The following is a 230686-nucleotide window of genomic DNA, read 5'->3' as shown; positions in this document are numbered from 1 at the left end:
GGCCTCGCCGATGAACTTGATGTCCTCGCCGCCCGACTCCTTCTTCATCTCCGCGAAGGTGGAGTCGAGCGCGGCCTGCGGGTCCTTCACCTTGCCGTACACACCGAAGAACGTGATGTTCTCGGCGTCGCCCATCTGGCTGGGGTCCTCGATGGTGGTCAGGTCCACGGTCGAGTAGGCGGCGCTGACCGAGGTCGGGTCGGTGATGCCGGACTTCGCCAGGTCCTTGGCGTCGCTGGTGCTGGCCTCCTCCTCGGCGGACTCGCCGAAGCGGTCGTACTTCGACAGCACCTTCGCCGGGGCGCTCAGCTTGTGCGGGCCGTCGTCCTCCACGGCGCCCGCGCCCGAGCCGCCGCCGATCAGGAAGTACGCGCCGACACCGATCGCGGCGACCACCGCGACCGCGCCGATGATCAGGCCCGTCTTCTTCTTGCCGCCGCCCCCGGCCGGGGGCTGGGGAGCGCCGTACGGGGGCTGGCCGTAGGGCGGCTGCTGGCCGTACGGGTTCGGCTGCTGGGGAGCGCCGGGCTGCTGCGGGTAGCCGTAGCCCTGCTGGGGCGGCTGGGGCGGCTGGCCCTGGGGCTGCTGGGGGTAGCCGTAGCCGGGCTGGGGTGCCTGCGGCTGCTGGCCGTAGGGGCCCGGCTGGCCGTACGGACCGGGCTGGCCCGGTGTGCCGGGCTGCTGCGGCTGGCCGCCGTAGGGGCCCGGCTGCTGGGGCTGTCCGCCGTACGGGCCCGGCTGGTTGTAGCTCATGACGCGATCCCCCTGTGGATGCTTATGTGTTCCTGACATCCTGGACCAGGGCCCGGAGCGGCAGACCATCGGGGTGCCCACCGTTACAAAGGAATCGTGTTTCGGGACCCGCCCGTGACACCCCTAAACTGGGCGCGTGACCGAGAACTCTCAGCAGCAGCCCACAGCGCCCCACATCGAACTGCCGACCCAGTACGCGCCGGCCGACGTAGAGGGCCCGCTGTACGAGCGCTGGGTAGAACGCGGTTACTTCGAGGCCGACGAGAAGAGCGACAAGCCGCCGTACACCGTCGTCATCCCGCCGCCGAACGTCACCGGGTCGCTGCACCTGGGCCATGCCTTCGAGCACACGCTCATCGACGCCCTCACCCGCCGCAAGCGGATGCAGGGCTTCGAGACGCTGTGGCAGCCCGGCATGGACCACGCCGGTATCGCCACGCAGAACGTCGTCGAGCGTGAGCTGGGCAAGGAGGGCAAGTCCCGGCACGACCTGGGCCGGGAGGCGTTCGTCGAGCGCGTCTGGCAGTGGAAGGGCGAGTCCGGCGGGCAGATCTCCGGCCAGATGCGCCGCCTCGGCGACGGCGTCGCCTGGAACCGCGAGCGGTTCACCATGGACGAGGGCCTCTCCCAGGCCGTCCAGACCATCTTCAAGCGGCTCTACGACGACGAGCTGATCTACCGCGCCGAGCGCATCATCAACTGGTGTCCGCGCTGTCTCACCGCGATCTCCGACATCGAGGTCGAGTACCAGGACGACGACGGCGAACTGGTCTCCATGAAGTACGGCGAGGGGGACGACACCATCGTCGTCGCCACCACCCGCGCCGAGACGATGCTCGGTGACACGGCCGTCGCCGTGCACCCCTCCGACGAGCGCTACCGGCACCTCATCGGCACGCTGATCCGGCTGCCGCTCACCAACCGCTCGATCCCGGTCGTCGCCGACGAGCATGTCGACCCCGAGTTCGGCACGGGCGCGGTCAAGGTGACCCCGGCCCACGACCCCAACGACTTCGAGATCGGCCAGCGGCACGACCTGCCCGCCATCACCGTGATGGACGAGCACGCGGTCATCACCGTCCCCGGTCCCTTCCAGGGCCTGGACCGGCTGGAGGCGCGCTCCGCGATCGTCGCCGCGCTGCGCGCCGAGGGCCGGATCGTCGCCGAGAAGCGCCCGTACGTCCACTCGGTGGGCCACTGCTCGCGCTGCAAGACCACCATCGAGCCCCGGCTGTCCCTCCAGTGGTGGGTCAAGGTCGGCCCGCTCGCCAAGGCCGCCGGTGACGCGGTCCGCGACGGGCGGGTCACGATCCATCCGCAGGAGATGGAGAAGCGCTACTTCGACTGGGTCGACAACCTCCACGACTGGTGCATCTCCCGCCAGCTGTGGTGGGGCCACCGCATCCCGGTCTGGTACGGCCCGGACGGCGAGGTCGTCTGTGTCGGCCCCGACGACGAGCCGCCCACCGGCGAGGGCTGGCACCAGGACACCGACGTCCTGGACACCTGGTTCTCGTCCGGCCTGTGGCCGTTCTCCACGCTGGGCTGGCCCGAGCGGACCGAGTCGCTCGCGACGTTCTATCCGAACTCCGTCCTGGTCACCGGCTACGACATCCTCTTCTTCTGGGTCGCCCGGATGATGATGTTCGGCCTGTATGCGATGGACGGCACGCCCCCCTTCCACACCATCGCGCTGCACGGCATGGTCCGTGACCAGTTCGGCAAGAAGATGTCGAAGTCCTTCGGCAACGCGGTCAACCCGCTGGACTGGATGGACAAGTACGGCTCCGACGCCCTGCGCTTCACCCTCGCGCGCGGCGCCAACCCGGGCGTCGACGTCCCGATCGGCGAGGACTGGGTCCAGGGGTCCCGGAACTTCGCCAACAAGATCTGGAACGCGACCCGCTTCGCGCTGATGAACGGCGCCACGGTGGACGGGCCGCTGCCGGAGGCGTCCCGCATGTCCGCGACCGACCGCTGGATCCTGTCCCGGCTGAACTCGGTCGTCGCGGAGGTCGACGCGCTCTACGACGACTACCAGTTCGCCAAGCTCGCGGACACGCTGTTCCACTTCGCGTGGGACGAGGTCTTCGACTGGTACGTCGAGCTGTCCAAGACCACGTTCCAGGCGGGCGGTGAGCCGGCCGAGGTCTCCCAGCGGGTCCTCGGCGAGGTCCTCGACGTCACGCTGCGGCTGCTGCACCCGGTCGTCCCGTTCGTCACCGAGACGCTGTGGACGACGCTCACGGGCGGTGAGTCGGTGGTGATCGCGGACTGGCCGAAGGACAGCGGGTTCCGCGACGCGGGCGCCGAGCGGGAGATCGAGTCGCTCCAGTCCGTCATCACCGAGGTGCGGCGCTTCCGGGCCGACCAGGGCCTCCAGCCGGGGCAGCGGGTGCCGGCCCGGCTGACGCTGGACGGTACGGCGCTGGTGCCGCACGAGGCCGCGATCCGTCAGCTGCTGCGGCTCCAGCCGGAGGGGGCGGAGTTCTCGGCGACGGCGACCCTGCCGGTCGCGGGGGCGTCGGTGGCGCTCGATCTGTCCGGCACGATCGATGTGGCGGCGGAGCGGAAGCGGCTGGCCAAGGACCTCGCCGCCGCGGAGAAGGAGAAGGCGCAGGCGGAGGCGAAGCTGGGCAACGAGGCGTTTCTGGCGAAGGCGCCGGATCAGGTGGTGGAGAAGATCCGGGCCCGCCTCACGAAGGCGGAAGCGGACATCGCCCGCATCGGCGCCCAGCTGGACCGCCTGCCACAGGTGTGACCCGGCTGCTGTGACGGACGCCCGGAGCTGCCATGGCTCCGGGCGTCCGCGCTGCCGCACCGGGGTGACACTCCCCGCGCTGACGGGTGCCGCCGCGCCCACCCTCCCCCATCGCCCCAGCGGCACGACTGCCCGCAGTCAGGGGCAGCGCCCTGCTTTTGGGGGCGCGGGGGGCTGCGCGATTGTGCGGGCCCGCGGCGGCGCCCTGCTTTTAGGGGCGCGGGGAACTGCGCGATCGCCCCCACCGGACCCGCACTCGCTGTCGTCCAGTGCAATCGGCGGTGGCTAGGCGTGCCAGGGGCGGCGGCGCCCTGCCTTTTGGGGCGCGGGGAACTGCGCGATCAGCCCCCACCGGACCCGCACCCGCCGCCGTTCGGAGCAAGGAACCGCGGCTTTCCGTGCCGGGGCCTACTAGGGGCGCGGGGAACTGCGCGAATGCCCCCCACCGGACCCGCACCCGACCGCACCCGACCGCACCCCCCGGCGTACCCGCCCCCGACCCCGCGCTCACCCCGCCGTCTTAGACTGGCCCCGTGAGTGAAAGCGACAGCGACCCGTTCGACGACATCGTCGGCGCCGAGACCGACCGCGACCCCGACCTCGCCGTCATCGAGGCCGGCAGCCGCACCCTGCGGACCCAGGGCGCACAGCCCGCCACGGACGTGCCCACACGCCCCGAGGACCCCGCCGTCGACGCGGCGCTGCGCGAGGTGGAGGCCGAGCTTGCCACCCGCTGGGGCGAGACCAAGCTGGAGCCCTCGGTCACCAGGATCGCCGCGCTGATGGACGTCCTGGGCGAGCCCCAGCGCTCGTACCCGTCCATCCACATCACCGGGACCAACGGCAAGACCTCCACCGCCCGCATGATCGAGGCCCTGCTCGGCGCCTTCGAGCTGCGCACGGGCCGGTACACGTCCCCGCATGTGCAGTCGATCACCGAGCGGATCAGCCTCGACGGCGCCCCGATCACGGCGGAGCGGTTCATCGAGACGTACCAGGACATCAAGCCGTACGTCGAGATGGTCGACGCCGCCCAGGAGTACCGGCTGTCGTTCTTCGAGGTGCTCACCGGCATGGCGTACGCCGCGTTCGCCGACGCCCCCGTCGATGTGGCGGTGGTCGAGGTCGGGATGGGCGGCACCTGGGACGCCACCAATGTGATCGACGGCGATGTCGCCGTGGTGACGCCGATCGATCTGGACCACACCGACCGGCTCGGCTCCACCCCCGGCGAGATCGCCACGGAGAAGTCCGGGATCATCAAGCCGGACGCCACCGTGATCATGGCCCAGCAGCCGGTGGACGCGGCGCAGGTGCTGCTGAAGAAGGCCGTCGAGGTGGACGCCACGGTGGCCCGCGAGGGCCTGGAGTTCGGGGTCGTGGCCCGGCAGGTCGCCGTCGGCGGACAGCTCGTCACCCTGCGCGGCCTCGGCGGCGAGTACCCCGAGATGTACCTCCCGCTGCACGGCGCGCACCAGGCGCACAACGCGGCCGTGGCGCTCGCCGCGGTGGAGGCGTTCTTCGGCGTCGGCGCCCAGCACAGCCAGCCCCTGGCCCTGGACACCGTGCGCACGGCGTTCGCGTCGGTCGCGTCGCCGGGCCGCCTGGAGGTCGTACGGCGCTCCCCGACCGTCGTACTGGACGCGGCGCACAACCCGGCGGGCGCGCGGGCGGTCGCCGAGACGGTGGGGGAGGCGTTCCAGTTCACCCGGCTGATCGGGGTGGTCGGCACGAGCGCCGACAAGAATGTGCGGGGGCTGCTGGAGGCGCTGGAACCGGTCTTCGCGGAGATCGTCGTCACCCAGAACTCCAGCCATCGCGCGATGGACGCCGACGAGCTGGCGGCCGTCGCGGTGGAGGTGTTCGGCGAGGAGCGGGTGCAGGTCGAGCCGCGGCTGCCGGACGCGTTGGAGGCCGCGATCACGCTGGCCGAGGAGGAAGGTGAGTTCTCGGGCGGCGGTGTGCTGGTCACCGGGTCCGTCATCACCGTGGGAGAGGCCCGGCTGCTGCTGGGGAAGGGCTGAGGCCGTAAGAGATGCGTACGCTCTGTTCGTCGACCCTGATCGGCGAGATCTTCATCATCGGCTTCGCCGGGCTGGTCGCCATGAAGGACCCCGACCTGTCCACCCAGACGGTGTGGACGGTGTGCGGGATCGCCATGTTCGTGTCGCTGATGCTGTGCGGGGTCGTCACCCGGCCCGGCGGGATCGCGCTCGGCTGGGCGCTCCAGGTGGGGCTGATCCTCGCCGGGTTCGTCGTCCCGCTGATGTTCTTCCTCGGGGCGATGTTCGCCGGACTGTGGTGGGCGTCGGTGCACTACGGGCGGAAGATCGACGAGGCGAAGGCGAGATTCGCGGCGCAGGGCGGTCCTGACGCCGGAGCCGGGGCCTCCCCTTCGCCTGACGCTGCGTGAGGACGGGCCGGGGACGCCCTGTAGCCTCGTCCCACCGCACGCACACCGTCAGGTAGTAAGAAGGAGTCCCCCGTGACCCAGCGCACCCTCGTCCTGCTCAAGCCCGACGCCGTGCGGCGCGGACTGACCGGCGAGATCATCAGCCGTATCGAGCGCAAGGCCGGCTGGCGGATCACCGCGCTGGAGCTGCGCACGCTGGACCAGGAGACGCTGGAGCAGCACTACGGGGAGCACCAGGGCAAGCCGTTCTACGAGCCGCTGATGGAGTTCATGGCGTCCGGTCCGGTCGTGGCGCTGATCGTGGAGGGCGACCGGGTGGTGGAGGGGGTGCGCGCGCTGGCCGGGCCGACCGACCCGATCGCCGCGGCGCCCGGCTCCATCCGGGGTGACTTCGGGGTGATCGTGCGGGAGAACCTGATCCACGCGTCCGACTCGGAGGAGTCCGCGGAGCGCGAGGTGAAGATCTTCTTCCCGGGGCGCGGCTGAACTCCGAGTCTTGAGCCCGCGGCTGATCCGCCTCAGTCCTGAGCCCCGGGCTGATCCGCTTCAGCCTTGAGCCTGCGGCTGATCCGCCTCAGTGTTGAGCCCGGGGCTGATCCGCCTCAGTGTTGAGCCCGCGGCTGATCCCCGCGCCCCCGTTCATGACCCGTTCGGCCCAGGAACGCCCGCGGGCCACTCGGGGGAGTTTTGGTGGACGTTCCTGACGGGATGTCAATCGGATCACGACGAGTGACCGATGAGGACTGCCGAGTACGGTGGGGCGGCCGGGCGTTTTCGGCCGCCCTTTGGCATATGCGTGGCGATCGGGGGAACGGATGCCCCCGATGGACCGTCTCCACAAGCGAGGCGGTTCGCCATCTGCTGACAATGGCGAAGACCCTCGCGCGGTGTTCGTGCAGGCGCGTCTACGATGGAAGCGTTCACGTCACCGCACCCACCTCGCCTACCTGAAAAGCCCTCAAAAGCTCCGTGGGAAGGCCAGACGAATCCTGATGGGGAACTCAATGTCGTTCATCGGCCGTGACATGGCTGTCGACCTCGGGACCGCCAACACGCTGGTGTACGTCAGGGGTCGCGGGATCGTACTCAACGAGCCGTCCGTCGTCGCGATCAACACCAACACCGGTGGAATTCTCGCGGTCGGCGCCGAAGCGAAGAAGATGATCGGGCGCACCCCGGGCAACATCGTGGCGGTGCGCCCGCTGAAGGACGGCGTCATCGCCGACTTCGAGATCACCGAGCGGATGCTCCGCTACTTCATCCTGAAGATTCACAAGCGGCGGTATCTCGCCCGGCCGCGAGTCGTCGTCTGTGTGCCGTCCGGCATCACGGGCGTCGAGCGCCGTGCCGTCATCGAGGCGTCGTCCCAGGCCGGCGCCCGCCAGGTGCACATCATCGAGGAGCCCATGGCCGCCGCCATCGGCTCCGGCCTGCCGGTCCACGAGGCCACGGGCAACATGGTGGTGGACATCGGCGGCGGCACGACGGAGGTCGCGGTCATCTCGCTCGGCGGTATCGTCACCGCGCAGTCCATCCGCGTCGCGGGCGACGAGCTGGACAACGCGATCATCCAGCACATCAAGAAGGAGTACTCCCTTCTGCTGGGTGAGCGCACAGCCGAACAGATCAAGATCACGATCGGTTCGGCGTACGACCTCGACGCCGACGAGCACACCGAGATCCGCGGCCGGGACCTGGTGTCCGGGCTGCCCAAGACGGTCGTCATCTCCGCCGCCGAAGTGCGCAAGGCGATCGAGGAACCGGTCAACGCGATCGTGGACGCGGTGAAGACCACGCTCGACAAATGCCCGCCCGAGCTGTCCGGCGACATCATGGACCGCGGAATCGTTCTCACCGGCGGCGGAGCCCTGCTGCGCGGACTCGACGAACGGCTGCGCCGGGAGACCGGAATGCCGATCCACATCGCCGAGGACCCGCTCGACAGCGTGGCGCTCGGCTCCGGAAAGTGCGTCGAGGAGTTCGAGGCGCTCCAGCAGGTGCTGGACGCCCAGCCGCGCAGATGACATAACTCTTCGATTCCGCCGTACGAGACGATCCCCTCTCGTGCGGCGGATCGTTGATTAAGAGGCATAAGCTCCCTACACCTATCCGTTTCGTATCGGCATCGCTTCCGCATCGCCCCCGCTTCGCTTCCGCATCGCACCCTGTTTCGCCCCCGTTTCGCCTCGCGCGTATCCCGTTCGCGTCCGCCGCACCTCCGTCACGTATCCGCTTCCTATCCGGTCGGCGAGTCACCATCGCCGTATCGGTGAATCGGCCGGACGGCGGTATCCGGTATCCGGTGTACGGGGATACCGCACCACCCACCCGAGAATTCCTATGAGGAAGGGCACGGCCGCCGCACGTGAGGGACACACGAGAGAGCCGGCTGCTCCTGGTACTGCTGGTCGCCATCGCGTTCGCACTGATCACGGTGGACATCCGCGGCGGTGAGGACTCACCCGTCGACGGAGCCCGGCAGGCCGCGGCGACGGTCTTCGGCCCGATCGAGAACGGGGTGGCCTCCGCGGTCGACCCGGTGGGCAACGCGATCGCCGCGATCCGCGACTCCGGTGAGCGCCACGACCGGCTCTCCGAGCTGGAGCGGGAGAACGCCGCCCTCAAGGCGCAGATCGGCAGCGAGGACCGCGGCCGGAGCCGGCTCGCCCAGCTCGACTCGATGCTGAAACTCGCGGGCGCGGGCCAGTACGGCATCAAGGGCGCCGAAGTCATCGCCATAGGAGCGGCCCAGGGCTTCTCCTGGACCATCACCATCGACATCGGCGCCGACGACGGCATCAAGCGGGACATGACGGTCCTCAACGGCGACGGACTGGTCGGCCGGGTCACCACCGTCGGCCCGCACACCTCGACCGTGCTGCTCGCCAACGACCCCGACTTCACCGTCGGCACCCGGATGGAGGGCAACGACGAACTGGGCTTCGCCTCCGGCCAGGGCGACCGCCCGCTGCGGGTCGAGCTGCTCAACGGCAAGGCCGAGATCAAGAAGGGCGACCGGCTGGTGACCTTCGGCTCCGAGGCCGACAAGCCGTTCGTGCCGGGTGTGCCGGTCGGTGTGGTCTCGCGTGTCGACCCGTCGGGCGGCGATCTGACCCGCACGCTGTATGTGACGCCGTACGTCGGCTTCAGCAAGCTCGACATCGTCGGCGTGGTCGTCGAGGCGCCGAAGAAGGACCCGCGCGACGCCGTGCTGCCGGCCCGGCCCAAGGCCAAGCCCACCCCGACCGTCACGGTGACCGTGACGCCGGGCGCGGACGGCGAGCTGCTGGAGGAGCAGGTCGGCGGCGAGCGGTTGCAGGGCGGCCGGGAGCAGCGACCCGGCGCCCAGGAGACGCCCGCCGCCAGGGAGACGCCCGGCGCCCAGGACGGACAGGACGGACAGGCCGGGCAGGACGGGCAGGACGGCCTGGAGGAGCAGGGCGGCCGGGAACTGCCGAACGCCCTGGACCTGCCAGGGGCCATGAACCAGCGAGACCCGCAAGGGCAGTAGGGGAGCCGAACTCATGCGCTTCAACAGGATCTTGCTCTCCACCACCCTGGTCGTCGTCGCCCTGGTCATCCAGGTCAGCGTCCTGGCCCGGCTGCATCTGCCGGGCGCGGTGCCCGATCTGCTGCTGCTGACCGTCCTCGGCCTCGCCCTGGTCTACGGCCATGTCGGCGGCGCCCTGGTCGGCTTCGGCGCCGGGCTCCTCGCCGATCTCGCCCCGCCCGCCGATCACGCGGCCGGGCGCTACGCGCTGGTGCTCTGCGTGATCGGCTATCTGGCCGGACTGGTCAAGCCGGAGAACGGACGGCTGAAGTCGGCCACCGCCCCGATGGTGGTGGTCGTGGCCGCCGCGGTCGGGACGACCCTGCTGTACGCGGGCGTGGGCGCCCTGGTCGGCGACACCGCCGCCCGCCATGTCGGGCTGCCCAGCCTGCTGTTCACCGCCGCCCTGTACGACCTGCTGCTCGCCCCGTTCGTGGTCCCCGCGGTCATGGCGCTGGCCCGGCGCGCGGAGAACGACCCACTGGCCGAGTCCTCCGCCGCCGCGAAGAGCGCTGACATCTCCTCCGGCTGGCTCTCCTCCGGCACGGGGCTGCGGATCGGCAACCAGCGGGGCGGCATCGGCGGTCTGAAGGTGAAGGCGGCGCGCGCCCGGGTGGCCCGTGCCGGTCGGATCAAGGGGGTCAAGCGGCTGTGACCGCAGGGCAGTTCACCCGAACGGGGGAGCCGGGGCGGAACCCGGGCCCGTCGGCCGCTCGTTCCTCACTCGTACACACACACGCACGGGCGCACGCATCGGCCGTACGGCCGTACGCGCAGGTGACCCCGTACCCGTCCGCGCGTCCGCGTACCCGCCGCACGCTCACGCTCACGCTCACGCATCCGCACACGTCCTGAGAGGGGGAGGCAGCCGCAGTGACCAACATCCCCGAGACCGGCCGGACCCCACGGGTCCAGATCCGGCTCGTCGTCATCCAGATCCTCGTCCTCTCCCTGCTCGGCACGCTCGGCGGCCGGCTCTGGTACCTCCAGATCCGCGAAGGCGCGGAGTACGCCAAGGAAGCCTCCGGCAACCATGTGCAGCAGGTAGTCGACCCCGCCGTCCGCGGCTCGATCCTGGACGCGCGCGGAGTCCCCCTCGCGGACAACGAGACCCGGCTGGTGGTCTCCGCCTCCCGCACCGAGCTGCTGAAGATGCCCGACGACGGCGACTCGGTGCTCGCCAAGCTGGCCGGTGTCCTCGGGTTGCCGCCCAAGGAGGTCAAGGAGAAGGTCCGGCTGTGCGACGCCGAGACCCCCCAGCCCTGCTGGAACGGCTCGCCGTACCAGCCGATCCCGATCACCGACGAGGCCACCCCGCGCCAGGCCCTCCAGATCCGGGAGCGTGCCGAGGACTTCCCCGGCATCACCGCCGAACCCCAGGCCGTCCGGCGTTACGCGGCCCCGGGCCAGGCCAACACCGCCCAGGTCCTCGGCTACCTCTCCCCGGTCACCGACGACGAGTTGCAGAAGGCGAAGGACACCGACTCCCCGTATCTCCGCTCCGACCAGGTCGGCCGCTCCGGCCTGGAGCGGGAGTACGACGCGGAGCTGCGCGGCAAGGCGGGCGTCACCCGCTACGAGGTGGACAACCTGGGCCGGGTCATCGGCGAGGCCGACGCAGACCCGGCCCAGCCCGGCGCCAACCTGGTCACCAGCATCGACGCCCGGGTCCAGCGGGTCGCGGAGTTCGAGCTGAACGAGGCGATGAAGAAGGCCCGCAAGGACTGGGACCGCAACACCCAGCGCACCTACGAGGCCGACGCGGGCGCGGTCGTGGTGATGGAGGCCAAGACCGGCCGGGTCGTCGCCATGGCGTCCAACCCGACCTACGACCCCAACGCCTGGGTGGGCGGCATCTCCGCCAAGGACTACGGGGCGCTCACCGGCAAGTCCTCCAACTACCCGCTGCTCAACCGGGCCATACAGGGTCAGGCGGCCCCCGGCTCCATCTTCAAGGTGGTCTCCACGGCCGCCGCGGTCCAGGCGGGCTACGACTTCGACGGCCGGTACAACTGCTCCAGCTCGTACTCGGTCGGCGGCCAGGTCTTCAAGAACTTCGAGTCGCAGAACCACGGCCCGATCGACCTCGGCCGCGCCCTGGAGGTCTCCTGCGACACCGTCTACTACTCCCTGGCGCACAGCGAGTGGCAGAAGGACGGCGGCATCGACCCCAAGGGCAAGCCGAACGACTACTTCTACAAGGCGGCCCATCAGTTCGGCCTCGGCAAGGAGACCGGCATCGACCTGCCCAACGAGGTCACCGGCCGGGTCCCGGACCGCCAGTGGAAGCAGGACTACTGGAAGGCCAACAAGGACGCCTGGTGCAAGACCGGCAAGAAGGACGGCTCGTACGTCGAGATGATCGCCTACGAGAACTGCCTCGAAGGCAACAAGATGCGCGCCGGTGACGAGATCAACTACTCCATCGGCCAGGGCGACACGCTGGTGACCCCGATCCAGATGGCCACCATCTACGCCGCCATCTCCAACGGCGGCACGCTCTACAACCCGACCGTCGGCAAGGCCGTGATCAGCGCCGACGGCAAGCAGGTCACCGAGATCAAGCCCGAGTCGCACGGCAAGCTGCCGGTCACCAAGAACACCCTGGACCAGATGGACGAGGCCCTGGAGGGCGTGGCCACGCGCGGCACGGCGGCCTGGCGGTTCGGCGGCTGGCCGCAGGACGAGATCCCGATGCACGCCAAGACGGGCACGGCGGAGGTCTACGGCAAGCAGACCACCTCGTGGTTCGCCACCTACACCGACGACTACGCGATCGTGATGACGATCTCCCAGGGTGGTACGGGCTCCGGAGCCTCCGGCCCGGCCGTGCGCAACATATACGACGCCCTGTACGGCGTCTCCGACGACGGCGTGATCACCAAGAAGAACGCGCTGCTGCCGACGCCCCAGGTGTCCCTGCCCAAGGTGCGTACGGACGGCACGATCACCTCGCCGAAGATCGCCAAGGACCCGGCGAAGGAGCAGCAGGCGTTCCAGACGGCCCAGGAGGAGCCGGTCGAGGGCGGTCAGATCCCGGCGGGCACCACGCAGTCGCCGGAGGCGGACAACCGGCGGACCCGCCGGCGCCGGGGCGGGGGTCCCTGGGGCGGCGGACCGCGCTGCGGCGACCCGAGGGGCGGACCCGGCCCGGCGCCGGGACCTGGAGCTGCACTCGGATCTGGACCAGGAGCTGGACCCGGAGCCGGACCCGGGCGGGAGACGTCCGGCGGTGGGCGCAGGCGGCTCGGAAGGGCCGCCGGGGTGCGGCGCGCGCTGGTGGCCGCGGTGCAGGACGGCCGGAAGGCGGCGGACGCATGACCGGGGCGAACAGCTTCCAGGTGTCCGGGTACGGGCCGGAGCGGGCCGGATGGACCCGGCTGCTGGCCCGGGACTCGCTGGCCCGGCGGCTCGACTGGCCGATACTGCTGTCGGCGCTCGCGCTGTCCCTGATCGGCTCCCTGCTGGTCTACTCCGCGACCCGCAACCGCACCGAGCTGAACCAGGGCGACCCGTACTACTTCCTGTTCCGGCATCTGCTGAACACCGGCATCGGCCTGGCCCTGATGATCGGCACGGTCTGGCTCGGCCACCGCACCCTGCGCACGGCGGTGCCGATCCTCTACGGGGCGTCGGTCCTGCTGATCCTGCTGGTGCTCACCCCGCTCGGCTCGACGGTCAACGGGGCGCACTCCTGGATCCAGGTCGGCGGCGGCTTCTCGCTCCAGCCCTCGGAGTTCGTGAAGGTCACGATCATCCTGGGCATGGCGATGCTGCTCGCGGCCAGGGTGGACGCGGGCGACAAGCCCTACCCCGACCACCGCACCGTGCTCCAGGCGCTGGGCCTGGCGACGGTGCCGATGCTGATCGTGATGCTGATGCCGGACCTCGGTTCGGTGATGGTCATGGTCATCATCGTGCTGGGAGTGCTGCTGGCGTCCGGAGCCTCCAACCGCTGGATCTTCGGCCTGCTGGGCGCGGGCACCACGGGCGCGCTGGCCATCTGGCAGCTGGGGATTCTCGACGAGTACCAGATCAACCGCTTCGCAGCGTTCGCCAACCCCGATCTGGACCCGGCGGGCGTCGGCTACAACACCAATCAGGCGCGGATCGCGATCGGTTCGGGCGGGCTGACCGGGTCGGGCCTGTTCGAGGGCTCGCAGACCACCGGGCAGTTCGTGCCCGAGCAGCAGACCGACTTCGTGTTCACGGTGGCGGGGGAGGAGCTGGGCTTCCTCGGCGCCGGACTGATCATCGTGCTGATCGGCGTGCTGCTCTGGCGGGCCTGCCGGATCGCCCGCGAGACGACGGAGCTGTACGGGACGATCGTCGCGGCCGGGATCGTGGCGTGGTTCGCGTTCCAGGCGTTCGAGAACATCGGGATGACCCTCGGCATCATGCCGGTGACGGGTCTGCCACTGCCGTTCGTGTCCTACGGAGGGTCGTCGATGTTCGCCGTGTGGGTGGCGGTGGGGCTGTTGCAGTCGATCAGAGTGCAGCGTCCGATGTCGGCGTGAAACCGGCGTCGGACGCGCCGCGGGACGTCGGTGGCGGGGGTGGAGTGACGGAGGTGACCGGGGTGACGGGACGCCGGTGGCCAGGAGTGACTTGACTGTGCCCTTGCGTGACGTTTCCCTCTGGTTCACCGGGCGTGCACTCTGCCATCGCGGCGCGCCTGCCATTAGGGTCGGTTCATGGCGGAGACGAAGCGTGAAATCGAGCGCAAATACGAATCCGACGAGAGTGGCCTGCCGGATCTGACCGGCGTGGCCGGGGTGGCGGCGGTCGTCGACAAGGGCGTCGCCCAGCTGGACGCCACCTACTACGACACCGCCGACGAACGCCTCGCGGGGGCCGCCATCACCCTGCGCCGCCGTACGGGCGGCTCGGACGCGGGCTGGCATCTGAAGTTCCCGGTCGCCCCCGGCGTGCGGGACGAGATCCAGGCGCCCCTGTCCGACACCCTGCCCCGGGAGATCGCGGCCCTGGTGCGGTCCCGGGTCCGGGACACCGACCTGCTCCCGGTGGTGCGGCTGCGGTCGGCGCGGGACGTGCGGGAGCTGACGGACGGCAAGGGGCGGCTGCTCGCGGAGGTCAGCGTGGACGCCGTGACGGCGGAGCGGCTGACCGGGGACGGCGGCCGGGCGCAGTGGACCGAGATCGAGGTGGAGCTGGCCGACGGGGCGGACCCCGCCGTGCTGGACAAGGTGGACAAGCGGCTGCGCAAGGCGGGCGTGCGGCCGTCGAAGTCGCCGTCCAAGCTGGCGCGGGCGCTCACCGAGACCGCGCCGAAGAAGGCCCGCAAGCACCGGCGGGCGGCCACCCGGCCCGCGCCGCCGGTCACCGCCGGGGACCATGTGCTGGCCTATCTGCGCGAGCAGCGGGACACGATCGTCGCGCTGGACCCGGCCGTACGCCGGGACGTGTACGACTCGGTGCACCGGATGCGGGTGGCGACCCGCCGGACACGCAGCGCCTTCAAGTCGTACGGGAAGCTGCTGGACCGGGCGGTGACCGACCCGATCGGCGAGGAGCTGAAGTGGCTCGCCGGGGAGCTGGGCGTGGACCGTGACCAGGAGGTGCTGACCGAGCGGCTCACCGACGCCCTCGGGGCGCTGCCGCGCACCCTGACCGCGGGCCCGGTCCGCACCCGGCTGCGCACCTGGTCGCACGCCCGGCGCGGCGGCTCCCGGCGCCGGCTGATCGCCGTCCTGGACGGGCGGCGGTATCTGGCCCTTCTCGGCGCGCTGGACGCGCTGCTGGCCGAGCCGCCGCTGCTGAAGCCCGCCGCGGGGGACCCGGCGAAGGTGATCTCCCGGGCCGTGCGCAAGGACTTCGACAAGCTGGCCGTGCTGGTGGAACAGGCGCTGGAGCTGCCGCCCGGCCACGACCGGGACTTCGCGCTGCACGAGGCCCGCAAGAAGGCCAAGCGGGCGCGGTACGCGGCGGAGGCGGCGGTCCCGGCGCTCGGCGACCCGGCGGGCGGGCTGGTGAAGTCGATGAAGTCCGTGCAGAGCCTGCTGGGCGACCACCAGGACAGTGTGATGACCCGCGAGGCCCTGCGGGACCTGGCCCAGCAGGCGCACTCCGCCGGGGAGAGCGCCTTCACCTACGGCCTGCTGTACGGCCGCGAGGAGCGGCGGGCGGCGGACGTGGAACGGGAGCTGCCGGGGGTGTGGGCACCGATCCGCGCGGAGGTTCCGGTCTGAGGGGACGGGGGTTGAGGGGACGGGGTCTGAAGCGACGGGGGCTGAAGGGACGGGGTCTGAGGGGACCGGGGCTGAGGGGATGGGAGCGGGCGGCGCTACGGGCGGGCGCTTCCGGTCCGCTCCGACCGCCGTCTCCGTACCGCCCCTGGATCGTCCGCGGTCGGCCCCGCCCCGTCCCCGTACCGCTCCTGCTTCGTCCGCAGTCCGCCCCGCCCCGTCCCGTCCCCGTACCGCTCCCGCTTCGTCCGGGGTCCGCCCCGCCCCCGTCTCCGTACCGCCGGCATCGCCCCCAATCCCCTCCCGCCCCCAATCCCCTCCCGTCCCCGGTCCCCGGACCGTCCCCGGGGACCCCTCGCCCCCGGGGACCCCTCGCCCCTCCCCACGGCGTGCGGAGCGCGGCTCAGCCCGCGCTAGGCTGGATGGTCACTCTTCCCCCAGCCTCCGGCCGGGGTGCCCCCCGTCAGCTCACGAAAGTCCCGCGATGTCTGCCGAGTCGGTTTTCCCGCAGCTCGAAGCCCTGCTCCCGCATGTGCAGAAGCCGATCCAGTACGTCGGTGGAGAGCTGAACTCCACCGTGAAGGACTGGGACTCCTGCGATGTGCGCTGGTCGCTCATGTACCCGGACGCCTACGAGGTGGGGCTGCCCAACCAGGGCGTCATGATCCTCTACGAGGTGCTGAACGAGCAGGAGGGCGTCCTCGCCGAGCGCACGTACAGCGTGTGGCCGGACCTGGAGGCGCTGATGCGGGAGCACGGGGTACCGCAGTTCACGGTGGACGGGCACCGCCCGGTGAAGGCGTTCGACGTGCTCGGTGTGTCCTTCTCCACCGAGCTGGGCTACACCAATCTGCTGACCGCGCTGGACCTGGCGGACATCCCGCTGGCGGCGGCGGACCGCACGGTCGACGACCCGATCGTGCTGGCGGGCGGTCATGCCGCGTTCAACCCGGAGCCGATCGCCGAGTTCATCGACGCGGCCGTCATCGGCGACGGCGAGCAGGCCGTCCTCGACATGACGAGGATCATCCGCGCCTGGAAGGCGGAGGGCCGCCCCGGTGGCCGGGACGAGGTGCTGCTGCGCCTGGCGAAGACCGGCGGCGTCTACATCCCGCGCTTCTACGACGTGGAGTATCTGCCGGACGGACGGATCGGCCGGGTCGTGCCGAATCGTTCCGGTGTGCCGTGGCGGATCTCCAAGCACACGGTGATGGACCTGGACGAGTGGCCCTACCCCAAGCAGCCCCTCGTACCGCTCGCGGAGACCGTCCATGAGCGGATGTCGGTGGAGATCTTCCGTGGCTGTACGCGCGGCTGCCGGTTCTGCCAGGCGGGCATGATCACCCGCCCGGTGCGGGAGCGGTCGATCACCGGGATCGGCGAGATGGTCGACAAGGGCCTGAAGGCGACCGGCTTCGAGGAGGTCGGCCTGCTGTCCCTGTCCTCCGCCGACCACAGCGAGATCGGCGAGGTCGCCAAGGGCCTCGCGGACCGCTACGAGAAGGACAAGATCGGTCTGTCCCTGCCGTCGACCCGGGTGGACGCCTTCAACGTCGACCTGGCCAACGAGCTGACCCGCAACGGCCGCCGCTCCGGACTCACCTTCGCCCCCGAGGGCGGCTCCGAGCGGATGCGCAAGGTCATCAACAAGATGGTCTCCGAGGAGGACCTGATCCGCACGGTCGCCACCGCCTACGGCAACGGCTGGCGCCAGGTGAAGCTGTACTTCATGTGCGGCCTGCCCACCGAGACCGACGACGACGTCCTCCAGATCGCCGACATGGCCATGAACGTGATCGCCAAGGGCCGTGAGGTCTCCGGCTCCGGCGACATCCGCTGCACGGTCTCGATCGGCGGTTTCGTCCCCAAGCCGCACACCCCGTTCCAGTGGGCGCCCCAGCTCTCCGCCGAGGAGACCGACGCCCGGCTGGAGAAGCTCCGCGACAAGATCCGCGGCGACAAGAAGTACGGCCGGGCCATCGGCTTCCGCTACCACGACGGCAAGCCCGGCATCGTCGAGGGCCTGCTGTCCCGTGGCGACCGCCGCCTCGGCGCGGCGATCCGCGCGGTGTACGAGGACGGCGGACGCTTCGACGGCTGGCGCGAGCACTTCTCCTACGACCGCTGGATGCACTGCGCGGACAAGGCGCTGGCCCCCTTCGGCGTGGACGTCGACTGGTACACCACCCGCGAGCGCTCCTACGAGGAGGTCCTCCCCTGGGACCACCTGGACTCCGGCCTCGACAAGGACTGGCTCTGGGAGGACTGGCAGGACGCCCTCGACGAGACGGAGGTCGAGGACTGCCGCTGGACGCCGTGCTTCGACTGTGGGGTGTGCCCCGCCCTGGACACCTCCATCCAGGTCGGCCCCACCGGCAAGAAGCTGTTGCCGCTGAGCGTGGTCAACGGCGGGGGCTGACCGGCCGCGTCTCGGCGCGGCGGGGCCCGGCGTACTCAGCCGCACCAGCGCACGGCGGGCTCAGCGCACCAGCGCCGGGCGTTTCGGGTCGAAACGCCAGTCGGGGATGAGTCGGCGCATGGCCGCCGTGTCGTCCCGGTCGGACCGGTCGAGGGACCGGTGGCGGTCATGGGCCGCCGCCACCCGCTCCCAGTCCAGCTCCACGCCCAGACCCGGGCGTTCGGGCAGGGTGAGCCGGCCGTCCCGGATGGTGAGCGGATCGCGGCTCAGCCGCTGGCCGTCCTGCCAGATCCAGTGGGTGTCGATGGCCGTGATCTCCCCGGGTGCCGCCGCCGCGACCTGGGTGAACATCGCCAGCGACACATCGAAGTGGTTGTTGGAGTGCGACCCCCAGGTCAGCCCCCAGTCGGCACAGAGCTGCGCGACCCGCACCGAGCCGTGCATCGTCCAGAAGTGCGGGTCGGCCAGCGGGATGTCCACCGCGTCCGCCTTCACGGCGTGCGCCAGCTCCCGCCAGTCCGTGGCGATCATGTTGGTGGCCGTCCGCAGCCCGGTCGCCCGGCGGAACTCCGCCATCGTCTCCCGCCCCGAGAAGCCGCCCTCGGCCCCGCACGGGTCCTCCGCGTACGCCAGCACGTCCCGCAGCGACCGCCCGATCGCGACCGCCTCCGCCAGCGGCCAGCCGCCGTTGGGGTCGAGGGTGATCCGCGCGCCCGGGAACCGCTCGGCGAGCGCCGTCACCGTCTCCGCCTCCGCCCGGCCGTCCAGCACCCCGCCCTTCAGCTTGAAGTCCTGGAACCCGTACCGCTCCTGGGCCGCCTCCGCCAGCGCCACCACCGCGTCCGCCGTCAGCGCCTCCTCGTTGCGCAGCCGCGACCACCGGTCGGCGGCGTCCGGCTCGTCCCGGTAGGGGAGGTCCGTACGGCGGCGGTCGCCGACGTAGAAGAGGTAGCCGAGGACCGGGACCGACGTCCGGCGCACGCCCTCGCCCAGCAGCGCGGCCACCGGTACGCCGAGGTACTGGCCCAGCAGATCCAGCAGCGCCGACTCCACCGCCGTCACCGCGTGCACGGTCACCCGCAGATCGAAGGTCTGCGCCCCGCGCCCGCCCGCGTCCCGCTCCCCGAACCGGTCGCGCAGGGCGCGCAGCACGGCGTGCGGATCACCGACGGACGCGCCCACGACCAGTTCGCGGGACTCCTCCAGCGTCGTCCGGATGCGCTCCCCGCCGGGCACCTCGCCGACACCGGTCCGGCCGTCCGAGTCGGTCAGCACCACCAGGTTCCGGGTGAAGTACGGGGCGTGCGCGCCGCTGAGATTGAGCAACATGCTGTCCTCGCCCGCCACCGGGATCACCCGCAGCGCGGTGACGACGGGGGTGGCGGGATGAGGGCTGCCGGTCGCTCTGCTCGTCGTCGTCCTCGGCATCGTCTCCGCGCCTCCCGGGCCGTCGTCCGCGTCTGGCGGTGACGCTAGGAGGCTCGGGTCATGCGCGTCCAATATCGGTTCGGCATGGTGTGATGCGTCACGCGCATCGGCACCGGAGGGACGGGAAAGAGGGGCACATGTACTCGCTGGAGCAGCTCGCCGGGTTCGTCGCCGTCGCCGAGGAGGGGCACTTCGGACGGGCCGCGACCCGGCTCAACATGACCCAGCCGCCGCTCAGCCGCCGTATCCAGGCGCTGGAGCAGCACATCGGCGTGGATCTGCTGGACCGCTCGGGCCGCGGGGTGCGGCTCACCGCCGCCGGACAGAGTCTGCTCACCGACGCCCGCCGCATCCTCGGGCTCGCGGAACGCTCGGTGCACAGCGCGCGCCGCGCGATGGCCGGGCAGACCGGCACCCTCACCCTCGGCTTCACCGCCAGCTCCGGATACGTCCATCTGGAGACCGTCCTCGGGACCGCCCGGACCCGGCTGCCCGGCGTGGACCTGGTGCTGCGCGAGATGGTCACCGCCGCCCAGCGCGCCGCCCTGCTCGCGGGCGACCTCGATGTGGGCCTGGTCCGCCCGCCGGTCGCCGCCCCCGAACTGACCCGCCGCCCCTTCGCCCGCGAACCCCTGCTCGCCGCGCTGCCCGCCGCCCACGCCCTGGCGACCCGGCCCACACCCCCGGACGTCCGGGACCTCGACGGCGAACCGTTCCTGATGTACGACCCCGACGAGGCGCGCTACTTCCATGAACTGCTCGGCCGGCTCTTCCACCGGACCGGTACCGCGCCCGTGCACGTCCAGCACGCCAGCCAGGTGCACACCCTGCTGGCCCTGGTCGGCGCGGGCCTCGGCGTCTGCCTGGTCCCCGAGGCGGCCCGGCGGCTGGGCCCGGCCGGGGTGGTGTTCCGCCCGCTGACCGGCACGGGCGGTGTGCGCGCGGAACTCCAGCTGGCCTGGCGCACCGACCACCCGTCCCCGGCGCTGCGGGCGCTCCTGGTGGCCCTGGCCGACCCAGCCGACCCGGCGTGACCCCCTGTGACCTGCTGTGACCGGGTCGGGACGGCTCACGGGAACCTTCCGGCCGCCGGACACGTACTCTTGATAGCAGTACGACCGCACTCACGAGGGACTGAACGACACTGGGGAAGCGACAGCCCGAAGGCCCACCGCCCGTACCGGCGGTGCAGCGCATCCGACTGCGCTACACCAAGCGTGGCCGCCTGAGGTTCACCAGCCACCGCGACTTCCAGCGGGCATTCGAGCGGGCACTGCGCCGCGCCGAGGTGCCGATGGCCTACTCGGCGGGTTTCACCCCGCATCCCAAGGTGTCGTACGCCAATGCCGCACCCACCGGCACGGGCAGTGAGGCGGAGTATCTGGAGATCGCGCTCACCGCGCCGCGTGACCCGCAGCGCCTGCGCGCTCTTCTCGACGAGTCGCTGCCCGCCGGGCTCGACATCGTCGACGCCGTCGAGGCCCGTACGTCCGGGCTCGCCGACCGGCTCACCGCCTCCGTGTGGGAGCTGCGGCTCGACGGTGTGACCCCCGAGGACGCCGCCCGCGCGGTCGCCGCCTTCACCGCGGCCGGGACCGTCGAGGTGCAGCGCCTGACCAAGAACGGTATGCGCACGTTCGACGCCCGCCAGGCCGTGGCAAGCCTGACGAGCGAGCAGGACGGCGACGGCGTGGCAACACCGGGTTCGCCGGCTGATAGGCCGACCGACCGGCCCTGTGCGATACTGCGGCTGGTTGTTCGGCACGTGACGCCTGCCGTTCGACCCGACGACGTCCTGTCCGGTCTCCGCGCCGTGGCCGACCTGGCGCCGCCGGTCCCCGCAGCGGTGACCAGGCTGGCGCAGGGGCTGTTCGATGAAGAGACCGGTACGGTGACCGACCCGCTCGCGCCCGACCGCGAGGCGGACGCGGCCCTTGTTACGGCCGCCCCGACCGCCGCCGCGAAGGCACCGGCTTAGGGAAGGTCCCGCCTGGGACGACCGTCGAAAAGCGCCGCCCTCGTACTCGGGAGCCACCTGGGTCGGGCAGCGCACCGACCAGAAGACTTTCGCCAGGCCGTACGCGACAAGGCATACGGAACCGACGAGACAAGACACAGAGAGCTTCCGTGCGGCGCCCGCGCCCCGGACGGCGGCCCACGCGCATCGCGCGAGCCGCGGACGTCACCGGCCTTCCCGCCGGACCATGCGCGGCGCCCGGAAGCCTGACGGGAGAACCGCCCGCATGCTCGAACCGACCGAAGCTGCGGAGTCCGGGGACAACACCACCGACTCCGCCCAGAACACCCCCAGCGACACCCTGCCGCCGCGCCGTCGGCGCAGGGCGGCGTCCCGCCCGGCCGGACCGCCCGCCGGTACCGCCGAGGCACCGGCCGAGGTCGTCGCACCGGCCGTAGCGGCACAGGCCGCCGACCATGCCGACGATGCCGACGACGCCGACGATGTCGAGGACATCGCAGCCGTCGAGGACACCACGGAGACGGTCGCGGAGGTCGCGGATGTCACCGTGGGCGCCGATGAGGCCGCCGCGCCCGTGGTCGAAGAGACCGCGCCCCCCGCCCGGACCCGCCGCCGTGCCGTCCGTCGGGCCTCCGCGCCCGCCGGGGCGCCCGCCGCCGAGGCCGCCGAGACCGTGGTCCCGGCCAGCCCGGCGCCCGTCGCCGAGACCCCCGAAGCCCCCGAGGCCGCCGCCGTGAGCGCCGCCGCCGAGGAGCCCGCGCCGCCGCGCGCCCGCCGTCGCGCCACCCGCAAGGTCACCGCGCCCGCCGGGACGCCGGAGCCGTCGGCCGCCGCCCCGGCCGTGGCCGAGACCCCGGTGCCGGAAACCCCCGCCGCCCCGGCCGCCGACGCCGACACCGCGCCGCGCCGTACGCGCCGCCGGGCCACCCGCAAGGTGACGACCCCGGCCGCGGAGGCGGCGGAGCAGGCCGCGCAGACCGAAGCCGCCGAGCAGGCCGAGCCCGCCGAGAAGGCAGAGCAGGCTGAGCAGCCCGAGGCGCCCAAGGCGAAGACCTCCCGCGCGACCCGGACCTCCCGGACGTCCCGGGCCGCCAAGGCGGCAGCCGAGACGCCCGACGCGCCCGAGACGGCCGACAGCGGCCAGACCGCCGCCACCGCCGTGGCCGAGCAGCCCTCCGTCCCCGAGCAGGCCGCCGCCGAGGCGCCCGCCGCCGACGCCCAGACCGCCGACGCCGCCGACGAGGACTCCGCGCCCCGGCGCCGCCGCCGCGTCGTCCGCAAGCCCGCCGCCGGGTTCGCCGCGCCCCCCGAGGCCGCCGCGAAGACCCCGGCGCGCGCCGGGGCCGCCCAGGCGGGCGCGTCCGACGACCAGGACGACGCCCCGCGCCGCCCGGCGCGTCCCTCCGTCGCCGTCTTCCAGGCGCCGGTCTTCACCGAGCCGCGCTTCCAGACGCCCGAGCGGGCCGCCGCCGAAGCCGCCGCGGAGGCGGCCGAGGAGCCCACCGGGGCGTCCGGCGAGTCCGGTGCGTCCGGCGCCTCCGAGGCCGACGAGCCCGGTCGGCCGTCCGCGCGGGCCGACCGGTCCGCCGCGCCCGCCGAGTCCGCCGAGGACGCCTCCGGGCCCCGCGGCCGTCGCCGTCGCCGCCGGGGCGCCGCCGCCGAGGAGGCCGAGGCCCGCGCCGAGGTCCGCGCCGAGGCTCCGGTCGAGGACGAGGAGCCCCTCGACGACACCGACGAGGGCGCCGACCAGACCGACGACTCCTACGACGCCGAGGACGGCGGCGAGGAGACCGGCTCGCGCCGCCGCCGCCGTCGCGGTGGCCGTCGCCGTCGCCGTGGCGAGGCCGCCGACGGCGAGGGCGACGACAGCGCCGCCGAGCAGGCCGCGCAGGACGCCGAGGACACCGCCGAGCAGCTCGACGAGGACGCCGAGGACGACGACTCCGACCGCGCCGAGGACTTCGGTGGCTCGACCGCCGGGAGCCGTCGCCGTCGTCGCCGTCGCCGCCGGGCCGGGGACTCCTCCGGTGACGGCGAGCCGTCCGCCACCGACGACCCGGAGCGCACGGTCGTCAAGGTCCGCGAACCGCGCAAGCAGTCCGAGCGCGAGCCGTCCGACGAGGTGCAGTCCATCAAGGGCTCCACGCGTCTGGAGGCCAAGAAGCAGCGCCGCCGCGAGGGCCGTGAGCAGGGCCGCCGCCGGGTGCCGATCATCACCGAGGCCGAGTTCCTCGCCCGCCGCGAGGCCGTGGAGCGCGTGATGGTGGTCCGCCAGCACGGCGACCGCACCCAGATCGGCGTCCTTGAGGACAATGTGCTGGTCGAGCACTACGTCAACAAGGAGCAGTCGACGTCGTACGTCGGCAATGTGTATCTCGGCAAGGTGCAGAACGTGCTGCCGTCGATGGAGGCCGCCTTCATCGACATCGGCAAGGGCCGCAACGCGGTGCTGTACGCCGGTGAGGTCAACTTCGAGGCGCTGGGCATGTCCGGTGGGCCGCGGCGCATCGAGTCCGCGCTGAAGTCCGGGCAGTCCGTGCTCGTCCAGGTCACCAAGGACCCGATCGGCCACAAGGGCGCCCGGCTCACCAGCCAGGTCTCCCTGCCCGGCCGCTATCTGGTCTATGTGCCCGAGGGCTCGATGACCGGCATCAGCCGCAAGCTGCCCGACACCGAGCGGGCCCGGCTGAAGACCATCCTGAAGAAGATCGTCCCCGAGGACGCCGGTGTCATCGTGCGCACCGCCGCCGAGGGCGCCAGCGAGGACGAGCTGCGCCGCGATGTCGAGCGGCTCCAGGCGCAGTGGGCCGACATCCAGAAGAAGGCCAGGAGCGGCAACGCCCCGACGCTGCTGTACGGCGAGCCGGACATGACCGTCCGGGTCGTGCGGGACATCTTCAACGAGGACTTCTCCAAGGTCATCGTCAGCGGTGACGAGGCGTGGCAGACCGTCCACGGCTATGTGGCGCATGTGGCGCCGGACCTCGCCGACCGGCTCCAGAAGTGGACCAGCGAGGTCGACGTCTTCGCCACGTACCGGATCGACGAGCAGCTCGCCAAGGCGCTGGACCGCAAGGTGTGGCTGCCGAGCGGTGGCTCGCTGGTGATCGACAAGACCGAGGCCATGGTCGTGATCGATGTCAACACCGGCAAGTTCACCGGCCAGGGCGGCAACCTCGAAGAGACCGTGACCAGGAACAACCTGGAGGCGGCCGAGGAGATCGTGCGCCAGCTGAGGCTGCGCGACCTGGGCGGCATCGTCGTCATCGACTTCATCGACATGGTGCTGGAGTCCAACCGGGACCTGGTGCTGCGCCGTCTGCTGGAGTGCCTGGGCCGCGACCGTACGAAGCACCAGGTCGCCGAGGTGACCTCGCTGGGGCTGGTCCAGATGACCCGTAAGCGGGTCGGCCAGGGCCTGCTGGAGTCCTTCTCGGAGACCTGCGTCCACTGCAACGGGCGCGGTGTCATCGTGCACATGGAGCAGGCGACCGCCGCCGGTGGCGGTGGGGGCGGCAAGCGCAAGAAGCGCGGACGGGGCGGGGCCGAGACCCCGGACCACATCCACGAGACCGAGCCGGTCACCCCGGCGGCGGCCGAGACCGAGGCGGAGGTGGCCGCCGAGGCCGCCGTGCCGGTCTCGCTGGCCTCCCCGGCCTTCGAGCCGGACGAGGAGCTGTTCAGCAGCGTCGCCGAGGCGGAGGCCGCGGCCTCCCGGGGCGGCCGTTCCCGGCGCCGGGCCAGCCGCAGGGCGTCGGCCCCGGCGGGCGCGCCCCGTAGCGAGCCGGTCTCCCGGGCCGCCGCCCCGGCGGTCGCGCCGGAGCCGGTCGCCGACCCGGTGACCGTGGCGGACCCGGTGGTCGAGGCGGCGCCCGCCCCAGAGGCCGCCGTCGTCGCCGGTACCGAGGCGCCCGCGCCGGTCGACGAGGCCGCGCCCCAGGGCCGTACGCGTCGCCGGGCCACCCGCCGGGTGTCCGCGCCCGCCGGGGCACCCGAGGGCGCCGAGGCCACGGTCGTCACGGTGACCGAGCCGGCCCCGCAGCCGCTCCCGGAAACCGCCGCGCCCGCCGCGCCCACTGCGCCCGCCGAGGAGCCGGAGGCAGCCGCCCCCGCCCGTCCCCGGCGCCGCGCCGTGCGCAAGGCCACCGCGCCGACCGCGTCCGAGGACACGGCCGTCGTGGTCGTCCCGTCGGGCACGGCAGCGGAAGCCGAGGCGGAGCCGGTGACGGGGACGGACGAGGTGTCCGAGGACACCGAGGCCGCCACTCCCGCCAAGAAGGCGGCGGCCCGTAAGACGGCGAAGAAGGCCACGGCGAAGAAGGCGGCGACGAAGAAGACGGCCGCCAAGAAGACCACGGCCAAGAAGACCGTCGCGAAGAAGGTCACGGCGAAGAAGGCCGCGACCAAGAAGACGGCGGCGAAGAAGACCGCCGCGGCGGAACAGACGCTGTCGTCCGTGACGTCGGTGTCCGCGTCCACCGAGGACTGAGAAAAAAGGGGGGGCAGCCCGACCGGTCGCCCCGCAGTACACGGCAGTTGACGGCCCGTCCGGTACCCACCGGGCGGGCCGTCGCCATACCCGCGCTCGCCATGAACACGACTCCGTACGGGCTTCAGCGACCCCCTTCGCGCACTCCTCGGCGCACACCTCAGCAACAAGCCTGCCGTACCTGTCTGTGAATGACGGGTGAATCTGTGAAGGAGTGACACGGTTATGATGTGGGCACAGACAGATGGTTAATTCAGGGGAAACGCGGACTTTAGTACAGTGCTTAGTACTGTCCTTAGTACCGTGATTTTCCGGCGATCAATGGGGTTTCTCGTGGTGATAGCAGGGGTGCGTTCGTGAAGGCTCTCGTCCTGTCCGGGGGCGCGGGCACCCGGCTCCGCCCCATCACCCACACCTCGGCCAAGCAGTTGGTCCCGGTCGCCAACAAGCCCGTGCTGTTCTACGGGCTCGAAGCCATCGCGGACGCCGGGATCACCGAGGTCGGCATCGTCGTCGGCGACACCGCGGACGAGATCCGCGAGGCGGTCGGCGACGGCTCCCGGTTCGGTGTCGAGGTCACCTACATCCCGCAGGACGCCCCGCTGGGCCTCGCCCACGCCGTGCTGATCGCCCAGGACTTCCTCGGCGACGACGACTTCGTGATGTACCTCGGCGACAACTTCATCGTCGGCGGCATCACCGACCTGGTCGACGCGTTCCGCGAGGACCGCCCCGACGCGCAGATCCTGCTGACCAAGGTTCCCGACCCCACCTCCTTCGGGGTCGCCGAACTCGACACCGAGGGCCATGTGGTGGGCCTGGAGGAGAAGCCGAAGCAGCCCAAGAGCGATCTCGCGCTCGTCGGTGTCTATCTCTTCACCCCGGCCATCCACGAGGCCGTGCGGTCCATCACACCGTCCTGGCGCGGCGAACTGGAGATCACCCACGCCATCCAGTGGCTGATCGACGCCGAACGCCGGGTCCGCTCCACCACCATCTCCGGGTACTGGAAGGACACCGGCAATGTCACCGACATGCTGGAGGTCAACCGCTCGGTCCTGGAGAGCGTGCAGCCGCTGAACGAGGGCACGGTCGACGAGGCCAGCGAACTCATCGGCCGGGTCCGCATCGAGGCCGGTGCCACGGTCACCGGCAGCCGGATCGTCGGCCCGGCGATCGTCGGCGCCGGTTCGGTGGTCCGCGAGGCGTACATAGGCCCGTTCACCTCGGTGTCCGAGGACTGCCGGATCGAGGACAGCGAGATCGAGTACTCGATCGTGCTGCGCGGCTCGTCCGTGACCGGGGTGCGCCGGGTGGAGGCCAGCCTCATCGGGCGCGATGTCGAGGTCACGCCCGCTCCCCGTCACCCTTCGGCCCACCGGCTCGTGCTCGGTGATCACAGCAAGGTGCAGATCTCGTCATGACGTCCCCCACCCGGATACTGGTCACCGGCGGCGCCGGTTTCATCGGTTCCCACTACGTCCGTACCGTCCTCGGTCCCGACGGCCCCGGTGATGTCTCCGTCACCGTCCTGGACAAGCTGACCTACGCGGGCAACCCGGCCAACCTGGACGAGGTCCGCGACCACCCCGGTTTCGCCTTCGTGACGGGCGACATCTGCGACCCCGAACTGGTCGGCGAGCTGATGGCCGAGCACGACCAGGTGGTGCACTTCGCCGCCGAGTCCCATGTGGACCGTTCGATCGACGGCGGCGCCGAGTTCGTCCGCACCAACGTGGTCGGCACCCACACCCTGATCGACGCCGCCCACCGGGCCGGGATCGAGGTGTTCGTGCACATCTCCACCGACGAGGTGTACGGCTCCATCGACGACGGCTCCTGGCCCGAGACCCACCCGCTGGAGCCCAACTCGCCGTACTCCTCGGCGAAGGCGTCCAGCGACCTGATCGCGCTGTCCTACCACCGCACCCACGGCCTGGACGTCCGCGTCACCCGCTGCTCCAACAACTACGGCCACCACCACTTCCCGGAGAAGGTCATCCCGCTGTTCGTGACCAACCTCCTCGACGGGAAGAAGGTCCCCCTGTACGGCGACGGCGGCAACGTCCGCGACTGGCTGCACATCGACGACCACGTCCAGGGCATCGAACTGGTCCGCACCAAGGGCCGCGCGGGCGAGGTCTACAACATCGGCGGCGGCACCGAACTCTCCAACAAGGAGCTGACCGCCCTGCTGCTGACGGCCTGCGGCGCCGACTGGGACACCAGCGTCGAGTACGTCGAGGACCGCAAGGGCCACGACCGCCGCTACTCCGTGGACTGCGCCAAGATCCGCGAGGAGCTGGGCTACGCCCCGCGCAAGTCCTTCGAGCAGGGCCTCGCGGAAACCGTGCGCTGGTACCGCGAGAACCGCTCCTGGTGGGAGCCGCTGAAGGAGCGGGCCGCCCTGTGAGCGTCGACCGCCCCTGGCTGATCACCGGCGCGGGCGGGATGCTCGCCCACGACCTGCTGCCCGCCCTCGCCGCCGCGGACATACCCGCCGTCGCCCTGGACCGCGCCGCCCTGGACCTCACCGACGACAACGCCGTGCGCCGGGCCGTCGCCGAGCACCGCCCGACGGTGGTGGTCAACTGCGCCGCCTGGACCGCCGTCGACGACGCCGAGACCCGGGAGGCCGAGGCGCTCGCCGTCAACGGCGACGGGCCCGCCCGGCTGGCCGCCGCCTGCGCCGCCACCGGCACGGTCCTGCTCCAGGTCTCCACCGACTACGTCTTCGCGGGCGACGCCACCGCCCCGTACCCCGAGGACGCCCCCACCGCCCCCCGCAGCGCCTACGGCCGCACCAAACTCGCCGGTGAGCGGGCCGTCCTGACCGCCCTGCCCGACATCGGCTACGTCGTCCGCACGGCCTGGCTGTACGGCGCGGGCGGCCCCAACTTCGTCCGCACGATGATGCGCCTCGCGGACCAGCGGGACACCGTCGACGTCGTGGACGACCAGCGCGGCCAGCCCACCTGGACCGCCGATCTGGCCGCGCTGCTGCTCGCGCTGGGCCGCGGCGCCCTGGACGGCACCGCCCCGGCCGGGATCTACCACGGCACCAGCGCCGGGGAGACCACCTGGCACGGCTTCACCCAGGAGATCTTCCGGCTGCTGGGCACCGACCCCGCCCGGGTGCGTCCCACCACCAGCGAGGCGTTCGTCCGCCCGGCGCCCCGCCCCGCGTACAGCGTGCTCGGCCACGACCGGCTCCGGGCGGCCGGTCTCACCCCGCCGCGCGACTGGCGTACGGCGCTGGCCGAGGCGTTCCCCGAGATCCACGCGGTCCACCGGGCCCAGACGAAGGAGACTCCGGCGTGACGGAGAAGGACATCAAGGGGAGCAGCGCGGCACCGCTCAAGGTCAGTGTCGTCATCGCGGTCTACAACCCCGGCAAGTACTTCGAGGACTGTGTCGGCGGACTGCTCCGGCAGAGCCTCGCCCCCGACGAGTTCGAGGTCTGGTTCGTCGACGACGGCTCCACCGACGAGACCCCGGCCCGCCTCGACCAACTGGCCGCCGAGCACCCGCACTTCCATGTCGTCCACCAGGAGTCCTCCGGCTGGTCCGGCCGCCCCCGCAACACCGGCATCGACGCGGCCCGCGGCGAGTACGTGATGTTCGCCGACCACGACGACTGGCTCGGCGACGAGGCCCTGGAGCGGATGTACGACTACGGCCGGGCCCACGACGCCGATGTCGTCGTCGGCAAGATGGCCGGCATCGGCCGCCCGGTCCCGCAGGAGCTGTTCCGGGTCAACCGGCCCCGGGCCACCGTGGAGACCGCCCCGCTGATCGACAGCCTCACCCCGCACAAGATGTTCCGCCGGGCGTTCCTGGCCGAGCACGGGATGCGGTTCAAGGAGGGCAGGCGGCGGCTCGAGGACCATGTCTTCGTTGCCGAGGCGTATCTGCGGGCCAAGAGCGTGGCCGTGCTCAGCGACTACCTCTGCTACTACCACATCACCCGCGACGACGGCTCCAACGCCGGCTTCCAGCGCTTCGACCCGGTCGGCTACTTCACCAACCTGCGTGAGGCGCTCGACGTCGTCGAGAACCTCACTGAGCCCGGCCCGCTGCGCGACCAGCTCTTCTCCCGCTGGCTGCGCAACGAGATGGTCGAGCGGCTGCGCGGCCAGCGGCTGCTGAAGCTCCCCGAGGACTACGCCGAGGAGCTGTACCGCGAGATCCACTCCGTGGTCACCGAGCGCTTCGGCCCCGGCGTGTTCGCCCGGGTCGCCCCCACCCAGCGGGTCGTCGCGGGCCTGATCGCCGCCGACCGGTACGCCGATGTCCGCGCCCTCGCCGCATGGGAGGCCGGTATCCGCCCCACCGGCCGCCTCACCTCCCTGGACTGGGAGAACGGCTCCCTGGCCATCGGCTTCAGCGCCGAGTACCAGGTCGCCGGGGAACCGATGAGGTACGGCCGGGACGGCGAGCGCGATCTGCTCGGGCTGCCGCTGTCCGAGGAGGCCCGCGCGGCGCTGGCCGCCCAGGGCATCTCCCTGGCCGCCCCGGTGGACCGCAGCGGGGTCGACCTGGTGGTCCGCCACCGCGAGCGGGCCACCCAGTACTACCTGCCGCTGACCAGCGAACGGCACCGCATCGAGACCGGGACCGAGACCGGTGAGGGCGGCGGCTTCCGGCAGGAGATCACCGCGCGGGCCGTGCTCGACCCCGAGACCGCCGCCGCGGGCGCCCCGCTCGCCCCCGGCATCTGGGACCTCCATCTGCGGATCAAGTCCTGCGGCTGGAGCAAGGAGACCCGTCTCGGCGCCGTCCGCACCGACGGCACGGAGGCCACCCGGCGCCCCGCCCTCACCGGCGACCCGCGCCGCCTGGTCCTGCCGTACTGGACCGACGGCCCCGGCAACCTCTCCCTCGACATCGACCAGCGCACCGGCAAGCTGGAGCGCGAGGCCGTGGCCGCCATGGACCCGGCGGCGGCCGAGGTCGACGGCGGCACGGTCCGCCTGCCGCTGCCGCTGCACCCGGCCTCCACCGCCGGGGAGGCGGTCCAGCTCCGCTTCGAGCGCAAGAACGTCGGCAAGTACCCGGCCGAGGCCACCCTCGACGGCCGTACGGTCACCGCCGCGCTGCCCCTGGAACGGCTCACCGGCAAGCGCTGGGCGGTCCGGCTCGGCGTCCCGTCCCCGGCGCGGGGCGAGCTCCGCTGGACCAGGCTCCCGGTCGACGTGGTGGTGGACGGCGCGGGCCGCGCCCGGGTGATCGACCGCCATACGGCGTCCGCCGGAGCCGGCGGCAGGACCGCGGGGCCCGGCAGGCGCCCGCTGTGGCGCCGGGCGGCGGGCCGTCTGAAGCGGGCGCTGGCGGGCGGCCGGGGATAGCCCCGGCGGACCGCTGGTGCCGACCCCGGCACAGCTCTCCCACCCGTACCGGCCTCTCCCGATCACCCGTCTCTCCCGATCACCCGTCTCTCCCGACACCCGTCTCTCCCGATCCGAGGACCCCGCGATGCGACCCCTCTCCCTCTCCGGCTCCTGGGTGCACGAGCCCAAGGTGTTCCCCGACGGCCGGGGCAGCTTCCACGAGTGGTTCAAGGCGCCGCTCTTCACCGAGGCCGCCGGACACCCGCTCGGCCTCGCCCAGGCCAACATGTCCGTCTCCAGCCGGGGCACCCTGCGCGGCATCCACTTCGCGGACGTGCCGCCCGGCCAGGCCAAGTACGTCAAGTGCGTCCGTGGCGCGGTGCTCGATGTGATCGTGGACATCCGGACCGGCTCGCCCACCTTCGGCCAGTGGGAGGCGGTACGGCTGGACGACCGGGACCATCACGCCGTCTACCTCTCCGAGGGCCTCGGCCATGGCTTCATGGCGCTCAGCGACGACGCCACCGTCGTGTACCTGTGCTCCGAGGGCTACGCGCCCGAGCGGGAGCACGGCATCCACCCGCTGGACCCGGCCCTCGGCATCGAGTGGCCCACGGACCTGGCGCCCCTGCTGTCCGCCAAGGACGAGCAGGCGCCGACCCTGGCCCAGGCCCGTGAGCAGGGGCTGCTGCCGTCCTACGAGGAGTGCGTGGCGTACCGCGCGAGCCTGGGCTCCTGACCCGGCCCGGCCCCGGCTCGGCCCCGGCTCGGTGTGACCCCGGTTCGGTTTGACCCCTTCGGGGCAGGCCCCGTAACCTTGACCGTCGGTGTGTCCCTGGATATGGACGCGCCACATCCCCGTAAACCTCTTCCTCCGGGAGCCGGTGTTGTCCGGTGCGCTGGAGAGGCCGCCCGTGTTCCGGGTGGCTGGACTGCGGGGGTGCCGTTCCTGAGCGAGAGAGTGAGATCCGCGTGTACGCCATCGTGCGCAGCGGTGGCCGCCAGCACAAGGTTGCTGTCGGTGACATCGTCGAGGTTGACAAGATTTCCACCGCCCAGGTGGGCGACACGGTAGAGCTCTCCACTCTGCTCGTCGTCGACGGCGACGCCGTGACCAGCGACCCGTGGGTGCTGGCGGGCATCAAGGTCCAGGCCGAGGTCGTGGACCACCACAAGGGCCAGAAGATCGACATTCTGCGCTACAAGAACAAGACCGGCTACCGCCGTCGCCAGGGCCACCGCCAGCAGTACACGGCGATCAAGGTCACCGCGATCCCCGCGGCTGCGAAGTAAGGGACTGAGGAGACATGGCACACAAGAAGGGCGCATCGTCCACCCGGAACGGTCGCGACTCCAATGCCCAGCGGCTCGGCGTGAAGCGCTTCGGCGGTCAGGTCGTCAACGCGGGTGAGATCCTGGTCCGCCAGCGCGGCACGCACTTCCACCCCGGCTCCGGCGTCGGCCGCGGCGGCGACGACACGCTGTTCGCCCTCCAGGCCGGTGCCGTCGAGTTCGGCACCCACCGTGGCCGCAAGGTCGTGAACATCGTTCCGGTCGGCTGACCGGAAGCTCTGCGCGAGGCGGACCTCACTTCCCGGTCGGGAAGGCGGGTCCGCCTTTCGTGTGTTGACCTGTAGACGTCTGTGGATACTCCGTATCCACGAGGCATCCACAGATATCTAGATATCCCGTACGTTTCTGGAGGCACCCACCATGACCACCTTCGTGGACCGCGTCGAACTGCATGTCGCCGCGGGTAACGGAGGCCACGGCTGTGCCTCCGTGCACCGGGAGAAGTTCAAGCCGCTCGGCGGCCCGGACGGCGGCAACGGCGGCCGTGGCGGCGATGTGATCCTCACCGTCGACCAGTCCGTCACCACGCTGCTCGACTACCACCACTCCCCGCACCGCAAGGCCACCAACGGCAAGCCCGGCGAGGGCGGCAACCGCTCCGGCAAGGACGGCCAGGACCTGGTGCTGCCGGTCCCGGACGGCACGGTCGTGCTCGACAAGGCCGGCAATGTCCTCGCCGACCTGGTCGGCCACGGCACGTCGTACGTGGCCGCGCAGGGCGGCCGGGGCGGGCTCGGCAACGCGGCGCTGGCCTCGGCCCGCCGCAAGGCGCCCGGTTTCGCGCTGCTCGGGGTGCCCGGTGATCTCCAGGACGTGGTGCTGGAGCTGAAGACCGTCGCCGATGTGGCGCTGGTCGGCTACCCGAGCGCCGGGAAGTCCTCGCTGATCTCGGTGCTGAGCGCGGCCAAGCCGAAGATCGCCGACTACCCCTTCACCACGCTGGTGCCGAATCTGGGCGTGGTGACCGCCGGGTCCACCGTCTACACCATCGCCGACGTCCCCGGGCTGATCCCGGGCGCCAGCCAGGGCAAGGGGCTGGGCCTTGAGTTCCTGCGCCATGTCGAGCGGTGCAGTGTGCTGGTGCACGTCCTGGACACCGCGACGCTGGAGTCCGACCGCGACCCGACCTCCGACCTCGATGTCATCGAGGAGGAGCTGCGGCAGTACGGCGGGCTCGGCGACCGGCCCCGGCTGGTCGTCCTCAACAAGATCGACGTCCCCGACGGCAAGGACCTCGCCGAGATGGTCCGCCCCGAACTGGAGGCCCGCGGCTACCGCGTCTTCGAGGTGTCCGCGGTGGCCCACAGGGGGCTGAAGGAGCTGTCGTACGCGCTGGCCGAGCTGGTCGGCGCGGCGCGGGCGGCGAAGCCGAAGGAGGAGGCGACCAGGATCGTCATCCGTCCCCAGGCCGTGGACGACAGCGGGTTCACGGTGACCCGTGAGGACGACGGACTGTACCGGGTGCGCGGCGAGAAGCCCGAGCGCTGGGTGCGGCAGACCGACTTCAACAACGACGAGGCCGTCGGCTATCTCGCCGACCGGCTGGGCCGCCTCGGTGTCGAGGAGCAGCTGATGAAGGCCGGTGCCCGCTCGGGCGACGGCGTGGCGATCGGGCCCGAGGAGAACGCGGTCGTCTTCGACTGGGAGCCGACCGTCATGGCCGGCGCGGAGATGCTGGGCCGCCGGGGCGAGGACCACCGCATGGAGGCCCTGCGCCCGGCGGTGCAGCGCCGCCGGGAGCGCCAGGCGGAACGGGACGAGGCGGACCAGGAGTTCGAGGGCTTCGAGCCGTTCTGACCGATCAGGAGAGCGGGGCTCTGCTTCGACACCTTCGGGGGCGCCAGGGGATTCCCTGGCGCCCCTCGTCGTCGCCAACCCCGAACGGTCCCACGCCCTTCACCCCCGAGGCCCACCCGCCCCCACCCCTCAGAGACGCGGCTCATACGACCGCCGGGGCCTTTCTGAGGGTCGCGGCTCCAGTGGCGGCGGGACCTTCCCAGGGCTGCGGCTCTACTGGCCGCGGGGGTTTCTGAGGGTCGCGGCTCCACTGGCCGCAGGGGCTTTCTCAGGGACGCGCCGCTACTGGACGCCGGGCAGGGCACAGGCTTTTAGGGGCGCTGGGGGTACCCCCTCTGGGGGAGGAACTGCGCGACCAGCCCCCACCGACCCGCACCCACACTCGACCCCCCCCGCCCCCCCGGACCTCCCGTCTTTACCCGCGTCCCAGCCCACTCTCAGACTCCTCTCAGCCCACCCGTTTACCGTCCATTCACCATGAAGAAGGACCCCCGCAGCCCTCCCGCTCCGGTACCCCACCCCCGTACGCCATAGCAATTCCGCAAAGACCAACACCCTCCCCGCCCCACCCGCAGGGAACACGCATCGCCGACCGGAACCCGCACGCCAAAGCCGCTCAGCCCGCACAGAGCCCCCACCCACCAGCCAGATGTCACCCACCGTAACCCTCTGGCCTGTGGAGTTACTCACAGCAATTCCCAGAGTTGATCGCGCCGCGAGGGCAACTTTTCGCCCATCACCAGCGTCTAAAGGTGAATAAGAGGTTGCGTACGTATATGCGGCGAGCGTCGTTCACCTTGCACCGCGGTAACCACAAGTGGGAGCATTTGCAAGCCCCCCGTCGCCTCAAGGTAGGTCACCTGTGTCACAACCCATTGCCAAACCCCGCACCACCGCAGTGATCCTGGCCGGCGGCACAGGTCAGCGGGTGGGCCTGTCGATTCCGAAGCAGCTGCTGAAGATCGCCGGGAAGGCAGTCATCGAACACACCCTGACCACCTTCGAGAAAGCCGACTCCATAGACGACGTCATCGTGCTGATGGCGCCCGGATATGTGCCCGACGTGGAGAAGATCGTCGCCCGCGCGGGCTTCCGGAAGGTCTCCCGGATCATCGAGGGCGGCGCCACCCGCAACGAGACGACCGAACGCGCCATCGCCGCCCTGCACGAGGGCCTGGCCGACGGCGAGGACCCGAACGTCCTGTTCCACGACGCCGTACGCCCGCTGCTCTCCCGCCGGGTGATCGACGACTGTGTGACCGCGCTGGAGCGCTATCAGGCCGTCGACGTGGCCATCCCCTCCGCGGACACCATCATCGTCACCCGCACCCACGGCGAGGACGGCGAGTTCATCACGGAGATCCCGGACCGCTCCCGGCTGCGCCGCGGCCAGACCCCGCAGGCGTTCAAGCTGTCCACCATCCGGCGGGCCTACGAGGTGGCGGCGGGCGACCCCAACTTCCAGGCCACGGACGACTGCACGGTCGTCCTGAGGTACCTCCCCGACGTCCCCATCCACGTGGTCATGGGCGACGAGTACAACATGAAGGTCACTCAGCCCGTCGATGTCTTCATCGCCGACAAGCTGTTCCAGCTCGCCTCCACCGCCGCGCCCGAGCACAGCGGCGAGGACACCCACCGCGAACGGCTGGCGGGCAAGACCCTGGTCGTCTTCGGCGGTTCCTACGGCATCGGCAAGGACATCGGCGCACTCGCCGAGTCCTACGGCGCCACGGTCTACGCGCTGGGCCGCTCCACCACCGGCACCCATGTGGAGAACCCGGAGGAGGTCGACGACGCCCTCTCCAAGGCGTACGCGGAGACCGGCCGGATCGACTACGTGGTGAACACCGCGGGCGTACTGCGCATCGGCAAGCTCGCCGAGACCGACAACGCCACCATCCTGGAGGCGCTCAAGGTCAACTACCTCGCGCCGGTCCAGATCGCCCGCTCCGCCTACAAGTACCTGGCCGAGACCCAGGGCCAACTGCTGCTCTACACCTCCAGCAGCTACACCCGCGGCCGCGCCGAGTACAGCCTCTACTCGTCCACCAAGGCCGCCATGGTCAACCTCACCCAGGCGCTGTCCGACGAATGGGCCGCCGACGGCATCCGCGTCAACTGCGTCAACCCGGAACGCACGGCGACCCCGATGCGCACCCGGGCGTTCGGCCAGGAACCCGCGGGCAGCCTGCTCTCCTCCGAGACCGTCGCCCGCACCTCCCTCGACGTGCTGCTCTCCGAGCTGACCGGGCATGTGATCGACGTCCGCCAGCAGGACCCCACGGCCGCTGCCGGCCAGGCGTCCGGCTTCGAGCAGGCGCTGGCGGGGGTTCTCGACCGCCAGGAGGGCGTGGCCTGATCACGCCGGTGGCGTGGCATAATCGACATCTCCTGGCCTTCTGTCATTCAGGCCCTTGTGGGTTCCGGTTCGCCGAGTATTCACAGGGGCCTGAAGCTGTAAATTCCCCGTAAATTTCCAGAACTCCAGCGCTCCTTGTTCTCAGAGAGTTCTCAGAGAGTTTTCAGGAATTTTACGGGCCTAGCCGAAGCCCGCGGATCGTCACCGAGGGCACCTCTCTCAGAGCAGGTTTTCCGTGATAACCACCGCTATTCGCGTCGCCCGCGTGGGCAGCGCCGCCGAACTGGCCGCGGCGGCGCTGATGATGCTGGGCTTTCCGGCACTCATGCTGGCCGCGCTCGTACCGAGTGTTCCCGCGTTCGCCGTCGCGGCGGCCGTGACCTACTTCGCGGACCACTATTTGCACCGCAAAGGCAGCTATCTGGTCAGCCGCCTGAGCAAGGTGCGCGCGGGCCTGTCGATCCGCTTCCTCATCCGGGAACTGCTGCTGGTCCTGCTCCTGGCCCGGCTGTCCCTCTCGGACAACCTCATGTTCTTCGGCGCGGTCGCCGGCTTCATCGCCTTCTACGGCCTCCAGGCCCCGCACGGCGCCCTGGTCACCCTGATCCGCAACCGCCGCCGGCTGCCGGTCGCCACCCGCAATGTCGACCTCGCCTCCCGTATCCGCATCCCCGACGCCCCGCCGCGCCGGCTGCTGGACCGCTCCGCCGAGAAGATGCTCCACCTCGACCTCGCGGCCGTCGCCGGAATACTGCTCTCCGCCCAACTGGACGCGCCCGTCGCCGGATTCACCGGCATCGCCGTCACCCTCGCCCTCGGCTGCGCGTACGTCCTCGCCCTCGCCCCCTATGTCCGCGGGCGGCGCATACCGCCGCGCGCCGAGAAGGTGCTCGCCGCCGTCGACGACTGGCTGCGCGGCTACCGGCCCGAGACGGTCCTGTACTTCTCCGGCTCCAAGGAGTCGGCGTACCAGGTCGACATGTGGCTGGAGACCATGGCGCAACTGGACTCCAAGCCGCTGATCATCCTGCGTGAGCGGGCCATCCTGGAGCGGATGGCGCCCACCACCGTCCCGGTCGTCTGCGTCCCCGGCGGTGTGCATCTGATGAACATGGACCTCTCCACCGTGCAGGTCGCGCTCTACGCGGCCAATGTCGGCAAGAACATCCACCTGCTCCGCGTCCCCACCATGAAGCATGTCTTCATCGGCCACGGCGACAGCGACAAACTGGCCAGCGTCAACCCGTTCAGCAAGGTGTACGACGAGGTGTGGACCGCCGGACGCGCGGGCCGCGACCGCTACGCCCTCGCCGACGTCGGTGTCCGCGACGACGACATCGCCGAGGTCGGCCGCCCCCAGCTCGCCCCGATCCAGCTCTGGCAGGGCGTCCCCGAGGACCGGATACCGACCGTGCTGTACGCGCCGACCTGGGAGGGCTGGGACGACAACCCCGGCAACACCTCCCTCCTGCTGGCCGGCGAGAACATCGTCCGCACACTGATCACCGCCGACCCCCCGGTCCGCGTCCTCTACAAGCCGCACCCCTTCACCGGCACCCGCAGCACCGCCGCCAAGGCCGCCCACCAGCGCATCACCGCCCTGGTCGGCGAGGCCGCCGAGGAGCGCGCCGCCGCTGCCGCGTTCACCGCCGACCCGGCCGCCGAGACGGCCGCCCGCGCCGAGCTGGCCCGGATCGAGGGACGGCTCGGCGATCTGTCCGCCGACACCGAGGGCGGCGACGAGGCCGAGACCACCCGCGACGGCGTGGCCGACGTGGCGAAGTTCGAGGAGATCGCCGCGCTGCGCACCGCGTGGAACGAGACCTACTGGAACACCTTCCCCAGCTGGCAGCACCAGGTGATCACGGGCCCCGAGCCCCGCCTGTACGACTGCTTCAACGTCTCCGACGCGATGGTCTCCGACATCTCCTCGGTGGTCTCCGACTTCATCGCCAGCGGCAAGCCGTACGCGGTGACGGACTCCGCCGAACTGGGCACGGAAGAGTTCCGGCGGCAGAACACCGCCGTACGGGCCGCCGTGATCCTCACCAACGCGGCGGACGGGCTGGACGGGCTGCTGGCCGCGGTGCACGACCCGTCGACCGACCCGCTGGCGGCCGAGCGCACCGAGCTGAAGCGCTATCTGCTGGGCCCGGCCGAACCGCCCTCGATCGTCCAGTTCAACACCGCGGTCACCCACCTCGCCGCGAAGGCCGACATCCGCAACCGCGGCCAGCAGACCCGGGCGGCGGCGACCGAACTGACCGGCTGAGCGCCACCACGGCCGAAGCCGTACGACCGGCCCCCGGGGCGCCGATCCGCTCCCCGGGGCCGGGCCGTACGTCCGCCCCCGATCCACCGGGTTCACCCCTCCGGATGAACCCCGGCACCTCCTGAGTCGTCTTCGAGGGAGCGAACGAGAAGACAGCGAGGGGAACACGTGCCGCAGCCTGATGTGAGCGTGATCATCGGGGCGTACGAGGCGATGCCGTATCTGGTCGACTGCCTGGCGTCCGTCGAGGCGCAGACCCTCGGGCCGGGCCGGGTCGAGGTGATCGCCGTGGACGACGGCTCGACCGACGGCACGGGGGAGTGCCTCGAGGAGTTCGCCGCGCGGGCGCCCCTGGCGGTGACCGTGATCCGACAGGCCAACTCGGGCGGCCCCAGCGCCCCGCGCAACACCGGCCTTGACCGGGCGACCGGGCGGTACGTCTTCTTCCTCGACGCCGACGACCGGCTCGGCCCCGAGGCCCTGGAACGCCTGGTCGCCCTGGCCGACCGCGCCGGCACGGACGTCGTACTCGGCCGGGTCGAGGGCGTGAACCGCAAGGCGCCCCGCTCGATGTGGCACCAGAACCTCGACCGGACCGACGTCTTCTCCTCCAACATCAAATACACCCTCAGCGCCCAGAAACTGTTCCGGCGGGCCCTGCTCACCCGGCACGGCATACGGTTCGACGAGTCCCTGTGGACCGGCGAGGACGCGCTGTTCACGATGGAGGCGTATCTGCGCGCCGACGGTGTCTCCGTCCTCGCCGACCACACCTGCTACTACCTGGTCGGCCGCAGCGACGGCAAGCACGTCACCCGGACCGGCGGCCATGTCCCGCGCTTCGACTCGGCCCGCGCCCTGATGGACCTGATCGCCCGCATGTTGCCGCCCGGCGAGGACCGCGACACCTTGATGCTGCGGCCCTTCCTGATCACGCTGCTGCCCCAGTTCGGCCCCAAGTACCTCAAGGACAGCGCCGAGGTACGCCGCCACAAGCTGGAGCTGGCCAAGCCGCTGATGGACGCCCACTGGACCGAGGGCGTGGCCCGGCGGCTGCGGGTCCACGAACGGCTGCGGCTGCACCTGGTCGCCGAGCAGCGCGCCGATCTGCTGGCGGACGTCGTGGAGTTCGTCCACACGAGGAAGAACCCGGCGCCGCTGCTGGAGCGCCGGGGCAGCCGGGTCTACGTCCCCTACCCGCACTTCCGCGAGGCGGCGGCGGGCATCCCGGACGCCGTCTACCGGGCGGCTGCGGGCGAGGCCCGCCGGGTGCCGGGGTATCGGGAGAGCCGGGTGGAGTCGCTGGCCCAGGCGGTGGGACGGCGGGCCCGACGGATGGTGACGTTCCGCGACGGGCGGGTGGTGGCGCGGGGGTCGGGATCGGGCTCGGGGTCGGGCTCGGGGCCGGAGTCGGGGTCAGGGTCGGGCTCGGGCTCGGGGCCGGAGTCGGGGTCAGGGTCGGGCTCGGGCTCGGGTTCGGGCTTGAGGTCGGGGTCGGGATCAGGGTCGGGCTCGGGGCGAGTGCTGGGGGAGTCGTGAGGGGGGTCGTGTCGTACCGGGGCGTCGGGGATGTGTCCGGCGGGGGGTCGACCTGGGGGTCGGGTGATGAGTGCGCCGGGTTGTCGGCTGGGGTGTCGGCCGGGCGGTCGGCGGGGGCGTCGGCCGGAGTGTCCGCCGGGCCGACGCCCGGACCGTACGCCGAGCCGTCCCTCGGACCGTACGCCGAGCCGTCCCCCGCACCGCGCGCCGGATCACCGAGCGGCGTCGTCCGCCGGACTGTCGGCCGCCCCGCCGACCGACCCGCCCACCGCCCCGCCCACCGCCCCGCCCCGCTCGCCGTCCCCCCGGCCGCCCTCCACCCCGCCCTCCACACCCTCCCCCCGCCCGTCCGCCCAGTGAAATCGGTGCGCGGTGCACGATCCCCGTCGCGTAGATTGCCCGGCGAGGCAGCGGGAGCGACGCGAGAGGCGAACACCAACGTGGCTGGGGCAAGGCAGGCCGTGCGCGAGGCCCGCAGGATCGTCGTCAAGGTGGGTTCCTCCTCGCTGACCACCGCGGCGGGCGGACTCGACGCCGACCGCGTCGACGCCCTGGTGGACGTCCTCGCGAAGGTCCGCGGCCAGGGCGAGCGGGAGATCGTCCTGGTCTCCTCCGGCGCCATCGCCGCCGGACTCGCCCCCCTCGGTCTGCGCCGCCGCCCCCGGGACCTGGCCCGGCAGCAGGCCGCCGCCAGCGTCGGACAGGGCCTGCTGGTCGCCCGCTACACCGCCTCCTTCGCCCGCTACGGCGTCCGGGTCGGCCAGGTGCTGCTCACCTCCGACGACATGAGCCGCCGCGCCCACCACCGCAACGCCTCCCGCACCCTGGACAAGCTGCTCGCGATGGGCGCCTTCCCGATCGTCAACGAGAACGACACCGTCGCCACCGACGAGATCCGCTTCGGCGACAACGACCGGCTCGCCGCCCTCGTCGCCCATCTGGTCCGCGCCGATCTGCTGGTCCTGCTCTCCGACGTCGACGGTGTCTACGACGGCGACCCCAGCAGGCCCGGCACCACCCGGATCGCCGAGGTGACCGGCCCCCAGGACCTGGCCCATGTCGAGATCGGCAGCACGGGCAAGGCGGGCGTCGGCACCGGCGGCATGGTCACCAAGATCGATGCCGCCGGGATCGCCACCGGAGCGGGCGTCCCGGTCGTGCTGACCAGCGCGATCCACGCCGCCGACGCACTCGCCGGACACGACACGGGAACGTACTTCCGTCCCACCGGCAAACGCTCCGCCGACCGACTGCTCTGGCTCCAGCACGCCTCCACCCCCCAGGGCGCGCTGATCCTGGACGACGGCGCGGTCCGGGCGGTCGTCGAACGCCGTACGTCGCTGCTGCCCGCCGGGATCTCCGCCGTCGAGGGCGACTTCAGCGCGGGCGACCCCGTCGAACTCCGGGACACCGGCGGCCACGCCGTCGCCCGTGGCCTGGTCAATTTCGACGCCAAGGAGATCCCCCGGCTCATCGGCCACTCCACCCGTGAACTGGCCCGCGAGCTGGGGCCCGCGTACGAACGCGAGGTCGTACACAGGGACGACCTCGTGATCCTGCATCCGCAAAAGAGCTGATTCGTCCACCACCGGTGGGGGACGTTCCGTAAAACGGCCCCATGGAGCCTTGCAGCCTGCTCAACTTTGACTCAGCGACACATTCGCAAGAGCACCGCGTAAGCCGTGCGGCCGTGGCGCTGGGGAGCGGGAACGGGACCGGGAACGGGACGACAGACCGAAGCACTGAGGAGGCCGCCGTGAGACGAGTGCGTCCTGGGCCGACGGCGTACCGCGCCGGCGCCACCGGGCCGACCGCCCGCCCCGCGGGCACCTCCCGCCCCGCCACCGAGGAACGCGCCCTGACCAGCGTCGCCGCGGGCGAGTGCTACCAGCCCGACGGCGACCACGAGGGCGAGCGGACCGCCGACGCGCCCCGGCTGTGGCATGTCACCCTCAGCGTCTCCGGCGAGGCGGCCCCGCTGAAAGAGGTCCGCCGCGCCCTCCAACAGCTCGCCCACGACCACCCCTTCCTGCTGACCAGCCGCTACGCCGTCGACCATGCCGAGATCCGGTACTGGGAGGAGGCCCGCGATCTGCACGACGCGGCGGCGGTCGCCCTGCGGCTGTGGGGCGAGCACCGGCAGACGGCGGGCCTCCCGCCCTGGGAGATCGTGGGCCTGGAGGTCATCGACCGGGGGACGTACCACCAGCGGATCGCGGAGGGCTACGGCCCCCCACCGGCCTCCCCGGTGGGCGTACACCCCTTCTAGAGCCATGGGTGTATGTGGCGCTCACCCTCAGTGAGGGGTCGTACGGGTCCGTCCCCCGATGTCTCGCCGTTCGGAACACACGGCGAAACGGTCCGGCGGGCGCACTACCCTTCCCCCATGACCACGCTCTCGCCGTACGACTCCATGTCCCCGGTCACCCAGGCCGCCTACCGGGCGAAGGCCGCCGCCGCCGACCTCGCCCCGCTGCCCCGGGCCGCGAAGGACGACGCGCTGCTCGCCATCGCGGACGCCCTGGAGGTCCGTACCGCGGAGATCGTCGAGGCCAACGCCGAGGACATCGCCAAGGCCCGGGAGGCCGGGACAAGCGAGGCGATCATCGACCGGCTGACCCTCACCCCGGAGCGGGTCCGCGCCATCGCCGCCGACGTACGGGACGTCGTCGCGCTGCCCGACCCGGTCGGCGAGGTCGTCCGCGGCTCGACCCTCCCCAACGGCATCGACCTGCGCCAGGTCCGGGTCCCGCTCGGCGTCGTCGGGATCATCTACGAGGCCCGCCCCAATGTCACCGTGGACGCCGCCGCCCTCTGCTTGAAGTCGGGCAACGCCGCCCTGCTGCGCGGCTCCGCCTCCGCCTACGCCTCGAACACCGCCCTCGTCCGGGTGATCCGGGACGCGGTCGGCGGCGCCGGGCTGCCCGCCGACGCCGTCCAGCTGGTGCCCGGCGAGAACCGGGAGAGCGTGCGCGAGCTGATGCGCGCCCGCGGCCTCGTCGACGTCCTCATCCCGCGCGGCGGCGCCTCCCTCATCCGCACGGTCGTCGCCGAGTCCACCGTCCCGGTGATCGAGACCGGCACCGGCAACTGCCATGTCTACGTCGACGCCCACGCCGACCTCGACATGGCCGTCGACATCCTGATCAACTCCAAGGCCCAGCGGGTCAGCGTCTGTAACGCCGCCGAGACCCTCCTCGTCCACCAGGACATCGCCGCCGAGTTCCTGCCGCGCGCCCTGGACGCCCTCGCCGACGCCGGGGTCACCGTGCACGCCGACGACCGGGTCCTGGCCTACGCCAAGGACTCCCGCGCCACGGTCGTCGAGGCCACCGCCGAGGACTGGGAGACCGAGTACCTGTCGTACGACATCGCCGCCGCCGTCGTGGACTCCCTCGACAAGGCCGTCGAACACATCCGGCTGTGGACGTCCGGCCACACCGAGGCCATCGTCACCACCTCCCAGCAGGCCGCCCGCCGGTTCACCCAGTTGGTCGACTCCACCACGGTCGCCGTGAACGCCTCCACCCGCTTCACCGACGGCGGCCAGTTCGGCTTCGGCGCGGAGATCGGCATCTCCACCCAGAAACTGCACGCCCGGGGCCCGATGGGCCTGCCGGAACTGACCAGCACCAAGTACATCGTGACGGGCGACGGACACGTACGGCGCTGAGAACGCGCCCCGCGCCCCCTCCCGTACCCGGGCCACCGCCCCCGTCTCGGCAGACAGATGAATTTCCATACCGTCTGCCCAAATTGACCCCCCAGGTCTACTCTGGATTGCGTGCCGGACGACGTGGGGGGCACGCCGTTCCCTGACGGCTGGATGCCCGACGACGACCACGACCGCGGACTGTCGGACGAAGAGTTCGCCGCCGTGGTCTTCGACGAGGACTTCGTGAAGGCGGCCCCGGTCCATGAGCCGACCGCCGTCGAACGCCTCCTGGCCGCCGCACAGGCGAGAGCGGAGGCGTCCGAGGCCGCGGCCCGCCGCGCCCGCACCAGAGGCGACCACTACGACGACCTCTACGGCCGTGGTCTCGGCCACGACCCCGACCTCGACGACCCCGACGCCCTGGACGACGACTACGGCCAGTCGGGTTACGGCAAACAGGTCCGCTGGCACCGCCCGGTCGCCTGGCTGCTCGCCCTGGTGATGGGCATCGGCATGGTCGCCCTGGCGTTCGCCGCGGTCTACCGGGGCGCCTCCTCCTCCAACCGCCAGGACCCCACCCCGCCCCCGGCCACCACCGGCGTCGAACAGGGCGGTCACGCGGCGCCGCCGTCGGCCTCCGCCGACTACTCCAGGCCGGCCGTCTCCGCCGTCCCCCGCACACCCTGATCGGTACGCCCATCGGTACCGCCCATCGGATGCCGCCCATCGGGTGTTCCCGGGCGGTACCTCCCCTCCGCCCCGCGCTCCGCGTGATCCGCGTACCCGTCCCGGGGGCGGTCCTGCATGGTGAGGACCTGTCAGAAGTTGTCGTGTAGCAGGGCGTTTACCGGGGCGTCGGGAGACCTACTCTGAAGATATGGGCGGACCTGGAGACCCACCTGAGGGGACACCCGACGGCGCCCCCGGCGGTGCGGACGACGAGTACCGATCCGTGGTGTTCGACGAGTCGTTCGTCCGGGCTGCCCGGCTCCAGGAGTTCTCCGCGCGGGAGCGGATGGGCGACCACGCCCCCGCCGTGCGCCGCCGCCCCCCGATGCGCCGGGGACTGTCCCGGCAGGCCCTGATCCTCGTCCTGCTGATCGCGGTCGCCTTCGGCACGGCCGTCTACATGGGCGTCCGCACCCCCTACGACACCGGGACCGCGACCGTGCCCGAGGCCACCGAGCCGCTGCGGATGACGATCGTCCCGCTCGCCCCGCTCCAGGAGGTGCCCGGCACCACCGACCCCGACCGGCTGTTCGCCGCCAGCCCGGCCGCCCAGTTCCGGATCGGCGCCGAGGGGATACCACTGCCGGCCGCCCGCAGCACCTCGCACTTCTCGGACAGCCAGGTCGTCACCGCCCTGACCACCGCCAAGGACTACCTCGTCCGCTCCTCGCTCTACCCCGAGGTGCTCACCGGCGGCGAGATGCGGTCCGTCCGGGTGATGCTCGACCCCGACCAGCTCGACCAGTTCGACGAGAGCTTCGACCATCCCGCCGCCGATGGCCGCCACGCGGCCACCGGTTGGCTGGTCCGCTTCGACCCGGAGACGGTCGAACTCGCCGATCCGCAGATCCGTGTCCAGGGCACCCTCCAGGCCACCGAGACCGACTCCACCACGCTGGAGGTGGTCTCGGACCACATCTTCGTCTACGCGCTGCGCCCGACCGGGGGCGGCACCCAGGCCGAGGCGTCGCTGTTCACCGTCCGCCGCGAGCTTCAGTTCACCTTCGACCGTGACGATCTGCGGCTGCACCAGACCCGGCTCCGGACGTCCCACGCCCAGGCCGGGCCGCTCTCCTGCGCCGAGGACGCGGCGAGCCTGCTGCGCCCGCTGCTGGCCGGCCAGACCGCGAAGACCGGCACCCCGGCGGGCACGGACCCGTACGCCACGGGCAGCACGGCGGCCCTGTGCGGCGCGCTGGCTCCGCACACCCAGCCGGAGGTGTGACGCCGGGTGGGTGTGCGGTTGGTGTCTGCCGGTCGGTGAGCGGCGGGGTGAGGTGGGGTGCCTGCTGGTCGGGGACTTGCGGGGTCGGGTGGGTGTCTGCTGGTCGGTGATCTGCGGGGTGGGGTAGGCGACTACCGGTAGGGGATCTATGGGATGAGGTGGGTGACTGCTGATCGGGGGCCTGCGGAATGAGGTGCGGTGACTGCTGGTCGGGGACCAGAGGGTCAGGTGACTCACCGTCTGGCGGCTGCCCGCCCCGGGCGCTTCCGTTCCGTGGGGCGGGCCATGCCCCCCGCCGGGGCGCGTCGCGCGTTCCCGGCGGTGAGTCCTCGTGCGGTGGCGCGAGCGCTGGGCCGTCAGGGTCCGTACCGACCCTGGCGTCTTCGTGAGGTGGCGCGGGTTCACGGCCGTCAGGGCGCGTACCGACCCTGCCGGTCGGAGCCGGAGCCGGGGGCTCCGGTCCCGTCGGCTCCGCGTCCGGCCGGTCCCCGTCCTCGTCGTACCTGCCCGGTGTCCACCTCCCGCCGCGGGCTACGGCTCCCGCCGGTCCCTCCCGGCGGAGCCGCGGCCCCCGTGCGTCACCCGGCCGGCGTCCGCGCTCTCAGCTCTCGTCGCCCGGAGGGTCCTCCGTGCGGGTCGTGCCGTTGGGCGGGGTGTCCTTCGGGGCGGAGGAGGGGCCGCCCGAGCCGGTGAAGCCGCCGAAGCCGCGCCGCACCCGGCCGCCCAGGTCCCCGGCGCCGCCCGCGATATCGCTGACCAGCTTCATCAGCGGGTCCTTGGACTCCTTCACCTGGCTGGCGTAGCTGGACGCGGACTCCCGGAACGAGTCCGTGACGGAGGTGTTCTTGTCCTCGTCGCGGCGCGGGTAGTGGCCGTCCATGATCCGCTGGTAGTCGCGGGACTCCGCCCACTTCTTCAGCTCGGCCGCGCGGACCGTGGTGAAGGGGTGGGAGCGGGGCAGCACATTGAGGATCTTCAGCACCGAGTCGCGCAGATCGCCACCCGACTCGTACTCCTCGGCCTGCTCCAGGAACGCGTCCACGTTCATCGCGTGCAGATGGTTGCCACCGGCGATCTTCATCAGGCCGCGCATCGACGCCTGGAGGTCCTGACCCACCAGCAGCCCGGCCCGGTCGGCGGACAGCTCCGACTTGCGGAACCACTCGCGCAGCGCCGTCACGATCGCCATGATCGCGACATTGCCCAGCGGAATCCACGCCACCCGCAGCGCCAGGTTGGTGAGGAACAGCAGGATCGTGCGGTACACCGCGTGGCCGGAGAGGGCGTGGCCCACCTCGTGGCCGATGACCGCGCGCATCTCCTCCTCGTCGAGGAGTTCGACCAGGCCCGTGGTGACGACGATGATTGGTTCGTCCAGGCCGATGCACATCGCGTTGGGCTGCGGGTCCTGGTTGACGTACATCGGCGGGACCTTCTCCAGGTCCAGGATGTAACAGGCGTCCCGCAGCATGTCGTTGAGATGGGCGAACTGCCGTTCGGAGACCCGTACGGAGTCGGAGAGGAACAGCAGCCTCAGGCTGCGTTCGGGCAGCAGGCCGCTGAGGGCCTTGAACACCGTGTCGAAACCGCTGAGCTTGCGCAGCGCGACCAGCGCCGAACGGTCCGCCGGATGCTCGTACGCCCGCGAGGAGATCCCCGCGAAGCGGGTGCGCTGCCTGCTCGGCACGTTCTCGTGCCCGTTGGTCTGGTGGCCGTCGTCGGACATGTCATCCCCCAAGTGCGTCTGTTTGTCCCTGAGCGCCCCCGAAGCGGGGCCCAGCCTAGGCGGAGTTACCGTGGACGGGCACTACAGCGAAGGAGCCCCCCGTCATGGACCGCATTCCCACGACCACCTGGCTCACCGAGGCCGCGAACGCCGCCGAGCAGCAGGGTTCGGGGAATCTGCTGAGAGTCGTACTGATCGTGATGGTCGTGGGCTGTGTGCTGACTGCGTGGATCGTGTTGCGTGGCTACAAGCGGAAAGACGACTGAGCCGTCGCGAAGGTTCCCCGGCGCCCGACGGCCCGCGATCCGGGCGGTACCGGGCGGCGCCGGGCAGTGCCCGACGGTGTCGTGTGGCGTCCGGGCGTCCCCAACGGCGGAGTCGGCGTGAGCGGCGATCCGCCCCCCGCTTACGATGAGCCGACGTCTTTATCCCGACCACACCGGATAGGTTCTGCCGACGATGACTTTCCACAGCTCCGCTGCCCAGTTGGTCACCCTTGCCGCGACAGGCGAGGAGCACGGCGGCAACCACCAGAGCCTCAACCCCTACTTCACGGGCGGCGCCGCGCTGGTCATCCTGCTGCTGCTGCTCTGGATCACCACCCGCTTCAACCGCGACCGCTGAGCGCGCGGACCGGGCCGGTAGGGTCTGCTGGCATGGGAGAGCAGGGCATGCCTACCGGTCCGGCGCACACCGGCAAGCGCCGCCTGGGCGTCATGGGCGGAACGTTCGACCCGATCCACCACGGGCACCTGGTGGCGGCCAGCGAGGTCGCCGCCGCCTTCCACCTCGACGAGGTGGTGTTCGTGCCCACCGGGCAGCCGTGGCAGAAGACCCATCGCGCGGTCTCCCCGGCCGAGGACCGCTATCTGATGACGGTCATCGCCACCGCCGAGAACCCGCAGTTCTCCGTCAGCCGGATCGACATCGACCGCGGCGGTCCCACCTACACCGCGGACACTCTGCGCGATCTGCGCGCCCTGAACCCCGACGCCGACCTGTTCTTCATCACCGGTGCGGACGCCCTCGGCCAGATCCTCACCTGGCGTGACACCGAGGAGCTGTTCTCCCTGGCACACTTCATCGGGGTCACCCGGCCCGGCCACACCCTCGCCGACCCCGGCCTCCCGGAGGGCGGCGTCACCTTGGTCGAGGTTCCCGCGCTGGCCATCTCGTCCACCGACTGCCGGGCGAGAGTCGCCAAGGGCGATCCGGTCTGGTACCTGGTGCCGGACGGGGTCGTCCGCTACATCGCGAAACGAGAGCTGTACCGCGGCGAGTGAGCCGAGAGGGGCACCGGTGAACGACCGATACGACGCGGGGTACGAGGGCCAGTACGAACTCGTCGGCTACGACGAGTACGGGCAGCCCGTGTACCGGCAGGTCACCCCAGAGCAGCCCGCCCAGCAGCCCTACGACCCTTACCCACAGCAGGGCTACGGCTACGACCCGTACGCGACCGGCCAGCAGCAGCCCGCCCCCGGCTACGACCCCTACGCCACCGGCCAGCAACAGCCCGTCCCCGGCTATGACCACACGGGCGCCTACCCGGCGGCCTACGACCCGTACGGACAGGCCGCCACCAGCGGGCAGCAGCCGAGGGTCGCCGAGCAGACCGCCTACATCCCGCAGCAGGCGGGCCCGCCCGAACCGGACCCCGTCGAGCAGCCCGGCGCGCAGGAGCCGCCCCGCGCGGACCGCGATTACCACACCGAGCAGTTCGCCTTCGTGGAGGAGCCCGACGGCGACTCCGAGGACGTCATCGACTGGCTCGCCTTCACGGAGAACCGCACCGAACGCCGCGAGGAGGCCAAGCGCCGCGCCAGGGGCCGTCTCGTCGCCCTGGTCGTCGTCCTCGCCGTCTTCGCGGCGGGCGGCGTCGGCTACCTCTGGTACGCCGGGAAACTCCCGGGCGTGTCGTCCTCCGACGACAAGGGCGGCACCACGGCCGCGACGGGCGCCCAGAAGCGGGACGTGATCGTCGTCCACCTGCACGACACCAAGGGCGGCGGCACCTCCACGGCGCTGCTGGTCGACAACACCACCACCCAGCGCGGCACGACCGTCCTGCTGCCCAACGCGCTCGCCCTGTCCGGCGACGACGGCTCGGCGACCACCCTGACCAAGTCCGTGGAGGACGACGGCTCCGCTGGCACCCGCGAGGCCCTCGACACCGCCCTGGGCACCTCCATCCAGGGCACCTGGCGGCTCGACACGCCCTATCTCCAGAACCTGGTCGACCTCGTCGGCAACATCGAGGTCGACTCCGACACCGACGTACCCGACCCGGACGCCAAGAAGGGCGGGGCGCCCCTGGTCCGCAAGGGCTCCCAGCAGACCCTCGCGGGCAAGAACGCCGTGGCGTACGCCACGTACAAGGCGTCCGGCGAGGCCCAGGACGCCCAGCTGAAACGGTTCGGGCAGGTCATGCAGGGCGTCCTGCGCAAGCTGTCGTCCGACGCGCAGGCGGCGACGACCACCGTGCAGACCCTCGCCCAGATCCTCGACCCGTCCCTCACCGACCAGGACCTGGGCACGTTCCTCGCGGACCTGTCCGACCTGGCCAAGAGCGGCGACTACAAGACCGAGCTGCTGCCCGTCCAGGACGACGGCACGCTGAACGCGCAGGCCAGCGCCGCCGTGGTCAAGGACGTCCTGGGCGGCGCCGCGAAGAACCCCGAGGCAGGGACCGCCGTCCGCGTCTCCGTCCAGAACGCCACCGGGGAGAAGGACCGCACCGAGGACGCCCGGGTGACCCTGCTCAACGGCGGCTTCACCTTCCTGGAGGGCGGCACCGCCTCCGCGGCCGAGGCCACCACCGAGATCACCTACGCCGACGACGCCGACAAGGAGAACGCCACAGAGGTCGCCAAGACCCTGGGCCTGCCCACCGGAACGGTCACCAAGGGCGAGGTCTCCGGCAACGCGGACGTCACGGTCGTCCTGGGCCAGGACTACGAACCCGCACAGCCGAGCTAGGGCCCGCCGTTTGGATCATCCCGGCGCTTCGCGGGGTCTGGCACGCACATCTGCCGCGTTGTCGTCAGTCCCCGACGCTCCGCGTCGACTCCCTCCTCCGCCTTGCAGCTGCACGCACCAGACCCCGCTCGGGGCAGCCGACAGGTCACCGTGGCTCACAGCCGGGATGATCCAAACGACGGACCCTAATCCCGTCGGGCCTTGTCCGTGGTCCGTGAGACCCTTGGGGGCAAGTGACCGCCGACCGAAAGCCGTGTAGTGACCGCCACCGACCGCTCCCTGGAGCTCATCAACACCGCCGCCCAGGCCGCCGCGGACAAGCTGGCCCATGACGTCATCGCCTACGACGTCAGCGACGTACTGTCGATCACCGACGCGTTCCTGCTGGCCTCCGCGCCCAACGACCGCCAGGTCAAGTCGATCGTCGACGAGATCGAGGAACGGCTCTCGAAGGAGCTGGGCGCCAAGCCGGTGCGCCGCGAGGGCGACCGCGAGGCCCGCTGGATCCTGCTCGACTACGTCGACATCGTCGTGCATGTCCAGCACAGCGAGGAGCGGGTCTTCTACGCCCTGGAGCGGCTGTGGAAGGACTGCCCCGAGATCGAGCTGCCCGCCGACGCCAAGGCCACCCGTGGCAAGGCCGCCGAGCACGCCAAGCTCCAGGCCGACGAGGAGGCCACGCAGGCCGGTGAGTGGCGGTGAGCGCCGCCGGTGAGGCCGCCGCCGGGTTCTCCTTCGCGGGGACCCAGCGAGGCCGCCGGGTCATCCTCTGGCGGCACGGCCAGACGTCGTGGAACGTGGAGCGCCGCTTCCAGGGCACGACGGACGTCGACCTCACCGAGACCGGCCTCGCCCAGGCCCGCCGGGCCGCCCGGCTGCTCGCCTCCCTCAAGCCCGACGCGATCGTCGCCTCCGACCTCAAGCGGGCCTCGGACACGGCGGCCGAGCTGGCCGCCCTCACCGGGCTGCCCATCAGCCGCGACGAGGCCCTGCGCGAGACCTACGCGGGCGTCTGGCAGGGCCTGACCCACGAGGAGATCATCGAGCGCTACGGCGACCAGTACGCGGCCTGGAAGCGCGGCGAGCCGGTCCGGCGCGGCGGCGGCGAACTGGAGACCGAGGTCGCCGACCGCGCCGCCCCCGTGGTGCTGCGGCACGCCGAGAAGCTGCCCCCCGAGGGCACCCTCGTCGTGGTCAGCCACGGCGGCACGATCCGCACCACGATCGGCCGGCTGCTGGGCCTGGAGGCCCGGCACTGGGAGAGCCTGGGCGGCCTGTCCAACTGCTGCTGGTCCGTCCTCGGCGAGGGCGCGCGCGGCTGGCGGCTGCTGGAGCACAACGCGGGCACCCTGCCCGAGCCGGTCCTCGGCGACGACACCTGAGGCGCCTCCCGCGCGGGCGGCGCCCGCCCGTGGCCCCGGCAGGGCCGGATTTCACTTTCCGGCAGGTCGCAGGCTAAAGTTCTTCTTGTTCGCCCCGCCCACGGGGAGGAACGCGAGGGGCTATAGCTCAGTTGGTAGAGCGCTTGCATGGCATGCAAGAGGTCAGGAGTTCAATTCTCCTTAGCTCCACAGATGAAGATCCCGTCCCGGGCAGGGGCGGGATTTTTCATGTCGGGATTCTCGATCCGCATTGAGTCGGCGGGGGTCCAGGAGCCGTATAGGACGGTGGAGACGCGCCCGGGGGCGCGTCTCCACCACGTCCACCGCAAGGGCCGCGGGCTCGTCGTGGCCGTACTGGTACCCGGGCGTCGCTGACCGTATTGGTCCGGCCGTGGCAGAATCAAACGGCCGAAGGGGGCGCGGCCCGACGGGAGGGAGTAGCGATGCCTGCGAGCATCCCCAGGGAGGTCGGCCACCTCCTTGGCGAAGCGGCGTTGATACAGGACACGACCACGCGGCTCAGCTGCCCTTCCTGCGGTTCCGCGCATGTGGCCCAAGTCCTCGGCGACAATGGCGGGATCTCGTACGTGTGCACGGCCTGCGGCCACAGCTGGAGCTGATCGATGGGTGCACACAGGCGGAAATGCGACTGGTGCGGCAGCGGTACGCCGATCGTCCGCGACATGGAACCGGTCAATCCCGACTACCAGTACTGGTGCGAGGAATGCGCGCGGGCACTGATCATAAAGGGCGACCCGATCGAGACCTACCGTGAACTGGAGGGCGAGCCGATCTACGGCCGGCTCCTCGAAGAACACTGCACGCTCAAACGGTTCTATTCCTTCGTCACGGCCTGACACCCCGTAAGGCGCCCCTAGGAGGCCGCTGCGCGCGGACCGCCGTATGTGCCGCCAGGGCGAGGAAGGCGCAGCCGACCGCCGGGTAGAGGGCGGACAGGAGCAACTCGGCGGGGCCCTGATGCAGTTCGGGCCGGTGCGGGCCGTGCGGCACCCACCACAGGGCGTACGAGCAGAACACCAGGGACAGGGCCGCGGCCCCCGCGTACCGCACCGGCGTCCCGGCCTCGCGGGCCCGCGAGGCCACCAGCAGCGCCAGCGGCACGCACCACACCCAGTGGTGGGACCACGACACCGGGCTGACCAGCAGCGCCGTCACCGCCACCGCGCACACCGCGACCGCCCGGCGCCCCCGGGTCTCCGCCGCGACGGCCACCGCGAGCCCGGCGAGCCCCGTGAGCGCCGCCGCGAGCAGCCACCACAGTCCCGGGTCGGCGGTGTGCAGCAGCCGCGCGAGAACGCCCCGCAGGGCCTGGTTGGCGGTGTCCTCCGCATGCCCGACCCGCCCCGCGCGGAAGACCATCTCCGTCCAGAAGCGCCACGAGTCGTACGGCAGGACCGCCGCGGCGAGGAGGGTCGCGGCGCAGAACGCGAGGACCGCCCCGCGCGCGTGCCGCAGCCGGGCCCCGGCCGAGCCGTACCGCAGCCGCGCGGTGACCCCGGCGGCCAGCAGGAAGACCACGAACAGCGCGGGCGTGAGCTTCACGGCCGCCGCCAGTCCGATGCCCGCCCCCGCCCAGCGGGCGTCCGGGCGGCGCGAGAGGTCCCACAGGACCAGGACCGCGAGCAGCAGATTGATCTGCCCGTAACGCAGGGTCGTCCAGACCGGCTCGCACCACACGGCCAGCGCCGCCACCCACCAGACGACCCGCCCGCGCGTGTGCCCGGTCAGCCGCAGCGACAGCCGGACGAAAACCACCAGCAGGGCGAGGTTCCCGGCGGTCGCCAGGGTGCGCATGACCGGCGTGTCGAGCAGGGTGAGCGGCGTGAACAGCAGGGCGGCGAACGGCGGATAGGTGGTGGGCAGTTGCGCCGCCGTCGTCCGCAGCGCGTACAGATCGCCGCCCGCGCGGACCGTGGCGCCCTCCGCGCGGTACACCATCAGATCGATCATCGACACGTCCGCCGCCCGCTGGGCCAGCCAGAACGCCGTGAACGACAGCAGACAGGCCCCCAGGGCGACCGGGACTCGGCGGGGGACTGCGGGGAACGCGATCACCGTCACGAGGGCCGACACTAGCGCCCTTATCGGTCTTATCTCCGCAGAACGGAATTGATTTGGTGCTGCACCCCGTCGAGCGTGTAATGTTGGCGTCGCCGCCGGGGAGACCCGGCCGACACCAGCGAAAACGCGGTTCGACCGCGTGGCGCGCGGGGCTATAGCTCAGTTGGTAGAGCGCTTGCATGGCATGCAAGAGGTCAGGAGTTCAATTCTCCTTAGCTCCACAGATGAAGATCCCGCCGGATCGGATGATCCGGCGGGATCTTTGCTGTGTCCGCGTCCCGGGGAGCTGTGCCCGCCCCTGGCCAGGGGCGGGCCGGGTCAGCGGCCCAGGGCGCGGCGTCCGCGGCCCTGGGAGAGCACCGGAAGGTTGCGGGCGGGCGCCTGGGCGCGGGTGTCCTCCTCGATGCGCAGGGCGAGCGCGGGACAGCGCCGTACCGCGCGCAGGGCCTTGGCCTCCGCGTAGCGCGGCACCTTGGCCTGGGCGACGGTCGGGAACCCGTCGGCGCCGAGTTCGAAGACCTCCGGGAGGATGTCCGCGCACAGGCCGTGGCCCCGGCACAGGGTCCAGTCGACGTAGATCTTCTGGCGGCTGGGACCGTTGTCCTCGGACTCGCCGCCGCCCGGGATGCCGGTCGGTGTCCTGCCGCCCTCGAACAGCGGCAGCACGCCCTCCACGGGCCGTCCGCAGCCGTTGCCGAGGACATGTGCGGCCAGGTCGTCGGTGAACGCCTTCACGGTCGACTCCAGGAACATCGCGGAGCCGTCCGGATGCGAGCAGGCGCCACGCCGCTTCACGTTCCTGGCGACCTGCTTGACGGCCTCAAGGGCGGCCGGGCCGCCGCCGTTGAGGATGTCCTCCAGGCCGCGCGCGGCGGCGGGCAGGCCGAGGTAGCAGGGGCCGCACTGGCCCGCGCTCTCCTCGGCCAGCCACTGGGCGACCCGCAGCGACTCGCCCAGCGGACAGGTGTCCTGACTGATCGGCAGGATGGCCCCGGCGCCCAGCGAACCGCCCACCGCGTCCAGCGAGTTGCGCGAGACGATCGCCTCGTCGACGGTCGCCGCGTCGATCCACTTGCCGTGGTAGCCGCCGGTCAGCACCCCCTGCGGCACCGGCGGCGCGCCGGCCAGCTGAAGGACGTACCGGAGGGGCACCCCGGTGGGGACCTCGATCACCATGGGGCGGGCGACGGCGCCGGAGACCGTGAGCAGGACCGTGCCCGGCTCGTCGTACAGGCCCGTGTTGCCGTAGCGGTCGGGGCCGATGCGGGCCGCGATGGCCAGTTGGGCGAAGGTCTCGGCGTTGGACAGCAGGGTGGGAGCGCCGCCGACGCCGTTCTGGGAGGCGCTGACCTTGCGGCCGGGCGGGATCGCCGGGCCGCCGTCGATGGAGCGGACCAGGGACGCCGCCGCGCCGGTGACCATGCGCACCGGGTTGCGCTGGACGCGGACGCGCAGCGCCGAGCGGCGGCCGTTGCTCAGACCGCGTTCGGCGAGTGCCGCCTCCATGGAGCGCTGCGTGGACTCACGGGTGACCCCCACCACGAGCGTGCGGGCACCGAGGGCCTCGGCGCACAGCAGCGCGCCGTCCAGGATGAGGTGCGGGGCACGGTTGATGAGGACCGTGTCCTTGCGGCAGGCCGGTTCGTCCTCGCTGCCGTTGACGACCACGACCGGGCGTACGCCCCGTTTGATCGCCGCCTCGGCGACCGAGCGCAGCTTCTTGTGGAAGGGGAAGCCCGCGCCGCCGCGGCCCTTCAGGCGGATGTTCTCGGCGAGCTTGGCGAGTTGCTCGCCGCCCATGGGTTCGAGCGGCCCGTGCACCTTGAGGTGCATGGGCAGATCCAGTCTTTCGACAAGGTCGAAGCCCGACGTGAGCTGGGGAAGCCCGACGACGCGGACCTCCGGGACGTCGGGCAGGGCCTCGTTCACCTAGTGCCTCCGGACGGCGTGTTCCAAGGTTCGCCCGAACCCGGCCCTTCGAAGTCGTAGAAGCCGGGCGTTTCCGTGGCGGGACCGCTGTTGTTGTACGTGTCACCGGTGTTGTACGTGCCATAGGCCGTGTTCGACTCACCGGTGTCGTACACATCACGTCCGCCGTACCCGGCGGCGCCCGGGTCGCTGTAGGTGGGGATGGTGTAGCCCGTGTCCTGGAGCGGGTCGTAGGCCGACGGGGGAGCCTCGCCGACCGGGGGCGGGGAGGGGATCGGCCAGGAGCCCGAGGTGGAGCCGCCGGTGTCCGCGCGGGGCAGGGACTCGGTGGCCTGGAAGTCGGGGAGTTCCATGCGCGCGGTGGGCTCGGCGGCGAAGGACTGATCGGGGCGCGCGGGGCGGGAGACGGCTCTATAGGCGGCGGCGAAACCGGTGGGGGGTTCGGCGGCTGCCGGGCGCATGGGGGCGTCGTAGGACGGGGCCGCCCGGCGTGTCGCGCGCTGTGGTTCGTAGCCGGGCAGGGCGCCCGTGGACTCACCGGCCCGCGCGCGGGCGGCGTCCAGGTCCTCGCGGCCGGGCTTGTCGGAGGTCCCGAGCAGGGCGGTGATCCGGTCGGCGACCTTGCGCTTGACGGGGCGGGGGGCCGCCCGCAGCGCCAGGGCGCCCATGACACCGGCCAGGGAGAGGCCGTACAGGAAGACGAACAGCGGTTTGGCCTCGCGGCCCGCGTACAGGCCGTGGACGAGGGCGGCGCACCAGGCCGGGTAGGCCAGCATGTGCATCGCGCGCCAGCGGGCGGCGACCGGGGCGGGGGAGGCGAAGGCGCCGCGCAGGGCGCCGGTGATGCCCACGAAGATCATCATGAGCCCGGCCAGCGAGCCGAGGCCGATCAGTCCCGCGGTGCTGGTGAAGCCCAGCGAGAAGGGGATCACGGCGGCGATCGGCTCGGTGTGGTCGAGGGCGATCTTGGTGGTGATGTGCAGCAGCAGGAACGCGATGGACGCGACGGCGGTGGTGCGGTGCACGGCCTGTCCGACGATCCGCTGGCGGGCGTTCAGCACGATCCGGTCCTGGGCGACCAGGCCCCAGATCACCGAGCAGCTGAGACACACCAGGGACAGCACTCCGGCGCCGAAGTTCAGGAACTCGCGGAACGCCTCACCTCCGACCAGTACGACCACGGGTATGAGGATCAGGACGGCGGCGGACGCCGCCCCGTAGGCCGAGCGACCCGGCCGGGGGAGCGAGCTGGTACTACGTCGAGGGTTCATGGGGGCAACTCCGAGCGGTTCGGGAAAGCGGTCCCGCTGCCGCACTCTAAGTGGAGCCATACCGATGGGTACGCAGTTTGAGTTATTGCGTTGTTATCAACAGACGATGTGACTGTCGAAGCGTCCGTTTGGGACGGTTACGCGAAGTAATTCTTGAATACTGTTCAGGTTCTGTGCGGTGTTACTGGCGGTAACGTGTGGGGTTGGTGAAGGTCGCGCCCGGTGACTGGACGGTTGCGGAAGCCCTGAGCGGCCCGCTCGGGGGCTGCGGTACCCTAGCGCCATGCGTGCCGTACGCCTTCTGCTTAGCGGGCCGCGCTGATCAGTCCCGGTCCACGGTCGTCACCGTGGCCGGAGTCGGCGCGGCGTCCCCTCCTGTGTGAGGGGATTTTTCGTTTCTAGGGATGTCACAGCCGCAGGCAGAGACGATCGATGGAGCTTTGAAGATCATGAGCGAGACGAACCCCGCTGCCGCCTCCGAGGCGGTCGCGCCGCACCGCTACACGGCGGCCCTGGCCGCCGACATCGAGGCACGCTGGCAGGACTTCTGGGACGCCGAGGGCACCTATGAGGCGCCCAACCCCAGCGGCGACCTGGCCGGGGACCCCGCCGTGGTCGCCGAACCCAAGAAGTTCTTCATGGACATGTTCCCCTACCCCTCCGGTGCCGGACTGCACGTCGGCCACCCCCTGGGCTACATCGCCACCGACGTCTACGCCCGCTACCACCGCATGACGGGCCACAACGTCCTGCACACCCTGGGCTTCGACGCCTTCGGCCTGCCCGCCGAGCAGTACGCGGTGCAGACCGGCACGCACCCGCGCGTGTCGACCGAAGCCAACATCCGCAACATGAAGCAGCAACTGCGCCGCCTGGGCCTGGGCCACGACAAGCGCCGCTCGTTCGCCACGATCGACCCGGACTACTACAAGTGGACCCAGTGGATCTTCGTCCAGATCTTCAACTCCTGGTACGACGACGAGGCCCGCAAGGCCCGCCCCGTCGCCGAGCTGATCGCCCAGTTCGAGAGCGGTGAGCGGGCCGTACCCGGCCACACACGTGCCTGGCCCGAGCTGACCGCCACCGAACGGGCCGACGTACTGAGCGAGTTCCGCCTGGCCTACGCCTCCGACGCGCCCGTCAACTGGTGCCCCGGCCTGGGCACCGTCCTGGCCAACGAGGAGGTCACCGCCGACGGCCGTTCCGAACGCGGCAACTTCCCCGTCTTCAAGGCCAAGCTGCGCCAGTGGAACATGCGCATCACGGCCTACGCCGACCGCCTGCTGGACGACCTGACCGAACTGGACTGGCCCGACGCCATCAAGCTGGCCCAGCGCAACTGGATCGGCCGCTCCGAGGGCGCCCGCGTCGACTTCCCCGTCGACGGCGAGCACATCACCGTCTTCACGACACGCCAGGACACCCTGTTCGGCGCCACCTACATGGTGCTGGCCCCCGAACACCCCCTGGTTGACAAGTGCACCCCGGCCGCCTGGCCCGAAGGCACCCGCACGGCGTGGACCGGGGGCCACGACACGCCCGCCGAGGCCGTCGCCGCCTACCGCGCGCAGGCCGCCGCCAAGTCCGACGTCGAGCGGCAGGCCGAGGCCAAGGACAAGACCGGCGTCTTCACCGGCACCTTCGCCACCAACCCGGTCAACGGCGAACGCGTCCCCGTCTTCATCGCCGACTACGTCCTGATGGGCTACGGCACCGGCGCCATCATGGCCGTCCCCGCCCACGACACCCGCGACTTCGCCTTTGCCCGCGCCTTCGACCTGCCCATGCGCTGTGTGGTCGAGCCCTCCGACGACCGCGGCACCGACCCGTCCACCTGGGACGACGCCTTCTCCTCCTACGACGCGAAGATCGTCAACTCGGCCGGCGCGGACATCTCCCTGGACGGCCTGGACGTCGTCGACGCCAAGGCCCGCATGACCGAGTGGCTGGCCCGCAAGGGCATCGGCGAAGGCACCGTCAACTACCGGCTGCGCGACTGGCTGTTCAGCCGCCAGCGCTACTGGGGCGAGCCCTTCCCCGTCGTCTACGACGAGGACGGCGTCGCCCACGCGCTGCCCGAGTCCATGCTGCCGCTGGAACTGCCCGAGGTCGACGACTACTCGCCGCGCACCTTCGACCCCGACGACGCCGACACCCAGCCCGAGACCCCGCTGTCGCGCAACGAGGAATGGGTCCACGTCACCCTGGACCTGGGAGACGGCCCCAAGAAGTACCGCCGCGAGACCAACACCATGCCCAACTGGGCCGGTTCCTGCTGGTACGAACTGCGCTACCTGGACCCGCACAACGACCAGAAGCTGGTCGACCCCGACATCGAGCGCTACTGGATGGGCCCGCGCGAGGACATGCCGCACGGCGGCGTCGACCTGTACGTCGGCGGCCAGGAACACGCCGTACTGCACCTGCTGTACGCCCGCTTCTGGTCCAAGGTCCTGTACGACCTGGGCCACGTCTCCTCCGCCGAACCGTTCCACCGGCTGTTCAACCAGGGCATGATCCAGGCGTACGTCTACCGCGACAGCCGCGGCATCGCGGTCCCCGCCGCCGAGGTCGAGGAGCGTGACGGCGCCTACTACCACCAGGGCGAGCAGGTCTCCCGACTGCTGGGCAAGATGGGCAAGTCCCTGAAGAACGCCGTCACCCCCGACGAGATCTTCGCCGAGTACGGCGCCGACACCCTGCGCCTGTACGAGATGGCCATGGGCCCGCTGGACGTGTCCCGCCCCTGGGACACCCGCGCGGTCGTCGGCCAGTTCCGGCTGCTCCAGCGGCTGTGGCGCAATGTCGTCGACGAGGAGACCGGCGCGGTCACCGTCAGCGACGACACGCCCGGCGAGGACACTCTGCGCGCTCTGCACAAGGCGATCGACGGTGTGCGTGGCGACCTGGTGGGCCTGCGGTTCAACACCGCCATCGCCAAGGTCACCGAGCTGAACAACCACCTGACCAAGGCGGGCGGCGCCGTGCCCCGCCCGGTCGCCGAGGCGCTGGTCCTGCTGATCGCCCCGCTGGCCCCGCACATCGCCGAGGAACTGTGGCGCAAGCTGGGCCACACCGACACGGTGGTGCACCACGCCTACCCGGTCGCCGACCCCGCGTACGTCGTGGACGAGGCGGTGACCTGCGTCGTCCAGATCAAGGGCAAGGTCAAGGCCCGTCTGGAGGTGCCGCCGGGCATCTCCGACGACGAACTGGAGAAGCTGGCCCTGGCCGACGAGAAGGTCGTGGCCGCGCTGGACGGGGCCGGGGTTCGGAAGGTGATCGTGCGGGCGCCGAAGCTGGTGAACATCGTTCCGGCGTAGTTTGGGGCTGGGGCTGGGGCTGGGGCTGGGGCCTCGGGCCGCCTCGGTCTGATGCTGGGGGCCTCGGTCCGGGCGTGGCTGGTGTTGCCGGCTGTGGTGGGGCGTGGCTTGGCCGTGTTCGTGCCGTGTTCGTGGCCACGTCCGTTGCCGGCCCCGTCCCGTGCCGTGATGTTCGCGTGCCGGTCCCGTGCCGTGCCGTTCTCGTGCCATGCCGGTCCCGTGGCGTAGGCACGGTCGGGGTCCCCTACGGGACGGGTCAGGGGCGATTGCGGGGCGGTTCGGGGTTCCGGTGGAACTCGCGGACCGTCCGCAGCGTTTACCGTGGAAGAGCGGCGCGTGCTGTGCCGCCCCCGCCGGAGGAGGAGCGTCGTGGAAGCCGTGATCGCAGTGTTCGCCCTGCTCTTCGTGCTCTTCCTCGGAGTGGGTGTCTGGGCCACGGTGAAGGTGGTCGGCGCCGCCAAGCGCGGCGTGGACCGCACCGTCGCCCAGGCCCGCCGTACGGTCGAGGACCACACCCTGCGTGCCAAGTCCTTCGCCCAGACCGGCCCCGCCGGAGAGATCGCCCAGCTCAGACTGAAGCTGCGCACCTCGATGCGCGCCACCCAGGACGCCCTGCACGCGGGCGCCACCGAGGACGAGTCCCTCAAGGAGTCCCTCGCCCTCTTCCACCGCCTGAGCGCCCACGGCCATGAGCTGGACGGCGAGCTGCGCCGCATGGAGTCCGAGCCCGACCGGCAGACCCTCGCCGAGCGGCTGCCCAGCCTCCGTGAGCGCACCGAGCGGATCATCGGCTCGGCCGACTCCCTGCGCTGGGCCGCGCGGGACCGCGCCCGCCGGTTCGCCGACGACGACCTGGACTCGCTCAGCACCCAGATCGACATGGAGGCGGGCGCCCTGCGGCACTGGGACACGGTCGACCCCGGGCCCGCCCCCACACCGCGGAGCGCCACCCCCGAGGCCACACCGCCGCCGTGGCCCGAGGCCCCCACCGCCGCCGACGCTGCCGACGGACAGACCTGGCCGGACGACGCCCGCTCCCGGACGGCCCAGGAGCCGACGAGGCCCGCGATCACCCCGCCCGCCCCGCGCCCCACCTACCCGTGGCAGAAGTCCACCCGCCCCGAGAGCACCACCTGATCCCGCCACCCCCCGCCAGAGGCTCACCCGTCCGGGCTGCCGCACCCGCACTACGGCAGGTAACCTCCAGCTCATGTCCCGCCATGTCGCGATCGTCACCGATTCAACGGCCTACTTGCCGCCCCGGGCGATGGAGCGTCACGGCATCACCGCGGTCCCCCTGACCGTGGTCCTCGGCGACCGCGCGCTCGAAGAGGGCACGGAGATCTCCACCCGCTCACTGGCCCAGGCTCTCCAGAAACGACGTTCCGTCACCACCTCGCGGCCCAGCCCGCAGTTGTTCGCCGAGACCTATCGTCGGGTCGCCGAGTCCGGTGCCGACGGCATCGTCTCGCTCCATCTCTCCGCCGAACTCTCCGGCACCTATGACGCGGCGGTCGCCGCGGCCCGCGAGGCGCCCGTGCCGGTACGGGTGGTGGACACCGGGATGATCGCCATGGCCCTCGGGTTCTGCGCGCTCGCGGCGGCCGAGACGGCGGAAGCGGGCGGCACCGTGGACGAGGCGGTCACCGCGGCCGAGAAGCGCGCCTCGGGCACCTCCGCCTACTTCTATGTCGACACCCTCGACTATCTGCGCCGTGGCGGCCGGATCGGCGCCGCCCAGGCCCTGCTGGGCTCCGCGCTCGCCGTGAAACCCCTCCTCCAGCTCCAGGGCGGCCGGATCGAACCGCTGGAGAAGGTCCGTACGGCGTCCAAGGCCATCGCCCGGCTGGAGGAACTGGCCGCCGAACGGGCCGGTGCCGGACAGGTCGACATCGCCGTCCATCATCTCTCCGCCCCCGACCGGGCTTCCGCGCTCGCCGACCGGCTGCGGGAGCGGGTGCCCGGGATCGCGGACCTGCATGTCAGCGAGGTCGGCGCGGTCATCGGGGCGCACACCGGGCCCGGGTTGCTGGGAGTCGTGGTCTCCGCGCGCTGAGGGGCGCAGCGGCGGGAAGGGCCGTGGCGGGCGGAGCGGGTGGTGTCACCCGTGTGGGTGACGGAGTTATCCACAATCGGTGGGCTGTCCCCGGGAATTGAGCAAGATCATCGCCGATCGGGCGAGCTGATCCATCCTCGCCGTATGGCACTTCGAGCACGTACACACAGCAGGTCCGCGACCAGTGGTCCGGGCCGTCGTCCCGGCTCCGACAGCCGGAGCCGTCCCCACCGTCCGCCCGTACGAGGGCGGGGCAGGTACAGGCACGCCTCGGCGCAGGAACTGCGGCGCCGGGCCGAGTTGATGTTCGGGGAGGCGGAGGCCGTCGAGGAGGCGGGGGTGGGACCTCCCGGCGCGGTGGAAGCGGCCCGTGCCGCCGAGCCGGCGTCGGGTCCAGGGGGTCCTGCTGGGGCGTCCGGCGGGCTGCGGGGGCGGGTTCTGACCGCTGTGCGGGAGCGGATGCCGGTGTGGTTGCAGACCAGGGTGGGGCTGGAGCGCAGGAGCGTGGTGGCGCTGACGGTCGTCCTGGTGGTGGCGTCCGGGTTCGCCGTCCAGCACTTCTGGACGGGTCGGCCGCAGAGCGTGCGGGCACCGGAGGTGGTCGAGGCCGCGACGCCTTTCGAGAGGGCGGAGACGGGGGCACCGGCGGGTGCGGGGGATGCGGGGGCTGCGGGAGATACGGGGGGATCGCCGGGTGCGGCCGGTGGGTTGGGCGCGGTGGGTACGGCCGGGGCGGTGGTCGTGGTCGATGTCGGTGGCAAGGTGCGGAATCCCGGGGTGCACCGGCTTCCGGCGGGATCGCGGGTCGCGGACGCCCTGACGGCGGCCGGTGGGGTGCGGCCGGGGGCGAAGCTCGGTGGGCTCAACCGGGCGCGGGTGCTGGTCGACGGTGAGCAGGTGGTCGTCGGGGAGCCCGGCCCACCGCCGCCCCCGGGGCCGCCCACAGGTGGTGCGTCCGGTACGGGCGCCTCTGTGCCCGTCTCCCTCGGCACGGCCACGCTGGAGCAGCTCGACACCCTGCCCGGCGTCGGTCCCGTACTGGCGCAGCACATCCTCGACTACCGCGACCAGCAGGGCGGATTCCGCTCGGTGGACGAACTGCGGGATGTCAACGGCATCGGGGAGCGCCGCTTCGCCGATCTGCGGGACCTGGTCCGGCCATGAGGGCGACCGTGGCCGTACCCGACCCCGTGGGGCGGCGGGCGGTGCACGCGGACGCGGACAGCCGACTCGGTGACGCCCACCCCCGGCAGGACGGACCGGCCGATCTGCGGCTCGTACCGCCCGCGCTGGCGGTCTGGGCGACGGCGGCGCTGGCGCTGGACGCGCCGCCCGGATGGATCGTCGCGGTGATCGCGGGATGCCTGGCAGTGGGCGCCGGGCTGTGGCTGTGGTGCAGAGGGCCCCGGACGGGGCTCCGGACCGCGGTGGGTGCGGTATTGCTGTGTGTCGCGGCTGCCGCGGCGTCGGCCGGACTGCACGGGGCGGATCTGCGCCGCGGGCCGGTCCCGGAACTGGCGGGCCGGTTCGCGTCGGTGACCGCCGAGGTGACGCTGACCGCCGACCCGCGACTGTCCCGGCCCAGGGACGGCGGCGACCGTGCCGCACCGGCTTCGGTGCTCGTGCCCGCCGAGGTGGTGGCCGTGCAGACGGGCCGCAGGGCGGGTGTGACACGGACACGGACGCCGGTCCTGCTCATCGTGGACTCCGGGGCCCGTGAAGGCGGCGCGGCGGCGCGGTCACCGTGGCTCGGGCTGCTGCCGTCCACGCGGGTACGGGTGGACGGGCGGCTGGCGCCGGTCACGGCCGGGGACGGGCGGCTCGCGGCGGTGCTGCGGGTGCGCGACCCGGCTCCGCCCGAAGTGGTGGCGGGACCCACGGCCGTCCAGCGGTTCGCGGGGACACTGCGGGCCGGGCTGCGGGCGGCGACCGACGCGCTGCCGGCCGATCCCCGAGCGCTGCTGCCGGGACTCGTCGTCGGGGACACCTCCCGGATCACTCCGGACCTGGACGAGGCGTTCAAGGAGACCGACCTGGCCCATCTCCTGGCGGTCTCCGGAAGCAACCTCACCATCATCCTGGCCCTGCTGCTCGGCCCACCGGGACTGGCACAGCGGATCGAACGGCGGGGTGCCGCACCCCGGTTCGGGATCTCCCTGCGGGCGACGGCGGTGTGCGGCGGGGTGCTCACTCTGGCCTTCGTGGTGGTGTGCCGACCCGACCCGAGCGTGCTGCGGGCGGCGGCCTGCGGGGCGGTCGTCCTGCTCGCGCTGGCCACCGGTCGGCGCAGATCACTGCTCCCGGCGCTGGCGACAGCCGTACTGCTGCTGGTGCTGTACGACCCATGGCTGGCCCGGAGCTACGGCTTTCTGCTCTCCGTGCTGGCGACCGGGGCGCTGCTCACCCTCGCGCCCCGGTGGAGCACGGCGCTGCGGCGGCGTGGAGTACCGCCCAGGCTCGCGGAGGCGCTGGCGGCGGCGGGCGCGGCCCAGGCGCTGTGCGCGCCGGTGGTGGCCGTACTGTCGGCGCGGGTCAGTCTGGTGGCGGTGCCGTGCAATCTCCTGGCGGAGTTCGCGGTGGCACCGGCGACGGTACTGGGGTTCGCGGCGCTCGCCCTCGCCCCGGTGGCACTGCCCGCGGCCCAGGCGCTGGCGTGGTGCGCGGGCTGGCCGGCCGGATGGATCGCCGGGATCGCCCGGACCGGGGCGGCGCTGCCGGGCGCCGGGATCGACTGGCCGGGGAGCTGGACGGGCGCCGTACTGCTGGCCCTGGCGACGGCGACGGTGCTGTACGCCGGACGGCGTGTGCTGGCGCGGCCGTGGCTGTGCGCTGGGTGCGCGCTGCTGCTGGCGCTGGTCGTGGTCCAGCCGCCACCACTGAAACGGGTGATCACGGGCTGGCCCCCGACGGGATGGCGGCTGACGATGTGCGACGTCGGACAGGGCGACGCCACCGTACTGGCGGCGGGGGAGGGCAGCGGTGTCGTCGTGGACGCCGGACCCGACCCGCAGGCCGTCGACCGGTGTCTGCGCGGGCTCGGCATCACCCGCGTCCCGCTGGTCGTCCTCACCCACTTCCACGCCGACCATGTGGCCGGGCTGCCGGGAGTGCTGCGGGGGCGGGCCGTCGGGGCGATCGAGACGACCGGCCACCAGGAACCAGCGGACCAGGCGGCGTTCGTCCGACGGGAGGCGGCGGCCCGGGGCGTCCCGGTACGGCGGGCCGTCGCCGGAGAGGCGCGGGACGCGGGCGGCGGACTCGGCTGGCAGGTGCTGTGGCCACCACCCGAGCCGGTACTCCGTCCGGAGGGACCGAACGACGCGAGCGTGGCGATGCTGGTGCGGTCCGGCGGACTGCGGATGCTGCTGCTCGGGGACCTCGAACCCCCCGCCCAGCGAGCGCTCCTGAGAACCCACGCGGCGGTCCTGCCCCGCCGGGTGGATGTACTGAAAGTGGCCCATCACGGCTCGGCGTACCAGGATTCCGGGCTGCTGCGCGCGGTGACGCCCAGAGTCGCGTTGATCAGCTGCGGCCGGGACAACCGCCATGGACACCCCGCGCCCAGCACCCTCGCGGCGCTCCGAGCGGCTGGGGCGGAGGTGCGCAGAACCGACCAGGACGGGTCACTGGCGGTGACAGGTGGCGGCGGGACGCTTCGGGTGGCGGGAGACTGATGCCATGAATTCCGCACAGGTTGATGCATATCTCCGCCGACTGGGCGTCGAGCACCCGGCGTGGCCCACCGTCGACGTCCTGCGTGAGCTGCATCTGCGCCACCTCCAGAGCGTGCCCTTCGAGAATCTGTCGCTGCATCTGGGCGAGCCGATCGTCCTGGAGGAGAAACACCTCGTGGACAAGCTGGTGGGGGCCCGCAGGGGCGGCTTCTGCTACGAACTCAACGGGGCCTTCGCCGCTTTGCTGAAGGCGCTCGGCTTCGATGTCACACTGCTCGCCGGGCGGGTCTACGGGGACGAGGGAGTGACCGGGATTCCCTACGACCATCTCGCGCTGCGGGTGCGGACGGTGGACGGCGGGGAGTGGCTGGCCGACGTCGGCTACGGGGCGCAGAGCCACGGGCCGCTGGCGTTCGGGGACCGGGGCGAACAGGCCGACCCCGGCGGGGTGTTCCGGATCGTCGAGGCCGGTCCCGACCGGGCCGGGGTGCGGGGCGGGTCGGCGTCGGCGGACGGCGACCTGGACCTCATCAAGAACGGCAGGCCGGAGTACCGGCTGGAGGTACGGCCCCGCGTGCTCGCCGACTTCGGCGCCGGGGCGTGGTGGCACAGCACCTCACCGGAGTCGCACTTCAGGCGGTCACTGGTGTGCTCACGGGTCACCGAGGAAGGCGGGCGCATCACACTCAGCGGACGCCGCCTGACGGCCACGGCACCTGACGGGACGCGTGAGGTACGGGAGCTGGAGTCGGACGGGGAGGTCCTGGCCGCGTACCGGGAGCGGTTCGGGGTGGTCCTGGAGGAGGTGCCTCGGGTTCGGGGGAGTTGAGGCGGGGGAGGCGGGGCGGGAGGGGGCGGGGAGGGGAGGAGAGAGGAGGGGGAGGGGAAGGGGGAGGGGCCGGGGGGACGCCTTCTAGCGGTTGTCGCAACACCTGGTCGTGTTGATCAAGCCGCCAGCAGTTTGTGCAGGCGCTCGGCTGGGGTTTCCCAGTCGAGCGTCGCGTGGGCAGCCGTTGAGTTCGGGCCTGTGCGCAGGGCCCAGTCGAGTTCACGGCGTCACTCGGGCCGTTGCGGTTGGATCTTCTGTCGGGTCGGGTGATCGTGCCGTGCCCCGGGGAGACGGACGCGCTCCCCTGGCCGAGAAATCACCGCCCTCTGTGCAATACCTGTGCGAACAGTGTGTAAGGGGCTAGTCGGCTGTAGTACCAGCACACGCGCTGGTTTCCGGTGATGTGGACCCGTGTTGCCTCGAAAGCCACATCGGTGGTCGAATGTTTCTTCGGTAACGGGGATGTCGAGTGGTGCAGGGGTGTCGCAGATGATCGGCCGCTGGCTGGGGAGCCGGACGAAGCGGGTGCAACGGAACAGTCCGCTGGCGGCGGTCCGCACCCCGCCACAGGCCGGGGTGCTCAGCTGCCGGGTGATCGACCCGGTCAACGAACCCGTGCGGAACGCGGAGTTCGTGGTCAGCGACGCCATGGGGCGCACGGTGGTGAGCGGGGGTACGGACCCGTTCGGATCGTTCGTCACGGCGGTACCGGCCGGGGAGTACCGGTTGGCCGTGTCGGCGGAGGGGTTCACTCCGTTCCGGGCCGGTGCGACGGTCACCGAGGACGCGCTCGCCTCGCTGGGTGATGTGACGCTCCAGGTCGCGGCCCCGCCGCAGCTGCCGGGAGCCGGTGACTGGGAGGTGGAGCCGATGCACTCGTCCATCGCCTTCACCGCGCGGCACATCGGACTGGCCCGTATCCACGGGCGGTTCAACGCGTTCGCCGGGGCGGTGCGGATCGCCGACCAGATGGAACAGTCCGCGATGCATGTGGTGATCGACGCGGCCTCCATCGACACGAATGTGCGGATGCGGGACGACCATCTGCGGTCGGCGGACTTCCTGGACGTGGCGCGGTTCCCGGCGATCGAGTTCTACAGCGACCGGTTCGTCCACCGGGGCGGGAACAAGTGGTCCGTCACGGGCGCGCTGTCGCTGCACGGCGTGACCCGTACGGTCACGCTGGAGACGGAGTACCTGGGGCTCGGCAACGGCATGGAGGGTGAGACCCGCGCCGCGTGCCGGGCGACGACCGAACTGCACCGCGACGACTTCACGGTGAGCTGGCAGACCATGCTGGCGCGGGGGATCGCGGTCGTCGGACCGAGCATCCGGATCGAGCTGGATGTGCAGATCGTGCCCAAGCAGGTCGTCGGCGGCTGACCGGCGGGACCCGGCGATGACCGGGGGTCCCGTCGTGCCGGAAGATGGCGCAGTGAGCGATGTGAGACATGTGCTGGTGCTGCCCGACCGCGACGCCGCGCAGGAGGCGGCCGAGGCGCTGCGGGAGCGGTTCGGCACCGAGGAGGAACCCCGGTTGGTGCGGGACGCGCTGGCCGGTGAGGACGACGCCGAGGACGCCCAGTGGCTGCTGGTGCTTGAGGACGCCGACGGACGGCTCGACGCCGCCGCGCTGGACGCGTTCGCGGGGGAGTGGGACGGCTGGCGGGAGGAGCCGTAGGCCGCCGTCCGGGCGGGGCGGGGTTCCGGCCCTCGCGTCCTCGGGGACCTCGGGGGCAGCCCTCGTGGACATGGTGGCGAGGGCGTTGTCAGTGGTGCGTGCCATGCTTGTCGTGATGGCCAGGAAGACTGCTGACAACGACCCGCTCGCCCCGGTGACCCTCGCCGTGGGCCAGGAGGACCTGCTGCTCGACCGTGCGGTGCAGGAGGTGGTGGCCGCCGCGAGAGCCGCCGACGCCGACACGGACGTACGCGATCTGACCCCGGACCAGGTGCAGCCCGGCACGCTCGCCGAGCTGACCAGTCCCTCGCTCTTCGCGGAGCGCAAGGTCGTGGTCGTGCGCAACGCGCAGGATCTCTCGGCCGACACGATCAAGGACGTCAAGGCGTACCTCGGGGCGCCCGCCGAGGAGATCACGCTGGTGCTGCTGCACGCCGGGGCGGCCAAGGGCAAGGCCCTGCTGGACGCCGCGCGCAAGGCGGGGGCGCGGGAGGTGGCCTGTCCGAAGATGACGAAGCCGGCCGACCGGCTGGCGTTCGTCAGAGCGGAGTTCCGGGCGCTGGGGCGGTCGGCCACACCGGAGGCGTGCCAGGCGCTGGTGGACGCCATCGGCAGCGATCTGCGGGAGCTGGCGTCGGCCGTGGCGCAGTTGGTCGCGGATGTCGAGGGCACGATCGACGAGGCGGTCGTCGGGCGGTACTACACGGGCCGGGCGGAGGCGTCCAGCTTCACCGTCGCCGACCGGGCGGTCGAGGGCCGGGCGGCCGAGGCGCTGGAGGCGCTGCGCTGGTCGCTCGCGACGGGCGTGGCACCGGTGCTGATCACCAGCGCGCTGGCCCAGGGCGTCCGGGCGATCGGCAAGCTGTCGTCGGCCCGTGGCGGGCGGCCCGGGGATCTCGCGCGGGAGCTGGGGATGCCGCCGTGGAAGATCGACCGGGTGCGGCAGCAGATGCGGGGCTGGACGCCGGACGGGGTGTCGGTGGCGCTGCTGGCCATCGCGGAGGCGGACGCGGGCGTGAAGGGCGGCGGGGATGATCCGGAATACGCGCTGGAGAAGGCCGTGGTGACGGTGGCGCGGGCGGCGCGGATGCGGGGGCGGTGACGCGCGCGGGACGCGGACGGGCTGCGGGAGCTGCCCGCCGGGGATGACGCGGTTGCCGGGCCAGGCCGGGACTGGGACGGGGCGGCGGCAAGGTGCCGGGGCACGCTCGCCCGTCAGCCCCGTCAGCCCCGTCAGCCCCGTCAGCCCCGTCAGCACCGTCAGCACCGTCAGCACCGTCAGCACCGTCTCGCCGGAGCCGACGAAACGGTACGGTCGCTGACCGCGCTCCCTCCGTTGCCCGACCCGACCTCTGTGCTGGCCCGGCCACGCACGGTGAGCCGCCCCCCGGCCCCTCCCGCGAGCCGCCCCCCCCCGCGAGCCGCCCCGCGTCCGCCGGACGGCACAGCAAGACGCCCGCCGTGATGCCGCCGGACCGCGTGCCCCCGCCCACAGTCGCGCGACCACCCGCCCGACGTCGGAAACCCCGGACCCCGAACCCCGGACCCCGAACCCAGAGCCCCAACGCTTCCGTCCCGCACGCCGCGGGCCCCCACCCACACAAAAACCCCGCCCGACCACCCTGGGGAAGGGCGGCCCGGCGGGGCCATGGTTCACGCTGTTCAGAACCGCGCCCGCGTGGCGAACGCAGGCCGCGCGCGGTTCTCGGGGCGCCGGTCGGGGGCGGATGAGAGAGGGCCCGCCCTCGGTCCTTCCGGCGGCCGGGTCCCGTGGAGCGGATCGAGCGAATCAAGCGAGTCGAGCGAAGGGAACGAATCCAGACACCAGACACACGGAACGCACGCACCACATGGAACCGGTCGGACCCCGGCAGGGGTCCGTCAGATCAAGAAAGGGATCAGCCCTTGAGGGACGCGACCTTCGAAGCCAGCGCCGACTTCTTGTTGGCGGCCTGGTTCTTGTGGATGACGCCCTTGGAGACGGCCTTGTCGAGCTGACGCGCCGCAGCGCGCTGGTACTCGGTGGCCTTCTCGACGTCACCCGCGGCAGCGGCCTCGCGGGCCTTGCGGATCGCGGTCTTCAGGGAGGACTTGACGGCCTTGTTGCGCAGCCGGGCCTTCTCGTTGGTCTTGATCCGCTTGATCTGGGACTTGATGTTCGCCACGAATGAGCCTTTGCAGGTTCTGGCGCGGGGCCGCACGGGTCCCACACCGAATGATCAACAATGATTTCTGCTGGAGTGCCTCGCGCAGAGAGGGCATGAGACACAGCGACCCACAGTACCAGCGGCTCCGTGAGCGGCCCAAACCGGTCGCCGGTCGCCGCCCATGGGACCATGGAAGCTACGTATCGATCCGACCCGAGGCACAAGGCGCCTCAAGAGACAGGACCCTGCGTGCCCGCGACCCCTAACCATGTGCCCGAGCCGAGCCGTACCGACCCGGCTCTGATCCGCAATTTCTGCATCATCGCGCACATCGACCACGGCAAGTCCACTCTCGCCGACCGGATGCTCCAGCTGACCGGTGTGGTCGAGCAGCGGCAGATGCGTGCTCAGTACCTCGACCGGATGGACATCGAGCGCGAGCGCGGCATCACGATCAAGTCCCAGGCGGTGCGGCTGCCGTGGGCTCCCACTCACGACAAGAGCAACACGCACATCCTCAACATGATCGACACCCCCGGGCATGTCGACTTCACCTATGAGGTCTCGCGCTCGCTCGCCGCGTGCGAGGGCACGGTCCTCCTCGTCGACGCCGCCCAGGGCATCGAGGCGCAGACCCTCGCCAATCTGTATCTGGCGATGGAGAACGACCTCACCATCATCCCCGTGCTCAACAAGATCGATCTGCCCGCCGCGCAGCCCGAGAAGTTCGCGGAGGAGCTGGCGAATCTGGTCGGGTGCGATCCGTCCGACGTGCTGAAGGTGTCCGCCAAGACCGGGCTCGGTGTCGACGCGCTGCTGGACCGGGTGGTCGCCGAGGTTCCGGCGCCGGTCGGGGTCAAGGACGCGCCCGCCCGCGCCATGATCTTCGACTCGGTCTACGACTCCTACCGCGGTGTGGTGACGTACGTCAGGGTCATCGACGGCCAGCTCAACAGGCGTGAGCGCATCCGGATGATGTCCACCGGCGCCACCCACGAGCTGCTGGAGATCGGCACCAACTCGCCCGAGATGCTCCCGGCCGACGGGCTCGGGGTGGGCGAGGTGGGCTATCTGATCACGGGTGTGAAGGACGTCCGCCAGTCCAAGGTCGGTGACACGGTCACCAGCCAGCACAAGGGCGCCACCGAGGCGCTCGGCGGCTACAAGGACCCGAAGCCCATGGTCTTCTCGGGTCTGTATCCGCTGGACGGCTCCGACTACCCGGAGCTGCGCGAGGCCCTCGACAAGCTCCAGCTCAACGACGCCGCCCTGGTCTACGAGCCGGAGACCTCCGCCGCCCTCGGCTTCGGCTTCCGCGTCGGCTTCCTCGGCCTGCTGCACCTCGATGTGGTCCGGGAGCGCCTGGAGCGCGAGTTCGGCCTCGACCTGATCGCCACCGCGCCCAACGTGGTCTACCGGGTGATCATGGAGGACGGCGAGGAGCACATCGTCACCAACCCGAGCGAGTTCCCCGAGGGCAAGCTCCAGGAGGTGTACGAGCCGGTCGTGCGGGCGACCATCCTGGCGCCGACCGAGTTCATCGGCGCGATCATGGAGCTGTGCCAGACCCGGCGCGGCACCCTGCTCGGCATGGACTACCTCTCCGAGGACCGGGTCGAGATCCGCTACACCCTGCCGCTCGCGGAGATCGTCTTCGACTTCTTCGACCAGCTGAAGTCCAAGACCCGCGGCTATGCCTCGCTGGACTACGAGCCCACCGGCGAGCAGGCGTCGTCCCTGGTCAAGGTGGACATCCTGCTGCACGGCGACAAGGTGGACGCGTTCTCCGCGATCACCCACAAGGACCAGGCGTACGCGTACGGTGTCCGGCTGGTCGCCAAGCTGAAGGAGCTGATCCCGCGGCAGAACTTCGAGGTGCCGGTGCAGGCCGCCATCGGCTCCCGGGTGATCGCCCGCGAGACCATCCGCGCCATCCGCAAGGACGTCCTCGCCAAGTGCTACGGCGGTGACATCTCCCGTAAGCGGAAGCTGCTGGAGAAGCAGAAGGAAGGCAAGAAGCGGATGAAGATGGTGGGGGCGGTGGAGGTGCCGCAGGAGGCGTTCATCGCGGTCCTCTCCAGCGACGACGGGTCGCCGGGGAAGTCCAAGAAGTAGCACCGGGAGGGCCGGCCACCGCGAGGGTCGGCTGCCGCTTGGGCGCAGCGCTGGAGCGGGCACATACGTCCGGCTTCCGCGCGGCGCCCCAGGGCCCGCCGTACATGTGTGCGGCGGACCCTGGGGCACGCCCCTATGACGGCCCTCGCGCCCATCCATACGGACCCGGTACCCACCGGTGCGACGGCCCCGTGCCCCGTCCCGACCGCCACGACGGACCAGGCGCCCGCCAGAAACGACGGACCTCGCATCCGCCACCACGGCAGACCTGGCATCCGCCACCATGGCGGACCTGGCGCAGGCTCACTACGACGGACCAGGCCCCCCCTACGACAGACCTGGCACCGGCCCCCTACGACGGACCTGGCACCGCCCCTACGACAGACCTGGCGCCCGGTACCACGGGCTCCGCATCTGCCGAAACGACAGACCCGGCACCTGCCCCTACGACAGACCCGCCCCCACCCACGCCCACCGATATGACAGGCCCTCGCCCCTCCCAGCGCACCGCACCGGACGCGCGTGCGAAGTCGCGGGCCGCGGAGGCTTACGAAGCAACCGATCGGCCTCTACTCTGTCCCTGCCCGCTGGTTACTCGCGAGTTAAACAACAGCGCGTGGGTAGGAACAGGCGAGCGAGTGATACCAGCCGCCCCGGAGGACGTCGTGACCGACACACAGACCTTGATCGAGAACCGACCGCCGTCTGTCGCGGGCCTCTTCCTGGAACGGGTCTCGGCCACGCCGGACGCCGAGGCGTACCGCCACCCGGTTCCCGCCCCCTCCGGTCAGGGTCCGGACGAGTGGAAGTCGCTGACCTGGGCGCAGACCGCCGAGCGGGTGTACGCCATCGCGGCGGGGCTGATCGAGCTGGGGATCGAGCCGGAGCAGCGGGTCGCGCTGGCCGCCGCCACCCGGATCGAGTGGATCCTCGCCGACCTCGGCATCATGTGCGCGGGCGCCGCCACCACGACCGTCTATCCGCAGACCAACGCCGAAGAATCGGCGTACATCCTGGCCGACTCCGGCAGCCGGGTGCTGATCGCGGAGAACGCCGAGCAGGTCGCCAAGGCGGTCGAGAAGCGGGCCGAGCTGCCCGAGCTGACCCATGTCGTGGTGATCGACGCGGCGGGCGTGGAGACCGGTGACTGGGTGCTCACCCTCGCCGAGCTGGAGGCGCGCGGCGCCGCCCGGCTGGAGAAGGACCCCGACCTGGTGAAGCAGCGGGTCGGCGCGATCACCAGGGACCAGTTGGCCACCCTCATCTACACCTCCGGCACCACCGGCCGCCCCAAGGGGGTCCGGCTGCCGCACGACAACTGGTCGTACATGGCGAAGGCCATCGCCGCGACCGGGCTGGTCTACAAGGACGACGTGCAGTACCTGTGGCTGCCGCTGGCGCATGTCTTCGGCAAGGTGCTGACCTCGGGACACATCGAGGTCGGGCATGTCACCGCGGTCGACGGCCGGGTCGACAAGATCATCGAGAATCTGCCGGTCGTACGGCCGACGTACATGGCCGCCGTACCGCGGATCTTCGAGAAGGTCTACAACGGGGTCGCCGCGAAGGCCCGCGCGGGCGGTCCCGCCAAGTACAAGATCTTCCAGTGGGCGGCCGGGGTCGCCCGTGAGTACGCCAAGGTCTCCCAGGACAACTTCCGGCGCACCGGCTCGGCGAGCGTGCCGTTCGGGCTCGGCGCCAAGCACAAGGTCGCCGACACGCTGGTGTACGCCAAGCTGCGGGACGCCTTCGGTGGGCGGCTGCGGGCGTGTGTCTCCGGGTCGGTCGCGCTCGCGCCCGAGATCGGGTTCTTCTTCGCCGGTGCCGGTATCCACATCCTGGAGGGCTACGGGCTGACCGAGTCCTCCGCCGCGTCCTTCGTGAACCCCGGTGAGGCGTACCGCACCGGCACGGTCGGCAAGCCGCTGCCCGGTACGGAGGTCAGGATCGCGGAGGACGGCGAGATCCTGCTGCGCAGCCCGGGGATCATGGAGGGCTACCACGGGCTGCCGGAGAAGACGGCCGAGGTGCTGGAGCCGGACGGCTGGTTCCACACCGGGGACATCGGGGAGCTGTCGCCCGACGGCTATCTGCGGATCACCGACCGCAAGAAGGACCTCTTCAAGACGTCCGGCGGCAAGTACATCGCGCCCACCGAGATCGAGGGCGCGTTCAAGTCGGTGTGCCCGTACGTCTCCAACATCCTGGTGCACGGCGCCGACCGGAACTACTGCACCGCCCTGATCGCCCTCGACGAGGTCGCGCTGATGCAGTGGGCCAAGGAGAACGGGCTGGAGGGGCGGACGTACGCGGAGGTCGTGGCCGCGCCCGCCACGGTGGCGATGGTCGAGGGATACGTCCAGCAGCTCAACGCCGGGCTCCAGCGCTGGCAGACGATCAAGAAGTTCCGGCTGCTGCCCCGGGATCTGGACGTGGAGCACGGGGAGATCACCCCGAGCCTGAAGCTGAAGCGGCCGGTGGTGGAGCGGGAGTACCGGCATCTGCTGGAGGAGATGTACGAGGGCGCGCGCGAGAAGTGATGCCGGGGGGCTCCCCTATGCCCGGCGCCCCTGGGGACGCCCCCTGTGCCCGGCCTCGCAGGGCGGGGCTCCTCCCGTGCCGGGCGTCCTGGGGACGCTCCCTGTGCCCGGCGTCGCAGGGCGGGGCCCCTCCCGTGCCCGGCGCGTCCCAGCGCGGGGCTCCTCCTGTGCCCGGCGTCCCCCGGACGCCCCCTATGCCCGGCGTCCCCCGGACGCCCCCTATGCCCGGCGTCCCGGCGCGGAGCACCGCGCCTGTGCCCGGCATAGTGGACGCCCCCCCGCGCCCGGCCTCCCAGGGGGCTCCCTGCGTGGAAGTCGCGCCCGGCGTCCTGGGCCGCCCGGCGTTTGTAGCCGCCCGCCATCGCTGAAAGCCCCCACGCTCCCGAATCCCGCGCCACCGTCCCGCCCCGCGCCCCCTCCGTCGACGCGGGACCCGGCATGGGGCACGGACTTGAGCGGAGGACGTCGCTTCGGCGCCAGAATCCGCCCGCTTCTGTACACCCGCATGGCCCGTAACTCACTCATGGCGGCCCACTTCGGTAACTCGGTGCTTATGACCCCTGTCGGTCTGTCACCCTGTCGGCATCGATCGCGGGGATTCGTCCGAGCTGTTCGGGGAGCTGCCCATGGGGGCCATTCCGGCGCAACGGGAGAGCGTGGGGCCGGGGAGCGGAGGATGCGGGGAGACGCCCGCGTCGTTCGGTCCGTCCATGCCGCCTCTTCACCACACCGCTTCCCCACCCGACCCCGTCCCTTCCCCCCTGCCCGCCGCCCCGCAGGACGTCTGCCTGCGCGCCAGCCTCTGCGGCGGCCCCCTCGCCCCCGGCGCCGCCCGCGGGCTGGTGCGGGCCGCGCTCACCGAGTGGGGCGGGCGGGAGCTGCGCGGCGGCGGTCCGCGCCAGGTCGACGACACCCTCGCCGTGGTGAGCGAACTGGTCACCAACGCGGTCATCCACGCCGGCACCGACATCGAGCTGGCCTGCCGCCTCGACACCGTCACCGGCGATCTGTACGTCGAGGTCAGCGACCAGCACCCGTCCCGTGCCCTGCGCGAGGGACCCGCCGACGACACGCCCGAGTACGGCCGTGGGCTGCGCATGGTCGCCGCCCTCTCTCTGGAGTGGGGCGTCACCTACCGCCGCGGGGGCAAGACCGTATGGGCCCGCCTCCCCGCCGAGGAGATCGAGCCGTCCGACGATCCGCGCGGTCCCGGTCTCGCCGTGCTTCTCGCGCCCGAACCGCGCCGGGGCGACGGCGACCGGGACTGGCTGGGCCGGGGCGCGCTGACCTTCCTGGCCGAGGCGTCCGACCTGCTCGCCGGACAGCTCGACGAGGATCTCGTGGCGGCGCTCACCGGACAGCTCCTGGTGCCGCGGCTCGCCGACTGGTGCGCGATCTGGCTGGAGGACGAGGCCATGGGCCGCGGCTGGGGCGGCGACACCGCGCCCGGCGCCCGGCTCGCCCGGGTCTGGCACGGCAGCGAGGAACGGATCGAGGAACTCCGCCGGGCCCTGGAGAAAGAGCCCCCGCTCGGCGGCACCGGTGCCCTGGCGGGCGCTCTGCCGGGCGGCCCGGAGCCCTACCCCTGGCCCGGCCAGAGCCTCGGCGAGCCCGGCGTCCAGGGCACCCAGGGCACGGCCCTGGCGTACCCGCTGGTCGCGGCGGGCCGACCGCTCGGCACGCTGGTCATCGGTCGGTGCGGCACTCCCCGCTTCCCCGAGGAGGTCGTCGGACTGGTTGAGGACCTCGGCCGCCGGGTCGCGCTCGCCATCGGCGCCGCCCGGCAGTACGCGCGACAGGCCACCATCAGCGCCGTACTCCAGCGCGGACTGCTGCCCGGCGCGGTCGCCGAGATCCCCGGGGTACGCAGCGCCCTGGTCTACGAGCCGTGTGACAAGGGCGGCCCGAGCGGTGACTTCTACGACCTCTTCCCGGCCGGTGACGGCCGCTGGTGCTTCGCCGTCGGCGACGTCCAGGGCAAGGGGCCGGAGGCGGCCGTCGTCATCGGACTCGCCCGGCCCTGGCTGCGGCTGCTGGCCCGCGAGGGCTACCGCGTCGCCGATGTCCTGGACCGGCTCAACCAGCTCCTGCTGGACGACGCCACCGAGGCCGCCGACGCCGCGGCCCGCGCCCTCGCCGGTCCGGTCGCCCCCTTCGACGGCCCGCAGACCCGCTTCCTGTCCCTCCTGTACGGCGAGCTGACCCCGTTCGACGGCGGTGTCCGCTGCACCCTCGCCTCCGCCGGGCATCCGCTGCCGCTGCTGCTCGGCCCCGACGGCTCCGTCCGTACCGCCGCCGTGCCGCAGACGCTGCTCGGGGTCGTGGAGGACGAGACGTACACCAGCGAGACCTTCGCGCTGCGGCCCGGGGACACCCTGCTGTGCGTCACCGACGGGGTGACCGAGCGGCGCAGCGGCTCACGCCAGTTCGACGACGGCGACGGACTGGCGACGGCGCTGTCCGGCTGCGCCGGGCTGAGCGCGGAGCTGATCGCCGAGCGCATCCGCCGCCTGGTCCACGACTTCGGCGGCGGCCTCCCGGAGGACGACCTCGCCCTCCTGGTCCTCCAGGCGGAATGACGCCCCCGGACATGGGGCCCGCCCCATGTGGCGGGCCCCTGGGGGCGTGCCCTGCCGTGCCCAGGGGCCGGACATAGGAGCTGTGCTCGGGCGCCCCCCACGGGAGCCGTGCTCAGGGGCGCCCCCACAGGAGCCATGCTTCAGGGGCGTCCCCACAGGAGCCGTGCTTCAGGGGCGCCCCCCACAGGAGCCCCCTCCACAACGGCGCACCACCGCCCCACCCGCATGCGGGACAATGAGAGACATGCCCTCCGCACTTCCCGACGGCGACCCCGTCCCCGCCGACGGCTCGCTGCCCGCGTCCGCGCTCGCCGGGGCCGCGGACCGCCCCCTCGGCTTCTACCTCCACGTCCCGTACTGCGCGACCCGCTGCGGCTACTGCGACTTCAACACCTACACGGCGACCGAGCTGCGCGGCAGCGGCGGCGTCCTGGCCTCCCGGGACAACTACGCCGACACCCTGACCGACGAGATCCGCCTCGCCCGCAAGGTCCTCGGCGACGACCCCCGCGAGGTCTCCACGGTCTTCGTCGGCGGCGGTACGCCGACCCTGCTGGCCGCCGACGACCTGGTGCGGATGCTGGCGGCGATCCGGGACGAGTTCGGGCTTGCCGCGGACGCCGAGGTGACGACCGAGGCGAACCCCGAGTCGGTGGACCCGGCGTATCTGGCGGCGCTCCGCGCGGGCGGCTTCAACCGGGTCTCCTTCGGCATGCAGAGCGCCCGGCGGCACGTCCTGAAGGTCTTGGACCGCACCCATACCCCCGGCCGCCCCGAGGCGTGTGTGACGGAGGCCCGCGCAGCCGGTTTCGACCATGTCAACCTGGACCTGATCTACGGCACCCCGGGCGAGTCGGACGACGACTGGAGGGCGTCCCTGGAGGCGGCCCTGGGCGCCGGTCCCGACCACATCAGCGCGTACGCCCTGATCGTCGAGGAGGGCACCCAGCTGGCCCGCCGGATACGCCGGGGCGAGGTCCCGATGACCGACGACGACGTCCACGCGGACCGCTATCTGATCGCCGACTCCGTCCTCGCTGCGGCCGGTTTCGACTGGTACGAGGTGTCCAACTGGGCCACCTCCCAGGAGGCCCGCTGTCTGCACAACGAGCTGTACTGGCGCGGCGCCGACTGGTGGGGCGCCGGCCCCGGAGCCCACTCGCACGTGGGCGGGGTGCGCTGGTGGAACGTCAAGCACCCGGGCGCCTACGCGGGCGCCCTCGCCCAGGGAAGGTCCCCAGGGGCGGGCCGCGAGATCCTCTCCGACGAGGACCGGCGGGTGGAGCGGGTCCTGCTGGAGCTGCGGCTGAGCGAGGGCGTACCGCTGGCGCTGCTGCGGCAGGACGGGCTCACCGCCGCGCGGCGCGCCCTCGCGGACGGTCTGCTGGCCGCGGGCCCGTACGACGAGGGGCGGGCGGTGCTGACCCTGCGGGGGCGGCTGCTGGCGGACGCGGTGGTCAGGGATCTGGTGGACTGATCACCCGGGAGGGTGAATGCGTGCGGAACGGGGGTTCGGTGCCTAACCTGATCCCTAGGCTGCCGCGGGACAGTACGCGGCGAATGTGGAGGCCACGGAGATGACCGCTGTGGACGAGCGCGGAGTCGCAGAGTTCTTCGAGGGTTTTGAGCCGCCCGACGGACTCAAGGTGGAGCTTCTGCGGGGGGAAATCGTCATGATGGCCAGCCCTGATCTGGTGCACAACCTGATCGTGCTGCTCGCCGAGCGGCAGATCCCGCTGGATCGCTGGTATCCCCTCCAGACGCAGGATGTCGACGTCCTCGACGAGGCGAGTGAGCCGGTGCCGGACCTGGTGGTCGTCGCGCGGGACGTCCTGCCCAGCTCCGGCCGTCTCCTGCCGTGCCCGCTCATCACCATGGCCGTCGAGGTGGTCTCGAAGACCAGCGTCCACCGGGACTACGCCCTCAAACGATCGATCTACGCGGCGGGCGGGGTCCCGGCGTATCTGATCCTCGATCCGATCATGGCGCAGTGCGTCCTGCTCACGAAGCCGGACGGCAAGGGTGAGGAAGCCGACTACCGGGCCCAGCATGTGGCGAAGTTCGGCGAGGCGCTCCCGCTCGACATCCTGGGTGTCGAGCTGGACACCACCGAGTTCGGGACATATCCCAACGTCAGGCCTCACCGCTATCCGTGACGAAATCGATCAGCTCCTCCACCCGCCCCAGCAGCTCCGGCTCCAGATCCCGGTAGGACCCCACCCGCCCCAGGATCGCCTGCCACACCGCCCCCGTGTTCTCGGACGGCCAGCCCAGTGCCCGGCACACGCCCGTCTTCCAGTCCTGTCCGCGCGGGACGCGCGGCCAGCCGTCGATGCCGAGGGCCGACGGCTTCACCGCCTCCCAGATGTCGATGTAGGGATGGCCCACGACCAGGGCGTGTTCGCTGGTGACCGCCTGGGCGATCCGCCACTCCTTCGTGCCGGGCAGCAGATGGTCCACCAGGACCCCGAGCCGGGCGTCGGGGCCGGGATCGAACGCCGCGACGATCGACGGCAGGTCGTCGACCCCCTCCAGGTACTCCACGACCACGCCCTCGACCCGCAGATCGTCGCCCCACACCTTCTCGACCAGCTCCGCGTCGTGCCGGCCCTCCACATAGATCCGGCCCGCGCGGGCGACCCGGGCGCGGGCCCCGGGCACGGCGACCGAACCGGACGCGGTACGGGCGGGCCGCGCGGGAGCCGCGCCGGACGGGCGGACGAGGGTGACCACCCGGCCCTCCAGCAGGAAGCCGCGCGGCTCCAGCGGGAAGACCCGGTGCTTGCCGAAGCGGTCCTCCAGGGTGACCGTGCCCGCCTCGCAGCGGATCACCGCGCCGCAGAAACCGGTGCCGGGCTCCTCCACCACGAGACCGGGCTCCGCCGGGACCTCGGGGACGGGCTTGGGCTTCTTCCACTCAGGGGTCAGATCCGCGGAGTACTGGCGCATTCGGATGACGATAGGAGAAGCCGGGACCCGGTCAGGCCGACACGCCGAAACGGGCCGCCAGGGCGTCCCTCTGGTCCCGTACGAACGCCGCGCCGACCACCGCTCCGTGACCGGGCACATACAGGGCGTCCTCGCCGCCCAGCGCCAGGAGCCGGTCCAGGGCGCCCGGCCAGCGCGGGGGCACCGCGTCCGGGCCCGCCTGCGGAGCGCCGGACTCCTCGACCAGGTCGCCGCAGAACACCACCGCCGGGTCGCCCGGGACCAGCACGGCGAGATCGTGCGCGGTGTGCCCGGGACCGGCGTGCACCAGCAGCGCCCGCACGCCCCCGCCCAGGTCGAGGGCCAGCTCCCCGGTGACGGAACGGCCGGGCGCCGTCAGCGACCGCGCCGCCTCGGCGGCGTCCGCCTCCGGCAGCCCATGGCGCACCGCGTCCGCGCGCAGCTCCGCACGCGCCCCGGGGCCGGTCAGCGCCGCCGCCATGCCCGCCGCGCCGAACACCTCCGCACCGCCGAACGCCGCCATGCCGAAGACATGGTCGAAGTGCGGGTGGGTGAGGACGAGATGGGTCACCGGACGGCCCGCCAGGGCCCGCGCCCGCTCCGCCAGGAACGCGCCCTCGCGCGGGCTCGCCCCCGCGTCGATCAGCAGGGCCGCGTCGGCGCCGTACACCAGTCCCGCCGTGCAGTCCCAGCCGGGCAGCCGGCAGCGGCCGGCACCGGGCCGTAGCCGCTCCCAGCCCAGCTCTTCCCAAGTGACCGTCATACGGCGACGCTAGCCGTACGGGCCGTGGCCCGGCCAACGCGTCGCGTGGTCCATGGGCCCGACCTGACCGGTCTTGCCCGTGCCGCACCCCTCGGCCGTACACTGGGCCGGGCAGGGCTGGCACTCGGTGCTGCCGAGTGCCAGGCAGAGTGCGGGACACAGGAGAGCGCCGGGGACGGCGACGGGCGGGACGACGGCTGCGGGAGGTGTGCGCGGATGCTCAGTGAACGACGGCTCCAGGTACTGCGCGCCATCGTCCAGGACTACGTCGGCACCGAGGAGCCGGTCGGCTCCAAGGCGCTCACCGAGCGGCACAACCTCGGGGTCTCCCCGGCCACCGTGCGCAACGACATGGCGGCGCTGGAGGACGAGGGCTTCATCGCGCAGCCGCACACCTCCGCCGGGCGCATCCCGACGGACAAGGGCTACCGGCTGTTCGTCGACAAGCTCGCCGAGGTCAAGCCGATGTCCGGGGCGGAGCGGCGGGCCATCCAGAGCTTCCTGGACGGCGCGGTCGACCTGGACGACGTGGTGGGGCGCACGGTACGGCTGCTCGCCCAGCTCACCCGGCAGGTCGCCGTCGTGCAGTACCCCTCGCTGACCCGGTCCACCGTCCGTCATGTCGAGCTGCTGGCGCTGGCGCCCGCGCGCGTGATGCTGGTGCTGATCACCGACACCGGGCGGGTCGAGCAGCGGATGGTGGACTGTCCGGCGCCGTTCGGCGAGGCGTCGCTGGCCGATCTGCGGGCCCGGCTCAACAGCCGGGTGGCCGGGCGCCGCTTCGCCGATGTGCCGACCCTCGTCCAGGATCTGCCGGAGAGCTTCGAAGCCGAGGACCGGGGTACGGTCCAGACGGTACTCTCCACACTCCTGGAGACGCTGGTCGAGCAGACCGAGGAGCGCCTGATGATCGGCGGCACGGCCAATCTCACCCGCTTCGGACATGATTTCCCCCTCACCATCCGGCCCGTCCTGGAGGCGCTGGAGGAGCAGGTCGTGCTCCTCAAGTTGCTGGGCGAGGGCATGGATTCGGGCATGACCGTGCGGATCGGTCATGAGAACGCCCATGAGGGACTCAACTCCACCTCCGTCGTGTCGGTGGGCTACGGTTCGGGCGGCGAGGCGGTTGCCAAGCTCGGCGTGGTCGGACCGACCCGCATGGATTACCCGGGAACGATGGGAGCGGTACGCGCAGTGGCACGGTACGTCGGACAGATCCTGGCGGAGTCGTAAGTGGCCACGGACTACTACGCCGTTCTCGGCGTGCGCCGCGACGCGTCGCAGGAAGAGATCAAGAAGGCGTTCCGGCGGCTCGCACGCGAGCTGCACCCGGACGTCAACCCCGATCCGAAGACCCAGGAGCGGTTCAAGGAGATCAACGCCGCTTACGAGGTGCTCTCGGACCCGCAGAAGAAGCAGGTCTACGACCTCGGCGGCGACCCCCTCTCGCAGGCGGGCGCCGGTGCGGGCGCGGGCTTCGGCGCGGGCGGCTTCGGGAACTTCTCGGACATCATGGACGCGTTCTTCGGCACGGCGTCGCAGCGCGGTCCGCGCTCGCGCACCCGCCGCGGCCAGGACGCCATGATCCGGATCGAGATCGAGCTGGACGAGGCCGCGTTCGGCACGACCAAGGACATCCAGGTCGACACCGCGATCGTCTGCTCCACCTGCAACGGCGAGGGCGCCGCCCCCGGCACCACCGCGCAGACCTGTGACATGTGCCGCGGCCGGGGCGAGGTCTCCCAGGTCACCCGGTCCTTCCTGGGCCAGGTCATGACCTCCCGCCCCTGCCCCCAGTGCCAGGGCTTCGGCACGGTCGTCCCGACCCCGTGCCCCGAGTGCGCCGGTGACGGCCGGGTCCGCTCCCGCCGCACGCTCACCGTGAAGATCCCGGCCGGTGTCGACAACGGCACGCGTATCCAGCTCGCCGGGGAGGGCGAGGTCGGCCCCGGCGGCGGCCCCGCCGGTGACCTCTACGTCGAGATCCATGAGCTGCCGCACGCGGTGTTCCAGCGCCGCGGCGACGATCTGCACTGCACGGTCACCATCCCCATGACGGCCGCGTCCCTCGGCACCAAGGTGCCGCTGGAGACCCTCGACGGCATGGAGGAGGTCGACATCCGGCCGGGCACCCAGTCCGGCCAGTCGATCCCGCTGCACGGCCGGGGCGTGACCCATCTGCGCGGCGGCGGACGTGGCGACCTCATCGTCCATGTCGAGGTGCAGACCCCGACCAAGCTCGACCCCGAGCAGGAGCGGCTGCTGCGGGAGCTGTCCAAGCTGCGCGGCGAGGAGCGGCCCACGGGGCAGTTCCAGCCGGGCCAGCAGGGGCTGTTCTCCCGGCTCAAGGACGCCTTCAACGGACGCTGAACCGGCCGGGGGCGGGGCCCGGCCTTTGTCCGTATCCGTCCCCATGCCGCTGGACTATGCCAGGCGCCGCCCGGATTCGGACTTGTACCCGGGACGTGACACCATGCGGTCATGTCCACCGCGCTGACCGATCTCTTTCCGCACCCGATCGTGCAGGCCCCCATGGCGGGCGGCGTCTCCGTGCCGCACCTGGCGCTCGCCGTGTCCGAGGCCGGCGGGCTCGGGTTCCTCGCCGCGGGCTACAAGACGGCCGACGGCATGTACCAGGAGATCAAGCAACTGCGGGGGCTCACCACCAAGCCCTTCGGCGTCAACCTCTTCATGCCGCAGCCCGACACCGCCGACCCGGCCGCCGTCGACGTCTACGCCCACCAACTGGCCGGTGAGGCCGCCTGGTACGAGGCGGAGCTGGGCGACCCCGAGAGCGGACGCGACGACGGCTACGACGCCAAACTCGCCGTCCTCCTCGACAACCCGGTCCCCGTGGTCTCCTTCCACTTCGGCGTGCCCGCCCCCGAGGTGCTGGAGTCGCTGCGCCGGGCGGGCACCCTCACCCTGGTCACCGCCACCACCCCCGAGGAGGCGCTCGCCGTGCAGCGGGCCGGGGCGGACGGCGTGATCGCCCAGGGCGTGGAGGCGGGCGGCCACCAGGGCACTCACCGGGACCTGGCGGAGAACGACGGCTCCGGGCTCGGACTGCTCTCCCTGGTCGCCCAGATCCGCGAGGCCGTCGCCCTGCCGATCGTCGCCGCGGGCGGCATCATGCGCGGCTCCCAGATCGCCGCCGTGCTCGCCGCCGGGGCGCAGGCCGCCCAGCTCGGCACCGCCTTCCTCATCACCCCCGAGTCCGGCGCCAACGCCCTGCACAAGCGGGCCCTGACCGACCCGCTGTACGGCCGCACCCTGCTCACCCGTGCCTTCACCGGCCGCCCCGCCCGCAGCCTCGTCAACCGCTTCCTGCGCGAACACGGCCCCTACGCGCCCTCCGCGTACCCCGAGATCAACCACCTCACCGCCCCGCTGCGCAAGGCCGCCGCCAAGGCCGGGGACGCCCAGGGCATGGCCCTGTGGGCCGGACAGGGCCACCGCATGGCCCGTGAGATGCCCGCCGCCCAGCTGATCGAGGTGCTGGTCGCCGAACTCGCCGCGACCGGCGTGCCGTCCTGCGTCGGAGGCGGTGCCGGATGACCGCTCCCGTCTTCGTCGTCGACCACTTCGACGCGGGGGACGGCGGCCGGTACGTCGTGGACGGCGCCGAGGGCCGGCACGCGGTGTCCGTGAAGCGGCTGCGGCCCGGCGAGGACGTGATCCTCACCGACGGCGCCGGGCGCTGGGCGGACTGCACGGTCACCGGCACCGAGGGCAAGGACCGGCTGATCGTCCACATGAGCACCGTCTCCGAGGACCCCGCCCCCGACCCCCGCGTCACCGTCGTCCAGGCGCTGCCCAAGGGCGACCGGGGCGAGGTCGCCGTCGAGACCATGACCGAGGTCGGCGTCGACGCGATCGTGCCCTGGGCCGCCGCCCGCTGTGTCACCCAGTGGAAGGGCGAGCGGGGGGCCAAGGCCCTGGCCAAGTGGCGCAACACCGCCCGTGAGGCGGGCAAGCAGTCCCGCCGCACCCGCTTCCCCGAGATCCCCGGCCTGCACACCGGCAAGGAGGTCGCCGCGCTGCTCGCCGACGCCGACTTCGCCGCCGTGCTCCACGAGAGCGGCGAGGACCCCCTCGCCGCCGCCGAACTGCCCTCCACCGGCACGATCGTCCTCGTCGTCGGCCCCGAGGGCGGGGTGTCCCCCGAGGAGCTCGCGCTGTTCGCGACGGCCGGAGCCCGGCCCCATGTGCTCGGCCCGACCGTGCTGCGCACCTCGACCGCGGGCACCGCCGCGGCGGCGCTGCTGCTGGGGCGCACCGGACGCTGGTCGTCCTGACGCCCCGAGCGGGCGTCATGCGTGACCGGTCCGGAAGGGGCGCGGCGCCATCTAGGCGGCCGTTGCTGGAAGGGGCCCGTATGTGGCCATTCCTGGGGGCGTATGCGGCCGTTTCCGGGGGTGTTCGTGTGCGAGCGGTCCCGGAGGGGGGACGTACGCGTCCTCCGGAAGGGGGTCGTATGTGGCCGGTCCCGGAAGGGGGGCGATCGCGGCCGTTCCCGGAACGGGCTCCGTATGTGGCCCTTCCCGAAGGGGGCTCTATGTCGCCGCCCCCGGCAGGGACTTGGCCGTACCGCGCGGAACGGCTTCAGGCGCACTACCGCGCCGGGCCCCGGAGTGGCAGGCTGCCGTCCATGGGGGCAGCACAGCGGACGCTACGGCAGACGGCACGACGGTCGGCACGGGCCCTTCGGTTACGGGCCTTTCCTGTACGGGACCTTCCTGTACGGACCCTTCCCGTACGGACCGGGCCCCTGGGGCGGCGCTCCAGGGCCCGCCGCACCGCCGGGATCGCGCTGGCCGTGCTTCTCGGGGCGGGCACCATGGTGGCCTGCGAACCGGGGACCACCCTCTCCACCGCCACCATCACCTACACCACCGACCAACTCGTCACCCAGGAGCTGGAGCGGCGCAAGGTGGAGGTGCGCTGGCTCAGCTGCACCGCCGACTTCGGCGACCGCGCCACCCCCAGCCCGTCCGCCAGTGAGAGCACCGTCGCCGACGTCGACTGCCAGGGCCAGACCAACGACGGCAAGGACATCACCGTGACCGGCAAGGTCACCCGGGCCGTCAACGGGGCCTGTGTCCGGGGCGACCTCACCGCGAAGATCGACGGCAAGCAGCGGTTCCAGGTCACCGGTCTCGGCGACTGCGACGCCACCACGGCGCCGCCCCTCGCCCCGCCGGGCGGCGGCGCCGGACCCACCACCACGGTGACCGTGACCCGGACCGTCTACTGCCAGAACGACCCCCAGTGCTGGCCCGAGGGCAAATGAGCCGCCCCCCGGGAGCCCACCCGCGCGGTCCGCGCCAAGGCGGCGCCCAGTGATCCCAAACCCCTGTGCGGATGCGCCGGGCCTGCATAGGGTGATCGGGTGATTCAGTCCCCAGTGCCTGCCTACCTCCGGTTTCCGCATGTCCAGGGCGAGTTGGTCGCCTTCGTCGCCGAGGACGACGTCTGGATCGCCCCGCTGGAGGGCGGGCGGGCCTGGCGGGTCAGCGCCGACAACATGCCCGCGACCATGCCGCGGATCTCGCCCGACGGCACCACCGTCGCCTGGACCTCCACCCGCGACGGCGCCCCCGAGGTGCACTGCGCCCCCGTCGACGGCGGCCCCTCACGGCGGCTGACCTACTGGGGCAGCGCCAAGACGCAGGTCCGCGGCTGGACCCCCGACGGCCGGATCCTCGCCCTCTCCACCCACGGCCAGGCCAGCCTGCGCCGCACCTGGGCCCGCGCGGTCCCGCTCGACGGCGGCCCCGCCGACACCCTCCCGTACGGCCCTGTCGGCGATGTCGCCCACGGCCCCGCCGCCACCGTGCTGCTGTCCGCCCCGATGGGCCGCGAGGCCGCCTGGTGGAAGCGCTACCGGGGCGGTACGGCGGGCAAGCTGTGGATCGACTGCGACGGCGACGGCGAGTTCGTCCGCCTCCACGCGGAGCTGGACGGCAACCTGGAGTGCCCGGTGTGGACGGGCGAGCGGATCGCCTTCCTCTCCGACCACGAGGGCACCGGAGCCCTGTACTCGTCCCTCGCCGACGGCTCCGGGCTGCGCCGCCACACCCCCCTGGACGGCTTCTACGCCCGCCAGGCGGCCGGTGACGGCACCCGCGTGGTGTACGCGTCGGCGGGCGAGCTGTGGCTGTTCGACGGCCTCGACGGCCTCGACGGCGAGCCGCGCCGCTTGGACGTACGCCTCGGCGGACAGAGCGTCGACCGCCAGCCGCACCCCGTGAACGCCGTCCGATGGTTCGGCGCCGCCTCGCCCGACCACACCGCGCGCGGCAGCGCCGTCGCCGTGCGTGGCGCCGTCCACTGGGTCACCCACCGCGCGGGACCGGCCCGCGCGCTGGCCGCCGAACCCGGGGTCCGCGCCCGGCTGCCCCGCGCCTTCCGCGCCGACGGCGAGGAATGGGTGGTGTGGGTGACCGACGCCGAGGGCGAGGACGCCCTCGAATTCGCCCCCGCCACCGGCACCGCCCCCGGCGCCACCCCGCGCCGGATCGGCACCGGGCGCCTCGGGCGGGTCCTGGAGCTGGCCATGGCACCCGACGGCAGCCGCGCCGCCGTCGCCGCGCACGACGGACGGCTGCTGCTGGTCGAACGGGACAGCGGCGAGATCCGCGAGATCGACCGCAGCGCCGACGGCGAGGTGAGCGACCTCGCCTTCTCGCCCGACTCCGGCTGGCTGGCCTGGTCCCACCCCGGCCCCCCGCCGCTCGCCCAGCTCCGCCTCGCCAGCACCGCCGACCTCACCGTCACCGAGGCGACCCCGCTGCGGTTCCAGGACTACGCGCCCGCCTTCACCCCCGACGGCAGGCACCTTGCCTTCCTCTCCAACCGCGCCTTCGACCCCGTCTACGACGAACACGTCTTCGACCTGGCCTTCGTCGTCGGCGACCGCCCCCACCTCATCACCCTCGCCGCGACCACCCCGTCGCCCTTCGGGCCGCAGCGCCATGGACGGCCCTTCGACGCGCCGGACAAGGACGAGACCCCCGACGGCGAGGGCACCCCGGCCACCCGGATCGACCTGGACGGCCTCGCCGACCGGATCGTCCCCTTCCCCGTCGAGGCCGGGCGCTACTCCAACCTGCGGACCGCCAAGGACGGCGTGCTGTGGCTGCGCCACCCCGTACAGGGCGTCCTCGGCGCCTCCCGGGCCACCCCCGACGACCCCGACCCCAAGACCGAGCTGGAGCGCTACGACCTCCTCCAGCAGCGCCTCGAACACCTCGCCGCCGACGCCGACCACTTCGAGGTCAGCGGCGACGGCAAACGGGTCCTGCTGTGGACGGACGGCCGCCTCAAGGTCGTCCCCAGCGACCGGCGCGCCTCCGGCGACGACGACAGCGACAGCAACATCACGGTCGACCTGGGCCGCATCCGCCAGCAGACCGACCCCGGCGCCGAGTGGCGGCAGATGTACGAGGAGACCGGCCGGGTCATGCGGGACCACTTCTGGCGGCCCGACATGAACGGCGTCGACTGGAGCGCCGTCCTCGACCGCTACCGCCCGCTCGTCGACCGGGTCGCCACCCACGACGACCTGGTCGACCTCCTCTGGGAGGTGCAGGGCGAACTGGGCACGTCCCATGCGTACGTCGTCCCGCGCGGCGGTGGAGGAGGCTCCGCGCGGCAGGGGCTGCTCGGCGCGGACCTCTCCCGGCACGAGGACGGCACCTGGCGGGTCGACCGCGTCCTGCCGTCCGAGACGTCCGACCCCGACGCCCGCTCCCCGCTGGCCGCGCCCGGCGTGGCCGTGCGCCCCGGCGACGCGATCGTGGCGATCGGCGGCCGGCCGGTGGACCAGGTGACCGGTCCCGGGCCGCTGCTGGTGGGCACGGCGGGCACCCCGGTCGAGCTGACGGTCGCCCCGGCGGACGGCGGGGACCCGCGTCATACGGTCGTCGTTCCCGTCGCCGACGAGGAACCGCTGCGCTACCACGCCTGGGTGGCCGACCGGCGGGCGTACGTCCATGAACGGTCCGGCGGGCGGCTGGGCTACCTCCATGTGCCCGACATGCAGGCGCCGGGCTGGGCCCAGATCCACCGCGACCTGCGGGTCGAGGTCGCCCGGGAGGGGCTCGTCGTGGACGTCCGGGAGAACCGGGGCGGCCACACCTCCCAGCTCGTCGTGGAGAAGCTCGCCCGGCGGATCGTCGGGTGGGCCGTGCCGCGCGGGCTGCGGCCGTACAGCTACCCGAGGGACGCTCCGCGCGGGCCCGTCGTCGCCGTCGCCAACGAGTTCTCCGGGTCCGACGGCGACATCGTGAACGCGGCGATACGGGCGCTCGGGATCGGCCCCGTGGTGGGGACCCGTACGTGGGGCGGGGTCATCGGCATCGACAGCCGCTACCGCCTGGTCGACGGGACGCTGATCACCCAGCCGAAGTACGCGTTCTGGCTGGAGGGCTACGAGTGGGGCGTGGAGAACCACGGCGTCGACCCCGACGTGGAGATCCTGCAACGCCCCCAGGACTGGGCGGCGTCCAGAGACCCCCAACTCGACGAGGCGATCCGCCTGGCCCTGGACGCCCTGACGACCCAACCGGCAAAGGTCCCGCCCTCAACTCCGTGACAACCACGTCCAGCTGCGCGCCCGGCCACGACGCACGCTCGCTGAACCACGAACCATGACTGCCACGCACCTCAGGGGCGCGGGGAACTGCGCGATCGGCCACAACGCACCCGCACCACACCACACACCCAAGCCCCCCACCCCCACCCACCACGACGATACGATGCAGGCCGTATTCCGCCCGACCCCCGGAGGGACCATGGCAGGGGAGCCCCAGGACGACTGTCTGTTCTGCAAGATCGTCGCGGGCCAGATCCCGGCGACGATCATCCGCGAGACGGCCACCACCGTCGCCTTCCGGGACATCAGCCCCCAGGCACCCACCCACGTCCTGGTCATCCCCAAGGCGCACTACGCGAACGCCGCCGACCTCGCCGCCGCCGAACCCCAGACCGCCGCGGACATCCTCAGCGAGGCCCGGCAGGTCGCCGACCAGGATCAGTTGGAGAGCCACCGCGTCGTCTTCAACACCGGCACCGGCGCGGGCCAGACCGTCTTCCACGCGCACGCCCACGTCCTCGGCGGTCGCGGTATGCAGTGGCCCCCCGGATAGCGCCCGGTGTCCGTCCGTGAACTGGTGGTGCTCGGCACCGCCAGCCAGGTGCCGACCCGCCACCGCAATCACAACGGCTACGTCCTGCGCTGGGACGGCGAGGGCATCCTCTTCGACCCCGGCGAGGGCACCCAGCGCCAGATGCTGCGCGCCGCCGTCGCCGCGCACGACCTGAACCGGATCTGCGTCACCCACTTCCACGGCGACCACAGCCTCGGTCTCGCCGGAGTGATCCAGCGCATCAACCTCGACCGCGTCCCGCACCCCGTCACCGCGCACTTCCCCCGCTCCGGACAGCGCTACTTCGACCGGCTCCGGCACGCCACCGCCTACCGCGAGACCGTGACCCTCACCGAGGCACCGGTCGACCACGACGGCGACCTCGCGGTGACCCCCGCGTACACCCTCAGCGCCCACCGCCTCTCCCACCCGGTGGAGTCGTACGGCTACCGACTGGTCGAGCCCGACGGGCGCCGGATGCTGCCCGAACGGCTCGCCGCGCACGGCGTCACCGGCCCCGACATCGGCCGTATCCAGCGCGAGGGCGCCCTCGGCGGGGTCCGGCTCGACCAGGTCAGCGAGGTGCGGCGGGGACAGCGGTTCGCGTTCGTCATGGACACCCGGCTGTGCGACGGCGTGTACACGCTCGCCGAGGGCTGCGATCTGCTCGTCATCGAGTCGACGTTCCTGGACGAGGACGAGCGGCTCGCCGTGGAGCACGGCCATCTGACCGCGGGCCAGGCCGCCCGGGTGGCCCGCGACAGCGGCGTACGGCATCTCGTGCTCACCCACTTCAGCCAGCGCTACGGCGACCCCGAGGAGTTCGAGCGGCAGGCGCGGGACGCCGGGTTCACGGGCGGCCTGACCGTCGCCCACGACCTCCAGCGCGTCCCGCTGCCCAAACGCCGCTGAGGACAGGACAGGCGGCCCTAGGCGGAGTCGCCCGGCGCCCCCGTCGACCCCGGCGACCCCGCCGTGCCGTACGCCCGCTGGGAGCTGGGTACCGGTGGGCTGTCCACGGCGATCTCCAGCACCTCGACGGCCTCCGGGGCGCGCGAGCGTCCGGTGCGCAGGGCGACCGCCGTCATGGGGACCGCCATCAGCAGCAGCCCGGCCGCCAGGACCAGCCCCATCACCGGGAACCCGGCCCACGCCGACAGCACACTGCCCACCAGCGGCCCCGCCGCCGTACCCATGGAGGCCGCCGACCCGACCAGCACGGCCCACCGGCCCCGCGCGTCGAGCGAGGCGGCCAGGCCGATGACGTACGACAGGACGACCGGGTAGACGGCGTTCCAGGCGATCTCGCCGCAGGCGAAGGCGGCCAGGTCGGTCGCGGCGGCGCTGACCGCTATGCAGACCGCGATCAGCGCGGTGCCCGCCCCTATCGGTACGGCCAGCCCGAGCCGCGGCCCCAGGGCACCGGCCCCTATGACGCCGACCAGCCCGGCGCCCAGCGCGAGCGCGAACACCACCCCGACGGTCGCCTCGTCCAGCCGCGCCTGTGCGGTGCCGATCCGGCCGCTGACCCCCCACAGGGAGTTCTGCGCCATCGACCAGAACGGCATCGCGGCGGCCAGCAGCAACCCGAGACGCCGATGGGGGAGCGGCTCGCGCGGGGCCCGCTCAGCGGCGGCGGCCTCGGGCGCGTCCGCGATCACGGACATACGGACCCGGTCCGGGAGGCGGCCGGTGAGCGGCCACACCGCCGACGCGCTGAGCGCTATGGCGGCGAACGGCAGCCCATGTCCGGGACCCAGGTGCGGGACCGTCAGATACACGGCACCCGCGAGCCCGGACACCGACAGCAGCCCGAGCGTGGTGGTCCGGTGCGGTACGGGCTGGGCGGCGATCCCGGTGGCGGCGACCGCCGTCGCCGTACCCGAGCCGACGCCGCCGAGCACCGCGCCGAGGACGACGGCCGGGACGGAGGCGGTCAGCGCGGCCCCACCGTAGCCGAACGCGGCGAGCGCCAGCCCCGCGCGGGCGAGGGAACGGGCGCCGAGCCGCTCGACCCGGGAGGCGAGCACGAACCCCGCCGACGCCGAACTCAGCAGCAACGCGCTGCCTATGGCACCGGCCTGGGTGGCGGAGACGGCGAGCCGGGCATCGAGTCGGCCGACGATGGTGGGGAGCAGATAGGGGGCGAGATACCCGGCCGTGAACAGGGCGACGAGGGGCCGGGGCGGGGTGGTGCGGGGGGCGGACACGGGCGTTCCAAGGCATGCGAAAGGAGCGGCACAGGAGGGGGATCGGGCGTCGACCGTCCATGGACAGGAACGCGCGGGCAATTTGTATCAACCGGGGGCAGTGCGACGGGAGGGCCGAATGTGTGATCTGAGCGACATTCTGTTTGGGGAGGGTGTGTCCGGGTATTCACGCGCGCTCCCGTACCCTCCCGTGCCCCCGCCGTACCCCCTCCCGTGCGCCGGGCGCCGCCTCCCGGCCGCCCGCTCCCCGCCGACCGCCATGGCCCACCGCGGCCCCACCGCGCCCCGGACCCGCAGGTCACGGCCCGTTGTCAGTGCGGTGGTGCACACTGACCAGATCCGCACCACGTCAGGGAGCGCCTGTGAACGCCGCCTCCAACGCCATCGCCCGAAAGGCGCCGCCGCACTGCCAGGTCGACCCCCTGGCCGCACTCCGCAGACCCGACGACCCGCCCTGGGACGTGTACCTCACCGGCACCGTCTTCCTGGACATCATCTTCACCGGCCTCGACTCCGCCCCCGTCCGGGGCACCGAGTCCTGGGCGCGCGGCATGGGCTCCAGCCCCGGCGGCGTCGCCAACATGGCCACCGCACTGGCCCGCCTCGGCCTGCGCACCTCCCTGGCCGCCGCCTTCGGCGACGACCACTACGGGGAGTACTGCTGGGACGCCCTGGAGACCGGCGAGGGCATCGACCTCACCCCCTCCCGCTCGGTCCCCGGCTGGCACTCCCCGGTCACCGTCTCCATGGCCTACGACGACGAGCGCACGATGGTCTCGCACGGCCATGAACCACCCCCCGAGGAACCCGCCCCCGACTGCCCGCCGTACGCCCGCGCCGCCGTCGCCTCCCTCACCCCCGGCGTCCGCGCCCCCTGGATCGAACAGGCAGGCCGCAAGGGCACCCGGATCTTCGCCGACGTCGGCTGGGACGACACGGGCGCCTGGGACCTGGCCGGCCTCGCCGACCTGGAGTTCTGCGAGGCGTTCCTGCCCAACGCCCAGGAGGCGATGCGCTACACCGGCACCGACTGCCCCCGCCGCGCCGCCCACGCCCTGGCCCGGCACGTCCCGCTGGCCGTGGTCACCCTCGGCGCGGAGGGCGCCTACGCGGTGGACGGCGGCACCGGGGAGGCCGCCGAGGTGCCCGCCATCGCCGTGGAGGCCCTGGACCCGACCGGCGCGGGGGACGTGTTCGTCGCCGGGTTCGTCACCGGTACCCTCGCCGACTGGCCGCTCGCCGACCGCCTCGCCTTCGCCGGGCTCACCGCCGCCCTGTCCGTCCAGGAGTTCGGCGGCTCGCTCTCCGCCCCCGGCTGGTCGGAGATCGGCGCCTGGTGGCGCACCGTGCAGTCGCTGCCGGGCCAGGACCCCACAGCCCTCAAGCGTTACGCCTTCCTGGACGGTCTGGTCCCCAGCGAGCGGGCCCGCCCCTGGCCACTGCGCCGCGCGGTCCCCACGATCGGTTTCGGCCGCTCGACATGACACCACCGCTGGACGGGACACCCAGCCCGTCATGACACCCCAGCCCGTCATGACACGGCCGCCCGTCATGACACCGCCGCTCGACGGGACACCCCCCCGCCCTGCCCTCACCCCCACCCCCACTCCCGCCCCGCTCGGGGGCGATGCCCGCCCGTCACCGAAAAGCCCTACGGCGATGTCAGCCCCCCGTCGTACCCTGGGAAACGCGAGGCCGCCCTCAGCCACGCGGCCGTATCAAGGAGGAAAAGCAGGCGATCAGCGCCGGCCCATGACTCAGACACCCACAGCTCACACCTCCGCGCAGGGGCACGCGAGCGCACAGATCACCGTCCCCGCCCAGCACCCCATGGTCACCGTCCTGGGGTCCGGCGACTCCCTCCTGCGCGTGATCGAGAAAGCCTTCCCGGCGGCCGACATCCATGTCCGGGGCAATGAGATCAGCGCGGCCGGCGACCCGGCGGACGTCGCCATGGTCCAGCGCGTGTTCGACGAGATGATGCTGGTGCTCCGCACGGGGCAGCCGATGACGGAGGACGCAGTGGAACGCTCGATCGCCATGCTCAAGGCGAGCGGGAACGGGGAGAGCGACGGGGCGGAGACCCCGGCGCAGGTGCTGACGCAGAACATCCTGTCCTCGCGGGGCCGCACGATCCGCCCCAAGACCCTCAACCAGAAGCGGTACGTCGACGCCATCGACCACCACACCATCGTCTTCGGCATCGGCCCCGCCGGTACCGGCAAGACGTATCTGGCGATGGCCAAGGCGGTCCAGGCCCTCCAGTCCAAGCAGGTCAACCGCATCATCCTGACCCGCCCCGCGGTGGAGGCCGGAGAGCGCCTCGGCTTCCTCCCCGGCACGCTGTACGAGAAGATCGACCCGTACCTGCGCCCGCTGTACGACGCGCTGCACGACATGATCGACCCCGACTCGATCCCCCGCCTGATGGCGGCCGGGACGATCGAGGTGGCACCGCTGGCGTATATGCGTGGTCGCACGCTCAACGACGCCTTCATCATCCTGGACGAGGCGCAGAACACGAGTCCCGAGCAGATGAAGATGTTCCTCACCCGGCTCGGGTTCGACTCGAAGATCGTGATCACCGGCGATGTGACCCAGGTCGACCTGCCGAACGGGACGAAGTCGGGGCTGCGGCAGGTGCAGGACATCCTGGAGGGCGTCGAGGACGTGCACTTCTCACGGCTCTCGTCGCACGACGTCGTCCGGCACAAGCTGGTGGGCCGTATCGTCGACGCGTACGAGCAGTACGACAGCCAGAACGGCACGGAGAACGGCACGCACCAGGGGCGTGGCAAGCCCGGCTCCGCTGCCCGGGGCTCCAACGGGAAGTAGACCAGCAGCAGATGTCGATCGACGTCAACAACGAGTCCGGAACCGAGGTCGGCGAGCAGGCGATCCTCGACATCGCCCGCTACGCGCTGGCGCGGATGCGGATCCATCCGCTCTCCGAGCTGTCGGTGATCGTCGTGGACGCCGACGCCATGGAGCAGTTGCACATCCAGTGGATGGATCTGCCGGGCCCGACGGACGTCATGTCCTTCCCGATGGACGAGCTGCGTCCGCCGGCGAAGGACGACGAGGAGCCCCCGCAGGGGCTGCTCGGTGACATCGTGCTGTGCCCGGAGGTGGCCGCCAAGCAGGGCGCCGAGGCCGAGACGCAGCACACCATGGACGAGGAGCTGCAACTGCTCACCGTCCACGGTGTGCTGCATCTGCTGGGCTACGACCACGAGGAGCCGGACGAGAAGGCCGAGATGTTCGGTCTCCAGGCGGCCATCGTGGACGGCTGGCGCGCGGAGCAGGGCCTGACGGGTCCCTCCCCGGCCCCCACGGTGTCATGAGCATCCCGCTGATCACCGGGGCCGTGGCGCTGGTCGTCGTGGCCTGGCTGGCCGCCTGCGCCGAGGCGGGCCTCGCCCGGGTCTCCAGCTTCCGCGCGGAGGAAGCCGTACGGTCCGGGCGGCGCGGCAGCGCCCGGCTCGCGCAGGTCGCCGCCGACCCGACCCGCTATCTGAATGTGGCGCTGCTGGTCCGGGTGGCCTGCGAGATGGCCGCCGCCGCGCTGGTCACCTACGCCTGTCTCCAGGAGTTCCCGGCGACCTGGGAGGCGCTGCTGGTCGCCATCGGCGTGATGGTGCTGGTGTCGTATGTCGCCGTCGGGGTGTCGCCGCGCACGATCGGGCGGCAGCATCCGCTGAACACGGCGACGGCCGCCGCGTATGTGCTGCTGCCGCTGGCCCGGATCATGGGGCCGATCCCGTCCCTGCTGATCCTCATCGGCAACGCGCTGACGCCCGGCAAGGGCTTCCGACGCGGTCCGTTCGCCTCGGAGGCCGAGCTGCGGGCGCTGGTGGACCTCGCCGAGCAGGAGTCGCTGATCGAGGACGACGAGCGCCGGATGGTGCACTCGGTCTTCGAGCTGGGCGACACCCTGGTGCGGGAGGTGATGGTGCCGCGCACCGACCTGGTGGTCATCGAGCGGTACAAGACCATCCGCCAGGCCCTCACGCTCGCCCTGCGCTCTGGTTTCTCCCGGATCCCGGTGACCGGGGAGAGCGAGGACGACGTCGTCGGGATCGTGTATCTGAAGGATCTGGCCCGTAAGACGCACATCAGCCGGGACGCGGAGTCCGAGCTGGTGTCGACGGCGATGCGCCCCGCGTTCTTCGTGCCGGACACCAAGAACGCCGGTGATCTGCTGCGGGAGATGCAGAAGGAGCGCAATCACGTCGCCGTGGTGATCGACGAGTACGGCGGCACGGCCGGGATCGTCACCATCGAGGACATCCTGGAGGAGATCGTCGGCGAGATCACCGACGAGTACGACCGTGAGCTGCCGCCCGTGGAGGAGCTGGGCGACGGCCGCTTCCGGGTCACGGCCCGGCTCGACATCGGCGACCTGGGCGAGCTGTATGGCCTGGAGGCGTACGACGACGAGGACGTGGAGACGGTCGGCGGGCTGCTCGCCAAGTGCCTGGGCCGGGTGCCGATCGCCGGGGCGAGCGGCGTGGTCGAGCTGCCCGACGGGCGTTCCCTGCGGCTGACGGCGGAGGCCGCGGCGGGCCGGCGCAACAAGATCGTGACGGTGCTGGTGGAGCCGGTCGGCCCGGACGGCACGCCCCGGGAGACCGGCAGACCGGCCCTCTCCGCGCGGGAGGAGCGAGGGTGACACCGCAGGAGCTGCGCGCGTTCTGTCTTTCGTTCAACGCGGCCGTCGAGGACTTCCCCTTCGGCCCGGAGACTTCCGTCTTCCGGGTGCTCGGCAAGCTCTTCGCGCTCAGCCACCTCGACGGGCTGCCCCTGAAGGTCAACCTCAAGTGCGACCCCGAGGACGCGGTACGGCTGCGGGCCGACCACCCGGAGCTGATCGTCCCCGGCTGGCATATGAACAAGCGGCACTGGAACACCGTCACGGTCGACGCGGAGCTGCCGGACCGGCTGGTCCGGGAGCTGGTGGAGGACTCGTACGACCTGGTCGTCGCGGGGCTGCCACGGGCCGAGCGGCTCCGGCTGGACCGTCCCTGACCGGCGGGCGACGGACGGGCGACGGGTGGACGACCGGGCGGGCACGGGTGCTTCGTATGCTTCGGGCATGACCGACAGCAGCGCGCTCGACGCCGAGGACCGCAAGATCGTCACCCTGGCCCGTTCCGCCCGTGCCCGTAACGGTGTGCCCGAGGGGGCGGCCGTGCGCGACGAGACCGGGCGGACGTATGTCGCCGGGACGGTGGCGCTGGAGTCGCTGCGGCTCAGCGCGGTGCAGACGGCGGTGGCGATGGCGGTGGCGTCCGGCGCGCGCTCGCTGGAGGCGGCGGCCGTGGTGAGCGAGGCCGAGGGGATCGCCCCGGCGGATCTGGCTGCCGTGGGGGATCTGGGCGGGGCCGGGACGCCGGTGTTCCTGGCGGGGCCGGACGGAGTGGTCCGGGCGACGGCGGTGGTCGAGTGAGGGACACGATCACCCCTTCAACTTACCGCCGGTAACCTGGCTGGTTTTCGTGCTTACCGGCGTCCGTCGCTCCGGTATCAATGAGACCACTAGTTCCGACGGACCGTCAGATTTTCGCCCAGCGTGGCGCGCCCGCACCCCGCCCGCCGCTGCGGTCCCCTCGACGGACACCCCTGTCCGTCTCCCGTCCATCCCCACATGCCCCACCCGGGCATCCCCACATGGCATCCCCCACGGGAAGGGAACCGGATCACCCATGAGTCTTCTGAACCTGAAGCGGATAGGCACCGGCGCGGCCCTCACGGTCGGCGCGTTCGCGGTCACCGGGCTCGCGATGGCCCCGGCCGCGCTCGCCGTCGCCCCGGGCAGCGCCACCATCAACGCCGACTGCGGCAGCTTCGGCGGCGGCACCGCCACCCTCACGGCCACCCAGAACGGCACCGCGGCCACCTTCACCGTCACCTCGTCCGCCATCACCGCGCCCATCGCGCTCGGCGCGGACTCCATCACCTCCACCCTGACCCTGGTCAAGGCGAGTGGCGGCACCGTCGCCTTCACCGGCACCAAGAACCCCGCCATGAGCGCCGGGTCCCCGGTCACCGTCGGTCCGCTCAACGGGACCGTGGCCTCCGGCGACCGGCTGGAGGCGTTCGGCGGCTCCCTGAAGATGGTCGTCTTCGGCATCACCATCACCTGTACGGCGACCGCGCCGCAGGCGCCGGGGCCGTTCGTGTTCGACTGAGCCACCCCCTGATCCACACCCCTGACCCATCCCTGACCCACCCCTGAACCACCCTCCGGCCCACCCCACGGGCCTGGGTGCGGGCCGGGCGTCCACGCGGCGCCCGGCCCGCACGTACGGCGGCTCCCTGTGGATCAGGGACAATGGGCGCCATGAGCGTTCGAACCCCGTCCTCCGAGCCGTCCGCGGCACCCCACCGCTCCGGTTTCGCCTGTTTCGTGGGCCGGCCCAACGCGGGCAAGTCCACCCTCACGAACGCTCTGGTCGGGCGGAAGGTGGCGATCACCGCGAACCAGCCACAGACCACGCGGCACACCGTCCGCGGCATCGTGCACCGGCCCGACGCCCAGCTGATCCTGGTCGACACCCCCGGACTGCACAAGCCGCGCACCCTGCTCGGCGAGCGGCTGAACGACGTGGTGCGCACGACGTGGGCCGAGGTCGACGTCATCGGGTTCTGCATCCCGGCCAACGAGAAGATCGGGCCCGGCGACCGGTTCATCGCGAAGGAACTCGCCGGGATTCGCAAGGCGCCGAAGATCGCCGTCGTCACCAAGACCGATCTGGTGGACTCCAAGACCCTCGCCGAGCAGCTCATCGCCGTGGACCAGCTCGGCAAGGAGCTGGGGTTCGAGTGGGCGGAGATCGTGCCGGTGTCCGCGACGGCGGGCAGGCAGGTGGAGCTGCTGGCGGATCTGCTGATCCCGTTGCTGCCGGAGGGGCCCGCCCTGTATCCCGATGGGGAGCTGACGGACGAGCCCGAGCAGGTGATGATCGCGGAGCTGATCCGGGAGGCGGCGCTTGAGGGGGTGCGGGATGAGTTGCCGCACTCCATCGCGGTGGTCGTGGAGGAGATGTTGCCTCGGGCGGATCGGCCTGCGGATCGGCCCCTGCTGGACATCCACGCGAATCTTTACATCGAGCGGTCCAGTCAGAAGGGGATCATCATCGGGCCGAAGGGGAAGCGGCTGAAGGATGTCGGGATCAAGTCGCGCAAGCAGATCGAGGCGTTGTTGGGGACGCCGGTGTTCTTGGATCTGCATGTGAAGGTGGCGAAGGATTGGCAGCGGGATCCTAAGCAGTTGCGGCGGCTTGGGTTCTAGGGGTTGGGGTTCTAGGGGTTGGGGTCGGTCGTCGGGTGCGGGTGGGTTGTGGCTGGTCGCGCAGTTCCCCGCGCCCCTGAAGAGCCTTGGTCCAGCCCGGTGACTTCCCTGTGCCGTCTCTCGGTGTGATGCGCAGTTCCCCGCGCCCCTAAAAACCTGCGCCCCGCCCGGCGATTCCAGGGTGCCGCCCCTGAAGGCCAAAGCCCGCGCCCGCCCGGTGATTCCGGCGCGCCGCCACCAGAGGCTCGCGCCCCTGCCTGGTGATTCCGGCGCGCCGCCCCTGAGAGCTGAAGCTCGTGCTCCTGTCCCTGATCCCAGCGTGCCGCCCCTAAAAGCTGAAGCCCGCGCTCCTGCCCGTGATTCCGGCGCGCCGCCCCCCAAAGCCGAAGCCTCCTCCCCCTCCCCCCCGATTCCAGCAGGCCCTACAACACCTCCTCGCTGAAGGTCTGCGTGCCCAGGACTCTCAGTAGCTTTAGGCGGTCGTGGGTTTCCGTGTTCGGGCGGGCCGTGTGGAGGATCAAGAGGTGGCGGTGGCGGTGGCTGAGGAGGACCTCGCAGTCGACCTCCAGCAGCCCCACCACCGGATGCAGGAACCGTTTCGTCGCGCTGTTGCGCTGGGCGACCTCGTGCGCGGTCCACAGCCGGGCGAACTCCGCGCTGGCGGAGCGGAGTTCGGCCACCAGCGCCGCCGGTTCCGGGTCGTCGGGGTGGGCCGCCGCCACCGCGCGCAGGCTCGCCACATGCGTGCGGGCCATCGCCGGGTGATCGGCCGCCGGGAACAGCGTCCGCGCGTCCGGGTCCAGGAAGAAGCGGCGTACGAGGTTGCGCTGCCGGCGCGGCGCGGCCATCACGTCCCCGATCAGCGCCCTGGACATCGCGTTCTGCGCCAGCAGCTCACCGCAGTCGCTGACGACATGCGCGGGCGCGTCGTGCAGCCGGTCCAGGACCAGCAGCAGCCCGGGGCGGACATGTCCCGACGCCGTCTCCCGCCGGGGCGGCTCCTCGCCCGCCAGATGGAACAGATGGTCGTGCTCCACGTCCGTCAGCCGTAGCGCGCGGGCCAGGGCGGTCAGGGTCTGGCGGGACGGGCGCGGCCCGCGTGACTGTTCCAGCCGGGTGTAGTAGTCCACGGACAGCCCGGCCAGCGCCGCCACCTCCTCCCGCCGCAGTCCGGGCGTACGGCGCCGGGGGCCGGCCGTCAGTCCCACGTCGGCCGGGGTGATGCGGGCGCGGCCCCGCCGCAGGAAGTCCGCGAGTTCCGTTCGGTTCACCCCTCCAGCCTGCGCCTTCCCGCCCGGCTCAACCAGGGACCGCCGATCCCCCGATCGACAGGTCTCTGCCGCCCCACCGCTCCCGGAGCCACGCTGGAGAGACGAGAGACGACAACCACCGGCAACGGTCGGAACACGAAGGCGGCGGATCATGCTGACACTGGTGACAGGGACGACAGGGCAGGTCGGGCGGCGTTTCCTGCCCCGGCTGCTGGCGCGGCGGCGCCCGGGGGACGAGGTGCGGGTGCTGGTGCGGGACGCGGCCCGCGCCGAGCCCTTCGTGGAGCTGGGCGCCCAGCTCCTGGTGGGCGATCTGCGGGACGAGGAGACCCTCGACAAGGCGGTGGCCGGGGCGGACGCCGTGGTCAACATCGCCGCCTCCTTCCGCTGGGTGCCCGACGAGGAGGCGTGGGCGGTCAACCGGGACGCGGCCGTCGCCCTCGGCAAGGCCGCCCAGGCGGCCGGAGTGGAACGGTTCGTGCAGGTCAGTACGGGCGTGGTGTACGGGACCGGCCGGGGGCGTCCGCTGGTCGAGGAGGACGAGATCCGGCCGGGCGGCGAGCTGTGGGGCGCCTACCCGGAGTCAAAGATCGCCGCCGAGCGGGAGCTGACCACCCTGACCGGTCTCGACGTCCGTATCGCACGGCTGCCCTTCGTGTACGGCGAGGGCGACCCGCATCTCGCCCAGTCCCTGCGCTGGGCCGCGCACTGGGCCGGCGCCCAGCGCCTCCAGATGGCCCACCACATGGACGTGGCCCAGGGCCTGCTGCGGCTGCTGTGGACCCCGGGCGCCACCGGCGTCTACAACCTCGCCGACGACGCCCCCGTGACCGCCGTAGAGCTGCACCAGCTCAATGGGGTCGAGCCCCCGGCCGAGCTCCAGGATCGCACCGACCCCGACCCCTGGTTCGGCATCATGTCGACCGAGCGGATACGCCGGGAGCTGGGCTACCGGCCGATCTTCCCGAGCGTCTGGAACGCCCGGGACGCCGGAGCCCTGTGACCGTCACCCCGGCTCACCGCTGGGCGCGCAGCAGCTCCCGGTACCAGGCGTACGACGCCTTCGGCGTACGGCGCTGGGTCGCGTAGTCGACGTGCACCAGGCCGAAGCGGCGGGCGTAGCCCTCCGCCCACTCGAAGTTGTCCAGCAGCGACCAGACGAAGTAGCCCCGCACGTCCACGCCCGCCTCGACCGCCCGGTGCAGGGCGCGGATGTGGCCGTCGAGGTAGGCGATCCGCTCCTGGTCGTCGAGCCCTTCGTAGGAGCAGCCGTTCTCGGTGATGACGACCGGGGGCAGCCGGTCGCCGTAGCGGTCGCGCAGGAGGGTGAGGAGTTCGGTCAGGCCCTCCGGGACCACCGGCCAGCCGAAGTCCGTCACCGGGACGCCCTCGATCTCCCGCACGGAGAAGGGCAGTTCGGCGGGCATCCGGACCCCGCCGAAGTCGATCTCGGTGCCCTGCGGGGCGCCCACCCGGGTCGGCGCGTAGTAGTTGACGCCGTAGAAGTCCAGCGGTTCGGAGATCAGCTTCAGGTCCGCCGCCACATCCCCCGGCATCAGCTCGCCCAGCCCGGCCGGGTACGCGCCCAGCAGCAGCGGATCGGCGAACAGCCGGTTGAGGAGCACGTCGTAGAACTCGGCGGCCTCCACATCGGCGCTCTCCCCGGAGGCGGGCCAGGTCGGGCCGTGCGAGTTGGTGATGCCGACCTCCGCCGCCCCGGCCGCGCGCAGCGTCTGGACCGCCATGCCGTGCGCGAGGAGCTGGTGGTGGGCGACCGGCAGCGCGTCGAACAGCAACTGCTTGCCGGGGGCGTGGATACCGAGGGCGTGGCCCAGCAGGGTGTGCTCGGCGGGCTCGTTGAGGGTGATCCACTGGGACACCCGGTCGCCGAGCCGCTCGGCGACCACCGCCACATGGTCGCCGAACCGGGCGGCGGTGTCCCGCTCCCGCCAGTCCAGCGTGACCGGCAGCTCCCAGTGGAAGAGGGTCGGTACCGGCCGTATCCCCGCCGCGCACAGGGCGTCCACCAGCCGGTCGTAGAAGTCGAGTCCGCCGGGGGAGGCCACCCGCGGCCAGGAGACCGAGAAGCGGTACGCGTCCACGCCCAGGTCGGCGAGGAGCGCCACGTCCTCGGGGTAGCGGTGGTAGTGGTCGCAGGCCACGGCCGGGTTCGAGCCGTCCTTCACCCGGCCGGGCTCCGCCGCGAACACGTCCCACACCGAGGGTTCGCGCAGCTCGGCCGCGCCCTCGATCTGCTGGGCGGAGGTCGAGACCCCCCACCGGAACCCGTCCGGGAACCGGGGGATCGGGGGGATCGGGGTCGTCTCCGTGCGCCGGCCGGTCACCCGGCCGGTCGCCCCGTCAGTCGCCGAGCGAGGATCGTCAGTCGCCAAGCCCGGATCGTCAGTCGCCAAGCCTGGATCGTCACTCGCCACGCGCGGATCGTCAGTCGCCATGCGCGGATCATCCGTACCGCGGGTAACAGAAGTCAACGGGCGGGCGACCACTGCCTCGCCCGGCGGCTCGCCCGGCGCCCGGCGCCCAGTGCCCCGAGGCTCGCCCCGCAGCTCACCCCCGTGGCTCCCCCGCAGCTCACCCCACCACTCAGGTGCCCTCCTTCAGCACCCGTCGGATCAGCTCCCGCTGGTCGTCCGTGAGCCGGGGGTCCGCGCAGTACACCGTCGTCCCGTCCACGGTGATCTCGTAGCTGAAGCCGTCCGGCACCCCGGCCGCCGGGGTGCCCCGGCCGGCGTCGACCGCCCGCCCGGCCAGGGCCCGCCACTCCGCGGCGTCGGGCCGCCCCGAGGTGTCCACCTCGGCCTGCCGCTCGATCCCCGCGAACCCGCCCGTGCGCCTCACCTGAATCCGCATGGGTCCCTGTCTAGTACGGAACTACGCCTCGCGCACCCCGACCCGCTCCCACGCCTTCTGCACGGCCAACAGCTCCTCGCCGTCGCCGAACCGGGCGCGGGCGGCGGTCACCGTCAGCTCGGCGAACTCGGCGAAGTTCGCGTCCTCCGCCAGTTCCCCGCCGGTCAGCACGTCGTACCAGATCTGTCCGGCGCGCTCCCAGGCGTGGCCGCCGAGGGTGGTGGCGGCGAGGTAGAACGCGTGGTTGGGGATACCGGAGTTGATGTGCACCCCGCCGTTGTCCCGGCCGGTGCGCACATAGTCGTCCATCGTCGCGGGCTGCGGGTCCTTGCCGAGGACGTCGTCGTCGTACGCCGTGCCCGGGGCCTTCATCGAGCGCAGGGCCACGCCCGTGACACGCGGGGCGAGCAGTCCGGCGCCGATCAGCCAGTCCGCCTGGTCGGCGGTCTGGCCCAGGGTCTGCTGCTTGATCAGCGAGCCGAAGACGTCGGAGAGCGACTCGTTGAGCGCGCCGGGCTGGCCGAAGTAGGTGAGGTTCGCCGTGTACTGGGTGACGCCGTGGGCGAGTTCATGGCCGATGACGTCGATGGGGAGCGTGAAGTCGAGGAAGATCTCGCCGTCCCCGTCGCCGAACACCATCTGCTCGCCGTTCCAGAACGCGTTGTTGTAGTCCTCGTCGTAGTGGACCGTCGCGTCCAGCGGGAGGCCGCCGCCGTCGATCGAGTCGCGCCCGAACGCCGTGAAGAAGAGTTCGTAGGTCGCGCCGAGACCCGCGTACGCGCGGTTGACGGTGGCGTCCTGGCCGGGCTCCGAGCCCTCGCCGCGGACCTTCGTGCCGGGCAGGCTCGTGCGGTGCTGGGCGTCGTAGATCGTGCGCCGCGGGGTGCCGGTGGCGGCGGGGACGGCGACGGCGGGGGCGCCCAGGACGGTGGTCAGCCGCCGCTGGGTGCGCTCGAAGGCGTCCCGCTGGAGGGTGTGGCGGGCCGCGCGGGCCACGCCGGGCTCATCGGCCTGGGTGAGCTTGTCGAGGACGTGGGGCGGGATGATCGTGCAGAAGATGGGCTCATGGCCCCCGTTTTCCTTCATGTACGACACGGTGGCACTCCGTTGAGTCGATGTCACTAGGGGTTACCAGGATTTGGTGAAGAGTGCGGGGGTTTGGGGCTGGTCCGGTTACGGTGTGCTAGCGGACGCGTGGTCCTGTGCGGTTCCTCGCGTCGCTCCTCGCCCCTCGCACGGCGGTCATGGAAGGTGATCCCCGGTTCCGCATGGTGATACAGGGCGCCGTGTCCGTCCTGTCTCGGTTAGAGTGCTCGGCATCATGCGTTTCGGGCTGCTTCTTCTTAGCTGCCGCGGCGAGGGCCTGTAGTCCAGGTCGACTCCCTCCCCGCGGAGCTTCGTGTTGCGTCGGCCGTCCCCTTCCGGACACCCTCAGGAGCCCCCGATCATGGTGAATCGCCAGCAGCCCAGCTCGATGCCCATCCGCAAGTACGGCCGCTACGAGCAGGTCGACCTCCCCGACCGCAGCTGGCCCCAGCAGCGCGTCACCGCCGCCCCCCGCTGGCTCTCCACCGATCTGCGCGACGGCAACCAGGCCCTGATCGACCCGATGTCCCCGGTACGCAAGCGGGCCATGTTCGATCTGCTGGTGAAGATGGGCTACAAGGAGATCGAGGTCGGCTTCCCCGCCTCAGGACAGACCGACTTCGAGTTCGTCCGCTCGATCATCGAGGACGAGGGGGCCATCCCCGAGGATGTGACGATCTCCGTGCTGACCCAGGCCCGTGAGGACCTGATCGAGCGGACCGTGGAGTCCCTGAAGGGCGCCCACCGGGCCACCGTCCACCTGTACAACGCCACCGCGCCGGTCTTCCGCCGGGTCGTCTTCCGGGGCTCCAGGGACGACATCAAGCAGATCGCCGTGGACGGCACGCGACTGGTCATGGAGTACGCCGACAAGCTGCTGGGCCCGGAGACCGCGTTCGGCTACCAGTACTCGCCGGAGATCTTCACCGACACCGAGCTGGACTTCGCGCTGGAGGTCTGCGAGGGCGTCATGGACGTCTGGCAGCCCGGCCCGGACCGCGAGATCATCCTGAACCTGCCCGCCACCGTCGAGCGCTCCACGCCCTCCACCCACGCCGACCGCTTCGAGTGGATGGGCCGCAACCTGAGCCGCCGGGAGTTCGTCTGCCTGTCCGTGCACCCGCACAACGACCGGGGGACGGCCGTCGCCGCCGCCGAGCTGGCGCTGATGGCCGGCGCCGACCGCGTCGAGGGCTGTCTGTTCGGCCAGGGCGAGCGCACCGGCAACGTCGACCTGGTCACCCTGGGCATGAACCTGTTCTCCCAGGGCGTCGACCCGCAGATCGACTTCTCCGACATCGACGAGATCCGCCGTACGTGGGAGTACTGCAACCAGATGGAGGTCCACCCGCGCCACCCCTATGTGGGCGACCTGGTCTACACGTCCTTCTCCGGCTCCCACCAGGACGCCATCAAGAAGGGCTTCGACGCCATGGAGGCCGACGCGGCGGCGAAGGGCGTCACCGTCGACGACATCGAGTGGGCCGTGCCGTACCTGCCCATCGACCCCAAGGACGTCGGCCGGTCCTACGAGGCCGTGATCCGGGTCAACTCGCAGTCCGGCAAGGGCGGTATCGCGTACGTCCTGAAGAACGACCACAAGCTGGATCTGCCGCGCCGGATGCAGATCGAGTTCTCGAAGATCATCCAGGCCAAGACGGACGCCGAGGGCGGCGAGGTCACCCCGAAGGACATCTGGGCGGCCTTCCAGGACGAGTACCTGCCCAACCCGGACAACGCCTGGGGCCGTATCCAGGTCCGCACCGGCCAGTCCACCACCGACACCGACGGCGTGGACACCCTCACCGTGGAGGCCACCGTCGACGGCGCCGACACCGTGCTGACCGGCACCGGCAACGGTCCCATCTCGGCCTTCTTCGACGCCCTGGAGTCCATCGGCGTCGACGTACGGCTGCTGGACTACCAGGAGCACACCATGAGCGAGGGCGCCTCCGCGCAGGCCGCCTCGTACATCGAGTGCGCGGTGGGCGACAAGGTGCTGTGGGGTATCGGCATCGACGCCAACACCACCCGCGCCTCTCTGAAGGCGGTCGTCTCGGCCGTCAACCGGGCGGCCCGCTGACCGCTCCCCCCGGGGGTTCGGCATCCCGTCCACCGTCGTCGGTGGGCGGGATTCCGTCGTTTATCGGCGATCTCACGCCAAGGTCACAGAAAGGTATCGTCCAAGGTGCTGACTATGGCTCACCGATGTGGCTAACATCACGCCAGCGCGGCGATGTTGCCGTGGGGTTACGGAGGTGCGACATGCTGCCAGAACGAGGACAAGACGGCCGTGTCGCCCGGTATTCCCGCATCCTGGGCACCCGTACCGCGTGGACGGCCGTCGGCGACGGGCAGTTCTTCTGCCCCGGCTGCGGCGGCGACCGCAACTTCCAGCGGCTCACCGGCCGCCGCCGGTTCACCCTCCTCGGGGTGCCGGTGCTGCCGCGCGGTGAGACCGGGCCCACCATCGAGTGCGCGGCCTGCCGCCGGCACTTCGGCACGGACGTCCTCGACCACCCGACCACCTCGCGGTTCTCGGCGATGCTGCGGGACGCCGTGCACACGGTCGCGCTGGCCGTGCTCGCCGCCGGGGGCACCCGGGCGCGCAGATCGCTGGCGGCGGCGGCCGGGACCGTACGGGCCGCCGGGTTCGACGATTGCACGGAGGAACAGCTCGACGCGCTCGTGGAGGCGCTCGCGGCGGACACCGGGCGGGTGTACGGGCGGCCCTGCGGGCCGGGGCTGGCCATAGAGCTGCACGAGGCGCTCGATCCGCTCGCGCCGCATCTCGCTCCCGCGGGGCGGGAGGGGATCTTGTTGCAGGGGGCGCGGATCGCTCTCGCGGACGGGCCCTATACGGCGGCGGAACGGGATGTTCTGGCGACGGTGGGGGCGGCGTTGACGATCACCGCGGATGAGGTGTCGCGGTTGCTTGCGGCTGCCGGGACGCCGAGCTGAGTGGGTCTGGTGCGGGTCGTGGTGGGCTGGTCGCGCAGTTCCTCCCCCAGAGGGGGTACCCCCAGCGCCCTCAACAGCCTGTGTACTCCCGTGGGAGTAATGGAGCGGCGCTGACTCCTGGCGTAGTACCCCGTAAGTCGGTCTGGTGTGTGATGAATCGCGGGTTGGCTCCCGACACGCTTAGGGCGTCTTGATAGTCCTGACGGAGGGAGACCGTCTCATGGGGGCCGCTACTGCATCCGTACGGCGTCGGCGGCGGGCCGTGCCCTGGGTGGTGCTGGGGTTGTGGATCGGGGTGATGGTGATCGTCGCGCCGTTCGCCGCCAAGCTGGGGGACGTCCAGCGCGACCGGGCCGTCGACTATCTGCCCAACAGCGCCGACTCCACCCAGGTCGCCAAGATCCAGGACCGGCTGCCCGGCGGGGAGAGCACCGAGATGGTGATCGTCTACCACCGGGACGGTGGGCTGACCGACGGTGACCGGGAGATCGCCGCGCGGCAGATCGACGAGATCGCCGGAGCCCACACCCTGGCCGCGGAACCCGTCGGGGTGCCCTCCGAGGACGGCACCACCCTCATGTACCCGGTCGCCAGCAATGAGCCGGGGCAGGACGAGGAGGCCCGGGACGCCCTGGTCAACGCGGTGCGCGAGGTCGCCGACGGCGGGGACGGGCTGAGTGTCGAGGTGGGCGGCGAGGCCGCGCTCGCCACCGACGCCTCCGAGGTCTACGAGTCCCTCGACGGACCGCTGCTCTACACCACCGTCGCCGTGGTCGCCGTCCTGCTGATCATCATCTACCGCAGTCCGTTCCTGTGGCTGGTGCCGCTGGCCGTCGCCGGGATCGCGGACTTCCTGTCCATGGGCGTCGCCTACGGGCTGAACCAGTGGTTCGGGACGGCGGTGACCGGGCAGTCGTCCGGGATCATGACCATCCTGGTGTTCGGCGCCGGGACGGACTACGCGCTGCTGCTGGTCTCCCGGTACCGGGAGGAACTGCGGGTCGTGGAACGGCCCTACGACGCCATGCTGCGGGCGCTGCGCGGCTGCGGGCCCGCCGTCCTCGCCTCGTCCGGCACGGTCGCCGCCGGGCTGCTGTGCCTGCTCGCCGCCGATCTGAACTCCAGCCGGGGCATGGGCCCGCTCGGCACCGTCGGCGTGCTGTGCGCGCTGCTCGCCATGCTGACCCTGCTGCCCGCCCTGCTGGTGCTGCTCGGGCGCCGGGTGTTCTGGCCGCTGGTGCCCCGCCACGGGCAGCAGCCCAAGGTCCGGCGCTCACTGTTCGCGGCCATGGGCACCTCCGCCGGACGCCGCCCGAGGACCGTCCTGCTCGGCGGGGCCCTGCTGCTCGGCGCGCTGGCCCTCGGGTCGCTGAACCTGCCCGGCGACCTCAAGCAGGAGGACAGCTTCACCAGCACCCCGGAAGCCGTCGCCGCCATGGGCACCCTCGCCGACGCCTACCCCGGGCAGGGCACCCAGCCCCTCACCGTCATCACCCCCACCGCCGGGGCCGACACCGCGCTGGCCGAGATCCGCGGGACCGGCGGTGTGGCGAGCGCCGAACGCGGACGCAGCGGCGACGGCTGGAGCGAGATCACCGTGCTCGCCGCCGCGCCCCCGCAGTCCGCCGGGGAGACCCGGACCATCGGGGAACTCCGCGACCGGCTCGACGGCTCCTACGTCGGCGGGCCCAGCGCCGAGCAGATCGACCTCAAGGACACCAACGCCCGCGACCAGATGGTCGTCGTCCCGCTGGTGCTGGTCTCCGTGCTGCTGATCCTCGTCGTGCTGCTGCGCAGCCTGGTCGCGCCGCTGCTGCTGGTCGCCGCCGTGGTCGCGGTGTGGGGGGCCTCGCTCGGCATCGGCGGGCTGGTCTTCGGGCCGCTGTTCGGCTTCGAGGGCACCGACCCCGGGCTCGGACTGCTGTCCTTCGTCTTCCTCGTCGCCCTCGGCGTGGACTACGGCATCTTCCTGATGCACCGGATGCGGGAGGAGGCACTCAAGGGCGCCGAACCGGTCGCCGCCGCGCTCACCGCGCTGCGCACCACCGGCGGCGTCATCGCCTCCGCCGGGCTGGTCCTCGCCGCGACCTTCGCCGTGCTCACCACCATGCCGATGCTGCAACTGGTGCAGCTGGGCTTCGTGATCGCGGTGGGCGTGCTGCTGGACACCTTCCTGGTCCGCACGTACCTGGTCACCAGCGCCAGCGTGGCCCTGCGGCGGGCGGTGTGGTGGCCGGGACCGCTGTCCCGCGCGCCGGGTACGGCGCCGGGGACCGGCGGGACGGACACGGCGGAGCGGTCCGCGCCGGTGGGTGCCTCCTCCGGACGCTGAGGTACCGGGCGTTCTGCCGGAGGCTGAGGCACCGGATGTTCCGCCCGACGCTGACGCACCGGACGTTCCGCCGGACGCTGACGCACCGCACGACCTGGGGCGCCCCCTCCCTCCCGGAGCGGGCGCCCCCTGACGGAAGATGAGCCCGTGCAGGCAACCACCCACCCCGCCCGGCCCCGCGTCGGCGAGCGGGTCATGGCCGCGATCAACCGCGATCCGCTGACCGCCCCGCACGGGCGGCGCAACGACGCCGTGCTCGCCGTCGCCGCCGCCCTCCTCGGCACCTGGTTCGCCCTCATGGGCAGCGACGGGCTGCGCCCCGACCCGCTCGGCTGGACCCTGCTCTACGCCGCCCATGTCCCGCTGGTGTGGCGGCGGCGCCGCCCGATGCCGGTGCTCCTCGCCGTCGTCGCGCTCGTCGCGCCCTACCACGCGCTGGACAACAGCCACCCCGCCGCCATCCCGGCGACCGTGATCGTCCTGTACACCGTCGCCGCCACCGGCACCGTGCGGCGCACCCTGCTCACCGGCGCCACCATCCTCGGCGCCACCCTCGTCATCAACGCCGTCACCAACCCCGACGGCCTCGCCGAGGTGCTGCGGATCTCCGGCTGGATTCTCGCCGTCCTGTTCTGCGGCATCGACGTGCGCTACTACCGGCAGTACTTCGCCTCCGTCGTGGAGCGCGCCGAACGCGCGGAGCGCACCCGGGAGGAGGAGGCCCGCCGCCGGGTCGCCGAGGAACGCCTGCGCATCGCCCGCGATCTGCACGATCTGCTCGCCCACAGCATCACCCTCATCGGGGTGCAGACCTCCGTCGCCGCCCATGTCCTCAACGCCGACCCCGAACGGCTCGACCGGGCCTCCGTCGCCGCCGCGCTCGACGACATCGCCGACACCTGCCGCTCGGCCCGCGGTGAACTCCGCACCACGCTGGAGGTGCTGCGCGCCCAGGACGGCGGCGACCCCCGGGGCTCCCTGCCGGATCTGCGCGGGCTCGGCGACCTCGCGGACAGCGCGCGGCTGGCGGGGGCGCGGGTCGACCTCGATGTCACCGCCGACGGGGTGCCCCCGGCGGTGGGCGCCGCCGCGTACCGGATCGTGCAGGAAGCCCTCACCAACGCCGTACGGCACGGCGGGCGCGACGACCTCACCGTGCGGGTGCGGGTACGCCATGACGCCGGGGTGCTGCGCGTCGGGGTCACCGACGACGGGGCGGGCGCGGGCACCGGGACGCCGGGCTACGGGCTGGTCGGGATGCGGGAGCGGGCCCGCAGTGTGGGCGGCAGCCTCGACGCGGGGCCGCTGCCGCGCGGGGCCGGGTTCGAGGTGAGCGCGGTGCTGCCGCTGGGGGAGCGGGTCGCTGCCGCGGTGGGGGCGGGTGCGGCGACTTCGGCGACTTCGGTGGGTTCGGTGGGTTCGGTGGCCGAGTGTCCGGGGTGTCTGCTGCCGAAGGAGGGGGTGTGAGGTGGACGGGACGGCCGGGATGGACGGGATGGGTGGGGAGCGGGGGCGTATCCGGGTGCTGCTCGCCGACGACCAGAATCTGGTGCGGTCGGCGTTCGCCCTGCTCGTCGAGTCCGCGAAGGACATGGAGGTGGTCGGGCAGGCGGCGACCGGGCGGGAGGCGGTCGAGCTGGCGCGCGGGGCCGGGGCGGACCTGGTCGTCATGGACATCCGGATGCCCGATCTCGACGGGATCGAGGCGACCCGGCTGATCGCGGGGGACGCGGCGCTGGCGGGCGTGAAGGTGCTGGTGCTGACGACGTACGACACCGACGAGAACATCGTCGCCGCGCTGCGGGCGGGCGCGGCGGGGTTCCTGGTCAAGGACACACGGCCGGCGGAGCTGCTGGACGCGATCCGTACGGTCGCCGCGGGGGAGGCGTTGCTGTCGCCGGGGCCGACGGCACGGCTGATCGAGCGGGTGGTGCGGAGCGTGGAGCCGCTTCCCGGGGTGGGGCCGGGGTGTCTTTCCGGGCGGGAGCGGGAGGTGTTGACGTTGGTGGCGCGGGGGTTGAACAACGCGGAGATCGGGGCGGCGCTGGGGCTCAGTCCGCTGACCGCGAAGACGCATGTCAGCCGGATCATGGGGAAGTTGGGTGTGCGGGATCGGGCTCAGCTGGTGATTGTGGCGTATGAGTCGGGGTTGGTGCGGGCGGGGGAGTGACGGGGGTGTTGGGTGCGGTGCGGTGCGTGGTCGGGTGCGGGTGCGTTGTGGGTTTTGCGCAGTTCCTCCCCCAGAGGGGGTACCCCCAGCGCCCCTTTTGCGGCGTTGCTGTTCGGGGAGATTGTGGGGGGCCCTGAGGATGGGGGGATGAGAGCTTTCGGGCGTGGAGTGGTCGTTCTTGGGCTGGTCGGCGGGTTGTTCGCCGGTCTTGCTCCCGGTGTGGGGGCCGTCGGGGGGTGTGAGGGGTCCGTGCCCTATGTGGCGGGGAGTGGGGGGTACGACACCTATCGGATTCCCGCTGTCGTCCGTACCGACCAGGGCGCGCTGCTGGCGTTCGCCGAGGGGCGGCGGGGTGGGGCGGGGGACAGCGGGGACATCGATGTCGTCGTGCGGCGGTCCGAGGACGGGGGCTGTACCTGGGGCCCGGTGAGTGTGGTGGCCGCCGGGGACGGGGACACCCGGGGCAATCCGGCGCCCGTGGTCGACCCGGCCAGCGGGGACGTCGTCCTGCTGACCTCCTTCAACGGCGGGCAGGTCAGCGAGGCGCAGATCATGCGGGGCGAGGTGAGCGCCGAGCAGAGCAGGCGGGTGTTCGTGCAGCGCGGCACGGACGACGGGCGCCGGTTCGGGGCGCCCCGCGAGATCACCGGGGAGGTGAAGCTGCCGGGCTGGCGCTGGTACGCCACCGGGCCCGGTCACGCCGTCGCCCTCACCCAGGGGCGCCACGCGGGGCGTCTGGTGGTGCCCGCCAACCACTCCGCCGCCCCGCCCGCCGGGTCCTCCGACACCGGTCAGGAGCCCCGCTGGTACGGCGGCCACGCGCTCTACAGCGACGACGGCGGGCTGACCTGGCGGATCGGGTTCGTGGACGACTCCTACGACGGGGTCGACAACGCCAACGAGTCCAGTGCCGCCCAGCTCCCGGACGGTCGGCTCTACTTCTCGGCGCGCGACCAGCACGGGACGAGCGCGGGGCATCGGCTCGACGCCTGGTCCCTCGACGGTGGCGCCCGTCTGGTCCGGCCGTACGCCGTGCAGCACAGCCTGGACGATGTGCCGATCGTGCAGGGCAGTGTGCTCCAGATGCCGGACGGGGGGCCGCTGCTGTTCTCCGGGCCGTCCGTGCCCACCGCCCGGCAGTCGATGGCCCTGTGGCGGAGCACGGACGGCGGACGCGGCTTCACCAAGGACCGCACGCTGTCCACCCGGCGGGCCGCCTACTCGGACCTCGTGCCGCTCGACGCGCGCACCGCGGGGATCCTGTACGAGACCGGGGTGTCCGGGACGTACGAGACGATCGAGTTCCGGCGGCTGGAGATCGACTAGAGGAGGCCGGCGGACGCCAGGTACTTGCCGATGCGCTCGGTCTCGTCCGGCGACAGGGGGATCTGGGGGGCGGCGGTGGCCGGGCAGTCGATGATCCCGCGCAGATGCAGCGCCGCCTTGAACGCGCCGAGGGCGGCGGAGCTGCCGCCCATCCGGGCCGGGTCGCCGACGCCGACCATGCCGAACAGGGCGCAGAGACGTTCCTGTTCGGCGCGGGCCCGGTCCCAGTCGTCGGCGCGGGCGAGGCGGTAGAGGCGGACGTACCCGTGCGGGTCCACGTTGGCGAGGCCCGGGACCGCCCCGTCGGCGCCCAGCGCGAGGGCCGCGTCGGTCACCACCTCGGAGCCGGTCAGCACACTGAACCCGGGGATCGCGCGGGCGCCGAGCACGACCTCGCGGAAGCCGCCGAGGTCGCCGCTGGAGTCCTTCAGGCCCGCCACGGTGCCCTCCGCCGCCAGTTCCAGGACCAAGGCGGGGGACAGCTTGGAGTGCACCGAGCGGGGCAGGTCGTAGGCGACGACCGGGATCGCTGAGCCCTCCGCGAGCAGCCGGAAGTGGCGGGCGATCTCCGCCGGATGGGTACGGGTGTAGAACGGGGCCGTGGCGACCGCCGCGTCGGCGCCCGCTGCGGCGGCGCCGGCGATGTGGTCCAGGACCCGGGGGGTCGTCATGTCGATCGCGCCCGCCAGCACCGGGAGGGAGCCGCCGATGTGGTCCACGACGGTCTCCACCACCAGCCGCCGCTGGGCGTCCGTCAGATAGGCCGCCTCGGACGTCGAGCCCAGCACGAACAGACCGTGCACCCCGCCCGCCACCAGATGGTCCACCAGCCGCCGCAGCGAGCGGACGTCCACCTCGCCCTCGGGCGTCAGCGGGGTGCAGACGGGCGGGACGACTCCGGTGAGCGGGGCGGGAAGGGGCATCAGTTCTCCCGTGGGTGGGTGTGCCGGGCGAGGTCTCGGGTCGACTCGTCCTCCTCCACAGGATGGTGGCAGCGGAAGCGGTGGCCGGGCGCCGACGCGGCCGTAAAATCGGGCAATTCGTCCATGCAGACCTGGTCGGCCTTCCAGCAGCGGGTGCGGAACGGGCAGCCGCTGGGCGGGCGGGTCGCCGACGGCACCGGGCCCACCAGCGGGATCGGGTCGACCGGGTGCAGCAGCCCCGGGGTGGCCGAGAACAGGGCCCGGGTGTACGGGTGACGGGCGTGGTCGGTGACCCGGTCGGCCGGGGACTCCTCCACGATCCGGCCCAGGTACATGGTGATCACCCGGTCGCTCATCCGCCGTACCGTCTGGATGTCGTGCGACACGAACACCAGGGCGAGACCGAGGCGTTCGCGCAGGTCCAGCAGGAGATTGAGGATCTGGGCGCGGACCGACACGTCCAGCGCGCTGGTCGGCTCGTCGGCTACCACCAGCTCGGGCTCCAGGGCCAGCGCGCGGGCGATGGCCACCCGCTGGCGCTGACCGCCGGACAACTGGCCGGGGAGCGCGTCGCCGAGCGCGGGCGGCAGCCCCACCAGGGCCATCAGCTCCCGTACCCGCTCCGCGCGCCCGGCGCGGCTGCCCCGGCCGTGCACATCCAGCGGGTCGCGCAGGATCTGGCGGATCGTCAGCCGGCGGTTCAGCGCGGTCGACGGGTCCTGGAAGATCATGCCGGTGCCCGTGCCGACGGCGGTACGCCGCTCGCCCGGCGGCATCGCCCACAGGTCCCGGCCGCGCAGCTCCACCGTGCCCGACACCGGGCGTTCCACGCCCACCAGCACCTTCGCCAGGGTCGACTTGCCGCACCCGGACTCGCCCACCACGCCGACCGTCTCACCGGGCGCGATGGTGAGATCGGCGCCGGTCAGGGCGTACACCCGGTCGCGGGTGAAGACACCGCCGCTGCGCGCCTTGTGGACGACATGGGCGCCGGTGAGCCGCACGAGGGGCGGGGGCGGGCCGTCGGTCTCGCCGAGGTCCTCAGGTTTGACCAGTGCGTTCAACGGGAGCCCTCCTTCGTCATCCGACCGGCTCGCTCTCCGTCGTCACCAGGTCGACCGCCGGGTGATGACAGGCCGCCAGGTGCGTGGCCGTGCCGGTGAGCGCGGGGGCCGTCGTCCGGCAGACAGCGCTCGCGCGCGGGCAGCGGTCCGCGAAGCGGCAGCCCGCCGGGAAGTCCGCCGGGGACGGTACGACGCCCTTGATCTGCGTCATCCGCTCCGCGCCGCCCTCCAGTGACAGCACACTGCCGAGCAGTCCGCGCGTGTAGTGGTGGGCCGGTGCCTCCACCAGGTCGGCGGTCACCCCGCTCTCCACGATCTGACCGCCGTACATCACCACCACCCGGTCGGTGATGTCGGCGATCAGGGCGAGGTCGTGGGAGACCAGGACCAGGGCGAAGCCCAGCTCCGCGCGCAGCCGCAGCAGCAGCGCCATCACCTGCGCCTGCACGGTCACATCGAGCGCGGTGGTCGGTTCGTCGGCGACGATCAGCCGGGGGTCGCGGGACAGGGCCATCGCGATCAGTACGCGCTGGCGCTGGCCGCCGGAGAGTTCGTGCGGATAGCTGCGCAGGGTGCGGTCGGGGTCGAGGCCGACCAGGGTGAGCAGTTCGGCGGCGGTGCGCCGGCCGCCGCGCCGGACGACCTGGCCGAGCTGGGCGCGGATGGTCATCGCCGGGTTCAGGGAGGACAGGGCGTCCTGGTAGACCATCGCCATCTCGTGGCCCAGCAGTTTGCGCCGGGCGCGGGCCGGTTCGGCGAGCAGCTCGCGCTGCCGGAAGCGGATCTGACCGCGCACCCGGGCGCCTCTGGGCTCAAGACCCATCACGGTGAGCGCGGTCAGCGACTTGCCGCAGCCCGACTCGCCGACCAGCCCCAGCACCTCGCCGGGCCGCACCTCGAAGCTGATGCCGTCCACGATGTCGACGCCCGCGTGCCTACCCGGGAAGCCGATGGCGAGGTTCTCCACGGCCAGCACCGGCTGCCCACCGGGCAGCGGCCGGGCACGTGAGCGCAGCCGGGCGGCTGCGCCGGCCAGCCCGGGAAGCGGCAGCACGTCACCGGTACCGGGTTCGGGGGTCTCCAGGGGGTCGGTGTGGGGGTCGCTGTGGGCGTCGGCCCCGGGGAGGGTGGTGTTCCGGTCGGCGGTGGGCCGCTGGCGGTTGCTGTCGGCCGTCACGCGCTCGGGACGCCCGCGCGTCCCCGCGAGACCGGTGCCCCGGTCGGTGGTGAGTGGCTCGGTGTCACCGTGGGCGGTCGGGTTCCCGGTGTTCCGGTCGGGGGTCGGCCGTGTGGTGCGCCCGTGGGCTGTCGGCCGCTGCGTCTCCTGGTGGGCGGTGTGTGGCTCGGTGTCACCGTGGGCGGTCGGGTTCCCGGTGTTCCGGTCGGGGGTCGGCCGCGTGGCGCGCCCGTGGGCCGTCAGCCGCCGCGTCTCCTCGTCGGCGGTCAGCGGCTCGGCGTCCCCGTGGGCCGTCGGGCGCCCGGTGTCCCCGTCGGCGGCCGGCCGCCCCGTGCCCCCGGCGGCGGTCAGCGGCCCGGCACCCCCGCCGGACCCGGTGCGCTCCCCGCCCGTTCCGGTGCGCTCCCCGCCCGTTCCGGTGCGCTCCCCGCCCGTCCCGCCCCGCCGAACCCCGCCCACCGGCGTCTCCCGTGGCACCGGCGTCTCCTGAGGGACCGGCGTCCCCCGTGGCACCGGTGTCTCCCGTGGTGCCGGTGCTGCCCAGGCGTCCGAGACGCCCTCCGACAGGACGTTCAGCGACAGCACGGTCACCAGCATCAGCAGCCCGGGGAAGACGGTCGCCCACCAGCCGCCGGTCAGGACCATGTTCTTGCCGTCCGCGATGACACTGCCCCATGACGGGTCCGGGGGTCGTACGCCCGCCCCGATGAAGGACAGCGACGCCTCGAACACGATCGCCTCGGCGACCTGGACCGTGCAGAACACCAGCACCGGCGCGGCGCAGTTGATCGCCACGTGCCGCCACACGATGTGCGGGGTGCGGGCCCCGATGACCCGCTCGGCGGTGACGTAGTCCTCGCCGTACTGGTCGAGGACGTTCGCCCGGACGACCCGGGCCACCGGCGGGGTGAACAGGAACGCGATGGCGCAGATCAGCACGGTCAGCCCGCCGCCGAACACGGCGACGAGGACGGCCGCCAGCGCGATGCCGGGGAACGCCATCACCACGTCGAGGACGCGCATCAGCGTCTCGTCCACCGCCCGGCGGGAGGTCGCCGCGACCGCCCCGATGACCGCGCCCGCCAGCAGCGCGAGCCCGGTCGCCCCGAGGCCGATCGCGAGGGACCAGCGGGCGCCGTGCACCAGCCGGCTGAGGATGTCCCGGCCGACGCTGTCCTGCCCCATCCAGTGCCCGGCCGACGGATGCCCGGTGCCGTCGACGGGCGGGAACTGGGCCAGCGGATCGTGCGGGGCGAGCAGCGGGGCGCCCACCGCCAGCAGCACCACCACGGCCAGGAAACACACGGCGATCTTCGACAGCGGCGGCAGCCGCCGCCAGCCGCGCAGCCGGACCCCGGGACGGGCGAGGGCCTCGGTCAGCGCCTTACGGGTCATGATCATGCGGTCGAGTCCCTCAGTCGCGGGTTGACCAGCAGGTACAGGATGTCGATGACGAGGTTGACCACGACGAACCCGACCGCCGTGGTGATCACGACCCCCTGGACCACCGCCGGGTCGCCGTTCTTCACGGCGTCGATCATCAGCTTGCCCATGCCGGGCAGCGAGAAGATCGTCTCGATGACGACCGCGCCGCCCAGCAGATAGCCGACCCGCAGCCCGAGCACGGTCAGCGGGTTCATCAGCGCGTTGCGCAGCACATTGCGCCCCACCACCACCCGGGGCGGCAGCCCGCTGCCGATGGCGGTGCGGACGTAGTCCTTGTCGAGTTCCTCCACCATCGAGGTGCGCACGATCCGGGTGAGCTGCGCGGCGACCGGCAGGGACAGCGCCAGCGCGGGCAGCGCCATGGTGCGCAGCCAGCCGGTCACCGAGTCCGCCGGGTTGATGTACCCCCCGGCCGGGAACCAGCCGAAGCCGACCGCGAGGTACTGGATCATCAGCAGCGCCAGCCAGAAGCCGGGCGCGGCCACCCCGATCAGCGAGACGACCCGGATGACCTGGTCCGGCAGCCGGTCCCGGTAGATCGCCGCGGTCACCCCGCCGAGCAGCGCCAGCACCACCGCGATACCGAGCCCGAGGAACGTCAGCTGCACGGTCAGCGGCAGCGCGGTCAGCACCTGGTCGAGGACCTCGCCCCGGGTCAGGGCGCTGGTCCCCAGGTCGCCGTGGAGCAGATCGCCGACGAAATGCACGTACCGCACCGGCAGCGGGTCCAGCAGACCGTGTTCGGCGCGGAAGTCGTGCAACTGCTCGGGGGTGGGGTTGGCGCCCTGGAAGAACGCGGACGCCGGATCGACGTCCGAGAACCGCATGACGACAAACACGAACAGCACGATGCCCAGCATCAGCGGCACCAGCAGCACCAGGCGGCGGACGAGAATCCGGACGACGGCGACCACGCGCGACTCCCCTCCGTTCCGTCAGACCCAGCGGGCCTGAAGCAGATTGATCCCCGGGTACGGCTGCGCCCTGACCCCGGTGAGCCGCCGCGGGTCCCAGGCGGTCATCAGCGCGTTGTGCACCACCGGGTAGAGCACCGCCTGTTCGGCGACGATGTCGATGTAGTCCTGGACCAGCGTCTTCTTGCGGCCCGGGTCCGGCTCCCGGGTGGCCCGGTCCATCGCCCGGAACAGCTCCTTGGCCACCGGGTCGTCCGCCCACCGCGTGTAGCCCATCCACAGGTTCTCGGGCCCGTAGTTGTAATGCATGATCAGATCGGCGTCGACGCCGAACTGGTTGGGGTTCGAGGCGGCGGCCACCACCTGGTAGTCCTGCTTCTGGTCCAGCTTGGTGAAGACGGCCGTGGTCTCCTGCGGCGCCAGCGTGGTCCGCACCCCGATCGCGTCCCAGGACGCCTTGATGGTGGGCAGACAGTCCATGATCCAGCTGACGTTGGACGCCATCAGCTCCACGCTCAGCCCGTCGACGCCCGCCTCCTTCAGCAGCGCGCGCGCCCGGTCCGGGTCGTGGCCGTAGACCGTCCTGGCCCGCCGGTACGACGGATTGCCCTCGTCGAGGAAGGAGGTGGCCGCCCTGCCGTGCCCCTTGAGCGCCACCTCGACGATGGTCGCGGTGTCCACGGCGTAGCGCAGCGCCTGCCGCACCCGGACGTCCCCGAACGGCCGGTGCGCGGTGTTGAACATCAGGAACAGGTTGTTCATCCCGGCCCCGCTGCCCACGCTCATCCCGCCGCGCTCCAACTGCCCGATGTTGGCGTACGGGATGTTGTCCGCGATCTGCACGCCCGCCGCGCCCCCGGAGATCATCGCGACCCGGGGGGCGGCGTCCACGATCGTCAGCCAGTTCATCCGCCGGAACGCCGGGGGGCGCGGCCCGTCGTAGCCGTCGAACGCCTCGAAGGTGGTGTTGGACTTCGGGTGGTGCGCCGACTGCCGGTACGGTCCCGATCCGATCGCCAGCCCCTTGACCGCCTCGTCCCAGGCGCCCGGCCGGGAGAACACATGCCGGGGCATCACCTTGGCCAGGGTCAGCCGGGACACCCCGTCCGGGAACGGGAACTTCAGCTCCAGCCGCACCCGTCGCGCGTCGACCTTGGTGACCGCCCGCAGCCAGGGCGCGAAGAACCCCTTGGCGAGGGTCGGGGTGTCCGGGTCGAGGACGCGGTCGAAGACGAACACCACGTCGTCGGCCGTGACCGGCGTCCCGTCGTGGAACCGCGCTCCCGCGCGCAGGGTGAACGTCCAGGTCGTGGCGGACGGGTCCGGGGGCAGCGCGGTCGCGAGCGCCGGGTAGGGCGCCCGGGAGACCGGGTCGGTGTCGACGAGCCCCTCGTAGATGTGGTTGTTGGCGGCCATGGAGAACGCCGACGCCGTCAGGGTCGGGTCCCAGTTGCCGTCGTTGCCGTAGCCGATCACCGCGGTCAGGACGCGGTCGTGGCCGGAGCCGCCGCCGGTGTAGATCGTCGACTCGGGCCCGCACCCGGCGAGCCCCGCCGCTGCGGCGCCCAGCGCCCCGGTGTGCTTCAGGAACGCCCGGCGCGACGGCACCGGGACGCCACGGGACACATCGCGCACGGGTCCTCCAACGGTGGGGGGAGAGGAAGCGTGGGGTGAGCTGAGGTGGGGTGAGGTGGGGGGCGTGAAGGAGCGGCGGGGGAGCGCGGACCGGTCCGCGGGGGCGGCCGGGCGGGGCGGACGGTACGGACGGGACGGGAACGGCCAGCCGGGTAAATCAGGAGATACGACGTTCTATGCCGCGATCGGTGCGACCATAGGAAAGGCACACTGCGTGGTCAAGGGATCACACACGAATGGCGCATCCACCACGCATCCCCCACGTACGCCACCCGCGTCCACCGCCCGGCATCCGCCACCCGCCGGACCGCCCCGCGCCGGACGACCGCCCCGCGCCGGACGACCGCCCGACGCCGGACCGCCCCGCGCCGATGGTCGTACGCCGCTCCCCGCCTCCCCTACCTTCGGCGCGCCCCCGTAGACCTTCGGCCGACGGCGGACCCGCCCCGTCCGTTCGCACAGTGGACGCATGGACAACCACACCTCCAAGGGAACGGAAGACCACGGTATGAGCCGCGCCGCGTTTCTCGGCGCCGCCGCGGCCGGGGCGGCCCTGGTGGCGGCGAGCGCGGCCGGGGCACGGGCGGCCCACGGACCCCGCCCCCGCCCCGGACTGCGGCGGCACGGCGTCGTCTACACCGTCGGGGCGGGCGAGACCCCCGGCACCGCCTGGAGCGAGGCCCGGATGCGCGAGGACGTCCGCCGTATCCGCGACGACCTGCACGCCGACACCCTCGACGTCACCGGCGACGGAGTGGAGCGGCTCACCGCGACCGCCACCGCCGCCGCCGAGCGGGGACTGCACGTCTGGCTCCAGCCCACCCTGGGCGACCAGCCGCCCGCCGACATCCTGGAGCACCTCGCCGAGACCGGCCGGCACGCGGAGGCGCTGCGCCGGGCGGGCGCGAGCGTGGAACTCAGCGTCGGCTGCGAGTTCTGGCTGTTCGTGCCCGGCATCGTGCCCGGCGCCGACGCGATCGAACGCATCCGCAACCTGATGAACGGCACCGTCGACCCGGTCGCCATGCAGCGCCGCCTTGACCGCTTCACCGCCCGCGCCGCCGCCGTCGGCCGGGATGTCTTCGGCGGCCGGCTCAGCTATGCCGCCGCCCAGAACGACGAGGTCGACTGGAGCCTCTTCGACATCGTCGGCATCGACTACTACTCCGCGCATCCCCGCCCCGCCGACCACCGGCGTGAACTGAGCCGCCATCTGCGCTGGGGCAAACCGGTGGCCATCACCGAGTTCGGCTGCTGCACCTACCGGGGCGCCCCGCAGGGCGGCGGCATGGGCTGGGACATCGTGGACTATTCCAAGGAGCCCCCCGAGATCAAGGGCGGCCTGGTCCGCAGCGAACGCACCCAGGCCGACTACATCGGCGGACTCCTCGACGTCTTCACCTCGATGGGGCTGTACGCGGCGATGGTCTTCGAGTTCCTCACCCCCGACGCCCCGCACTGGCCCGGCGACCCGCTGCACGACCTGGACCTCGCCAGCTACGCGATCACCAAACCGCTCAGGGACCGCCCCGGCGACCCGGCGTCCGACTGGCACTGGGAGCCGAAGGCCGCCTTCCACACCGTGGCCCGCCACTACGCGAACGCAAAGCGCCCCGGCACCCCCAGGCGAGCGGCCCACTAGAACCCGCCCCCGCCACCTCCCCCTCTCCTCCCTCTCCTCCTCGAATTCCTCGCAACTGCTCGAAAACGGCGCCGATTTACGGATTCGGACCAAGCCGCGGCTAACGGCCACGGCAATTGTGGCCGAGGATTTCCCGGGGGCGCGGTACGGTCTCCCCAAGGTCGTTCGCGCACCCCGCGCGAGATACCGAAACGGCCCGTGGCCATGACCAACACCCTTGAACGGCCAGGTACTTGTATCCCGGCGGAACAAAAGCAGACGGTGAGTCTACGGCCCACCGTGCCGCCGCGAAGCCAAAAGCATGAGATACGGAAAAGCCGGGGAGTCACGGGGAGTCACAAGGCGCGGCGCGATGCGCCGAAGAGGTGGAGGGAACGTTGAAAAAAATGCGGGCCGCAGGCGAAATGGCCGGGATTTCTCCGGTACCCGGGCGCATCGAGGCGGCTGCGCGGTGAGTACACCGAAGCCATCCATCGGCTCGTACGTCGTCGACACCCGTACCGGCCGGGTCGGCGTCGTCATGGGCCACGAGGGGCCCTACATCCAGTTGCGGCCCTTCGGCGGCGGCCGGGAGTGGGACTGCCCGCCCGGTGTGATCCGGGCGGCCAGCGGCGCCGAGCGGCTCCGCGCGGCCACCGCCTACCAGAACGCACGCAGCCGCGGTGAGGTCCCTTGAAGGGGCCGCGGCGGCCACACCGACCGGCCGCGTGGGCGAGAATGGGGCCATGACCCTGTCCCGCGCCGCCGTCCCGCGCTCCCCGCACCCGGCGGGTGAGCCGCACCGGCCGCCGCCGCGCCCGCCCGGGAGACCGGCCGAGGTCTCCCGGACCCGCACCGACACAGGTGCGCGGCGATGAGCCTGTTCCGGGACGACGGTGTCGTACTGCGCACGCAGAAGCTCGGTGAGGCCGACCGCATCATCACCCTGCTCACCCGGGGCCACGGCCGGGTACGGGCCGTGGCCCGTGGCGTACGGCGGACCAAGTCCAAGTTCGGCGCCCGGCTCGAACCGTTCTCCCATGTCGATGTGCAGTTCTTCGCCCGTGGCGGCGAGCTGATCGGCCGGGGACTGCCCCTGTGCACCCAGAGCGAGACCATCGCCGCGTACGGCGGCGGCATCGTCACCGACTACGCCCGCTACACCGCCGGGACCGCCATGCTGGAGACCGCCGAGCGGTTCACCGACCATGAGGGCGAACCGGCCGTCCAGCAGTATCTGCTGCTCGTCGGCGCGCTGCGCACCCTCGCCCGTGGCGAGCACGCCCCGCACCTGGTCCTGGACGCCTTCCTGCTGCGCTCCCTCGCCGTCAACGGCTACGCGCCCACCTTCGGCGACTGCGCGAAGTGCGGTATGCCGGGCCCCAACCGCTTCTTCTCGGTCGGCTCCGGCGGCTCGGTCTGTGTCGACTGCCGGGTCCCCGGCAGCGTCGTCCCCTCACCGCAGACCCTCGCCCTGCTCGGCGCGCTGCTCACGGGAGACTGGGACACGGCGGACTCCTGCGAGGCCCGGTATGTCCGGGAGGGCAGCGGACTGGTCTCCGCCTATCTGCACTGGCACCTGGAGCGCGGCCTGCGCTCCCTCCGATACGTCGAGAAATAAGCACCCGGCAGCGATGTCCTGCCCCAGCCCAGGGAGACGAGAAGCACATGGTGGTACGCGGGATTCTGGGACGCCAGCGCCGCGAGTACAGGACGCCCGAGCCGCATCCGACGGGCGTCCGCCCGCCGAAGCTGCCCGGTGAACTGGTACCGCGCCATGTGGCGATCGTCATGGACGGCAACGGCCGCTGGGCCAAGGAGCGCGGACTGCCCCGCACCGAGGGCCACAAGGTCGGCGCCGACCGCGTCCTGGACGTCCTCCAGGGCGCACTGGAACTGGGCGTCCGCAATGTCTCCGTGTACGCGTTCTCCACCGAGAACTGGAAGCGCTCGCCCGACGAGGTGCGCTTCCTGATGAACTTCAACCGCACGTTCATCCGCAAGTCCCGCGACGAGCTGAACGAGCTGGGGGTGCGGGTCCGCTGGGTGGGCCGGATGCCCAAGCTGTGGAAGTCGGTCGTCAAGGAACTCCAGGACGCCCAGGACCTGACCAGGGACAATGACCGGCTCACCCTGTACTTCTGCATGAACTACGGCGGCCGGGCCGAGATCGCCGACGCCGCCAGGAGCCTCGCCGAGGACGTCCGCGCCGGACGCCTGGACCCCGACAAGGTCTCCGAGAAGACCTTCGCGAAGTACCTGTACTACGCCGACATGCCGGACGTGGACCTGTTCCTGCGCCCCAGCGGCGAACAGCGCACCTCGAACTACCTGCTGTGGCAGAGCGCCTACGCGGAGATGGTCTTCCAGGACGTCCTGTGGCCTGACTTCGACCGCCGGGACCTGTGGCGCGCCTGCGTCGAGTACGCCTCCCGAGACCGCCGCTTCGGCGGAGCGATCCCGAACGAACAACTCCTGGCGACGGAGGAATAGCAGGGGGGTATGGGGGGGCCGCAGGCCCCCCCCATAAGGGGCGCTGGGGGTACCCCCTCTGGGGGAGGAACTGCGCGACCAGCCCCCACCCACGGAAAGCCGAAACTCACCGCCCCGAAGCCGCACACTCCGCACAGGTCCCAAAAATCTCCACGGTGTGCGCCACGTTCACAAAACCATGCTCCGCGGCGATCGTCTCCGCCCAGGACTCCACCGCGGGCCCGGCCACCTCCACGGCCTTCCCACAGGCCCGGCACACCAGATGATGATGGTGCTCCCCGGTGGAGCACCGGCGATACACCGACTCCCCGTCCGACGTACGCAGCACATCGACCTCACCCGCGTCGGCGAGGGACTGGAGCGTCCGGTACACCGTGGTCAGCCCGACCGCGTCGCCCTTGTGTTTGAGCATGTCGTGCAGTTCCTGGGCGCTGCGGAACTCGTCGACCTCGTCCAGCGCGGCGGCCACGGCGGCACGCTGCCGGGTGGCGCGGCCCTTCACGGGCGGTCCAGCGGTGGTCACTGGTTGCCTCCTTGCGTCTGCGTTGTGCCGGGCGCCATTGTGCCAGCCCGGCCCGTGCGCGGTCAGACGCCGATCTCCCTACCCGCCTCCCGAGCGGCCGGAACCTTGCATTCCGCCGGGTCCCCGGCAGGATGCCCCGCCGCGGCGAGCCGCGCCCGGCGCCGGGCCAGCGGGGCGGCCACCGCGGCCAGCAGCAGGAACGCGCCGATGGTCAGCAGCACGATCGTCGCGCCCGGCGGCACGTCCTGGTAGTACGAGGTGACGGTGCCGCCCAGCGTCACGGTCACCCCGATCGCGACGGAGACCGCGAAGGTCGCCGCGAAGCTCCGGCTGAGCTGCTGCGCCGCCGCCACCGGCACCACCATCAGCGCCGACACCAGCAGCAGCCCGACGACCCGCATCGCCACGGTCACCGTGACCGCCGCGGTGATCGCCGTCAGCAGATTCAGCGCCCGCACCGGCAGCCCGGTCACCCGGGCGAACTCCTCGTCCTGGCTCACCGCGAACAACTGACGCCGCAGCCCCAGCGTGACCAGCATCACGAACGCCGCCAGCAGACAGACCGCGGTGACGTCCGACGCCGAGACCGTCGACAGGGACCCGAAGAGATACGAGGTGAGATTGGCGTTGGACCCGCCGGGCGCGAGATTGATGAACATCACGCCACCGGCCATACCGCCGTAGAACAGCATGGCGAGGGCGATGTCGCCGCGGGTGCGGCCGTACCAGCGGATCAGCTCCATGAGGACCGCGCCGAGCACCGACACCAGGGTCGCCATCCACACCGGTGACCAGGACAGCAGAAAGCCCAGGCCGACGCCGGTCATGGCGACATGGCCGATGCCGTCGCCCATCAGGGCCTGGCGGCGCTGGACGAGATAGATGCCCACGGCGGGGGCGGTGACGCCGACCAGGACGGCGGCGAGCAGCGCCCGCTGCATGAAGGCGTAGTCGAGGATCTCCATCAGCCGAGCAGTCCTGTACGCAGGGGCCACGCGCTGTCGGGCGCGTGCGGGTGGACATGGTCATGGCCGGGCAGGGCATGCTGCCCCACGGCCTCGGGGGGCGGCCCGTCGTGCAGCACACAGCCGTCGCGCAGCACCACCGCGCGGTCGATCAGCGGCTCCAGCGGTCCCAGCTCATGCAGCACCAGCAGCACCGTCGTACCGGCCGCGACCTGGGCGCCCAGCGCGTCCGCCAGGACCTCCTGGCTGGCCAGGTCCACGCCCGCCATCGGCTCGTCCATGATCAGCAGTTCGGGCGCGGAGGCCAGGGCGCGGGCGATCAGCACCCGCTGGTGCTGGCCGCCGGAGAGCGCCTCCACGGGGTCCTTCGCCCGGTCGGCCATCCCGACCAGCTCCAGCGCCCGGTGCACGGCCTCCCGGTCGGCCTTGCGGAAGAGCCCGAACCGGGTGCGGGACAGCCGCCCAGCGGAGACCACTTCGGTCACCGTGGCGGGCACCCCGCCCGCCGCCGTGGTGCGCTGCGGGACATACCCGATCCGCGCCCAGTCACGGAACCGGGCCCGGTCGGTGCCGAACAGCTCGATCCGCCCGGCGCTCACCGGTACCTGCCCGATCACACCGCGTACGGCGGTCGACTTGCCCGAGCCGTTCGCGCCGAGCAGCGCGACGACCTGGCCGCGGCGGACCGTGAAGTCGATCCCGCGCAGCACCGGCCGCGCGCCCAGCTCGGCGTGCACCCCGCGCACGGAGATCACGCTCTCCGCCCCGTCATCGGCGCCCATCGCGTCCTCCGTCACCGTCATGTGCTTCCCAGTGCCCGCTTCAGCGCCGCCAGGTTCGCGTCCATGACCTGGAGGTAGTCGTCGCCCTTGGACCGGTCGGTGATGCCTTCGAGCGGGTCTAGGACGTCCGTCTTCAGGCCCGCGTCCGCGGCGAGGGTCTTCGCGGTCTTGTCGGAGACCAGTGTCTCGTAGAAGACGGTGGTCACCCCGTCCGCCTCGGCCTCCTGCTGGAGTTCCTTGATCCGGGCCGGGCTGGGCTCGCTCTCCGGGTCCAGCCCGTTGATGGCCTCCTGGGTCAGCCCGTAGCGCTCGGCGAGATAGCCGAAGGCGGAGTGGTTGGTGAAGAAGACCTTGGTGTCCGTGGTGCGCAGACCGTCCTCGAAGCGGGAGTTCAGCGCGTCCAGCTTGCCGACCAGGGCCTCGGTGTTCGTGCGGTAGTCCGCCGCGTGGTCCGGATCGGCCTTCGCGAAGGCGGCGCCGACACCGTCGGCGATCTCCGCGTACTTCACCGGGTCCAGCCAGACATGGGGGTCGAGGGCGTTCCCGTCCGACTCGGCGGGGGCCTCCTCGGCGTGGGCGTCCTCGCCCGCGTGGCTGTGCCCGCCGGAGCCATGGTCCTCAAGCCGGGTCAGCGAGGCGGCGTCGATCTTCGTACCCACCTCGGACTGGGCGACCGCCTCGTCGACGGCGGGCTGGAGGCTCTTCAGATACAGCACGGCGTCCGCCTCGCCCATCTGCGCGGTCTGCCGGGCGCTCAGCTCCAGGTCATGGGGTTCCTGGCCGGGCTCGGTCAGAGTGGAGACGTTCACATGGTCCCCGCCGATCTGCTCGGCGAGGAACTGCATCGGATAGAACGAGGCGACGACGTCGAACTTGCCGGTGTTGCCCGCGGCGGCGCCGTCGGCGGAGGAGCAGGCGGTGAGGGCGGCCAGACCCAGAGCGGACACGGCCGCCGTGGGTATGAGGTGTCGTCGTACGTTCATGACAGTCATTTTCAACAATCCTGGAAACGATTGTCAACAAACGGTTCCACATCACGGCCGGACGGGACGGAACGGACCGCCGCGCGCGCGAGGGCACGGGACTGAACCTCTCCAGGGACCCCAACCGATTTGATTGAGGGGGAGGCCCCGCCGGTAACCTGAGGCATTCGCTCTGAAGCATCTCGCTTCGTCGCCCGTCGTCGTAATGAAGAGAGCACCGTGGCCGCCGACAAGATCGACACCATCGTCAGCCTGAGCAAGCGCCGTGGCTTCGTTTTCCCCTGTAGTGAGATCTACGGCGGTCAGAAGGCCGCCTGGGACTACGGACCGCTCGGTGTCGAACTGAAGGAGAACCTCAAGCGCCAGTGGTGGCGCTACATGGTGACGTCGCGCGAGGACGTCGTCGGTATCGACTCCTCGGTGATCCTGGCCCCGGACGTCTGGATCGCCTCCGGCCATGTCGCCACCTTCACCGACCCGCTCACCGAGTGCACCTCCTGCCACAAGCGGTTCCGCGCGGACCACCTGGAGGAGGCGTACCAGGAGAAGAAGGGGCGCGCCCCCGAGAACGGGCTCGCGGACATCAACTGCCCCAACTGCGGCACCAAGGGCCAGTTCACCGAGCCCAAGCAGTTCTCCGGGCTGCTCTCCACCCACCTCGGCCCCACCCAGGACTCCGGCTCCGTCGCCTATCTGCGGCCCGAGACCGCGCAGGGCATCTTCACCAACTTCGCCCAGGTGCAGACGGCTTCCCGGCGCAAGCCCCCGTTCGGCATCGCGCAGATGGGCAAGTCCTTTCGCAACGAGATCACGCCGGGCAACTTCATCTTCCGCACCCGCGAGTTCGAGCAGATGGAGATGGAGTTCTTCGTCAAGCCGGGCGAGGACGAGAAGTGGCAGGAGTACTGGATGGAGCAGCGCTGGAACTGGTACACCGGCCTCGGCCTGCGCGAGGAGAACATGCGGTGGTTCGAGCACCCGAAGGAGAAGCTCTCCCACTACTCCAAGCGCACCGCCGACATCGAGTACCGCTTCCAGTTCGGCGGCAACGAGTGGGGTGAGCTGGAGGGCGTCGCCAACCGCACCGACTACGACCTCGGCGCCCACTCCAAGGCATCCGGCCAGGACCTCTCCTACTTCGACCAGGAGGCCCAGGAGCGCTGGACGCCGTACGTCATCGAGCCGGCCGCCGGTGTCGGCCGGGCGATGCTCGCGTTCCTGCTGGACGCCTATGTCGAGGACGAGGCGCCCAACGCCAAGGGCAAGATGGAGAAGCGGACCGTGCTGCGGCTCGACCACCGGCTCGCCCCGGTGAAGGTCGCCGTGCTGCCGCTGTCCCGCAACCCCGAACTGTCGCCGAAGGCGAAGGGGCTGGCGCAGGCGCTGCGCCAGCACTGGAACATCGAGTTCGACGACGCCGGCGCGATCGGGCGGCGCTACCGGCGCCAGGACGAGATCGGTACGCCGTACTGCGTGACCGTCGACTTCGACACGCTGGACGATGACGCGGTGACCGTGCGTGAGCGGGACTCCATGAAGCAGGAGCGGGTGTCTCTCGACCAGATCGAGGGCTACCTGGCTCAGCGCCTCCTGGGCTGCTGACCCTTACGTCTGCTTGCCGGGGGCGGCGCCGGGTTGCTGGCCGGGGTCACCCCGCCGGGACCGGCGTCCAGCCGCTGAGGTCGGCCCCGCTCCCGCCCGGGGGCTACGCCCCCGGCCCCCCGCCCTACGCCCACCCACCACCCGACTCGGTCGGGAGGAGGGTGGGCGTCGCGTTTCTCCGGGCCCTGTCGTCCCGCTGGTCCCCGATACCCGGGGCGGATTGGTCCTGGAGCGGACGCGACCGGCGCCGGACGCTGGGCACATGAGCATCGCGTTTCTGCTGACCACCCTCGTCGTGGTCGCCACCCCCGGTACCGGCGTCGTCTACACTCTCGCGGCCGGGCTGTCGCACGGGCCGCGGGCCGGCGTCGTCGCCGCGTTCGGCTGCACGGTCGGGATCGTGCCGCACATGCTGGCCACCGTCACCGGCGTCGCCGCGCTGCTGCACACCAGCGCCACCGCGTTCCAGGTGCTCAAGTACGCCGGGGTCGCGTATCTGCTCTACATGGCGTGGGCCACCCTCAGGGACCGGGAGGCGATCGGCGTCGAGGGCGGGGCGGCGCCCCTGTCACCGGGGCGGATGATCTGGCGGGGTGTGCTGATCAACATCCTCAACCCCAAGCTGACCATCTTCTTCTTCGCGTTCCTGCCCCAGTTCGTCAGCCCGGGGGAGCCGCGCGCGCTGCCGCTGATGCTGGCGCTGAGCGGGGTCTTCATGCTGGCCACGTTCGTGGTCTTCGCCGGGTACGGGGTGCTCGCCGCGGCCGTACGCAGCCATGTCATCTCCCGGCCCAGGGTGATGACATGGCTGCGGCGGAGTTTCGCGGGGTCGTTCGTGGTGCTGGGGGCGAAGCTGGCGGTCACCTCACAGTGACCGGGACGCGCTGGAGCCGGGGCGGTCAACGTCCCTGGAGCGCCTTGACGTTGTCGCCGAAGGTCCAGTTGCGGGAGCCGTCCCAGTTGAGGGACCAGGTCATCAGGCCCTTCAGGCTGGTGCCGTAGTTCCGCCACGCCTGGGAGACCAGGGACGGGGACATGTAGCCGCCGCCCGCGCCGGACTGGGCGGGGAGACCGGGTACCTGCTTGTCGTACGGGACGCGGATCGTCGTGCCCTGGATGACCAGGCCGCGGTTGAGGCAGTCGGTCTGGGCGATGAAGCCCTGGACGGTTCCGGCGGAGTAGGAGTCGCCGGAGCAGCCGTAGTAACTGCCGTTGTAGTACTGCATGTTGAGCCACCACAGGCGGCCGTTGTCGGCGTACTTCTTGATGATCGGGAGGTAGGCGCCCCAGATGGAGCCGTAGACCACGCTGCCGCCGGTGACATAGGCGGTCTCCGGGGCCATGGTGAGGCCGAAGTTGGACGGCATCTGGGCGAGGATGCCGTCGATGATGCGGATCAGGTTGGCCTGGGAGGCGGACAGGGTGTTGATGTTGCCGCTGCCGATGAGGCCGGTCTCGATGTCGATGTCGATGCCGTCGAAGTTGTAGGTCTTCAGGATCGGCACGATGGTGGCGACGAAGCGGTCGGCGACGGTGGCCGAGCTGAGGTCGATACCGGCGGTGGCGCCGCCGATGGACAGCAGGATCGTCTGCCCGGCCGCCTTCGCCGCGCACATCTCGGCGGGGGTGGCCACCTTGACCCCGGTGTCCATGCCGTTCTCCCAGAGCGCGGTGCCGTCGGAGCGGATCACCGGGAAGGCCGCGTTGATCACGTTGTAGCCGTGCTGGCCGATCCGGGCGTCGGTGATCGGGGTCCAGCCGAAGGGCGGGTGGACGCCGTTGGCGGCGCCGTCCCAGTTCTCCCAGTAGCCCTGGAGCACCTTCCCGGTGGGGCGGGACTTGACCGCGCAGACGTCGGCGGCGGCGGCCGACGGGGCGAGCGCGATCGTGAGCGGGGCGAGACAGACGGTCGCGAGGGCCACGGCCAGCAGGCGCAGTCGGTGCCGGGCCGTGCGGAGCGCGTGGGGCAAGCGGAGTGTGCGGGTCATGCGGACCTCCAGGGTCTTCTGGTGGGGCGACCGAGCCATGGGTGTCGTAGACATGACAGTCGCGCGGTCCAGACCATTTCGTCAATAGGTCTGGACCAATTGATGGGAAGGGTGGCCGAGGGGAGGGGGAGGGGGCGGGCGGGGGCGGGCGGGGGTGAGGGGGGTGGGGGAGGTGGTGAGGGGGGTGGTGGCAGATAAGTGGCTGACAAATGACAGCTGACAGATATTGAAATCTGTCAGCTGTAATGTCATCGTGGAGCCATGACCACCACACCGACACGCACACTCGGCACCACCGGCCCCCAGGTCTCCGCCCTCGGCCTCGGCTGCATGGGCATGTCCGCGCTGTACGGCGAAGCGGACCGGGCGGAGTCCATCGCGACCATCCACGCGGCGCTGGAAGCCGGTCTGACCCTGCTCGACACCGGCGACTTCTACGGCATGGGGCACAACGAACTGCTCATCGGCGAAGCCCTGCGCGCCGCCCCCGCGACCCGCCGGGAGCAGGCGCTGATCAGCGTGAAGTTCGGCGCCCTGCGCGACCCGGACGGCGGCTGGAGCGGCTACGACGGCCGACCCGCCGCCGTGAAGAACTTCGCGGCGTACTCCCTCCAGCGCCTCGGCACCGACCACATCGACATCTACCGGATCGCCCGCCTCGACCCGGACGTCCCCATCGAGGAGACCGTCGGCGCCCTCGCCGAACTGGTGGAGCAGGGCCATGTCCGGCACATCGGGCTGAGCGAGGTCGGCGCCGAGACCCTCCGCCGGGCCGCCGCCACCGCCCCGGTCTCCGACCTCCAGATCGAGTACTCGCTGATCTCCCGTGGCATCGAGGCCGACATCCTCCCCACCGCCCGCGAACTGGGCATCGGCGTCACGGCGTACGGCGTGCTCTCCCGAGGGCTGATCTCCGGGCACTTCAGCGCCGACCGGCAGCTCGCCGCCCATGACTTCCGGGCGATGTCCCCGCGCTTCCAGGGCGAGAACCTCCAGCACAACCTGGCGCTGGTCGAGGCCCTACGGAAGATCGCCGAGCAGAAGGGGGTCAGCGTCGCCCAGATCGCCATCGCCTGGGTGCTCAGCAGAGGCGAGGACGTGGTGCCGCTGGTCGGCGCCCGCAGCCGGGCCCGGCTGACCGAGGCGCTGGGCGCGCTCGATGTGACGCTGGACGAGACCGACCTCGCGGCGATCGAGCGGGCGGTACCCGCCGGAGCGGCGGCCGGCGACCGCTACCCGACGGGACAGATGGCCCACCTCGACAGCGAACGCTGAACCGGCCGCCAGGTACGGTCAAAGACATGCCACCCACCAGCGAGACCCTCACCGCCGAGCGCATCCTTGAGGCGACCGAGGAGGTGCTGCGCCGCCATGGACCGGCCAAGGCCACCGTGGTCGACGTGGCCCGCGCCCTCGGCGTCAGCCACGGCAGTGTGTACCGCCACTTCCGCACCAAGGCGGCGCTGCGCGAGGCGGTGACCAAGCGGTGGCTGGACCGCACGTCGGAGAGCCTTTCGGTGATCGCCGGGCGGGACAGCGATCCGGAGGAGCGGCTGCGGTCCTGGCTGTGGGCGCTGTTCGAGGCCAAGCGGCGCAAGGCGGGCGAGGACCCCGAGCTGTTCGCCACGTACATGGTGCTGGTGGACGAGGCGGTCCAGGCGGTGGACGACCACATCACCGACCTCACGGCCCAGCTGGCGCAGATAGTCGGGGACGGGGTGACGACGGGCGCGTTCCACACGGCCGACGAGCGGCTCACCGCCCGGGTGCTGTTCCAGGCCAGCGGCCGGTTCCATGATCCGTGCTATGCGGCGGAGTGGGTGCGGCCGGGGGTGGAGACGGACCTGGAGGCGATGCTGGGGCTGCTGCTCGCGGGGTTGCGGTCGGAGTACGGCCTCGGGGAACATCGGTACAGCGGTTAACGCTAAGCCGGTGATCATGGCTCGGTCGCTGCAGGCCGGGAACATCGGTACAGCCGTTGGCGCTGAGAACGATCATGGTGCGGTCGGTGCAAGCGAACTGACGCGGCTCTCGTATTCGCGGCGAGCCTTGCGCTGGGCCGGGACCGCCGGGATGCCGAGACCGCCGTCGAGCGGTTGACAGCGGGCGAGGAGCCCGAGGTGCACGGCGGGGACTGCGCTGACGCGCAGGGTGTAGCCCTGGCCGCGCCGTACGGTGACGCTCTGGTCGAGCGCGGCTCGTTCGGCTGGCTCCAGCTCGGCGGCACGGAGGAAGTCGGCGACCTTGCCCGGCATGTCGAGGGTGACCGGCTGCTCCGGGGCGGGGTCGTCCAGATCGGGGGCCGTGTGCTCGGGCAGGAGGTCGGCGACGGCGGTACGGATGGCGCCGCGGCTGACGTGGTGGTTGCGGGCCAGGGCGGCGATGGACTGGCCGCCCAGGTACGCGGCGCGGACGGCGGCGGCCTTCGCTGCCGTGACAACCGGGCGGCGCCCGCCCTTGTTGCCCTTGGCCTCTGCCGCCCGCAGGCCGTCGTACGTCAGCTCACGTTGCAGGTCGCGTTGGAGTTCGCCGGCGGCGGCGAGGGTCTGCACCATGAACTTCACGGTGGACAGCAGCTCGCCGGTGCGCGGGTGGCGGGCGGTGAGGTCCATCGCGGAGAACGCCCCGTCGTGGATGCGCAGGGAGAGGCGGTCTCGGTGGAGGACGTCGAGCACGTCGAGGATGTGCCCGGTGCCGCGTACGAGGCGGAACATCTCGGAGATGTGCACGGTGTCGCCCGGCCGCGCGTACACAAGCAGCTCGCCGAACTTCGGGCGCTCAAGCGGGTGGAGGCGGCTGGAGGTGCCGGGCTCCTCCTCGAAGACGACCGGGTCCTCGATCCCGGCCTCGTCCAGGACGAGGTTCTGACGGTCGGTCGACTGCTGGTCGGTCGACACCCGCTTGTAGACCAGGTTGGCCATGCCGCTCCCCGTTGTGGTGGTCGCATCCGACCCTAGCTGTCAGCAAACCCTGTCATCAGCCGTCATCGGATCTCATTGGATCGGGACCCCGGAAAGTCCGGGTCCATTGGACGGCTGTCGCGCCTGTCTTCATTCGATCGTTTGACGACAGATGGAGTTGCCGAGATGCCCTGTGTGGCCGGTGTCCGCTGAGCATTGTCCGGAAGAAGTCTTCAGACGCCCATTCGCGACACCCTACGCTGCGTAAAAAGATCACTACTCGGGGTACTCGTTCGGTGGGGGCGGGCCGCTGCGTGCTGCCCGCGGCGTGGAGCGGAGCCGCTCCAGGTGTCCTTGTCCTGACGATGAGCCCCTGGTGGAACAAGGGATGGGGTCCAGTAGATGACACAGCCTCACGAGGCGTCGTTGACCGGTGACGAGACGATCGAGACGTCGTTCGGCACGATCCGCCTGGAGCAGAACTACCCGACGGACGAATCGTCCGCGCTGCTTCTGAACGAGCTGGACGCGCAGCGGGCCGCGCAAGCGTACGTGTGGTTCACGCCGCTCATGGGTTCGGCCACCTGGCGTGACCAGGCCGCCGCCACCTTCGGCGCCACCAGCCTGTCCGATTTCGTCGTCTACCAGACGCTGCGGGAGAAGCGGGGCATCCTGACCGCGAACCTCACCACCCCCTACATCGGCAACTTCATGAGCCTGGCCGAGGGCCCGGTCCTGTTCGACTACCCGGCCGGGCCCACCGCCGGAGGCGTTTTGGACTTCTGGCAGCGCCCGGCGACCGACCTGGGGCAGACCGGCCCCGACGGCGGCAACGGCGGCGGCTACGTCGTCATCGGCCCGGATGCCGACGCATCCCCCTACGACGACTCCGGCCGTATCGTGGTCCGCTCCGCGACGGTGAACTGCTGGATTCTCTTCCGGGTCCTGGACCAGGACCCCAAGGTGATGGAGTCGGTCAAGGACGGCTTCCGGATCTGGCGCGAGGGCCAGGAGGCGGCGTCGGCCAACTTCATCGAGAACGTCGACCGCGAGTGGTCGGCCACCCCCGCCCGGGGCCTGCGCTACTGGGAGGACCTCGCCAACGTCCTGGGCCAGGAACCCGTCCGGGAGATCGACAAGGGCATCATGGCCATGATCGCCCCCCTCGGTATCGCCCCCGGGCAGCCCTTCGCACCCGACGACCGGCAGCGACTGATCCTGGAGAACGGGGCCGCGATCGGTGAGCTGATGGCCCGCGCCAACCAGGTCTCCCCTCGCCACGACGCCCCGTACTGGCCGGGCACGAACTGGTTCAAGAGCTTCGACTTCTCCCTGGAGCAGGAGACCGACACCTCGGTCCAGCTCGACGAGCGCGCGACCTGGTTCTATGAGGCTGTCGGCAGCAGCAAGGGCATGGTCGAGCCCACGGTCAACAAGGGTCAGGTCTACATGACCACCAAGCGCGACGCCGACGGCAACCTCATCCGCGCTGACCGTACCTACCGCCTCCACGTTCCCGCCGGCATGCCCGTCAAGCAGTTCTGGTCCCTGACCCTCTACAGCGAGGCCACCCGCCGCGCCTATGACAACGGCGGCACCGCCATCCGCGACATCAGCCTCGACAGCCGCGACGAGGAACTCGTCTTCAACACCGACGACAGCATCGACCTCTACATCGGCCCCACCGCCCCCGAAGGCGCCGAGACCAACTGGATGAAGACCACCGGCGACGACGGCTGGTTCGTCTACTTCCGCCTCTACGGCCCCACCCAGGAATACTTCGACAAGACCTGGGCCCTGCCCGACTTCACCACGACCTGACCTGCGCCGCCCTGGGCAGACGGACACCCCTGTGCGCCCAGGGCGGCTCACTCCCCGCCGCCGTCGTCGTCCTCGTCCAGTTCGGGCGCGTCCGGGTCGCGCAGCGGGCGCAGGGCACCGGCGGCCGGGGTGGAGGCGGTGAAGCTGTAGCGGCCGAGCAGGTTCAGGTTCGCGTGCTTGAGCGGGGAGAGCCGGGCGACGTCCTCGCCCGGGATCTCGTGGCCCTCAGCGCGGAGCGCCTCGACGGCGGCGTCGAGGTACTTCGTGGTCCACAGCACGATGGCGTTGAGGACCAGGCCGAGCGCGCCGAGCTGGTCTTATCCGAACTAGCCCAGCTCGGTGGCGGGTCCGCCTGTGATCTGAAGTTCACCACGGAAAGTAGTCGTGAAGAAGTTGGGTGGACGCGCTCCGTCGGGCGTGTCGATCGCGTTGGCCTTGTCCGCGCGAACCGGGTTCTGGATCACTTTCCGTGGAGTGGTCACGGAGAGTCAAATCTTCGGTGCCATGCGATGCCTGTCGGGATGGGCACGAAGCTGGGGTGAGGTGAGTTCCAGGGCCCGGTTGTCGCGTCCGGCGCTCATGTGGTTGAGCCAGCGTTCGTACCAGCCGAGGAAGCCGGTGGCTGAGGAGACGTTGGGGCCCCAGAACCCGTCGCTGTTGCCGATGAGGACGCGGCCGGTGAGGGGACCGGTCACCGCGATGACACATACGTCGGTGCAGCCCATTTCGATGACGTGGAGGAAGAGGTCGCGTCCGTGACCCCCGGGCTCTGCGTCGTCGAAGCCGCGGGGTGCCCCCGGTTCTCCGCGCGGGTTCATGACCAGCAAGGAACACCGCTCCAGCGGCATGAGGCCGTAGAACGGCGCCGCGCCTGAGCCGCCGATGTGCGTGAGGAACTGCCGATAGGCGTCGGGCAGGACGATGTCGTGCTCGGCCTCGAACGCAGCGACGCGTGCTTCCGCCAGCTTCGGACCGAGGCGGAACTTGTGTTGCTCTTCTCCGAAGGAGTGGCTGCGCAGGGGTTGGAACGGGATCGCTGCCAGCTTGCGACGCAGGCGGGGTATGCGGGGATCCATCGTGCTCTTCTCTCGTCCCCGTCACCCTATGGGTGGCTGTGGTCAGCTGGCCAGAAGAACCCATTCCCTCAGGAGAGCGAAGCCGGCCCGCCCTCGTTGTAGTGCTCAGGGCTACTGCTTCGCATCCTCGTTTCGCTGCTCGGAGTCGATGCGCGCGACGACGCCACGGAAATCGGGCATGCCCAGGTGGACGGTAATGTGCCGGGCCGCGAGGTCGCGCATGGCGGCGAGTTTCTGCTCGGCGGCGGCGAGGCTGGCCTCGATCGCGGCGACCTCGCCAAGCCATACCTGTTCCTTGGCCTCCTGGAGTCGGTCGAGCAGGTTCGCGTGGATCTCCTCCAGGCGGGGCATCTGCGCGGGGTCGGGCCGCAGGACAGGGCAGCGGATGCAGGCGTGTTCATGGACGCAGGGGGTGCCGAAGTCGCGCGCGCAGACGCCGAGGGCGACCTTCCGCAGCTCGAAGTGGGCGAGGAAGTCCTGCCACTCCTGTGCGGTGGGCTCGCGGTACTCCTCCCCGGGTCGCAGCGCCCGACGGCGGGCGATGAAGGACCGGTGGTGGTTGATGACGTCCTCGGGATAGATCGCGGCATAGCCGAGGGTCGTGTCGACCGTCCGGTGGCCGCAGATGCGGGCGGCGATGTGCGGGGGCAGACCGGAGCGGAGGGCATCGGTCACGAAGATTCTCCGGAAGTCGTGGGGCGTGTATCGCAGCTGCTCGTTGCCGGGCCCGGTCAGCCCGCTCGTGGCGAGGGCGTCGTTGAGGCAGGTGTAGATGTAGTTGCGCGGGATGGCCCGGTCCTCCGGGCCGCAGCGGCGCTGAAAGAGGAACGGCATCGGTGCACTCCAGAGCCGTTCCAGACTGTCGTAGGCGGAGACCAGCGGCATGGCCTGCTGCCCGCGCCGAACGCGATGAATGATCGCAGTCAGCACCTCGCCGAGCTCTGGTGAGACCAGCAGCAGCCGCTCCTGGTCGAGCTTGGACGGGGCGACCTGGAGCATGGGTACGATCTCGCCGGTGGTGGGCAGCTGGTAGGCGACGAAGCTGTGGTGAGTGAGTTCGAGTGCTTCCTCGATGCGCATGCCGGTGTGGCGAAGGACCTCGACGATGGCCCAGGCCCAGAAGGCGCGTTCCTCTTCCACGGTCAGGTCCCGGCGCCGGCCGGTGGCGGGGTCGTCGGCGTAGATGCGGGAGGACACCCCGGCACGGCGGAGGAGGTTCTCGCCCGCCGGAGTGGTGAACGGGACTCCGGCCGGGGTCTCCCGCCCGGTGGCGAGACAGGTCTGGGCGTCCTTGAGCTGGCGCTCGACGGCTTTGACCAGGGCCGGGAGTGCGGGCAGCAGGGTGCGGGTTCGCTGGTCCATGGCCGCCTTGCGGCGGGCGCGGTTCTTGCTGTGGTCGGTGTCGCTGTCGCGGACCGGGCAGGGCGCGACCCACGGGCCCCAGCGCGTCGGCTCGTCGGCGGCCCAGCGGGCGAGATCCTGGTAGAACGTGCGGACCCAGCTGAACACGGTGTGTGCGTTGACCCGCGGCCGGATGGGGGTGCCGTGCCGGTCACGAACCATGCGGACGCGCTCTCGCCAGGCGGTGACGGTGTCGGCGTCCAGCCGCAGCGAGTCGATGCCCGGGTGGTGTTTCTCCAGGTCGCGCCAGAAAAGTCCGGCCAGGGTGCGGGCCATGTCCTCCAGCGTGGTGTAGTCGACGTCCACCGCGCGTTCGGTGAGGTAGTCGACCAGGAGGTCGCGTATCGCGGTGCAGGTGATGCCCTGCCGGTCGACCAGGGCTGCCGGTGTCAACTGCCCCGGCAGCATCACCGTCTTCAGCCGCGCCGGGGCATCAGGGCCGAAAACGCCAAGGCCCGCGAGGAGCGCGTAGAAGAGGTGCTTGCCGTGGTAGCCGTTGGTCTGGTGCTCGCCGATGGCGTGCTGCAGTTCGACGCAGTCGCCGATGGTGACGTCGTGGACGGTGCCACCCTTGGAGGCCACGATCCAGGTGATGCGGTTGAGTGCGTTGTTGCAGTCGTTGGCTCCCGCGTGGCCGGTGGCCGTGTACTGGTCCTTGAGCGCCGCGAAACCGCCGGGATCGGTGACGCTGCGGATGTGTGCCAGCAGTTGCGAAGGGCGCTGCCTCAGTAGCCACCGGTAGGCGGGGCGTACGACTTGTCCGCCCAGCAGCGGGATCATCCCGCAGCACAGATCGGCGCGGTCATACTTGCGTGCCCGCTGGTGCTCGGCGAGCCACTGCATCGGCAGCCGCGTCCACTCCCGGCCTGCTTCCTCGGCTCCGCTGGCCATCCAGCGCTCCTGCCAGGTGCGGCCGGGCTGGTCCTCCAGCCAGTCCAGCAGCTTGATCAGACCGCGGTGCCGTGTGCGCAGGTTGGCATCGCTGTCCGCGGTGAACGGCAGCGCGAGTGTGCGCTCCAGTACCTGTTCGCGCGGTTCCTCCGTCTGCCACCAGGTCGCCGGCGCTTCGCGCTTCTCCTGGCCGGGAGGCAAGGGGGCGTGACGGACGGAGGCGGAGGGCCGGGCCGTCACGGTCACGGTGGTCATGCCGGGCCTCCACCAAGGGCGGCCGTGCCGAGCAGCGTCTGGAGAACCTCGGAACGGTAGCCCGGAGCGGGCATCACCGGTTTGACGGGCTCCGCAGCCTGCTGGGCGTGGTGGGCCAGCACGTGCGCGACGACCTCGTCCTCGGCGGGTTCGAGGTACTGCTCCGTGGTGCTGATGTGGAGATGGCCAAGGACCCATTGGACGTCGGTAAGCGAGAGCTTGGGGTCGCGCACCATGCGCTTGGCCGCGCTGTGCCGCAGGTCATGCAGGGTCCAGTTCGCTCCCAGGGTCTCGTTGGCCCGGGTGAACACCATGCGTGCCGCGTCGTAGCTCAACGGCCTGATCGGGCGCCGGAGGGTCCACCACAGCGGCTCCTCCGGCCCGTCGAGGGCCTGCGGGCGGATCTGCTGCTGATAGAGCCGCAGCCATACGAACGCGTCGCTGGAGGCGGGTATCCATTGCAGGGCCCGGGAGCCCTTACGGATGACACCGATCGTCTGGTCACCGGGGCTGACCCGGTCCCGGCTGACGCCGAGTAGTTCCGAGGCGCGCGGGCCGGCCGAGATGTAGAAGGCGACCAGCGCGCGGTCGCGGTGCGAGGGCAGGGCCGCGAACAGTTCGTTGAATGCCTGGTCGGGGATGCCGCGCGGGGTTCGCCGGGGTTCCTTCGGCTGGTAGGGGGCCCGGCGGACAGGGCGCTTGAAGGCGTGCATCGGGTTGTGGTGGGCGTCGAGGTGCTCGTCCTTGGCGCGCTTGGTCTTCGGGAACGGGTTGAGCAGCGGCCGTCCGTGCATGTCGCGGTGGTACTCGTAGAAACTGCGGACGACTGCCCGCGCGTGCCTCCGGGTGCGTGCCGCGTAGTTCTCGCCCGCGTACCGCTTGCCGGTCACCGGATTGACCGACCCGGGCGCCGGGGCGCCCGGCCGCCGGGGCCGCGGCGGCTTCTTGGCCATCTTCAGCCACAGTGCGAAGTCTCGGGCCTCCGCCCGGCCGGCCCGGTCCCACGGAACGTCGACGGCCCACAGGAACCGGAACCAGGCCAGCAGCTCGTACGCATACGAGCGGAGCGAGGCCGGGCTGTCGTCGTCGGCGAGCATGTCGAGCAGGAACTCGCTGACTGCCGCCACCTCGATCCCGTCGCGGTCGAGCAGCCGGTAAGGCAGCGACGGATCGCCGGTCTCCTCGACCCGGCCGACCCTCGCCACCGTGAGCACCGTGACGTCCCGTAACTGCTTGCCCTCTTGCACCTGAGCCTCCACGAGCTGCTGTGGTCTCCAACAGCTCGTGATGACAGCACATCAGGACGGTGGAGTGGCACGGCTTCCGAGGCAAGCTGATCGGCCTGGTCTTTGGTCCCGTCACCGTGCGTCGATCTCCGGGGGCTCGTCGGCTCACACCCCGGTAGTTCGGTCAACAGGTCCTCCATGCCGTCCCGGTACGCCTGGTGGATGGTGCCCCGCTTGCCGTGGCACACGTCGCGGGCGAGCTTGTGGCGGGACTCCTGCACGGTGAGCTGCCGGTTCATCTGCCGGCGGTAGGTGTCGTCCACCGGGTCGACCACGCGCAGCAGGTGCTCGGTCTTCGCGATCCGCCCGTACTCGGCGAACGCCTGCCCCAGCGGAGTCGGTCGGCCGTCGCGGCCGAACATCCGCAGCAGGTCGTAGGCGCGGACCTGGTTGGTGACCAGGGAACCGGCGACCTTCAGCATGTCCGGCCAGTGCGTGATCACCTTGTTCAGGTTCACGCGGTTGCGGGCCAGGTCCTCCACCGCGCCGTAGGTGCCCGTCTCGACGCCGGGCATGGTGGCCCGCCAGAACCGCTGGTCGTCCAGGTCGCGGAACCGCGGGCTGAAGTTGTAGCCGAGGATCTTGAACAGGCCGAACACCATGTCCGAGTACGAGGCGTTGTCGGTCGCCACCATCTCCGGCTTGCGCCCGCCGTCCAGGTTCAGCAGGGCGTCCAGGATGTGCAGGGAGTCGCGCGGGGTGCCAGGCACCACCATCTGCCCGATGCCCGCGACCTGATCGTTGACGGCGTTGAGCCAGGTGATACCCCGCTTGAACCCGAAGTACTTGGGCGAGGGGGCGGCGCTGATGGTCCGCACCGGGACCTGGAAGCGCAGCCCGTCCACGGAGGCCAGCAGCCCCTCACCCCAGAACCGGACGATCGGGATACCGGCCTGGGCGGCGATGAGAGCCGCGTTCGCCGCCGCGATGGTGTCGGCGCGCAGGTAGTACTGGTCGACGTGAACGAGCCGGGCCCGGGTCAGGGCCTCGTGGGCAGGGTTGACCACCGGGGTCAGGCCGATGTTGCACGCCTCGGACACCAGCAGCGCGACCATGGACGTGGGCAGGTCCTTCATCCGGGTCGTGCCGTCGCCGAGGTGCACGAAGGCGTCGAGGAACCCGGTCCAGGCGTTCACCTCGAACAACAGGTCCGGCAGATCGATCTTCGGAAGCATCTTCTCGACCCGTCGGCGCAGCCAGGTCAGGGACTTGGGCTCACCGAGCGCGCCGAGCTTGTCGACGTGCAGCTTCACCCGCCCGTCCTCCTGGACCTCGATGGAGATCTTCGCCGCCGGGCCCGCTTCCTCCAGGCGGGTCGCGAGCTGCTTCCAGGCGGCGTCCAGGCCGCGCACCAGCTCAGCCAGGTGCTCGGTGACGGGCATGTCCAGGCTCAGGGCCGCCAGGACGGCCTCCTCGACCGCGTCCCAGTCCGGGCCGTCCAGGAGGCGGGCGCGCGGGTTGGCCCAGCGGTGCGAGGGCGAGGCGAACACGTCACGGTTGTTCAGGGCTCGGTGCAGCTGCTCCAGCACGCACACCACATACGCGTCCCGGTCCACCGACCCCTGCGGCAGATCCGGGTTGGCATACACCGCCTTGCGCCACATCGGCGGCACGAGCTTGTCGTCGACCTCGCGCGGCAGCAGCGGCTTCACCCCGACCTTCCGCCGCGCCAGCGCCGGAAGACCCCGCACCCCGGCCAGCACCCGCTTCCCGGCGCTCGCCGCGTCCAGGGCCTTCGACTCACCCAACAGCGCGAGAAACGGGCGCACGGTGGCGTAGCGGGTGGCCAGCGCGGCCCGCATCGCGACGTCCGCGGTGTTCTCGTCCTCGGGTACCAGCGTCACCACGGTCGCCGCGGCGGTCGTCACCGCCGCCCGCTGGCCGACTTCCTCCAGCGCCGCCCACAGCGCGGACACGTCCAGGTCCGCGCCGTGCTCCTCCACCAGCTCCAGTTCCTCGACCAGCACCGTCCACGCACGGGCGACCAGCCGGGACGCCTTCTCCAGCTGCGGCAGCGTGGACAGGCGTTCCTTCTCCGTCTTCCGCTTCGCGGCGTTCAGCAGCCGGGTGGCCATGAGGACCTGGAAGAGATCCAGGGCCTCATCGATGGCCTTCGCCTCCAGATGCCGCATCACCGCGGTGAGCATCGCCGTGCGCTTGGGCTCCGCCGCTCGCTCCAACAGCGGCGCCTTCGACCCCAGCGCGTACCGGGCCAGCGCCGCCATCCGGTTCGGCGGGATCTGCGACAGCCTCAGCCGCCCGAGCCGGTATGCGCCGATCTCGTCCACGCGCTCCAGCGCGCGGGCGAAGGCCGTGCCGGTCATCCGCGTCGGCGGCCGGCGCAGCCGCTCCAGTTCCGAGAACCGCGCTCCCTCCGGCGTCTTCAACGTCGCCACCAAGTCGCTCGGCAGCGCCGGGTCGGCGCGGCTGGCCACGCCCGCGACCGTGGCGTGCAGCCGCTTCTCCGCGACCTTCCGGGCCTCCGACACCTGCCGGGCCAGCACGCTCACCCCGGGCAGCAGCACCCGGTGACGGCGCAGCCAGCCCACGGCCTGGTTGAACAGCGCCACCGGCCCCTCGGCGTGCGTCCACGCCCGCCCGTGCAGGAACGTCCTGAACCGCCGGGACCACTCCGCATCCTCGTACTCGCGGTACTCGTAGGCGTCCCGGATCTCCCACGCGTGCTCGTACGGCGTCGGCTTGCGCTCGGTGTATCGCTTCACGCAACTGACGTCCTCGATGCCGAGCTGCACGGCCAGGTGCTCGACCACGACCCACGGCACGTCCAGCGGGTCGTCCGGGAGGAACCGACCGATGTAGCGCACGGTGCACATCTGGAGAGCGAACCCGAGCCGACTGTGGTCTCCGCGCCGCTTCGCGATCAGCTTGCGGTCCTCGTCATCCAGGAAGAAGAACCGCTCCAGCTCCGGCCGGGTCGGCTCCTCGTTGAACTTGCCGTACGACGCTGCCTGCTCATCGGTCAGGAACTCCACTGGCATGGACGCGAAGCTATCGGCGCCCGCGAACGCTCAGGGATCTTCCGCCGAACCTCGCCGCCGGGCCTGCCGCCCGTGGTAGAGGCCATGATCACCGGCTTAGCGTTAACCGCTGTACCAATGCTCCCCGAGGCCGGAGTAGGGGAGCGGGGAGGGGAGGGAGGGGCCCCGGAACAGGGGAAGGGGGAGGTGATCGTCCGCTTGACCTCAACCGTTCTTGAGGTCCTACGTTGCCGAACGGGGCCGGACAGCCAGGGACGGCCGGGAGCGGGGCGGGAGCGGTGAGCGCGGATGCGGGCGATTCAGGTACGGGAGTTCGGCGGACCGGAGGTGCTGGTCGCGCGGGAGGTCGCCGACCCGGTGGCGGGACCCGGCCAACTGGTCGTGGCCATCGCCGCGGCCGATGTGATCTTCCTGGACACCCTGCTGCGTTCCGGCTGGGGCCAGGAGTACTTCCCGCTGGAGCTGCCGTACGTCCCGGGAGGCGGCGGCGCCGGGCTGGTGCTGTCGGTGGGTGAGGGGGTGGACCCCGGCTGGATCGGGCGGCGGGTACTGGTCCGGGGCAGCGGCGGCTATGCCGAGCGGATGGCCGCCGAGGCGGCGGAGGCAGTACCGCTGCCGGAGGAACTGGGGTTCGCCGAGGCGGCGGCGCTGCTGCATGACGCGGTGACCGCGCAGATGCTGATCGGTGAGGGGCGGATCGAGAAGGGGGCGTGGGTGCTGGTCGCGGCGGCGGCCGGGGGCGCCGGGTCGCTGGTGGTGCAGTTGGCGGAAGCCGCCGGTGCGCGGGTGATCGCGGCGGCGCGGGGCGGGCGCAAACGCGCGCTGGCTACGGAGCTGGGCGCCACGCTCACGGTGGACTACAGCGAGCCGGACTGGCCGGACAGGGTGCGGGCGGCGACGGGCGGCACCGGGGTGGCGGTGGCTTTCGACGGGGCCGGTGGCCGACTGGGCCGGGAGGCGTTCCGGACGGTGGCGAGGGGCGGTCGCTTCCTCACCTACGGCACGGCGGAGGGCTTCGCGGACATCGACCCGGAGGCGGCGCGGCGCCAGGGGGTGACGGTGATCAACGCGCTGGAGTTCGGCTCCCCGGGTGAGGTGGCGGTGAGCGGGATGCTGACGCGGGCGTTCGCCCTGACGGTCCGGGGCGGGCTGCGGCCGGTGATCGGGGCGAGGTATCCGCTGGAGCGGGCGGCGGAGGCGCATCGGGCGCTCGCCGAGCGGACGGTGGTGGGCAAGTCCGTGCTGGTGACCGGGGTGGACGGTCAGCCGGCGCCCGGTGTCGAACCGCCGGGGTCGACGGTCGCCTGATGGGCCTCGGCCAGATGTTCCTCGGCCTTCAGCCAGGGCAGGAACTGGGCGCGGCGGCGCCAGCCGCAGGTGTCGCAGCTGATGGTGCGCTGGGCGCCGGTGCGGGCGACGCGGACCACGTGTTCCCGGCCGTGCTGGTCCCATCGGCTGACCTTGCTCGTGTCGATCTGCGGCATGACTCCTCCGGCGGCCGTGATGGATCAGTGGTGGTGAGGATGGTGGTGGTGACGATGGTGGTGAGTGTGCGGTAGGTGCAACATCAACGGGGCTTCCTTCACGGGAACTTCGGGCGACGGTAGGTGAGGACGCCGGGGAGAGTCTCCGGAGCGGACGCGGGGCGGGTCAAACCGGGTGCGGTGGGGTGGTGCGGCTTGGCAGGATCGCGGTATGCCGATTGTCGAAGTGTCGTCCGGAGTGTCCCTCGCCCATGAGTGCTTCGGTGATCCGGGAGATCCAGCGGTGCTGCTGGTGTCGGGGTTCGCTTCGCAGCTGCTCTCCTGGCACGAGGACCTCTGCCGGGCGCTGGCGGACCGGGGACGGTATGTGATCCGGTTCGACAACCGGGACACGGGGCTGTCGACCAAGTTCGACGACCATCCTGTGGACCGGGACCGGTTCATCGCCGCCGTCCGGGCGGGGGACCTTCCGGCCGCCGAGGCGATGGTGCCGTACCGGTTGGGCGATATGGCCGAGGACGGGTTCGGGCTGCTCACGGCGCTGGGGATCGAGCGGGCGCATGTGGTCGGGGCGTCGATGGGCGGGATGATCGCCCAGACGATGGCCCTCACCCGTGCGGAGCGGGTCCTCACCCTGAAGTCGATGATGTCGACCACCGGCGAGCGGGGGTACGGCGAGTCGACGCCCGAGGCGCAGGCGGTGCTGTTCGCGCCGAAACCGGTCGACCGCGCGGGGTTTGTGGCGGCGGCGGAGCGCGAGCTGGTGTGGGCGTCGCGGCGCTACGGGGACGCGGCGGTGCTGCGGGAGCTGGCGGGCCGCAGCTATGACCGCGCGTACTACCCGGCCGGGGGCGGACGGCAGTTGGGGGCGATGATCCTCAGCGGGTCCCGGGCGGACGGGCTGCGCGCGCTGAAGGTGCCGACCCTGGTGATCCATGGGCTGGACGACACTCTGATCGACCCCAGCGGTGGACGGCGTACGGCGGAGCTGGTGCCGGGCGCGGAGCTGCTGCTGCTCCCGGACATGGGGCACGACCGGCCGCGTGAGCTGTGGCCGGAGATCGTCGGGGCGGTGGTGGCGCACACGGGGTGAGGGGGCCGAGGGTGAGGCTCGTTGGGTCGGGGTCCGGTGGGCCGGACGTGGGGCGAGGGCGCCTGTGAGCTATCTCCGTGCCGCCACCGTCTGGTCCCGGGCCTCCGACGACTCCAGCCGGGCCGCCGTGCGTTCGGCGGTGTGCTGTGCCCACCGGCCGCTGGTCAGGACGCCGATCCCGAGCACCAGGAGTCCGCACAGCACCAGTACCCACCAGCCGGGGCGGGCGGCGGTCTCGAAGCCCTCCGCGTAGGTCAGCCCGCCGAGCCCGGCCGCCAGGAGCGCGCCGACCACCGCGACGCCCAGGGTCTGGCCCAGCTGGCGGCTGGTGGAGGCGACGGCGGAGGCGACACCGGCCTGGGAGAGCGGCATCCCGGACACCGCCGTGTTGGTGATGGGCGCGTTCACGAAGCCGAAGCCGATGCCGAACAGGGCATAGCCGAGGAGGAGGGTCACGTCGGAGGTCTCGGCGTGGAACGCGGCGAACATCAGGGCCCCGGCCGTCATCGTCACCCCGGCGATCACCAGCGGTATCCGTGGGCCCCGGCTGCCGACCAGCCGTCCGGACAGCGGGGCGCACACGAAGGTCGGGAGGGCCATCGGCAGCATCCACAGTCCGGCGTGCAGGGCGTCCAGGCCCCGGACGTTCTGGAGGTACAGCGTCGACAGGAAGAGGAAGCCGCCGAGCGCGGCGAAGGCGCTGATGGCGATGACCGTCGCACCGCTGAACGGCGCCGACCGGAAGAACCGCAGGTCGATCAGCGGTTCGGCCCGTCTCGGCTCCACCCGCACCAGCGCCACCAGCGCGAACACCGCGAGGGCGGCGAAGGGGAGGACGTACGACAGTGAGGAGTGCGGGGCCTCGATGATCGCGTACGTCAGCGAACCGAACAGCAGGATGATCAGGAGCTGTCCGACCGGGTCCGCCCTGCGCGGCTTGGCGGCCCGGGACTCCGGGACGAACCGCCAGGTCAGCAGGAGCGCGGCGATACCGACGGGGAGGTTGATCCAGAAGATCGCCCGCCAGTTGACCGCCTCCACCAGCAGACCGCCGATCATGGGACCGGCCGCCATCGAGATACCGACCACCGCGCCCCACGCGCCGATCGCGCGGGCGCGTTCGGCGGGGGCGGTGAAGGTGTTGGTGATGATCGACATGGCGACCGGGTTCAGCATCGAGCCGCCCACCGCCTGGATCATCCGGAACGCCACCAGCGTCTCCAGGCTGGGCGCCACGGAGCACAGGGCCGAACCGAGGGTGAAGACGATCAGGCCCACGATGAAGACCCGCTTGCGCCCGATCCGGTCGGCCGTGGAACCGGCCAGCATCAGCAGGGAGGCCAGGACCAGCGTGTACGCGTCGATGGTCCACTGGAGACCGGAGGTGGTGGCGTGCAGGTCGCGCTGCATCGAGGGGAGCGCGATGTTCAGCACCGTGTTGTCCATGCTCACGATCAGCAGGCTCATACAGCAGATCGCGAGTACCAGCATCCGTCGGCGAGAGCTCGGCTCGGACATTTCTCCACTGTACGTCGATTTCGATAGTGCGGCTAACTAACAAATATGTGGATGCCGTGTGGGTTCGGCACCCGGCACAATGGGGGGATGTCCACGCCCGTCAGCCCCGCGCAGCCGTCGCTGCGGATCGGTCCGCACACCGTTCAGCCGCCCGTCGTCCTGGCCCCCATGGCCGGGATCACCAACGCGCCCTTCCGCACCCTGTGCCGGGAGTTCAGCGGCGGGAAGGGCCTGTTCGTGAGCGAGATGATCACGACCCGGGCGCTGGTCGAGCGCAATGAGAAGACCATGCAGCTGATCCACTTCGACGCGAGCGAGACACCGCGCTCGATCCAGCTGTACGGGGTGGACCCGGCGACCGTCGGCAAGGCGGTCCGCATGATCGCGGACGAGGGTCTCGCCGATCACATCGACCTGAACTTCGGCTGCCCCGTCCCCAAGGTGACCCGCAAGGGCGGTGGCTCCGCGCTGCCCTACAAGCGTCCGCTGCTGCGCGCGATCCTGCGCGAGGCGGTCACCGGCGCGGGGGACCTGCCGGTCACGATGAAGATGCGCAAGGGGATCGACGACGATCACCTCACCTTCCTCGACGCCGGGCGGATCGCGGTGGAGGAGGGCGTCACGGCGATCGCGCTGCACGGGCGGACCGCCGCCCAGCACTACGGCGGCACCGCCGACTGGGACGCCATCGCGCGGCTGAAGGACCACGTCCCCGAGATCCCCGTCCTCGGCAACGGCGACATCTGGTCGGCGGACGACGCCCTGCGCATGGTCCGTACGACCGGCTGCGACGGGGTCGTGGTCGGGCGCGGGTGCCTCGGGCGGCCGTGGCTGTTCGGGGATCTCGTCGCGGCGTTCGAAGGGCGGGCGGGGGAGGTGGCGCGGCCCTCGCTGCGGGTCGTCTCCGATGTGATGGTGCGGCACGCCGCGCTGCTCGGGGAGTGGATCGGGGACGAGGCGCGGGGCGTCATCGACTTCCGTAAGCATGTCGCCTGGTATCTCAAGGGGTTCGCGGTCGGCTCCGAGATGCGCAAGCGGCTGGCCATCGCCTCGTCGCTGGCGGAGTTGCGGGGCGGGCTGGACGAACTGGACCTCGACCAGGGCTGGCCGGAGGGCGCGGACGGTCCCCGTGGCCGGACCTCGGGCAACAACCGGGTCGTACTCCCGGACGGCTGGCTCCGGGACCCGTACGACTGTGCCGGCGTGGGGGAGGAGGCAGAACTGGACACCTCCGGCGGTTGACCGGGTGTTACGGCAGCGGGATGCCGCCGGCCACTCCACGCCGGACGCCTTCACCCACCCACCCACCCGTCTCGCCCAGCCAGCCCCTGACCGTCGCCTCGCGTCCCCCGTCCCGACCAGGGCGCCCGGCGCTGGACGGTTTTTCCCGCCCGCCCGCCCGTCTCGGTCAGCCGGGTCCTGGCCGTCTCCTTGCGCCTCCCGTCCCGACCAGGGCGCCCGGCACTGGACGGTTTTTCCCACCCGCCCGCCCGTCTCGGTCAGCCGGGTCCTGGCCGTCTCCTTGCGCCTCCCGTCCCGACCAGGGCGCCCGGCGCTGGACGGTTTTTCCCACCCGCCCACCCGTCTCGGTCGCTCGCATACAACCGTCGCCCCCGCCCCAACGGCCCCCCACTCCACCGATCAGGCTCGCTCCAGTGGCCCCCGTACCCCCCGTACCCCCATGCCTCCGCACACCCCCCCCAAGCCCCCCAACCGACAGCCGGGTGGGTGGGGAACGGGGGGCGGGGTCAGGCGCCGGACGGTGTCGGGACCGACCCGTACGCCCTCAAGAAGCGGTCACGGAAGGCGCTCATCTTCCAGACCGGTGTCGTGCCGCCAGGCTGAAGGCCGTCCGTCCAGCGCCAGTCGGAGATCTTCGCCAGCACCGCGGGGTCCTTCGCCACGATCGACACCGGTACGTCCCGGCTGGCGCGCGGCCCCGTCACCTTGGCCAGCGGCTGGTGGTCGCCGAGGAACACCAGCACCGTGTCCTCGGTGCCGTACCGCTCCAGCCACTCCGTCAGAGAGCGGACCGAGTAGGCGACGGACTTCCCGTACTCCTCCTTGGAACGCGTTCCGTTCGAGACGATCTCCGACGGGCGGTGGCCCTTCGCCTCGATCGGGTCGTAGAGGGAGCCGTCGCCGAGGTCGTCCCAGTCCACCATCTCCGGCAGCGGCGCCCACGGCTGGTGACTGGACGTCAGGATGATCTCCGACATCAGCGGCCGTTCCCCGTCCCCCCGCCGACCGTGCTCCAGCCGCTCGAACGCCTGCAGCGCGTACTGGTCCGGCATGGTCGACCAGCTGAACTTCGGCCCCTCGTAGCCGAGGTCGAAGGCGTCGTACACGGTGTCAAGACCGAAGAACCGCTGCTCCGGCCAGCCCTTCTGCACACCCGGCATCACCCCGACCGTGTCCCACGCCCCCGTCTTCTGGAACACCTTGGTCAGGGTCAGCCGGTCGCCCGCCGTCACCGTCCGGTACCGCTGCTGGTTGTCGATCCACAGGCCGGACAGGAACGTGGAGTGCCCGAGCCAGCTGCTCCCTCCGAAGGTCGCCGAGGTCAGCCAGCCGCTCTTGGCCCGGAACCCGGCTGCCTCCAGCGCCTTGTTGCGGTCCGTCAGCGTCCCGGTGACGCCGGGCGCGGTCACCGGGTCCTCGATCGCCGTCCGGCCGTAGCTCTCGATGAACGCGAAGACCACGTCCTTGCCCCGCAGGTCCGGGACGAGCTGACCGGGCGGTGTCGCCCCGTAGGGGTCCTTGCCCGCCTCCTTGGCGAACGCCGCCTCGTCCTTCAGTGTCCACCGCACCATCCGCGCCTTCGCCTCGACCACGTCCCGCGCCCGGTCGGCGGCCACCGGCACCCCGGCGAGCTGCACCCCCAGCGTGGCGCAGCAGATCCACACCGTCGCCGTGATCAGCGTCCCCCGGGTCACCGCCCCCTGATGGCGTCCGAGGAGGCGGCTGAGCCGTACGGCCGCCGCCCCCGTCCCCGCGACCAGCGCCACCGCCCCCACCACGACCGCCACCGTCGCGATCCAGGTGGTCGTCCGCCCCATGGTGTCGACCATGTACGACTGGGCGTCGTCCAGCAGCCCCCAGTCCAGCACCGGGTTGAAGCCCCGCCCCAGATACTCCCGGAACCCGAGGTCCAGCAGGTTCACCACCGTGACCGTCCCGAGCCCGGCGCCGATCGCCCCGGCCGCCCAGGACCGCGCCCGGCGCGGGAGCGCGAGCAGCAGCGCCGCCGCCACGACCAGCTCCGCCGGAATCCGTACGAACGCCGCGGGCCGCATGTCCTCCAGCGCGTTCGGCAGCACACAGGCCAGGAACACCAGCGCCGCGGCCCCCGCCGTCAGCCCGACCCGCCCCGCGAGGGCCGCCCGGGGATGCCGTTCCCCCCACTGCGCCACATGTCGTCGGGGCCGGGAGAGCAAGCGGGCGAGTACGGCCACCAGAAGGGTCCTTCCGCACGGTGCGGGTCACGTGTCCTGTCCCGTCCCGTACGGAACGGTCCTGTCCCGTCCCGTACGGGCCGCCCCCACGACCCGTTCACCGCACCGCCCTTCCCTGCCCTTTCTTTGCCTTACACCCCTCCCACCGCCGCCGCTTCTCTTCCCTACGCCCCTCCCACCGCCGTCAGCAGACCCAGCGGCGAGGCCGCCGCCCGTGACTCCCGCACACACGCGTGCGCGTACGGCACGGGCCCGTCCCCGACCCCCCGCTCGTACCCCGCGTACACCTCGGGGAGCCGTCCGCCCATCGCCCCGGCCGCCGCCACCACGCCCTGCGCCACCGCCCGCGCCTCGTCGTGCAGCCCGTAGCGGGCCAGGCCCAGCGTGATCAGCGCGTTGTCGTGCGGCCACACCGAACCCCGGTGGTACGACAGCGGGTGGTACGCGGGCTGCCCGGCCGCCAGCGTCCGCACGCCCCAGCCGGAGAAGAAGTCCGGTTCCAGCAGCCGCCGCCCGACCACCTCCCCGTACTCCTTGTCGAGCAGCCCGGACCACAGCAGATGCCCGGCGTCGGAGGCCAGCGCGTCCAGGGCGCGGCCCTCGCCGTCCAGGGCCAGCGCCGGGAACGCCCGGTCCGCCATCCAGAAGTCCCGCTGGAAACGGTCCCGCAGATCCGCCGCCGCCTGCTCCAGCAGCGCCGCGTACACCTCGTCGCCCCACACCGTGCGCGACAGCCACGCGGTGCGGCGCAGGGCGTCGTACGCGTAGCCCTGCGCGCCCGCCGCCATCACCGGGCCGGTCGGCCGGGTGCCGTCGGCGGCGCAGATCGCGCCGGGGGAGTCCTTCCAGTTCTGGTTGGCGAGACCGCCCCGGTCGGCGCGGTAGACGAGATAGCCGCGCGAGGTCAGCCCGCCGTGGTCCAGCATCCAGCCGACCGCGGCCCGCGCGTGCGGTTCGAGGCGCCGGGCCAGTACCCCGTTCCCGGTCTGCTCCACATACGCGCCGAGCAGCACCAGGAACAGCGGAGTGGCGTCCACCGACCCGTAGTAGCGCCCGTACGGCACCTGCCCGAAGTGGGCCAGCTCGCCGTGGCGTACCTCGTGCACGATCTTGCCGGGCTGGGCGACCGCCTCCGCGCGGGTGTCCGTCGCCTGGGTCGCGGCGAGCGCGGGCAGTGTCGCGGCGGCCAGCTGCGGACGGTACGGGAGGGCGAACAGCGAGGTCAGCAGGGCGTCCCGGCCGAGCAGACTGAGGAACCAGGGCGCCCCGGCCGCCGGTACCCGCAGTTCCTCGCCGTCCGGACCGGTCGCCGGGACTTGCAGTATGGCCAGGTCCGCGAGCCCCCGCGTACAGGCCGCCGCCAGCTCGGGCCAGCCGGTCGGGAAGGCCACGCCCTCCATGAACGCGGCCTCCCGCGCCCGTACCTGCTCGGTCACCGCGCGCGGGGAGCGCGGCACCCGCAGCGCCCGCTTCTCGCCGTGCGGCCGGGCCATCACCCGCAGCAGCAGCTCCGCCGTGCCGTGCGCGGGCAGTTCCAGGGCCCACACCAGCCGTCGGGCGCCGGTGCCGGTCTCCTCCACCGCGTCCGGGGCGGGCTCGGCGGTCACCGTGGTACTGGAGCGCCACTCGCCGCGCCGGTAGCCGAACTCGACGCCGTCGTCGAGGATCTCCCGGCGCCGCACGACGCCGGTCTTGGCGTAGGTGCGGTGGTCCGCGCGCAGCTCGAACTGGTCGGTGAAGTCGGCGTCGACGGTGAGCGCCAGCCGGACCGTGACCGGCACCGGCCGGTTGCTGGTCACCCGCAGCGACTCCACGAACGCGCTCTCCGCGACCGCCTGTTCCCGGAACAGGGTGCACGCGGGCGGCTCGGTGCGCCCGCCGCGCGGGACGAGGACACAGCGCGCGGTGTCCCCGGCGCCGACCGGCGCCAGGGCCTCCGGCACCGCCCCGTCCACGGTGAGCTGCCAGCGGCTCAGATGCCGGGCGTCCCGCACGAACAGCCCCTCGGGGGAGCCGCCGTGCCGTACGCCGGTGATGTCGCCGCTGTCGTCGACGGCGGCGAACGTACCGCCGTACACGAGCAGATGATGCCGGTCCGTCATGGCCGGTCCCCTCCCTCGGCCGTGGCGCTCCGCGCGGCCGGTTCCATGGCGTGCAGCAGATCGAGGGTGAGGGCGGCGGTCCAGCCGAAGCCGGCCGCGCCGCAGGCCCCACCGGTGTACGGGTCGACGTACTCGGCGAACCCGGACGACAGCGCGCTGTCCACGAGGGCCGACCGCAGGGCGTCCGCCCGCTCCGGCTCGCCGTGGCGGCGCAGCCCGCGCTCCACCAGCCAGCCGGTGTTGAACCAGGCCGGCCCGCGCCAGTAGCGGTGCGGGTCGAACGACTCGCCCAGCAGGTCGTAGCTGGGCACCAGCCGGGTGCTCGCGCCCAGCCCGAAGTGCGGGCCGGTGAGTGTGCGCACCAGCGTGGCGGCGATCTCGCGCGGCAGCGTCGGCAGCATCAGCGGGACCAGCCCGGACACCGCGCGCTCGGGGACCAGTTCCCCACCGAGGACGGACCCGCCGGACCGCCGGGCCCCGCCGGGTCGCCGGGACCCGGCCCGCGCCCCCGTCTCGTCGCCGTCGCGCAGATCCCGGCACAGGAACATCCCGCTCGCCGGGTCCCACAGCCGGTCCAGCAGAACGGCCGTGAGGCGCTCGGCGCGCGCGTGACGGGCGGTGCCGGTGGCGCCCAGTTCCCCGGCGATCCGGGCGAGGGCGTGCTCGGAGGCGATCAGCAGGGCGTTGAACGCGGGGTCCTCCACCATGAACGCGCCCGGCGCGTCCGCGTATCCGCCGTCCCGGTAGTCCGCCGCCAGCCGCACATACCGGCCGTAGTCCAGATCGGTCGGCCGGTCCTCGGCGGCGCCGTGGTCGAGGTCGGCGCGGCGGAAGGAGCGGCCCGGGGCGGGGACGACCCGGGCGAGCGGGGCGTCCCAGGCGGGGCTGTTGTCCATGCCCTGCTCCCAGGGGTGGACGACCGAGGCCAGTCCGGCACCGCCCAGATCACGTCGGTGCAGCAGATAGCGGTGCCAGGCGGCGAGCTTCGGATACATGCCGGTGAGGAAGCCCCGGGCGCGGGACAGACCGGGGTCGGCGAGATGGGTGAACCAGACAGCCAGCGCGTGCACCGGTGGCTGCACGATCCCTGACGTCTGTACGGTGCGCGGAGCGCCCGCGGTGCGGCCCGCGGCCGAGGAGCGCCAGAAGTCGGGGCTCGGGAAGTACGCGTCGAGCGGCACGGAGGGGTTGAAGACGATGTGCGGGACACGGCCGTCGCCCCACTGGGCGCGGAACAGCGTCTCCAGTTCGGTCTGGGCCCGTAACGGCGACAGGTGCCGCAGTCCGATCGCGATGAACGCCGAGTCCCAGGACCACTGGTGCGGATACAGCGAGCGCGAGGGCACCGTCGATGTCCCGGTCCAGTTCCGTTCCAGCACCCGGGCCGCCGCGAGCCGGGGCGAACCGGGCGGCGGTGGAGGATCGTATGCGATCTCTCGGTGCGCAGGTCGGGCGGTGAGTTGGGCGGTGCGATCCACTCGGGGCTCCCCGAAGACGTACGGCCGGACCGGTTCGGTCCTGGCCACCGTAGAGTTACGTCTATTTAACACGCAAAACCCAGGATGTAATGCAGACTTGGGAAACACAAGGGGGTGAGCATGACCGGTCGTAACGGAACCCAGACCAGCGCCGGTGAGCTGCTGGAACTCGTCCGCAGCGGACGGGCCGTCACCCGTGGCGCGCTCCAGCAGGTCACCGGACTGTCCCGGGCCACCGTCGGTCAGCGCCTGGACCGGCTCTTCCGCGCGGGCTGGCTGCGCGAGGGCGCCGGGGGCCCGGTCGGCTCCCCGCTCGGCGGACGCCCCTCCATCACCCTGGAGTTCGACGACGCGCACGCGGTGGTCCTCGCCGCCGACCTCGACACCCGGCACGCCCGCGCCGCCCTGCTGACCCTGACCGGCGACATCCTCGCGGAGAGCGGCGGCACGCTGGTGGTGGAGGACGGCCCGGAGCCGGTGCTCGGCGAGCTCGGCGGCTGGTTCGCGGAGCTGCTGCGCAAGGCCGGGCGGAGCCCCGCGGAGGTCTGCGGCATCGGCCTCGCCGTGCCCGGCCCGGTGGACTCCACGACCGGCCGGGTGGTCCAGCCCCCGATGATGCCGGGCTGGGACGGCTACGACATACGGGGCCGCCTCGCCCGCTCCTTCGCCGACCACACCGGCGCCACCGCCCCGGTACCGGTCCTGGTCGACAACGACGCCAACCTCATGGCGTACGGCGAGCAGCGCGCCGGGCATCCGGGGTGCGCGGCGTTCGTGCTGGTCAAGGTGTCCACCGGGATAGGCGCTGGCGTGGTGGTGGACGGCGCGCTGTTCCGTGGCGTCGACGGCGGCGCCGGGGACATCGGCCACATCCGCGTCCCGCGGGGCACCCACGCGCTGTGCCGCTGCGGCTCGTACGGCTGTCTCGCGGCCGTCGCCAGCGGGGGTGCGGTGGCGCGGCGGCTGTCCGAGGCCGGGGTGCCGGCGGCGTCCGGCTCGGATGTGCGGGTGCTGCTGGCGGCGGGGCATCCGGAGGCGGCGGCGCTCGCCCGCGAGGCGGGGCGGGACGTGGGGGAGGTGCTGGCGACGGTGGTGACGCTGCTCAACCCCGGTGTGCTGATGATCGCCGGTGATCTGGCGGGGATACCGTTCCTGACCGGCGTACGGGAGCTTCTGTACCAGCGGGCGTTGCCGCGCTCCACCGCGCATCTGGAGGTCGTGACATCCCGTCTGGGCGACCGGGCGGCGCTGATCGGTGGCGGCGCGCTGGTGGTGGAACACCTCTACGCCCCGGACCGCGCGGAGGAGCGATTGCGCGCGCTGGGTGTTTGACCGGCGCGCCTAGGGGGGCGGGTGCGGGTGGTGTGTGGTTGCTCGCGCAGTTCCCCGCGCCCCTAAAAACAGGGCGTTGCCCCGACCGCCCCTCGAAGACCCGGGGCCCACACACGGCGCCCAGCCCCCGCCGGTCTTTCAGGGGCGCGGGGAACTGCGCGACCAGCCCCCACACACCCGCACTTTTCCCCGCACCGATGGTGGACCGAGCCTTTCAGGGGCGCGGGGAACTGCGCGACTAACCCCCACCCACCCGCACTTTTCCCCGCACCGGTGGTGGACCGAGGCTTTTTAGGGGCGCGGGGAACTGCGCGACCAGCCCCCACGCACCCGCACCTTCCCCCGCGCCGGTGGAGGACCGGGCCTCTCAGGGGCGCTGGGGGTGCCCCCTCTGGGGGAGGAACTGCGCGACCCCGCCCCCACCCACCCGCACTCGCCAAACGCACCCCCCGCCAGAGAACCCCGAAGTTGCGGCCCAACGGGCCCAAGCGCACGCTCGGTGGATGAGAGGAGGTTTCCTCCCCGTAACGGCTCCTCGCCGACCGTCCGCATGGTGATATCCGGTCGCCCGCAAGAGTGACCGCACCGCGTGATTCTCGCCACCCTTGATAAGGCTTCCGCTCAGATGAGCGGATCATGAGCGACTGCACTTCTCCAAGGGGTGGCACTGAGTGCCAATCGATGATCGTTCATCGAGCGAACTCAGACGTGTCATAAGTCGCTCATGTGAGCATGATGTGCAGGCATAAGGCGACGCTTGGCTTCAAGAAGTGAACACATGATCGCCCGATTCCTTGCCAAGCCTTGACTTTCGATCCTGTGGCGGATGCCCGGTTACAGGCACATGACGCACAAGTAGACCTCCCCAGACGCCTTGGATCTGGGTATGTTCCTCGCCGTCAGGGCAGCCACCGAGTCCTCCGAGGAGTTGGGACCCGTGTCGGAAAAGAACAAGTTCGTTTACGACTTCACCGAGGGCAACAAGGACCTGAAGGACCTTCTGGGTGGCAAGGGCGCGAACCTCGCGGAGATGACCAATCTGGGCCTTCCGGTCCCTCCCGGGTTCACCATCACCACCGAGGCGTGCAAGGTCTACCTGGACAGCGGCGAGGAGCCCGCGGCACTGCGTGACGAGGTGAGTGCGCACCTCGACGCGCTGGAGCAGCGCATGGGCAAGAAGCTCGGCCAGGCCGACGACCCCCTGCTGGTCTCCGTACGTTCCGGAGCGAAGTTCTCCATGCCGGGCATGATGGACACCGTCCTCAACATCGGGCTCTCCGACGCGTCCGTGCAGGGACTGGCCCGGCAGGCGGGCGACGAGCGGTTCGCCTGGGACTCCTACCGCCGCCTCATCCAGATGTTCGGCAAGACGGTCCTCGGCGTCGACGGCGAGCTGTTCGAGGAGGCGCTGGACAAGGCCAAGTCCACCAAGAAGGTCGCGGTGGACACCGAGCTGGAGGCCGCCGACCTCAAGAAACTGGTCACCGCCTTCAAGAAGATCGTCAAGAAGGAGGCCGGGCGGGACTTCCCGCAGGAGCCGCGCGAGCAGATGGACCTCGCCATCAAGGCGGTCTTCGACTCCTGGAACGGCGACCGGGCCAAGCTCTACCGCCGCCAGGAACGCATCCCGCACGACCTCGGCACCGCCGTCAACATCTGCTCCATGGTCTTCGGCAACCTCGGCCCCGACTCCGGCACCGGCGTCGCCTTCACCCGCGACCCCGCCTCCGGCTACCAGGGCGTCTACGGCGACTACCTCCAGAACGCCCAGGGCGAGGACGTCGTCGCCGGCATCCGCAACACGGTCCCGCTGGCCGAGCTGGAGTCGATCGACAAGACGTCGTACGACCAGCTGATGCGGATCATGGAGACCCTGGAGAACCACTACAAGGACCTCTGCGACATCGAGTTCACCATCGAGCGCGGCCAGCTGTGGATGCTCCAGACCCGGGTCGGCAAGCGCACCGCCGGTGCCGCCTTCCGGATCGCGACCCAGCTCGTCGACCAGGGCCTGATCGACGAGGCCGAGGCGCTCCAGCGGGTCAACGGCGCCCAGCTCGCCCAGCTGATGTTCCCCCGCTTCGACGAGGACGCCAAGGTCCAGCAGGTCGGCCGGGGCATCGCCGCCTCACCGGGCGCGGCGGTCGGCAAGGCGGTCTTCGACTCGTACACCGCCGTCAAGTGGTCCCGCTCCGGCGAGAAGGTCATCCTGATCCGCCGCGAGACCAACCCCGACGACCTCGACGGCATGATCGCGGCGGAGGGCATCCTCACCTCCCGTGGCGGCAAGACCTCCCACGCGGCCGTGGTCGCCCGGGGCATGGGCAAGACCTGTGTGTGCGGCGCGGAGGAGCTGGAGGTCGACACCAAGCGCCGCCGGATGACCGTCCCCGGCGGGCATGTGGTGGAGGAGGGCGACCTGATCTCCATCGACGGCTCCTCCGGCAAGGTCTACCTCGGTGAGGTACCGGTCGTCCCGTCCCCGGTGGTCGAGTACTTCGAGGGCCGGATGCACGCGGGCGCCGACGACGCCGACGAACTCGTCGAGGCCGTCCACCGGATCATGGCCTTCGCCGACCGCAAGCGCCGGCTGCGGGTCCGCGCCAACGCCGACAACGCCGAGGACGCGCTGCGCGCCCGCCGCTTCGGCGCCCAGGGCATCGGCCTGTGCCGCACCGAGCACATGTTCCTCGGCGACCGGCGCGAGCTGGTGGAACGGCTGATCCTCGCGGACCACGACGAGGAGCGCGAGGAGTCCCTGAAGGGTCTGCTGCCGCTCCAGAAGCGGGACTTCGTGGAACTCTTCGAGGCGATGGACGGCCTCCCCGTCACCGTCCGGCTCCTCGACCCGCCGCTGCACGAGTTCCTGCCCGACATCACCGAACTCTCCGTCCGGGTGGCCCTCGCCGAGTCCCGCCAGGAGCCGCACGAGAACGAACTCCGGCTCCTCCAGGCCGTCCACCGCCTCCACGAGCAGAACCCGATGCTGGGCCTGCGCGGAGTCCGGCTCGGCCTGGTCATCCCCGGGCTGTTCACCATGCAGGTCCGCGCCATCGCGGAGGCGGCGGCGGCCCGCAAGGCGGCCAAGGGCGACCCGCGCGCCGAGATCATGATCCCGCTGGTCGGCACGGTCCAGGAGCTGGAGATCGTGCGCGACGAGGCGGACCGGGTGATCGCCGAGGTGGAGGCGGAGACCGGCACCTCCCTGAAGCTCTCCATCGGCACGATGATCGAGCTCCCGCGCGCCGCGCTGACCGCCGGTCAGATCGCCGAGGCCGCCCAGTTCTTCTCGTTCGGCACCAACGACCTGACCCAGACGGTGTGGGGCTTCAGCCGCGACGACGTCGAGGCGTCCTTCTTCACCGCCTACCTGGAGAAGGGCATCTTCGGCGTCTCCCCCTTCGAGACCATCGACCGCGACGGCGTCGGCTCCCTGGTCGAACTCGCCGCGAAGGCGGGCCGCGAGACCCGCCCCGACCTCAAGCTCGGGGTCTGCGGCGAACACGGCGGCGACCCGGAGTCCGTGCACTTCTTCCACGAGGTGGGTCTCGACTACGTCTCCTGCTCGCCGTTCCGCATCCCGGTGGCGCGGCTGGAGGCGGGCCGGGCGGCGTCCGGGTCCTCCCGGTCGGCCGGGAGCGACCACCGGTAGCCGACGGACGGGGGTCCTGAACGCCGGAACCACCCTCGCCGACCTGACCCTCGCCGAGGCGGGGCGGTTCCGGGCTACGGAGAGGGGCGGCACCCTGTGCGGGGGTGCCGCCCCTCGGCGTTCTCCGTCGGCTACACCCCCATGACCTCGATCGCCTGCGCCGGACACCCCCGGGCCGCCTCCTTGGTCAGCGGATCTCCGCCGCCGTCCTCCTTGCCGGGGCGTACGGTCCCGAACCCGTCGTCGTCCTGGTCGAAGACCGCCGGTGCGGTCAGGAAGCAGTTGCCTGCGCCGATGCAGAGGTTGGTGTCGATCGTCACCCGGGGCACGTCGGTCATCACAGTCCCTCACAGTCCCTATCCGTGCGGAGCGGTCCGGAGTGGCCGGTTCCGCTGTTGTGACGGCGAAGGTGCCCTTCCCGGGGCGCTTTTGATCACGGAGCGGGACGGCTTCGTTCCTTCGGGTGAGAAGTCCGTCCCGTATTCGTCACGGCATGTCCATGACTTGTCCATCCCCCTCGCCTAACGTCCCAGACCGCACCACCCCGCCGCCGACCGGTGGCGGGGCCGGTCACGGCACCTCTGGGAGTGAGAGTGGAACGTCGTAACCTTCTGCGTGCGGCCGTCCTCGGCGGCTCCGCCGCCGCACTCGGCGGCAGTCTGTGGCGCGGCGCCGCCTACGCGGCCCCCGCCCAGCCCGGCACCGGCCCCTACGGGGCGCTCGGCTCACCCGACGCCAACGGCATCAGACTGCCGAGCGGGTTCACCAGCAGGGTGATAGCCCGCTCGGGCCAGAGCGTCCCCGGCACCTCCTACACCTGGCACAGCGCGCCAGACGGAGGCGCCTGTTACGCCGATGGCAGTGGCTGGATCTATGTGTCCAACTCGGAGATCAGCCCCTCCGGCGGGGCGAGCGCGGTGAAGTTCTCGTCCACCGGCACCATCACCGCCGCCTACCGGATCCTCGCCAACACCCGCACCAACTGCGCGGGCGGCAAGACCCCGTGGAACACCTGGCTGTCCTGCGAGGAGGTGTCCCTCGGCTATGTCTACGAGACCGACCCCTGGGGCACCAACGCGGCGATCCGCCGGGACGCCATGGGCCGCTTCAAGCACGAGGCCGCCGCCGCCGACCCGGTGCGCAAGGTCGTCTACCTCACCGAGGACGAGACCAACGGCCGCTTCTACCGCTTCATCCCGGCCACCTGGGGCAATCTGTCCGCCGGGACCCTCCAGGTGATGGTGGCGGGCAGCGCCACCTCCGGCTCCTTCACCTGGGCGAACATCCCCGACCCCGACGGCTCCCCGACCACCACCCGCACCCAGGTCTCCGGCTCCAAGTCCTTCAACGGCGGCGAGGGCTGCCACTACGCCGACGACACCGTCTGGTTCACCACCAAGGGCGACAACCGCGTCTGGCAGCTCAATCTGACCACCAACACCTACGAGCTGGCCTACGACGACTCCCTCGTCACCTCCGGCACCGCGCCCCTGACCGGCGTCGACAACATCACCGGCTCGGCCTCCGGGGACCTCTACGTCGCCGAGGACGGCGGCAACATGGAGATCTGCGTCATCACCCCGGCCGACGTCATCGCGCCCTTCCTGCGTATCGACGGCCAGTCCGCCTCGGAGATCACGGGCCCGGCGTTCTCCCCCGACGGCCGCCGCCTGTACTTCTCCAGCCAGCGCGGCACGAGCGGCAGTTCCTCCGCCGGCATCACCTACGAGGTCACCGGCCCGTTCCGGTCGTAGCGCCGGCCCTGTTCGAGCGGCGACCCCTCGGACCGCTGGACGACGGGTGGGGCGCCGGACCACCGGACCCGCTGCACGACGGGTGGGGCGGCGTCACCGCGCCCCACCCCTTCCCGGTCCCGCAGAAGCCGTCGCCGCCCGCACCTCGTACACCCGCACCCCCACCCCCTCCTCGTCCAGACACCGGCCCGACCGCAGGTCGAAGCGCTGCTTCAGCAGGGGGGAGGCCACGAACGCGCGGCCCGCGTGGGTGCCGGTGAGCCCCCGGGACAGGACCGCCGCCCCACCGAACGGATCGCGGTTGTCGATGGCGTACAGCCGCCCCGCCCGGTCGCGGAACAGGGCGACCTGGTCGCCGCCCGGCAGCAGCGCGGCGACGCCCCGGCCGGGGAGCAGGAGGTCCAGGTCGCAGACGGCCAGCCAGCCACCGCCGCCCGGCAGCCGGATCTGCACCTCGAGCCCGGACGCCGGGCCGGTTTCTTTCACGGCGGTCATTTCGGGTGCCATGGTCATCGCGGGGCGGTTCCTTCCAGGACGGGGACGTCGGCGGGGCGCAGCCCGATCGCCAGCAGCGGCAGGTCCGGCTTGATCTGATCGCGCTCGGATACGAAACCGACCACCGGGTCGGGGGCGTCGGGGGCGTTCACGAACGACACGAAACGGGCCAGCTTCTCGGGGTCGGCGAGGGTCCGCGCCCACTCGTCGCGGTAGTGCGCCACATGGTCGGCCATCAGCCGCTCCAGCTCCTCGCAGATCCCGAGGGAGTCGTCCACCACCACGTCCCGGACATGGTCCAGGCCGCCCGGCAGCCGCTCCAGCCAGGCCGAGGTGCGCTCCAGCCGGTCGGCGGTACGGATGTAGAACATCAGGAACCGGTCGATCAGCCGGATCAGCTCCGCGTCGCTCAGATCCTGCGCGAGCAGATCCGCGTGGCGCGGACTCGCCCCGCCGTTCCCACCGACGTACAGGTTCCAGCCGCTCGCCGTGGCGATCACCCCGAAGTCCTTCGACCGGGCCTCCGCGCACTCCCGGGCGCACCCGGACACCGCCGACTTCAGCTTGTGCGGGGAGCGCAGCCCCCGGTACCGCAGCTCCAGGTCGATCGCCATCCGCACCGAGTCCTGCACGCCGTACCGGCACCAGGTCTGTCCGACGCACGACTTCACCGTGCGCAGCGCCTTCCCGTACGCGTGCCCCGACTCGAAGCCCGCGTCGACCAGCCGGGTCCAGATCAGCGGGAGCTGCTCGACCCGGGCGCCGAACAGATCGATGCGCTGACCGCCGGTGATCTTCGTGTACAGCCCGAAGTCCCGGGCGATCTCCCCGATCACGATGAGCTTCTCCGGGGTGATCTCACCGCCGGGAATCCGCGGGACGACGGAGTACGAGCCGTTCTTCTGGAGGTTGGCGAGGAAGTGGTCGTTGCTGTCCTGGAGCGCCGCCTGCTCACCGGCCAGGACATAGCCGCTCACACCGATCGTCCCGGCCAGCGAGGCGATGATCGACCCGACGGCCGGTTTGCAGACCTCGCACCCGTCACCGCCCCGGGCGCCCTCCCGCCCGAAGCGGTCGAGCAGTTCCTGGTACGTGGTGACGCGCAGGGCGAGGACGATCTCGTACAGCTCCTCGCGGGTCTGCGGGAAGCAGCCGCACAGCCCTTGGTCGACCTCGACCCCGGCGGCCTCCAGTTCGGCGCCGACCAGTTGCCCCAGCACCTTCACACAGCTCCCGCAGCCGCTGCCCGCGCGGGTGCAGGCGCGCACCTGCGGGACGGTCGTGCAGCCGTGTTCCGCGACCGCCGCGCGGACCGCGCCCTTGGTCACGTTGTGGCAGGAGCAGACCACCGCCTCGTCCGGCAGCGCGCCCGGACCGAGCTGCGCCCCGCCGCCCGCGCCCACGGGCAGTACCAGCGACTCCGCCGCCACCGGGGGCACCGAACCGGTCAGGGCGCGCAGTGTGCCGTACGCGTCCGCGTCGCCGACGAGGATGCCGCCGAGCAGTGTGCCGTCCCGGGCGACGACCAGCTTCTTGTACAGCCCCGAGCGGGCGTCGGAGTACACCACGTCCAGACAGTCGGCGGTCGTGCCGTGCGCGTCGCCGAAGGAGGCCACATCCACGCCGAGCAGCTTCAGCTTGGTGGAGACATCGGCGCCGGTGAACGCGGCCTCGGCCTCGGCGATCGTCGCCGCCGCCGTCTCCGCCTGCTCGTAGCCCGGCGCCACCAGCCCGTACACCCGGCCGTCCGCGCTCAGCGCGCACTCGCCGATCGCGAACACCGCCGGATCGGTGACCGTACGGCAGCGCTCGTCGACCGCGATGCCGCCCCGCTCGCCGACCGTGAGCCCGCAGTCCCGGGCGAGCTGGTCGCGGGGCCGGACCCCGGCGCTGAACACCACGAGATCGACGGCGAGTTCGCCGCCGCCGGACAGCCGCATCCCGGTGACCGCGCCCGCCGGGTCCGTGACGATCGCCTCGGTGCCGGTACCGGTGTGCACGGTCAGGCCCATGTCCTGGACCGTCCGCAGCAGCGCCGCGCCCCCGCCCTCGTCCACCTGCGCGGGCATCAGCCGGGGCGCGAACTCCACGATGTGCGTGGCCAGCCCCAGCCCCTTCAGCGCGCCCGCCGCCTCAAGCCCCAGCAGCCCGCCGCCCACCACGGCGCCGGTCCGCGCCCCGGCCCGCGCGTATGCCTCGATCGCGAGCAGGTCATCGATCGTCCGGTACACGAAACAGCCCTCGGCGTCCCGTCCCGGCACCGGCGGTACGAAGGGGAAGGAGCCGGTGGCCAGGACGAGGATGTCGTAGCCGACGGTACGGCCCGAGCGGACGGTGACAGTCCGCTCCGCCCGGTCGACCGACACCACCGGGTCGCCGAGGCTCAGCTCGATCCCGTGCGCGGCCAGGAACGCCGGGTCGCTGAGGGAGAGTTCCTTCGGGGTACGGCCCGAGAAGTACGACGTCAGCCCGACGCGGTCGTACGCGGGCCGCTGCTCCTCGCCCAGCACCACCACACGGTGGGTCGCTGTGAGGCCGCGCTCGGCGAGCGCCTCCAGGAAACGCTGGCCGACCATGCCGTGGCCGACGAGCACGATGGTGGGGACGGCCCCCGGGGTGTCGGTCGCGGTGACGGTCGCGGTCACGGTCATGCAGAAGCCTCCGTCAGGATGCGGGGGTGTCCGCGAGGTGGGCGCGCGGAGCGGGCGTCTCCCCGCTTCCTCGCAGCGTGCGCGGAGGGTGTTACCCGACCGCATCGCCCCTGTTTCCCGAGGGGAACGCTGCGCTCAGCGGGGGAGGGGGGCGGGTGTGAGGGACCGTCCCGGGCGGAGGTGGGCGGAGGTGGGCGGAGGCGGGCGGAGGCGGGCGGAGGTGGGCAGAGGTGGGCAGAGGTGGGCGGGGGTGACTGGCGATGACCGGTCACCGGTGACCGGTGGTGGCCGCTGACCTCAGAAGACCCTCAGCTACATGGACGCCACACCCGTCCCCCGCCTAGGGTCGCGATCATGCCCGACATACCCCTGACCACCCTCGTCCTGCTCTGCCTCGCCGCCCTCGCGGCAGGCTGGATCGACGCGGTGGTCGGCGGCGGCGGGCTCCTGCTGCTGCCCGCGCTGCTGCTGGGCCTACCGGGCTCCACCCCGGCCGCGCACGCGCTCGGCACCAACAAGGCGGTCGCCATCGTCGGTACGACGGGCGCGGCCATCACCTACGCCCGCAAGGCCCCGGTCGACGTCCGCACCGCCGTACGCATCGGACTCGCGGCCCTCGCCGGATCGTCCGGGGGCGCCTTCCTCGCCGCCGGGATGAGCACGGAGGTGCTGAAGCCGGTCATCATGGTGGTGCTGCTGGGCGTCGGGACGTTCGTCATCCTCCGCCCCGCCTTCGGCACCGCCCCGGCCTCCGGACCGCCCTCGCGCCGCCGCAAACTCGCCGCGATCGGCCTGGCGGGCATAGGCATCGGCTTCTACGACGGCCTGATCGGCCCCGGCACCGGAACGTTCCTGGTCCTCGCGCTCACCGCCGTACTCCACCTCGACCTGGTGGCCGCCTCCGCCACCGCGAAGATCGTCAACTGCTGCACCAACGCCGGTGCCCTCGCCATGTTCGCCTGGCAGGGCGCGGTGCTGTGGCAGTTGGCGGCGGTGATGGCGGTGTTCAACCTGGCCGGGGGCACGCTGGGCGCCCGCACCGCGCTGAAGCGGGGCAGCGGCTTCGTCCGGGTGGTGCTGCTGACGGTGGTGTTCGCGCTGGTGGCGAACATGGCGTACGAGCAGTGGCTCGGGTAAGCGGGAAGCTGAGCCGGGGCTACCGGCTGCCCGTCAGATGGGCGAACACGACGACATTCCCCTGATATCCGGTGTCGCGTGAGTAGCCGCCGCCGCAGGTGATCACGCGTAGCTCGGGCCGGGCGGCGGCCCCGTAGACCTTCTCGTCCGGGAAGGCGTCGGTGTCGTACACCTCGACCGCGTCCACGGTGAACTCGGCGACGGAGCCGTCGCGCCGGTCGACCTCGATCAGGCTGCCCCGCTGGAGCGCGCCGAGCCGGTAGAAGACGGCGGGCCCGGAGCTGTTGTCGACATGCCCGGCGACGATGGCGGTGCCGGTCTCGCCGGGGGTGGTACCGGCCTCGTACCAGCCCGCGAGGTTCTTCTTCCCGGCGGGCGGCACGTCGAGGCTGCCGCCGCGGGTGAGCCGGAGCCCCATCAGCGGGGCGTCCACGCGGATGCCGGGAATCCGGATGCGGTCGGGCGGGGAGGGCGGCAGCGCGGGGGCGGCGGCGCCGGGGTGGGTACCGGACGGTGCCGTGCCCGCCTGGGCGGCCGACGGCTGGGGCGGTTCCTGGTACGCCCCGCTGCCGGGGGCGAGCAGCCAGATGCCCGTGCACAGGGCGACGAGGGTGACACCGGCTATCGCGGCGTCCCCGACCTTCTTCCGCATGGCGACCCCTCTCCTCACGTCTCCTTCTTCGCCCCGCGGGCCACGCCCCGTGCCCCCTCCGGGCCGCGAGGGGCATCGGACCCGGAGGGGAGGGGACAAGCGGTACCGGTGGACGGACAGCGGAGGGTGTCCGTCAGATCCCGTCGCCTCTCGCCCGGCGATGCAGGAGCCAGGTACCGCCCGCGGCGGCGACGGCCAGCGCCGCCACTCCTGCCGCGGTCTGCACGGGGTCGGGACCGAGCGCGCCGCCGACCCCCGTCTTCACACTGCCGCGCGGATAGACCGCACCTTGCGCCGGCCCCAGGGTGACGATCAGATCGCCGAGCGCCCGCCGCCCGCCCTTGGCACACTCGGCGACGATCTCGTACGTCCCCGGTACGGCGCTGTCGGGCACCCGGAACTGTCCGATGGCCCGGCCTTCGTCGCTGCTGGGCGCGAGCGTGAACCGCCCGGCGCCGACCGCGCTGGCGTCCCCGTCGGCGGCCCCGCTCCCTCCGCACGCGTCGGTGGTGGCGGTGATGTGCGTCCCGGGCACGACGGTGTGCGGCGCCACGTCGAGCACCCCGGCCTTGGCCGCCGTACCGCCGAACGCGGGTGCGGCGAGCCCTCCGGCGGCGGTCACGGCTAGCGCGGTGGCGGCCAGCAGCCGGGTGGTACCTCGCATCGGTGCTCCTTCGAGCGATCGGCTCAAGCGGGTGAGGGCCTGCCTCTTGAGGAAACGGGGAGTGGGGCGGGCCCGCTTGTCGAGGAAGCGGGCGCGAATACGGTGAACGGGTGGCCCGCCCCTCCAGGTCCACCGCGTTTTAGCAGGTCATGGGGGAGGGGAGGGCCGAGTAGGGGAACGTCCCGAAGGGCACCGGCGAGGGGTGTGAACGGGTGACCCCGACGTCAGGTGACCCGGTCGCCGGCCCGACAGCGCGGGCAGCGGCACGGGGGCCACATCCCGGAGACGACGGCGAGCGGCCCGAGGGGCGCGCGATAGACGAGCCGCCGGACACTCCCTACCTGAGTCCCACCCGCCTGCACCCGATAGACCTCGATGGTCATCCGAGACGCGCCCTCGGCGGGCCATGTCCCGACGTTCACCGCGCCCGCCGCCGGGTCTGCGGGGTGGAGGCGTCGAGGCACACGGCGTCCTGCCGCAGGCCGACCGCGAGAGCCCGCCGCCGCCCCCGCTCCCGCTCACACTCCTCCCAGTCCCGAACCCGAGCCTGCTCCCGAGCCCGGTCGGCATCACTGGCGGGGTAATAGGGCCGCACGAGCACGGCGGTATGGACATCGCAGCGGATCTCGCCCCGCGCCAACGGAAGAACGACCACGGGAACGGCCGTCGCCCCGCTGCTGGCGACTTGCCCACGCCGATGCCGCCCGGACGGCGGCAGCAACACCCGTAACAGCCACACAAAGAACAGCCCGAACCGGATCATGACACCCTCAACTCCCGTCCACTGATGGGTGCTTGCCTGTTTGCGGGCATCCGCTCGAAGGCGCCGATCACGAGGCAACGGCTTTCGCATCTGTCGCCCGGCGGTGCGGATGCTGACTGATGATCACGTTGAAGTTCCGGAACGCCCCCGAGTTCTCCCGGCAGTGCTCCCGCCCTTTCGCAGCCGCATCACAGATGCGGCACCAGGGCACCGGTACCGGCTCACCCCGCCCCGGCAACACCGGCTAGCCGCCCTTCCGGTGAGGCGACCGCCACTCCATGTGCCCCGAAAGGGCCGACACCCGTGGACGGGTGCCCACATCGATCACGGCGTCATTGCCCATGCGGACCACTCCTCTCCGTAGTGATTCCACTACCGAGGAGAGTGAGCGTGGCCTAGAGTCGGAGCCCAATCAACGTGTCAGACATGGGGGACACATTGGTAAACCGCAAGGAGTTGAACCCAGAAGGCGGCCCCGAGGCTGCGTTCGGCGCCCGTTTACGCAGCATGCGAGAGGCGCGCGGCTGGACCCAAGATGAGCTGGCCCTGCTCATGGGGTACTCCGGGAGGCACATCTCAGGAGTGGAAACCGGCCGTAAACCGCCAACCCGTCGGTTTTCGCTCAGCGCAGACGCCGTCTTCGAACTAGACGCGTCCGACACGTTCGAACGTGCGTGGCGCGAGATCGAACACGGCAGCCTGTTGCAAGGGTTCCCGGAGTACGTGGGGTACGAGGGGCGAGCAACGGAAATCAGGGTGTACGAGGTCGGAGCAATACCGGGACTGCTTCAGACTCCGGAGTACGCACAGGTTCTGGCGGACGGCGCCGTTCACCGAGGGGCCATCACCCGTGAGCAGGCAAGCGAGCGAGTTGCGGTCGTCGCGGAACGCCAAGCCGCGCTTGCTCGCAAGAAGCCTCCGCTGATCCTCGTGGTACTGGATGAGTCCTGCATCAGGCGACCGATCGGTGGCCCCGAAGCAGTGGACGAACAGATGCAGCGATTGGCGGAGTTCGCCGAGCAGCCAACCACCACGCTTCAGATCGCACCGTTCACTATGGGATGGAAGAGGCCGTTCGACCTGCCGCTCTACATCCTGACCATGCCGGACCGGTCGCTCATGATGTATTCCGAGTCGGCCCAGCGGGGGTACCTGGAGCGCGAGGGCTCAGCAGTACTCCCCATGTTGACGGCCTACCATCAACTACAGACCGAAGCACTGTCCCAGAGCGCATCGCTTGACCTGATCAACCAGCTACGAAAGGACGCACTGTGACTGACCGTCCAATCTGGTTCAAGTCCTCGTACAGCAACAACGGCGGTGCCTGTGTTGAGGTTGCCGCCAGTGCCGCTGCGCCCCGCAGCGCCGTTTCTGTCCGGGACAGCAAGCACGTTGAAGGCCCGATCCTCACGTTCTCTCCCGAGGCGTTCGCCGGACTGGTGACGTTCGCCCGCAACGCTGATCTCGGCTGACACCGACCGTTCCTGCGGGGCCCCGTCGGGTCGCACGTACCGGGCGGGGCCCGGCAGCCCCAGGGGCGATATGCGCCCCCTGTACGCCGTGTTGAAGCGCTCGGCCTTGGTGTATTCGTTGACCACATTCAGCGAATTCGTGAGGAGTGCGCGAATGACCAGCTTGGAAGGTTGGATCAAGTCCAGCTACAGCGGGAACGACGGAGGGCAGTGTGTAGAGGTGGCGCCTGACTACCTCCACACCGGAGTCGTCCCGGTCCGGGACAGTAAGCGCGTTGACGGCCCGATCCTCACGCTGTCTCCCGAAGCGTTCGCCGGACTGGTGATGTACGCCCGCAGCGCCGATGTCGTCTGACGCCGATCGTTCCCGCAGCGCCCCGTCCGTGCGCGCGGTGACCCACACCCCGAACGACCGCGCAATGGAGTGGGTGAAGTCCAGCTACAGCGGTGCCAACGGCGGCGACTGCCTTGAGTGGGCTCCGAGCTACGTCGCGGCACACGGTGTCGTCCCCGTGCGGGACAGCAAGCGCACTGATGGACCGATCTTCATGCTCTCTCCCGGGGCGTTCGCCGGACTGATGACGCTCGCGCGCAACACCGATGGCGGCTGATGTCGATCGACCGTTTCCGTAGAGCCCCGTCCGGTCGCACGACACCGGGCGGGGCTCGGTCGCCCAGGTGCGAGACCGGCCTCCGCATGCCGTGTCCGTGCCCGCGAACCAGGGCGGTTGCCCATCCGAATTCACCGAATTCTTGAGGAGTACGCGTGGTGACCAACACCCCGAATCCCCATGCAATGCAGTGGGTGAAGTCCAGTTACAGCGGCCCCGAGGGGGGTACATGCGTGGAATGGTCCCCCGCGCACGCGTCCGCTGCCGGCGTTGTCCCGGTCCGGGACAGCAAGCGCGCTGACGGACCGATCTTCATGTTCTCTCCCGAGGCGTTCGCCGGACTGGTGACGTTCGCCCGCAACGCTGATCTCGGCTGACATCCGACCGCTCCTGCGGGGCTCCTTCCGGCCGTACGTACCGAAAGGGGTCCGGCAGCCCTAGGGGCGATATGCGCCCCCCGCACGCCGTGTTGAACCGCCCGGCCGTGGTGTATTCGTTGACCGCATTCGGCGAATTCTTGAGGAGTACGCGAATGACGACCTTGGAAGGCTGGATCAAGTCCAGCTACAGCGGGAACAACGGCGGGCAGTGCGTAGAGGTAGCCCTCGCGCACGCATCCGCTACCGGTGTCGTCCCGGTCCGGGACAGCAAGCGCGTTGACGCCCCGGTCCTCACACTCTCTCCCGAGGCGTTCGCCGGACTGGTGACGTACGCCCGCAACGCCGATGTCGACTGACGCCGACCGTTCCCGCAGCGCCCCGTCCGTGCGCGCGGTGACCCACACCCCGAACCCCCGCGCAATGGAGTGGGTGAAGTCCAGCCGCAGCGCTCCCAACGGCGGCGACTGCCTTGAGTGGGCTCCGGGCCACCGGGCGGCACACGGTGTCGTCCCTGTGCGGGACAGCAAGCGCCCCGATGGACCGATCCTCATGCTCTCTGCTGAGGCATTCGCTGGACTGGTGGCGTTCGTGCGCAACGCCGATGTCGTCTGACACCGACCGTTCCTTCACAGCCCCGTCCGGTCGCGCGACACCGGGCGGGGCTCCTGCGACGAAACACTCCTTTGAAGTCAGATGACCCTTGAGGAGCAGCCAATGACCGACTTCCCTGCCCAGGGGAACTGGATCAAATCCAGCGTCAGCGATCCCAACGGCGGACAGTGCGTAGAGGTGGCCCCCGCCCACGCGTCCGCTACCGGCGTCGTCCCCCTCCGAGACAGCAAGCGCCCCGACGGCCCGATCCTCACGCTCTCCCCCGAAGCGTTCGCCGCACTGGTGACCTTCGCCCGCAACGCCGACCTCAGCTGAAGCCAACCGCCCCCCAGCCCCCCTCCCGTTGCGCGCCACCGAGCCTCCCCCCGCAAGACCAACCAAACACACGGACGAGAGACAATCCCCTCCGTGACCCTCCCCTTCTTCGTCTACGGCACCCTCCGCCCCGGCGAGTCCAATCACGCCGCCTACCTGCGCGGACGCACTCACACCGAGCACCCCGCCCGACTCCCCGGCGCGGTGCTGTACGACGGCCCCGGGTACCCGTACGCCGTCCCCGCCCCCGGCGGAATCGTGCACGGCGAGCTGATCACCGCCCTCCCCGACGCCTACCCCCAACTCCTCCACGCCCTGGACGAGTTGGAGGAGTACATCCCCGGTGACCCCCGCAGCCTCTACGAACGGGTCTCCCGCGAGGTCGTCCAAGACCCCGCCGGCACCCCCGTGGACGCCTGGGTCTACCTCGCCGCCCCCACCATCGCCGCGCGCCTGCGCACCCACGGCACCCTCATACCGGGCGGCGATTGGTGTACCCGCACCCGCCGCTGAGGTCCCTCAGGACTCCCCGCCGCTCGCCAGTGCCTGCCGTACCCCCGTCTCACGCGGTCCCAGGAACGTCGGGTCGGGCCGGACCACCACATCCCACGCCGCCTTCCCCGCCGCGAGGATCTCCCGGACCCCGCCGTAGTACCAGGTCGCGTCTCTCCGGTCGGCCACCCCGACCCCGTACGCCGTCACCCCCGCCGCGTCGCACAGCGCCACCGCCCGGCGGATGTGGAAGTCCTGGCTGATCAGCACCGCCTCGTCCACACCGAAGATCTCCTTCGCCCGGACACACGAGTCCCATGTGTCGAACCCGGCGTAGTCACTGACGATCCGCTCGTCCGGCACCCCCTGCCGGGTCAGATAGGCCCGCATCGCGTCCGGCTCGTCGTACTCCTCTCTGCTGTTGTCGCCCGTCACCAGCACCACCCTGATCTGACCCGCCCGGTACAGCTCCGCCGCCGCGTCCAGCCGGTTCGCCAGATACGGCGACGGCTCCCCGTCCCACCGCAGCCCCGCGCCGAACACCACCGCCACATCCGTACGCGGCACGTCCGCCGTCGTCCGCAACCGGTCGCCCGTCGTCAGCCGCAGCCACGTCATCGGCAGCAGCGCCAGCACGCACACCGCCACCACGATCCGCGCCATCCGCCGCTTCCCGGCGACCGTCCGCGGCAGCCGCACCCGCAGCCGCGCCCTCACCCACTCCCCGGCCCTGCCCACCCCGCCCACTCCCGCCCCGCCTTCCTCCACCCGTCATCAGCGAAAACGTGATCGAGGGCAGCCCAGGTTCCCGAATCCCTCACACCTTCGGGTGATCCCCGGTGAACGAGCCGCAAAGCCGCGTGACGAACCGGGCAACGGCCACGCAACCTCCACCCGCCACGATCCGACCGTGACCACCGAGCCCACACCTCCATCCCCATCCCCACCCGCCCTCGTCCTCGTCGCCCACGGCAGCCGCGACCCCCGCGCCCTCGACACCGTCCACGCCCTCGCCGCCCGCGTCCGCGCCCTCCGCCCCGACATCCCCGTCCACCTCGGCCACATCGAGCTGAACGCCCCCCTCCTCCCCGACACCCTCGCCACCCTCCCCGATACCGAGACCGACACCGAGACCGACACCGAGACCGACACCGACGCCGTCCTCGTCCCCCTCCTCCTCAGCCGAGGCCACCACGTCAAACGGGACATCCCCGACATCGCGGCGACCGCCTCCGCCCGTACCGCCCTCGCCGCCCCCCTCGGCCCCCACCCCCTCCTCGTGACCGCCCTCCACGACCGCCTCCGAGCGGCGACCGGCCCGTACCCCCCTTCCGCCGTCGTCCTCGCCGCCGCCGGTTCTCGCGATCCCGACGCCGTCCGCGACACCACCCGCACCGCCCGGCTCCTCTCCGCCCGCCTCGGCCTCCCCGTCCTCCCGGGCTACGCCTCCGCCGCCCGCCCGACCGTCCCCGAGGCGTTCGCCGCCCTCCGCGCGCACGGTCACGACCGCATCGCGATGGCCTCGTACTTCACCGCCCCCGGCCGCTTCGCCACCGAGAGCGCGCTCCACTGTCCCGGACCCGCCGCCGCCCCCCTGGGCGCCCACCCCGCGATGGCCCGCCTGGTCCTGACCCGCTACACCGAGGCCCGCGCCACCACGAGAACGCCCCTCCTCACCACGTGACCGGCCCCATACCGCCGCCCCCCACCCCCACCACTTACTGTCGATGCCATGGAAGGCACCGCTAGAAGCGCCCCTGAAGGCACCGCGTACCCCACCCCCGCCACCGCCCGCTGGGCCCCCGAGCCCGACAAACGTCCGGGCCGGACCGCCTTCCAGCGCGACCGCGCCCGCGTCCTGCACTCCGCCGCACTGCGCAGACTCGCCGGGAAGACCCAGGTCGTCACCCCCGGCGGCACCTCCCAGGCATGGGACCCCAGCCCCCGCACCCGCCTGACCCACTCCCTGGAGTGCGCCCAGGTCGGCCGGGAACTCGGCGCAGCCCTCGGCTGCGACCCGGACCTCGTGGAAGCCGCCTGTCTCTCCCACGACCTCGGCCACCCGCCCTTCGGGCACAACGGCGAACAGGCGCTCAACGAGTTCGCCGAGGACTGCGGCGGCTTCGAGGGCAACGCCCAGTCGCTGCGCCTGCTCACCCGGATCGAGCCCAAGCGGTTCACCGCGCGGGGCTCCGTCGGTCTCAACCTCACCCGCGCCGCCCTGGACGCCGCCACCAAGTACCCGTGGCCGCGCGGTGCCCACCCCCGCGACCCGGCGTCCCGCAAGTTCGGCGTGTACGACGACGACCGGCCGGTGTTCGACTGGGTCCGCGAAGGCGCCCCCGCCACCCGCACCTGCTTCGAGGCGCAGGTCATGGACTGGTCCGACGACGTGGCCTACTCGGTGCACGACGTCGAGGACGGGCTCCACGCCGGGCACATCGACCCCAACTGCCTGCACGCCGAACCCGAACGCCAGGCGGTCTTCGCGGTCGCCGTCGGCCGTTACGTCCCCGCGGACACCGACCCCGCCGAACTCGCCGCCGCCCTGGACCGGCTCCTGGACGAGGAGTGGTGGCCGCACGGCTACGACGGCTCGGCGGTCGCCCAGGCCCGCCTCAAGGACGCCACCAGCCAGCTCATCGGCCGGTTCTGCCTGGCCGCCGAGGGCGCCACCAGAGCGGCGTACGGCGGTGGCCGGCTCACCCGCTACGGCGCGGAACTCGTCGTACCGCGCGCCACCCGGATGGAGTGCGCGGTGCTCAAGGCGGTCGCCGACCGGTATGTGATGCAGCGCGACGAACAGGCCCGTATCCGCGCCGAACAGCGGATCGTGGTCGCCGAACTGGCCGAGGCCCTCACCGCGCGGGCGCCCGACGGCCTGGACCCCCAGTTCCGGGCGCTGTTCGACACGGCCGAGGGCGACCGGGCGCGCAAGCGGGTGATCGTCGACCAGATCGCCTCCCTCACGGACGCCTCCGCGCGGTCCCTGCACCACCGGCTGACCGCCCCCCGCGCGAGGGCGTGACAGAACGGACTCCTGGGACCCCGGAGCACTCGAAGGTGACCCTCCGTGGCCTGATCGGGTCACCCCCTCTTCCCCCATCACGCTCCGTGCGGGACGCTCGCTATGCGGCACCTACATGTGGCGCGTTCTTTACGAGGAGGCTTCAAGTGGTCGACGCGGATCAGACATTCGTCATCGTCGGAGGCGGTCTCGCCGGGGCGAAGGCGGCCGAGACGCTCCGGGCGGAGGGTTTCAACGGGCGGGTGATACTGATCTGTGACGAGCGCGACCACCCGTATGAGCGTCCACCGCTGTCCAAGGGCTATCTGCTGGGCAAGGCCGAGCGCGACACCGTCTTCGTGCACGAGCCCGCCTGGTACGCCCGCCATGACGTGGAGCTGCACCTCGGACAGACCGTCGACCGGATCGACCGGGCCGCGAAGACCGTCCGCTTCGGCGACGACGGCACGCTCGTCCACTACGACAAGCTGCTCCTGGCCACCGGTTCCGAGCCCCGCCGCCTGGACATTCCCGGCACGGACCTGGCGGGCGTCCACCATCTGCGCCGCCTCCACCACGCGGAGCGCCTCAAGGGCGTCCTGTCCTCCCTGGGCCGGGACAACGGGCACATCGTGATCGCCGGAGCGGGCTGGATCGGCCTGGAGGTCGCGGCGGCGGCCCGCGAGTACGGCGCCGAGGTCACCGTCGTCGAGTCCGCGCCGACCCCGCTGCACGGCGTGCTCGGTCCGGAGCTGGGCGCGCTCTTCGCCGAGCTGCACCGCTCGCACGGGGTGCGGTTCCACTTCGGGGCGCGGCTCACCGAGATCGTCGGCCAGGACGGCATGGTCCTCGCCGCCCGCACCGACGACGGCGAGGAGCACCCGGCGCACGACGTCCTCGCCGCGATCGGCGCCGCCCCCCGCACCGGCCTCGCCGAGGCGGCGGGCCTCACGCTCGCCGACCGCGCGGACGGCGGCGGCGTCCTCGTCGACGCCCGGCTGCGCACCTCCGACCCCGACATCTACGCCGCCGGTGACGTGGCCGCCTTCCCGCACGCCCTGTTCGGCGCCCGGCTCCGGGTGGAGCACTGGGCGAACGCCCTGAACGGCGGCCCGGCGGCGGCCCGCGCGATGCTCGGCCAGGACACGCCGTACGACCGCGTGCCGTACTTCTTCTCCGACCAGTACGACCTGGGCATGGAGTACAGCGGCTGGGCGCCCCCGGGGGCGTACGACCAGGTGGTGATCCGGGGCGACGCGGCGAAGCGGGAGTTCATCGCGTTCTGGCTGAAGGAGGGGCGGGTGCTGGCCGGGATGAATGTGAACGTGTGGGATGTCACAGAGCACATCCAGCGGCTGATCCGCTCCGGAGCCCCCGTCAGCACCGACGATCTCGCGGACCCGCACATTCCGCTCGAAAACCTCGTCCCGTGAGTGTCAGTCCGCCCCCGTAGACTCTTCTCGTGGCTGGACGGATCAACGACGAGGACGTGAAGGCGGTTCGGGACGCGGTCCCGATCGACGCCGTGGTGTCCGAGTACCTCCAGTTGCGTAACGCGGGCGGCGGCAACCTCAAGGGTCTCTGCCCGTTCCATGACGAGAAGTCGCCGTCCTTCCAGGTCAGCCCCAGCAAGGGACTCTTCCACTGCTTCGGCTGCCAGGAAGGCGGCGACACCATCACGTTCGTGATGAAGGTCGACCACCTCTCCTTCTCGGAGGCCGTCGAGCGCCTCGCCGCCCAGACCGGCATCACCCTGCGCTACGAGGAGGGCGGCTACAACCCCTCCCACCAGCGCGGCGAACGCATCCGCCTGGTCGAGGCCCACAAGACCGCCGCCGAGTGGTACGCGGAACAGCTCGCCGGCTCCCCCGAGGCCGAGACCGGCCGGACCTTCCTCGGCGAGCGCGGCTTCGACCACACCGCCGCCGTCCATTTCGGCGTCGGCTACAGCCCCCAGGGCTGGGACCACCTCACGCGCTATCTGCGCGGCAAGGGCTTCACTGACAAGGAACTGCTGCTGTCGGGGCTTTCCCAGGAGGGCCGCCGCGGTCCCATCGACCGCTTCCGGGGCCGCCTCATGTGGCCCATCCGGGACATCGCGGGCGATGTCGTCGGCTTCGGCGCCCGCAAGCTCTACGAGGCGGACACCGGCCCCAAGTACCTCAACACGCCCGAGACGGCGATCTACAAGAAGTCCCAGGTCCTGTACGGCATCGACCTCGCCAAGAAGGAGATCGCCAAGTCCAGCCGCGCGGTCGTCGTCGAGGGCTACACCGACGTCATGGCCTGCCACCTCGCCGGGGTCACGACCGCCATCGCCACCTGCGGCACCGCCTTCGGCGGCGACCACATCAAGATCCTGCGCCGCCTCCTCATGGACAACGGCTCCGCGCGGGTCATCTTCACCTTCGACGGCGACGCCGCGGGCCAGAAAGCCGCCCTGCGCGCCTTCGAGGACGACCAGAAGTTCGCCGCCGAGACGTACATCGCCGTCGCCCCCGACGGCATGGACCCCTGCGACCTGCGGCTCGCCAAGGGCGACGAGGCGGTGTCCGACCTGGTGGAACCCCGCACGCCGCTCTTCGAGTTCGCCCTGCGCCAGATCGTCGCCCGCTACGACCTCGAGACGCCCGCCGGGCGCGCCGCCGCGCTGGACGAGGCCGCTCCCGTCGTCGCCCGCATCAAGAACAGCGGCGCCCAGCACGAGGTCGCCGTCCAGCTCGCCGGGCTCCTCGGCATCCTCGACACCCAGTTCGTCGTCAAGCGCGTCGGCCAGCTCGCCCGCTGGGCCCGCGACCGCGGCGGCAAGTCCGCCCCCGCGAACCGCCCCCAGCCGTCCTACGAGCAGGGCGGCCCCGCCCCCGCCCCCTCCGGCCCGGCGCTGACCCTGCGCAACCCCGTCTACGCCACCGAACGCGAACTGCTCAAACTCGCCCTCCAGCGCCCCGAACTGGTCTCCCCGGCCTTCGACGCCTACGGCGTGGACGAGTTCACCGCCCCGCCCTACGCCGCCGTCCGCCAGGCCGTGCAGGACGCGGGCGGCGCCGAATGGGGCACCCAGGACCCCCAGGAGTATCTGGTCCGGGTCCGCGAGGCCGCCCCCGACGACACCGTCCGCGCCATGGTCACGGAACTCGCCGTCGAAGCGATCATGCGCAAGAACGTGGACGAGGTGTACGCGGGCGAGCAGCTCGTCATGGTCCGCCGCAGAGCCGTCGACCGCCGCGTCCAGGATGTCCAGTCCGCCCTGACCCGGCTCGGCGCGGGCGGCGACCCGGCCCGACTCGCCGCCGTACAGAACGAGTTGTGGGTCCTCCAGCAGTACGGCCAGGCCCTCCGCGAACAGGGCGCGGGCGCCCTCTAGCCGCAGTCCGGTGCCCCGCGTGACCGCGCGGTCACGGCCCGGACGCAAAAAGTCACCGCACGCCCCTCGTGGCGGCGATGTGTCGTACCCCACACTGGGGAGCGGTGCCTGAGTCCTCGGAGCGCGGCCGACCCGTCCCCCACGGGTCCCACACCCCCGCGGTTCCGCTCATCGCGTACGGGACGGACAGCGGCAAGGCCGTCGACTCCGCCCCCCAAGCAGCGCTGCCGCACGCCTCAGCAGCGATCATCCTGGAGGTCGCCCCCGTGCAGACCCAGACCCTCGTACAGAACGACAGCACGACCACCGGCGGGACCGTCCGGCCGGACGCGGAGACCGGGGTCCTGGTCGCCGTGCCACCGCAGCACGTCACCGAGAGCCGCTCCGAGCCCCCGGACGGGCCGTCCGCCGCCGCGCTGGACGGCACCGAGTCCGTCGAGCCCGCCGAACCCCCCGCCCGCGCCCGTGCCGACACCAGCGGCCCCACCTCCGACCTCTTCCGCCAGTACCTCCGTGAGATCGGCCGTATCCCGCTGCTCACCGCCGCCGAGGAGGTCGAACTCGCCCGCCGCGTCGAGGCCGGACTGTTCGCCGAGGAGCGGCTCGGCGGCACGCCCACGCCCGACAACGCCCTCGCCCTCGACCTGGACCGCCTCGTCGTCATGGGCCGGATGGCCAAACGCCGGCTGATCGAGGCCAACCTCCGCCTCGTCGTCTCGGTCGCCAAACGGTACGTGGGCCGCGGCCTGACCATGCTCGACCTCGTCCAGGAGGGCAACCTCGGCCTGATCCGCGCGGTCGAGAAGTTCGACTACGCCCGCGGCTACAAGTTCTCCACGTACGCCACCTGGTGGATCCGCCAGGCCATGTCCCGCGCCCTCGCCGACCAGGCCCGCACGATACGGGTCCCCGTCCATGTGGTGGAGCTGATCAACCGCGTGGTCCGGGTACAGCGCCGGATGCTCCAGGAACGGGGGTACGAGCCGACGGCGGAGGAGGTCGCCGCGCATCTCGACCTCGCGCCGGAGCGGGTGGGGGAGGTGCTGCGGCTCGCCCAGGAACCGGTGTCGTTGCACGCGCCGGTGGGGGAGGAGGACGACGTCGCCCTCGGTGATCTCATCGAGGACGGTGACGCGGCGAGCCCCGTGGAATCGGCGGCGTTCCTGCTGCTGCGTGAGCATCTGGAGGCGGTGCTGTCCACGTTGGGGGAGCGGGAGCGGAAGGTTGTGCAGCTGCGGTACGGGCTTGCGGACGGGCGTCCGCGGACGTTGGAGGAGATCGGGCGGATCTTCGGGGTGACGCGGGAGCGGATTCGGCAGATCGAGTCGAAGACGCTGAACAAACTCCGGGATCATGCGTTCGCCGACCAGCTTCGGGGTTACTTGGACTGACCGGGGCAGGTGGGGGGTGTCGGGTGTGGAGTGCCGGGTGCGGGTGGGTGGGGGCTGGTCGCGCAGTTCCCCGCGCCCCTGAACGGCGTGGCCCACCCCCCCGACACCAGAACCCGTCAGTCCACCTCCGCCACCGCCTCCGCGAACTGGGCCCGGTACAGGCGGGCATACGCCCCGCCCGCCGCCACCAGCTCCCCATGCGCCCCCTGCTCCACGATCGCGCCGTTCTCCATCACCAGGATCGTGTCCGCGTCCCGGATCGTCGACAGGCGGTGGGCGATCACGAACGACGTCCGGCCGTGCTGGAGCTTGGCCATCGCCTTCTGGATCAGGACCTCCGTCCGGGTGTCCACGGAACTCGTCGCCTCGTCCAGCACCAGGATCACCGGGTCGGAGAGGAACGCCCGCGCGATGGTGATGAGCTGCTTCTCGCCCGCGCTGACCCCCGTCCCCTCGTCGTCGATCACCGTGTCGTACCCGTCGGGCAGCGTCCGTACGAACCGGTCGGCGTGTGCCGCCCGCGCCGCCTCCTCGATCTCTCCGCGGGTCACCTTCCGCGCGGCCCCGTACGCGATGTTCTCCGCGATCGTGCCGCCGAACAGCCAGGTGTCCTGGAGGACCATGCCGATCCCGGAGCGCAGTTCGTCCCGGGACATGGTGGCGATGTCGGTCCCGTCGAGGGTGATCCGGCCGCCGGAGACGTCGTAGAACCGCATCAGCAGATTCACCAGGGTCGTCTTCCCGGCGCCCGTCGGGCCGACGATGGCGACCGTGTGGCCCGGCTCCACGGTCAGCGAGAGGTCCTCGATCAGCGGCTTGTCGGGGTCGTAGCGGAAGGAGACGCCCTCCAGCGCGACCCGTCCGCGCAGCTCGGCGGGCCGGGCGCCCGGCTTCGGGTCCGCCGACTGCTCCTCGGCGTCGAGGAGTTCGAAGACCCGCTCGGCGGACGCGACCCCCGACTGCACCAGGTTCGCCATGGACGCGACCTGCGTGAGCGGCATGGAGAACTGCCGGGAGTACTGGATGAACGCCTGCACATCACCGATGGACAGCGCCCCGGAGGCGACCCGCAGCCCGCCGACCACCGCGACCAGCACATAGTTGAGGTTCGACACGAACATCATCAGCGGCTGCATGATCCCGCTGTTGAACTGCGCCTTGAACCCGGCCTCGTACAACTCGTCGTTCTGCTCGGCGAACTGCCCCGCCGACTCGTCCTGGCGGCCGAACACCTTCACCAGGGTGTGCCCGGTGTACATCTCCTCGATGTGCGCGTTCAGCTTGCCGGTGGTCCGCCACTGCGCCACGAAGTGCGGCTGGGACCGCTTCCCGACCCGGGTGGCGACCACGAACGACAGCGGCACGGTCACCAGCGCCACCAGCGCCAGGATCCACGACACGTAGAACATCATCACCAGCACACCGATGATGGTCAGCACGGAGTTGATCAGCTGGCCCATCGACTGCTGGAGGGTCTGCCCGATGTTGTCGATGTCGTTGGTGGTGCGGGAGAGCACCTCACCGCGCTGCCGCTGGTCGAAGTACGACAGCGGCAGCCGCGACAGCTTGGTCTGCACGTCCTCCCGCATCCGGAACATCGTCCGGTTCACGGCCCGGTTCACCAGCCGGGTCGCCACCGCCATCAGCAGCCCGGCGACCAGGAACACGGCGAGCGCCAGCAGCAGCACGTGCCCCACCGCGGTGAAGTCGATGCCCTCACCGGGCGTGAAGTCGGTGCCGGACAGCATGTCGGCGATGCGTCCGTCGCCGCGCGCCCGCATGTCCGCGAGCATCTCCTCCCGGGTCGCCCCGGACGGCATCTGGCGGCCGACGATCCCGGCGAACACCAGGTCGGTGGCGTCCCCGAGGATCTTCGGCCCGATCACCGACAGACCCACGCTGATCACCACGCACACCAGCAGCGCGTAGATCGTCAGCCGTTCCGGGCGGAACTGGCCGACCAGCCGTTTCGCCGAGTTCTTGAAGTCGAGCGAGCGGCTGTCCGGGCCGGTGCCCGCCATCATCCGCCCCACGGGCCCGGCCATCAGGCAGCCTCCGCTTCCGTGAGCTGGGAGAGCACGATCTCCCGGTACGTCCCGTTGTCCGCCATCAGTTCATGGTGGCGGCCGGTGCCGACGACCAGCCCCTCGTCGAGCACGATGATCCGGTCGGCGTCCCGGATGGTCGACACCCGCTGCGCGACGATCACCACCGTCGCCTCGGAGGTCTCCGCGGCGAGCGCGGCCCGCAGCGCGGCGTCGGTGGCGTAGTCCAGGGCGGAGAAGGAGTCGTCGAAGAGGAAGATCTCCGGGCGCTGGACCAGCGTCCGCGCGATGGCGAGCCGCTGCCGCTGACCACCGGACACATTGGTGCCGCCCTGCGCGACCGGCGCGTCGAGCCCGCCCTCGAGCCCCGCCACGAACTCCCTGGCCTGCGCCACCTCCAACGCGTGCCACAGCTCGTCGTCCGTGGCGTCCGGATTGCCGTACCGCAGATTGGTGGCGACGGTCCCCGCGAACAGATACGGCCGCTGCGGGACGAGGCCGACGGTCCGGGCCAGCAGCCGCGGCTCGATCGTCCGTACGTCCGTGCCGTCGACCAGCACCTCTCCGTCGGTGGCGTCGAACAGCCTGGGCACCAGCCCGAGCAGGGTGGACTTGCCGCTGCCGGTCGAGCCGATCACCGCGGTCACCTCGCCGGGCCGGGCCACCAGATCGACGTTCTTCAGCACCGGCTCCTCGGCCCCCGGGTAGCGGAAGCCCGCCCCCCGGATCTCCAGATGCCCGTGCCGGCGCAGCTCGGTCACCGGGGCGACCGGCGGCACCACGCTCGACTCCGTCCCCAGGACCTCCTGGATCCGCTCGGCGCACACCTCAGCGCGCGGCACCATCATGAACATGAAGGTGGCCATCATCACGGACATCACGATCTGCATCAGATAGGACAGGAACGCCGTCAGATCACCGATCTGCATCTGCCCGCTGTCGATCCGGTGCGCCCCGAACCAGACCACCGCGATCGACGAAAGATTCACCACCGTCATCACGATGGGGAACATCAGCGCGAGCAGATTCCCCGACTTCAGCGATACGTCGGTCAGCTCGCTGTTGGCCTGCCGGAACCGCTGCTCCTCGTATCCGTCGCGGACGAACGCCCGGATCACCCGGTTGCCGGTGATCTGCTCGCGCAGCACCCGGTTCACCGTGTCGATCCGTACCTGCATGGACCGGAACAGCGGGCGCAGCGCCCGCACGATCAGCGTCACACTGAGCCCGAGCACCGGTACGACGGCGACCAGCACCCCGGACAGCGGCACGTCCAGACCGAGCGCCAGCACGATGCCGCCGACGCACATGATCGGCGCCGACACCATCAGCGTGAAGGTCATCAGGGCCAGCATCTGGATCTGCTGGACGTCATTGGTGGTGCGGGTGATCAGTGAGGGCGCGCCGAAATGCCCCAGCTCACGGCTGGAGAACGACTGCACCCGGTCGAAGACGGCGGCCCGGACGTCCCGGCCGAGCGCCGCCGCGGTACGGGCGCCGTAGAACACGGCCCCGATGTTGCAGACGACCTGGGCGAACGAGATGCCGATCATCACGGCGCCGTAGCTCATGATGTAGCCGGTGTCGCCGGTGACGACACCCTTGTCGATGATGTCCGCGTTGAGGGTGGGCAGATAGAGCGTCGCGCAGGTCTGGAGGAACTGGAGCAGCACCAGCAGGACGATGGGTTTTCGGTAGGGCCTGAGATAGGTCCGCAGAAGTCGTATGAGCACGCTGGGGTCTCTCGGAGTCGGCGGGGTGAGGGCGGGAGTCGTCGCCCTAGGCCCCTATCGTCGGACACTCCAGTGGCGTTACCTCAACCGATTAAGCCGTCAGCGGTGCCCGCCGGGGCCCGATGCGGTCCGCTTCCTACCGGACTCTTACGTTCCGTGGTCGGTGCCGTAACCCGTCACACCCGGAATGCACCCGGATGAGTCTGCTCCCGCACCGACACGAACTGCTGCCGCACCGCCTGTCCCACGGCCAGTTCCGCACCGGGGTCGAGCACCTGCGCCACGGCCCCCTGCCATACTGGCGGGGTCCGCGCGTCCAGCGTGCCCTGCGACACCCCGAGCGCCCAGGCCGCCTGCCGCGCGGCACCGATCGCCCCGTAGTCGGCCGGCTGCACCACCACGACCTGCGCCCCGAACAGCGCGGGCGCCGCCGCCTGCACCGCGGGCAGCTCGGCCGCCGGGCCCAGCAGGAACACCCGCCGCACCTCCACCCCGCGTCCGCGCAGCACGTCCAGCGCGTCCGCGAGCCCGCACAGCATCCCCTCGAACGCGGCCCGCGCGAAGTGCTCCGGCTTCATCGACTCCCGGCGCAGCCCCGCCAGCGTGCCCGCGGTGTGCGGCAGACTCGGCGTCCGCTCACCCTCCAGATACGGCAGCAGCACCAGCCCGTGCGCCCCCGGCGTCGACTTCATGGCCAGCTCGGACAGCCCCTCCAGATCCCCCACCCCGAGCAGCTCGGCGGCCCCGCGCAAGGTCCGCACGGCGTTCAGCGTCGTCACGACCGGCAGATGCATCCCGGTCGCGTCCGCGAGCGAGGTGATCATCCCGCTGGGGTCCTGGAGCGCCTCGGGATGCACCGCCATCACCGACCCGGACGCCCCCAGCGACACCACGGCGTCCCCGACGCCCAGTCCCAGCCCCAGCGCGGCGGCCATCGTCGAACCGGTCCCCGCGGAGATCAGCAGCCCCTCCGGGGTCGTCCCCGCCGCCTCGGCCGGACCGATCACCTCCGGCAGCATCGCCTGATGCCCGAGCGCCAGCTCCACCAGATCCGGCCGGTACGTCCCCGCCGCCGGGGACCAGTACCCCGTCCCCGAGGCCCCGCCCCGGTCCGTGGTCCGGCGCACCGGCCGCCCCAGCAACTGCCACACCAGCCAGTCGTGCGCCTGCATCAGTACGGCGGCCCGCCGCGCGTTGTCCGGCTCGCTACGGCTGAGCCAGCGCAGCTTGGTCACCGGCTGCGCCGCCTGCGGCACACACCCCACGGCATGTGCCCACGCCTCCCGGCCGCCGAGCGCGTCGATCAGATCGGCGGCGGCCACCTGCGCCCGCTTGTCCCCGCCGACCAGCGCCGGACGCACGGTGTTGCCCTGGGTGTCCAGCGGGATCAGCGCGTTCTGCTGCGCGGACACCCCGATCGCCTGCACACCCTCCAGCAGCCCGCCCCCGGCCGCCTCGCCCAGCGACAGCAGCCATGCCTGCGGATCGACATCACTGGTCCTCGCACCGCCCTCGGGCAGGGGGTGCGGCGCGACCCCGGTACGCAGCACGGAACCGGTGTCCGCGTCACAGACGACGATACGAGTGGAATCGGGTGAGCTGTCCAGCCCGGCGACTATCCCCATACCCCTGATTTTGCCGTATCGACGGAGCACCCCCGGCCGGACCGCCGAGGTTCCCCGCGAGCGGGTCGTCTACCGCCTGCGCCTCACGTGGCGCTGCTGCCCCAGTCGTCCTCCGCGCCCGCGCCCGCGGTGCGCTCCCGCAGCGAGCGGACCCGCTCGGCCACCGAGTCGGGCATCCGGTCGCCGACCTTCTCACTGACCGCGTGGTACGCCTTGCCGGCGATCTCCCGGCCCTGCTGCGCGGCGGTCTCGGCGGTGTTGCGCACGGCCGGGTTCTCGGCGAACTGCCGGGCGGACTTCTTCAGCTGCTCGTAGCGCTCGCGTCCGGCCCTCGTGCCCAGGACGTACCCCACCGCGAGTCCGGCGGCGAACATGAGCTTGTAGCGCACGGCGTCCACCCTTTCTTGACGTGTCCAGCAGTCGGCGTCGGCCCGGGGGAACCGATTGGCGGAGCACCCCCCTGCTTGCGCTAATGTATGTGTCGCAGCGAGCCCGCGCCCCCTGGCGAATACCCAGGTAGGTACGTTCGATGCAACGAGGCATTCCTCCGTAGCTCAATTGGCAGAGCAGCCGGCTGTTAACCGGCAGGTTACTGGTTCGAGTCCAGTCGGGGGAGCTCGGTCCTCCGTAGCTCAATTGGCAGAGCAGCCGGCTGTTAACCGGCAGGTTACTGGTTCGAGTCCAGTCGGGGGAGCCTGGTGAACGAGGACCCTATAGGGGTCCTTTTTCATGTCTGGCGGAACCGTTCGCGGCGGCGCGGAGTCCTCAGGTCATGAACGCCGTGGGAAGCCGACCATCCGGAGCAGGAGATCGTATGAGCGGCTATGCTGCGGCAGACGGCGCGCACAAATGTGCGCGACACGCCGCTATGGGGCGGTAGCTCAGCCGGTTAGAGCAGCGGACTCATAATCCGTCGGCCGTGGGTTCGAGTCCCACCCGCCCCACCATGACGTGCCATCGCAGGAACGTTCTGACCTGTAAGGCATCCCAGTTCGGGGCTAGCCACGCGGAAACGCGTCCCTCTTCAAGATCGCTAGCTGGCCCGCTGCTGGCCCGAGTGCCAAGCGATCAAGAAAGAGCACGGCCCCAGTCAGCGGCGAGAGCAGACCGGGGCCGAACTGGCGTCCCTACTGGGCGGGCTGGCCGCTACCGGGGCAGGTCTCCCGGGTACCCGCCCGCTGATGGTGCGCGGCCGGCTGTCCGGGCGCGGCTCCGACCCCGGCGCCGCAGACGGAGCATGAGCCCGAGCACTGGCCGGGATCGAATCGGGTGCCGGGGCGGTGGTGCAGGCATTCCATATCAGGCTCCTCACGCAGTGGTGGTGCTGACTGGACGTGCTGTGCAACCCCCCGGTCCGGACCAGGGTCCCGCCAGGCCGGGGAGGGTCTAGAGCTTCCGCACGAACGCGCGGGCGGTGTTGTGGAAGAAGACGGTCACGCCCTCGTTGCCGGGGCGGGCGCCCTCGCGGGTGGACCAGCGTTCGATGCGGGCGATCTCGGGGGATTCCGCGCGGCCGATCGCGGCGGCCATCCAGCCCTCGGTGTTGTCGCCGGGGACCGGGTCGGTCCAGGTGGCTGGGGTGCCTTGCTGCGGTTGGTCCTCGTGTTCGTGGCGCTCGCCGTCGGCGAGCTGGCCGACGATCCCCCAGCGGGACTCCTTGCCGTCCACCACCACGACCAGGCCGTTGGGGATCTTCGACTCCCCTGCGTCGGCGAGGGTCTGGACCTTGGTGACGCCCGGGGTGCTCTTGAGGGTGTCGAGGGCGAAGGCGGCGAATCGGCGGGAGCGCATGGGCATCAAATCCTCTCGGGGCGGACCGCGCCAGTCTATGAGCGGCCCGCCGCCGACATGCCGGGCCGGGTATTGCCGTCCGCCCCGGGCTCAACCTCCAGGGGAGCCCGGGGCGGGGTCAGCACCGTCCGCCCTTCGCCGACCTGAGGGGCGGACGGCGGTTCATGGGGCGGCCGTCGGGTCTTTGGCCGCCCGGTACGCCTCCCACAGCTGGTCGGCCGTGACGCACACCTCGCCGTCCACTGCGCAGACTGGGCAGTCCCGGACGTGGTTGCCGTAGGCGAGGTGCGCCCGCTGGGTGGCGGTGTACTCGATGTCCGCTCCGACGCGCTGCATGTAGCCGGCGCCGCTGCCCTCTCGCCACTCCCAGACAGCGGGGCTCATGCCGACCCCTGCGGGTGGTGGCGCCTGATGAGGACGGTCATGTCGATCGCGCGGGCCAGATCCCCGGCCGCCGTCGCCCGCTCCCGGTCGGCGGCCCGCTCCACGCACTCCTGGCAGTCGGCGGGCGGCTCGACCACGGGCAGGGGCAGGCCGAGTGTGACCGGCGGCTCCTGGAATCTGCGGCGGTTCATGGCCGCCACCCGCGCATCAGGTAGCGGAGGGCTACACCGGTCGTGCAGCTGCCCGCGTCCCGGATGCAGGGCTGGCACAGGGGCGCGTGGTCCTGGAGCGCCCGGTAGGCGTGGGCCCCGGTGTGCCGTCGGCAGGCCCGCGGGAACCAGTGGCGGCCCTCGTCGTGCTGCTCGCCGAGGTCGACAGCGGTCTCGGCCGTGAGGGGTTTCTCCGTCGCGCCCCAGATGCAGACCGCGCCGCGCGCCTGGTCGGACGTGAGCGCTTCCAGCAGGGGGAGCGCGAGGAGGTCGAGTACCTCGGGCGGGATGTCCTTGGCAAGTGTGCTCATAGGAGGGCTCCTCGCTGGAGTGAGTGTGCCAGCCGCACAGCGACTTCCGCCCGGACGCGGCCCAGGTCTACGAGTGCGAGGCTCGGTGAACCGGGATCGACTGCGAGGGATGGCAGCACTATGCCGAACTGATCGAGTGCGGCCCGGAGAGACTCGACGGCAGTGAAGGGGTCGACGCTGGGAGCGTCGTTCAGTTCGTGTCCTGGGGCCATGAACGAGACGGTATGGAGCGGTAGTTGGCCTAGACGAGACGCTTTTCTTGATTTTTCTCACCCCTTCCCTTGCTTCCCTTGCTTTTTCTCAGGAGGGTGGGGGAGCCCCGTAGCTTCAGACCCTCCGCGTGAGGATGCTGGGGTGATCAGGTTCCGACGAAAGGACTGGTCATGGCCCGACGGCTGCGGTTCAACGGGACGGGCAGCGGCGAGGGAAGCTGCCCCGCGGTGCATGAAGACCTCGACAGCGGTGAGGTCATCGTGCACGGGCCCCGGCTCACCGACCCCGTGGCACTCGCCCAGCTCCAGCACATCGACGAGGACGAGATCCCGATCGTGATGCCGCGCAACACGCTGATCGACTTCGGACCCCGGGACAGGGACACGGAACCCCGGATCTTCACACCGGACCAGTTCGCACGGCTCTTCGAGAACTTCCAGCACAGCGCGTGGCACCTGGAGATGCGTCAGCGCTACGCCGTGGACGAGGTCACCGAGACCTACGCCCAGTTCGCGCGCGGCGAGCAGCCTGTCTGGGACCTGGAGACGCCCTGGAGCCGGATGATCCGCGCGAAGACCCAGGACGGCGCATACGTCGGCCGGGTCCGGATCGTCGACGCTCCCCCGACGCCCGGCCAGCTCTACCTTCTCGCGCACGCCGAGAAGAACGCCGCGCTGGGCGAAGAGGTGGGGAACATGTGGCGGGCGGACGCCGAGCGCGCGAACCTGCCGAACGAGGACTTCTGGATCTTCGACTCCCACATCGTCGCCCTGTGCCTCTTCGACCAGGACGACAACCTCACCGGAGCCGAACTGATCACCGAACCCGCGCGGGTCAACCAGTACAACCGGCTGCGGGACGTGGCCCGTCACTACGCCATTCCCTACGAGCAGTTCAACGCCCTGGTCCACGCGCAGGAGTAGCGGAAGCGAGTATGGGCGGGTGAGCACCGACTACCAGAAGGCGCGCGAAGCGCTCGGGCTGCGGCTCAGGGAGCTTCGGCTGACAGCACCCGACGGTCAGCTCACCGGTACCGCACTGGCCCGTATTCTCGGCTGGCCGAACTCGCGGATCTCCAAGCTGGAGCTGGGCAGGCAGACGGCGACAACCGAGGACCTGCGCCAGTGGGCGGACGCGTGCGGTCAGCCCGGGGCATACGAGGAGTTGCGGGCCCGGCTCGCCGGGTTCGAGTCGCACATCCGGTCCTGGCGGCGGCAGCTCGCCACCGGGCACCGGCCCGTCCAGGAGGCGCACAACGAGGCCCAGGCCAGTTCCACCGTGCTCCGGGCCTGGGAATCCTCCTGGGTCGTCGGAGTCCTCCAGACCCCCGACTACGCGCGCGCCGTACTCACCCGCTCCGCCGAACTCCACCAGTCGCCCCGAGATGTCGAGGCAGCGGTGCGGGCCCGGATGAAACGGCAGGAACTCCTCTACACCGGGGGCAGGAAGTACCACATCCTCCTCTGGGAGCCGGTGCTGCGCTCCCTGGTCTGTTCGCCTTCGGTGCTCGCGGCCCAGCTCGATCGCCTCTCCGGTGTCATCGGCATGGACAGCGTCGAACTGGGGGTCGTACCGCTCGCCACGTCGTTGAAGGTCCCGCCCGGCACCGGCTTCTGGATCTACAACGACCAGCAGGTCGTGACCGAGGTCTGGCACGCCGAGATGTGGCTCGACGACGCCGACAGCGTCGCCCTCTACCTGCGCACCTGGAAGACCTTGAGGGAGTCCGCGGTCTATGGCTCGGAAGCCCAGAACCTGATCAGCGCAGCGCGGCGCTCACTGCACCCGCGCTGACCCCCTGAAACCCGGGAGTGGATTGCATTGAGCACGCACACACAGTGGACCGAGCGGATGCGCGACGGACTTGCCCCGCTCCAGCAGCAGTCCGTGCCGCGCTACCAAGCAACGGAACAGTTCCGGGTGTACTCCTCGACGGTGGTCCCCGGCCTGCTCCAGACCGAGCAGTACGCTGCTGCGGTTCTCCGCATCGCGGCTGACTTCAGTGGGCGCCCCGATACGGAGAGCGTCGATGCCGCCCGTGCGCGAGTCGAGCGCTCACGCGTGCTCCACGAACCTGGCCGCCGGTTCGACTTCGTGATCGAGGAGTTGGCACTCCGGAGCCAGGTCGCATCCGAAGAGGTCATGAACGCCCAACTGGGCCAGCTGCTCGCCTCCGCGGACCTTCCGGAGGTCTCGCTCGGCATCATCCCCACCACCGCCCGCCAACGCATTCACTGGACGGAAGAGACCTTCCACATCTTCGACGACACGCTCGTCGCCATCGAGCTGGTCTCAGCCTCGGTGGAGATCACCCAGCCGTCGGAGATCGCCTTGTACGTCAAGGCGTTCGAGCGTCTGGGGAGCATGGCCGTGTACGGGGCGGATGCGCGGACTCTGATCCTGCGGGCCATCGGAGCACTGCACTGACCCGCAGCCCCCAGGGCTTAACAACCGGCTGGCATTTATGCCGGGAACTATGCTTTCCGCAGGTCAGCGGCAGGGTGTAGCAATCCGCGTCATGTTATTACCCCGTCTGCTACACCCCCGGACACGCCAAAGCGCCCCCTGCCACGGGCCACCGAATATGCGTAGTCGTCACACGAAATGCGCACCCAAGTCGTCTCATCTCGCCGAGGGGGGTGTTCCGTGAGCGGGCGGGCCGTTCTCCCCGGGCTGGGTGTGGCGGGGAGCCGGTCGACCTACGGGTTGGGTTTGGGGTGGTGAGGGGGCGCGGGCGGGCGCGCGGAAGCCCGGGTGGGCGCGTGGGAGTGCGGACCGCGCGCGGTGATCACTCCCGGGCAGGCTCCCTGCGGACGGCGTGACCCCGGTGCGGGCCCCCGCGCAGGTCCTGTCCGGGCCGCCTCCACCACGTTCTGGAACGGCAGAGGGAGATCCATGAAGTTCTTTCGGCCTCGTGGCCGGATGCGCCGTCCACTGACGGCTGTGGCCCTGGCGCTCGGCCTGCTCGCCGCCACACCCACGCCCGCGCCCGCCATCGTCGGCGGAGAAGAGGCATCGATGCACGAGTTCCCCTGGCTGATCGGCATCATGCTGGACCAGAGGCCGGGTGTCTTCTGCGGGGCGTCGCTGATCAGCGACCGACTCGTCCTCACCGCCGCCCACTGCGTCCAGCCCTTCCAGGGCCACGCCGTGGCTGCGATCGCCGGCGAGCACAACCTCGGGAGCTTCACGGAAACGTCCGCCACCCGCATCGTGCGTGTCACCAAGACCACCGTCCACCCCAACTACAGCACCGAAGAAGCGGTCAACGACATCGCCCTCCTCGAAGTCGAGTCCAGCCTCGCCCCCTCCGGCCTCTGCGCACCGCGCAACCCGGACAGGCCCCGCGCGGACGCCGTGAGAGTCGGCGCCATCTGCCTGCCCGATGCCTTCCCCACCCTCGACCCCGCCGGGCCCGGCGCCACCGTCAACGTCGCCGGCTGGGGCAGGAAGTGGGACGAAGGCAGGACACCCGAGGTGCCGCACCATGTCGACCTGGAGGTCGTGCCGGACCAGACCTGCGCCCGACGCTACCCCGGCTACGCCACGGCCACCCAGTTCTGCACCTGGACCATGGGCAAGGACTCCTGCCAGGGGGACAGCGGCGGACCGCTCATCCAAGGCTCCCGGATGCCCGGCAGCACCCGCCTCGCCTACGCCCTCGTCGGCCTGGTCAGCCACGGCCGCGAATGCGCCTCGACGATCGACCCCACGGTCAGCACGGACGTCGCCGCCTACCTCCCCTGGATCAAACAGGCCGCCCCGCCCGACACCGTCTGGCCCGTGCCCCGCGCCTCGTAGCCCCAGGCTTGCCGCAGGCCGGGGCGTAGCCCGGCCTGCGGGGGATCGGCGGCCGGTCGCACTATCCGTGGTCGTTCCCGCCGACGGTCGCAGGACTCAGCGGACGGTGTCCGGGCAGCCGACGGCGGACCGTAGCGAGCACGGCTAGGCCGTACGCGCGGGTCTGGCAGGAACCCCTGCGTGCGCAGGGACCACTTCTGCCATGCCGCCTTGGGCCCCAGCAGCTTGGGACCACCCCTGCGTGCGCAGGGACCACACATCCGAGGGCCGCCTTCAGCCCCCGTGATCCACCCGCCGCACCTGGCCACCACCGCTTCCTGCTCGGTTCTGATCACGGCATGGCCACATTTCCTTCACCGTGCCTTTACGGAGTGCATGATGCCTCTCTCCGTACCGAACCGCCTGAGGGGACCATGAGAACCCGAACCGCCCGTACCGCTCTGAGTGCCGCCCTGATCGCTCTCGCCGCCCTCGCCGTCAGTTGTGGCGGCGACGAACCGGTCGCCAGTGCCGAGTCGTGCAAGACCGCGCTGCGGGAACAGTTGTCCGCGGCCACCGCGACGGATGAGGAAGGCAGTGCACCGGCCGAATGCGACGGCCTCGACGAGAAGACCCAGGAGCGCGTCGCCCGTGAGGTCACCAAGGAGTGGCTGGAGAGCGATGAGGCCGACAAGATCGCCGAGGAGGCCGCGAAGGAGGCGGAGGAGGCGCTCGCCGACAGTCCTGAGCCCAGTCTGCCGCCCTCGCCCACGGCGACGGGGCTGACCGAGGAGTGCAGGGCCTGGATCAAGGCCGAACTGCTCGACGCCACCGACGGGGTCGACGGCACCGCCGGGTACGGCGTCTGCGGGAACCTCAGTGACGAGGAACTCGACAAGGCCATCGAGGACGTTTCGAACGAGGTCGTCGACTCCGGTGCCACGGTGAATCCCTGACCGTGGGTGAGTGACCCGTCGGCGGGGCGCGCGGTGCCCGTGCCCGGTCCTTCCGGCGGAAGGAGACGTGCCGTGCGCACGATCGTCTGATGCGGCGTCGCCATCGCCGTCGCGGGTGGCGGCGTCATTCTTGCCGCACAGCCGTCCATCGGGTGGACGGTCGCGGTCGCGGTGGTCGTCGCGTCGCATGTGTAGCGCGTACCGCGCTCAGCTCGCCCGGCGATGCCTTGTCCGGCTGATGGCGTTGCTCAGGCGTGACGGCCCTCGGTCAGGACGCGGGACGCCTGGGCCGTCGTTGAGGCGTTTGCGCAGTTCAGTGGCTTCGGGTGGTTTCTCTTCGCCGCCGTTGCCGGGGTTCTGTATCTGGCCGTTCCCGTCGGGGGGACCGCGGTCGTGCTGTTCCTCTCCTTCGGGAGGCAGGGGGCGTGGGTCCGGCGCTCCCCCCTTCTCCTCCGCTTCTCCTCCGCCGCGCGGAGGTCTGCCTCTTTGATACCCCCCTGGGGTATGTTACAGTGCGGCATCCGGATACCCCCTAGGGGTATCAGAAGAGTGGAGGGGTGGAGTGATGTCCGACGTCAATCCCAGACGGTGGTGGGCGCTCACCGTGCTCGCCGCCGCGCAGTTCATGGTGATCATGGATACGTCGATCATCGGCGTCGCGCTGCCCGAGATGCAGAAGGATCTCGGGTTCTCGCAGGGCGAGTTGCAGTGGGTCTTCAATGCTTATGTGATCGCCTTCGGGGGGCTCCTGCTGCTCGGTGGGCGGTTGTCCGATCTGCTCGGGGCGCGGCGGGTGTTCAACGCCGGGTGGGTCGTGCTGATCGCCGGGTCCGTGGTCGCCGCCGCCGCGCAGAGCGCGTGGGTCGAGGTGGTCGGACGGGCCGTCCAGGGGGTCGGGGGAGCGCTGATCGCGCCCGCCGCCATGACCCTGCTGATGATGCTCTTCGCCCACGATCCTCGGGAGTTGGGCAAGGCCATGGCCCTGTACGGGGCGGCGGCTCCGGCGGGCGGGACCGCCGGGGTGTTCCTCGGCGGGGTGTTCACCGAATGGCTCAGCTGGCCGTGGATTTTTATTATCTATGTGCCCATCGGGGTCGCCACCCTCGCCGCCACCAAGGTGCTGCCCGCCGTGCAGGGGCGCCGGGGCGGGGTCGATGTGCTCGGTGCCGTCGCCGTCACCGCCGGGCTCGCGCTCGCCGTGCTCGCGGTGGTGCGGGCGCCCGAGGTCGGGTGGGGTGCCACCGCCACCGTGCTGCAACTGACCGCCGCAGCCGTGCTGCTGGTGCTGTTCCTCGTGGTCCAGCGGTCCGTGCGCGAGCCGCTCATGCCGCTCGGCATCTGGCGGGTGCCCCGGCTCGGCTCCGCCAACCTCGCCATGACCCTGCTCGGGGCCGCCTGGATTCCCATGTGGTACTTCCTGAATCTCTATCTTCAGCAGGTGCTCGGGTACGGGGCCTTCGCCTCCGGGGCCGCTCTGCTGCCGATGACCGTGCTGCTGATGGTCTTCATGACGCTCATCACCGCCCGGCTCCTGGGGAAGTTCGGCGCCAAGGCGCTCATCGGCACCGGGCTGCTGGTCCTCGCGGGCGGGCTGCTCTGGCTGTCCGCCGTCGAACCGACCGGCACCTTCCTGGTCGACGTCCTGCCCGCCTCGCTGGTCGCCGCCCTCGGTATGTCGCTCGCCTACATCCCGGCGATGATGGCCGCCATGTCCGGCGCCCCGCAGGAGCAGGCCGGTCTCGCCTCCGGCATCGTCAACACCACCTACCAGGTCGGCTCCGCGCTCGGGCTCGCCGCGCTCACCGCCGTCGCCACCTCCCAGGGGGCCGGGCAGCTCGGTGATCTGCCCGCGCTGACCGACGGTTTCAGCGCCGCCTTCGTCTGGGCCGCCGTGATCGCCGCGGCCGGCGGGCTCATCACCCTCGTCGCGATGCGGGGGGAGCGGGCCGCCGTGTCCGGGGCGGAGGAGCGGAAGCAGGCCGTGGGGGAGGAGGTTCGGGGCTGAGCCGGTCCCCGGCCGGTTCTCCGTACGGCTCCACAGCAGAAGGGCCGCCTCCCTGAGAGGCGGCCCTTCTGCTGTGCGACAGGGTTTGATCAGACCATGACCGCGCGGCCCGCGTACGCGTAGCCCGCCTCGTCCACCGTCTTCGCTATCAGGGCGTCCAGCGCCTCGTCCGGCTCGGTGGTGGTCGTCACCGTGACCAGGCCGGTGCCGATCTCGGCGGTCACCTCGGTCACCTCCGCCAGGTCGCCGACGGCCTTGGTCACCACGCCCTGGCAGTGGGCGCTGCCGATGCCTTCGACCCGGTAGACGGTCGTGATCTCGGCGGGGGTGTGGCAGCTTCCGTCCGTGGTGCAGCAGTTCGACATGTCGTTCTCCAGGGAGAGAGGTGGGAGGGGTGGGTACACGTCCAGGGGCACATACCTGCTAGGGGTATGTGCCCGACTGAGTTCATGTATACCCCCCTCCCGTATTTGTGGCAAGCTGTCCATGTGCTTGCGCCGCATACCCCCCTGGGGTATGTTTCAGGTGGTTGGCCGATATCAGCGGCCGACGGCAGCGGTCAGTACCAGTCAGTCGGGAGTCCGTCATGAGCAGCGCAGCGCTTCACGTACACGCCGGTCACCAGGGGCATGGGCACGGGGGTGGTGGCGGTCGGTATCTGCTGGAGCTGGGGCCGGTCCGTCTCGCCGCCGGGGAGGAAGGGCTTCTGCGGTTCCGGGTCGTGGGGGACCACGCCGGGCGCCCCGTCCTCACCTCGTACCAGGAGCAGCACGGCAAGGAGCTGCATCTGATCGTCGCCTCGCGGGATCTCACCGTCTACCGGCATCTGCACCCGGTGCGGGGCGAGGGCGGGGAGTGGACGGTCTCCGTCGCGCTGCCGAAGGGCGGGGACTACCGGGTGTTCGCCGACTTCCGGCCGGTCGGTGGTGACTCCGTCACCGCCGGGGCCGATCTGCGGGTCGGAGGTGCGGGCGAGTCCGCGCCGCTTCCCCCGGTGGACGGTGTCTTCGTGACCGATGGGTACGAGGTGCGGCTCGACGGGGGGCTGACCGCCGGGGACGGGGGCGGCCTGGTCTTCTCCGTGAGCAAGGACGGGCGGCCCGTCACCGATCTGGAGCCCTATCTCGGCGCCTACGGCCATCTCGTCGCCCTGCGCGCCGCCGACCTCGCCTATCTCCACGTCCACCCGGACGGTGAGCCCGGCGACGGCCGGACCCCGTCCGGACCCGAGGTCTCCTTCCACGCCACGGCGACCGCTCCGGGCGCCCACCGGCTCTTCCTGGACTTCCGGCACGACGGCGTGGTGCGCACCGCCGCCTTCACCGTGGACGCCTGACCCGGCCGGGGTCAGTCAGGGGCGGGTCGCCGCGAAGTACGGCATCGAGTCCAGGTTGGTGACCTCGACGTTCTTGCCGGTGCGCGGGGCGTGGATCGCCTTGCCGTCGCCGATGTACAGGCCGTTGTGCTGGTTGTCGTTGTACCAGTAGATGATGTCGCCGGGCTGGAGGTCGCCCCGGGCGACCTGGCGGCCCGCCGTGTACTGCTGGTTGACCGTACGGGGCAGCGAGACCCCCGCCGAGGCCCAGGCGGAGCCGGTCAGGCCCGAGCAGTCGAAGGAGTCGGGCCCGGTCGAGCCCCACTCGTAGGGCTTGCCGAGCTGTGCGTACGCGAACTCGATCGCCGTACGGGCCCGGCCGCTCGCCGCCCCGTCGTAGGTCGCCGGGGCGTCGCTGCTGCCCGTCGCGCGGTCCGCCTTCTCCTCCGCCGCCTTCAACTCGGCCCGCTGCTCGGCGGTCAGTGAGTTCAGCAGCTTCTGGGCGGTGCGCAGCTTGCCCTGGATCTCGTCCTTCTTCTCGCTCATCCGCTCCTGCGCCGTGCGGGCGGCCGTCAGCTTCTCCATCGCCTCCGCCCGGGTCTGCGCGATCTCGCGCTGCTTGCGCTGGAGGCTGTCCAGCAGGGTCCGCTGGCGTTCGCTCGTGCGGTCCACCAGGGACGCCTGGTCCAGGAAGTCGTCCGGGTCGGCGGAGAGGAACAGGCGCACACTCGGGTCGAGGCCGCCGTCGCGGTACTGCGAGGCGGCTATCGGGCCCATCTCCGCGCGGATCTCGTTGATCTCCTCCTGCTGCCGGGCCACCTCCTCCTGCGCCTTGTTGGCCTCCTCCTGGAGGGTCTTCCGCTTCTGCTGGGCCTCGTTGAACTCCTCGGTGCTCGCCTCCGAGTCGTGGTACAGCTCCTCGACGTCCGTGCGCACCTGCTCCACGGTCGGCTTCGGCTCCGCCTGGCTCTGGGCCGTCGGCAGCAGCGAGAACGCCCCCGCGGAGGCGGCCAGGACGGCCAGCCGGGGCGCGGTCGGCGGCTTGGGGCGGCGGTGGGTTCCCATGCTGCGGCTCACATTCCAGGAGGGGAGGTGTGCCGAACAACTTAGTAGATTCGTAGATTGGGGGGCAATGCGGGGGCCGCGGGCTTCCCGGGCTTCCCGGGGTGCCTGGGGCCGGCGGGGCTCAGGTGAACGGGGTCGGTGCGCAGCCGAACAGCAGCGGGATCAGCGGAGGCAGCGCCGCCCCCGCCCCCAGTACCGCCCGCAGCACCGGATGCGGGCGCCGCTGCGGATGCAGCACCCGGCGCAGCCGCACCAGCGCGCTAGGACCGCCCACCGCGAACGCCCCCGCCGGAACGGCACGCGCCGCCGCCATCTCGTACATCGCCGTGGCCAGCAGAGTGCGCGAGTGGTGGTGCAGCGCGTGGTCGTCGGCCGCCATCTCCAGGAGTACGGCGGTCTGCGCACGGGCGTGCCGGGCCAGCGGCAGCGGTCGGCACAGCCGGGCGAACGCCTCCACCGCGGCCAGCGCCAGATGGTGACGGCCCGTGATGTGCGCCCGCTCATGGGCCAGTACGGCGGCGAGCTGGCCCGGGGAGAGCAGCCGCAGCGCACCCGCGCTGACCACGATCCTCGGACGGTGGCCGGGGAGGCAGTAGACGGCGGGGACGTCATGCTCGACCACCGTCGCCGACAACTGCGGGGCGCGGCGGCCCACCAGGTCCAGGACCCTGCGGTGGCGGGCGCGGGCCCGGCGGCCCCGGAACAGTTCCACGCCGACGGCGCCGACGGCGGTGAGCACGACCGCCGACGGGAGCGCCACCGTCAGCCGGTCGGTGACGGTGGGGTCCGGCACGCCCGGCGCTGGCGTCAGACCGCACCAGTGCAGGAAACCGACCAGATCGGCGTGCAGATGCTCGGTGGGCGCCGCGAGCTGGTGCGCGGCCAGGGCGACGGCCAGCACGAACGAGACGACCAGGCCCTGCCAGACGGCCACCGCCAGCACCGGGGCTCGGTACGGCCACCCGGCGCGCAGCAGCAGCCGGGGCGCCACCAGGCCCACCAGCGCCGCGTACCCGAGCAGGGGGAGCGCCGGGCTCACGGGCCGCCCCGCCGCCCCACCTCGCGCAGCGCCTCCCGCAGGGCGCTGATCTCCTCGGGGTCCATCTGCTCCACGAAGTGCGCCAGCGCCACCGGACGGTCCTCGCTGGTGCCGAGCGCGTCCTCCATCAGCGCCGCCGCGTACTGCTCCCGGCTACGCACCGGGGTGTACACCCAGGCCCGGCCCTGCTTGCCGCGCACCAGCCAGCCCTTGTTGTAGAGGATGTTCGCCACGGTCATCACGGTGGTGTAGGCGAGCGGGCGCTCCTCGTTGATGTCGTCGACGATCTCCCGTACGGTCGCGGGCCGTCGCCATCGCCAGAGACGGTCCATGATCTCCGCCTCCAGATCGCCCAGCCGCCGCATCCGCCGCTCTCCTCGTCGCCCTCGCGGCCCCGTCGTCCCCGGGGTCCGTGCGTGTCGGTCAGCGCCATCGTAGGGCGGGCCGTGCGGGGTCAGGAGAAGCGGGCCACATACCGGCGCTGCCAGGGGGTCTCCACCGCGCGGGGCGCGTAGTGCGCCCGGACGTACGCCACCGCCTCGGCCGCCGGGACGCCGTCCAGGACCGCCAGACACGCCAGCGCGGTACCGGTACGGCCCCGGCCGCCGCCGCAGGCGACCTCCACCCGCTCGGTCGCGGCCCGCCGCCACGCCGTGCGCAGCGCGTCGGCGGTCGCCGCGCGGTCGGCCGGGAGCCGGAAGTCCGGCCAGCGCAGCCAGCGGTACTCCCACCCGACCGGTTCCGGAGCACGGCCCAGCAGATACAGGGCGTACGCGGGCTCAGGGCCCGGCGGCAGCGGGTGCCGCAGCCCGCGTCCGCGCACCAGCCGGCCCGAGGGCAGCGTCAGTACCCCGGGGTCCGCGGGGTTCCAGGTGGTGTCGGTCATCCGCCGAGCCTAGGGGGAGCGGCACCGGGGCGCCGGGAGCCGTGATCCGGTGAACGCCGGGGGGTCGAGGTATGTGTCCGGATGAACGCCGGGGCGCCGGGACTCGTGTCCGGGTGAACGCCGGGGCGTCGGGGTGCGTACTCCCTGCCGTACGGCCGCTGCCCAGGGACGGAGGGACAGGTGGAACGGGTGCGTGTGGCCGCCCTCGTGGCGGGCGCCGCCGCCGGGCTCGCCCTGCTGACCGGGTGCGGGGGCAGTGGCCCTGCCGAGACGGGGCCCAGCGCCGCGGCGCCCAAGGTGTCCGCCGCTCCCGACGCCGGGGTGATGGCGCCCGCCAAGGTCGAGGTGATCGCCGCGCTGACCGGCTGCGCTGCGGACATCCGGATCGAGGCCGACGAACTGCGCCAGGGCGTCTGCGCCACCGACGGCGGCGGGTACGTCATCACCACCTTCCCCGAGGACCGGCTCAAGGAGACCTGGCTCGACTCGGCGAGCGTGTACGGCGGCACCTATCTGGTCGGCACCCGGTGGGTCGTCGGCGCCGAGCCCGCACTGCTCGACGGATTCCGCCAGCGCCTCGGCGGCGACGTACGGGAGCTACGGGGGATGGGGCCGACCGTCGGGCCGTAGCGCCCGGTAGGCGTGCTTCTGCTCCGGGGCCCCGGAGTGGGAAGCTGGGGGGTCATGACGACCCTGAACTCCCTTGATCCATCGGCCGTCGCGGTCACCGAGGCGATCCGCACCGGCGATCTCGCGGCCCTGCGCGGACTGCTCGCCGACCAGCCCGGCCTGGCGTCCGCGCAGATCACCGAGACCGAGGACGCCGAGCGGGCCGGTACCCGCAGTCTGCTGCACATCGCCACCGACTGGCCCGGCCACTATCCGCGCGGCCCCGAGGTCGTCGCCCTGCTGGTGGCGGCCGGGGCCGATCCCGGCGCCCGGTTCGTGGGCGCCCACACCGAGACCCCGCTGCACTGGGCGGCCAGCAACAACGATGTCACCGCGATCGACGCCCTCCTGAAGGCCGGGGCCGACATCGAGGCGCCCGGCGCGGTGCTCGGCGGCGGCTCACCGCTCGCCGACGCCTGCGGCTTCGGGCAGTGGCGGGCCGCCCGGCGGCTGGTCGAGCGGGGCGCACGGGTCGGACTCGACGAGGCCGCGGCGCTCGGGCTGCGGGAGACCGTCGAGGAGTACCTCGCACGGGACGCGCCCGGCCCCGACGCCCTCGACCGGGCCTTCTGGAGCGCCTGTCATGGCGGGCAGCTCGATGTGGCCCGTCTGCTGCGGGCGCGGGGCGCCGACCTCGACCGGCCCGGCCCCGACGGGCGGACCCCGCTGGACATCGCGCGGGATCAGGACGCCGACGGTGTGGTGGCGTGGCTGGTGGGGGAGGGGGCCAAGAGCGCCGGGTGAGGAGTGGCGGGTGGGTCAGAGGGGGGACTGCCAGTCGGTACCCCCTCCCCTTGCTCCGTCGCCGTCGTCCCGCACGGTGAGGTGTACGGCCTCCCTGCCGTCCGGCAGGGGGGTCGTCGTGTCGAGGGAGATCTCCACCCGGGTGAGGGGAGGGTGGCGGGTCGTGGCGGTGGTCAGCGCGCGGTGCAGCACGGTGAGCAACTGGGCCGCGACGGACGCCGGGACCCGGGAGTCGATCGGGCCGGTGAAGCGCACCGACGGCGGGAAGCCCAGCAGCGCCGCCGCGGTCGCCGTCTCCCGCAGCACCTTGCCGCGCAGGGTGGTGGGAGCCTCGGCCGGTGGCTGCTGGAGGGCGTAGATGGTGGTGCGGACCTCCTGGATGGTCGCATGGAGTTCGTCCACCGCGCGGCCCAGCGTGTCGTGGACGGCGGTCGCGGACGCGCGGCGCTGGACGGACTCCAGCATCATCGCCGTCGCGAACAGCCGCTGGACCACCAGATCGTGCAGATCGCGGGCGATCCGGTCGCGGTCCTCGTAGACCGCGAGGCGCTCCTGCCGGTGCCGGGTGTCGGCGAGCACCAGGGCCAGCGCCGCCTGCGAGGCGAACTGGACCGCCAGCAGCCGTTCCACGTCCGTGTACGGGCGTTCGCCCCGGGCGCGGGGCAGTGCGAGGGTGCCGATGAGACGTCCGCCCGCCTGGAGCGGGAGCATCATGCTGGGGCCGAAGCGGTGCCGTACATGGGTGGTCATCCGGGGGTCGGTCGCCGAGTCGTCGATGAACACCGGTTCACCGCCGAGGAGTTGGACCAGGACGGGGCTGCCGGGCTCGATGGTGGCGCCCACGATGTCGCCGGGGTCGGCGGGGGCGGACGCGACGACGATCTCCATGCCGCCCTCCGCGGTCGCCTGGAGGATCACCCCGGCGGCGGCGTCGGCGAGCACCCGGGCCTGTTCGGCGACCGTGCGCAGGGCGTCCGCGCTCGCTCCGGTGAGCAGAGCGGTGGTGACCGCGGCCGAGCCCTCGATCCAGCGTTCGCGGTGCCGGGCCGCCGTGTAGCGCCGGGCGTTGCCGATCGCGATCCCGGCCTGGGCGGCGAGCAGCCGCAGCAATTCCGTGTCGGTGGGGGTGAGGGCGCGGTCGTCGGTTCCGCCGGTGAGCCGGAGCCGGGCGAAGAGGCGGCCGTCGACGTGGATCGGGACGTCCAGGGCGGGGGCGGTCGGGTCGGGGGTGGTCGGGTCGAGGACGGTCGCCCGGACGTCCGGCAGGCCGTCGCGGGCCGGGTCCGTCAGATCGAGACGGGCGTGCCGGGCGCCGGTGACCTCGGCCGCGCCGGTCTCGATGTGGCGGAGGGTGCCGGCCAGGTCGAGATCGGCGCCGACGCCGAGGACCGTGTCCAGGAGGGGGGACAGGAACGGGGAGGGGGGAAGGGGAGGGGAGGCCGGAGGTGCGGGGGGCGGTGGGGTCTCGGTGTGTTCGGGGGGCATGGTCAGGGGCCCAGCGGGTTCAGCTCCAGCGGCTGGATACGGCCCTCCAGCATCGCGCCGAGTCCCTGGACGGCGCAGAGGTCGGGGCGTTCGGCGATCTGCACCGGCATCCCGGTGGCCTGGCGGAGCATCTGGTCGAGCCCCGGCAGCAGCGCCGAGCCGCCGACCATCACGATCCCCCGGTCGACGAGGTCGGCCACCAGGTCCGGCGGGCAGTCGCGCAGCACCTTGCCGATGCCGTCGAGGATCGCGGTCAGCGGGGTCTGGATGGCGTCCCGCACGGCCGCCGTGTCGACGTGGACGCTGCGGGCGAGACCGGTGGCGACATCGCGGCCGTGGATCTCGGTGGACGTCGGGCCCTGCTCGGTCAGCCCGTTGCCGGACAGGGCGAGCTGGAGCGGGCGTACCGACTGGCTGGGCAGCATCAGCTCGTGCGCGTGCCGCAGATGCTGCACGATCGCCTGGTCCACGGCCTCGCCGCCGACCGGGACGCGCTTGGCGGTGACGATCGAGCCGAGCGAGAGCACCGCGACCTGGGTCGCCGCCGCGCCGCACATCAGGACCATGGTCGCCTCGGGCTGCTCGACCGGCAGTCCGCTGCCGACGGCGGCGGCGATCAGGGTGTCGACCAGTTCGACCCGGCGGGCGCCGAGGCCCACCAGGGTCTCGATGGTGGCGCGCTGGGCCAGCGGATCGGCGTCGTGCGGGGTGCAGGCCGCCGCGCGCAGCCGGGGCTTGCGGCGCAGGGCGCGGCGGACCTTGTCGCCGAGCAGATGGCGCAGCATCCGCTGGGCCATCTCGATGTCGATCACTGTGCCGCCGGAGACCGGGCGGACCACCCGGATGTAGTGCGGGGTACGGCCCGTCATCTGCTCGGCGAACTCGCCGACCGCGATCAGCGCGCCGGTACGGGTGTTCACGGCGGCGGCGGAGGGCTGATCGACGACCAGTCCGTCGCCCTTGACGTACACCCGGGTCCGCGCGGCGCCCAGGTCGACGGCGAAGTGGCAGCGGCGCAGCGCCTCCAGGCTGGCGGTCATGGTGGTCCTCCCGGGGAACGCGGGGCGGGCCGCCGGACGACGGGCCCCTGTCTGGAATCCTGCGTCGGGGGAGGGGGCGGCGCGCTTTGTGGGGGGCCGGGTGGGGGGCCACTGAATGGGGTATTTGTCGTATTTGTGTGATTCGGGTTCGGGGTGGCGGGGATCGTCCGGTTCAGAAGGTGTGGGCCGCCTCCAGGAGGGTGGTGAGGTCGGTGCCGAGGAAGGGCATGCCCGCCGCCGAGGCCGCGCGCTGCTCGGCCGACGCCGAGCCGATCACCAGGCAGCGGGAGGCCGGGACGCCCAGCTCCTCGGCAGCCCCCGACAGGATGTCCGGCGCCGGGGGCAGCGGCGTGTGCGCGGCGGTCCGGCCCGCCACCGCCGTGAAGCGGCTCGACAGCCGCTGCTGGTCGAGGAAGCTCCGCATCGCCCGCTCCGAGGCGTCTCCGACGACGCCCAGCCGCAGGTCCCGCCGGAGGAGCGCGAGCACACACTCCCTGGCCTTGGCCGCCGCCCACGCCCTGCGCGCTGCCGCGACCTCGATCTCCGTCAGTAGTACGTGCAACTCCTCGGCGTACGGCGTGTTCCGGAACGTCTCCAGCAGGTCCAGCGGATGCGGGCGCTCGCTGCGCCGGTGCGCCGCCGTGTCGTCGGGGCGCGGCAGCGGACGGCCTGCGAGGGAGCTCTCCGGCCTGCGCGCGTCCGCCACCAGCCGGGCCAGCGACCGCGCCGCCTCGGCCTGCTTGGCGGGCGTGTAGAGCCGGGTCAGGTTCCCGTCGAAGAACAGGAGTACGGCGTCCACCGCGCGCAGGGCCCGCTGTGCGGCGGCGACGGGGGGCGGGTAGACCAGGGAGACGTCCCAGCGGATGGTGCAGCCGGGGACCGCGTCGGGGGACAGCCGCCGGGCGAGTGCCTGGTCTGTGGGGAAGCCACGTCGGTCCAGCCCGTTCAAGGCTTTGGCCAGATGGGTACGCAGCGCCCGGTCCGCGTCGGCCCGGCCCTCCCGGATGAAGGTCTCCGGGTTGACGATCTGCCATACCGCCTCGCCCCGGGCGCGGACGTGACGCCGGGATGCAAGCCCGTGCGCGGATTCCTCCAGCGTGGTCCGGCGCTCGGTCATGTCGACCTCGTAGTAGTGGGACCCGGCGCGGAACACGGTCCGTGGGAACCGACTCCACGGGACCTGGCCCGGTGGCTCCGGGAGGTACGGCGGCAGCGGGTATGGCCCCCGGACCGGTGGCAGCGCCGTCCCGTGGTCCGCCGCGCTGAACAGCAGCGGCCCGTGCCCCTCGCCCAACCGTCCGCGTAGGGGACCCGATACGTCGATCAGCCCGTCCGCGCCTGACGCGTCCAGCGCGGCCTGGGCTGCGGCCCACTCCTCGTCCCATTGCCTGACGGACTCCCCGGTGAATTCCCAGAGGGACAGGATCAGCCGGACTCCGGCAAGCTCCTGCAACAGTTCCTCGAATCCGTCGACCGCCACGCGCAGCAGCAAGGGCACCGGGTCGCCCGGTACGCACGGCAGTGTGTAGCCGTCGCCCAGCTCACGCAGCGGAAAATCCGCCGGGTCCAGCCGTGCCTTCGCGACCAGCCGGGTCACCGCCCGGCCCAGCAGCGCGTGGACGTCCACGGCGTGCGGGCCGTCCGCGAGTTGGAAGACCAGCAGGCTGAGCTCCGGCTCAAGGCGGCCGTCGTCCTCCGCGAACAGCGCCTCGTTCTGCGGCAGCGGGCGCTCGCCGTCCTCCTCGTCCGGGCGCTCGAAACGGGACGGGGGTTCGTCGTCCTCGGTGTACGGCGTGAACTCGGGGGCGACCGGTCCGTACCCCTGTGGCTCGCCGAGTTCCTCGCGCAGTTCGATGCCCAGGGCGAGCAGTTCGGGGCTGGTGCCGCCGGACAGTTCGTACTCCTCGAAGACCTCCAGGGCCTGCTGGGTACGCCCCTGGCGGCGCAGGGCGATCAGATACAGGCGGCGGAAGTCCTCGTGGGACGGGTGCGCGTCGACCAGCGGGGCGAGGTCGGCGGCGGCGCGGTCCACCTCGCCGAGGTCCAGGTCGAGTTCGGCGCGGGTGCGGAGCAGGCCCAGCCGTAGCTGGAGGAGGCGGGTGCGGGCGGTCCGGGCGGCGGGGCCGGGCACGTTCTCCAGCGGGGTGCCGGACCGCCAGAGGGCCAGGGCGTCCGTGATCTCGGCGCGGGCTCTGGCGAGGTCTCCGGCCGTGCGCCGCTGCTCGGCCCGCCACACCAGGTCCTCGCAGTGGGTGACGTCGAGATGGTCGGCGCTGATGTGCAGCGCGTAGCCGTCCTGGGTGGTGGCGAGCGCGGCTTCGGGGCCCAGCAGGGCGCTCAGCTGGGACGTCTTCGTATCGATGAGATCTCGCGCGTTCCTTGGCCTGCGGGCGGTGCTCCTCATGCCCTGCCACAGCTCCTCCCTGCTGACCGTACGGCCGTGCTTGAACAGCAGGATGGCCAGCATGGCCTGGAGGTCGGGCGGGAGGTCGGTCCGGCCGGTGTCGCGCTCCACCTGCACCGCGCCGAGCAGCAGATAGCGGCGCCGGTCGTGGTCGGCCGCGGCGGCGTTCCCGGCGAGGAGCCGTTCCATGCCCCGGGCCTGGGACTCGGGCGACTCGGTCATCAACTCGCGGAAGGCGGTGGCGTACCGCTCGCGCAGCGACGGCGGCAGCAGTGTGAGCGACGCCCCCGTCCATGGCATCGGCACCCGGGTCGTCCCGCACACCAGGAGGAGCAGCAGGTTGCACAGGGACCACAGGTCCGCTGAACGCTCGTTCGGGCGCCAGGGTCGATCCGGTGCGCGGAGGAGGAGCTTGACCTGTCCGTCCGGCCGCAGCATCACCTGGGACATGCCGACGGCGCCATGGGCGCAATCCGCCGCGTGCAGGGCGGCCAGGGCACTCGCGAGCTGCCGGGCGAGCGACACGAAGAGCGGGGGCGGCAGATGCCGACCGGTTGATCCCACCAACTCGGCGAGGGACACACCGTCGACGTACTCCGTCACCAGGTACCCCACGCCGTCCTCGACACCGTGGTCGTACACCGCCGTCAGAAGGTCGTGGCGCAGCCTGGCGGCGCGGGCGAACGCCGCCCGGTCCGCCGCACCGGTGAGCGGCTCGTACGCCCGCAACACCACCGTCCGCCCCGTCTCCGTGTCCCGCGCCTCCCACACGGCGGCCGTCGGTGTCAGCCGCCGCACCAGCCGGTAGCGGCTCCGCAGCCGCGCCGGCAGCCCGTCCCCCACCCCCGTCAGCGCCCGCACGCTGTCCTCGCTCACCGTCGCGAACGCCGCCCCGTCCGCCACGGTCGTCGCCCGGTCCGACGCCCCCGGCGCGGTCGCCGTGAACTCGCCCGGTGCGCGGCCCGCCCGGCTGTCGATCAGTCCGCCGACCCGGGCCAGGAGGTCCGTCGTACGGCCCCGGTCGCTGCGGGGCAGGCCGCGCAGGAGCAGGTCGCGGACGCCCGGTCGGAAGGCGTAGGTGCCGGGCGGGCCGGGGGCCGTGGTGAGCAGGCCGCCGAGGACGACCTCGGCCAGGTGCTGGGGGCGCGGGTCGGGCTCCAGGGCCGCCTGCACCAGCCGCATCACCGGCAGCGCGGGACGGCCCACCGCCACATGCCCGGCCAGCCGGAACGCCTCCGGCGAGACGGTGGAGCGGAACCGCCGGACCAGTTCCTCGGGGGTCAGCCGGGTCAGATCGGTGCGGTGGCGGTCGTCCGCGTCCGGTGGGGTCCGGCCCAGCAGGGCCACCGCCGCCGGGTACGCGGTGCCGCCCGGCGCGGCCACCAGGGACGCCCAGTTGCCCAGCCAGTCCGGGTCCGGTTCGAGGACGGGGAGCGGGAACACGGCGGGGTCCGGCGGGAGGTTCTCCGGCACGTCGTACGGGGTGAAGGTCAGGGTCGCCGTGGGGGCCGCCGGGTGGGGGGCGCTCAGGCGGCCGGGGACGGTCGGCAGGGCCGTGTCCCGCCACAGGTGTTCCGGCAGCGGCTGGAGCACGGCGAGCGGCATCCGCCGGGCCCAGCCGCGCAAGGTGCGGTACCAGCGTTCGCCCGCCGGGCCCCGGCGCCACTGCGGCCCCGCGCAGTCGCTGATCAGCAGGGTGATCGTGCGGCCGTCGGCGGGCGCGTGGGCGGCCTGGCCGTGCACCGAGCCGTCGGGACCGGCGCCGTGCAGGGTCACCGTGCGGAAGACGCCGGACTGGGCGAGGGCGAGATGCAGTTCACGGACCAGGGGGCGCCAGAGGGGCATGGTGGGGCCGGTGTCGTGCACGAGGTGCAGCCGCAGCCAGCGCTCCCGGGCGGGGCGCAGCACCGGCAGCCACCAGCGGGGGTCCGCGTCCAGCCGGGCGATCCGGTCCGCCGTCGCCCGCTCGTCCAGCTCCCGGCCCACCGGGGCGTCCGCCCGCCGCTTGAGCGGCCGTACGGCCCGTTGCAGCGCCAGCGGGTGACGCAGCATCGGCGGGGCCGGGGCGAGCAGGGGGACATGACGGGGGCCGGTGCCGGTGCCGGTGGGGGAGGGGCCGGGGAGGTGGAGGGGGACGCGGGGGGCGGGCGTGAGGGGCGGTAGGTCCTTCGGGGGCGGGGCGGCGGGGGCGGGCTCGTCCGGTGCCTTCCTGAGGGGCGCGTCCGGTGCCTCCAGCCGGGGCTCGCCGGGGTCGTGGGCCTCGTCCGGTACCTCGGCCGTCGCCGGGGTCATCCGACCCGCCAGCCACAGCAGTTCGGCCAGCTCGCGCGGGGCCGGGCGGTCGCCGGAGCCCGCCTCGGCCAGCAGCGCCGCCAGCCGGGACAGCGGACCGGCGGCGGGCGGATCGGGCTGACCGGACGTACCGGCACCGGGCTGACCGGATGTACCGGCGGCACCGGGCTGACCGGACCGCCCCCGCCGCCCCGGCGTCTCGGCTGGGGTCACGGCGTCGTCCCGCCCGCCCCCCTCAGAAGGCATCCGTCCCCAAGCCCTGTCCCAGATACGGCATCAGCCGCTCCGCCAGCTCGTCCAGCGATCCGGCGTCCAGGTCGGCGGCCCCCGCCAGATAGACGGCGTTCAGGAGCTGGTCCGTGGCGAGGTCGCCGCCGCCCACCCGGGACAGGAACCGTTCGATCAACTGCCGGGCGTACGCGTCGGGTTCGCCCAGGTGGGCGCGGACGATCCCGGCGAGCTGCGCCTCGTCGGGCTGGCGCAGCCGCAGGGTGACACAGCGGCGCAGGAACGCGGGCGGGAACTCCCGCTCCCCGTTGCTGGTCAGCACCACGAACGGGAACGCCCGGCAGCGCACCCGGCCCCGCTCCACCGGCACCCGGGCGTCGGTGCCGTCGGCCAGCACCTCGGCGATCGGGGTGTCCCGGGCGGCCCGGACCAGCTCGGGGATCTCGTACTGCCCCTCCTCCAGCACGTTCAGCAGATCGTTGGGGAGGTCCAGGTCGCTCTTGTCGATCTCGTCGATCAGCAGCGCCCGGGGCCGGACGTGCGGCAGCAGTGCGGTGCCGAGCGGGCCGAGCCGCAGATGGTGCTCCACGCCCTCGCCGCCCTCGCCGTCGTCCGGGGCGGCGCGGCGGGCCGCGTACAGCCGGGACAGCGGGTCGTACTGGTACAGCCCGTCGTGCAGGGCGCTGCGGCTGGTGATGTTCCAGCGCAGTACCGGGCCGAGCCGCAGCTCGCGGGCCACGGCGTAGGCGAGCGAGGACTTGCCGGTGCCGGGCGGGCCGGTGACCAGCAGCGGGCGGCGCAGATACAGGGCCGCGTTGACCAACTGCACGGTCTCGGCGGTGGCCTGGTAGGTCTCGGCGCGATGGGTGCGGTCGGGGGACCCGGCCGACAGGTCGGCGGACTCGGCGGGCGGATCGAGTGGCGGCCCGCCGTCGAAGGCCCGCCAGGGCGGGGGGCCGGGCAGGCTGTCGATGCCGTCGTGCGGCTCGTTGGTGCCGGTGTAGACGGGCCACAGGGGCATGGAACGCGCGTCCTCTCGTGTCTCCGGTCTCGCTGGTCGTCCGTGTCTTCCCCGGGTCCCGGTCCGGTCAGGCCACCGGGGAGTGGTCGCAGGCCCTCGGCTCAGGGAAGCAGCGCGGATCGTCCCACAGCAGTTGGACGTCATGGGCCCAGTGTCCGTCCGGGTCGTCGTCGGCCGCGGCGGTCTCGCGCAGGGCGAGCAGATGGCGGGGCAGCGCCGCGGGCGGTACGTCCCGGACGGACGCGGCGAGCAGGTCCAGGAAGGCGCCGCCCGCGCAGTCGCCCGGGTGTCCGGGACCGGGGCAGCCCGAGCGCGGCCACAGCAGCACCGGTACGGGCGCGTGCAGCCCGACCTCGAAGTGCGGTCCGGCGGCGCCGGGCGCGCTGCTGTACGCGACCATCCCCACGGCGTCGTCCCGCAGCCGTTTGCGCAGGCCCGGCGGGCGTTCGGGGGTGTCGCAGGCGATCCGGTGCGGGGCGGTGCCCGGGTCGGCGTCCAGGTGCCGCCACTTCCGGGTGAGCTGGTGGCGCAGCCCCCCGCTGCGGTGCCGGGAGCGGTCGGCGACCACCAGGGGGTAGGCGCAGCCCAGCGGGGTGGGGTCGTCGGCGCCGCGCGCCCAGCGGGCGACCGGCTCGTTCAGCAGATCGCGCGGCAGCACGAACGCCAGCAGCTCGTCGGCGTCCGGCGCGAGCTGGGTGAACGCCTCGTCCACCCGCTCCTGGACGTACGCCCGCACCCCGCCGCGCGGCAGCCGGCCCGCCCCGACCGGGCGGCGGTGCCCGTCGCGGTAGGCGAAGACCTCGACGGTGACCTGGTCGGGGCCCGCGCCGCTGTGCTCGATCTCGACGACGATCGGCGCCCAGACCGGGGCCGGGGCGGATGCGGATGCGGATGCGGTTGCGGGCGCGGGCGCGGGCGCGGGGCGGGCCGGTTCCGGGGCGAGCAGCCGCTCCAGCAGCCCGGCCAGCCGGGGCACGGCCTGCGGATCGGCCACCTCCCACTGCACATAGGCGGCCATCCGCTCCAGCGAGCCGAAGCCGCCCTGCGGCACCGGCGGCCCGAACTCGCCGACCGCCTCCACGTACAACTGCTCGGGGCGGTGCGGCAGCCCGGCCCGGCGGGCGCGCCGCACCAGCCCGTACAGCCGGCGGCGCAGCTCCGGGCGGTGGCCGTCGGTGGGGACCAGCTCGCCCAGGCCGTACCAGTGCCGGGCCATCACCTCCGTCGGCAGCATCCGGCCCACCCGGGTGTCCGCGGCGCCCGCGACCGAGGTGACCATCCCGACCACCGTGCCGTCGGCCAGGGTCACCGCCGCCCCGCTGAAGCCGCCCGCCAGCGGCTGCCCGTGCCCGGTCAGCGCCTCCAACTGCACCCACTCCCCGGCGATCAGCGGCCCCGGCAGCGCCCGGTACGAGGCGACCATCCCCTCGTCGTAGCCCCGGGGGAACCCGTACGCCACCAGTTCCGCGCCCCGGGCCTCGGCGCCGGGCGGCGCGAACTCGGCCGGGGCGAGCGGCACCTCACGCGCCAGCTCCAGTACGGCGAGGTCGCCGGGGTCGGCGGCGCCGCCCCGCCAGCCGCCGCGCACGGCGACGGACGCGGGGACGGCACCGAGGTCGGCGCGGTTCGGGAAGCGGACGGTGACCTCCGCCGCCTCGCTGCCCCGGACGACATGCGCGCAGGTCAGCACCTGGCGCGCGGAGATCAGGAAACCGGCGCCGACATCTCTGCCGCAGTCGATCCTGGCGTGCCAGGCGTCCGTCCTCATGGCGCCGCCTGCCTCAGAGGGCCGTCGCCGGGCTGTCGCCGGGCCGGTCCGGCGCGCTCCCGGGCGTCCAGGTCAGCCTGACCACGAGATGGCCCTCGGCCGCGCCCTTGGCGATCACCGCTCCGGCCTCGGCGCTCAGCTTGACGCCGAACTCCAGTTCCACCGCGTCCGGTTGCAGGCTGCCGTCGCGGAACACCCGCAGCGCGGACGCGGCGGCGGCGCGTACCCCGCCGAGCGCGCTCTCGAACGTGCGGGCCGCCTGGGCGGGACCGTCGCCGCGCGAGACCAGCCGGGCGCCGGGGTCGTCCGGGTCGCCCTCCACGACGATCCGCGCCCCGTCCTCGGTCGTGAACTCCACCAGACCATCCATGCGCCCTACGCTCCCCCGTGGTACCGGCGTCCGCCCTTGACGAACTCCATTCTTACGGAGGTCACTTCCCGGTGTCCCGCCGTTCCGGCCGGGAGGGGCGGACAGGTCCCCGGACATGCGGCGGCGCCGCCTCCCTGGGACGGGGAGGCGGCGCCGCGCGGGACTCTTCGTGACGCTTCGAACCGTCAGACCAGCCAGCCGACGAAGTGGACGAGACAGGCGACGATGTCGGTGAGAAGGTTCATGATCGTGCTTTCTCCTTGCAGAACACAGAACGTGTGGGACCTGCGCATCGCTACGGTATGCATCCCGTCGCTCGCACACCGTGAGTATCGTCAACCCCACGCGCCCCGGGCCACCCTCACGGGCGACGATCACCTGTTCCAGGGAACAACTGATCGCCTGTTCGGTCCCGGACGACCCCCAGCGCCGCCAAGTCCTGTGGGCGGATGCGGAGTTGGTCCGCCGTGGCCCGTACCTCGCCCGGTCCCCGCTTGAGGATCTGCGCGGCGAGTTCGGGCGCGATGACGGAGAAGTAGCTGTCCGGCGTGGCGTATGTGGCGCCGGGCGCCGCCAGCGCCAGCGCCCCGCCCGAGCCGCCCTCGCCGATCACCAGCGTGGTGACCGGCGTCCGCGCGGCGGCCACCGCCGCGAACACCTCCGCGATCGCCGCCCCCGCCCCCTGCCGCTCCGCCTCCGCGTCGTTCGCCGCGCCCGGGGTGTCCACCAGCGTCAGCACCGGGATGCCCAGCCGCCCGGCCAGCCGGATCAGCCGGGCGGCGGTGCGGTACCCGGCGGGCCGGGTCGCGGCCCCGGTCTGCGCCGCGTAGGCGACGACCCGGCCGCCGTGCGTGCCGAACCCGCACAACATGCCGTCCGGGTCGGTGCCGCCGCAGCGGTCGCCGCTGATCGCCGCCCGCTCGGTGAAGTAGGCGTCCAGATAGGCGTCGGCGCGGGGCCGGTGCGGGGCGCGGGCGGCGGTGACCGCGTCCCAGCCGGTGTCCGGCGGGGCGGTGGCGCCGAGCGGGGCGGGCGGGGGAGCGGGGGTGACCTGGCCGTGTGCCTCCTTCCCGCCGTCGGCGTCACGCGTGCCGTCCGTCAGCAGTCGCAGCCAGCGCCCCAGGGTGGGCCGCAGTTCCTCGGGGCGGACCACCGCGTCCGCCGCGCCCGCCGCCACCTGCGCCTCGGCGGTGTACGCCGCCGGGTCCGCGTCCGCCGGGCGGACCCGGGAGCCCGCGAAGCCGACCTGCGCGCCGGGCAGCGCCAGGATCACGTCCGCGCCCGCGCCGAGCGTGGCCCAGCCGCCGCCGGTCGTCGGGTCGCGCAGGACGGCGATCTGCGCCAGCCCGGCCTGCCGGGTCAGCTCCGACTGCCGGGCCACCCGCTGGAGCTGGGTGAGCGCGACCATGCCCTCCTGCATCCGGCTGCCGCCGGTCGCGATCAGCGGCACCACCGGCAGCCGGTGGGCGCGGGCATACGCGTACGCCGCCTCCAGCCGGTCGCCGGTACGGGCGCCGAGCGAGCCGCCGAGGAAGCCGAACTCGAAGGCGATCAGCACGGCCCGGGTGCCCTCGACGTGTCCGGTGCCGCAGACGACGGACTCCTCCTCGCCGGTCCGGGCGGCGGCGCGGGCGCGGGCGGCGTCGTAGCCGTGCCAGCCGAGCGGGCCGTCGGGGGCGGTGCCCGGCCGGGTGGCGGGGCCGCCGGACTCCCGGATCTCCCGGATCTCCTCGAAGTCGTCCGTCAGCAGGGCGAGGAAGGCGCGGGCGGAGCGGCGGTCAGCCATGGCCGAGGGCCCGCTTCAGGATCTTCCCCATGTCGTTGCGGGGCAGCGCGGCCAGACGGTGGACCACCCGGGGGCGCTTGTGCGGAGCGAGCAGCCGGGTCACATGGTCGGCCAACTCCGCGTCGGACGGCGGGTCCTGGGCGTCGGCGGGCACGATCCAGGCGACGATCCGCTCCCCGAGATCGGGGTCCGGCTCCCCGGTGACGGCGGCCTCCCGCACGCCCGGGTGGTCCAGCAGGGCGTTCTCGATCTCCCCGGCGCCGATCTTGTAGCCGCCGCTCTTGATCAGGTCGGTGGCCCTGCGGCCGACGATCCGGACCGAGCCGTCGGGGTCGCGCACGGCCATGTCCCCGGTGCGGAACCAGCCGTCGGCGGTGAAGGCGGCGGCGGTGGCGTCCGGCCGGTTGAGATACGCGGTGAACAGGTTCGCCCCGCGCACCTCGATCTCCCCGACGCGCTCCGGGTCGAACCCGGCGGACCCCTCCGACCCCGGGCTCCCGTCGGGGCCGGGGACCGGTGTCCCGTCGTCCTCCACCAGCCGCAGTTCCACGCCGGGCAGCGGGACGCCGACGGTCCCGGGGCGGGCCTCGCCGTCCGCCCGTACGGCGGTGTTGATCAGCGTCTCGGTCATCCCGTAGCGCTCCACGACCCGGCGGCCGGTGGCGGCGGCGATCCGCTCATGGTCGCGCACCGGCAGCGCGGCCGACCCGGAGACCAGCAGCCGCGCCCCCGCGAGGCCCTTCACCAGCTCGGGCTCCGTGGCGAGCGCCTCGGCGATGCGGTGGTACATCGTCGGCACCCCGAACAGCATGGTCGCCCCGTCGTTCAGCTCCCGCGCCACCGCGGCGGTGTCGAACCGCCCCAGGTGCCGGACCGGGCCGCCGAGCCGCAGCGGTCCGAGGACGCCCAGCACCAGTCCGTGCACATGGAACAGCGGCAGCGCGTGCGTCAGCACATCGGCGTCCGTCCACCGCCAGGCGTCGGCCAGCGCGTCCACGGTGGCGGCGACCGCCCGGCGGGGCAGCACCGCGCCCTTGGGCGGGCCGGTGGTGCCGGAGGTGTAGACGACGAGGGCGGGCGCGGCCTCGTCGGCGTCGTCGGGGGCCGCCGCGCTCCGGGCCGTGACGTCCACGTCGATCCGCGCCACCCCGGCGAACGCGCCGGGAAGCGCGGTGCCGGGCGCGGCCAGCACCGCGTCCGGGGCGGAGTCACCGAGGATGTGCGTCAGCTCCGCCTCCCCCGACCGGGGATTGAGCGGTACGGCGGCCACCCCGGCGGCCAGCGTCCCGACGACGGCGACCGCCGTCTCCAGCTCCGGGGTGGCCCAGACGGCGACCCGCCGGGCGCCCCGGACCCGCTCAGCGACCGCCCCGGCCGCCCCCGCGAGCCCGCCGTAGGTCAGGGACCGGTCGCCGAACCGCAGGGCGGGCCGTTCGGCGGGCGCGTGGCGCAGTGCCGGGAAGAGTGAGGACACGGGAGGTACTCCTTGCGTCGTCGATCGGGCGGCCGTGGACGCGCACTACACGGACGGCCTGTGCCGCAACGTACCCACGACGGCGACCAGATCCCCGGCGAGCCGCACTTCTGTGGCGTGGAGCACCGGGTGGGTGAGCCAGTGCAGCCGGGCGGTGTCGGGCCGTCCGTCGTACGACGGCGGCCAGGTCGTGGCGGGCGTGAAGTCGTCCACGACGACGGTCCCGCCGGGCGCCGGCAGCTCCGCGACCGGTGCCGGGGGGTCGTGCGGCGCCTTGCCCTGGCCTCCGCCGTCCAGCACCAGCAGCTCGTACGGGGCCCGTTCGGCGATCCGCCGCCAGTCGCCGGTCAGGACCGTGACGTCCGGGTGACCGGCGAACACGTCCGCCGCGATCCGGGCCCGCAGCGGGTCGCGTTCGACGCTGACCAGCCGGACCCCGGGCCGGGCGCCCGACGCCAGCCAGGCCAGCCCCACCCCGCAGCCCGTCCCCGTCTCCCCGACGGCCGTCCGGGCGGTGCCCGCCAGCGCCCGCAGCAGCCGTCCCTGTTCGGGGCGGCAGGAGTGTGCGAAACCGTGCGCGAGGGCGGCGGCGAGGGCCCGGCGGACGAGCGGCGGGAGCCCGTCCTCGCGGGCGTGCGCGGCCGTACCGTCGGTCGACATGCCCCCGATCCTGCCCCACCGCCCCCCGCGGTACCGGGGTCAGTCCGCCGGGCTCGGCTGGACGTCGGCGACCACGCAGCTGACGTTGTCCGGGGCGCCCGCCTCGTGGGCGGCGGCGATCAGGGCCGTCACCGCGTCCTGCGGGGTCGCCGCGGTGGCCAGGACCGTGCGCAGCACGGCGTCCGGGACGACCGCCGGGAGGCCGTCGGAGCACAGCAGATGGCGGTCGCCGGGGCGGGCCTCGCGCAGCCGCAGGTCCGGGGCAGGGCGTTCGGCGCCGGTGAGGGACTTGAGGAGCAGGGCGCGCCGGGGATGGGTGACGGCCTCCTCAGGGGTCAGCCGGCCCTCGTCGATCAGCGACTGCACCACCGTGTGGTCGTGCGTGATGCGGAACAGGCCGCCGTCGCGCAGCAGATACGCGCGGGAGTCGCCGATGTGGACGAGACCGAGGTGGGAGCCGGTCCACAGCAGGGCCGTGAGGGTCGTACCGGCGGCGTCCCCGCCGCTGCCGCCCGCCGTCGCCTCCTGCACGGCGAGCGTCGCGTCCTGGACCGCCGCCTCCAGCAGGTTCAGCACATCGCCCGCCGGGACCTCCGTCTCGTCCAGGCGTTCCAGGGCCTTCAGCGTCTCCACGGCGGCGGTGCTCGCCGGGCCGCCCGCCGGGCCGTAGCCGTCGGCGACGGCCAGCAGCCGGTCGCCCGCGTAGGCGGTGTCCTGGTTGACCGGGCGCACCAGGCCCCGGTCCGAGTGGGCGGCGTAGCGCAGGGTGAGCGGTGATGTCATGGCGGTGTCCTTCCGCGGTCGGTGCGACAGGTGGTCCACGAGGAAGGCGGCCAGGTCGCGACGCTGGGCCGTGTCCGACTCGACCCCGGCCCAGTAGGCGCGGATCTCCCGGGCGGCGGCGGCCCGCGGCAGCGCGCACACCTCGCGGATCCTGGCCAGCGGCATACCGAGCCGCCGCAGCCACGCCACCAGCCGGGCCCGTTCCAACTGGTCCACCGTGTAGTGGCGGTAGCCGGTGGCCGGGTCGACACGGGCGGGCCGCAGCAGGTCAAGCTCGTCGTACAGCCGCAGCGCCTTCGGAGTCAGCCGGGACGCCCGCGCGAACGCGCCGATCGTCAAGGTGTGGTTCACCTGGAAACCTCCTCCGGTTCCGGGAACGATGCTCGGGTCTGCCCGAAGGTGAAGGTCAAGCGTGGGGGCGGGGGCTGTTCGCGCGGGAGTTCGATGGTTAATCTGCCCGCTGTCCCATGATCGTGCAGTGGAGAGGAACCGTCCCCGTGTCGCGTATCGCCCTTGTCACCTGCCGGCCGGGTCCCGACACCATCGCCGACCCCGATCTGCCGGGGCTGCTGGCGGCGCTGCGGGCGGCCGGGGCCGACGCCGAGGCCGTCGTCTGGGACGACCCGGACGCCGACTGGGGCGCGTACCGCCTCGCCGTGCTCCGGTCCACCTGGGACTACAGCTGGCGGGCCGAGGAGTTCCTCGCCTGGACCGCCCGCGCGGGCGCGCTCACCCGGCTCGCCAACCCGCCGGAGGTGATCCGCTGGAACGCCGACAAGCGTTATCTGGGCGAGCTGGCGGCGGCGGGCGTCCCCACGGTCTCCACCACGTACCTCGCCCCGGGCGATCCGGTCACACTGCCCACCACCGCGGGGGAGTTCGTCGTCAAGCCCACCTCGGGCGCGGGCGCCCGGCTCGCCGCCCGCTACACCCCGGACGAGCACACCACCGCCGTACGGCAGGTCGAGCGGATGCACGCCGCGGGCTTCACGGCGATGGTCCAGCCGTACGTCCGGGCCATCGACACCACCGGGGAGCGTGCCCTCCAGTTCTTCGGCGGGCGGCTGATCCACGCCATCCGCAAGGGCCCGGTGCTCGCCCCGGGCACCCCCTACGACGCCCGCAAGGCCCCGCATCCGGGGGTCGTGCCCTGGGAGCCGACCGCCGCCGAACGCGCCGTCGCCGAACAGGCCCTCGCCGCCGTCCCCGGCGCCGCCCCGCTGCTCTACGCCCGGGTCGACCTGGTCGACGGCGACGACGGACGCCCGCACCTCATGGAGCTGGAACTGGTCGAGCCCCATCTCTTCCTGGATCTGCACCCGGAGTCGGTGAGGAAGGTGGTGGCGGCGGTGCTGCGGGCGGCAGCGGAGGGGGACTGACCGACTCGTCCCCGTCCCCGGCCCCGGCCCCGTCCCCGTTCACGTCCCCGTCCCACCCACCGCCGTCCGCTGGAGCAGCCCCCACGTGAACTCGGCGGTCACCTCCCGCCGGGTCCCCGTCCTGTCCGGGGCCGTGAAGGACAGGCCCCAGCGGGTGGGGGCCGTGCCCTCCAGGGGGCGGGCCGGGGGGAAGGCGCGGGCCACCTCGTCGACCGTGCAGGACCACGGGGTGAGGTCCTCCACATGGCACAGGGCAGGTGAGGGGGCGCCCGGGGCGCGGACCAGCCACTCGTTCCACACCGCCCGCTGCGGGCCGACCAGCACCTCGAACCGCAGCTCCGGCCAGAGCGGCACCGGCCACCGCCACGCCTCGCAGTCCAGATCGCCGACCCGGCGGGCGGTGACCGACTCCGGGGCGCCGAGGACCGAGCGGTAGCGGCTCGCGGCGGAACGGGAGCGCGGTGAGCGGACCATCGCCTGCCAGCGCTTGTTCGCCTCCCGCATCCCGGCGAGCGAGACGCCCAGCGCGCGCCGGGCGTCGTCCACCAGGTCCGGGTTGTGGTCGGCCATCCGGCGCAGCAGCACCAGCTGGAAATCGAGCGGGGTGAGCGGGGTGAAGCGGCCGTCAGCGCCGGGTGTGGAATCCGAGGACATACAGTCCATCGTGGCGCACCCGCTCTCCCCGCCCGACCCGTCGGCCCCGTCCGTCCCGACCGCCCCCTCCGTGCCCCGGCCGCCGGTCCTTCGGCAGGAACAGCACCGAGTTCACATAGCGCCGCCGCCGCACCGGCAGCGCCCGCCGGGCCAGCCCCACCGACGCCAGATGCCCGGTACCGGCCTGGTGGCTCTCCAGCTGGAACCCGGACAGCGGCACCCAGTGCTCGCCGGGCAGCACCCAGCCCTCGTACCCCAGCATCCGCAGATACGCCACCACCGGGCCCACCGGCTGGATCCGGGACTCCAGTTCCACGAAGAGCGCCGGGCGGTCCCGGGTGAGCAGCCCGGTCGCGCCGCGCAGCACGGCCAGTTCGCTGCCGTCCACGTCGATCTTCATGAACCCGACGTCCCGCAGCCCCAGATCGTCCAGCGCGACACAGCGCACCGGCACCGCGTGGCCGTGCACGTCCCGCCGGACCAGCGAGGACAGTCCGCGCGCCCCGCTGTCCCCGGCGGGCAGCCACAGCCGGGCCCGGCCGGGATGGTCCGCGGCGGCGGCCCGCACCACCCGCACGTTGGGCGGCGCGGTCCGCTCCAGCAGCCGGGCCAGCCGGGGCACCGGCTCCACGGTCACCACCCGCCGGGCCCGCGCGCTCAGCCGCCAGGTCCAGGGCCCGTACCAGCCGCCGACGTCCACCGCCGTACCGCAGTCCGCCGGGCACAGCTCGGCGAGCCGGGACAGCTCCGGTTCGAACCGCGGGTACACGGCCCGCGCGAGCGCCGCGACCAGCCGGTCCGGCAGCAGCCCGGCCACCCGGGACGCCACCGTCGGCGACCCCGGATCGCCCGGCCCGCGCGCCGCCCCGACGGCCGCCGCGCCCTCCCCGTCCGCCGTCATCGCGCGATCCGCTTCAGCAGCTCCCGGTGCTCCTCCTCGGCGATCTGCTCCCCGGAGGACGGCAGCAACTGCGGGACGCCGTCCACGATCGGGTAGCGGCGGCGCAGCCGAGGGTTGTACAGCGCCCCGTTCCCGCCCGCCTCCGTCAGGAGGTGCAGCGGCTGCTTGTCCAGCGGACAGGCGAGGATTCTCAGCAGCGGGTCGTCCGGCTTCATGGCGGGGTCAACTCCTTGGCACCGATGGGGGGTCGGGGGGCGGTGTCGTGCTTGGGCATGGCCAGCAGCACGGCGACCGCCAGACACGTCCCGGCGATCCGCAGCGCCAGCCGCAGCGGATCACCGGGCAGCGCCTCACCGAACGACAGGGTGCCCAGCACCGCCGTGAACAGACAGGTCACCGTCGTGCACACCGGCACGATCAGCGAGGCCCGGCACCGCTGGAGCGCCGCCTGCGACAGCACCAGCCCGAACGCGCCGGTGAACAGCAGCAGATACGGATACGGGGAGCGCAGTACGCCGCTGACGGCCCCGCCGAGCCCGGCGCCCGCGGTGAGATACCCGGACACGCCCTTGATGGCCAGCGAGGACACCCCGTACAGCAGCCCCACCGCGACGCCGTACTCCACGCCGGTGGTGGGCAGCCGGTGCCGGTGGCGGGCGCCGCGCTCCGCCGACCGGTACAGCCACACCCCGGCGGCCAGCGACGGCACGCACACCAGCAGCACCAGCGCGTAGGGGGCGCCTCGGCCGACCGTGTCGGCGCTCTCGTCCAGGGACAGCACCACCATCAGCAGCGCCAGCAGGATCGCGGCCAGCGCGTACCGCTCCCGGCCGCTGGTCTCCTCGCCCAGCAGCCGCGACGACAGCAGCACCAGCAGCACCAGACCGGACACGAACAGGCCCTGCGCGGCGGCGATCGGCAGCGTCCGGTACACCAGCAGCTGGGCGCCGAACCCGGCCGCCAGCGCCAGCGCCCCCACGATCCACAGCGGACTGCCCAGCACCAGCCGCAGCAGCTTCGCGGGCTGGCGCACACTGACCTCGGGCAGGTTCCCCAGCGCCCGTTTCTCCAGCACGAACCCGGTGCTGTACAGCACGTTCGCCAGCAGAGCCGCGGCCACTCCCCACCACACGGCCCGGCCCCTACGTCCGCCGGGCGTGCAGCAGCAGGATCGACGCCAGCGCCGGACGCGCGCACGCCAGCCGGTCGAGCCCGCGCAGCGCGCGCGGCACCCCGTGGAAGGGCGCCCCCGTCAGCCGGACCACCTCGAAGCCCGCCGCCGCCGTGAACTCCCGCAGCGCGCGGGCGGTGTACAGCCGCAGATGGCCCACCACCTGGGAGCCCGGACGGCCGTGGATGCCCCGCAGGCTGACCTCGGAGAACACCGGCTGCACCCCGGCCAGCAGCAGCGCGCGGTTGTACCAGGCGGCCAGGTTCGGGGTGGACAGCATCAGATGACCGCCGGGGCGCAGCACCCGCCGGATCTCGTCCAGCGCCGCGTCCGGGTCGACGAGATGCTCGATCACCTCGCTGAACAGCACGGCGTCCGCGCAGCCGGAGCGCAGCGGCAGCCCGCCGCCGGCGAGTTCCCCGCGCACCACGGACGGCAGCCGGGTGCGGGCGCGGACCAGCGCGTCCTGCGACCAGTCGACCCCGATGATCCGGTGGCCGCCGAGGATCGGGGCGGCGGTGGCGGCGGAGGTGCCGTCGCCGCAGCCGATGTCGAGGACGGTCGCCCCGGTGGTGCCCGTGAGCGCCGCCGCCAGGATGCGGGCCTGGCGTTCGGCGCGGGGCGTGCCGGACGCCACGGGGACGGCCGGGTTCTCGTAGAAGTCCCGCAGACCGGGCGGCGCGCTGGACGCGCTGGACGCGCCGGATGCGCTGGACGCGCCGGACGTGGTGGTGGTCATGTGCCGGCCTCCGTCGTGTGGAGGTGGTGGGCGAACAGGTCCAGCAGCCGGGCGCCGTCGTCGGGGCCGAGCAGGGTCCGCGACCAGCGCAGCGACAGATGCAGCCGCCCGGCCGTGGACGCCGTGGTGACGGTCAGTCCGCGCGGCAGCCGGGCCGGGGCCGAGAACCACACCGCCCGCGCCCGCCCGGTCTCCCCGCCGAAGTCCAGCGGATACGGGATACGGCCGATGTTGCTGAGCAGGGTGGTGGACGTCCAGGGCGCGGCGGCCCGGCGCAGCCCCCGGGTGGCCGCGCCCCGCCAGACCACGGGGACGACCGGCGCGGTCAGCAGGGTCGCGCCCCGGCCGAGCTGGGGGCGGCGCAGCGCCTTGAGGGCCCGGGTGCGGACGGCGGTACGGCGCAGCAGCGCGGGGATGTCGTCGGTGTCCAGCTCGGCGGGGGCGAAGGGGACCTCGACCAGCCGGGTGCCGTTGCCGATCGGCATGGTGGCGTCCCTCGGGCGGTCGTCCACCGGCATGGTGATGCGCAGCGGGCGGCGGGCGGCGCCGTGCTCGCGGTTCCAGTGTGTGAGGGTGCGGGCCGTGGCGACCATCAGCTGGTCGTTGACGGTGTACGCGGCGCCCTCGGGGCGGTGCGGGAGGGGGAGTTCGGTGACGATCAGCTCGTTGCCGAGGTCGGCGGTGGCGGGCGTGCCGGGCGCCACCCGGGCGGGCCGGGACCAGCCGGACGGGGTGCCGGGGGCGGGCCGCTCGGGCGGCTGCGGCCGGGTCGGCGGCGCGGTGGGGGAGTTGTCCCGGCCGCCGTACAGCTCCGCCGCCGTGGCGAGGACGCGCAGACAGGCGGGCCCGTCCAGGGCGGTGTGGTTGACGGTGAGGATCAGGGCGGTGGCCGGGTCGCCGGGGACGCCGGTCTCCCCGGCCAGGTCCACCACCTCCAGCCGGATGGGCGGGGACGCCGTCAGCGGCGGGGTCCGCTCCAGCGCCCGGCGCCGGGCGGCCCGCAGCGCGTCCCCGCCCGGCCCGGAGAAGCGGACCGGCTCCACGTCCGGCTCCGCCGTCAGCTCCCAGCCATAGCGGCGGCGGTACCAGGGGCCCGCCGCCTCCCGCATCAGCGCCCGCGGATGGCGCTGGAGCGCCTCGGTGAACGCCTTGCGCAGCCGCGGCGGGTCCAGCGGTCCCGGCAGATGGATCTCGATGTGGACGGTCTCCGGCTCCGCCGACTGATGGCAGTGCCGGGCGATCTCGTCCACGACGGGGAAGGGGATCGTCACGGGCGGCCCTCCGGAGCCCCGGCCGCCGTGCCCGTGCCCGTGCCGTTGCCCGTGCCGGTCCCTGCCCCCGGCCCGGTCGCCGTCCCCGTTCCAGCCGCCGCCCCCGGTGCCGCCTCCGTCACCGGCAGCCGTACCGTCTCGTCCGTGGCCGTCGCGACCGCCGCCTTCGGCTCCCGTACGCTCACCAGCGCCGCGAACAGCCCCAGCAGCGCCAGCAGTTGGGCCAGGGCCCCGAAGGACCCGTCCCCGGCGCCCACCGGCTGTCCCGCGCCGGTCGCCGCCATCACGCCCGCCAGCGCGAGCGCGCCGAGCGCCACCGGCACCAGCAGCGTGTGCCGCCGTACGGCCAGCAGGGCGAGGGCCGGGACCAGCAGCGCCAGCCAGCCCGCGACGATCACACCGACCACCGTCAGCGCCACCGTGCCCAGCCACAGACCGGGCAGCGGCGCCGGGCGCTGCGGGGCGTCCGGGTTGGGCTCGCGGCGCCGCCACAGGACGAGACCGACCAGTGCGGCCAGCCCGACGCCGCTGCCGATCAGACCGGCGTCGTAGGTGGTGGCGGGAGCGTAGGACAGCTCGATGGTGCCGCCCTCACCGGCCGGGACCAGCCAGCCCTGCTGCCAGCCGTCGAGCCGGACCGCGGTCAGCTCCTTGCCGTCCAGGGTGGCCCGCCAGCCGTCGTTGAAGTTCTCGTACGTCGTCACGTACGAGGCGGCGCCCGCGTCGACGGACAGCGCGCGCTGGTCGCCGAGCCAGTCCCGGACCTCGAGGCCGCGGTCCGTGGCGACCGGCGCCGCCACCGTGCCCCGGGTCAGGGTGAGGTCGGTGAGCAGCAGCGCCCCGCTGTCCCCGGACTCCACCCGGTGCTCCCCGGCGGGGAGTTCGAGCCGGTTGTCGTCGATGCCGCACAGGGTCAGCGCGACCCGGCGCCGCTCGGCGAGGTCGGCGACGAGACCGCTGACGCCGGTCTCGTAGAGGGTGCCGCCGATCGCCACGTCCGGGCCCGAGCCACAGGGCAGTTCGAAGGTGCGCTCGGGGTCGGGCTGCGGGGTGCGCAGATCGTCCAGCGCCGGGACGTATGCCTCGGTGAGGCCCACCGGGAGCTGGAGATCCTCGTCCACCAGCGGGTTGTGCAGGGTGAGCGGGGCGGTCCCGGTGACCGTGATGTCGAGCTGGTCGGTGGTGATCGGCGGGAAGCGCACCCAGCCGTTCTGGTCGACGGCGGCGATGGTCGCGCCGTGCGGGGAGCTGATGCTGACCTCGGTGGGCCGGGTGGTGAGCCCGCCCGCCCCGGCCAGCACCAGCTCGCCCACCTCGCGCATCTCGCCCCACTCCAGCCGGAACGACGCCTCGTCCCCGGCGATCCAGGACGTGGTGAGGTCACCGTCGGTGAGGTTGCGGGCGGACAGACCGGTGCCGAGCCGGGCCGTGGACGCGGCCGTGGCGGTGATCCGCCGCTCCTGGTCGGGGGCGATCTCGTAGAGCAGCCTGTCGAGTTCCTCGCCGGGGACCGCGACCGCGCTCGCCTCGACGCCGTACGTGCCCGCCGACTCCGCGGCGAACTCCCGGTGCAGGCCCGCCTCGGTGCCCGTGGGGGACATCCCGGCCGGGTCGGCGGTGCGGTGCAGGGAGACGATCTCGCTCGCCGCCCCGTTGCCCTCGGCGTCGGTCGGCAGCCGCAGCAGCCGGGTCACGACGACATCCGGCAGGCTGATCTCGGCGAAGCCCGCGCCGAGCAGCCCCGGCCGCCGCTCCACCGAGTCCACGATCGTCAGCTTCATCCACCCGGTCGCCCCGGGCGGCGCCTTCACCGACTGGGTGGACCCGTCCGCCTTCAGATAGCTGGTCCGCACCCCGCGCTCGGTCTCCACCCGCACCCGGGTCGGCGCGGAGCGCACCTCGTCCTGCGGCAGCGGCGACACCCGGAACGAGCCCGGCATGTCGTACTCCTCGGTGAACCCGATCCGCAGCCACTCGCCGTCCGGCGAGTCCGCCGCGCCCTCGGTCCACACCGTGTCCGGGTCCCCGTCGAACGCGTTCACCGGGTCGAACTGCGGCAGATGGAACAGCCAGCTCCCGTACGACGACGCCGACACCGACTCCGCGCCGCGCAGCTCGGCCACCGTCTGGTGCTTGGTCCCGGTCAGCGGCAGGATCTGGTGCGGTGCCTCACCCGGGTTCTGGAGCGCCCCGGCCGCGTTGCGCTCGTCCTTGGTGTACGTGTACGAGGTGTGCGCGCTGACCAGCCCGAACCGGGTGTCCGCCCGCCGCATCCCGTCACCGGTGATCTGGAGCGGCGGCGCCCCGAGCCCCGGGTGACCGTCCCCGGTGAGCACGCTCGCCCGGCCGCGCAGCCCGGACGCCAGCGGCAGCAGCGCCTCCGGTCCGCCCGACACCGTCGCCGTGTCCGCGACCGGCGCGATACCCGCCTGGCCCGGCCGGGGCACCTCGGCGCCGGACGGCCGGTAGATCTCCACCGCCCGCTGCCGCGCGTACAGCCCCTCCACCTGCATCGGGGTGTTCTCGGCGATCCGCCCGCCGGTCATCACCGGCCCGTACCCGGCGACCCGCTCGTACCCGGACTGCTCCAGGGTCCGCTTCACCGTGGTCGTCGGGGTGTTGCCGACCTGGTCGGGGTCCAGGTCGTTGCGGACGACGACGTAGTACAGCCCGGCCCGGCTCAGGAAGTCCGCGAGGCCCGGCACCTCCACACCGGTCTGGAGCGCCTGCTCCACCGCGTCCATGGCCCGCCGGTTGCCGGGCTGCCCGAACGGCACGTAGTCGCGCTGCCCCCAGCGGGACTCGCCGACCGCGTCCAGCGGCTGGTCGATGCTCGCGCCCCAGGTGTAGATGCCGTGCGCGGTCGCCGGGACCACCAGCGCTCGCGCGTCCGGCGACAGCTTCTCCAGTTCCTCGGCGGTCGTCCGCCAGTAGTCGGGGATCTCCGGGAACGACCCAGAGTTGAGGATCGACCCGTTCAGATACGGCCACACCAGCCCCGGCAGCACCAGCACCGCCGCGATCAGCGGGGCCCGGCGGCGGCCCGGCACCGCACGTGCCCCGCGCGGCTCGGCCGCCACCGCCACCAGATGCGCCAGCCCCAGCGCCAGCGCCAGCGCCACCCCGGTCTGGAACTTGTAGATGTTGCGGAACGGCGCCAGCCAGCCGTCCAGCCAGCCCTGCACCAGCCCGTGGAAGGGGGCGCCGAACGTGCCGCCGTACCCGGCGAGCAGCACCAGCGCGCACACCAGCACGGTCAGCACCAGCCAGCGCCGCTCCGGCAGATCCCGCCGCGCCAGCCCCGCCAGGCCCAGCCCGGCGGCCAGCGCCGAGCACACGATCACCACGACCGACGACACCACGGTCCACCCGGCGGGCAGCCAGGCGTCACCGAAGTGCAGATACGCCACCCAGTTCCCGGCGCCGCGCAGCGCCTCCGTCGCCGCCATGGTGTCGGTGGTGGTCCGCGCGGTCTCGATGTACGGCAGGAAGTTCTCCCCGTACGCCCCGAGCAGCAGCAGCGGAATCCACCACCAGGCGGTCGCCACGATCATCCCGGGCAGCCACCAGGCGATCAGCTTGCGCTGGCGCGGACCGGGCGGCCGGGTCAGCAGATACAGCCCGACCGGCAGCAGCGAGGCCAGCGTGGAGGCCGCGTTCACCCCGCCCATGAACGGGATGAGCAGCACCGACCTGAGCGCCGCGACCCGGGCGCTGTAGCGCTCGTCCACCAGCGGCAGCAGCACCCACGGCAGGAACGCGCCGGGCAGCGCGGCGGCCGACGTCGACCCGATCACCACGGTGAACACCGGCCACAGCGCGTACACCAGCGCCCCGAGCAGCCGGGACGTGCCGTTGCCGACGCGCAGCCGCTCGGCGAGGCGCAGCGCGCCCCAGAACGCCACCGCGACGATCAGCGACATCCACAGCCGCTCCGCCAGCCACACCGGCAGCTGTACGGCCCGCGCCAGCCCGTGGAACGGCAGCATCGGCCACAGATAGCCGACGTACTGGTCCTGGACCCCGCCGAACCCGGCCCGGTCGTGCCACAACTGGCCCAGGTCGGCCAGGAAGCGACCGGGGTCGACGGTCACCCCGAGCTTGGTGTCGAAGGTCTGCCGACCGGGCTGGACCACGGTGAACAGCAGAAATACCACGGCCCAGAACCCCAGCAGCCAGCGCCGCGACCGCGGGCCCTCGGGAGGACCCGCGCTGGTCGTGGTGGTGGGGATGGCTGCCGGGGGAGGAGCCTGGACCGTGGTCGTCATGTGGGGCACCGCCGGAGGATGAGAAGGAGATTCCAGGTTGCGAACTCACGGATGCCGGGGACCTTGACGATCCACTCCGTGAGGAAGGGCCAGTAGCGGGAGCGGGCGGCGACGACCGTGAGATCGTCCCGGGCCCGCACCTGGCGCAGGGTCGTGCCGATGTGCACGGCGAACAGGTTCTCGCCGAGGGTGTGCTTGGCGGCTCTCCCGGTGCGCCGCCGGTACCGCGCGCGGGCGCGTTCGGCACCGAGGTAGTGCCAGGGCGCCCACTCGTGACCGCCCCAGGGGGACAGCCAGTTGGTGAAGGACACATAGACCAGTCCGCCGGGCCGGGTCACCCGGGCCAGCTCGCTGAGGAAGGTCTGCGGATCGGCCACGTGCTCCAGCACGTTCGAGGTGAACGTGACATCCGCGACCCCGTCGGCCAGCGGCAGCAGATAGCCGTCGGCGACCACCGCCCCGGCCGGTGGCTGGGACCCCAGCTCGGCCGGGTCGGGCTCGAACAGATAGGCGTCGGCACCGCGCCGCCGGAACTCCTCGGTGAAGTACCCGCCCCCGCCCCCGACATCCACCACGATCCGCCCGTCGACGGCCCCGTGATACCGCTCGACCTGATCGACGGCATCCCGCGCGAGCAGCGAGTAACACCCCTCGGGGTCAGCCTGCTCCCGCATGAACGCCCGAAACAGCGCGACGGACCGCGCGAGAGAGGGGTCCTTGAAACCGGCCTGGGCTGTGCCGACCTGAGGAAGCGCCTGGGCGACGGGGGACACCTCCGAACCCGCCTGTGCCTGGTCGGCGACAGGGGGCACCTCTGCACCCGCCTGGGCCTGCCCGGCGACAGGGGGTGCCTGGGAACCCGCCTGTGCATGGCTGGCGACAGGGGGTGCCTGGGAACCCGCCTGTGCCTGGCTGGCGACAGGGGGCGCCTGGGAACCCGCCTGTGCCGCCCCGGCCTGAGAGGGGCGCGGGGAACTGCGCGACCAGCCACGACGGACCCGCACCCGGCCCCCGGCCTCACCCCTACGCACCATGGCCGCCGCCGCCGTCCAGCCCGAGCGCAGCGCGATACGCCTCACCCGCGACCGCCCGGAACCGCCGGACGCTCCACTCCCACCGAAACCCCGCCGCCCGCACCCGCGCCGCCTCCCCGAGCGCCTCCCGCCGCCGAACCGACAGCGTCACCGCGCACCAGGCCGCCGCGAACGACGACTCCCCGCGCGCCAGCAGCCCGGTCTCCCCGTCCACGACGGAGTCCCTGAGCCCCGGTACGTCGAAGGCGACCGCCGGAGTACCCCGGGCCGCCGCCTCCGTCACCACCAGCCCCCACCCCTCCACCGCGGAGGGATGCAGCAGCAGCCACGCCGCGCACAGCAGCCGGTGCTTCTCGGCCTCGGAGACATGCCCGGTGAAGGTGACGTCCGGTCCCGCGAGCCGCTCCAGCCGCTCCCGCTCCGGCCCGTCGCCCACGATGACCAGCCGTCCGCCGGTCACCGGCCGTACCCGCTCCCACAGCCGCAGCAGCAGATCGATCCGCTTGTACTCGACCAGCCGCCCGACGGCCACGAACAGCGGCTCGGGCGAGCGGCCGGTGTCCGGACCGGGCTCCTCGACACCGTTGTGCACCACCCGGACCCGGTCCTGGGCCACACCGAGCCCGTGCAGCGCCTGCGCGGTGGACGGCGACACCGCGACCAGCAGCCCCTGCTGCCGGACCCCGCTCAGCGCCCATCGCTCAAGGCGGCGGCCCAGCCGGGCGGCCGGGGCCAGCGGACCCGCGAAGCGCATCCCCCACAGCTCGCTGTGCACATGGTTGACCAGGCACATCGTCGGCCCGCGATGCCACAGCGGAGCGAGATAGGGCATCCCGTTGCACACCTCCACCAGCAGATCGGTCTCCCCGACCTGCCGGGCGAAGACGGACCGGGCCCGCAGATAGTGGGCGTAGGCGCCGCCCGCCGACACGACCCGGTAGTCACGCGGGGCCGCGGGTCCGCCGCAGACCAGGGTGACCTGGTGGCCGAGGCGGGTCAGCCCGTCGGCCAGCCGGTCGACCAGCAGCTCGGAGCCGCCCGCGGCCGGATTGTCCAGGTCGCGATGGGCGAGAAAGGTGATGCGGCGCGGCACCGGGGGCGCCACCGCGGGCTGCTGCGGCCGGCGGAGCGTGGCACGCGGCGACGACGGCACGTGCTGGGGCATAGGAGCTCCAACTCGTCTCGGGGTGCGGAACTCGGTGGGGACGTAGAAGGGACCAGGAGGGACCAGGAGGGACCAGGAGGGACAAGGAGGGAACGGGCAGAGAGCAGACAGAGGACAGACAGTGGACAGGAGGAGAATGACCGTCGGTCCGGCCGCCGCCCGGTGCGTGTTCCGGGGACGGCCTGTGGACGGATCGTGCGGGGGTGGGGTGGCACAGTTTTCGCTTACACGTTCCGTACGGCTACTCACCGGGATGACAATTTCGGGTCCCACAGGAGCTGACGTCACGTCACTTCATGAGCGTCGTGAGGAACCGCCCCTTGACGGAACGTGCACACGCATCAACACTGACTCCGACAGGCAGGGGTGGGACGACCTCACTCACCAGAGAGGCTGACCCTGCGATGTCCAGACTGACCGCCGCCGCACTGACCGCCGTGGCCGCCG

The 230686-nt window shown here is 72.1% G+C and carries 186 protein-coding genes, 5 tRNA genes and 2 pseudogenes (2 of these 193 only partly in view); 120 read left to right on the top strand and 73 right to left on the bottom strand.

What is annotated here, in order from left to right:
• Window positions 1-753 carry the 5' portion of a hypothetical protein gene (locus AB0D49_RS22660; protein WP_362760130.1) on the bottom strand. Its footprint begins 225 nt before the window's first position, so 753 of the gene's 978 nt are visible here — the first part of the coding sequence; its start codon is at window positions 751-753; the stop codon falls past the left edge of the window.
• A gap of 136 nt (window positions 754-889) precedes the next feature.
• Here AB0D49_RS22660 and AB0D49_RS22655 point away from each other — a divergent pair, with 136 nt between their 5' ends.
• The 11 genes from AB0D49_RS22655 (at window position 890) to AB0D49_RS22605 (ending at window position 18102) form a co-directional block, all read left to right on the top strand.
• On the top strand, window positions 890-3514 hold the full coding sequence (locus AB0D49_RS22655) for a valine--tRNA ligase (RefSeq protein ID WP_362760127.1): 2625 nt from the start codon (window positions 890-892) through the stop codon (window positions 3512-3514).
• Between the two features lie 533 nt (window positions 3515-4047).
• Window positions 4048-5538 carry a folylpolyglutamate synthase/dihydrofolate synthase family protein gene (locus AB0D49_RS22650; protein ID WP_362760124.1) on the top strand — a complete coding sequence of 497 codons (1491 nt, stop codon included), beginning with the start codon at window positions 4048-4050 and terminating at the stop codon, window positions 5536-5538.
• 11 nt (window positions 5539-5549) lie between these two features.
• Complete coding sequence (locus AB0D49_RS22645; protein ID WP_362760121.1) at window positions 5550-5927, top strand: DUF4233 domain-containing protein; 378 nt, start codon at window positions 5550-5552, stop codon at window positions 5925-5927.
• 72 nt (window positions 5928-5999) lie between these two features.
• Window positions 6000-6413: a nucleoside-diphosphate kinase gene (gene ndk, locus AB0D49_RS22640; protein WP_362760118.1), complete on the top strand. Its 414-nt coding sequence runs from the start codon at window positions 6000-6002 to the stop codon at window positions 6411-6413.
• Window positions 6414-6931: 518 nt separating this feature from the next.
• Entirely contained in the window at window positions 6932-7951 is a 1020-nt protein-coding gene (locus tag AB0D49_RS22635; protein WP_004931372.1) for a rod shape-determining protein, read from the top strand.
• Between the two features lie 341 nt (window positions 7952-8292).
• Window positions 8293-9438 (top strand): rod shape-determining protein MreC, encoded by a 1146-nt coding sequence (mreC, locus tag AB0D49_RS22630; RefSeq protein ID WP_362760115.1) that lies wholly within the window; start codon window positions 8293-8295, stop codon window positions 9436-9438.
• Between the two features lie 13 nt (window positions 9439-9451).
• Window positions 9452-10132 carry a rod shape-determining protein MreD gene (gene mreD, locus AB0D49_RS22625; RefSeq protein ID WP_362760112.1) on the top strand — a complete coding sequence of 227 codons (681 nt, stop codon included), beginning with the start codon at window positions 9452-9454 and terminating at the stop codon, window positions 10130-10132.
• A 218-nt stretch (window positions 10133-10350) separates the two neighbouring features.
• The gene (gene mrdA / locus AB0D49_RS22620) at window positions 10351-12798 is read left to right on the top strand and encodes a penicillin-binding protein 2 (protein WP_362760109.1); all 2448 of its coding nucleotides are present in this window, start codon (window positions 10351-10353) and stop codon (window positions 12796-12798) included.
• The gene (rodA, locus tag AB0D49_RS22615) at window positions 12795-13994 is read left to right on the top strand and encodes a rod shape-determining protein RodA (protein ID WP_362760106.1); all 1200 of its coding nucleotides are present in this window, start codon (window positions 12795-12797) and stop codon (window positions 13992-13994) included. The genes mrdA and rodA overlap by 4 nt, the downstream gene beginning before the upstream one ends.
• Before the next feature lie 177 nt (window positions 13995-14171).
• Window positions 14172-15686, top strand: coding sequence for a CYTH and CHAD domain-containing protein (locus AB0D49_RS22610; protein WP_362760103.1), 1515 nt, complete (start codon window positions 14172-14174; stop codon window positions 15684-15686).
• Window positions 15687-16167: 481 nt separating this feature from the next.
• On the top strand, window positions 16168-18102 hold the full coding sequence (locus AB0D49_RS22605) for a TIGR03960 family B12-binding radical SAM protein (protein ID WP_362760100.1): 1935 nt from the start codon (window positions 16168-16170) through the stop codon (window positions 18100-18102).
• Between the two features lie 60 nt (window positions 18103-18162).
• On the opposite strand, the gene AB0D49_RS22600 is transcribed toward AB0D49_RS22605, so the two are convergent.
• Complete coding sequence (locus AB0D49_RS22600) at window positions 18163-19530, bottom strand: enolase C-terminal domain-like protein (protein WP_362760098.1); 1368 nt, start codon at window positions 19528-19530, stop codon at window positions 18163-18165.
• A gap of 137 nt (window positions 19531-19667) precedes the next feature.
• Here AB0D49_RS22600 and AB0D49_RS22595 point away from each other — a divergent pair, with 137 nt between their 5' ends.
• From AB0D49_RS22595 to AB0D49_RS22505, 19 genes are all read left to right on the top strand, one after another.
• Window positions 19668-20564, top strand: a complete 897-nt coding sequence (locus tag AB0D49_RS22595) for a LysR substrate-binding domain-containing protein (RefSeq protein WP_362760095.1) — start codon at window positions 19668-19670, stop codon at window positions 20562-20564.
• Between the two features lie 152 nt (window positions 20565-20716).
• Window positions 20717-21508, top strand: coding sequence for a TIGR03936 family radical SAM-associated protein (locus AB0D49_RS22590; protein ID WP_362760092.1), 792 nt, complete (start codon window positions 20717-20719; stop codon window positions 21506-21508).
• Window positions 21509-21773: 265 nt separating this feature from the next.
• Window positions 21774-25997, top strand: coding sequence for an Rne/Rng family ribonuclease (locus AB0D49_RS22585; protein WP_362760089.1), 4224 nt, complete (start codon window positions 21774-21776; stop codon window positions 25995-25997).
• A 356-nt stretch (window positions 25998-26353) separates the two neighbouring features.
• The gene (locus AB0D49_RS22580; RefSeq protein ID WP_362760086.1) at window positions 26354-27421 is read left to right on the top strand and encodes a glucose-1-phosphate thymidylyltransferase; all 1068 of its coding nucleotides are present in this window, start codon (window positions 26354-26356) and stop codon (window positions 27419-27421) included.
• Entirely contained in the window at window positions 27418-28410 is a 993-nt protein-coding gene (rfbB, locus tag AB0D49_RS22575) for a dTDP-glucose 4,6-dehydratase (RefSeq protein WP_362760084.1), read from the top strand. Before AB0D49_RS22580 ends, rfbB begins: the two co-directional genes overlap by 4 nt.
• Window positions 28407-29318, top strand: a complete 912-nt coding sequence (rfbD, locus tag AB0D49_RS22570) for a dTDP-4-dehydrorhamnose reductase (protein WP_362760081.1) — start codon at window positions 28407-28409, stop codon at window positions 29316-29318. The genes rfbB and rfbD overlap by 4 nt, the downstream gene beginning before the upstream one ends.
• Entirely contained in the window at window positions 29315-31345 is a 2031-nt protein-coding gene (locus tag AB0D49_RS22565) for a glycosyltransferase (protein ID WP_362760077.1), read from the top strand. The genes rfbD and AB0D49_RS22565 overlap by 4 nt, the downstream gene beginning before the upstream one ends.
• A gap of 127 nt (window positions 31346-31472) precedes the next feature.
• The gene (rfbC, locus tag AB0D49_RS22560) at window positions 31473-32066 is read left to right on the top strand and encodes a dTDP-4-dehydrorhamnose 3,5-epimerase (RefSeq protein ID WP_362760074.1); all 594 of its coding nucleotides are present in this window, start codon (window positions 31473-31475) and stop codon (window positions 32064-32066) included.
• 233 nt (window positions 32067-32299) lie between these two features.
• On the top strand, window positions 32300-32620 hold the full coding sequence (gene rplU, locus AB0D49_RS22555) for a 50S ribosomal protein L21 (protein ID WP_133911667.1): 321 nt from the start codon (window positions 32300-32302) through the stop codon (window positions 32618-32620).
• Window positions 32621-32634: 14 nt separating this feature from the next.
• On the top strand, window positions 32635-32889 hold the full coding sequence (gene rpmA, locus AB0D49_RS22550; protein WP_362760071.1) for a 50S ribosomal protein L27: 255 nt from the start codon (window positions 32635-32637) through the stop codon (window positions 32887-32889).
• Window positions 32890-33040: 151 nt separating this feature from the next.
• Window positions 33041-34477: a GTPase ObgE gene (obgE, locus tag AB0D49_RS22545; protein WP_362760068.1), complete on the top strand. Its 1437-nt coding sequence runs from the start codon at window positions 33041-33043 to the stop codon at window positions 34475-34477.
• A gap of 862 nt (window positions 34478-35339) precedes the next feature.
• Window positions 35340-36839, top strand: coding sequence for a bifunctional cytidylyltransferase/SDR family oxidoreductase (locus tag AB0D49_RS22540; protein ID WP_362760065.1), 1500 nt, complete (start codon window positions 35340-35342; stop codon window positions 36837-36839).
• A 235-nt stretch (window positions 36840-37074) separates the two neighbouring features.
• The gene (locus tag AB0D49_RS22535; protein WP_362760063.1) at window positions 37075-39111 is read left to right on the top strand and encodes a hypothetical protein; all 2037 of its coding nucleotides are present in this window, start codon (window positions 37075-37077) and stop codon (window positions 39109-39111) included.
• Between the two features lie 168 nt (window positions 39112-39279).
• Window positions 39280-40650, top strand: coding sequence for a glycosyltransferase (locus AB0D49_RS22530; RefSeq protein WP_362760060.1), 1371 nt, complete (start codon window positions 39280-39282; stop codon window positions 40648-40650).
• A 461-nt stretch (window positions 40651-41111) separates the two neighbouring features.
• Window positions 41112-42227: a glutamate 5-kinase gene (gene proB / locus AB0D49_RS22525; protein ID WP_362760199.1), complete on the top strand. Its 1116-nt coding sequence runs from the start codon at window positions 41112-41114 to the stop codon at window positions 42225-42227.
• Window positions 42228-42415: 188 nt separating this feature from the next.
• Window positions 42416-42919 (top strand): hypothetical protein, encoded by a 504-nt coding sequence (locus AB0D49_RS22520; RefSeq protein WP_362760196.1) that lies wholly within the window; start codon window positions 42416-42418, stop codon window positions 42917-42919.
• A gap of 117 nt (window positions 42920-43036) precedes the next feature.
• On the top strand, window positions 43037-44323 hold the full coding sequence (locus AB0D49_RS22515; protein WP_362760057.1) for a glutamate-5-semialdehyde dehydrogenase: 1287 nt from the start codon (window positions 43037-43039) through the stop codon (window positions 44321-44323).
• Window positions 44324-44434: 111 nt separating this feature from the next.
• Window positions 44435-44992, top strand: coding sequence for a hypothetical protein (locus AB0D49_RS22510; protein ID WP_362760054.1), 558 nt, complete (start codon window positions 44435-44437; stop codon window positions 44990-44992).
• A gap of 190 nt (window positions 44993-45182) precedes the next feature.
• Window positions 45183-46259 carry a hypothetical protein gene (locus AB0D49_RS22505; protein ID WP_362760051.1) on the top strand — a complete coding sequence of 359 codons (1077 nt, stop codon included), beginning with the start codon at window positions 45183-45185 and terminating at the stop codon, window positions 46257-46259.
• Between the two features lie 601 nt (window positions 46260-46860).
• Here the strand turns inward: AB0D49_RS22505 and AB0D49_RS22500 are convergent.
• Window positions 46861-47985: a M48 family metallopeptidase gene (locus AB0D49_RS22500; RefSeq protein ID WP_362760049.1), complete on the bottom strand. Its 1125-nt coding sequence runs from the start codon at window positions 47983-47985 to the stop codon at window positions 46861-46863.
• Between the two features lie 104 nt (window positions 47986-48089).
• Here AB0D49_RS22500 and AB0D49_RS22495 point away from each other — a divergent pair, with 104 nt between their 5' ends.
• The 8 genes from AB0D49_RS22495 (at window position 48090) to AB0D49_RS22460 (ending at window position 53203) form a co-directional block, all read left to right on the top strand.
• Window positions 48090-48251: a hypothetical protein gene (locus tag AB0D49_RS22495; RefSeq protein ID WP_362760046.1), complete on the top strand. Its 162-nt coding sequence runs from the start codon at window positions 48090-48092 to the stop codon at window positions 48249-48251.
• A 193-nt stretch (window positions 48252-48444) separates the two neighbouring features.
• Entirely contained in the window at window positions 48445-48609 is a 165-nt protein-coding gene (locus tag AB0D49_RS22490) for a hypothetical protein (protein ID WP_362760043.1), read from the top strand.
• Between the two features lie 32 nt (window positions 48610-48641).
• On the top strand, window positions 48642-49268 hold the full coding sequence (gene nadD, locus AB0D49_RS22485) for a nicotinate-nucleotide adenylyltransferase (RefSeq protein WP_362760040.1): 627 nt from the start codon (window positions 48642-48644) through the stop codon (window positions 49266-49268).
• 16 nt (window positions 49269-49284) lie between these two features.
• On the top strand, window positions 49285-50964 hold the full coding sequence (locus AB0D49_RS22480) for a LytR C-terminal domain-containing protein (protein WP_362760039.1): 1680 nt from the start codon (window positions 49285-49287) through the stop codon (window positions 50962-50964).
• Between the two features lie 258 nt (window positions 50965-51222).
• On the top strand, window positions 51223-51666 hold the full coding sequence (gene rsfS / locus AB0D49_RS22475) for a ribosome silencing factor (RefSeq protein WP_362760037.1): 444 nt from the start codon (window positions 51223-51225) through the stop codon (window positions 51664-51666).
• Entirely contained in the window at window positions 51657-52346 is a 690-nt protein-coding gene (locus tag AB0D49_RS22470) for a histidine phosphatase family protein (protein WP_362760034.1), read from the top strand. Before rsfS ends, AB0D49_RS22470 begins: the two co-directional genes overlap by 10 nt.
• 116 nt (window positions 52347-52462) lie before the next feature.
• Window positions 52463-52535: transfer RNA gene (locus AB0D49_RS22465), tRNA-Ala, on the top strand.
• Between the two features lie 434 nt (window positions 52536-52969).
• Window positions 52970-53203, top strand: a complete 234-nt coding sequence (locus tag AB0D49_RS22460; protein WP_003976229.1) for a hypothetical protein — start codon at window positions 52970-52972, stop codon at window positions 53201-53203.
• Here AB0D49_RS22460 and AB0D49_RS22455 read toward each other — a convergent pair.
• A complete protein-coding gene (locus tag AB0D49_RS22455) occupies window positions 53193-54428 on the bottom strand; it encodes a glycosyltransferase 87 family protein (protein ID WP_362760032.1) in 1236 nt (411 codons plus the stop codon). The two genes, AB0D49_RS22460 and AB0D49_RS22455, sit on opposite strands and share 11 nt — an antisense overlap.
• A 148-nt stretch (window positions 54429-54576) precedes the next feature.
• Between AB0D49_RS22455 and AB0D49_RS22450 the strand changes: the two genes are divergently transcribed.
• Window positions 54577-54649: transfer RNA gene (locus tag AB0D49_RS22450), tRNA-Ala, on the top strand.
• Window positions 54650-54746: 97 nt separating this feature from the next.
• Here AB0D49_RS22450 and AB0D49_RS22445 read toward each other — a convergent pair.
• Both AB0D49_RS22445 and AB0D49_RS22440 read right to left on the bottom strand, forming a co-directional pair.
• On the bottom strand, window positions 54747-56357 hold the full coding sequence (locus AB0D49_RS22445; RefSeq protein WP_362760030.1) for an NADH-ubiquinone oxidoreductase-F iron-sulfur binding region domain-containing protein: 1611 nt from the start codon (window positions 56355-56357) through the stop codon (window positions 54747-54749).
• A complete protein-coding gene (locus tag AB0D49_RS22440) occupies window positions 56354-57628 on the bottom strand; it encodes a cytochrome b/b6 domain-containing protein (RefSeq protein WP_362760027.1) in 1275 nt (424 codons plus the stop codon). Before AB0D49_RS22440 ends, AB0D49_RS22445 begins: the two co-directional genes overlap by 4 nt.
• A gap of 449 nt (window positions 57629-58077) precedes the next feature.
• On the opposite strand from AB0D49_RS22440, the gene leuS reads away from it, so the two are divergent.
• From leuS to holA, 9 genes are all read left to right on the top strand, one after another.
• Window positions 58078-60951 (top strand): leucine--tRNA ligase, encoded by a 2874-nt coding sequence (gene leuS / locus AB0D49_RS22435; RefSeq protein WP_362760024.1) that lies wholly within the window; start codon window positions 58078-58080, stop codon window positions 60949-60951.
• A gap of 369 nt (window positions 60952-61320) precedes the next feature.
• Complete coding sequence (locus AB0D49_RS22430; protein WP_362760021.1) at window positions 61321-62088, top strand: hypothetical protein; 768 nt, start codon at window positions 61321-61323, stop codon at window positions 62086-62088.
• Window positions 62089-62161: 73 nt separating this feature from the next.
• Complete coding sequence (locus tag AB0D49_RS22425; protein ID WP_362760018.1) at window positions 62162-63007, top strand: DegV family protein; 846 nt, start codon at window positions 62162-62164, stop codon at window positions 63005-63007.
• A 144-nt stretch (window positions 63008-63151) separates the two neighbouring features.
• Complete coding sequence (locus AB0D49_RS22420; protein ID WP_362760015.1) at window positions 63152-64171, top strand: ComEA family DNA-binding protein; 1020 nt, start codon at window positions 63152-63154, stop codon at window positions 64169-64171.
• Entirely contained in the window at window positions 64168-66681 is a 2514-nt protein-coding gene (locus AB0D49_RS22415) for a ComEC/Rec2 family competence protein (RefSeq protein WP_362760012.1), read from the top strand. The genes AB0D49_RS22420 and AB0D49_RS22415 overlap by 4 nt, the downstream gene beginning before the upstream one ends.
• Window positions 66682-66685: 4 nt before the next feature.
• Window positions 66686-67510, top strand: a complete 825-nt coding sequence (locus AB0D49_RS22410; RefSeq protein WP_362760009.1) for an arylamine N-acetyltransferase — start codon at window positions 66686-66688, stop codon at window positions 67508-67510.
• A 489-nt stretch (window positions 67511-67999) separates the two neighbouring features.
• Entirely contained in the window at window positions 68000-68893 is an 894-nt protein-coding gene (locus tag AB0D49_RS22405; RefSeq protein ID WP_362760193.1) for a YceI family protein, read from the top strand.
• A gap of 52 nt (window positions 68894-68945) precedes the next feature.
• On the top strand, window positions 68946-69191 hold the full coding sequence (locus AB0D49_RS22400; protein ID WP_362760006.1) for a hypothetical protein: 246 nt from the start codon (window positions 68946-68948) through the stop codon (window positions 69189-69191).
• Window positions 69192-69306: 115 nt separating this feature from the next.
• Window positions 69307-70293 (top strand): DNA polymerase III subunit delta, encoded by a 987-nt coding sequence (holA, locus tag AB0D49_RS22395; RefSeq protein ID WP_362760003.1) that lies wholly within the window; start codon window positions 69307-69309, stop codon window positions 70291-70293.
• A 796-nt stretch (window positions 70294-71089) separates the two neighbouring features.
• On the opposite strand, the gene rpsT is transcribed toward holA, so the two are convergent.
• The gene (gene rpsT, locus AB0D49_RS22390) at window positions 71090-71356 is read right to left on the bottom strand and encodes a 30S ribosomal protein S20 (RefSeq protein ID WP_015660447.1); all 267 of its coding nucleotides are present in this window, start codon (window positions 71354-71356) and stop codon (window positions 71090-71092) included.
• A 231-nt stretch (window positions 71357-71587) separates the two neighbouring features.
• On the opposite strand from rpsT, the gene lepA reads away from it, so the two are divergent.
• The 5 genes from lepA to AB0D49_RS22365 all read left to right on the top strand — a co-directional run bounded on the left by lepA (window position 71588) and on the right by AB0D49_RS22365 (window position 80728).
• Complete coding sequence (lepA, locus tag AB0D49_RS22385; protein WP_362760000.1) at window positions 71588-73453, top strand: translation elongation factor 4; 1866 nt, start codon at window positions 71588-71590, stop codon at window positions 73451-73453.
• A gap of 665 nt (window positions 73454-74118) precedes the next feature.
• The gene (locus tag AB0D49_RS22380; protein WP_362759996.1) at window positions 74119-75993 is read left to right on the top strand and encodes an AMP-dependent synthetase/ligase; all 1875 of its coding nucleotides are present in this window, start codon (window positions 74119-74121) and stop codon (window positions 75991-75993) included.
• A gap of 626 nt (window positions 75994-76619) precedes the next feature.
• Window positions 76620-78572 carry a SpoIIE family protein phosphatase gene (locus tag AB0D49_RS22375; protein WP_362759993.1) on the top strand — a complete coding sequence of 651 codons (1953 nt, stop codon included), beginning with the start codon at window positions 76620-76622 and terminating at the stop codon, window positions 78570-78572.
• A gap of 244 nt (window positions 78573-78816) precedes the next feature.
• Window positions 78817-80049, top strand: coding sequence for a radical SAM family heme chaperone HemW (hemW, locus tag AB0D49_RS22370; RefSeq protein WP_362759990.1), 1233 nt, complete (start codon window positions 78817-78819; stop codon window positions 80047-80049).
• 100 nt (window positions 80050-80149) lie between these two features.
• Window positions 80150-80728 carry a Uma2 family endonuclease gene (locus AB0D49_RS22365; protein WP_362759988.1) on the top strand — a complete coding sequence of 193 codons (579 nt, stop codon included), beginning with the start codon at window positions 80150-80152 and terminating at the stop codon, window positions 80726-80728.
• Here AB0D49_RS22365 and AB0D49_RS22360 read toward each other — a convergent pair.
• A complete protein-coding gene (locus AB0D49_RS22360) occupies window positions 80706-81521 on the bottom strand; it encodes a DUF3097 domain-containing protein (protein ID WP_362759985.1) in 816 nt (271 codons plus the stop codon). The two genes, AB0D49_RS22365 and AB0D49_RS22360, sit on opposite strands and share 23 nt — an antisense overlap.
• 31 nt (window positions 81522-81552) lie before the next feature.
• Window positions 81553-82284, bottom strand: coding sequence for an MBL fold metallo-hydrolase (locus AB0D49_RS22355; RefSeq protein ID WP_362759983.1), 732 nt, complete (start codon window positions 82282-82284; stop codon window positions 81553-81555).
• Between the two features lie 216 nt (window positions 82285-82500).
• Here AB0D49_RS22355 and hrcA point away from each other — a divergent pair, with 216 nt between their 5' ends.
• From hrcA to AB0D49_RS22315, 8 genes are all read left to right on the top strand, one after another.
• A complete protein-coding gene (gene hrcA, locus AB0D49_RS22350; RefSeq protein WP_362759980.1) occupies window positions 82501-83517 on the top strand; it encodes a heat-inducible transcriptional repressor HrcA in 1017 nt (338 codons plus the stop codon).
• The gene (gene dnaJ / locus AB0D49_RS22345) at window positions 83518-84654 is read left to right on the top strand and encodes a molecular chaperone DnaJ (protein WP_362759977.1); all 1137 of its coding nucleotides are present in this window, start codon (window positions 83518-83520) and stop codon (window positions 84652-84654) included.
• A gap of 111 nt (window positions 84655-84765) precedes the next feature.
• The gene (locus AB0D49_RS22340) at window positions 84766-85842 is read left to right on the top strand and encodes a nitronate monooxygenase (RefSeq protein WP_362759975.1); all 1077 of its coding nucleotides are present in this window, start codon (window positions 84766-84768) and stop codon (window positions 85840-85842) included.
• On the top strand, window positions 85839-86582 hold the full coding sequence (locus AB0D49_RS22335) for a 16S rRNA (uracil(1498)-N(3))-methyltransferase (RefSeq protein WP_362759972.1): 744 nt from the start codon (window positions 85839-85841) through the stop codon (window positions 86580-86582). Before AB0D49_RS22340 ends, AB0D49_RS22335 begins: the two co-directional genes overlap by 4 nt.
• Window positions 86583-87124: 542 nt before the next feature.
• Entirely contained in the window at window positions 87125-87577 is a 453-nt protein-coding gene (locus AB0D49_RS22330) for a hypothetical protein (protein ID WP_362760190.1), read from the top strand.
• 99 nt (window positions 87578-87676) lie between these two features.
• Window positions 87677-90883, top strand: coding sequence for a S41 family peptidase (locus tag AB0D49_RS22325; RefSeq protein WP_362759969.1), 3207 nt, complete (start codon window positions 87677-87679; stop codon window positions 90881-90883).
• Between the two features lie 199 nt (window positions 90884-91082).
• Complete coding sequence (locus tag AB0D49_RS22320; protein ID WP_362759966.1) at window positions 91083-91436, top strand: HIT domain-containing protein; 354 nt, start codon at window positions 91083-91085, stop codon at window positions 91434-91436.
• A 6-nt stretch (window positions 91437-91442) separates the two neighbouring features.
• The gene (locus AB0D49_RS22315; protein WP_362759963.1) at window positions 91443-92348 is read left to right on the top strand and encodes a ribonuclease Z; all 906 of its coding nucleotides are present in this window, start codon (window positions 91443-91445) and stop codon (window positions 92346-92348) included.
• A gap of 17 nt (window positions 92349-92365) precedes the next feature.
• On the opposite strand, the gene AB0D49_RS22310 is transcribed toward AB0D49_RS22315, so the two are convergent.
• Window positions 92366-93646, bottom strand: a complete 1281-nt coding sequence (locus AB0D49_RS22310) for an MFS transporter (protein ID WP_362759960.1) — start codon at window positions 93644-93646, stop codon at window positions 92366-92368.
• Between the two features lie 362 nt (window positions 93647-94008).
• On the opposite strand from AB0D49_RS22310, the gene AB0D49_RS22305 reads away from it, so the two are divergent.
• The 8 genes from AB0D49_RS22305 (at window position 94009) to era (ending at window position 100940) form a co-directional block, all read left to right on the top strand.
• Window positions 94009-95130 (top strand): PfkB family carbohydrate kinase, encoded by a 1122-nt coding sequence (locus tag AB0D49_RS22305; protein ID WP_362759957.1) that lies wholly within the window; start codon window positions 94009-94011, stop codon window positions 95128-95130.
• Window positions 95131-95398: 268 nt separating this feature from the next.
• Window positions 95399-96481 carry a PhoH family protein gene (locus AB0D49_RS22300; protein ID WP_362759954.1) on the top strand — a complete coding sequence of 361 codons (1083 nt, stop codon included), beginning with the start codon at window positions 95399-95401 and terminating at the stop codon, window positions 96479-96481.
• A gap of 11 nt (window positions 96482-96492) precedes the next feature.
• Window positions 96493-96990 carry an rRNA maturation RNase YbeY gene (ybeY, locus tag AB0D49_RS22295; RefSeq protein ID WP_362759951.1) on the top strand — a complete coding sequence of 166 codons (498 nt, stop codon included), beginning with the start codon at window positions 96493-96495 and terminating at the stop codon, window positions 96988-96990.
• The gene (locus tag AB0D49_RS22290) at window positions 96987-98318 is read left to right on the top strand and encodes a hemolysin family protein (protein ID WP_362759949.1); all 1332 of its coding nucleotides are present in this window, start codon (window positions 96987-96989) and stop codon (window positions 98316-98318) included. The genes ybeY and AB0D49_RS22290 overlap by 4 nt, the downstream gene beginning before the upstream one ends.
• On the top strand, window positions 98315-98674 hold the full coding sequence (locus tag AB0D49_RS22285; RefSeq protein WP_362759946.1) for an MmcQ/YjbR family DNA-binding protein: 360 nt from the start codon (window positions 98315-98317) through the stop codon (window positions 98672-98674). Before AB0D49_RS22290 ends, AB0D49_RS22285 begins: the two co-directional genes overlap by 4 nt.
• Before the next feature lie 67 nt (window positions 98675-98741).
• A complete protein-coding gene (locus AB0D49_RS22280) occupies window positions 98742-99095 on the top strand; it encodes a cytidine deaminase (protein WP_362759943.1) in 354 nt (117 codons plus the stop codon).
• 265 nt (window positions 99096-99360) lie between these two features.
• Entirely contained in the window at window positions 99361-99837 is a 477-nt protein-coding gene (locus tag AB0D49_RS22275) for a hypothetical protein (protein ID WP_362760186.1), read from the top strand.
• A 152-nt stretch (window positions 99838-99989) separates the two neighbouring features.
• On the top strand, window positions 99990-100940 hold the full coding sequence (gene era, locus AB0D49_RS22270; protein ID WP_362759940.1) for a GTPase Era: 951 nt from the start codon (window positions 99990-99992) through the stop codon (window positions 100938-100940).
• 422 nt (window positions 100941-101362) lie between these two features.
• On the opposite strand, the gene AB0D49_RS22265 is transcribed toward era, so the two are convergent.
• Window positions 101363-102211 (bottom strand): helix-turn-helix transcriptional regulator, encoded by an 849-nt coding sequence (locus tag AB0D49_RS22265; RefSeq protein ID WP_362759937.1) that lies wholly within the window; start codon window positions 102209-102211, stop codon window positions 101363-101365.
• Window positions 102212-102362: 151 nt separating this feature from the next.
• On the opposite strand from AB0D49_RS22265, the gene AB0D49_RS22260 reads away from it, so the two are divergent.
• Window positions 102363-103214, top strand: coding sequence for an NAD(P)-dependent oxidoreductase (locus AB0D49_RS22260; RefSeq protein WP_362759934.1), 852 nt, complete (start codon window positions 102363-102365; stop codon window positions 103212-103214).
• A gap of 13 nt (window positions 103215-103227) precedes the next feature.
• On the opposite strand, the gene AB0D49_RS22255 is transcribed toward AB0D49_RS22260, so the two are convergent.
• The 3 genes from AB0D49_RS22255 to AB0D49_RS22245 all read right to left on the bottom strand — a co-directional run bounded on the left by AB0D49_RS22255 (window position 103228) and on the right by AB0D49_RS22245 (window position 106168).
• Entirely contained in the window at window positions 103228-104526 is a 1299-nt protein-coding gene (locus AB0D49_RS22255; RefSeq protein WP_362760183.1) for a GH1 family beta-glucosidase, read from the bottom strand.
• A gap of 289 nt (window positions 104527-104815) precedes the next feature.
• Window positions 104816-105082, bottom strand: a complete 267-nt coding sequence (locus AB0D49_RS22250; RefSeq protein WP_362759931.1) for a protealysin inhibitor emfourin — start codon at window positions 105080-105082, stop codon at window positions 104816-104818.
• Window positions 105083-105103: 21 nt separating this feature from the next.
• A complete protein-coding gene (locus AB0D49_RS22245; protein WP_362759928.1) occupies window positions 105104-106168 on the bottom strand; it encodes a M4 family metallopeptidase in 1065 nt (354 codons plus the stop codon).
• 361 nt (window positions 106169-106529) lie between these two features.
• Here AB0D49_RS22245 and leuA point away from each other — a divergent pair, with 361 nt between their 5' ends.
• From leuA to AB0D49_RS22215, 6 genes are all read left to right on the top strand, one after another.
• Window positions 106530-108251, top strand: coding sequence for a 2-isopropylmalate synthase (gene leuA, locus AB0D49_RS22240; protein ID WP_362759925.1), 1722 nt, complete (start codon window positions 106530-106532; stop codon window positions 108249-108251).
• A 182-nt stretch (window positions 108252-108433) separates the two neighbouring features.
• Window positions 108434-109129 carry a TerB family tellurite resistance protein gene (locus tag AB0D49_RS22235; protein WP_362759922.1) on the top strand — a complete coding sequence of 232 codons (696 nt, stop codon included), beginning with the start codon at window positions 108434-108436 and terminating at the stop codon, window positions 109127-109129.
• Window positions 109130-109349: 220 nt separating this feature from the next.
• On the top strand, window positions 109350-111461 hold the full coding sequence (locus AB0D49_RS22230; RefSeq protein WP_362759919.1) for an MMPL family transporter: 2112 nt from the start codon (window positions 109350-109352) through the stop codon (window positions 111459-111461).
• A 195-nt stretch (window positions 111462-111656) separates the two neighbouring features.
• Entirely contained in the window at window positions 111657-112928 is a 1272-nt protein-coding gene (locus AB0D49_RS22225; protein ID WP_362760180.1) for a histidine kinase, read from the top strand.
• Window positions 112929-112956: 28 nt separating this feature from the next.
• Window positions 112957-113631, top strand: coding sequence for a response regulator transcription factor (locus tag AB0D49_RS22220; RefSeq protein ID WP_362760177.1), 675 nt, complete (start codon window positions 112957-112959; stop codon window positions 113629-113631).
• Between the two features lie 147 nt (window positions 113632-113778).
• Window positions 113779-114957, top strand: a complete 1179-nt coding sequence (locus tag AB0D49_RS22215; protein ID WP_362759916.1) for a sialidase family protein — start codon at window positions 113779-113781, stop codon at window positions 114955-114957.
• Here AB0D49_RS22215 and AB0D49_RS22210 read toward each other — a convergent pair.
• The 5 genes from AB0D49_RS22210 to AB0D49_RS22190 form a co-directional block, all read right to left on the bottom strand.
• Window positions 114954-115880 carry a dihydrodipicolinate synthase family protein gene (locus tag AB0D49_RS22210; protein ID WP_362759913.1) on the bottom strand — a complete coding sequence of 309 codons (927 nt, stop codon included), beginning with the start codon at window positions 115878-115880 and terminating at the stop codon, window positions 114954-114956. The two genes, AB0D49_RS22215 and AB0D49_RS22210, sit on opposite strands and share 4 nt — an antisense overlap.
• Window positions 115880-116884, bottom strand: a complete 1005-nt coding sequence (locus AB0D49_RS22205) for an ABC transporter ATP-binding protein (protein ID WP_362760173.1) — start codon at window positions 116882-116884, stop codon at window positions 115880-115882. Before AB0D49_RS22205 ends, AB0D49_RS22210 begins: the two co-directional genes overlap by 1 nt.
• Window positions 116885-116960: 76 nt before the next feature.
• Complete coding sequence (locus AB0D49_RS22200) at window positions 116961-119522, bottom strand: oligopeptide/dipeptide ABC transporter ATP-binding protein (protein WP_362759909.1); 2562 nt, start codon at window positions 119520-119522, stop codon at window positions 116961-116963.
• Entirely contained in the window at window positions 119519-120481 is a 963-nt protein-coding gene (locus tag AB0D49_RS22195) for an ABC transporter permease (protein ID WP_362759906.1), read from the bottom strand. Before AB0D49_RS22195 ends, AB0D49_RS22200 begins: the two co-directional genes overlap by 4 nt.
• 21 nt (window positions 120482-120502) lie before the next feature.
• On the bottom strand, window positions 120503-122116 hold the full coding sequence (locus tag AB0D49_RS22190) for an ABC transporter substrate-binding protein (protein WP_362759903.1): 1614 nt from the start codon (window positions 122114-122116) through the stop codon (window positions 120503-120505).
• A gap of 469 nt (window positions 122117-122585) precedes the next feature.
• On the opposite strand from AB0D49_RS22190, the gene AB0D49_RS22185 reads away from it, so the two are divergent.
• The 4 genes from AB0D49_RS22185 to AB0D49_RS22170 all read left to right on the top strand — a co-directional run bounded on the left by AB0D49_RS22185 (window position 122586) and on the right by AB0D49_RS22170 (window position 126230).
• Complete coding sequence (locus tag AB0D49_RS22185) at window positions 122586-123758, top strand: abortive phage infection protein (RefSeq protein ID WP_362759900.1); 1173 nt, start codon at window positions 122586-122588, stop codon at window positions 123756-123758.
• Window positions 123759-124209: 451 nt separating this feature from the next.
• Entirely contained in the window at window positions 124210-124434 is a 225-nt protein-coding gene (locus tag AB0D49_RS22180) for a hypothetical protein (protein ID WP_362759897.1), read from the top strand.
• A 177-nt stretch (window positions 124435-124611) separates the two neighbouring features.
• A complete protein-coding gene (gene recO, locus AB0D49_RS22175; RefSeq protein ID WP_362759894.1) occupies window positions 124612-125358 on the top strand; it encodes a DNA repair protein RecO in 747 nt (248 codons plus the stop codon).
• 47 nt (window positions 125359-125405) lie between these two features.
• A complete protein-coding gene (locus AB0D49_RS22170; protein WP_362759891.1) occupies window positions 125406-126230 on the top strand; it encodes an isoprenyl transferase in 825 nt (274 codons plus the stop codon).
• Between the two features lie 106 nt (window positions 126231-126336).
• On the opposite strand, the gene AB0D49_RS22165 is transcribed toward AB0D49_RS22170, so the two are convergent.
• The 4 genes from AB0D49_RS22165 to AB0D49_RS22150 all read right to left on the bottom strand — a co-directional run bounded on the left by AB0D49_RS22165 (window position 126337) and on the right by AB0D49_RS22150 (window position 129483).
• Complete coding sequence (locus AB0D49_RS22165) at window positions 126337-126753, bottom strand: transcriptional repressor (protein WP_362759888.1); 417 nt, start codon at window positions 126751-126753, stop codon at window positions 126337-126339.
• Window positions 126754-126815: 62 nt separating this feature from the next.
• A complete protein-coding gene (locus AB0D49_RS22160; protein WP_362759885.1) occupies window positions 126816-127718 on the bottom strand; it encodes a metal ABC transporter permease in 903 nt (300 codons plus the stop codon).
• Window positions 127718-128521 (bottom strand): metal ABC transporter ATP-binding protein, encoded by an 804-nt coding sequence (locus AB0D49_RS22155; RefSeq protein ID WP_362759882.1) that lies wholly within the window; start codon window positions 128519-128521, stop codon window positions 127718-127720. Before AB0D49_RS22155 ends, AB0D49_RS22160 begins: the two co-directional genes overlap by 1 nt.
• Complete coding sequence (locus tag AB0D49_RS22150; protein ID WP_362759879.1) at window positions 128518-129483, bottom strand: zinc ABC transporter substrate-binding protein; 966 nt, start codon at window positions 129481-129483, stop codon at window positions 128518-128520. Before AB0D49_RS22150 ends, AB0D49_RS22155 begins: the two co-directional genes overlap by 4 nt.
• Window positions 129484-129702: 219 nt before the next feature.
• Here AB0D49_RS22150 and AB0D49_RS22145 point away from each other — a divergent pair, with 219 nt between their 5' ends.
• Window positions 129703-131085 (top strand): glycine--tRNA ligase, encoded by a 1383-nt coding sequence (locus AB0D49_RS22145; protein WP_362759876.1) that lies wholly within the window; start codon window positions 129703-129705, stop codon window positions 131083-131085.
• A gap of 262 nt (window positions 131086-131347) precedes the next feature.
• Window positions 131348-131959: a LysE family translocator gene (locus tag AB0D49_RS22140; RefSeq protein ID WP_362759873.1), complete on the top strand. Its 612-nt coding sequence runs from the start codon at window positions 131348-131350 to the stop codon at window positions 131957-131959.
• 25 nt (window positions 131960-131984) lie between these two features.
• On the opposite strand, the gene AB0D49_RS22135 is transcribed toward AB0D49_RS22140, so the two are convergent.
• Complete coding sequence (locus AB0D49_RS22135; RefSeq protein WP_362759870.1) at window positions 131985-133073, bottom strand: chitinase; 1089 nt, start codon at window positions 133071-133073, stop codon at window positions 131985-131987.
• 261 nt (window positions 133074-133334) lie between these two features.
• Between AB0D49_RS22135 and AB0D49_RS22130 the strand changes: the two genes are divergently transcribed.
• A complete protein-coding gene (locus AB0D49_RS22130; protein ID WP_362759867.1) occupies window positions 133335-134348 on the top strand; it encodes an aldo/keto reductase in 1014 nt (337 codons plus the stop codon).
• 26 nt (window positions 134349-134374) lie between these two features.
• Window positions 134375-134995 carry a TetR family transcriptional regulator gene (locus AB0D49_RS22125; protein ID WP_362759864.1) on the top strand — a complete coding sequence of 207 codons (621 nt, stop codon included), beginning with the start codon at window positions 134375-134377 and terminating at the stop codon, window positions 134993-134995.
• Window positions 134996-135067: 72 nt separating this feature from the next.
• Here the strand turns inward: AB0D49_RS22125 and AB0D49_RS22120 are convergent, their stop codons facing one another.
• Window positions 135068-135994 (bottom strand): recombinase family protein, encoded by a 927-nt coding sequence (locus AB0D49_RS22120; RefSeq protein WP_362759862.1) that lies wholly within the window; start codon window positions 135992-135994, stop codon window positions 135068-135070.
• 381 nt (window positions 135995-136375) lie between these two features.
• On the opposite strand from AB0D49_RS22120, the gene AB0D49_RS22115 reads away from it, so the two are divergent.
• Window positions 136376-137794 (top strand): DUF1214 domain-containing protein, encoded by a 1419-nt coding sequence (locus AB0D49_RS22115; RefSeq protein WP_362759859.1) that lies wholly within the window; start codon window positions 136376-136378, stop codon window positions 137792-137794.
• 47 nt (window positions 137795-137841) lie between these two features.
• Here AB0D49_RS22115 and AB0D49_RS22110 read toward each other — a convergent pair.
• From AB0D49_RS22110 to AB0D49_RS22090, 5 genes and pseudogenes are all read right to left on the bottom strand, one after another.
• Window positions 137842-138096: pseudogene (locus AB0D49_RS22110) on the bottom strand (Tn3 family transposase); the annotation flags it as partial.
• A gap of 186 nt (window positions 138097-138282) precedes the next feature.
• Window positions 138283-138870 (bottom strand): SMI1/KNR4 family protein, encoded by a 588-nt coding sequence (locus tag AB0D49_RS22105; protein ID WP_362759856.1) that lies wholly within the window; start codon window positions 138868-138870, stop codon window positions 138283-138285.
• A 111-nt stretch (window positions 138871-138981) separates the two neighbouring features.
• Window positions 138982-141417 (bottom strand): site-specific integrase, encoded by a 2436-nt coding sequence (locus AB0D49_RS22100; RefSeq protein ID WP_362759853.1) that lies wholly within the window; start codon window positions 141415-141417, stop codon window positions 138982-138984.
• Window positions 141414-142544 carry a site-specific integrase gene (locus tag AB0D49_RS22095; protein ID WP_362759850.1) on the bottom strand — a complete coding sequence of 377 codons (1131 nt, stop codon included), beginning with the start codon at window positions 142542-142544 and terminating at the stop codon, window positions 141414-141416. Before AB0D49_RS22095 ends, AB0D49_RS22100 begins: the two co-directional genes overlap by 4 nt.
• Before the next feature lie 290 nt (window positions 142545-142834).
• A pseudogene (locus AB0D49_RS22090) lies at window positions 142835-145702 on the bottom strand (Tn3 family transposase); the annotation flags it as partial.
• 288 nt (window positions 145703-145990) lie between these two features.
• Between AB0D49_RS22090 and AB0D49_RS22085 the strand changes: the two are divergent.
• Window positions 145991-147010, top strand: a complete 1020-nt coding sequence (locus AB0D49_RS22085; RefSeq protein ID WP_362759847.1) for a zinc-binding dehydrogenase — start codon at window positions 145991-145993, stop codon at window positions 147008-147010.
• Here the strand turns inward: AB0D49_RS22085 and AB0D49_RS22080 are convergent.
• Window positions 146965-147186: a hypothetical protein gene (locus tag AB0D49_RS22080; RefSeq protein ID WP_362759844.1), complete on the bottom strand. Its 222-nt coding sequence runs from the start codon at window positions 147184-147186 to the stop codon at window positions 146965-146967. The two genes, AB0D49_RS22085 and AB0D49_RS22080, sit on opposite strands and share 46 nt — an antisense overlap.
• Window positions 147187-147397: 211 nt before the next feature.
• On the opposite strand from AB0D49_RS22080, the gene AB0D49_RS22075 reads away from it, so the two are divergent.
• Window positions 147398-148279 carry an alpha/beta fold hydrolase gene (locus AB0D49_RS22075; protein WP_362759841.1) on the top strand — a complete coding sequence of 294 codons (882 nt, stop codon included), beginning with the start codon at window positions 147398-147400 and terminating at the stop codon, window positions 148277-148279.
• Between the two features lie 69 nt (window positions 148280-148348).
• On the opposite strand, the gene AB0D49_RS22070 is transcribed toward AB0D49_RS22075, so the two are convergent.
• Window positions 148349-149797: an MFS transporter gene (locus AB0D49_RS22070; protein WP_362759838.1), complete on the bottom strand. Its 1449-nt coding sequence runs from the start codon at window positions 149795-149797 to the stop codon at window positions 148349-148351.
• 87 nt (window positions 149798-149884) lie between these two features.
• Between AB0D49_RS22070 and dusB the strand changes: the two genes are divergently transcribed.
• Window positions 149885-151039: a tRNA dihydrouridine synthase DusB gene (dusB, locus tag AB0D49_RS22065; protein ID WP_362759835.1), complete on the top strand. Its 1155-nt coding sequence runs from the start codon at window positions 149885-149887 to the stop codon at window positions 151037-151039.
• 506 nt (window positions 151040-151545) lie between these two features.
• Here dusB and AB0D49_RS22060 read toward each other — a convergent pair.
• The 3 genes from AB0D49_RS22060 to AB0D49_RS22050 all read right to left on the bottom strand — a co-directional run bounded on the left by AB0D49_RS22060 (window position 151546) and on the right by AB0D49_RS22050 (window position 156832).
• A complete protein-coding gene (locus tag AB0D49_RS22060) occupies window positions 151546-153252 on the bottom strand; it encodes a CDP-alcohol phosphatidyltransferase (protein WP_362759832.1) in 1707 nt (568 codons plus the stop codon).
• 164 nt (window positions 153253-153416) lie between these two features.
• A complete protein-coding gene (locus AB0D49_RS22055; RefSeq protein ID WP_362759829.1) occupies window positions 153417-155354 on the bottom strand; it encodes a glycogen debranching N-terminal domain-containing protein in 1938 nt (645 codons plus the stop codon).
• Window positions 155351-156832: a hypothetical protein gene (locus AB0D49_RS22050; RefSeq protein ID WP_362759827.1), complete on the bottom strand. Its 1482-nt coding sequence runs from the start codon at window positions 156830-156832 to the stop codon at window positions 155351-155353. Before AB0D49_RS22050 ends, AB0D49_RS22055 begins: the two co-directional genes overlap by 4 nt.
• Before the next feature lie 120 nt (window positions 156833-156952).
• Between AB0D49_RS22050 and AB0D49_RS22045 the strand changes: the two genes are divergently transcribed.
• Together AB0D49_RS22045 and ppdK are read left to right on the top strand one after the other, a co-directional pair.
• Window positions 156953-158164, top strand: coding sequence for an ROK family protein (locus AB0D49_RS22045; protein ID WP_362759824.1), 1212 nt, complete (start codon window positions 156953-156955; stop codon window positions 158162-158164).
• Window positions 158165-159092: 928 nt separating this feature from the next.
• On the top strand, window positions 159093-161816 hold the full coding sequence (ppdK, locus tag AB0D49_RS22040; RefSeq protein ID WP_362760170.1) for a pyruvate, phosphate dikinase: 2724 nt from the start codon (window positions 159093-159095) through the stop codon (window positions 161814-161816).
• A gap of 131 nt (window positions 161817-161947) precedes the next feature.
• On the opposite strand, the gene AB0D49_RS22035 is transcribed toward ppdK, so the two are convergent.
• A complete protein-coding gene (locus AB0D49_RS22035; protein ID WP_362759822.1) occupies window positions 161948-162154 on the bottom strand; it encodes a ferredoxin in 207 nt (68 codons plus the stop codon).
• Window positions 162155-162409: 255 nt separating this feature from the next.
• Between AB0D49_RS22035 and AB0D49_RS22030 the strand changes: the two genes are divergently transcribed.
• Complete coding sequence (locus AB0D49_RS22030; protein WP_362759819.1) at window positions 162410-163570, top strand: alkaline phosphatase PhoX; 1161 nt, start codon at window positions 162410-162412, stop codon at window positions 163568-163570.
• A 93-nt stretch (window positions 163571-163663) separates the two neighbouring features.
• Here AB0D49_RS22030 and nirD read toward each other — a convergent pair whose 3' ends face one another.
• Window positions 163664-164083, bottom strand: a complete 420-nt coding sequence (gene nirD, locus AB0D49_RS22025) for a nitrite reductase small subunit NirD (RefSeq protein ID WP_362759816.1) — start codon at window positions 164081-164083, stop codon at window positions 163664-163666.
• The gene (gene nirB / locus AB0D49_RS22020) at window positions 164080-166716 is read right to left on the bottom strand and encodes a nitrite reductase large subunit NirB (RefSeq protein WP_362759813.1); all 2637 of its coding nucleotides are present in this window, start codon (window positions 166714-166716) and stop codon (window positions 164080-164082) included. Before nirB ends, nirD begins: the two co-directional genes overlap by 4 nt.
• Window positions 166717-167070: 354 nt before the next feature.
• Between nirB and AB0D49_RS22015 the strand changes: the two genes are divergently transcribed.
• Window positions 167071-167853 carry a TSUP family transporter gene (locus AB0D49_RS22015; RefSeq protein ID WP_362759810.1) on the top strand — a complete coding sequence of 261 codons (783 nt, stop codon included), beginning with the start codon at window positions 167071-167073 and terminating at the stop codon, window positions 167851-167853.
• A 19-nt stretch (window positions 167854-167872) separates the two neighbouring features.
• On the opposite strand, the gene AB0D49_RS22010 is transcribed toward AB0D49_RS22015, so the two are convergent.
• Together AB0D49_RS22010 and AB0D49_RS22005 are read right to left on the bottom strand one after the other, a co-directional pair.
• Window positions 167873-168505: a class F sortase gene (locus tag AB0D49_RS22010; protein ID WP_362759808.1), complete on the bottom strand. Its 633-nt coding sequence runs from the start codon at window positions 168503-168505 to the stop codon at window positions 167873-167875.
• 133 nt (window positions 168506-168638) lie between these two features.
• Window positions 168639-169169, bottom strand: a complete 531-nt coding sequence (locus tag AB0D49_RS22005; protein WP_362759805.1) for a hypothetical protein — start codon at window positions 169167-169169, stop codon at window positions 168639-168641.
• Window positions 169170-170358: 1189 nt separating this feature from the next.
• Between AB0D49_RS22005 and AB0D49_RS22000 the strand changes: the two genes are divergently transcribed.
• From AB0D49_RS22000 to AB0D49_RS21960, 9 genes are all read left to right on the top strand, one after another.
• Window positions 170359-171207, top strand: coding sequence for a helix-turn-helix transcriptional regulator (locus AB0D49_RS22000; RefSeq protein WP_362759803.1), 849 nt, complete (start codon window positions 170359-170361; stop codon window positions 171205-171207).
• A complete protein-coding gene (locus tag AB0D49_RS21995; RefSeq protein ID WP_362759800.1) occupies window positions 171204-171404 on the top strand; it encodes a DUF397 domain-containing protein in 201 nt (66 codons plus the stop codon). The genes AB0D49_RS22000 and AB0D49_RS21995 overlap by 4 nt, the downstream gene beginning before the upstream one ends.
• 154 nt (window positions 171405-171558) lie before the next feature.
• Window positions 171559-171759 (top strand): DUF397 domain-containing protein, encoded by a 201-nt coding sequence (locus tag AB0D49_RS21990; RefSeq protein ID WP_362759797.1) that lies wholly within the window; start codon window positions 171559-171561, stop codon window positions 171757-171759.
• A gap of 64 nt (window positions 171760-171823) precedes the next feature.
• Window positions 171824-172015 carry a DUF397 domain-containing protein gene (locus AB0D49_RS21985; RefSeq protein ID WP_362760167.1) on the top strand — a complete coding sequence of 64 codons (192 nt, stop codon included), beginning with the start codon at window positions 171824-171826 and terminating at the stop codon, window positions 172013-172015.
• Window positions 172016-172200: 185 nt separating this feature from the next.
• A complete protein-coding gene (locus AB0D49_RS21980) occupies window positions 172201-172392 on the top strand; it encodes a DUF397 domain-containing protein (protein ID WP_362760164.1) in 192 nt (63 codons plus the stop codon).
• A gap of 155 nt (window positions 172393-172547) precedes the next feature.
• Window positions 172548-172751, top strand: a complete 204-nt coding sequence (locus tag AB0D49_RS21975) for a DUF397 domain-containing protein (RefSeq protein WP_362759795.1) — start codon at window positions 172548-172550, stop codon at window positions 172749-172751.
• Between the two features lie 64 nt (window positions 172752-172815).
• Window positions 172816-173007, top strand: coding sequence for a DUF397 domain-containing protein (locus AB0D49_RS21970; RefSeq protein ID WP_362760161.1), 192 nt, complete (start codon window positions 172816-172818; stop codon window positions 173005-173007).
• A 102-nt stretch (window positions 173008-173109) separates the two neighbouring features.
• Window positions 173110-173322: a DUF397 domain-containing protein gene (locus tag AB0D49_RS21965; protein ID WP_362759792.1), complete on the top strand. Its 213-nt coding sequence runs from the start codon at window positions 173110-173112 to the stop codon at window positions 173320-173322.
• Window positions 173323-173415: 93 nt separating this feature from the next.
• Window positions 173416-173835 carry a gamma-glutamylcyclotransferase family protein gene (locus tag AB0D49_RS21960; RefSeq protein WP_362759789.1) on the top strand — a complete coding sequence of 140 codons (420 nt, stop codon included), beginning with the start codon at window positions 173416-173418 and terminating at the stop codon, window positions 173833-173835.
• A 6-nt stretch (window positions 173836-173841) separates the two neighbouring features.
• On the opposite strand, the gene AB0D49_RS21955 is transcribed toward AB0D49_RS21960, so the two are convergent.
• On the bottom strand, window positions 173842-174477 hold the full coding sequence (locus AB0D49_RS21955) for an ElyC/SanA/YdcF family protein (protein ID WP_362760158.1): 636 nt from the start codon (window positions 174475-174477) through the stop codon (window positions 173842-173844).
• Window positions 174478-174724: 247 nt separating this feature from the next.
• Here AB0D49_RS21955 and AB0D49_RS21950 point away from each other — a divergent pair, with 247 nt between their 5' ends.
• From AB0D49_RS21950 to AB0D49_RS21930, 5 genes are all read left to right on the top strand, one after another.
• Window positions 174725-175498, top strand: a complete 774-nt coding sequence (locus tag AB0D49_RS21950; protein WP_362759786.1) for a sirohydrochlorin chelatase — start codon at window positions 174725-174727, stop codon at window positions 175496-175498.
• 48 nt (window positions 175499-175546) lie between these two features.
• Entirely contained in the window at window positions 175547-176842 is a 1296-nt protein-coding gene (locus tag AB0D49_RS21945; protein WP_362759783.1) for a deoxyguanosinetriphosphate triphosphohydrolase, read from the top strand.
• Between the two features lie 146 nt (window positions 176843-176988).
• Entirely contained in the window at window positions 176989-178254 is a 1266-nt protein-coding gene (locus AB0D49_RS21940; protein WP_362759782.1) for an FAD-dependent oxidoreductase, read from the top strand.
• A gap of 29 nt (window positions 178255-178283) precedes the next feature.
• Window positions 178284-180185, top strand: coding sequence for a DNA primase (gene dnaG, locus AB0D49_RS21935; RefSeq protein WP_362759779.1), 1902 nt, complete (start codon window positions 178284-178286; stop codon window positions 180183-180185).
• Between the two features lie 104 nt (window positions 180186-180289).
• Window positions 180290-181576 (top strand): RNA polymerase sigma factor, encoded by a 1287-nt coding sequence (locus tag AB0D49_RS21930; RefSeq protein ID WP_362759778.1) that lies wholly within the window; start codon window positions 180290-180292, stop codon window positions 181574-181576.
• Window positions 181577-181692: 116 nt separating this feature from the next.
• Here AB0D49_RS21930 and AB0D49_RS21925 read toward each other — a convergent pair whose 3' ends face one another.
• From AB0D49_RS21925 to AB0D49_RS21910, 4 genes are all read right to left on the bottom strand, one after another.
• On the bottom strand, window positions 181693-183621 hold the full coding sequence (locus AB0D49_RS21925) for an ABC transporter ATP-binding protein (protein WP_362759775.1): 1929 nt from the start codon (window positions 183619-183621) through the stop codon (window positions 181693-181695).
• A complete protein-coding gene (locus AB0D49_RS21920) occupies window positions 183621-185354 on the bottom strand; it encodes an ABC transporter ATP-binding protein (RefSeq protein ID WP_362759773.1) in 1734 nt (577 codons plus the stop codon). Before AB0D49_RS21920 ends, AB0D49_RS21925 begins: the two co-directional genes overlap by 1 nt.
• A 176-nt stretch (window positions 185355-185530) precedes the next feature.
• Window positions 185531-186979: an FGGY family carbohydrate kinase gene (locus AB0D49_RS21915; RefSeq protein WP_362759771.1), complete on the bottom strand. Its 1449-nt coding sequence runs from the start codon at window positions 186977-186979 to the stop codon at window positions 185531-185533.
• 83 nt (window positions 186980-187062) lie between these two features.
• On the bottom strand, window positions 187063-187368 hold the full coding sequence (locus AB0D49_RS21910; protein WP_362759770.1) for a YtxH domain-containing protein: 306 nt from the start codon (window positions 187366-187368) through the stop codon (window positions 187063-187065).
• A gap of 154 nt (window positions 187369-187522) precedes the next feature.
• On the opposite strand from AB0D49_RS21910, the gene AB0D49_RS21905 reads away from it, so the two are divergent.
• The 3 genes from AB0D49_RS21905 (at window position 187523) to AB0D49_RS21895 (ending at window position 187926) form a co-directional block, all read left to right on the top strand.
• Window positions 187523-187595: transfer RNA gene (locus AB0D49_RS21905), tRNA-Asn, on the top strand.
• A 5-nt stretch (window positions 187596-187600) separates the two neighbouring features.
• Window positions 187601-187673, top strand: a tRNA-Asn gene (locus tag AB0D49_RS21900).
• 176 nt (window positions 187674-187849) lie between these two features.
• Window positions 187850-187926, top strand: a tRNA-Ile gene (locus AB0D49_RS21895).
• A 439-nt stretch (window positions 187927-188365) separates the two neighbouring features.
• On the opposite strand, the gene AB0D49_RS21890 is transcribed toward AB0D49_RS21895, so the two are convergent.
• The 4 genes from AB0D49_RS21890 to AB0D49_RS21875 all read right to left on the bottom strand — a co-directional run bounded on the left by AB0D49_RS21890 (window position 188366) and on the right by AB0D49_RS21875 (window position 189674).
• Window positions 188366-188770 carry a hypothetical protein gene (locus AB0D49_RS21890; protein ID WP_362759768.1) on the bottom strand — a complete coding sequence of 135 codons (405 nt, stop codon included), beginning with the start codon at window positions 188768-188770 and terminating at the stop codon, window positions 188366-188368.
• A gap of 162 nt (window positions 188771-188932) precedes the next feature.
• A complete protein-coding gene (locus tag AB0D49_RS21885) occupies window positions 188933-189154 on the bottom strand; it encodes a hypothetical protein (RefSeq protein WP_362759767.1) in 222 nt (73 codons plus the stop codon).
• Window positions 189151-189345: a hypothetical protein gene (locus AB0D49_RS21880; protein ID WP_362759765.1), complete on the bottom strand. Its 195-nt coding sequence runs from the start codon at window positions 189343-189345 to the stop codon at window positions 189151-189153. Before AB0D49_RS21880 ends, AB0D49_RS21885 begins: the two co-directional genes overlap by 4 nt.
• Window positions 189342-189674: a hypothetical protein gene (locus AB0D49_RS21875; RefSeq protein WP_362759762.1), complete on the bottom strand. Its 333-nt coding sequence runs from the start codon at window positions 189672-189674 to the stop codon at window positions 189342-189344. The genes AB0D49_RS21880 and AB0D49_RS21875 overlap by 4 nt, the downstream gene beginning before the upstream one ends.
• A 383-nt stretch (window positions 189675-190057) precedes the next feature.
• Here AB0D49_RS21875 and AB0D49_RS21870 point away from each other — a divergent pair, with 383 nt between their 5' ends.
• The 6 genes from AB0D49_RS21870 to AB0D49_RS21845 all read left to right on the top strand — a co-directional run bounded on the left by AB0D49_RS21870 (window position 190058) and on the right by AB0D49_RS21845 (window position 196628).
• The gene (locus AB0D49_RS21870; protein ID WP_362759760.1) at window positions 190058-190810 is read left to right on the top strand and encodes a DUF6879 family protein; all 753 of its coding nucleotides are present in this window, start codon (window positions 190058-190060) and stop codon (window positions 190808-190810) included.
• A 19-nt stretch (window positions 190811-190829) separates the two neighbouring features.
• Complete coding sequence (locus AB0D49_RS21865) at window positions 190830-191681, top strand: helix-turn-helix transcriptional regulator (RefSeq protein ID WP_362759757.1); 852 nt, start codon at window positions 190830-190832, stop codon at window positions 191679-191681.
• 27 nt (window positions 191682-191708) lie between these two features.
• Window positions 191709-192314, top strand: coding sequence for a DUF5753 domain-containing protein (locus AB0D49_RS21860; protein WP_362759754.1), 606 nt, complete (start codon window positions 191709-191711; stop codon window positions 192312-192314).
• Between the two features lie 468 nt (window positions 192315-192782).
• A complete protein-coding gene (locus AB0D49_RS21855) occupies window positions 192783-193688 on the top strand; it encodes a serine protease (protein WP_362759751.1) in 906 nt (301 codons plus the stop codon).
• A gap of 413 nt (window positions 193689-194101) precedes the next feature.
• A complete protein-coding gene (locus tag AB0D49_RS21850; RefSeq protein WP_362759748.1) occupies window positions 194102-194623 on the top strand; it encodes a hypothetical protein in 522 nt (173 codons plus the stop codon).
• Window positions 194624-195188: 565 nt separating this feature from the next.
• The gene (locus AB0D49_RS21845) at window positions 195189-196628 is read left to right on the top strand and encodes an MFS transporter (RefSeq protein WP_362759745.1); all 1440 of its coding nucleotides are present in this window, start codon (window positions 195189-195191) and stop codon (window positions 196626-196628) included.
• An 89-nt stretch (window positions 196629-196717) separates the two neighbouring features.
• Here the strand turns inward: AB0D49_RS21845 and AB0D49_RS21840 are convergent, their stop codons facing one another.
• Window positions 196718-196993: a cation transporter gene (locus tag AB0D49_RS21840; protein ID WP_362759742.1), complete on the bottom strand. Its 276-nt coding sequence runs from the start codon at window positions 196991-196993 to the stop codon at window positions 196718-196720.
• 221 nt (window positions 196994-197214) lie between these two features.
• Here AB0D49_RS21840 and AB0D49_RS21835 point away from each other — a divergent pair, with 221 nt between their 5' ends.
• Window positions 197215-197964: a hypothetical protein gene (locus tag AB0D49_RS21835; protein WP_362759739.1), complete on the top strand. Its 750-nt coding sequence runs from the start codon at window positions 197215-197217 to the stop codon at window positions 197962-197964.
• A gap of 15 nt (window positions 197965-197979) precedes the next feature.
• Here AB0D49_RS21835 and AB0D49_RS21830 read toward each other — a convergent pair whose 3' ends face one another.
• The 4 genes from AB0D49_RS21830 to AB0D49_RS21815 form a co-directional block, all read right to left on the bottom strand.
• On the bottom strand, window positions 197980-199008 hold the full coding sequence (locus AB0D49_RS21830) for an NlpC/P60 family protein (protein ID WP_362759736.1): 1029 nt from the start codon (window positions 199006-199008) through the stop codon (window positions 197980-197982).
• Between the two features lie 121 nt (window positions 199009-199129).
• Window positions 199130-200047: a M56 family metallopeptidase gene (locus tag AB0D49_RS21825; protein WP_362759733.1), complete on the bottom strand. Its 918-nt coding sequence runs from the start codon at window positions 200045-200047 to the stop codon at window positions 199130-199132.
• The gene (locus tag AB0D49_RS21820; protein ID WP_362759730.1) at window positions 200044-200412 is read right to left on the bottom strand and encodes a BlaI/MecI/CopY family transcriptional regulator; all 369 of its coding nucleotides are present in this window, start codon (window positions 200410-200412) and stop codon (window positions 200044-200046) included. The genes AB0D49_RS21825 and AB0D49_RS21820 overlap by 4 nt, the downstream gene beginning before the upstream one ends.
• Before the next feature lie 89 nt (window positions 200413-200501).
• Window positions 200502-200933 (bottom strand): protein-tyrosine phosphatase family protein, encoded by a 432-nt coding sequence (locus AB0D49_RS21815; RefSeq protein ID WP_362759727.1) that lies wholly within the window; start codon window positions 200931-200933, stop codon window positions 200502-200504.
• Between the two features lie 189 nt (window positions 200934-201122).
• On the opposite strand from AB0D49_RS21815, the gene AB0D49_RS21810 reads away from it, so the two are divergent.
• Window positions 201123-201563, top strand: coding sequence for a hypothetical protein (locus AB0D49_RS21810; protein WP_362760155.1), 441 nt, complete (start codon window positions 201123-201125; stop codon window positions 201561-201563).
• 54 nt (window positions 201564-201617) lie between these two features.
• A complete protein-coding gene (locus AB0D49_RS21805) occupies window positions 201618-202346 on the top strand; it encodes an ankyrin repeat domain-containing protein (protein WP_362759724.1) in 729 nt (242 codons plus the stop codon).
• Between the two features lie 15 nt (window positions 202347-202361).
• On the opposite strand, the gene AB0D49_RS21800 is transcribed toward AB0D49_RS21805, so the two are convergent.
• From AB0D49_RS21800 to AB0D49_RS21755, 10 genes are all read right to left on the bottom strand, one after another.
• Window positions 202362-203831 (bottom strand): GAF domain-containing protein, encoded by a 1470-nt coding sequence (locus tag AB0D49_RS21800; protein ID WP_362759721.1) that lies wholly within the window; start codon window positions 203829-203831, stop codon window positions 202362-202364.
• A 2-nt stretch (window positions 203832-203833) separates the two neighbouring features.
• A complete protein-coding gene (locus tag AB0D49_RS21795; protein WP_362759718.1) occupies window positions 203834-204871 on the bottom strand; it encodes a rod shape-determining protein in 1038 nt (345 codons plus the stop codon).
• A gap of 172 nt (window positions 204872-205043) precedes the next feature.
• Entirely contained in the window at window positions 205044-209780 is a 4737-nt protein-coding gene (locus AB0D49_RS21790; protein WP_362759715.1) for an SAV_2336 N-terminal domain-related protein, read from the bottom strand.
• A gap of 22 nt (window positions 209781-209802) precedes the next feature.
• Entirely contained in the window at window positions 209803-210816 is a 1014-nt protein-coding gene (locus AB0D49_RS21785) for a MoxR family ATPase (RefSeq protein ID WP_362759712.1), read from the bottom strand.
• 67 nt (window positions 210817-210883) lie between these two features.
• Window positions 210884-212584, bottom strand: a complete 1701-nt coding sequence (locus AB0D49_RS21780; RefSeq protein ID WP_362759709.1) for a trypsin-like peptidase domain-containing protein — start codon at window positions 212582-212584, stop codon at window positions 210884-210886.
• Window positions 212585-212597: 13 nt separating this feature from the next.
• A complete protein-coding gene (locus tag AB0D49_RS21775) occupies window positions 212598-212954 on the bottom strand; it encodes a CU044_2847 family protein (protein ID WP_362759706.1) in 357 nt (118 codons plus the stop codon).
• A gap of 361 nt (window positions 212955-213315) precedes the next feature.
• The gene (locus AB0D49_RS21770; protein ID WP_362759704.1) at window positions 213316-214740 is read right to left on the bottom strand and encodes a carboxyl transferase domain-containing protein; all 1425 of its coding nucleotides are present in this window, start codon (window positions 214738-214740) and stop codon (window positions 213316-213318) included.
• Entirely contained in the window at window positions 214733-216214 is a 1482-nt protein-coding gene (locus AB0D49_RS21765; RefSeq protein WP_362759701.1) for an acyl-CoA synthetase, read from the bottom strand. The genes AB0D49_RS21770 and AB0D49_RS21765 overlap by 8 nt, the downstream gene beginning before the upstream one ends.
• 45 nt (window positions 216215-216259) lie before the next feature.
• The gene (locus AB0D49_RS21760) at window positions 216260-216874 is read right to left on the bottom strand and encodes a class I SAM-dependent methyltransferase (protein WP_362759698.1); all 615 of its coding nucleotides are present in this window, start codon (window positions 216872-216874) and stop codon (window positions 216260-216262) included.
• A 39-nt stretch (window positions 216875-216913) separates the two neighbouring features.
• Complete coding sequence (locus AB0D49_RS21755; RefSeq protein WP_362759696.1) at window positions 216914-218008, bottom strand: MerR family transcriptional regulator; 1095 nt, start codon at window positions 218006-218008, stop codon at window positions 216914-216916.
• Between the two features lie 146 nt (window positions 218009-218154).
• On the opposite strand from AB0D49_RS21755, the gene AB0D49_RS21750 reads away from it, so the two are divergent.
• The gene (locus AB0D49_RS21750; RefSeq protein WP_362759694.1) at window positions 218155-219036 is read left to right on the top strand and encodes a hypothetical protein; all 882 of its coding nucleotides are present in this window, start codon (window positions 218155-218157) and stop codon (window positions 219034-219036) included.
• Between the two features lie 39 nt (window positions 219037-219075).
• Here AB0D49_RS21750 and AB0D49_RS21745 read toward each other — a convergent pair whose 3' ends face one another.
• The 9 genes from AB0D49_RS21745 to AB0D49_RS21705 form a co-directional block, all read right to left on the bottom strand.
• On the bottom strand, window positions 219076-219690 hold the full coding sequence (locus AB0D49_RS21745) for a hypothetical protein (RefSeq protein ID WP_362759691.1): 615 nt from the start codon (window positions 219688-219690) through the stop codon (window positions 219076-219078).
• The gene (locus AB0D49_RS21740) at window positions 219662-220591 is read right to left on the bottom strand and encodes an FkbM family methyltransferase (protein WP_362759688.1); all 930 of its coding nucleotides are present in this window, start codon (window positions 220589-220591) and stop codon (window positions 219662-219664) included. The genes AB0D49_RS21745 and AB0D49_RS21740 overlap by 29 nt, the downstream gene beginning before the upstream one ends.
• Complete coding sequence (locus tag AB0D49_RS21735; RefSeq protein WP_362759685.1) at window positions 220588-220806, bottom strand: Trm112 family protein; 219 nt, start codon at window positions 220804-220806, stop codon at window positions 220588-220590. The genes AB0D49_RS21740 and AB0D49_RS21735 overlap by 4 nt, the downstream gene beginning before the upstream one ends.
• Entirely contained in the window at window positions 220803-221711 is a 909-nt protein-coding gene (locus AB0D49_RS21730) for a hypothetical protein (RefSeq protein WP_362759683.1), read from the bottom strand. Before AB0D49_RS21730 ends, AB0D49_RS21735 begins: the two co-directional genes overlap by 4 nt.
• A gap of 22 nt (window positions 221712-221733) precedes the next feature.
• Window positions 221734-222501 (bottom strand): methyltransferase domain-containing protein, encoded by a 768-nt coding sequence (locus tag AB0D49_RS21725; protein ID WP_362759680.1) that lies wholly within the window; start codon window positions 222499-222501, stop codon window positions 221734-221736.
• Window positions 222498-223772: a condensation protein gene (locus AB0D49_RS21720; protein ID WP_362759678.1), complete on the bottom strand. Its 1275-nt coding sequence runs from the start codon at window positions 223770-223772 to the stop codon at window positions 222498-222500. The genes AB0D49_RS21725 and AB0D49_RS21720 overlap by 4 nt, the downstream gene beginning before the upstream one ends.
• Window positions 223769-228040: an alpha-(1->3)-arabinofuranosyltransferase family protein gene (locus AB0D49_RS21715; RefSeq protein WP_362759675.1), complete on the bottom strand. Its 4272-nt coding sequence runs from the start codon at window positions 228038-228040 to the stop codon at window positions 223769-223771. Before AB0D49_RS21715 ends, AB0D49_RS21720 begins: the two co-directional genes overlap by 4 nt.
• On the bottom strand, window positions 228037-228714 hold the full coding sequence (locus tag AB0D49_RS21710; protein ID WP_362760152.1) for a class I SAM-dependent methyltransferase: 678 nt from the start codon (window positions 228712-228714) through the stop codon (window positions 228037-228039). Before AB0D49_RS21710 ends, AB0D49_RS21715 begins: the two co-directional genes overlap by 4 nt.
• 349 nt (window positions 228715-229063) lie before the next feature.
• The gene (locus tag AB0D49_RS21705; RefSeq protein WP_362759672.1) at window positions 229064-230239 is read right to left on the bottom strand and encodes a glycosyltransferase family 4 protein; all 1176 of its coding nucleotides are present in this window, start codon (window positions 230237-230239) and stop codon (window positions 229064-229066) included.
• A gap of 404 nt (window positions 230240-230643) precedes the next feature.
• Here AB0D49_RS21705 and AB0D49_RS21700 point away from each other — a divergent pair, with 404 nt between their 5' ends.
• On the top strand, window positions 230644-230686 hold the 5' portion of the coding sequence (locus tag AB0D49_RS21700; protein WP_362759669.1) for a hypothetical protein. Its footprint extends 110 nt past the window's final position; only the first 43 of its 153 coding nucleotides appear in the window; the start codon lies at window positions 230644-230646; its stop codon lies beyond the right edge, outside the window.

It is taken from the genome of Streptomyces sp. NPDC048290, assembly GCF_040652095.1.
Taxonomy (GTDB): Bacteria; Actinomycetota; Actinomycetes; order Streptomycetales; family Streptomycetaceae; genus Streptomyces.
The sequence above is the reverse complement of the archived record's forward strand: the minus strand, read 5'-3'. Positions and strand labels throughout refer to the sequence as shown.

Coding starts and splice junctions, on each gene's coding strand:
- recO (WP_362759894.1), top strand. CDS start 124,612: ATGAGCCTGTTCCGGGACGACGGTGTCGTACTGCGCACGCAGAAGCTC.
- nirD (WP_362759816.1), bottom strand. CDS start 164,083: ATGACCATGGCACCCGAAATGACCGCCGTGAAAGAAACCGGCCCGGCG.
- AB0D49_RS21845 (WP_362759745.1), top strand. CDS start 195,189: ATGTCCGACGTCAATCCCAGACGGTGGTGGGCGCTCACCGTGCTCGCC.
- AB0D49_RS22015 (WP_362759810.1), top strand. CDS start 167,071: ATGCCCGACATACCCCTGACCACCCTCGTCCTGCTCTGCCTCGCCGCC.
- AB0D49_RS22230 (WP_362759919.1), top strand. CDS start 109,350: ATGGGGGCCGCTACTGCATCCGTACGGCGTCGGCGGCGGGCCGTGCCC.
- AB0D49_RS21980 (WP_362760164.1), top strand. CDS start 172,201: ATGCAGTGGGTGAAGTCCAGTTACAGCGGCCCCGAGGGGGGTACATGC.
- AB0D49_RS22610 (WP_362760103.1), top strand. CDS start 14,172: ATGGCGGAGACGAAGCGTGAAATCGAGCGCAAATACGAATCCGACGAG.
- AB0D49_RS22515 (WP_362760057.1), top strand. CDS start 43,037: ATGACCACGCTCTCGCCGTACGACTCCATGTCCCCGGTCACCCAGGCC.
- AB0D49_RS22410 (WP_362760009.1), top strand. CDS start 66,686: ATGAATTCCGCACAGGTTGATGCATATCTCCGCCGACTGGGCGTCGAG.
- rpmA (WP_362760071.1), top strand. CDS start 32,635: ATGGCACACAAGAAGGGCGCATCGTCCACCCGGAACGGTCGCGACTCC.
- AB0D49_RS22375 (WP_362759993.1), top strand. CDS start 76,620: ATGGGGGCCATTCCGGCGCAACGGGAGAGCGTGGGGCCGGGGAGCGGA.
- AB0D49_RS22055 (WP_362759829.1), bottom strand. CDS start 155,354: ATGACGGACCGGCATCATCTGCTCGTGTACGGCGGTACGTTCGCCGCC.
- AB0D49_RS22125 (WP_362759864.1), top strand. CDS start 134,375: ATGCCACCCACCAGCGAGACCCTCACCGCCGAGCGCATCCTTGAGGCG.
- AB0D49_RS21770 (WP_362759704.1), bottom strand. CDS start 214,740: ATGGCTGACCGCCGCTCCGCCCGCGCCTTCCTCGCCCTGCTGACGGAC.
- AB0D49_RS22635 (WP_004931372.1), top strand. CDS start 6,932: ATGTCGTTCATCGGCCGTGACATGGCTGTCGACCTCGGGACCGCCAAC.
- AB0D49_RS21965 (WP_362759792.1), top strand. CDS start 173,110: ATGACCGACTTCCCTGCCCAGGGGAACTGGATCAAATCCAGCGTCAGC.
- AB0D49_RS22490 (WP_362760043.1), top strand. CDS start 48,445: ATGACTTTCCACAGCTCCGCTGCCCAGTTGGTCACCCTTGCCGCGACA.
- AB0D49_RS22115 (WP_362759859.1), top strand. CDS start 136,376: ATGACACAGCCTCACGAGGCGTCGTTGACCGGTGACGAGACGATCGAG.
- AB0D49_RS21875 (WP_362759762.1), bottom strand. CDS start 189,674: ATGAGCACACTTGCCAAGGACATCCCGCCCGAGGTACTCGACCTCCTC.
- AB0D49_RS22070 (WP_362759838.1), bottom strand. CDS start 149,797: ATGTCCGAGCCGAGCTCTCGCCGACGGATGCTGGTACTCGCGATCTGC.
- rfbB (WP_362760084.1), top strand. CDS start 27,418: ATGACGTCCCCCACCCGGATACTGGTCACCGGCGGCGCCGGTTTCATC.
- AB0D49_RS21710 (WP_362760152.1), bottom strand. CDS start 228,714: ATGCGGGAGCAGGCTGACCCCGAGGGGTGTTACTCGCTGCTCGCGCGG.
- AB0D49_RS22360 (WP_362759985.1), bottom strand. CDS start 81,521: ATGCGCCAGTACTCCGCGGATCTGACCCCTGAGTGGAAGAAGCCCAAG.
- leuS (WP_362760024.1), top strand. CDS start 58,078: ATGAGCGAGACGAACCCCGCTGCCGCCTCCGAGGCGGTCGCGCCGCAC.
- AB0D49_RS22105 (WP_362759856.1), bottom strand. CDS start 138,870: ATGGATCCCCGCATACCCCGCCTGCGTCGCAAGCTGGCAGCGATCCCG.
- AB0D49_RS22045 (WP_362759824.1), top strand. CDS start 156,953: ATGACCGGTCGTAACGGAACCCAGACCAGCGCCGGTGAGCTGCTGGAA.
- AB0D49_RS22405 (WP_362760193.1), top strand. CDS start 68,000: ATGATCGGCCGCTGGCTGGGGAGCCGGACGAAGCGGGTGCAACGGAAC.
- AB0D49_RS21815 (WP_362759727.1), bottom strand. CDS start 200,933: ATGACCGACACCACCTGGAACCCCGCGGACCCCGGGGTACTGACGCTG.
- AB0D49_RS21985 (WP_362760167.1), top strand. CDS start 171,824: ATGGAGTGGGTGAAGTCCAGCTACAGCGGTGCCAACGGCGGCGACTGC.
- AB0D49_RS21800 (WP_362759721.1), bottom strand. CDS start 203,831: ATGCCCCCCGAACACACCGAGACCCCACCGCCCCCCGCACCTCCGGCC.
- AB0D49_RS22495 (WP_362760046.1), top strand. CDS start 48,090: ATGGACCGCATTCCCACGACCACCTGGCTCACCGAGGCCGCGAACGCC.
- leuA (WP_362759925.1), top strand. CDS start 106,530: ATGGTGAATCGCCAGCAGCCCAGCTCGATGCCCATCCGCAAGTACGGC.
- AB0D49_RS22135 (WP_362759870.1), bottom strand. CDS start 133,073: ATGACCCGCACACTCCGCTTGCCCCACGCGCTCCGCACGGCCCGGCAC.
- AB0D49_RS21925 (WP_362759775.1), bottom strand. CDS start 183,621: ATGGCCGGGCCCGTGGGGCGGATGATGGCGGGCACCGGCCCGGACAGC.
- AB0D49_RS22415 (WP_362760012.1), top strand. CDS start 64,168: ATGAGGGCGACCGTGGCCGTACCCGACCCCGTGGGGCGGCGGGCGGTG.
- AB0D49_RS21735 (WP_362759685.1), bottom strand. CDS start 220,806: ATGAAGCCGGACGACCCGCTGCTGAGAATCCTCGCCTGTCCGCTGGAC.
- AB0D49_RS21955 (WP_362760158.1), bottom strand. CDS start 174,477: ATGGCGCGGATCGTGGTGGCGGTGTGCGTGCTGGCGCTGCTGCCGATG.
- AB0D49_RS21775 (WP_362759706.1), bottom strand. CDS start 212,954: ATGGATGGTCTGGTGGAGTTCACGACCGAGGACGGGGCGCGGATCGTC.
- AB0D49_RS22425 (WP_362760018.1), top strand. CDS start 62,162: ATGTCCCGCCATGTCGCGATCGTCACCGATTCAACGGCCTACTTGCCG.
- AB0D49_RS21805 (WP_362759724.1), top strand. CDS start 201,618: ATGACGACCCTGAACTCCCTTGATCCATCGGCCGTCGCGGTCACCGAG.
- AB0D49_RS21855 (WP_362759751.1), top strand. CDS start 192,783: ATGAAGTTCTTTCGGCCTCGTGGCCGGATGCGCCGTCCACTGACGGCT.
- AB0D49_RS21880 (WP_362759765.1), bottom strand. CDS start 189,345: ATGAACCGCCGCAGATTCCAGGAGCCGCCGGTCACACTCGGCCTGCCC.
- AB0D49_RS21840 (WP_362759742.1), bottom strand. CDS start 196,993: ATGTCGAACTGCTGCACCACGGACGGAAGCTGCCACACCCCCGCCGAG.
- AB0D49_RS22505 (WP_362760051.1), top strand. CDS start 45,183: ATGGGCGGACCTGGAGACCCACCTGAGGGGACACCCGACGGCGCCCCC.
- AB0D49_RS22140 (WP_362759873.1), top strand. CDS start 131,348: ATGAGCATCGCGTTTCTGCTGACCACCCTCGTCGTGGTCGCCACCCCC.
- AB0D49_RS22185 (WP_362759900.1), top strand. CDS start 122,586: ATGGACAACCACACCTCCAAGGGAACGGAAGACCACGGTATGAGCCGC.
- AB0D49_RS22290 (WP_362759949.1), top strand. CDS start 96,987: ATGAGCATCCCGCTGATCACCGGGGCCGTGGCGCTGGTCGTCGTGGCC.
- era (WP_362759940.1), top strand. CDS start 99,990: ATGAGCGTTCGAACCCCGTCCTCCGAGCCGTCCGCGGCACCCCACCGC.
- AB0D49_RS21725 (WP_362759680.1), bottom strand. CDS start 222,501: ATGACCACCACCACGTCCGGCGCGTCCAGCGCATCCGGCGCGTCCAGC.
- AB0D49_RS22150 (WP_362759879.1), bottom strand. CDS start 129,483: ATGAACGTACGACGACACCTCATACCCACGGCGGCCGTGTCCGCTCTG.
- hrcA (WP_362759980.1), top strand. CDS start 82,501: ATGCTCAGTGAACGACGGCTCCAGGTACTGCGCGCCATCGTCCAGGAC.
- mreD (WP_362760112.1), top strand. CDS start 9,452: ATGCGCTTCAACAGGATCTTGCTCTCCACCACCCTGGTCGTCGTCGCC.
- AB0D49_RS22170 (WP_362759891.1), top strand. CDS start 125,406: ATGGTGGTACGCGGGATTCTGGGACGCCAGCGCCGCGAGTACAGGACG.
- AB0D49_RS21795 (WP_362759718.1), bottom strand. CDS start 204,871: ATGACCGCCAGCCTGGAGGCGCTGCGCCGCTGCCACTTCGCCGTCGAC.
- AB0D49_RS22000 (WP_362759803.1), top strand. CDS start 170,359: ATGGGGGACACATTGGTAAACCGCAAGGAGTTGAACCCAGAAGGCGGC.
- rfbC (WP_362760074.1), top strand. CDS start 31,473: ATGCGACCCCTCTCCCTCTCCGGCTCCTGGGTGCACGAGCCCAAGGTG.
- AB0D49_RS22585 (WP_362760089.1), top strand. CDS start 21,774: ATGCTCGAACCGACCGAAGCTGCGGAGTCCGGGGACAACACCACCGAC.
- AB0D49_RS21740 (WP_362759688.1), bottom strand. CDS start 220,591: ATGACGGCGGACGGGGAGGGCGCGGCGGCCGTCGGGGCGGCGCGCGGG.
- nirB (WP_362759813.1), bottom strand. CDS start 166,716: ATGACCGTGACCGCGACCGTCACCGCGACCGACACCCCGGGGGCCGTC.
- AB0D49_RS22075 (WP_362759841.1), top strand. CDS start 147,398: ATGCCGATTGTCGAAGTGTCGTCCGGAGTGTCCCTCGCCCATGAGTGC.
- AB0D49_RS22335 (WP_362759972.1), top strand. CDS start 85,839: ATGACCGCTCCCGTCTTCGTCGTCGACCACTTCGACGCGGGGGACGGC.
- AB0D49_RS22200 (WP_362759909.1), bottom strand. CDS start 119,522: ATGATCATGACCCGTAAGGCGCTGACCGAGGCCCTCGCCCGTCCCGGG.
- AB0D49_RS22600 (WP_362760098.1), bottom strand. CDS start 19,530: ATGCCGAGGACGACGACGAGCAGAGCGACCGGCAGCCCTCATCCCGCC.
- AB0D49_RS21745 (WP_362759691.1), bottom strand. CDS start 219,690: ATGTCCTCGGATTCCACACCCGGCGCTGACGGCCGCTTCACCCCGCTC.
- AB0D49_RS22085 (WP_362759847.1), top strand. CDS start 145,991: ATGCGGGCGATTCAGGTACGGGAGTTCGGCGGACCGGAGGTGCTGGTC.
- AB0D49_RS22420 (WP_362760015.1), top strand. CDS start 63,152: ATGGCACTTCGAGCACGTACACACAGCAGGTCCGCGACCAGTGGTCCG.
- AB0D49_RS21975 (WP_362759795.1), top strand. CDS start 172,548: ATGACGACCTTGGAAGGCTGGATCAAGTCCAGCTACAGCGGGAACAAC.
- AB0D49_RS21870 (WP_362759760.1), top strand. CDS start 190,058: ATGGCCCGACGGCTGCGGTTCAACGGGACGGGCAGCGGCGAGGGAAGC.
- AB0D49_RS22245 (WP_362759928.1), bottom strand. CDS start 106,168: ATGAAGGAAAACGGGGGCCATGAGCCCATCTTCTGCACGATCATCCCG.
- AB0D49_RS21890 (WP_362759768.1), bottom strand. CDS start 188,770: ATGCGCTCCCGCCGATTCGCCGCCTTCGCCCTCGACACCCTCAAGAGC.
- AB0D49_RS21830 (WP_362759736.1), bottom strand. CDS start 199,008: ATGGGAACCCACCGCCGCCCCAAGCCGCCGACCGCGCCCCGGCTGGCC.
- AB0D49_RS21945 (WP_362759783.1), top strand. CDS start 175,547: ATGGAAGGCACCGCTAGAAGCGCCCCTGAAGGCACCGCGTACCCCACC.
- AB0D49_RS21990 (WP_362759797.1), top strand. CDS start 171,559: ATGACCAGCTTGGAAGGTTGGATCAAGTCCAGCTACAGCGGGAACGAC.
- AB0D49_RS22005 (WP_362759805.1), bottom strand. CDS start 169,169: ATGCGAGGTACCACCCGGCTGCTGGCCGCCACCGCGCTAGCCGTGACC.
- AB0D49_RS22100 (WP_362759853.1), bottom strand. CDS start 141,417: ATGACCACCGTGACCGTGACGGCCCGGCCCTCCGCCTCCGTCCGTCAC.
- AB0D49_RS21705 (WP_362759672.1), bottom strand. CDS start 230,239: ATGCCCCAGCACGTGCCGTCGTCGCCGCGTGCCACGCTCCGCCGGCCG.
- AB0D49_RS22365 (WP_362759988.1), top strand. CDS start 80,150: ATGACCGCTGTGGACGAGCGCGGAGTCGCAGAGTTCTTCGAGGGTTTT.
- AB0D49_RS22440 (WP_362760027.1), bottom strand. CDS start 57,628: ATGAACCCTCGACGTAGTACCAGCTCGCTCCCCCGGCCGGGTCGCTCG.
- AB0D49_RS22120 (WP_362759862.1), bottom strand. CDS start 135,994: ATGGCCAACCTGGTCTACAAGCGGGTGTCGACCGACCAGCAGTCGACC.
- AB0D49_RS21885 (WP_362759767.1), bottom strand. CDS start 189,154: ATGAGCCCCGCTGTCTGGGAGTGGCGAGAGGGCAGCGGCGCCGGCTAC.
- rodA (WP_362760106.1), top strand. CDS start 12,795: ATGACCGGGGCGAACAGCTTCCAGGTGTCCGGGTACGGGCCGGAGCGG.
- AB0D49_RS21780 (WP_362759709.1), bottom strand. CDS start 212,584: ATGAGGACGGACGCCTGGCACGCCAGGATCGACTGCGGCAGAGATGTC.
- AB0D49_RS21835 (WP_362759739.1), top strand. CDS start 197,215: ATGAGCAGCGCAGCGCTTCACGTACACGCCGGTCACCAGGGGCATGGG.
- obgE (WP_362760068.1), top strand. CDS start 33,041: ATGACCACCTTCGTGGACCGCGTCGAACTGCATGTCGCCGCGGGTAAC.
- AB0D49_RS22235 (WP_362759922.1), top strand. CDS start 108,434: ATGCTGCCAGAACGAGGACAAGACGGCCGTGTCGCCCGGTATTCCCGC.
- AB0D49_RS21785 (WP_362759712.1), bottom strand. CDS start 210,816: ATGCCCCTGTGGCCCGTCTACACCGGCACCAACGAGCCGCACGACGGC.
- AB0D49_RS22225 (WP_362760180.1), top strand. CDS start 111,657: ATGGCCGCGATCAACCGCGATCCGCTGACCGCCCCGCACGGGCGGCGC.
- AB0D49_RS22320 (WP_362759966.1), top strand. CDS start 91,083: ATGGCAGGGGAGCCCCAGGACGACTGTCTGTTCTGCAAGATCGTCGCG.
- AB0D49_RS22130 (WP_362759867.1), top strand. CDS start 133,335: ATGACCACCACACCGACACGCACACTCGGCACCACCGGCCCCCAGGTC.
- AB0D49_RS22300 (WP_362759954.1), top strand. CDS start 95,399: ATGACTCAGACACCCACAGCTCACACCTCCGCGCAGGGGCACGCGAGC.
- AB0D49_RS22605 (WP_362760100.1), top strand. CDS start 16,168: ATGTCTGCCGAGTCGGTTTTCCCGCAGCTCGAAGCCCTGCTCCCGCAT.
- AB0D49_RS22010 (WP_362759808.1), bottom strand. CDS start 168,505: ATGCGGAAGAAGGTCGGGGACGCCGCGATAGCCGGTGTCACCCTCGTC.
- AB0D49_RS22500 (WP_362760049.1), bottom strand. CDS start 47,985: ATGTCCGACGACGGCCACCAGACCAACGGGCACGAGAACGTGCCGAGC.
- AB0D49_RS22250 (WP_362759931.1), bottom strand. CDS start 105,082: ATGCGGATTCAGGTGAGGCGCACGGGCGGGTTCGCGGGGATCGAGCGG.
- AB0D49_RS22220 (WP_362760177.1), top strand. CDS start 112,957: ATGGGTGGGGAGCGGGGGCGTATCCGGGTGCTGCTCGCCGACGACCAG.
- AB0D49_RS22595 (WP_362760095.1), top strand. CDS start 19,668: ATGTACTCGCTGGAGCAGCTCGCCGGGTTCGTCGCCGTCGCCGAGGAG.
- nadD (WP_362760040.1), top strand. CDS start 48,642: ATGGGAGAGCAGGGCATGCCTACCGGTCCGGCGCACACCGGCAAGCGC.
- AB0D49_RS22330 (WP_362760190.1), top strand. CDS start 87,125: ATGGTGGCCTGCGAACCGGGGACCACCCTCTCCACCGCCACCATCACC.
- AB0D49_RS21715 (WP_362759675.1), bottom strand. CDS start 228,040: ATGACGACCACGGTCCAGGCTCCTCCCCCGGCAGCCATCCCCACCACC.
- dusB (WP_362759835.1), top strand. CDS start 149,885: ATGTCCACGCCCGTCAGCCCCGCGCAGCCGTCGCTGCGGATCGGTCCG.
- holA (WP_362760003.1), top strand. CDS start 69,307: ATGGCCAGGAAGACTGCTGACAACGACCCGCTCGCCCCGGTGACCCTC.
- AB0D49_RS21970 (WP_362760161.1), top strand. CDS start 172,816: ATGGAGTGGGTGAAGTCCAGCCGCAGCGCTCCCAACGGCGGCGACTGC.
- ybeY (WP_362759951.1), top strand. CDS start 96,493: ATGTCGATCGACGTCAACAACGAGTCCGGAACCGAGGTCGGCGAGCAG.
- AB0D49_RS22280 (WP_362759943.1), top strand. CDS start 98,742: ATGACCGACAGCAGCGCGCTCGACGCCGAGGACCGCAAGATCGTCACC.
- AB0D49_RS21850 (WP_362759748.1), top strand. CDS start 194,102: ATGAGAACCCGAACCGCCCGTACCGCTCTGAGTGCCGCCCTGATCGCT.
- AB0D49_RS22260 (WP_362759934.1), top strand. CDS start 102,363: ATGCTGACACTGGTGACAGGGACGACAGGGCAGGTCGGGCGGCGTTTC.
- AB0D49_RS22080 (WP_362759844.1), bottom strand. CDS start 147,186: ATGCCGCAGATCGACACGAGCAAGGTCAGCCGATGGGACCAGCACGGC.
- AB0D49_RS22155 (WP_362759882.1), bottom strand. CDS start 128,521: ATGACGGTGACGGAGGACGCGATGGGCGCCGATGACGGGGCGGAGAGC.
- AB0D49_RS21820 (WP_362759730.1), bottom strand. CDS start 200,412: ATGCGGCGGCTGGGCGATCTGGAGGCGGAGATCATGGACCGTCTCTGG.
- AB0D49_RS21915 (WP_362759771.1), bottom strand. CDS start 186,979: ATGGGGATAGTCGCCGGGCTGGACAGCTCACCCGATTCCACTCGTATC.
- AB0D49_RS22215 (WP_362759916.1), top strand. CDS start 113,779: ATGAGAGCTTTCGGGCGTGGAGTGGTCGTTCTTGGGCTGGTCGGCGGG.
- AB0D49_RS22355 (WP_362759983.1), bottom strand. CDS start 82,284: ATGACGGTCACTTGGGAAGAGCTGGGCTGGGAGCGGCTACGGCCCGGT.
- AB0D49_RS21760 (WP_362759698.1), bottom strand. CDS start 216,874: ATGTCGACCGACGGTACGGCCGCGCACGCCCGCGAGGACGGGCTCCCG.
- AB0D49_RS22645 (WP_362760121.1), top strand. CDS start 5,550: ATGCGTACGCTCTGTTCGTCGACCCTGATCGGCGAGATCTTCATCATC.
- hemW (WP_362759990.1), top strand. CDS start 78,817: ATGCCCTCCGCACTTCCCGACGGCGACCCCGTCCCCGCCGACGGCTCG.
- AB0D49_RS22340 (WP_362759975.1), top strand. CDS start 84,766: ATGTCCACCGCGCTGACCGATCTCTTTCCGCACCCGATCGTGCAGGCC.
- AB0D49_RS22210 (WP_362759913.1), bottom strand. CDS start 115,880: ATGCCCCTTCCCGCCCCGCTCACCGGAGTCGTCCCGCCCGTCTGCACC.
- AB0D49_RS22035 (WP_362759822.1), bottom strand. CDS start 162,154: ATGACCGACGTGCCCCGGGTGACGATCGACACCAACCTCTGCATCGGC.
- AB0D49_RS22460 (WP_003976229.1), top strand. CDS start 52,970: ATGGGTGCACACAGGCGGAAATGCGACTGGTGCGGCAGCGGTACGCCG.
- AB0D49_RS22160 (WP_362759885.1), bottom strand. CDS start 127,718: ATGGAGATCCTCGACTACGCCTTCATGCAGCGGGCGCTGCTCGCCGCC.